The 230,686-nt window shown below is 68.2% G+C and carries 189 protein-coding genes, 1 tRNA gene and 7 pseudogenes (2 of these 197 only partly in view); 92 read left to right on the top strand and 105 right to left on the bottom strand.

Annotated elements, in window-relative coordinates; all coding sequences use genetic code 11:
* Together ACQPWU_RS49290 and ACQPWU_RS49285 are read right to left on the bottom strand one after the other, a co-directional pair.
* Positions 1-321, bottom strand: partial view of a protein kinase domain-containing protein gene (locus tag ACQPWU_RS49290; RefSeq protein WP_433433286.1) — the start only. Its footprint begins 1,974 nt before the window's first position; only the first 321 of its 2,295 coding nucleotides appear in the window; it begins with the start codon at positions 319-321; its stop codon lies beyond the left edge, outside the window.
* 43 nt (positions 322-364) lie between these two features.
* Positions 365-1,003: a pyridoxamine 5'-phosphate oxidase family protein gene (locus ACQPWU_RS49285; protein WP_433433284.1), complete on the bottom strand. Its 639-nt coding sequence runs from the start codon at positions 1,001-1,003 to the stop codon at positions 365-367.
* 35 nt (positions 1,004-1,038) lie between these two features.
* Between ACQPWU_RS49285 and ACQPWU_RS49280 the strand changes: the two genes are divergently transcribed.
* A complete protein-coding gene (locus ACQPWU_RS49280; protein WP_433433283.1) occupies positions 1,039-2,466 on the top strand; it encodes a PLP-dependent aminotransferase family protein in 1,428 nt (475 codons plus the stop codon).
* 154 nt (positions 2,467-2,620) lie between these two features.
* Positions 2,621-3,328, top strand: coding sequence for a hypothetical protein (locus ACQPWU_RS49275; protein WP_433433281.1), 708 nt, complete (start codon positions 2,621-2,623; stop codon positions 3,326-3,328).
* Here the strand turns inward: ACQPWU_RS49275 and ACQPWU_RS49270 are convergent.
* Positions 3,309-4,430 (bottom strand): DegT/DnrJ/EryC1/StrS family aminotransferase, encoded by a 1,122-nt coding sequence (locus ACQPWU_RS49270; RefSeq protein ID WP_433433279.1) that lies wholly within the window; start codon positions 4,428-4,430, stop codon positions 3,309-3,311. The two genes, ACQPWU_RS49275 and ACQPWU_RS49270, sit on opposite strands and share 20 nt — an antisense overlap.
* On the bottom strand, positions 4,427-5,509 hold the full coding sequence (locus ACQPWU_RS49265; RefSeq protein WP_433433277.1) for a GNAT family N-acetyltransferase: 1,083 nt from the start codon (positions 5,507-5,509) through the stop codon (positions 4,427-4,429). Before ACQPWU_RS49265 ends, ACQPWU_RS49270 begins: the two co-directional genes overlap by 4 nt.
* A gap of 157 nt (positions 5,510-5,666) precedes the next feature.
* Between ACQPWU_RS49265 and ACQPWU_RS49260 the strand changes: the two genes are divergently transcribed.
* The 3 genes from ACQPWU_RS49260 (at position 5,667) to ACQPWU_RS49250 (ending at position 9,038) form a co-directional block, all read left to right on the top strand.
* On the top strand, positions 5,667-6,695 hold the full coding sequence (locus ACQPWU_RS49260) for a phosphotransferase family protein (RefSeq protein ID WP_433433276.1): 1,029 nt from the start codon (positions 5,667-5,669) through the stop codon (positions 6,693-6,695).
* A 55-nt stretch (positions 6,696-6,750) separates the two neighbouring features.
* On the top strand, positions 6,751-7,500 hold the full coding sequence (locus ACQPWU_RS49255) for an SDR family oxidoreductase (protein ID WP_433433274.1): 750 nt from the start codon (positions 6,751-6,753) through the stop codon (positions 7,498-7,500).
* A gap of 149 nt (positions 7,501-7,649) precedes the next feature.
* Complete coding sequence (locus ACQPWU_RS49250; protein ID WP_433433272.1) at positions 7,650-9,038, top strand: GH39 family glycosyl hydrolase; 1,389 nt, start codon at positions 7,650-7,652, stop codon at positions 9,036-9,038.
* Positions 9,039-9,104: 66 nt separating this feature from the next.
* On the opposite strand, the gene ACQPWU_RS49245 is transcribed toward ACQPWU_RS49250, so the two are convergent.
* Complete coding sequence (locus ACQPWU_RS49245) at positions 9,105-9,317, bottom strand: DUF397 domain-containing protein (protein ID WP_360703399.1); 213 nt, start codon at positions 9,315-9,317, stop codon at positions 9,105-9,107.
* The gene (locus tag ACQPWU_RS49240) at positions 9,307-10,134 is read right to left on the bottom strand and encodes a helix-turn-helix domain-containing protein (protein WP_433445497.1); all 828 of its coding nucleotides are present in this window, start codon (positions 10,132-10,134) and stop codon (positions 9,307-9,309) included. Before ACQPWU_RS49240 ends, ACQPWU_RS49245 begins: the two co-directional genes overlap by 11 nt.
* 114 nt (positions 10,135-10,248) lie before the next feature.
* Between ACQPWU_RS49240 and ACQPWU_RS49235 the strand changes: the two genes are divergently transcribed.
* Entirely contained in the window at positions 10,249-10,770 is a 522-nt protein-coding gene (locus ACQPWU_RS49235) for an ATP-binding protein (protein WP_433433270.1), read from the top strand.
* A gap of 11 nt (positions 10,771-10,781) precedes the next feature.
* Here the strand turns inward: ACQPWU_RS49235 and ACQPWU_RS49230 are convergent, their stop codons facing one another.
* The 12 genes from ACQPWU_RS49230 to ACQPWU_RS49175 form a co-directional block, all read right to left on the bottom strand.
* On the bottom strand, positions 10,782-11,414 hold the full coding sequence (locus tag ACQPWU_RS49230; RefSeq protein ID WP_433433268.1) for a GNAT family N-acetyltransferase: 633 nt from the start codon (positions 11,412-11,414) through the stop codon (positions 10,782-10,784).
* Between the two features lie 52 nt (positions 11,415-11,466).
* Positions 11,467-12,684 (bottom strand): DUF418 domain-containing protein, encoded by a 1,218-nt coding sequence (locus ACQPWU_RS49225; protein WP_433433266.1) that lies wholly within the window; start codon positions 12,682-12,684, stop codon positions 11,467-11,469.
* A gap of 71 nt (positions 12,685-12,755) precedes the next feature.
* Entirely contained in the window at positions 12,756-15,044 is a 2,289-nt protein-coding gene (locus ACQPWU_RS49220; RefSeq protein ID WP_433433264.1) for a hypothetical protein, read from the bottom strand.
* Between the two features lie 761 nt (positions 15,045-15,805).
* Complete coding sequence (locus ACQPWU_RS49215) at positions 15,806-17,122, bottom strand: lipopolysaccharide biosynthesis protein (protein WP_433433262.1); 1,317 nt, start codon at positions 17,120-17,122, stop codon at positions 15,806-15,808.
* Positions 17,115-17,918: a polysaccharide deacetylase family protein gene (locus ACQPWU_RS49210; protein ID WP_433433261.1), complete on the bottom strand. Its 804-nt coding sequence runs from the start codon at positions 17,916-17,918 to the stop codon at positions 17,115-17,117. The genes ACQPWU_RS49215 and ACQPWU_RS49210 overlap by 8 nt, the downstream gene beginning before the upstream one ends.
* A complete protein-coding gene (locus ACQPWU_RS49205) occupies positions 17,915-18,856 on the bottom strand; it encodes a glycosyltransferase family 2 protein (protein ID WP_433433259.1) in 942 nt (313 codons plus the stop codon). Before ACQPWU_RS49205 ends, ACQPWU_RS49210 begins: the two co-directional genes overlap by 4 nt.
* Positions 18,857-18,867: 11 nt before the next feature.
* Positions 18,868-19,701 carry a glycosyltransferase family 2 protein gene (locus ACQPWU_RS49200; RefSeq protein ID WP_433433257.1) on the bottom strand — a complete coding sequence of 278 codons (834 nt, stop codon included), beginning with the start codon at positions 19,699-19,701 and terminating at the stop codon, positions 18,868-18,870.
* Between the two features lie 142 nt (positions 19,702-19,843).
* Positions 19,844-20,974, bottom strand: coding sequence for a GNAT family N-acetyltransferase (locus tag ACQPWU_RS49195; protein ID WP_433433255.1), 1,131 nt, complete (start codon positions 20,972-20,974; stop codon positions 19,844-19,846).
* Positions 20,971-21,360 (bottom strand): hypothetical protein, encoded by a 390-nt coding sequence (locus ACQPWU_RS49190; RefSeq protein WP_433433253.1) that lies wholly within the window; start codon positions 21,358-21,360, stop codon positions 20,971-20,973. The genes ACQPWU_RS49195 and ACQPWU_RS49190 overlap by 4 nt, the downstream gene beginning before the upstream one ends.
* A 260-nt stretch (positions 21,361-21,620) precedes the next feature.
* Entirely contained in the window at positions 21,621-23,162 is a 1,542-nt protein-coding gene (locus tag ACQPWU_RS49185; protein ID WP_433433251.1) for a sigma factor-like helix-turn-helix DNA-binding protein, read from the bottom strand.
* Between the two features lie 115 nt (positions 23,163-23,277).
* Positions 23,278-25,050 (bottom strand): substrate-binding domain-containing protein, encoded by a 1,773-nt coding sequence (locus ACQPWU_RS49180; protein ID WP_433433249.1) that lies wholly within the window; start codon positions 25,048-25,050, stop codon positions 23,278-23,280.
* Between the two features lie 240 nt (positions 25,051-25,290).
* Positions 25,291-25,929 carry a hypothetical protein gene (locus ACQPWU_RS49175; RefSeq protein ID WP_433433248.1) on the bottom strand — a complete coding sequence of 213 codons (639 nt, stop codon included), beginning with the start codon at positions 25,927-25,929 and terminating at the stop codon, positions 25,291-25,293.
* Between the two features lie 143 nt (positions 25,930-26,072).
* Here ACQPWU_RS49175 and ACQPWU_RS49170 point away from each other — a divergent pair, with 143 nt between their 5' ends.
* From ACQPWU_RS49170 to ACQPWU_RS49150, 5 genes are all read left to right on the top strand, one after another.
* The gene (locus ACQPWU_RS49170; protein ID WP_433433247.1) at positions 26,073-26,843 is read left to right on the top strand and encodes a DUF4184 family protein; all 771 of its coding nucleotides are present in this window, start codon (positions 26,073-26,075) and stop codon (positions 26,841-26,843) included.
* Positions 26,836-27,657, top strand: a complete 822-nt coding sequence (locus tag ACQPWU_RS49165; RefSeq protein ID WP_433433246.1) for a TrmH family RNA methyltransferase — start codon at positions 26,836-26,838, stop codon at positions 27,655-27,657. Before ACQPWU_RS49170 ends, ACQPWU_RS49165 begins: the two co-directional genes overlap by 8 nt.
* A 363-nt stretch (positions 27,658-28,020) precedes the next feature.
* The gene (locus tag ACQPWU_RS49160) at positions 28,021-29,595 is read left to right on the top strand and encodes an IS1182 family transposase (protein WP_433431363.1); all 1,575 of its coding nucleotides are present in this window, start codon (positions 28,021-28,023) and stop codon (positions 29,593-29,595) included.
* A gap of 167 nt (positions 29,596-29,762) precedes the next feature.
* Positions 29,763-30,872, top strand: a complete 1,110-nt coding sequence (locus ACQPWU_RS49155; RefSeq protein ID WP_433431364.1) for an IS630 family transposase — start codon at positions 29,763-29,765, stop codon at positions 30,870-30,872.
* A gap of 54 nt (positions 30,873-30,926) precedes the next feature.
* The gene (locus ACQPWU_RS49150) at positions 30,927-31,694 is read left to right on the top strand and encodes a class I SAM-dependent methyltransferase (RefSeq protein WP_433433244.1); all 768 of its coding nucleotides are present in this window, start codon (positions 30,927-30,929) and stop codon (positions 31,692-31,694) included.
* On the opposite strand, the gene ACQPWU_RS49145 is transcribed toward ACQPWU_RS49150, so the two are convergent.
* The 4 genes from ACQPWU_RS49145 to ACQPWU_RS49130 form a co-directional block, all read right to left on the bottom strand.
* Positions 31,663-32,406: a haloalkane dehalogenase gene (locus tag ACQPWU_RS49145; RefSeq protein WP_433433242.1), complete on the bottom strand. Its 744-nt coding sequence runs from the start codon at positions 32,404-32,406 to the stop codon at positions 31,663-31,665. The two genes, ACQPWU_RS49150 and ACQPWU_RS49145, sit on opposite strands and share 32 nt — an antisense overlap.
* Positions 32,364-32,519 carry a hypothetical protein gene (locus ACQPWU_RS49140; RefSeq protein WP_433433241.1) on the bottom strand — a complete coding sequence of 52 codons (156 nt, stop codon included), beginning with the start codon at positions 32,517-32,519 and terminating at the stop codon, positions 32,364-32,366. Before ACQPWU_RS49140 ends, ACQPWU_RS49145 begins: the two co-directional genes overlap by 43 nt.
* An 11-nt stretch (positions 32,520-32,530) precedes the next feature.
* The gene (locus tag ACQPWU_RS49135; protein ID WP_433433239.1) at positions 32,531-32,932 is read right to left on the bottom strand and encodes a pyridoxamine 5'-phosphate oxidase family protein; all 402 of its coding nucleotides are present in this window, start codon (positions 32,930-32,932) and stop codon (positions 32,531-32,533) included.
* 392 nt (positions 32,933-33,324) lie between these two features.
* Positions 33,325-34,209 carry a TIGR03620 family F420-dependent LLM class oxidoreductase gene (locus ACQPWU_RS49130; RefSeq protein ID WP_433433237.1) on the bottom strand — a complete coding sequence of 295 codons (885 nt, stop codon included), beginning with the start codon at positions 34,207-34,209 and terminating at the stop codon, positions 33,325-33,327.
* Positions 34,210-34,335: 126 nt separating this feature from the next.
* Between ACQPWU_RS49130 and ACQPWU_RS49125 the strand changes: the two genes are divergently transcribed.
* Positions 34,336-34,917 (top strand): TetR/AcrR family transcriptional regulator, encoded by a 582-nt coding sequence (locus tag ACQPWU_RS49125; RefSeq protein ID WP_433433235.1) that lies wholly within the window; start codon positions 34,336-34,338, stop codon positions 34,915-34,917.
* 317 nt (positions 34,918-35,234) lie between these two features.
* A pseudogene (locus ACQPWU_RS49120) lies at positions 35,235-35,471 on the top strand (oxidoreductase); the annotation flags it as partial.
* Positions 35,472-35,573: 102 nt separating this feature from the next.
* Here ACQPWU_RS49120 and ACQPWU_RS49115 read toward each other — a convergent pair.
* The 4 genes from ACQPWU_RS49115 to ACQPWU_RS49100 form a co-directional block, all read right to left on the bottom strand.
* On the bottom strand, positions 35,574-36,527 hold the full coding sequence (locus ACQPWU_RS49115; protein ID WP_433433233.1) for a hypothetical protein: 954 nt from the start codon (positions 36,525-36,527) through the stop codon (positions 35,574-35,576).
* 8 nt (positions 36,528-36,535) lie between these two features.
* Entirely contained in the window at positions 36,536-37,084 is a 549-nt protein-coding gene (locus ACQPWU_RS49110; protein ID WP_433433231.1) for an RNA polymerase sigma factor, read from the bottom strand.
* Between the two features lie 436 nt (positions 37,085-37,520).
* Complete coding sequence (locus tag ACQPWU_RS49105; RefSeq protein ID WP_433433229.1) at positions 37,521-37,652, bottom strand: hypothetical protein; 132 nt, start codon at positions 37,650-37,652, stop codon at positions 37,521-37,523.
* A 41-nt stretch (positions 37,653-37,693) separates the two neighbouring features.
* On the bottom strand, positions 37,694-38,125 hold the full coding sequence (locus ACQPWU_RS49100) for a hypothetical protein (RefSeq protein ID WP_433433227.1): 432 nt from the start codon (positions 38,123-38,125) through the stop codon (positions 37,694-37,696).
* A gap of 517 nt (positions 38,126-38,642) precedes the next feature.
* Here ACQPWU_RS49100 and ACQPWU_RS49095 point away from each other — a divergent pair.
* Complete coding sequence (locus tag ACQPWU_RS49095) at positions 38,643-38,879, top strand: hypothetical protein (RefSeq protein WP_433433225.1); 237 nt, start codon at positions 38,643-38,645, stop codon at positions 38,877-38,879.
* Positions 38,880-38,944: 65 nt separating this feature from the next.
* Positions 38,945-39,382 carry a group II truncated hemoglobin gene (locus tag ACQPWU_RS49090; RefSeq protein ID WP_433433224.1) on the top strand — a complete coding sequence of 146 codons (438 nt, stop codon included), beginning with the start codon at positions 38,945-38,947 and terminating at the stop codon, positions 39,380-39,382.
* Positions 39,383-39,386: 4 nt separating this feature from the next.
* On the opposite strand, the gene ACQPWU_RS49085 is transcribed toward ACQPWU_RS49090, so the two are convergent.
* On the bottom strand, positions 39,387-39,677 hold the full coding sequence (locus ACQPWU_RS49085; protein ID WP_433433222.1) for a hypothetical protein: 291 nt from the start codon (positions 39,675-39,677) through the stop codon (positions 39,387-39,389).
* Positions 39,678-39,967: 290 nt separating this feature from the next.
* On the opposite strand from ACQPWU_RS49085, the gene ACQPWU_RS49080 reads away from it, so the two are divergent.
* Positions 39,968-40,342, top strand: coding sequence for a DUF4267 domain-containing protein (locus tag ACQPWU_RS49080; RefSeq protein ID WP_433433221.1), 375 nt, complete (start codon positions 39,968-39,970; stop codon positions 40,340-40,342).
* Positions 40,343-40,384: 42 nt separating this feature from the next.
* Here the strand turns inward: ACQPWU_RS49080 and ACQPWU_RS49075 are convergent, their stop codons facing one another.
* The gene (locus ACQPWU_RS49075; protein WP_433433219.1) at positions 40,385-41,437 is read right to left on the bottom strand and encodes a LacI family DNA-binding transcriptional regulator; all 1,053 of its coding nucleotides are present in this window, start codon (positions 41,435-41,437) and stop codon (positions 40,385-40,387) included.
* Between the two features lie 72 nt (positions 41,438-41,509).
* Here ACQPWU_RS49075 and ACQPWU_RS49070 point away from each other — a divergent pair, with 72 nt between their 5' ends.
* Both ACQPWU_RS49070 and ACQPWU_RS49065 read left to right on the top strand, forming a co-directional pair.
* Positions 41,510-41,689: a hypothetical protein gene (locus ACQPWU_RS49070; RefSeq protein WP_433433217.1), complete on the top strand. Its 180-nt coding sequence runs from the start codon at positions 41,510-41,512 to the stop codon at positions 41,687-41,689.
* 84 nt (positions 41,690-41,773) lie between these two features.
* Positions 41,774-42,379: an MBL fold metallo-hydrolase gene (locus ACQPWU_RS49065; RefSeq protein ID WP_433433215.1), complete on the top strand. Its 606-nt coding sequence runs from the start codon at positions 41,774-41,776 to the stop codon at positions 42,377-42,379.
* Here the strand turns inward: ACQPWU_RS49065 and ACQPWU_RS49060 are convergent.
* Positions 42,376-43,212 carry a D-alanyl-D-alanine carboxypeptidase family protein gene (locus tag ACQPWU_RS49060; RefSeq protein ID WP_433433214.1) on the bottom strand — a complete coding sequence of 279 codons (837 nt, stop codon included), beginning with the start codon at positions 43,210-43,212 and terminating at the stop codon, positions 42,376-42,378. The genes ACQPWU_RS49065 and ACQPWU_RS49060 overlap by 4 nt on opposite strands.
* A gap of 101 nt (positions 43,213-43,313) precedes the next feature.
* On the opposite strand from ACQPWU_RS49060, the gene ACQPWU_RS49055 reads away from it, so the two are divergent.
* Complete coding sequence (locus ACQPWU_RS49055; protein ID WP_433433213.1) at positions 43,314-43,520, top strand: YegP family protein; 207 nt, start codon at positions 43,314-43,316, stop codon at positions 43,518-43,520.
* Here ACQPWU_RS49055 and ACQPWU_RS49050 read toward each other — a convergent pair.
* The gene (locus ACQPWU_RS49050) at positions 43,500-44,015 is read right to left on the bottom strand and encodes a DedA family protein (RefSeq protein ID WP_433433211.1); all 516 of its coding nucleotides are present in this window, start codon (positions 44,013-44,015) and stop codon (positions 43,500-43,502) included. The two genes, ACQPWU_RS49055 and ACQPWU_RS49050, sit on opposite strands and share 21 nt — an antisense overlap.
* Before the next feature lie 150 nt (positions 44,016-44,165).
* Between ACQPWU_RS49050 and ACQPWU_RS49045 the strand changes: the two genes are divergently transcribed.
* A complete protein-coding gene (locus ACQPWU_RS49045) occupies positions 44,166-44,417 on the top strand; it encodes a hypothetical protein (protein ID WP_433433209.1) in 252 nt (83 codons plus the stop codon).
* On the opposite strand, the gene ACQPWU_RS49040 is transcribed toward ACQPWU_RS49045, so the two are convergent.
* The 3 genes from ACQPWU_RS49040 to ACQPWU_RS49030 form a co-directional block, all read right to left on the bottom strand.
* On the bottom strand, positions 44,394-47,792 hold the full coding sequence (locus tag ACQPWU_RS49040; protein WP_433433207.1) for a BTAD domain-containing putative transcriptional regulator: 3,399 nt from the start codon (positions 47,790-47,792) through the stop codon (positions 44,394-44,396). The two genes, ACQPWU_RS49045 and ACQPWU_RS49040, sit on opposite strands and share 24 nt — an antisense overlap.
* 66 nt (positions 47,793-47,858) lie before the next feature.
* Entirely contained in the window at positions 47,859-48,917 is a 1,059-nt protein-coding gene (locus tag ACQPWU_RS49035; RefSeq protein ID WP_433433206.1) for a lysylphosphatidylglycerol synthase domain-containing protein, read from the bottom strand.
* Positions 48,918-48,966: 49 nt separating this feature from the next.
* A complete protein-coding gene (locus ACQPWU_RS49030; RefSeq protein ID WP_433433204.1) occupies positions 48,967-49,785 on the bottom strand; it encodes a PIG-L deacetylase family protein in 819 nt (272 codons plus the stop codon).
* A 38-nt stretch (positions 49,786-49,823) separates the two neighbouring features.
* On the opposite strand from ACQPWU_RS49030, the gene ACQPWU_RS49025 reads away from it, so the two are divergent.
* The gene (locus tag ACQPWU_RS49025; RefSeq protein WP_433433203.1) at positions 49,824-50,921 is read left to right on the top strand and encodes a glycosyltransferase; all 1,098 of its coding nucleotides are present in this window, start codon (positions 49,824-49,826) and stop codon (positions 50,919-50,921) included.
* Here ACQPWU_RS49025 and ACQPWU_RS49020 read toward each other — a convergent pair.
* Positions 50,897-52,288, bottom strand: coding sequence for a DUF2079 domain-containing protein (locus ACQPWU_RS49020; RefSeq protein ID WP_433433201.1), 1,392 nt, complete (start codon positions 52,286-52,288; stop codon positions 50,897-50,899). The two genes, ACQPWU_RS49025 and ACQPWU_RS49020, sit on opposite strands and share 25 nt — an antisense overlap.
* Before the next feature lie 174 nt (positions 52,289-52,462).
* Entirely contained in the window at positions 52,463-52,837 is a 375-nt protein-coding gene (locus tag ACQPWU_RS49015; protein WP_433433200.1) for a hypothetical protein, read from the bottom strand.
* Between the two features lie 218 nt (positions 52,838-53,055).
* On the opposite strand from ACQPWU_RS49015, the gene ACQPWU_RS49010 reads away from it, so the two are divergent.
* Entirely contained in the window at positions 53,056-54,147 is a 1,092-nt protein-coding gene (locus tag ACQPWU_RS49010; RefSeq protein ID WP_433445495.1) for an aromatic ring-hydroxylating oxygenase subunit alpha, read from the top strand.
* Here ACQPWU_RS49010 and ACQPWU_RS49005 read toward each other — a convergent pair.
* A complete protein-coding gene (locus ACQPWU_RS49005) occupies positions 54,117-54,671 on the bottom strand; it encodes a DUF1707 SHOCT-like domain-containing protein (protein WP_433433198.1) in 555 nt (184 codons plus the stop codon). The two genes, ACQPWU_RS49010 and ACQPWU_RS49005, sit on opposite strands and share 31 nt — an antisense overlap.
* A gap of 184 nt (positions 54,672-54,855) precedes the next feature.
* Between ACQPWU_RS49005 and ACQPWU_RS49000 the strand changes: the two genes are divergently transcribed.
* Complete coding sequence (locus ACQPWU_RS49000) at positions 54,856-55,779, top strand: anti-sigma factor RsbA family regulatory protein (protein ID WP_433433196.1); 924 nt, start codon at positions 54,856-54,858, stop codon at positions 55,777-55,779.
* A gap of 72 nt (positions 55,780-55,851) precedes the next feature.
* Here ACQPWU_RS49000 and ACQPWU_RS48995 read toward each other — a convergent pair whose 3' ends face one another.
* The 3 genes from ACQPWU_RS48995 to ACQPWU_RS48985 are packed head-to-tail and all read right to left on the bottom strand — an operon-like array spanning position 55,852 to position 58,395.
* On the bottom strand, positions 55,852-56,748 hold the full coding sequence (locus ACQPWU_RS48995; protein ID WP_433433194.1) for a hypothetical protein: 897 nt from the start codon (positions 56,746-56,748) through the stop codon (positions 55,852-55,854).
* Positions 56,745-57,785 carry a CU044_5270 family protein gene (locus ACQPWU_RS48990; RefSeq protein ID WP_433433192.1) on the bottom strand — a complete coding sequence of 347 codons (1,041 nt, stop codon included), beginning with the start codon at positions 57,783-57,785 and terminating at the stop codon, positions 56,745-56,747. Before ACQPWU_RS48990 ends, ACQPWU_RS48995 begins: the two co-directional genes overlap by 4 nt.
* Positions 57,778-58,395: an RNA polymerase sigma factor gene (locus ACQPWU_RS48985; RefSeq protein WP_433433190.1), complete on the bottom strand. Its 618-nt coding sequence runs from the start codon at positions 58,393-58,395 to the stop codon at positions 57,778-57,780. Before ACQPWU_RS48985 ends, ACQPWU_RS48990 begins: the two co-directional genes overlap by 8 nt.
* A 156-nt stretch (positions 58,396-58,551) precedes the next feature.
* Between ACQPWU_RS48985 and ACQPWU_RS48980 the strand changes: the two genes are divergently transcribed.
* Complete coding sequence (locus ACQPWU_RS48980; RefSeq protein ID WP_433433188.1) at positions 58,552-61,740, top strand: S8 family serine peptidase; 3,189 nt, start codon at positions 58,552-58,554, stop codon at positions 61,738-61,740.
* A gap of 80 nt (positions 61,741-61,820) precedes the next feature.
* Here the strand turns inward: ACQPWU_RS48980 and ACQPWU_RS48975 are convergent, their stop codons facing one another.
* Both ACQPWU_RS48975 and ACQPWU_RS48970 read right to left on the bottom strand, forming a co-directional pair.
* Positions 61,821-62,795, bottom strand: a complete 975-nt coding sequence (locus ACQPWU_RS48975; RefSeq protein WP_433433186.1) for an aldo/keto reductase — start codon at positions 62,793-62,795, stop codon at positions 61,821-61,823.
* Positions 62,792-63,142: a MerR family transcriptional regulator gene (locus tag ACQPWU_RS48970; protein ID WP_433433184.1), complete on the bottom strand. Its 351-nt coding sequence runs from the start codon at positions 63,140-63,142 to the stop codon at positions 62,792-62,794. Before ACQPWU_RS48970 ends, ACQPWU_RS48975 begins: the two co-directional genes overlap by 4 nt.
* 217 nt (positions 63,143-63,359) lie before the next feature.
* Between ACQPWU_RS48970 and ACQPWU_RS48965 the strand changes: the two genes are divergently transcribed.
* Positions 63,360-63,989: a DUF998 domain-containing protein gene (locus ACQPWU_RS48965; RefSeq protein WP_433433182.1), complete on the top strand. Its 630-nt coding sequence runs from the start codon at positions 63,360-63,362 to the stop codon at positions 63,987-63,989.
* On the opposite strand, the gene ACQPWU_RS48960 is transcribed toward ACQPWU_RS48965, so the two are convergent.
* Entirely contained in the window at positions 63,950-64,315 is a 366-nt protein-coding gene (locus tag ACQPWU_RS48960) for a hypothetical protein (RefSeq protein WP_433433180.1), read from the bottom strand. The two genes, ACQPWU_RS48965 and ACQPWU_RS48960, sit on opposite strands and share 40 nt — an antisense overlap.
* Before the next feature lie 84 nt (positions 64,316-64,399).
* Between ACQPWU_RS48960 and ACQPWU_RS48955 the strand changes: the two genes are divergently transcribed.
* The 6 genes from ACQPWU_RS48955 (at position 64,400) to ACQPWU_RS48930 (ending at position 69,934) form a co-directional block, all read left to right on the top strand.
* Positions 64,400-64,858 carry a universal stress protein gene (locus tag ACQPWU_RS48955; protein ID WP_433433178.1) on the top strand — a complete coding sequence of 153 codons (459 nt, stop codon included), beginning with the start codon at positions 64,400-64,402 and terminating at the stop codon, positions 64,856-64,858.
* Between the two features lie 100 nt (positions 64,859-64,958).
* The gene (locus ACQPWU_RS48950; protein ID WP_433433176.1) at positions 64,959-66,275 is read left to right on the top strand and encodes an APC family permease; all 1,317 of its coding nucleotides are present in this window, start codon (positions 64,959-64,961) and stop codon (positions 66,273-66,275) included.
* Positions 66,276-66,470: 195 nt separating this feature from the next.
* Positions 66,471-67,883, top strand: a complete 1,413-nt coding sequence (locus ACQPWU_RS48945) for a methionine--tRNA ligase (RefSeq protein WP_433433174.1) — start codon at positions 66,471-66,473, stop codon at positions 67,881-67,883.
* 59 nt (positions 67,884-67,942) lie between these two features.
* Positions 67,943-68,920 carry a phosphotriesterase family protein gene (locus tag ACQPWU_RS48940; RefSeq protein ID WP_433433172.1) on the top strand — a complete coding sequence of 326 codons (978 nt, stop codon included), beginning with the start codon at positions 67,943-67,945 and terminating at the stop codon, positions 68,918-68,920.
* A 53-nt stretch (positions 68,921-68,973) separates the two neighbouring features.
* Positions 68,974-69,351, top strand: coding sequence for an STAS domain-containing protein (locus ACQPWU_RS48935; RefSeq protein ID WP_360694522.1), 378 nt, complete (start codon positions 68,974-68,976; stop codon positions 69,349-69,351).
* 163 nt (positions 69,352-69,514) lie between these two features.
* Positions 69,515-69,934, top strand: a complete 420-nt coding sequence (locus tag ACQPWU_RS48930) for a hypothetical protein (RefSeq protein ID WP_433433171.1) — start codon at positions 69,515-69,517, stop codon at positions 69,932-69,934.
* A gap of 43 nt (positions 69,935-69,977) precedes the next feature.
* Here ACQPWU_RS48930 and ACQPWU_RS48925 read toward each other — a convergent pair whose 3' ends face one another.
* Genes ACQPWU_RS48925 through ACQPWU_RS48915 form a run of 3 tightly spaced genes read right to left on the bottom strand, consistent with a single transcriptional unit; the run spans position 69,978 to position 73,056 of the window.
* Positions 69,978-70,106, bottom strand: coding sequence for a hypothetical protein (locus tag ACQPWU_RS48925; RefSeq protein ID WP_433433169.1), 129 nt, complete (start codon positions 70,104-70,106; stop codon positions 69,978-69,980).
* Between the two features lie 30 nt (positions 70,107-70,136).
* A complete protein-coding gene (ilvD, locus tag ACQPWU_RS48920; RefSeq protein WP_433433167.1) occupies positions 70,137-71,786 on the bottom strand; it encodes a dihydroxy-acid dehydratase in 1,650 nt (549 codons plus the stop codon).
* Between the two features lie 49 nt (positions 71,787-71,835).
* Positions 71,836-73,056, bottom strand: a complete 1,221-nt coding sequence (locus tag ACQPWU_RS48915; RefSeq protein ID WP_433433166.1) for a saccharopine dehydrogenase family protein — start codon at positions 73,054-73,056, stop codon at positions 71,836-71,838.
* 100 nt (positions 73,057-73,156) lie between these two features.
* Here ACQPWU_RS48915 and ACQPWU_RS48910 point away from each other — a divergent pair, with 100 nt between their 5' ends.
* A complete protein-coding gene (locus ACQPWU_RS48910; RefSeq protein WP_433433164.1) occupies positions 73,157-73,924 on the top strand; it encodes a TetR/AcrR family transcriptional regulator in 768 nt (255 codons plus the stop codon).
* Between the two features lie 173 nt (positions 73,925-74,097).
* Here ACQPWU_RS48910 and ACQPWU_RS48905 read toward each other — a convergent pair.
* Positions 74,098-74,994 (bottom strand): annotated as a pseudogene (locus tag ACQPWU_RS48905) (MFS transporter); the annotation flags it as partial.
* Positions 74,995-75,069: 75 nt separating this feature from the next.
* Between ACQPWU_RS48905 and ACQPWU_RS48900 the strand changes: the two are divergent.
* Positions 75,070-75,669: a CGNR zinc finger domain-containing protein gene (locus ACQPWU_RS48900; RefSeq protein WP_433433162.1), complete on the top strand. Its 600-nt coding sequence runs from the start codon at positions 75,070-75,072 to the stop codon at positions 75,667-75,669.
* 103 nt (positions 75,670-75,772) lie between these two features.
* Here the strand turns inward: ACQPWU_RS48900 and ACQPWU_RS48895 are convergent, their stop codons facing one another.
* From ACQPWU_RS48895 to ACQPWU_RS48870, 6 genes are all read right to left on the bottom strand, one after another.
* Positions 75,773-75,895, bottom strand: coding sequence for a hypothetical protein (locus ACQPWU_RS48895; protein ID WP_433433160.1), 123 nt, complete (start codon positions 75,893-75,895; stop codon positions 75,773-75,775).
* 255 nt (positions 75,896-76,150) lie between these two features.
* Positions 76,151-77,212: a hypothetical protein gene (locus ACQPWU_RS48890; protein ID WP_433433158.1), complete on the bottom strand. Its 1,062-nt coding sequence runs from the start codon at positions 77,210-77,212 to the stop codon at positions 76,151-76,153.
* A 443-nt stretch (positions 77,213-77,655) separates the two neighbouring features.
* On the bottom strand, positions 77,656-80,136 hold the full coding sequence (locus tag ACQPWU_RS48885) for a Tex family protein (RefSeq protein ID WP_433433156.1): 2,481 nt from the start codon (positions 80,134-80,136) through the stop codon (positions 77,656-77,658).
* A 27-nt stretch (positions 80,137-80,163) separates the two neighbouring features.
* Positions 80,164-81,327, bottom strand: a complete 1,164-nt coding sequence (locus ACQPWU_RS48880) for an amidohydrolase (RefSeq protein WP_433433155.1) — start codon at positions 81,325-81,327, stop codon at positions 80,164-80,166.
* A 125-nt stretch (positions 81,328-81,452) separates the two neighbouring features.
* Entirely contained in the window at positions 81,453-81,674 is a 222-nt protein-coding gene (locus ACQPWU_RS48875) for a hypothetical protein (RefSeq protein ID WP_360710446.1), read from the bottom strand.
* A gap of 15 nt (positions 81,675-81,689) precedes the next feature.
* Entirely contained in the window at positions 81,690-82,124 is a 435-nt protein-coding gene (locus ACQPWU_RS48870; protein WP_360710444.1) for an RpiB/LacA/LacB family sugar-phosphate isomerase, read from the bottom strand.
* Between the two features lie 114 nt (positions 82,125-82,238).
* Here ACQPWU_RS48870 and ACQPWU_RS48865 point away from each other — a divergent pair, with 114 nt between their 5' ends.
* Genes ACQPWU_RS48865 through ACQPWU_RS48835 form a run of 7 tightly spaced genes read left to right on the top strand, consistent with a single transcriptional unit; the run spans position 82,239 to position 90,149 of the window.
* Positions 82,239-83,309 (top strand): DUF917 domain-containing protein, encoded by a 1,071-nt coding sequence (locus ACQPWU_RS48865; protein WP_433433152.1) that lies wholly within the window; start codon positions 82,239-82,241, stop codon positions 83,307-83,309.
* Positions 83,302-84,924 (top strand): hydantoinase/oxoprolinase family protein, encoded by a 1,623-nt coding sequence (locus ACQPWU_RS48860; protein ID WP_433433150.1) that lies wholly within the window; start codon positions 83,302-83,304, stop codon positions 84,922-84,924. Before ACQPWU_RS48865 ends, ACQPWU_RS48860 begins: the two co-directional genes overlap by 8 nt.
* Positions 84,925-84,947: 23 nt before the next feature.
* On the top strand, positions 84,948-86,558 hold the full coding sequence (locus tag ACQPWU_RS48855) for an ABC transporter substrate-binding protein (RefSeq protein WP_433433148.1): 1,611 nt from the start codon (positions 84,948-84,950) through the stop codon (positions 86,556-86,558).
* A 3-nt stretch (positions 86,559-86,561) separates the two neighbouring features.
* Entirely contained in the window at positions 86,562-87,578 is a 1,017-nt protein-coding gene (locus ACQPWU_RS48850; protein ID WP_360698692.1) for an ABC transporter permease, read from the top strand.
* The gene (locus ACQPWU_RS48845) at positions 87,575-88,486 is read left to right on the top strand and encodes an ABC transporter permease (RefSeq protein WP_433433146.1); all 912 of its coding nucleotides are present in this window, start codon (positions 87,575-87,577) and stop codon (positions 88,484-88,486) included. Before ACQPWU_RS48850 ends, ACQPWU_RS48845 begins: the two co-directional genes overlap by 4 nt.
* A complete protein-coding gene (locus ACQPWU_RS48840; protein WP_433433145.1) occupies positions 88,483-89,280 on the top strand; it encodes an ATP-binding cassette domain-containing protein in 798 nt (265 codons plus the stop codon). The genes ACQPWU_RS48845 and ACQPWU_RS48840 overlap by 4 nt, the downstream gene beginning before the upstream one ends.
* A gap of 2 nt (positions 89,281-89,282) precedes the next feature.
* Complete coding sequence (locus tag ACQPWU_RS48835; RefSeq protein ID WP_433445493.1) at positions 89,283-90,149, top strand: ABC transporter ATP-binding protein; 867 nt, start codon at positions 89,283-89,285, stop codon at positions 90,147-90,149.
* Here ACQPWU_RS48835 and ACQPWU_RS48830 read toward each other — a convergent pair.
* Positions 90,146-90,604 carry a MarR family winged helix-turn-helix transcriptional regulator gene (locus tag ACQPWU_RS48830; RefSeq protein ID WP_433433143.1) on the bottom strand — a complete coding sequence of 153 codons (459 nt, stop codon included), beginning with the start codon at positions 90,602-90,604 and terminating at the stop codon, positions 90,146-90,148. The genes ACQPWU_RS48835 and ACQPWU_RS48830 overlap by 4 nt on opposite strands.
* A 75-nt stretch (positions 90,605-90,679) precedes the next feature.
* Between ACQPWU_RS48830 and ACQPWU_RS48825 the strand changes: the two genes are divergently transcribed.
* Entirely contained in the window at positions 90,680-92,086 is a 1,407-nt protein-coding gene (locus ACQPWU_RS48825) for an MFS transporter (RefSeq protein ID WP_433433142.1), read from the top strand.
* Here the strand turns inward: ACQPWU_RS48825 and ACQPWU_RS48820 are convergent.
* Positions 92,064-92,420 (bottom strand): DUF742 domain-containing protein, encoded by a 357-nt coding sequence (locus tag ACQPWU_RS48820; protein WP_433433140.1) that lies wholly within the window; start codon positions 92,418-92,420, stop codon positions 92,064-92,066. The two genes, ACQPWU_RS48825 and ACQPWU_RS48820, sit on opposite strands and share 23 nt — an antisense overlap.
* A complete protein-coding gene (locus ACQPWU_RS48815; protein WP_433445491.1) occupies positions 92,413-94,236 on the bottom strand; it encodes a sensor histidine kinase in 1,824 nt (607 codons plus the stop codon). The genes ACQPWU_RS48820 and ACQPWU_RS48815 overlap by 8 nt, the downstream gene beginning before the upstream one ends.
* Positions 94,237-94,471: 235 nt before the next feature.
* Here ACQPWU_RS48815 and ACQPWU_RS48810 point away from each other — a divergent pair, with 235 nt between their 5' ends.
* The gene (locus ACQPWU_RS48810; protein WP_433433138.1) at positions 94,472-96,031 is read left to right on the top strand and encodes an ABC transporter substrate-binding protein; all 1,560 of its coding nucleotides are present in this window, start codon (positions 94,472-94,474) and stop codon (positions 96,029-96,031) included.
* Here the strand turns inward: ACQPWU_RS48810 and ACQPWU_RS48805 are convergent.
* On the bottom strand, positions 96,007-96,177 hold the full coding sequence (locus ACQPWU_RS48805) for a hypothetical protein (RefSeq protein WP_433433136.1): 171 nt from the start codon (positions 96,175-96,177) through the stop codon (positions 96,007-96,009). The genes ACQPWU_RS48810 and ACQPWU_RS48805 overlap by 25 nt on opposite strands.
* Before the next feature lie 104 nt (positions 96,178-96,281).
* On the opposite strand from ACQPWU_RS48805, the gene ACQPWU_RS48800 reads away from it, so the two are divergent.
* Positions 96,282-96,911 carry a hypothetical protein gene (locus tag ACQPWU_RS48800; RefSeq protein WP_433445489.1) on the top strand — a complete coding sequence of 210 codons (630 nt, stop codon included), beginning with the start codon at positions 96,282-96,284 and terminating at the stop codon, positions 96,909-96,911.
* 1 nt (position 96,912) lies between these two features.
* Here ACQPWU_RS48800 and ACQPWU_RS48795 read toward each other — a convergent pair whose 3' ends face one another.
* The gene (locus ACQPWU_RS48795) at positions 96,913-97,245 is read right to left on the bottom strand and encodes a DUF4326 domain-containing protein (protein WP_433433134.1); all 333 of its coding nucleotides are present in this window, start codon (positions 97,243-97,245) and stop codon (positions 96,913-96,915) included.
* Between the two features lie 265 nt (positions 97,246-97,510).
* Between ACQPWU_RS48795 and ACQPWU_RS48790 the strand changes: the two genes are divergently transcribed.
* Both ACQPWU_RS48790 and ACQPWU_RS48785 read left to right on the top strand, forming a co-directional pair.
* On the top strand, positions 97,511-98,305 hold the full coding sequence (locus ACQPWU_RS48790) for an exodeoxyribonuclease III (protein WP_433433133.1): 795 nt from the start codon (positions 97,511-97,513) through the stop codon (positions 98,303-98,305).
* 90 nt (positions 98,306-98,395) lie between these two features.
* On the top strand, positions 98,396-98,629 hold the full coding sequence (locus tag ACQPWU_RS48785) for a hypothetical protein (protein WP_360703212.1): 234 nt from the start codon (positions 98,396-98,398) through the stop codon (positions 98,627-98,629).
* A gap of 60 nt (positions 98,630-98,689) precedes the next feature.
* Here ACQPWU_RS48785 and ACQPWU_RS48780 read toward each other — a convergent pair whose 3' ends face one another.
* Together ACQPWU_RS48780 and ACQPWU_RS48775 are read right to left on the bottom strand one after the other, a co-directional pair.
* Positions 98,690-99,616 (bottom strand): cobalamin biosynthesis protein, encoded by a 927-nt coding sequence (locus ACQPWU_RS48780; RefSeq protein WP_433433131.1) that lies wholly within the window; start codon positions 99,614-99,616, stop codon positions 98,690-98,692.
* Entirely contained in the window at positions 99,600-100,385 is a 786-nt protein-coding gene (locus ACQPWU_RS48775; RefSeq protein WP_433433130.1) for an aminoglycoside phosphotransferase family protein, read from the bottom strand. The genes ACQPWU_RS48780 and ACQPWU_RS48775 overlap by 17 nt, the downstream gene beginning before the upstream one ends.
* A 611-nt stretch (positions 100,386-100,996) precedes the next feature.
* Here ACQPWU_RS48775 and ACQPWU_RS48770 point away from each other — a divergent pair.
* Positions 100,997-101,070: transfer RNA gene (locus ACQPWU_RS48770), tRNA-Arg, on the top strand.
* A 74-nt stretch (positions 101,071-101,144) separates the two neighbouring features.
* On the opposite strand, the gene ACQPWU_RS48765 is transcribed toward ACQPWU_RS48770, so the two are convergent.
* Entirely contained in the window at positions 101,145-102,362 is a 1,218-nt protein-coding gene (locus ACQPWU_RS48765; RefSeq protein WP_433433128.1) for a tyrosine-type recombinase/integrase, read from the bottom strand.
* Between the two features lie 418 nt (positions 102,363-102,780).
* Positions 102,781-103,044, bottom strand: a complete 264-nt coding sequence (locus ACQPWU_RS48760; protein WP_433433126.1) for a hypothetical protein — start codon at positions 103,042-103,044, stop codon at positions 102,781-102,783.
* 197 nt (positions 103,045-103,241) lie between these two features.
* On the opposite strand from ACQPWU_RS48760, the gene ACQPWU_RS48755 reads away from it, so the two are divergent.
* The 5 genes from ACQPWU_RS48755 (at position 103,242) to ACQPWU_RS48735 (ending at position 108,020) form a co-directional block, all read left to right on the top strand.
* Positions 103,242-103,907 carry a Crp/Fnr family transcriptional regulator gene (locus ACQPWU_RS48755; RefSeq protein ID WP_319709413.1) on the top strand — a complete coding sequence of 222 codons (666 nt, stop codon included), beginning with the start codon at positions 103,242-103,244 and terminating at the stop codon, positions 103,905-103,907.
* 101 nt (positions 103,908-104,008) lie between these two features.
* Positions 104,009-104,824 (top strand): hypothetical protein, encoded by an 816-nt coding sequence (locus tag ACQPWU_RS48750; RefSeq protein WP_364031791.1) that lies wholly within the window; start codon positions 104,009-104,011, stop codon positions 104,822-104,824.
* A complete protein-coding gene (locus tag ACQPWU_RS48745) occupies positions 104,817-106,760 on the top strand; it encodes a hypothetical protein (protein WP_433433124.1) in 1,944 nt (647 codons plus the stop codon). The genes ACQPWU_RS48750 and ACQPWU_RS48745 overlap by 8 nt, the downstream gene beginning before the upstream one ends.
* Positions 106,753-107,514: a hypothetical protein gene (locus ACQPWU_RS48740; RefSeq protein ID WP_433433122.1), complete on the top strand. Its 762-nt coding sequence runs from the start codon at positions 106,753-106,755 to the stop codon at positions 107,512-107,514. The genes ACQPWU_RS48745 and ACQPWU_RS48740 overlap by 8 nt, the downstream gene beginning before the upstream one ends.
* Entirely contained in the window at positions 107,511-108,020 is a 510-nt protein-coding gene (locus tag ACQPWU_RS48735; protein ID WP_433433121.1) for a Pycsar system effector family protein, read from the top strand. The genes ACQPWU_RS48740 and ACQPWU_RS48735 overlap by 4 nt, the downstream gene beginning before the upstream one ends.
* A gap of 601 nt (positions 108,021-108,621) precedes the next feature.
* Here the strand turns inward: ACQPWU_RS48735 and ACQPWU_RS48730 are convergent.
* Positions 108,622-110,253 (bottom strand): UvrD-helicase domain-containing protein, encoded by a 1,632-nt coding sequence (locus ACQPWU_RS48730; protein WP_433433120.1) that lies wholly within the window; start codon positions 110,251-110,253, stop codon positions 108,622-108,624.
* Entirely contained in the window at positions 110,223-112,253 is a 2,031-nt protein-coding gene (locus tag ACQPWU_RS48725; protein WP_433433118.1) for an ATP-dependent nuclease, read from the bottom strand. Before ACQPWU_RS48725 ends, ACQPWU_RS48730 begins: the two co-directional genes overlap by 31 nt.
* Before the next feature lie 257 nt (positions 112,254-112,510).
* Between ACQPWU_RS48725 and ACQPWU_RS48720 the strand changes: the two genes are divergently transcribed.
* The 5 genes from ACQPWU_RS48720 (at position 112,511) to ACQPWU_RS48700 (ending at position 131,913) form a co-directional block, all read left to right on the top strand.
* On the top strand, positions 112,511-113,002 hold the full coding sequence (locus ACQPWU_RS48720) for a hypothetical protein (protein WP_433433116.1): 492 nt from the start codon (positions 112,511-112,513) through the stop codon (positions 113,000-113,002).
* Positions 113,003-113,809: 807 nt separating this feature from the next.
* The gene (locus tag ACQPWU_RS48715; protein WP_433433115.1) at positions 113,810-114,259 is read left to right on the top strand and encodes a helix-turn-helix domain-containing protein; all 450 of its coding nucleotides are present in this window, start codon (positions 113,810-113,812) and stop codon (positions 114,257-114,259) included.
* A 331-nt stretch (positions 114,260-114,590) separates the two neighbouring features.
* A complete protein-coding gene (locus ACQPWU_RS48710; RefSeq protein ID WP_433433114.1) occupies positions 114,591-114,872 on the top strand; it encodes an integrase core domain-containing protein in 282 nt (93 codons plus the stop codon).
* A gap of 720 nt (positions 114,873-115,592) precedes the next feature.
* On the top strand, positions 115,593-131,222 hold the full coding sequence (locus ACQPWU_RS48705) for an RHS repeat-associated core domain-containing protein (protein WP_433433113.1): 15,630 nt from the start codon (positions 115,593-115,595) through the stop codon (positions 131,220-131,222).
* A gap of 31 nt (positions 131,223-131,253) precedes the next feature.
* On the top strand, positions 131,254-131,913 hold the full coding sequence (locus ACQPWU_RS48700; protein ID WP_433433111.1) for a hypothetical protein: 660 nt from the start codon (positions 131,254-131,256) through the stop codon (positions 131,911-131,913).
* Positions 131,914-132,730: 817 nt separating this feature from the next.
* Here the strand turns inward: ACQPWU_RS48700 and ACQPWU_RS48695 are convergent.
* From ACQPWU_RS48695 to ACQPWU_RS48665, 7 genes are all read right to left on the bottom strand, one after another.
* A complete protein-coding gene (locus tag ACQPWU_RS48695) occupies positions 132,731-133,243 on the bottom strand; it encodes a hypothetical protein (protein ID WP_433433110.1) in 513 nt (170 codons plus the stop codon).
* Between the two features lie 26 nt (positions 133,244-133,269).
* On the bottom strand, positions 133,270-134,166 hold the full coding sequence (locus tag ACQPWU_RS48690) for a tyrosine-type recombinase/integrase (protein WP_433433108.1): 897 nt from the start codon (positions 134,164-134,166) through the stop codon (positions 133,270-133,272).
* A gap of 9 nt (positions 134,167-134,175) precedes the next feature.
* Complete coding sequence (locus tag ACQPWU_RS48685; protein WP_433433107.1) at positions 134,176-134,517, bottom strand: hypothetical protein; 342 nt, start codon at positions 134,515-134,517, stop codon at positions 134,176-134,178.
* Between the two features lie 273 nt (positions 134,518-134,790).
* On the bottom strand, positions 134,791-135,168 hold the full coding sequence (locus ACQPWU_RS48680) for a hypothetical protein (RefSeq protein ID WP_433433106.1): 378 nt from the start codon (positions 135,166-135,168) through the stop codon (positions 134,791-134,793).
* Positions 135,169-135,408: 240 nt separating this feature from the next.
* The gene (locus tag ACQPWU_RS48675) at positions 135,409-135,810 is read right to left on the bottom strand and encodes a hypothetical protein (RefSeq protein WP_433433105.1); all 402 of its coding nucleotides are present in this window, start codon (positions 135,808-135,810) and stop codon (positions 135,409-135,411) included.
* 260 nt (positions 135,811-136,070) lie between these two features.
* Positions 136,071-136,568: a DUF2199 domain-containing protein gene (locus tag ACQPWU_RS48670; RefSeq protein WP_433433104.1), complete on the bottom strand. Its 498-nt coding sequence runs from the start codon at positions 136,566-136,568 to the stop codon at positions 136,071-136,073.
* A 586-nt stretch (positions 136,569-137,154) separates the two neighbouring features.
* Positions 137,155-137,805, bottom strand: a complete 651-nt coding sequence (locus tag ACQPWU_RS48665; protein ID WP_433433102.1) for an integrase core domain-containing protein — start codon at positions 137,803-137,805, stop codon at positions 137,155-137,157.
* Positions 137,806-138,688: 883 nt separating this feature from the next.
* On the opposite strand from ACQPWU_RS48665, the gene ACQPWU_RS48660 reads away from it, so the two are divergent.
* Positions 138,689-139,189, top strand: a complete 501-nt coding sequence (locus ACQPWU_RS48660) for a hypothetical protein (RefSeq protein ID WP_433433100.1) — start codon at positions 138,689-138,691, stop codon at positions 139,187-139,189.
* Here ACQPWU_RS48660 and ACQPWU_RS48655 read toward each other — a convergent pair.
* From ACQPWU_RS48655 to ACQPWU_RS48615, 9 genes and pseudogenes are all read right to left on the bottom strand, one after another.
* A complete protein-coding gene (locus ACQPWU_RS48655; protein WP_433433098.1) occupies positions 139,186-140,235 on the bottom strand; it encodes a beta family protein in 1,050 nt (349 codons plus the stop codon). The two genes, ACQPWU_RS48660 and ACQPWU_RS48655, sit on opposite strands and share 4 nt — an antisense overlap.
* A gap of 481 nt (positions 140,236-140,716) precedes the next feature.
* Positions 140,717-141,652, bottom strand: coding sequence for an ornithine cyclodeaminase family protein (locus ACQPWU_RS48650; RefSeq protein WP_433433096.1), 936 nt, complete (start codon positions 141,650-141,652; stop codon positions 140,717-140,719).
* Between the two features lie 172 nt (positions 141,653-141,824).
* Positions 141,825-142,055, bottom strand: coding sequence for an integrase core domain-containing protein (locus ACQPWU_RS48645; protein WP_433445488.1), 231 nt, complete (start codon positions 142,053-142,055; stop codon positions 141,825-141,827).
* 30 nt (positions 142,056-142,085) lie between these two features.
* Positions 142,086-142,628 carry an IS3 family transposase gene (locus ACQPWU_RS48640; RefSeq protein WP_433445487.1) on the bottom strand — a complete coding sequence of 181 codons (543 nt, stop codon included), beginning with the start codon at positions 142,626-142,628 and terminating at the stop codon, positions 142,086-142,088.
* A gap of 544 nt (positions 142,629-143,172) precedes the next feature.
* Entirely contained in the window at positions 143,173-143,478 is a 306-nt protein-coding gene (locus ACQPWU_RS48635) for a hypothetical protein (protein ID WP_433433094.1), read from the bottom strand.
* A 320-nt stretch (positions 143,479-143,798) separates the two neighbouring features.
* A complete protein-coding gene (locus tag ACQPWU_RS48630; RefSeq protein ID WP_433433092.1) occupies positions 143,799-144,365 on the bottom strand; it encodes a DUF488 domain-containing protein in 567 nt (188 codons plus the stop codon).
* Positions 144,366-145,070: 705 nt separating this feature from the next.
* Positions 145,071-146,627, bottom strand: coding sequence for a tyrosine-type recombinase/integrase (locus tag ACQPWU_RS48625; RefSeq protein ID WP_433433090.1), 1,557 nt, complete (start codon positions 146,625-146,627; stop codon positions 145,071-145,073).
* 758 nt (positions 146,628-147,385) lie between these two features.
* A complete protein-coding gene (locus tag ACQPWU_RS48620; protein ID WP_433433088.1) occupies positions 147,386-150,799 on the bottom strand; it encodes a type ISP restriction/modification enzyme in 3,414 nt (1,137 codons plus the stop codon).
* An 819-nt stretch (positions 150,800-151,618) separates the two neighbouring features.
* Positions 151,619-151,800, bottom strand: a pseudogene (locus ACQPWU_RS48615) (transposase); the annotation flags it as partial.
* A gap of 378 nt (positions 151,801-152,178) precedes the next feature.
* Between ACQPWU_RS48615 and ACQPWU_RS48610 the strand changes: the two are divergent.
* Positions 152,179-152,487 (top strand): DegT/DnrJ/EryC1/StrS family aminotransferase, encoded by a 309-nt coding sequence (locus tag ACQPWU_RS48610; protein ID WP_433433086.1) that lies wholly within the window; start codon positions 152,179-152,181, stop codon positions 152,485-152,487.
* A gap of 949 nt (positions 152,488-153,436) precedes the next feature.
* On the opposite strand, the gene ACQPWU_RS48605 is transcribed toward ACQPWU_RS48610, so the two are convergent.
* Complete coding sequence (locus ACQPWU_RS48605; RefSeq protein WP_433433085.1) at positions 153,437-153,811, bottom strand: hypothetical protein; 375 nt, start codon at positions 153,809-153,811, stop codon at positions 153,437-153,439.
* A gap of 289 nt (positions 153,812-154,100) precedes the next feature.
* Between ACQPWU_RS48605 and ACQPWU_RS48600 the strand changes: the two genes are divergently transcribed.
* Positions 154,101-155,627 carry a hypothetical protein gene (locus tag ACQPWU_RS48600; protein ID WP_433433083.1) on the top strand — a complete coding sequence of 509 codons (1,527 nt, stop codon included), beginning with the start codon at positions 154,101-154,103 and terminating at the stop codon, positions 155,625-155,627.
* A 782-nt stretch (positions 155,628-156,409) separates the two neighbouring features.
* Here the strand turns inward: ACQPWU_RS48600 and ACQPWU_RS48595 are convergent.
* On the bottom strand, positions 156,410-157,711 hold the full coding sequence (locus tag ACQPWU_RS48595) for a GNAT family N-acetyltransferase (protein WP_433433081.1): 1,302 nt from the start codon (positions 157,709-157,711) through the stop codon (positions 156,410-156,412).
* 356 nt (positions 157,712-158,067) lie between these two features.
* On the opposite strand from ACQPWU_RS48595, the gene ACQPWU_RS48590 reads away from it, so the two are divergent.
* From ACQPWU_RS48590 to ACQPWU_RS48580, 3 genes are all read left to right on the top strand, one after another.
* A complete protein-coding gene (locus ACQPWU_RS48590) occupies positions 158,068-158,532 on the top strand; it encodes a phage antirepressor KilAC domain-containing protein (RefSeq protein ID WP_433433080.1) in 465 nt (154 codons plus the stop codon).
* Positions 158,533-158,973: 441 nt separating this feature from the next.
* On the top strand, positions 158,974-159,582 hold the full coding sequence (locus ACQPWU_RS48585; protein ID WP_433433078.1) for a hypothetical protein: 609 nt from the start codon (positions 158,974-158,976) through the stop codon (positions 159,580-159,582).
* Between the two features lie 368 nt (positions 159,583-159,950).
* Complete coding sequence (locus ACQPWU_RS48580; protein ID WP_433433076.1) at positions 159,951-161,021, top strand: beta family protein; 1,071 nt, start codon at positions 159,951-159,953, stop codon at positions 161,019-161,021.
* Positions 161,022-161,035: 14 nt separating this feature from the next.
* Here ACQPWU_RS48580 and ACQPWU_RS48575 read toward each other — a convergent pair whose 3' ends face one another.
* Both ACQPWU_RS48575 and ACQPWU_RS48570 read right to left on the bottom strand, forming a co-directional pair.
* Entirely contained in the window at positions 161,036-161,530 is a 495-nt protein-coding gene (locus ACQPWU_RS48575) for a hypothetical protein (RefSeq protein ID WP_433433074.1), read from the bottom strand.
* Positions 161,531-162,053: 523 nt separating this feature from the next.
* Positions 162,054-162,224 carry a hypothetical protein gene (locus ACQPWU_RS48570; protein ID WP_433433073.1) on the bottom strand — a complete coding sequence of 57 codons (171 nt, stop codon included), beginning with the start codon at positions 162,222-162,224 and terminating at the stop codon, positions 162,054-162,056.
* Between the two features lie 163 nt (positions 162,225-162,387).
* Here ACQPWU_RS48570 and ACQPWU_RS48565 point away from each other — a divergent pair, with 163 nt between their 5' ends.
* Complete coding sequence (locus ACQPWU_RS48565; protein ID WP_433433071.1) at positions 162,388-164,964, top strand: NACHT domain-containing protein; 2,577 nt, start codon at positions 162,388-162,390, stop codon at positions 164,962-164,964.
* A gap of 253 nt (positions 164,965-165,217) precedes the next feature.
* On the opposite strand, the gene ACQPWU_RS48560 is transcribed toward ACQPWU_RS48565, so the two are convergent.
* Positions 165,218-165,427, bottom strand: coding sequence for a DNA mismatch repair protein MutT (locus ACQPWU_RS48560; RefSeq protein ID WP_433433070.1), 210 nt, complete (start codon positions 165,425-165,427; stop codon positions 165,218-165,220).
* 72 nt (positions 165,428-165,499) lie between these two features.
* On the opposite strand from ACQPWU_RS48560, the gene ACQPWU_RS48555 reads away from it, so the two are divergent.
* Positions 165,500-165,733 carry a hypothetical protein gene (locus tag ACQPWU_RS48555; RefSeq protein ID WP_433433068.1) on the top strand — a complete coding sequence of 78 codons (234 nt, stop codon included), beginning with the start codon at positions 165,500-165,502 and terminating at the stop codon, positions 165,731-165,733.
* A 682-nt stretch (positions 165,734-166,415) separates the two neighbouring features.
* Positions 166,416-166,655 carry a hypothetical protein gene (locus tag ACQPWU_RS48550; protein ID WP_433433066.1) on the top strand — a complete coding sequence of 80 codons (240 nt, stop codon included), beginning with the start codon at positions 166,416-166,418 and terminating at the stop codon, positions 166,653-166,655.
* Between the two features lie 113 nt (positions 166,656-166,768).
* Here ACQPWU_RS48550 and ACQPWU_RS48545 read toward each other — a convergent pair whose 3' ends face one another.
* The 3 genes from ACQPWU_RS48545 to ACQPWU_RS48535 all read right to left on the bottom strand — a co-directional run bounded on the left by ACQPWU_RS48545 (position 166,769) and on the right by ACQPWU_RS48535 (position 169,892).
* Complete coding sequence (locus ACQPWU_RS48545) at positions 166,769-167,392, bottom strand: ribonuclease D (protein ID WP_433433064.1); 624 nt, start codon at positions 167,390-167,392, stop codon at positions 166,769-166,771.
* A gap of 9 nt (positions 167,393-167,401) precedes the next feature.
* Positions 167,402-168,196, bottom strand: a complete 795-nt coding sequence (locus ACQPWU_RS48540) for a hypothetical protein (RefSeq protein WP_433433062.1) — start codon at positions 168,194-168,196, stop codon at positions 167,402-167,404.
* Positions 168,197-168,728: 532 nt separating this feature from the next.
* A complete protein-coding gene (locus ACQPWU_RS48535) occupies positions 168,729-169,892 on the bottom strand; it encodes a tyrosine-type recombinase/integrase (protein WP_433433060.1) in 1,164 nt (387 codons plus the stop codon).
* 389 nt (positions 169,893-170,281) lie between these two features.
* Here ACQPWU_RS48535 and ACQPWU_RS48530 point away from each other — a divergent pair, with 389 nt between their 5' ends.
* The 7 genes from ACQPWU_RS48530 (at position 170,282) to ACQPWU_RS48500 (ending at position 176,968) form a co-directional block, all read left to right on the top strand.
* Positions 170,282-170,503, top strand: coding sequence for a hypothetical protein (locus ACQPWU_RS48530; RefSeq protein ID WP_433433059.1), 222 nt, complete (start codon positions 170,282-170,284; stop codon positions 170,501-170,503).
* A gap of 117 nt (positions 170,504-170,620) precedes the next feature.
* Positions 170,621-170,767 (top strand): hypothetical protein, encoded by a 147-nt coding sequence (locus tag ACQPWU_RS48525; RefSeq protein ID WP_433433057.1) that lies wholly within the window; start codon positions 170,621-170,623, stop codon positions 170,765-170,767.
* 188 nt (positions 170,768-170,955) lie between these two features.
* Complete coding sequence (locus ACQPWU_RS48520) at positions 170,956-172,293, top strand: IS4 family transposase (RefSeq protein WP_433433055.1); 1,338 nt, start codon at positions 170,956-170,958, stop codon at positions 172,291-172,293.
* A 600-nt stretch (positions 172,294-172,893) separates the two neighbouring features.
* On the top strand, positions 172,894-173,988 hold the full coding sequence (locus tag ACQPWU_RS48515; RefSeq protein WP_433445486.1) for a sensor histidine kinase: 1,095 nt from the start codon (positions 172,894-172,896) through the stop codon (positions 173,986-173,988).
* Positions 173,985-174,662: a response regulator gene (locus ACQPWU_RS48510; protein WP_433433053.1), complete on the top strand. Its 678-nt coding sequence runs from the start codon at positions 173,985-173,987 to the stop codon at positions 174,660-174,662. The genes ACQPWU_RS48515 and ACQPWU_RS48510 overlap by 4 nt, the downstream gene beginning before the upstream one ends.
* A 149-nt stretch (positions 174,663-174,811) precedes the next feature.
* Positions 174,812-176,200 carry an ArnT family glycosyltransferase gene (locus ACQPWU_RS48505; protein ID WP_433433051.1) on the top strand — a complete coding sequence of 463 codons (1,389 nt, stop codon included), beginning with the start codon at positions 174,812-174,814 and terminating at the stop codon, positions 176,198-176,200.
* Between the two features lie 9 nt (positions 176,201-176,209).
* A complete protein-coding gene (locus tag ACQPWU_RS48500; RefSeq protein ID WP_433433049.1) occupies positions 176,210-176,968 on the top strand; it encodes a polyprenol monophosphomannose synthase in 759 nt (252 codons plus the stop codon).
* Between the two features lie 288 nt (positions 176,969-177,256).
* Here ACQPWU_RS48500 and ACQPWU_RS48495 read toward each other — a convergent pair whose 3' ends face one another.
* From ACQPWU_RS48495 to ACQPWU_RS48485, 3 genes are all read right to left on the bottom strand, one after another.
* Complete coding sequence (locus ACQPWU_RS48495) at positions 177,257-177,532, bottom strand: integrase core domain-containing protein (RefSeq protein WP_433445485.1); 276 nt, start codon at positions 177,530-177,532, stop codon at positions 177,257-177,259.
* The gene (locus tag ACQPWU_RS48490; RefSeq protein ID WP_433445483.1) at positions 177,533-178,063 is read right to left on the bottom strand and encodes an IS3 family transposase; all 531 of its coding nucleotides are present in this window, start codon (positions 178,061-178,063) and stop codon (positions 177,533-177,535) included.
* A gap of 589 nt (positions 178,064-178,652) precedes the next feature.
* A complete protein-coding gene (locus tag ACQPWU_RS48485; protein WP_433433047.1) occupies positions 178,653-180,329 on the bottom strand; it encodes a hypothetical protein in 1,677 nt (558 codons plus the stop codon).
* Between the two features lie 625 nt (positions 180,330-180,954).
* Between ACQPWU_RS48485 and ACQPWU_RS48480 the strand changes: the two genes are divergently transcribed.
* The 3 genes and pseudogenes from ACQPWU_RS48480 to ACQPWU_RS48470 all read left to right on the top strand — a co-directional run.
* Positions 180,955-182,019, top strand: coding sequence for an integrase core domain-containing protein (locus ACQPWU_RS48480; RefSeq protein WP_433433045.1), 1,065 nt, complete (start codon positions 180,955-180,957; stop codon positions 182,017-182,019).
* Between the two features lie 237 nt (positions 182,020-182,256).
* The gene (locus ACQPWU_RS48475; RefSeq protein ID WP_433433043.1) at positions 182,257-183,459 is read left to right on the top strand and encodes an ATP-grasp domain-containing protein; all 1,203 of its coding nucleotides are present in this window, start codon (positions 182,257-182,259) and stop codon (positions 183,457-183,459) included.
* Between the two features lie 105 nt (positions 183,460-183,564).
* Positions 183,565-183,861: pseudogene (locus tag ACQPWU_RS48470) on the top strand (aspartate/glutamate racemase family protein); the annotation flags it as partial.
* Positions 183,862-184,143: 282 nt separating this feature from the next.
* Here ACQPWU_RS48470 and ACQPWU_RS48465 read toward each other — a convergent pair.
* The 4 genes from ACQPWU_RS48465 to ACQPWU_RS48450 are packed head-to-tail and all read right to left on the bottom strand — an operon-like array spanning position 184,144 to position 194,157.
* Complete coding sequence (locus ACQPWU_RS48465; RefSeq protein ID WP_433433042.1) at positions 184,144-188,202, bottom strand: trypsin-like peptidase domain-containing protein; 4,059 nt, start codon at positions 188,200-188,202, stop codon at positions 184,144-184,146.
* Positions 188,199-188,552 carry a CU044_2847 family protein gene (locus tag ACQPWU_RS48460; protein WP_433433040.1) on the bottom strand — a complete coding sequence of 118 codons (354 nt, stop codon included), beginning with the start codon at positions 188,550-188,552 and terminating at the stop codon, positions 188,199-188,201. The genes ACQPWU_RS48465 and ACQPWU_RS48460 overlap by 4 nt, the downstream gene beginning before the upstream one ends.
* Positions 188,549-192,319, bottom strand: coding sequence for a non-ribosomal peptide synthetase (locus ACQPWU_RS48455; protein WP_433433038.1), 3,771 nt, complete (start codon positions 192,317-192,319; stop codon positions 188,549-188,551). Before ACQPWU_RS48455 ends, ACQPWU_RS48460 begins: the two co-directional genes overlap by 4 nt.
* Positions 192,316-194,157, bottom strand: a complete 1,842-nt coding sequence (locus ACQPWU_RS48450; RefSeq protein ID WP_433433036.1) for a non-ribosomal peptide synthetase — start codon at positions 194,155-194,157, stop codon at positions 192,316-192,318. Before ACQPWU_RS48450 ends, ACQPWU_RS48455 begins: the two co-directional genes overlap by 4 nt.
* A gap of 85 nt (positions 194,158-194,242) precedes the next feature.
* Between ACQPWU_RS48450 and ACQPWU_RS48445 the strand changes: the two genes are divergently transcribed.
* On the top strand, positions 194,243-195,031 hold the full coding sequence (locus ACQPWU_RS48445; RefSeq protein WP_433433034.1) for a hypothetical protein: 789 nt from the start codon (positions 194,243-194,245) through the stop codon (positions 195,029-195,031).
* On the opposite strand, the gene ACQPWU_RS48440 is transcribed toward ACQPWU_RS48445, so the two are convergent.
* A complete protein-coding gene (locus ACQPWU_RS48440) occupies positions 195,028-195,735 on the bottom strand; it encodes a hypothetical protein (RefSeq protein ID WP_433433032.1) in 708 nt (235 codons plus the stop codon). The two genes, ACQPWU_RS48445 and ACQPWU_RS48440, sit on opposite strands and share 4 nt — an antisense overlap.
* 23 nt (positions 195,736-195,758) lie before the next feature.
* Here ACQPWU_RS48440 and ACQPWU_RS48435 point away from each other — a divergent pair, with 23 nt between their 5' ends.
* Positions 195,759-196,619 (top strand): formyltransferase family protein, encoded by an 861-nt coding sequence (locus ACQPWU_RS48435; protein WP_433433030.1) that lies wholly within the window; start codon positions 195,759-195,761, stop codon positions 196,617-196,619.
* A 299-nt stretch (positions 196,620-196,918) separates the two neighbouring features.
* Here ACQPWU_RS48435 and ACQPWU_RS48430 read toward each other — a convergent pair whose 3' ends face one another.
* Positions 196,919-197,206 carry a hypothetical protein gene (locus ACQPWU_RS48430; RefSeq protein WP_433445482.1) on the bottom strand — a complete coding sequence of 96 codons (288 nt, stop codon included), beginning with the start codon at positions 197,204-197,206 and terminating at the stop codon, positions 196,919-196,921.
* A gap of 335 nt (positions 197,207-197,541) precedes the next feature.
* On the opposite strand from ACQPWU_RS48430, the gene ACQPWU_RS48425 reads away from it, so the two are divergent.
* The 7 genes and pseudogenes from ACQPWU_RS48425 (at position 197,542) to ACQPWU_RS48395 (ending at position 209,816) form a co-directional block, all read left to right on the top strand.
* On the top strand, positions 197,542-197,730 hold the full coding sequence (locus tag ACQPWU_RS48425; RefSeq protein WP_433433028.1) for a hypothetical protein: 189 nt from the start codon (positions 197,542-197,544) through the stop codon (positions 197,728-197,730).
* A 15-nt stretch (positions 197,731-197,745) separates the two neighbouring features.
* Positions 197,746-198,819: pseudogene (locus tag ACQPWU_RS48420) on the top strand (sulfatase family protein); the annotation flags it as partial.
* A gap of 28 nt (positions 198,820-198,847) precedes the next feature.
* On the top strand, positions 198,848-199,183 hold the full coding sequence (locus ACQPWU_RS48415) for a sulfatase/phosphatase domain-containing protein (RefSeq protein WP_433445481.1): 336 nt from the start codon (positions 198,848-198,850) through the stop codon (positions 199,181-199,183).
* A gap of 458 nt (positions 199,184-199,641) precedes the next feature.
* Positions 199,642-202,584, top strand: a complete 2,943-nt coding sequence (locus tag ACQPWU_RS48410) for an ATP-binding protein (protein WP_433433027.1) — start codon at positions 199,642-199,644, stop codon at positions 202,582-202,584.
* A gap of 80 nt (positions 202,585-202,664) precedes the next feature.
* Complete coding sequence (locus tag ACQPWU_RS48405) at positions 202,665-202,844, top strand: hypothetical protein (protein WP_433433025.1); 180 nt, start codon at positions 202,665-202,667, stop codon at positions 202,842-202,844.
* A gap of 17 nt (positions 202,845-202,861) precedes the next feature.
* Positions 202,862-209,050 (top strand): S8 family serine peptidase, encoded by a 6,189-nt coding sequence (locus ACQPWU_RS48400; protein ID WP_433433023.1) that lies wholly within the window; start codon positions 202,862-202,864, stop codon positions 209,048-209,050.
* Between the two features lie 289 nt (positions 209,051-209,339).
* On the top strand, positions 209,340-209,816 hold the full coding sequence (locus tag ACQPWU_RS48395) for a hypothetical protein (protein ID WP_433433021.1): 477 nt from the start codon (positions 209,340-209,342) through the stop codon (positions 209,814-209,816).
* Between the two features lie 217 nt (positions 209,817-210,033).
* Here ACQPWU_RS48395 and ACQPWU_RS48390 read toward each other — a convergent pair.
* Positions 210,034-210,294: pseudogene (locus tag ACQPWU_RS48390) on the bottom strand (integrase core domain-containing protein); the annotation flags it as partial.
* A gap of 444 nt (positions 210,295-210,738) precedes the next feature.
* On the opposite strand from ACQPWU_RS48390, the gene ACQPWU_RS48385 reads away from it, so the two are divergent.
* A complete protein-coding gene (locus tag ACQPWU_RS48385; protein WP_433433019.1) occupies positions 210,739-211,002 on the top strand; it encodes a hypothetical protein in 264 nt (87 codons plus the stop codon).
* Here the strand turns inward: ACQPWU_RS48385 and ACQPWU_RS48380 are convergent.
* Positions 210,954-212,471 carry a non-reducing end alpha-L-arabinofuranosidase family hydrolase gene (locus tag ACQPWU_RS48380; RefSeq protein WP_433445479.1) on the bottom strand — a complete coding sequence of 506 codons (1,518 nt, stop codon included), beginning with the start codon at positions 212,469-212,471 and terminating at the stop codon, positions 210,954-210,956. The genes ACQPWU_RS48385 and ACQPWU_RS48380 overlap by 49 nt on opposite strands.
* Before the next feature lie 926 nt (positions 212,472-213,397).
* Here ACQPWU_RS48380 and ACQPWU_RS48375 point away from each other — a divergent pair.
* Together ACQPWU_RS48375 and ACQPWU_RS48370 are read left to right on the top strand one after the other, a co-directional pair.
* A pseudogene (locus ACQPWU_RS48375) lies at positions 213,398-213,682 on the top strand (transposase); the annotation flags it as partial.
* A gap of 630 nt (positions 213,683-214,312) precedes the next feature.
* Positions 214,313-215,467 carry an ROK family protein gene (locus ACQPWU_RS48370; RefSeq protein ID WP_433445478.1) on the top strand — a complete coding sequence of 385 codons (1,155 nt, stop codon included), beginning with the start codon at positions 214,313-214,315 and terminating at the stop codon, positions 215,465-215,467.
* On the opposite strand, the gene ACQPWU_RS48365 is transcribed toward ACQPWU_RS48370, so the two are convergent.
* Genes ACQPWU_RS48365 through ACQPWU_RS48355 form a run of 3 tightly spaced genes read right to left on the bottom strand, consistent with a single transcriptional unit; the run spans position 215,454 to position 219,926 of the window.
* Positions 215,454-216,296 carry a LacI family DNA-binding transcriptional regulator gene (locus ACQPWU_RS48365; RefSeq protein ID WP_433433017.1) on the bottom strand — a complete coding sequence of 281 codons (843 nt, stop codon included), beginning with the start codon at positions 216,294-216,296 and terminating at the stop codon, positions 215,454-215,456. The genes ACQPWU_RS48370 and ACQPWU_RS48365 overlap by 14 nt on opposite strands.
* On the bottom strand, positions 216,293-218,731 hold the full coding sequence (locus ACQPWU_RS48360; protein WP_433433016.1) for a glycoside hydrolase family 2 protein: 2,439 nt from the start codon (positions 218,729-218,731) through the stop codon (positions 216,293-216,295). The genes ACQPWU_RS48365 and ACQPWU_RS48360 overlap by 4 nt, the downstream gene beginning before the upstream one ends.
* 31 nt (positions 218,732-218,762) lie before the next feature.
* Entirely contained in the window at positions 218,763-219,926 is a 1,164-nt protein-coding gene (locus ACQPWU_RS48355) for an ROK family protein (protein ID WP_433433014.1), read from the bottom strand.
* 259 nt (positions 219,927-220,185) lie between these two features.
* On the opposite strand from ACQPWU_RS48355, the gene ACQPWU_RS48350 reads away from it, so the two are divergent.
* From ACQPWU_RS48350 to ACQPWU_RS48330, 5 genes are read left to right on the top strand one after another with little or no spacing between them, the layout of a single operon-like run.
* A complete protein-coding gene (locus tag ACQPWU_RS48350) occupies positions 220,186-221,751 on the top strand; it encodes an ABC transporter substrate-binding protein (protein ID WP_433433012.1) in 1,566 nt (521 codons plus the stop codon).
* Positions 221,752-221,762: 11 nt separating this feature from the next.
* A complete protein-coding gene (locus ACQPWU_RS48345) occupies positions 221,763-222,755 on the top strand; it encodes an ABC transporter permease (protein WP_433433011.1) in 993 nt (330 codons plus the stop codon).
* Positions 222,752-224,476, top strand: a complete 1,725-nt coding sequence (locus ACQPWU_RS48340; protein ID WP_433433009.1) for a dipeptide/oligopeptide/nickel ABC transporter permease/ATP-binding protein — start codon at positions 222,752-222,754, stop codon at positions 224,474-224,476. Before ACQPWU_RS48345 ends, ACQPWU_RS48340 begins: the two co-directional genes overlap by 4 nt.
* Positions 224,473-225,324, top strand: coding sequence for an ABC transporter ATP-binding protein (locus ACQPWU_RS48335; RefSeq protein ID WP_433433007.1), 852 nt, complete (start codon positions 224,473-224,475; stop codon positions 225,322-225,324). The genes ACQPWU_RS48340 and ACQPWU_RS48335 overlap by 4 nt, the downstream gene beginning before the upstream one ends.
* Positions 225,321-226,763, top strand: coding sequence for a cellulase family glycosylhydrolase (locus ACQPWU_RS48330; protein ID WP_433433006.1), 1,443 nt, complete (start codon positions 225,321-225,323; stop codon positions 226,761-226,763). Before ACQPWU_RS48335 ends, ACQPWU_RS48330 begins: the two co-directional genes overlap by 4 nt.
* A 107-nt stretch (positions 226,764-226,870) precedes the next feature.
* On the opposite strand, the gene ACQPWU_RS48325 is transcribed toward ACQPWU_RS48330, so the two are convergent.
* From ACQPWU_RS48325 to ACQPWU_RS48310, 4 genes are all read right to left on the bottom strand, one after another.
* The gene (locus tag ACQPWU_RS48325; protein WP_433445477.1) at positions 226,871-229,054 is read right to left on the bottom strand and encodes a glycosyl hydrolase family 95 catalytic domain-containing protein; all 2,184 of its coding nucleotides are present in this window, start codon (positions 229,052-229,054) and stop codon (positions 226,871-226,873) included.
* A 28-nt stretch (positions 229,055-229,082) separates the two neighbouring features.
* Positions 229,083-229,379 (bottom strand): integrase core domain-containing protein, encoded by a 297-nt coding sequence (locus ACQPWU_RS48320; protein WP_433433004.1) that lies wholly within the window; start codon positions 229,377-229,379, stop codon positions 229,083-229,085.
* A gap of 111 nt (positions 229,380-229,490) precedes the next feature.
* Positions 229,491-230,132, bottom strand: coding sequence for an IS3 family transposase (locus tag ACQPWU_RS48315; RefSeq protein ID WP_433433002.1), 642 nt, complete (start codon positions 230,130-230,132; stop codon positions 229,491-229,493).
* Positions 230,116-230,686: the 3' portion of a TetR/AcrR family transcriptional regulator gene (locus ACQPWU_RS48310; RefSeq protein WP_433433000.1), read on the bottom strand. The gene runs 2 nt beyond the window's last position; 571 of the gene's 573 nt are visible here — the last part of the coding sequence; the start codon is cut by the window's right edge — 1 of its three bases falls inside, at position 230,686; the stop codon is at positions 230,116-230,118. Before ACQPWU_RS48310 ends, ACQPWU_RS48315 begins: the two co-directional genes overlap by 17 nt.

Below are 230,686 nucleotides of genomic sequence, written 5' to 3'. Positions count from 1 at the left end.
CGCCTCCGGCTCGGTCGTGCCGTTCTCGCGCAGCAGGGCCCGCAGGGAGACGCCGTTGATCAGCTCCATCACGATGCAGGCCCCGCCGGCGTCCTGGATGTACTCCCACATCGTGGCGATGTTCGGATCGCGCAGCGTGGTCAGCAGCCGGGCCTCCGACTGGAACCTGGACAGCGCGGCGGGATCGCGCCGCAGCTCCTCGGAGAGGTACTTGATCGCGACCTTGACCCCGGTCTCGTCGTGCAGGGCCAGCGCCACCCGTCCGCTGGCGCCCGCCCCGAGCTGCTTGACTTCGGTATATCCGGGAGCGCTCCACTCCATCGCCGTCTCCCATCAGGAGCAGGTAGTGCCCTGCTTAATGGAACTACTCCCGATGGAGGATGTGAACCGGCGGATCGATACCTTCTGGGAGCACCGGATCCGCCTCCGGTTCGCCCCATGAGGTGACCAGGGGCAGCACTCCGGCCCATACCGGCAGGTCGTAGTCCTCTTCCTCGTCCTTGGGCGCCCCGCGCCTCATCTTGACCGACGCCTCCTCGAGCGACAGCGCCAGCACCGCCGTGGCGGCCAGTTCCTTGCGCGAAGGCCGCCTGACGTAGTCCCACTGGCCGGGCGCGAGCTGCTCGGCCAGGGCCCGCAGCCCCGCCGTCCGCTCCTCGGGGTCCGTCACCAGCCTGGCCGGCCCGTAGATGATCGCCGAACGGTAGTTGACCGAGTGGTGAAAGATCGAGCGGGCCAGCACGATGCCGTCCACGTGCGTGACCGTGACGCACACGTCGCTTCCTTCGCCCGCGCGCAGCGACGTGGCCGCGGTGGAGCCGTGCAGGTAGAGGGTCTCGCCGATGCGGCCGTAGCCTGTGGGGACGACCATGGGATGGCCGTTCACGAGCACGCCCAGGTGGCAGATCAGCCCGGTGTCGAGCACCTCGTAGAGGTCGTTCCTGTCGGTGCTGCCGCGCTGCTTCTCGCGGCCGAGCGTGGTGCGGGGAGTGGTGGAGAGCATGATTCGACGGTAACCACGAAGTGGACCTATCCTGTATGGCCACTATCGAGCCCTTCGCGGAGACCACTTCCGTGCGTACCCATGTTGACCTGCCCATATCTCTCTCACGCGACTCGGACGCGCCGCTGACCGCGCAGCTCGCCGACTGGCTGCGGCATGCCATGCTCGACGGCACGCTGGCGCCCGGCGAGCGGCTGCCGTCCACGCGTTCCCTGGCGGCCCAGCTCGCGGTGAGTCGGACCGTGATCACGGAGGCGTACCAGCAGCTGTATGCCGAGGGCTGGCTGGACGGACGGCACGGCTCCGGCACGTTCGTGGCCGACATGGAGGTCACCGCGCCGCAGCCCAGGGAGAGCACGTACGTGCCCGCGCCGCCGCCGGCCCCGGCCGACTCGATCGACCTCACACCGGGCGAGCCCTGGGTACGCGACTACGACCGGGCGGCGTGGCGGCGGGCCTGGCGCAAGGCCGCCGACCTGCCGCCGGGCGCCTCGCCCAACCCGTACGGCCTGCCCCGGCTCAGGGAGCTGCTGGCCGAGCACTTGAGACGGGCCAGAGGCATGGCCGTCGGCCCGGAGAACATCCTGGTCACCAGGGGCACCGGCAACGGGCTCGACCTGTGCGCGCTGGCCCTGCTCGGCGGCGGCCGAGCTCCGGCACGGGCCGGAGTCGAGGACCCGGGCTACCACGTGGCGCGGACGGTGTTCGCGGCCAGGGGCGCCGAGGTGGTGCCGTGCCCCGTGGACGAGGACGGCGTGATCGTGGACGGGCTTCCCCGCGATCTCCGCGTGCTCTACACCACCCCCGCGCACCAGTACCCCCTGGGCGGGCGGCTGCCGATCCCGCGCAGGGAGCGGTTGCTGGCCTGGGCCAGGAGCACCGGCGCGACGATCATCGAGGACGACTACGACGCCGAGTTCCGCTACGACGTGGCCCCGCTGCCCGCCCTCTACGGCCTGGACCCGTCCAGGGTGGTGCTCCTCGGCACTCTGTCCAAGACCCTCGCGCCCGACGTGGGCGTCGGCTGGCTCGTCGGCGATCCGGAGCTGGTCGCCACGATCGCCCGCCTGCGCCGCAACATCGCCGACCGCACCAGCGGCCCCGTACAGCAGGCCGTGATCACCCTGCTGGAGCACGGCGACCTCGACAGGCACCTGCGCAGGATGCGCCTGGAGTACGCGCGCCGCCGCGCCGCGGTCGTCGAGCTCCTCGGGCCCGTCTGCCGCCTGCGCGGCGACACGGCCGGGCTGCACGTCCTGGCCGAGCTGCCCGCCTCCGTCGCACCGGACGTGATCGCCCGAGCCGGGGAGCACGGCGTCCTGCTCGACTCCACCATGCGCCACCACCACGGCCGGGCGCACCTGCACGGCCTGGTGATCGGGTACGGCTCCGCCTCGCTCGCCGAGGTCCGGCGCGGCTGCCGGATCCTGGCCAAGCTGATCCGCGACGCCCAGGCGCGCTAGCGCCCCGTCCCACCACGTCCCGCCTTACCCACCGCCCCCAAGCACCCCAGCCGGAGTACGGCGGGGTCACGGTCCGGTCCACGAGGATGCTCAGGCCGGATCTGAGTAGCCGAGCCCTCGTGCCATCCCGCACCGGCACAGCACCATGAACCGTATGAAATGGTGGCTACTGCTCGCGTCCCTGCTCGTCACCCTGCTCACCGCCTGGCTGATCCTCTACGCGGGCGTGGCGCTCTCCACGCTTGTCTCGCTCGCAGCCGGGGCGGTCAGCCTGCTCTGGCTGGTGGTCATCCTGACCGTCCCGTGGAACCTGTGCTTCGCCGCCCGCCACGTCGTCCACGAGATCCAGGTGTCCAGGGAGGCCGGCATCGAGGTGGCCCAGCACCGCGAGGACGAGGCCAGGCGCATAGCCCGGCGCATGCTCGTCCTCGCGATCTCCGGCCACGTCGTGTCAGCCGCGTTGATCGCGGTCGTGACGTTCTTCTCAGGGGCCCAGATCGGCTACTACTTCGCCGGGTTCTACCTCCTCGCGACCGGTTTCCGGCCGATCGCGGCGTACACCTCGCACCTGCGCGACCGCGTCAGAACACTGGGCCAGGAGGTGCGGTACCCGCGCGTGGACGCGATCGCCCTGCGCGGCCAGGTGTTCGAGCTGGAGACGGTCGCGCAGGGCCTGCGGCGGGACATCGAGGAGCTGACCGCCGCCCACCGGGCGTTGGAGCTGGCCGACCACGATCTGGGCCGCCGGATGACGCTCATGGCCCGCCGGTTCGACGAGACCGTGGACGGGCTGAGCGACAACCAGGAGGTGATCACGGGATTGAAGGCGTTCCTGCGGCTGGTCAGGGCGGACCCTGCGTAGGGGGCTCCAGGCCGCGCAGGACGGGGAGGGCGCGGCCGGCGTACACCGGATCGACCGGAAGCACGTGCCGCGCCCACCAGCGCGCGGGGGCGGGGTCAGGGGACGGCTCGGTGAAGGCGGGTGCGTAGTCGTCGTACGGCGGGTCGTACAGGTAACCCGTGGCCACCCCGCGCCGCTCCAGTTCGGCGATGGCCGCGTCCCTGTCGCGCACCAGCAGCGGGACGCGGAACAGCGGCTGCCGGACGTTGTCGCGCACGGCGGGAGCGGCCGTGGGCAGCTCGGCCAGGCGCGCGACGCCCGCCAGCCGCCGCCGGCGGTCCGAGGGCACCTTGGCCAGGCGCCTGGACTGGTACCGGCGGGCCACCGGGCCGCGGCGCGCACGGTAGTCGTGCAGGTCGGCGCGGACCCAGGGATCGAAGGGCGGCAGCTCCGGAGCGTGCTCGAGCGCCCGCTTCAGCAGTTCCGGGTCCAGGGGGATGCGGTAGCCCTCGCGCTCCTCCTGCATGCCGATAGCGCGCATGAGCCGGAGCGCGGGGCGTACGAGGTCGAGCCTGAGCGCCGCCTGGCGGGCCATCGAGGTGGCCACGCCGATCAGGTCGGCCCTCAGCGAGCCGGGGGCCAGCAGGGCGTCGCGGGCGCGTTCGAGCGCACGCAGGTCGGACTCATGCTCCACGGCCAGGACGCCGCCCGAGCCCGCGCCCGGGTGCTTGGACAGGCTGAACACCCCGGCCTGCCCGAACGTGCCCAGTGGCCGGCCCTCGATGCTCGTCTCCATGGCGTGCGCCACATCCTCGATCAGGATTTTTCCGGACAAGCCGGGGGCGTCGTCGGGGAGGCCGTACAGGTTGGTCGTCAGGACGGCGTCCACCGCGGCGAGGTCGGCGCGGGAGACGTCGATGTTGCCGTCGCGCGGGGACAGCGGCGCGATGACCGGGCGCAGGCCGGCCGCGAGCACCAGGAACAGGATCTCGTCGGCCGAGATCGGCGACAGGAGCAGCCGCTGCCCCGGCTCGCACCAGTGGCGTAATGCCAGGTAGAGGCCGAGGCGGTTGGAGGGGAGCGGCAGGCAGCGGCGGCCCGTCCGCTCCCGGATGAGCCTCACCCCTGCAGGACGGTACGGAGCCGCCCGTAGGTCTTCAGCGCCTTGTCGGCGGTCTTGTGCAGCAACGGGTTGGCCAGCACCGTGGCGCGCGTCTTGCGCACCGGCACCCGCATCATCCAGTGGATGCCCGCCGCCGCGCCGATCCTGGCCACGCGGCCCTCGGCCACCTCGAGCTGGCCCGTCTTGAGCTTGTCCTTGTACTCCTTCTGTCCCCGGCCCATGTCGATCACCTGGATGCCGTGCTCCGCGGCCTGCTCGGCCATCGCCAGGTGGTGGATGAGACCGGGGGAGTACTTGGCGAAATGGGGATCGTAGGCGGGGAACCACCCGGCGAGCGTCGTACGCGTACGCAGCCCGAAATGCCCGGCCATCGGCCGGTCGTCCACGTACACCATGTCCAGCACCCCGGCGAAGCTCTCCGACCGGGTCGCCAGCAGCCGCTCGACCAGCTCCACGATCCAGCGGTGCGCGAACCTGTCGGTGCGCCCCGTGCGACGGTACTGGTCGGTCTTCCAGCTGAGCAGCGTGTGGAGGGGCGCCAGATCGGTGGTGGCGTAGTCGTGGCGCATCTTCCCGGCCTCGCGCTCGAGCTTGCGGGACTTGGCCAGGGTGGACTTGTACGTCTTGCCGGAGTGTTCCCTGAGCTCCTCCGTGTAGCGGTCGTAGCCGCCGTGCAGGTCGATGATCGGCGACGGGTGCCGCTCGTGCCGCTCGCTCAGCAGCGGCTGGCCGGACACCAGGTGGTCGAACTCGTACACCGCGAGCCCGCAGGCCTTGAGCAGGCTACGCGGCTCGATCTCGAGGCCCTTGGCGCGGATCAGCCCCTGTGCGTCGGTCAGTCCCGCGGCGACCGGTTTGCCGATGCCCATGGGATGTCGCTCGAAGGGGAAGAAACCCACGATGTCAGGGCCGTCATAAAGAACGGCGACTCGCACGATATTTCGGAGCTCGCCCACCGTGATGGTGAATTCCGGTGACAGGAAGGGGCTGTCGAGCGAAGGATCCGCCTCCTGCAGGTCCCGCCATTGGCTCAGTTCGGAATGTCCCAGCTCATGGGGCAGGGCAAGGGTGACGCGCATGGGCTCCCTACCGTTGGCATGCCACTGTTTCGAGATTGAGGGGGGACCTGTACGGTCAGGGTAAAGGCTATTACTAGATGCGTCATTACCGCAGGTCCGGAACGTTACAGAACTCCCAGCTGGTGTTCAGGACCGAGTGACGTTCTAATGTGGGTCCATGACCGTACCTGGCATTGACCGGCCCTCTCTGGTCGCGTGGATGGGCCGGAACGTGCCCGACGCGGGCGAGCCGCTGTCCGTCTCGCTGATCTCGGGCGGCAGGTCCAACCTGACCTATCTGGTCGAGGCCCGCGACCGCCACCTGGTGCTGCGCAGGCCACCGCTCGGTCACGTGCTGCCCACCGCCCACGACATGCGGCGCGAGTGGCGGGTCATCTCGGCGCTGGCGCCCACGCCCGTCCCGGTGCCCTCGCCGGTCGCCTTCTGCGCGGACGAGTCGGTCATCGGGGCGCCGTTCTATCTCATGGGGTACGTGGAGGGGGTCGCCGTACGGACCAGGGAAGAGCTGGGCTCGCCTTCGCCGGGAAAGACGCGGCGGCTGTCGGAGCGGCTGGCCGAGGTGCTGGCGGCCATCCACGCGGTGGACTACCGCGAGGTGGGGCTGGGGGATTTCGGGCGGCCCGAGGGATACATGGCCAGGCAGCTCGACCGGTGGGGACAGCAATGGGAGCGGTCGAGGACGGCGGACCTGCCCGAGTACGACCGGCTCGTGGAGCGGCTGCGGGAGCGGCTGCCCGCCTCGTCCGACAGTACGCTGGTGCACGGGGACTACCGGCTGGACAACACGCTGATCAAGCTTGGCGACTCTCTGGAGATCACGGCCGTGGTGGACTGGGAGATGTCCACGCTGGGGGATCCGCTGGCCGATCTGGGGCTCACGTTGACGTACTGGCACGATCGGGGGGATTCGGAGCGGGCGGGGATTCCGGTGGCGGGGGATGTGACGGTGGCGCCGGGGTTCTTGAACTCGGCGGAGTTCGCCGCGCACTACGCAAAGGTGTCAGGCCGGGATATTTCGGATCTTGGGTTTTATGTGGCTTTCGGCAACTTCAAGCTGGCGGTCATCGTGGAGGGTATCCACGCCCGGTTCCGGCAAGGTAAGACCGTTGGGGAGGGATTCGACCGCATCGGCTCCGCCGTGCCCACGCTGATCTCCCGCGCGCATCGCATGCTCGACCAGCCCTGACCGTACGGGGGCGCTTGACCCGGGTACCCCTGATCCTCAGCCCTCAAGGAGCGCCATGAGCACTGTTGCACTCATCACCGGAGCGGCCAGCGGCATCGGCGCCGCCGTGGCGCGGCGGCTGTCGGCGGGCGGTGTCAGATGTGTCCTCGTCGACCTCGACGGCGAAGGCGTCGAGCGGCTGGCCAAGGAGCTGGGCGGCGTCTGGCTGGCCGCCGACGTCAGCCAGGAGGAGGCGTCCCTGGAGGCGGTGGCGCTGGCCGAGCGGCGCTTCGGCCGGCTCGACCTGGTCCATCTCAACGCGGGCGTCTCGGGCCAGGTGGACCTGGCGGACTTCGACGTGGCGCGCTACCGCCAGGTGGTCGGGGTGAACGTGGACGGCGTCGTGTTCGGGGTGCGGGCCAGTGTTCCGCTGCTCGTCCGGTCCGGCGGGGGCGCCATCGTGGCCACCTCGTCGCTGGCCGGCCTCGTGGGATTCTCCGGCGACCCGATCTACACCATGACCAAGCACGCCGTCGTCGGCCTGGTCAGGGCGCTCGCCGAGCCGCTGGCCGCCCAGAACATCCGGATCGGCGCCGTCTGCCCGGGCTTCACGGACACGCCGCTGGTGGCGGAGTCGCGGGAGATGTTCGTCAATGCCGGGTTCCCGCTGCTCACGGCGGAGGACGTGGCCGCCGCCGTCGAATCCGCCTTCTACGCCGACACCTCCGGCACGCTCCTGGTTGTGCAGCCCGGGAGGCAGCCGGTGCCGTACCGTTATGCCGGGGTGCCGGGCCCCGCAGGCGGCCAGCGCCCGCCCGCGCTCTGATAAACGGCAAGTGGCTTGCAAGCGGGACGATTAGCGTAATTAGGGCTGGAGCCACCCAGCTCTTGTACGTTCCCGATGTCCACAGAGCCTCGGGAAACCTCGCCGGTTCCCGAGCTCTTGTACATTTGCGCCAGGATGAGGAGCGTCCAGTGATTCCGACCGACGGCCGGCACGCGCGCCGGCGATCACCGTGGCCGCTCGCCCTGGGAGCGGGCATTCTCGCGGTCGTCCTGGTGGCGGGCATCATGGTGTACGCCTCGATGCGCACCAAGTCACGCAGCGTGTTCAAGGGCGACGAGATCGCCACGACGCTGCCCAGCGAGCCCGCGCCGCGGCTGGAGCAGCCGCCGGCGCTCGCGAACTGGCCGCGCTGGGGTGTCACCCACACCCAGTACAGCGCCGACAACGAGCCGCGCCGGGTCGTCGAGCAGGCCAGGGGCGTGCTCGGCCGCGTCCCGATGCTGCAGAACCAGCACATCATGGGCTGGGGCGTCGGCAACCCCGAGCCCAGTCCGGGACAGTTCAACTTCCGCGATCTGGACCGGCGGCTGAAGTTCATGGCGTCGTCGCGGGCCGTGCCGGTGATCACGCTGTGCTGCGCGCCCGACTGGATGAAGGGCGGGCAGGCCGGGCGTACCGACTGGAGCAAGAACCATACGGTCGCGCCGAAGCCAGAACATTTCGACGACTACGCCAAATTGGCCGTCAGGGTCGCCAAGCAGTATCCGACGGTCAAGCACTACCTGGTGTGGAACGAGTTCAAGGGTTTCTGGGACCCGAGCACGAACCGCTGGGACGCCGAGGCCTACACCGAGCTGTACAACAAGGTCTACACGGCCTTGAAGAAGGTGAACAAGGACATCCAGGTCGGTGGCCCGTACGTGCCGATCGAGAGCAGCGTGAAAGGCGGCCCGTCCGAACTGAGCGGCCCATGGGGCACGGTCGACCAGAGAGCCCTGGACGCGATCGAATACTGGCTGGACCACAAGAAGGGCGCCGATTTCGTCGTGGTGGACGGGGCCTCCATGACGAACGAGCGGGGCAATGTCCCCAATGACTTCGCGGCCCAGGGAAAGTTCAGCGCGATCACGACGTGGCTGCGGCAGAAAAGCCATGACCTGCCCGTGTGGTGGGCCGAATGGTACGTCGAGCCGGAGAATTCGGGCTGGTCGGAGGAGAAGCGCACGGCGGTGCAGGCGGCGGCGCTGATGGAGTTCGCCAAGAGCGGCGTGACCACCGCTCTCTACTGGAACCCGCAGCAGCGGGACGCGGGCGAGTGCGCAGGCTGCCTGTGGGCGCCGAAGGTCGGCGGGGAGATGCCGATGGCCGGCCTGCTCAGCGGCTTCACGAAGTGGTTCCCGGCCGGGGTGCGCGTGGAGCAGGTGGCGACGTCGGACGCCAAGATCAAGGCACTTGGCCAGGAGCGTCAGGTGGTGATGGTGAACACCTCGGACAGGCCGGTTTCCGCGACGGTGGACGGCAGGCAGGTGACGCTGAAGCCGTACGAGATCAAGTGGTCAGGTCGCGGTGGTGCCTGACGTGCAGGCTTCCATGAGTGAGGGGCTCGGAATGCGGATCGAGCCCCTCATCCACATCTTTTCCGGCTAGAAGTTGAATTCGCCCTTGTCCATGCCGTCCTTGAAGGCGGCCCATTCTGCTGCGGTGAACACAAGGGCGGGGCCGCTGCGGTCCTTGCTATCTCTTACGGCGACGCGTCCACCGCTGAGTGGCGCGACTTCGACGCAGCTGCCGCCGTTGCTCCCTGATGCCCTGGCCTTGCGCCACGCGGCAGTGGCCAGTTCGTTGTCAGTCTCCATACCTCTCCATCATCTCGCGAATGACCTTTTCGCTGACGTTCACCGGATGCGCCATGCTGCTCAACGCATCCCATCGCACGCCAAGGGCGCGGACCTTGTCGGTGCGAGTGATCACCTCTCCTGTTAGCGCGCTCTCCAGATAAGCGGCGTCTGGCGAGCCGTCCACCTGCGCGATCTCGAACGCACCCAGCAGGCCGGTGGTCATCCCTGCGGACAGGGGGACGATACGCACCGTGATGCGCGGGTGCCCCATGGCTGTGAGGAGGTGTGCAAGCTGCTCCCGCATCACCTCTGCCCCGCCGATAGGCCGATATAGCACGCTCTCGTCGATGAGGGTCGAATACATGGGTGGCTTCGGCTGGTCGAACACGGCCTGCCGCTTGAGCCGGACCTTGACGGCTTTCTGCACCTGGTCCCGAGTGGTGCCGGGCTCGCCGAGAAGAACCTGTTCGGCGTATCTCTCCGACTGGAGAAGTCCGGGGACAACCAGAGGCTCGGACGTGCGGATGGTGTGGGCTGTGGCCTCGATGCCCGGCCACGGTCTGAACCATGCCGGCCCCAGGTCCGTGTGGATATCGGGAAGTAGTTCCTTCAGCTCGCCGTTGAGCCCGAGAACGCGCTCTATTTCCTCCGTGAAGGCCTCGCTCGGCGTGCGCTTGCCCCGCTCGACGGCTCCGATTTGGCTCTCGCTGTAGGTGACTCCAGGAGCGGCGGCAAGGCGTTCCTGCGACAGGCCATGGCTTGTCCGAAACTTCCGCATTCGTGCGCCGTACTCCGCTCGCGCCCGTAGGCGAGGTTCTTGCCCGTTTACCGTCATATCATGCCCTTTTGACGTTGTCTCTGGCGCCCCTACAAAGCTCACACACACCATCAGCGGCAGTTGGAGGAAAGTGGAGTCTTCTTCCGGCACACAAAGTAATCGCACGGCGCCATGCTGTGCAGGGGCTACGGAGTTTTAGGCGCATGTAATTCTCACTGCGCCGACCGATCTTGTGCGCTTCGAGGTGATTCCATGCGGTCAGGCGGGACAGCTCCAACGCGACTCCGGCGTGCCACGCTCCACCAGGATCCGTACGCGCCTCAACGCGCCAGACTCGCCGTGAGAACGTGGCTGGGGACGACGCATCCCGCGCTGTACGACATCGAGCTCGTCGTCTCGGAGCTGGTGACCAACGCCGTCAAACACGCACTCAAAGGCCCTGATCGCGACTGGGTCCGGCTGCGTCTGGACGAGGACGCGTCCTGCGTCCGCCTGGTCGTGACGGATCCGGGCAACCCCGGGTCGGAGCCGGAATGCCGGCCGCTCCCGGCCGACTGGAACGACTGGATTCCGCGAATGAAGCAGCCCGGCGGCATGGGCCTTGCCACCATCACCGCGATCTGCGACGGGGCGTGGGGGACGTACCTCACCGAACGGGAAGAGCGCGTGGTCTGGTGCTGCGTGCCTCTGTGATCGTCTCCCCGTCAGCCCAGCCCGAAGTGCGGCAGGCACGGCTCCAGACCGTGGATCTTCACCGGCACCGGGTCGGCGAAGTCGGCCCGGTCGAGGCGCAGGCGTTGCTGGACCGCCCGCCGGCCGCGTACCTCGTCGACCGACAGCCCGTCGGGCTTGTAGCCGAGCCTGCGGGAGACGCCTAGCGAGGCGGGATTGTCCAGGAACGCGCTGGAGACGGCCGTCTGGGCCCCGAGCCCCGTGAAGGCCAGGTGGAGCACGGCGGCGCGCATCTCGGTGCCGAGGCCCTTGCCCTGGTGGGCGCGGCCCAGCCATGAGCCTGTGCTCACCTCGCGGGTGACCGGGAAGCTGCCCGCGGACAGATCCTGGGTGCCGACCACTTGGCCCTCGTGGACGACGACGAAGTTGCAGCACCACCGCTCGCGCTGCCACCGCGAGATGATTCCGAGCTGGTAGCGGATGACGTTCCCCGGCAACTCGTCGGCGGGGACGTCGGTCCACGGGACGCCGAAAGGCATCACGTCCGGATCATGAACGCCTTCCAGAGCCCGGTCGGCGAGCTCGTCGAGATCGTCCAGAGAGGGCAGCCGCAGCTCGAGCCGGGGCGTGGTCAGGCGTAGGTTGAGTACGGGCCAGTGGCGCATACCGGTCCATTCTTCCAAGCCTCGCCGGTGTCTTCACCCGAATTGATTCCGGTCATTCGGAGAGGGCGGCGGTGGAGGAGTGGCCCGCCCCGAACGCGCGGCTGGGGGTGGGTCTGCGCCAGTACGTGAGGAAGCGCAGCAGCCACTCCACCGGCCCATAGCGGTGGCTCTTGAGCCACCAATGGCTGTAGATGACCTGGACGATGAAGATGCCGATCGCCATCAGCACCTCAGTCAGCGGGCTGACCCGGTCCACGAGCGCCAGCCCGTACCCGGTGAAGATCAGCGAGCAGATCAGCGACTGCGCCAGATAGTTGGACAGCGCCATGCGGCCGGGCGCCGCCAGCACCCGCGCGACGCGCGGCATGTACGGCAGCAGCCGCAGGAACGTCGCCGCGTACGCCGCCGCCAGCAGCGGGGCCGTCACCAGATCCACGGCCTCGCCCCAGAACTTGTGCATCGCGCCGTGCCAGGCCGACAGCGTGTAGACGAACGCGCCTCCGAGCCCGATCGTGAACCCCACCCATTGCAGCGTGCGTAGTGTCCTGGTGTGGGCGGAGATGTTGCGCAGAACGCCCAGCTTGCCGACCGCGAGACCGATCAGGCACGCGGCCAGCACGGCCGGACCCTGGAAGAAGACGCGGAACAAGATGATCAGCGACAGCTTCCTGAGGTGCTCGGAGACGATCTGCCAGACGGAGGCCACCAGAGCGGTGTCCGACTTGGCGGCCTCCGTCGCCGTGTCGGCCACCGTGCCCGCCGTGTCCAGGCCGAACATGGCCAGCACGGCCAGCATCACGAAGCCGAGCGCCAGCATCGCGGTCAGCATCACCGCCAGCACCACGGCCGTCTTGGGCCTGATCTTGCGGAAGATCAGCAGTGCCAGGCCCACGGCGGCGTACGTCGTCAGGATGTCCCCGGGGAAGAGCAGCACGGAGTGCGCCAGCCCGATCAGGAGCAGCCCGGCCAGCCGGCGCAGGAACATCGGCCCGAACGGCCGCCCCTGCCGCTCCGCGGAGTCGACCTGGAGCGTGAAGCTGTACCCGAACAGGAAGGAGAACAGCAGATAGAACTTGTTCTCCACGAGCATCGTCACCACCCACCGCACGCTCCAGTCCAGTGAGGACTGGAACGCGGGCTCCGCCATCCCGGCCATGCGGTAGCCGGAGGCCAGGAAGGCGATGTTGACGACGAGGATGCCCAGGAGTGAGAAGCCACGCAGGGCGTCCACAGAAGCGATCCTCGCGGCCGCGAGTCGTGCATCGGACATGGCGGGATGTGTCTCCTGTGTCCTCATATCGGGTTACATCATCCCGCACAACCTGAGTGTTTCCTGTGAATTCAGTTATTTTGCGCGATGTATATAAATCTCTCGATGATCACTGCTAGGGCCACCGCGAAGGCGGGAACCGCCAGGAACAGCAGGCGCTTGCGGGTTTTGCGCGCGCGGTTCGGGCCGTTCAAGCAGATGATCTCGTATGCGAAGAGCGCGACCCAGGTCACGCCCAGTGCGCCGATGCCGACAGGGGTCCAGGGCGAAGTGGGATCGCCGCGTCCCTTGTACGGCTGGGGATCGGGGATCTCGGTGCCTCTGACGAACTTCTTCCAGGTGTAGAGCGCGGCGTCCTGGTTGGAGAACACCCGCTTCAGATCCGGCGAGGCGTCCAGCGCCGCGCGGAACCTCGTGCCCCAGTCCTCCGGGAAGCCCTCGTTGAGCTGCAGGTAGCTCACCTGCCCGCGGCTCACGATCAGGTACGAGTTCCGCGGCTGCTTCTTGAGCGCCTCGACCGCGTTCGCGATCTGCGTCGGGTCCTTGTGCACGAGGGCCTGCACGCCGAAGTTGACCAGCTCGACGTCCTTCTCGCCCCACGGCAGGGTCGGGGTGACCTCGGGACCCTCCTTGGGCACCAGGTAGAGCACCTTCGCGCTCGGCTTGTCGTGCTCGTAGATGTAGTGCAGGGCGGCGACCTCGCCCGTGGTGACCCGCTCGAACTTCTCGTTGCCGTACCTGGCCAGCAGGAACGCGAACGCGAACAGCACCGCGAAGCACGCCGCGAGCACGACGGAGAGCTTCTTGGTGAACTGCGGGTTGAAGCGCACGCTGCGCCTGCGCAGCGGCACGGTCTCCTCACGCACGTCCGCGCTGTCGGCGGGCAGGTTGGGGAAGAACGCGTACGCGGCGAGCAGGCAGGCCCCCGGCAGCGCGAACATGTAGATCCGCAGCCCGATCTCGCCGCCGTAGCTCTGCAGCCCCAGCGCCAGCACCGGCACGCAGAGCAGGATCAGCGCCGACCGGTCGAACACCCCGCGCCGGAACCGCCTGAACAGCCCCACGGCCGCCAGGCTGAGGATCACCACAAGGATGCCGAGCCGCGCCTGCAGCACCAGCGCGTGCGCGGGGTCGCTGCCCTCGATCCGGTCGCCGGTGCTGTTGCCGATGTTCTGCAGGATCCGGCCGAAGCCGCCGAAGATCGCGCCGATCTGTCCGGACCAGAAGCCCACCGTCATGTAGCTGATCCAGGCCAGCACCACCAGCCCGAGGAAGAACGGCAGCGCCCAGCTCAGCGAGGTCCGCTTGAAGATCAGGAACGCGGTCACGACCCCGAGCATCATGAACGGCGTGATCTGGTGCGAGGCCACCGACGCGAAGAACAGCGCCAGCAGCATCAGCAGCATGAGCAGCTTGTCGGCCCGGAACGTGCCGGTGTTGGCGAGTTCGCCCGGGGTCATCGCGTCCAGCTTGCCGAGCAGCTTGCGCAGCCCCTTGGGCGGGATCGGCTTCGCCCGCGGCTCGACCCGGCCGAACCATCTGAGCAGGATCGCCACGAACGCCAGATACAACGCGAACGTGAAGCCCTGCGGTGAGAAGTAGTCCTGCCCGATCCACTGCACCAGCACGAACAGCAGCGCCGCGAACCACCGGGCCCGAGTGGTCGACACGACCTGGCGCAGGATCAGCACGAACGGGAGCAGGTAGAGCAGGTTGGAGACGAGCGGCGTCCACTGCAGGATCGTCGTCAGGTCGGTGATCCCGGCGGCCTGCGTCACGAAGGCGAACAGCGCGAAGAAGCCGGGCCAGCCCATGCGGGCGTCGATGCTGATGGCCGACTCACCGGTCCTGCTGATGAACTCCACGAAACCGGCATGGATGTACGCCGTGGGGAAGCGCGGCTCCGTCGCCACCAGGGCTCCGGCGCCGTGCAGGGCGAACGTGATGGCGGCGATCTGGAACAGCAGGAGGAACTTGCGGTCGGTGCTCTGGGCGACCGTGACGAAGAACGACACGATCATGATCAGGATGGCGATGAACGCCGTCGCCGGGATCGCCGAAATCAGGCCCAGGCCGTCGATGTTGTTCGGATCCACGCCTCGCAGCGGGCCCGGGGCGACCTTGAGGGCGAGGATGTACATGGCCAGGCCCTCGAGGACCAGCAGCACAGGCAGCCACGTGGGCGCACTGGCGACCAGTGCGCCTATGCGACCACCCAGGGTGCGCGGCTTGGCCGGAGCCGGCTGAGGAGCGGCCTGCTGGGGCGCGGCTTCCTGCGGCGTGGCTTGCTGGGGTGCGGCCTGCGGCGGCGCGGCTTGTCGAGGCGCCTGCGTGGGCGGGGCAGGCGCATGCAGCGGCACGCCCTGAGCCGGGGCAGCGGTGGACGCCCCTGCGGCGGGGGCTCCTGTCGCAGGGGCTCCCGTGGCGGGGGCCCCTCCGGTGGGGGCTCCTGCGGTGGGGGCCGCTGCGGTGGGAGCCCCTGCGGTCGGCGGTGTTCCGGCAGGGCCAGTGGCTCCGGTCGGTGCCCCTCCCTTGGCCGGACGGTCTGCGGGCACGGTGCCGGGAGCCGTCGCTCCGGCCGCCTGCGCCGCGCCGGCGGGTTGCGGGCCGCCAGCCGGTTGCGGTCGTACACCGCCCTCGGAGTCCCCAGCCGGTCGGGCATCCGGCTTCGCGTCCGGCTTCGCGTCCGGCTTCGCGTCCGCGGTCGGCTGGGGCCCGCTGGACGGCTGGGGGCGCAGGCCGGGCTTGGTGTCGGACGTGTCAGGCGAGTCCGTGGTCGGCGCGGAACCATCCTGTACGGGTGTGACCACCGTCCCCGTGACGTCCGGGTCCGCCGGCTCTTCCGTCGTGGGCGGGTGCCCGATGTGCAAGGAGGCAGGCAACCGGAAGACCGTCGTCGTGTCCGCGTCCGGCTCAGTGTCCCCCGAGGTGTCCCCCGAGGCATCCTCCGAGGTGTCCTCCGGGGCCGAAGGCGAGCTCTCCGAGGAAGCGGACTCGAGCGTCAGCTTAGGGATGACCCCGGTAGCCTCCGGATCGAAGGGCACGTCTGAATCCTCCTTGTCCCCGTGCACGTCCGAGGAGCTCTTAATCCCATCGCCGTCCCGTTGCGTCACGTTGACCATCATGAGGCCCCGGCCGACTCCTGGGTTACAGCCTGCGGCCCTGTTTCGCCGACCCTGAGAATTTTGCGTAGATTCCCAAAGATCAAAAGCCCCATGAGCAGCTCGCTGAAGAGCAGCCCGTACCCCACCGCGTTGACCCCGGCGTACGGGAACAGCACCACGGTGGACACCAGCACGAGGACGGCCAGCCCGATCTGCACGGTCGCCAGCATCCTGGCCCGCGACTGCGCCCGCAGCGCGCTCAGATAGACCTCGATCAGCACCCGTGGCAGCACGGCCAGCGACATCAGCCGCAGCAGCGTCGTGCCCTCCTCCGCGAAGGAGGACCCGAAGACGGTCAGGATCAGCGGCGCCGCGAGAATCGCCACCGCGATGATCGGCGTGACGATGAGGAAGGCCCGGCGCAGCGCGTGACGGCAGTTCTCGGCCAGCCGGGCACGGTCGAAGGAGCCCTCGACGGTGAGCGACACCGCCATGTTCATGGCCAGCAGCTCGATCATGCTGGCGAGGGTGTGCGCCATCGAGAAGCGCCCGAACGTGGCCTCGCCCACCTGTGTGGCCACCACCACGGGCACCAGGTAGACGATTCCCAGGATCGACAGCGTCCCGGGGAAGTCCCCGGCCAGGAACCTTCCAATTTCGCGCAGCCGGGGCGGCTCCTGCGCGGCGTCGGACTCCTTGACGTGCCGGGGCACCACGACGCCGAAGATCAGCCAGTTGACCGGGATGAGCGCGAGCGCGGTCGGGATGACCCACGAGACGAAGATCCCGCCCGACGGCAGCGCCCCGGCCAGCGCGACCAGCAGCCCCATCTTGACCACGCCGAAGACCAGATTGTTCATGGGCACGAACGGCGCCCGGCGCAACCCGGTCAGCACCACGTCCTGCAGTGTGAAGACGGCCCACACCAGCACGGACCCCAGGAAGAACAGCCCGGGCCAGAAGCCGCTGAGCACCGAGTACGTCTTCCCCCACATCGGCAGGGTCAGCAGGAACCCGAGCGCCGCGACCCCGCCCGTGGCGGCGGCCAGGCCGTACCCACGCAGGACCAGCTCGGGCGTGCGGCGGCCGGCCACCGGCAGGAAGCGGGCCAGCGCGCCCACGAACCCCAGCGCGGTCAGCGACGCGAACAGCCGCATCGCCGTGATCACCGCCTGCCCGCGGCCGAACTCCTCGGGCGAGTAGTGGTGTGCCGCCAGCAGCCAGTAGCCCATGCCGAGCACGCCGGTGACGACGGTGTTCGCCATGAGCGCGTAGCCCTGGCGGAACAGCGGATTACGCAGATCGCCGAGGATCCTGCCCCAGACGCTAGACATTTCCGCGCACCCGCTGCAGCCCGTACCTCGTCCGGCGCACGACCGCGTACCCCTTGGTGAGGATGCGCTCGCGCAGGTAGATGAGAGGAACGGCGGTGCCTTCGACGGCGCGCTTGAACATGGTGATGGTCGTGCCCTTGCCGACCGTCAACCGGGGGATGGCGAGCATGTCGTGGCGGTCGGCGGCGATCGTGTTGCTCACGGCGCAGGCGGCGAAATATCCGGCCTTGCGGACTTCCTGGCGGACGCGGGCGCTGGAGTAGCCGTAGGGGTAGGCCATGGTGGCGACCGGCGCGCCGATCTTCTCCTCCAGCAGCCCCTTGTTCTTGCGCAGCTCCTGCCGGAGTTCCTCGGTGCGGAGCTGGTCGAGCTGGGGGTGGCTGTGGCTGTGGCCGCCGATCTCGATGCCCGTCTGGGCGGCCTCGCGGGCCTGGGCCCAGCACAACATCTTGTCGAGGGGGCGGCCCGCCGCGTCCTTGCCCGCGTCGGACACCCAGCCGCTGGTCAGGAAGACCGTGGCAGGGAAGTTGTAGCGCTCGAGCAGGGGCAGCGCGTCGGTGTGGAAGTCGGCGTAGCCGTCGTCGAACGTCACCACGATCGGCTTGTCGGGCATCGAGCGGCCGTTGTTCTTGTTCAGGGAGGCCACCAGGTCGCCCAGCGTGAGCGGGGTGAAGCCGCTCTCCGACAGGTACGCCAGCTGCTCGGCCAGGTCGGACGGCCGCACGGAGTGCGGCTTGGTCTCGTCGTTGGGGGTGTCGGTGACCGAGTGGTACATCAGGATCGGGATCCGGGTCATGAGCGTGTCACCTTCAGCCGTGCGGAACCCACCACGTAACCCCAGGTCGTCCAGGCCAGCCCGACCACGATCGCGGCCGCCCTGCCGAGCCCGCCCAGGTCGCCCCGCAGCGCCTCGCCGACGCCGCGCAGCGCGCCGAGCGGCAGTGTCTTGAGCGCGTGGGCACGCTCGCTGGCCAGGCCGTCCTGGGTGCCGACCTCCTGCGTCACCAGGGCCTTCGACAGTCCTTCCGCGTAGCACCTGGACCTGAAGTAGGCGAAGCGCTCGCGCTGCCTGGACACCTTGTGCCCGATCACCGCGCGCGGCTCGAAGAGCATGACCGAGCCCGGCTTGCGCTGGCTCAGCCGGATGCAGAACTCCGTCTCCTCACACCCCAGGGGGCGTGACTTGCGACCCTGCACGCTGCGCCCGATGCCGCTGTGGAACCCCCCCACCTCGGACACGACGTCGCGCAGGAAGGCGGCGTTGCCGCCCATCACGTTGCGGATCGGCGCACGTACGCCGGGCATGCCGCGGTACGTGCAGCCGACCGTCCAGTCGAACTCGTACGGGAACCACTGTGGACGCCTCCCCGACGCCCACAGCGGATCCGTACGACCCCCGACACCCACCACGCCGGTTTCCTGGAAGCCCTCCTCCAAAGCCTCCAGCCATCCGGCATCGGCGACCGCGTCGTCGTCGAGGAACGCGACAATCTCACCGTGGGCCGTGGCCACGCCGGTGTTCTTGCCTCCCGACAGCCCCTTCTCGTGCGTGTTCTCCACCACAATGGCCTGTGGATACGCGCGTTTGAGCTTGAGGTGCAGGTCGGGGTTGTGGTCGACCACCAGGATCAGCTCGTGTGCCGGGCGTGTCTGGCTCTCGACCGACTCGACTGCCTGCCTGATGTCCTCCCACCGTTCCTCGGTGTAGACGCAGATGACAACAGACGTGTTCACAGGGATCCCTCTTATGCGACGCCTCGGTCAGCGGCGGGAGTGGCGGTCGGCTCAGGCTGAGGGGGAGCGGCCTGGCGACGCCACTCCTTCAGGATGGTCTTGAGCACGCGGAAGCCATCTCGTACGGCGCGAAGGTTGCTCTCGCCGTGAATGCGGGTGCGTTCGTGGCTCGGCACCTCGTGTACCTTCAGCCCGGCCTTGGCTGCGCGCACGTTCATCAGGGTCTCCACCTCGAAGCCGTCGCAATCGAGGTCGAGCACGTCGAGGTGGCGGGCCCAGAAGGCGTTGTAGCCGTAGCACAGGTCGGTGTACTTGGTGCCGTACAGGACGTTGACGATCGAGGTTAAGACCTTGTTGCCGACCCGCCGGTTGATCGTCAGGTCGTCGCTGCCGCCGCCGGCCGCGTAGCGTGACCCCTTGACGAAGTCGGCGCCCGTCACCAGCGCCCCGACGAAGGAGATGATCTCGCGGCCGTCGGTCGAGCCGTCGGCGTCGATCATCACGATGATGTCGCTGGAGCACGCGGCGAAACCGGCTGCCAGGGCGTCGCCCTTGCCCTTGCCGGTCTGCGTGACGACTTTCAGGCTCGGTCGCAGCCGCTTGGCCACGGCCACCGTGTCGTCGACGGAGTTGCCGTCGACGAGCACGATCTCGTCCACCCACTGCGGGATCGTGGCGAAGACGTGCGGCAGGTTCGCCGCCTCGTTCATCGCCGGCACGACCACGCTCACCGTTGGGGAAATGGCCAGGTGAGGAGTGACCGGCGTGAAGCTGGTGGGTGGCGGCATCGACCGCAAGGGTGCGGCTTGCGGTTTGCCGTTGTGCTTGCCTATCTCGGGACTCATGGCGAGGGAAATCCTTCCGGGACCCCTCCCCGCCACGGTCCGGACGCTGCCACTCCCGGGTGCTGAGGGAATGGCGAAGCCGGTGAACGATGCATCGAAGGATCCTGTGCTGTGAGGGTGTTCTGCCGGGACTCGGAAGCGCTCAGCGTGCTCCCGTTGGTTCTTTCACTACTCCGTTGGGTGACTCTTGCTGCTGCATCGAGGAGCGCACCCGACCGAAGCCCTTCAGTACACGGTCGGCCGCCCTATAGAGAGACGGTCGATCCATGACGATTGTTCGGGCCTTGTTGAAAGGAGTTCGGCCCATCCAGTGGACCGCCGCCGCGGCGGACGGTCTCGAGATGCGGCCTTCGGCGACGTACAGGACCCCGCTCTTGAGCCAGTCCTTGTACTCCTTGCCGCCTTTGCCCATGTCCACCATGTGCACTCCGTCGTTCGCGGCGGCCTCGGCCATCTGGAGGTGGTGGACGATGCCCGGCGAATAACGGCCGAACTCGGTGTCATAGGCGGGGAACCACCCTACAAGCGTGGTGGCCGTGCGGAGGCCGAAATGCCCGGCCACCGGTACGTCCCCGGCATAAAGCATGGTCAGGACGCCCGCGAAGTCCGATGACTTCTCGGCATGCATCATGTCCGTCAATTCGACGATCCACGGCTGGGCGAATCTGTCCACCCGGCCAGTTCTTCGATACTGGTCGGACTTCCACGCCAGCAGCGTGCGCAGCACCTCGGGGTCGGCCGAGGCCCACTCGAAGCGCAGTTCGCCCTGCTCCCTGCCGAGCTTGCGCTCCTTGTAGCGGACGGTCTTGAGGTTTTTCGGGGAATTGGACTTGACCTGCTCGATCCAGGTGTCGAACCCGGAGGTGAAGTCCATGACCGGCGCGGGCCGGACGTCCTGCTCGTAGGGGGCGAACGTGGGCTGTCCCGCCACCAGGTGGTCGAAATCGAACACGCTGAGCTTGCAGGCCCGCAGCAGGGCCTTGGCGTCGAGCTTCAGATCCGGGGCCGCGATTAACCCGTGGCATGTGGTGAGGAAGCCGCCGAGCGGCTTGCCGATGCCGAAGCTGTGCCGCTCGTGCGGGAAGAACCCCACGATGCCGCTTCCGTCGGAGATGACCGCCACCCTCACGTAATCGCGCAAGCGGTCCATCGCCACGGCGAACTCGACGGACAGGAACGGGTTGTCCAGACTCGGATCGGCCTTCTGCAACTCCCGCCATCGGCTCCGCTCGGAATCCCCGAGCTCTCCCGGCCGCACTACCTGGATGTTCACCTGGCCCCCTGCTGGGTCTGCATGTTCTTCCCCCGGTACAACACGCGAAGCACGTACATGAACCCTCCGAGCACGGCGACCGTCGCGACGCCCGCCCGGGGCGACCACGCGCCGAACAGCAACATCGCCTGAGCGAGAAGCACGTTGAGTACGAGGCTTGCCGCAGCCCCTACTGATAGTGCGGCGAGGGGATCACGATCGCGCAACAGTCCCACTACCGCAGCGCCTGGAACGACCAGGAGGAACAGAGAGATCAAGAACGGGCGCAGTGGCGTGTCTATGTCGAAAAGCGCCACGACCGCTCCAGCGATGCAGGCGAGCGCCAACAGCCAGGTCAGCGCCCTGCGGTGCTGCTTGAGCATCCCTCTTCTCTCCTGCTCTGTCATCAAAGGACTACTGATCGCTATTTCATGGGACCAATCCGCGCCAGGACACGTCAATGCCGACGCTTGGCTAGGTGCCCTGGTTTACCGGCATGCAAAGATTTTCTCGTGTAGTTTCAACGCGCGGTCAAGAGGTTCCCGGTCTCGGAGAGGCTATCAAGCACACCAGAATGCCCTATGCGGCTGGGCATCTTCGAGCGAAGGCCCGAATCATCCATTTTTGTCGGCTATAAATGCCGATCTACTCGAGGGTAACGTTCACTTTACCCGTCGAGGGTTTCCGCGTCGTCAGCGGACGCGGTCTCAGAGGGTGAGGTGCTCGGCTCGGCGGAGGCCGTCGGCTCGCCGGACGGCTCGGACGTCTGCTGCGTGCGGCCGTCCCAGGCCAGCGAGCAGGTCGCGGTGCCGCCGTTCGAGGTGAAGGTGACGCGGCCCCTGCCGGCGCCGTCCGGGTCCAGGATGGTGACCCAGATCGCCACGGACCCCCCGGCCTTGACGGACCCGCTCGCCGGGAACACGTCCAGCCCCTCGGAGGCGGTCGCCACCCACGAGACCGTGGCGTTGCGGGCGCTGAGCCCGATCTTGGCCGCGCCGTCGATCGCCTTCGGGCACGACGCGCCGAGCCGGGCGCCGGGTGCGGGCCTGCGCCGGGTGGCCGTCGGCGCGGCCGCGCGCCTGGTGCTCGGCCGCTCGGTGGGCGCGGCCCGGCCGGCGGGGGTACGGCTCGCGGTGGGGGCCGGGGTCGGCGTGAGCTCGTCCTGCTCCACCACCGGCTCGGGCGTCGGCGTCTCCTCGAGGGAGGTCGGCGTCTCCTCGACGGAGGCGGTGGGTGAGGGGGCGGCCCGCATCGGGGTGCTGTTGGACGCGTCGCTGCCGTTGATCGCGACCATGGCCCCCGTCGCGGCCAGCACGCACGCGCCGGCCAGCAGCACCGGCGCCAGACGGCGTGGCCTGCGCCGCCGCGAGCGGTGCTCGACGGCCACGGGGAAGCCGGTCTTGTCGAAGCTGTCCCCGCGATCGGTGATCAGGGTACGGGTCTGGTCCCGCTCGGGGTTGACGCACGTGTCGATCACGCGGCGGCGCAGCGAGATGGGCGGGAACGCGACCGGCACCATGTCCAGGAGCCGCGCCGCCGAGACCTGCCGATGCCGCCCCTCCGTGCACACCTCGCACCCGCTGATGTGCCCCGACAACCTCCGCCGCAGCAGCGGGGTGAGCGGTCCCTCCCACGAGTCGACCATGGCCGACAGGTCAGGGCAGTGCGCCCGTCCCGTCCTGGCCAGCACCACGGCCGCCGCGGCGTTCTCCAGGTGGTCGCGGGCCCGGTCGAGCCTGCCGGCCGCCTGCCGCGAGGTCAGCCCGAGCACCGCGCCCACCTCGGCCGGGGTCAGGCCGTGGCGCAGCGACAACTCGAGGACCTCGCGCTCGCTCCTGCTCAGCTCACCCAGCGTCTCGTGAACCAGGTCGGCCAGCTCAGGGTCGTCGTGCTCCTCGAGCACGGGCAATGGCATGCCCTCCACGGGGGTCCGATGCGCCAGCCTGGCCTGCACCTGGAACCTGGTCAGCGCGTAAAGCCAGGCCCGCAGCCTGGCGGGCTCCTTCAGCCGGTGCACGCATCCCTGCGCGGTGACCAGGGCGTCGTGTACGGCGTCCGCGGCCAGGTCGGTGGCGAAGGAGCCGGCGTAGTCGTGCAGCCGCTCGGCGTAGGAGTCGTACAGCTTGGCGGGAGCGCCGGTGTCCGCGCGCCGCAGAGCCTCGACCAGCTCGTGTTCCTCGGCGCGATCGACGGACGGCCATCCAGGCACGGATTCCCTCCCCGCGGGTAGAACGGGCACTCAAGCCCCACGCGGAGAGGACGCGGCCCCGTTCTGGCGGGTTCGCCCGTTATGCCCAACAGGCATGGGGCGCTCCCTTGCCGGCTCAGCCGTCGCAGTTGGGGGTGCAGAGGCGGCGTTCCATGCCCTGCAGGAAGAAGTCGCGCACCTGGAGGACGTTCTTGGCGATGTAGGCCTCGCCGCCCGTGGCCTTGGCCAGCGCGTCCATCTGCTGCTTGCCCTTCTCGGCCTCCGGCCCGAACGCGATGAGCAGGATGCTGATGGGCCGCTTCGGGTTGTACGTCTTCTTCAGGTACTGCAGGATCTCGGCGTTCTTGACGCCGCCGTCCGGGTCGTCGTTGCCCGCGCCGTCCGTGAGGATCAGCAGCGTGTTGATCTTGTCTTCCTGGTACGTCTTGGTCAGCTGCGCGTACGCGGCCTTGACCGTGTCGTTCAGCCCGGTGTCGCCCGTGGCCTTGGCCTGGATCGAGGCGAAATTCTTGGCCAGCATGTCCTTACGGAGCGTCCCGTTGACCGACTCGCTGATCGGACCGACGGAGACGAGTTCCTTCCAGTCCTTGCCCTGCCCGTCCATATGCGTGGAGAACGTCCACAGGCCCAGCTCGGAGTCGGCGGGGAACAGGCCCATGCCCTCGGTGGCGATCTTGTTGATGGCCTGCATGCGGGTCATCCCCGTACCGGGAACGGGCAGCGCCATCGTGCCGGAGACGTCGAGCAGCGTGAGCAGGCGGGTGCCCAGGTTCAGCCTGGACCAGGTCTGCACCATCTTGGCGACGGTCGCGCCGTCCGGCGGCTCCAGGGCCGGCGGCGTGTCGGGCGTGAACCCCTTGTCCTTCGACAGCGCGTCGCCCGCCTTGCCGTCCGTGCTGCGGAAGCCCGCCTCGCGCAGGACCTTCTTGGCCGACTCCGTGGCGAGGTCCTGCTTGAAGCTCGCGGCGGCCTTGAGCACCGACGGATCCTTGGTGAGGATCGTGATCGGGTAGTCGAGGCTCAGCGTGCCTTCCTTCGGATAGAGCGCGACCACCGGAGCCTCCGGCTTCTTCGCGTTGTGGGCGTAGATGGCCTGCTCGGAGGTGACGCCGACGGGCACCCTGCTGCCGGATTTCACCGTGAGGCTGGCCAGCAGCGCCGTCGAGTCGGACGCGAGCTGGCCCGACAGCTCCTTCATCGCGCCGACCAGCGCCTTGTCCAGCCCGGCCTCCTTCGCCGTGCCGGCGGCGGCCAGCAGCGCGGCCAGCCCGGCGGAGTTCTTCTGGGGGTCGAGGGCGAGTACGCGTACCTTCTTGCCCGGCCCGTCCACGTTGGCCACGTTCGCCGCCGAGATCATGGCCGCCCAGCTCGGCTGGAGGGTGCCGGTCAGCTTCGGCGCGAACGACTTGGCCGCCGCCAGCACCACGGGTGAGGCCGCGATCGAGCTGTCCACCTGCGGCAGCGCCTCGCCCGCCGGGGTGTTGCGCAGGCTCTCCATGAGAAGACTGGAGTCCGCCACCCAGAAGTCGGCCTTGGCCTTGCCCGCGGCCACCGCGTTCGCGGTTCTGGCCGCGGCCTCCTTGGCCACCGTCACCTCGACGCACTTGCTGTCGATCGAGTGCATGGCCTTGTTGTAGTTGCCCGCGATCTTGTTCAACGCGGGCTGGATGTCGGGGGTCGCGACGACGCGCAGCGCCAGCTTGCCGCCCGAGCAGTCGTGATCGCGGTTGAAGATCACGAATGCGGCGACGCCGAGGAGCACGGCCAGCGCGACGGCACCGGCCAGCGGCACGATCACCCGGCCGCGACCGCTGCTGGAGCGTCTGCGGGCTGGGGGTTCGTGCGCTCTGTATCCGCCGTCGAGCTCGTCTGTGCGGTGTCGCCCCACGATGTCCTCTTAGGTATGATTTGAGACTTTCCCGGAGACCCTATCGGGAGATGCTCCGCAATACTCCGGGAACGATACTCGGTGTGCTCTATGTGGGAAAACAGCCCTTTTGGTGCGGTGATTACTCTGTGTCGTCAGGGTTTCTGGCTTGCGTGATGTTCAATGAGAGGTACGTGTGATCGGCGGATCGCGTTCATCTCATGACCGGGAGATCGCGTCCAGGAGCCGCTGACGGCGGCGCTAATGACAGCAGGCATGGCCGTGCCAGGCCCGCGTGCCCTCCCGTACGGCGACCACTGCCACCGCCACCGCCACCGCCGGATCGACCCACCACCAGCCCAGTGTGTTGAGCCACAGGCTCACCAGCACTCCCGCCGCCATGGCCGCGCACATGAGGTTCTGCGTCCCCTCGCCCGAGGTGGCCGCGGACGCCAGTCGCGCTCCGAGCCGCCGCTTGGCCATCCCCAAGGCGGGCATGCTGATCAGGCTGAACGTCGTCACCGCGATCCCCAGCACGCTCGGCGCGGACCGCTGCCCCGCGTCCAGGTCGTAGATGACGTGAGCGATGAGGTAGGGCGCGAGCAGCCAGAAGCTCACCGCGACCGCCCGCCGGGCAGTGCCCTCGGCGCTCGGTGAGAGCGTGCGTGCGCCGGTGAACCGCCACACCACGATCAGGCTGGCCGCCGCCTCCACGAACGACGACAACCCCCACCCGATCAGCGCCAGAGAATGGGCGGCGAATCCGGCGGCCAGGCCGAGCGTGCTCTCCACGCTCAGCCAGACCAGCGTGACGACCGATAGCGAACGGGCGGCGCGGGCAGCGCTCAGCCACTCGGCTGACGCGGCCGGATGCTCATGAATCCGCTGGTCAGGCACCATGACCCTCCGCACTCCCCGGCTATCCGGCCGTCGACAGCGATGTGTAATATACCCACTACACACCGTAACGTAGCTTCCGGGCAGCAAAGGATGGTCAAGATTGCCCGCATAATGAGCGCTGATCGCGAGGGAGGGGAGCCGGTTTGCCGTTCACGCCCAGTCACATGGCCGCGGTGGTGCCGCTGATGTCGTCGCCGCGCGTACGCAGGTTCGCCGATCCGTGGGCGCTGGCGCTCGGGGCGATGGTCCCCGATCTGCCGATCTTCCTGCCGTTCCTGCCTGACTATGGCAAGTGGCACTCCTGGATCGGCGTGGTCACCATCGACCTCGCCGCCGTACTGCTGCTGTTGCCGCTCTTCCACGGCGTCTTCAGGGACCCGCTGATCTCGCTGCTCCCGCCGTCGCTCGCCGGCCGCGCCGCCGTCCTGGCTCCTTCGCGGCCCCATCTCGCGCCCATGGCCGTCGGGGCGGTGATCGGCGCCGCCTCCCACATCTTGTGGGACTCCTTCACGCACTCCACCGGGCCCGAGCTGTGGGGGGACTGGCTGTCCATCCGGGTGTTCGGCGTGATCAGGCTGTTCCGGCTGCTGCAGTACGTCTCGTCCGTGATCGGCCTGGCCGTCCTGCTGTGGTGGGGGTGGCGCGGCCTGTCCCGGATGGCGGCCAGCCCCGTGCCCGACCACTTGAGGCTCAGCCGGCGCGTGCGAGGGCTCATCATGCTGTTGTGCTGGATCGGCATAATCGCGGGCGCCTTCCTCTGGCCCCTGGTGGACGAGCCCGCCCCGGAGCTCGGCATCGCCAGCGTGCTCACCAAGACGGGCGCGGGCACCGTGGTCGGCCTGTGCCTGGTGCTGACCTGCTATGCGGCGGGCTGGCAGGTCAGGCAGCGCATGGCACTATCGGAAGGTGCTTGAGTACGTAACCGACGCCGACGATCCCCGCCTGACCGACTACACCCGGCTCAGGGACGTGGAGCTGCGCAAGAGCCTGGAGGCTTCGCGCGGCCTGTTCCTGGCCGAGGGGGAGAAGGTGATCAGGCGGGCCATCGGCGCCGGCTACCCGATCCGCTCGGTCCTGACCACGCGCCGCTGGCTGACCGCGCTCGAGGACGTCCTCGGGGACGCGCTCGTCTACGTGGTGAGCGACGAGGTCATGGCGCGCATCGTGGGTTTCCAGGTGCACCGCGGCGCCCTTGCCTCGATGGAACGCGTCGCCCTGCCCTCCGTCGAGTCCCTCATGAAGGGCAACGCACGGCGGCTGCTCGTGCTGGAGGACCTGGTGGACCACTCCAACGTAGGCGCCATCTTCCGGAGCGCCGCCGCCTTGGGGGTGGACGGGATCCTGCTGTCGCCGCGGTGCGCCGATCCGTTGTACCGGCGGGCGGTGAAGGTCTCGATGGGGGCGGTGTTCTCGATCCCGTACGCGCGGATGGACAACTGGTTCGACGGCCTCTCGCAAGTGCGGGAGGCGGGCTTCCAGACGCTGGCCCTGACCCCTGACCAGGCGGCCATCCCGATGGATGCCGTCAAGCTGGGGGATCGAGTGGCGCTGTTGCTGGGCGCCGAAGGCGACGGCCTGTCGTCACACTGGCTGGAGGAAGCCGACCAGGCGGTGTGCATCCCGATGAGCGCGACGGCGATGGCCGTGGGCGTGGACTCGCTGAACGTCGTGGCCGCGGCGGCCATCGCCTGCCATGGACTGATGAGGTCAGCGGAGCTGCCGCGCTAGGTGCGGGCAGCGACAAGGCAACCGTCACAGAGATGGTTCGGTTACCGCACGAGGTGTTCAGCTCGGGCTGGTGAGGTACCCGTGGGCAGGAGCCCCATAAATCCGGCCACGGCTATTCCGACTCGTAGCTGACGAGATGTTCGCTGCATCCATCTATGCGGTTGGCCGGGTTCCGCCCACTTTAGCGAGAGATCGGCCGCCGGTCCCTGCCCGCGGCAACCATGTCGACCCTGCACCGCGACCTCGGATGACGGCACCGATCTCCTCCAGGGCACGTTCGTGACGCACTTACTCGTCTAGAAGTGTGCTGAAGATGTTGGGTGCTGGTTCCACTTAGGCTGGCTTGGGGTCAGACTCGGTGGTATGCAGGGCAAAGCGGCCGGGGCACCGGTCGGGCCGGATGTGTGGCAGACCTGCCGGGAGTTAATCCCCGCTGGCAGCGTGTTCGCGTTCTTGGCCGAGCATCGTCAGGCGTTGTTCCCTGAGGCGATGTTCGCCGACATGTACCCCTCGCCGAATGGGCGGCCGAGTATGCCGCCGCAGGTGCTGGCCTCGGCGGTGGTATTACAGGCGTTGTTCGGGGTGTCGGACTTTGACGCGGTCCAGCAGTTGCGGTGCGATCTGCGGTGGAAGGCCGCCTGTGGGCTCGGGCTTTATGATCGCGCCTTCCACCCGTCGTTGCTGACCTACTTCCGGCGGCGGCTGGCTCGCTCGGCCGAGCCGCATCGGCTGTTTGTGCGGGTGCGGGAGCTGATCGCGATCACCGGGGCGTTGCGGGGCCGGCAGCGGCGGGCGCTGGATTCCACCGTGCTGGAAGACGCGGTGGCCACGCAGGACACGGTCACTCAGCTGATCGCCGCGATCCGGCGGGTGATCCGCGAGGTGCCCGGCGCGGCAGCGGTCGCAGCGGGCTGTTGCACCGCTCATGACTACGACGATCCGGGCAAGCCCCGTATCGCGTGGGACGATGCCCAAGCGCGCGAGAACCTGGTGGATGCGCTGGTCACTGACGCGCTGCGGCTGCTGGCCGACCTGCCCGAGCAGGCCCTGGACGACAAGGCCGCCACCGCGGTCGGGCTGCTGGCGCTGGTGGCCTACCAGGACGTCGAGCCCGCGCCCGGCAGCGACGGCGGCGACGGCCGCTGGCGGATTGCCCGGCGAACAGCTCGTGACCGGATCGTCTCCACCGTCGATCCCGAGGCCCGCCACATCCACAAGAACCGCACCCAGCGCCTGGACGGCTACAAGGCGCATGTGTCTGTTGAGCCTGAGACCGGCTTGTTCACCGCTGTGGGTTTAACGCTGGGCAGCGGTGCCGAGCATCACGAGGCCCTGGTCGCCGAAGAGTTGCTGGCTGCCGAGCGCGAGCCGGTCAGCGTGCTGGGCGATGCCGCCTACGGCACCGGCCAGGCCCGCCACACCCTGCAGGCCGCTGGACATACTCTGATCATCAAACCGGCCACGCTGCGTCAGGCCGTTGCGGGCGGCTTCACCATCGACGACTTCACCGTCGATGAGGCCGCCGGCGCCGTCACCTGCCCGGCCGGGCACACCGTCGCCCTGGGAAAACCGCAGGCCGACGGCAACCGAGTCGCCCAGTTCAAGCACCGGTGCGCCGCCTGCCCGCTGCGAGCGCGCTGCACCACCGCCAAGACCGGCCGCAATCTCAACGTGCACCCCCACCACGCCCTGCTGGCCGCAGCCCGTCGTCAGGCCGCCACCGACCCCGACTGGCAAGCCGACTACCGGCGCTGGCGGCCACCGGTCGAACGCGCCATCGCCTGGCTGGTCGCCCGCGGCAACCGACGCCTGCGCTACCTGGGCACGATCAAGAACAACGCCTGGCTCCACACCCGCGCCGCCGCCCTCAACCTCCGCACCTTGATCAACCTAGGTTTGACCCACACCCACGGCACCTGGGCTATCACCGGCACCTGACCACCGACGGAGGCGGTCCTTTCGCGTACCGCCCTCGGACGCCTTCCACCCACTCAGCAGACGATCCGCCCGGCCATGCCCGTCCTTCGATAACCGCGCGCTTGCACACAAGATCTTCAGCACATTTCTAGTGTCCTGAGTCAGTAATTCGTCTATGGTTCTTGGCTATGGGACGTCCGGGACCGAAGGTCGAGCCGCTGCATCTGACCGATGGCGAGCGGGCTGAGCTTGAGCGGTGGGTACGGCGGCGCAAGGGCGCCCAGGACATGGCGTTGCGGGCCCGGCTGATCCTGGCGTGTGATGCGATCGGTGAGGACGGCTTGCCCGTGTCCACCAAAGTGGTGGCGGAGGAGGTCGGGGTATCGCGCGAGACGGTCTCGAAGTGGCGTCGGCGCTTCCTGGCGGAGCGGCTGGCGGGCTTGGCCGACGAGCCGCGTCCGGGGCGGCCGCGGACGGTGAGCGATGAGCAGGTGGCGGAGCTGATCGCGCGCACCTTGGAGACCAAGCCCGCCAACGCCACGCACTGGTCGACGCGGTCCATGGCCAAGCAGGTGGGCCTGTCGCAGTCGACGGTGTCGCGTGTCTGGCGGGCCTTTGGCCTGCAGCCGCATCGGTCGGAGACGTTCAAGCTGTCAGCCGATCCGTTCTTTGTGGAGAAGGTGCATGACGTGGTCGGTCTGTACCTAGATCCGCCGGAGCGGGCGCTGGTCTTATGCGTGGATGAGAAGTCGCAGATCCAGGCGCTGGATCGATCTCAGCCGGTGCTGCCGATGATGCCCGGCGTGCCCGAGCGAGCCACCCATGACTATGTCCGGGCTGGCACCACCACGTTGTTCGCGGCTCTGGACGTGATCTCCGGCAAGGTGATCGGCTCCCTGCACCGCAGGCATCGCGCAGTGGAGTTCAAGAAGTTCCTGATCAAGGTGGACAAGGAGGTCCCGACCGAGCTTGAGGTCCACCTGATCTGCGACAACTACGCCACGCACAAGACGCCCGCGATCAAACGCTGGTTGCTGGCACACCCGCGCTTCCACCTGCACTTCACCCCGACCGGCTCATCCTGGCTGAACCTGGTGGAACGCTGGTTCGCCGAACTGACGACCAAGCAGCTACGACGCGGCGTCCACAAGACGGTCCAAGCGCTGGAGAAAGACATCCGCACCTGGATCGCCTCCTGGAATGACGACCCCAAGCCTTTCGTCTGGGCCAAGACCGCCGAAGAGATCCTCGACGCCCTCGCCTCATATTGTCGGCGAATTACTGACTCAGGACACTAGCACCTGCCGGTAATTCGGTGGCACCGGCCTGAGGCAGGTCACTGCCTTGCGCCGGTGATCTACGAGCATCCCCTGGCCTACCTGCTCGGCCTGGAAGGCGTCGCTCTGCTCCGATCCTTCAGAGGCGAGCACGACCGCGAGTTCGTCGAGGCGCGGCTCACCGAGATCCGCAAGCTGCTCGACGACGACACGCTGGCCGACGCCGCCGTGGATGTCGCCCGCGTGGACACCGTCGAGGGCTATCACGTGTGGTCGAAGACGTACGACGGCCCCAATACGGCGTTCGACCTCGACGAGCCACTCATCAGGGAGATCGTCGACGCGCTGCCCGCGGGCGTCGCCCTGGACGCCGCCTGTGGCACCGGACGGGTCGCCGCCTACCTGGCCGGCCGCGGGCACCGGGTCCTCGGCGTGGACAGCTCGCCCGACATGCTCGCCCGGGCCCGCGAGAGGGTGCCGCAGGGCGAGTTCCACCTCGGCGGCCTGGATCGGCTGCCGCTGCCCGACGACGCCGTGGACCTGGTGGTCTGCTCCCTGGCGCTGACGCACGTACCCGTGCTGGACCCGGTGCTGGCCGAGTTCGCCCGGGTGCTGCGGCCCGGCGGGCACGTGGTCGTCTCGGACATCCATCCCACCGGGGTGGCGCGCGGCGTGATCCCGTGCGTACGCCTGCCGGACGGGCGACCGGCCCGCATCGCCCCGTACCACCACCCGATCGGCGACTACGTCCGCGCCGCGCTGGCGGCCGGCCGCCGCGGGCGAGCCGTCGATGGTCGCCTGGCAGTTCGAGCTAGGCCGTTAGTTTGGCCAGCCGGCTCTTGATGTCCGCCGCGATGGCCAGGGGCTGGTCCTTCGGCGTGTGATGCCCGGCGACCTCCTCGTGCCGCACGATCTCCAGCGCAGCGACGTTCTCCGCGCACCAGGCGACGGTCTCCTCCGTCCACATCGTGCCGGCGCCGGGACGGAACACGACCATCAGCTTCGGCACCTCGACACTGGTCGCCAGCCACCGGTCGAACGCCTCGATCCTGGCCACGACGTCGGCCGGCTCCCTTCCCAGCGGCAACGAGCGCGCCCAGCGCCGCTGCGGCAGGCGGCTCTCCCTGGTCGGGTACGGGTTCGTGTACGCGGCCAGGTCCTCCTCGGTGAGCGGGGTGGTGACGGTGGTGGGCAGGCCCTGCCGGAGGAAGGCGTCCTCGTCGAGGATCATGGACTCGCCCACGCCCTCGGTCTTGATCGCCCGGAACAGGTCACGGCCGTCCTCGGGGAGCTCGTCCCAGCTCATCGGCTTGACGATGGCCTCGGTGAAGGCGATCCCGCGTACCCGGTCCGGGTGGCGGGAGGCCCAGTCGAAGGCCAGCGCGCCGCCCCAGTCGTGGCCGACGAGCACCACGTCGTCGAGGCCGAGGGCGTCGAACCAGGCCTCCAGGTAGCGGGCGTGGTCGGCGAAGGTGTAGTCGATGTCGGGCTTACCCGACTCGCCCATGCCGATCAGGTCGGGGGCCAGGAGACGGCCGTGCCCGACGGCGGGCATGCGTTGCGCCACAGGTAGGAGGAGGTGGGGTTGCCGTGCAGGAACACGATCGGCGCGCCGGCGCCGAGCTCCCGGTGGTGCATGGTGGAGTCGAGCACATTCTGAAAAGGCATGTCGGATCCGTTCAGGTGTTGAGTGTCATGGTGCGGTCCACCGCGATCTCGATCACGACCCGGCCGGGCGGCGCGGGCGGCGGCGAACCGTAGCGTCGGAGGTAGCGGCGGGCGGCCTCGGCCACCCGCCGCGGATCGTCGGAGACCGTCGCGGCGCCCTCAAGGGTGACCCAGCGGAACCCGTCGACCTGGCAGAGCGCGACGCGGCCGCCCCGTACCAGGTTGCGGGCCTTGCGCGAGGCGGCGACGGTCAGCACGCGGGCCGTTCCGCCGTCTCCGTCCCAGGTGAAGCGCACCGCCACCACGTGTGGGGACCCGTCGGGCCGCAGGGTCGTCAGCGTGGCCACGCGGGGCTCGGCCAGGAAGGATCGCACTGAGGCGGTCATGGCGTGCGTTCCGGTCGGGATGCTCATGGTGAGGGCTCCGGGTGGTGCGGTCAGCGGAAGGCGGGGACATTGCGGGCGGCCCAGTCGGCGAAGGACCGCGGCGCGCTCGCGCGGGGTCAGCGCCCGCGGCCCAACTCGCCCGCGGCGGCGAGCAACCGGACCAGCTCTCCACCGACCTGGCCTGTCGCGCCCGTGACAACGATCACGGTTTAGCCTCATCGAGTGAGTTAGTTGACTGACTCACTTCTGAGGCCATAGCGGTGACCGGGGCATCTGTCCACTGCCGCCGTCCTGGATGGCCCGCAGCGTCGCCGGCTGTGGCGGGACGCCCAAGGCTGCCGTGATGTTCAAGCGGGACACGTTCGATCGAAAGGCCGGACCGGTCGGCGCGCGAACCTGCCCCTACCGCGGATCCGGTTTCACCGGAGTCGGGGCGCGAGCCGTTCGAGCTGGTCCACGGCCGAGGGGAGATCGTCGGTCAGTGGGTGCAGCAGGACGTGGTCGGCCCCGGCGTCGCGGTGCGCGCGCAGGCGCCGGACGACCGCGTCCTCGTCGCCCCAGGCAAAAGTGGCGTCGATGAGCCGGTCACTGCGGCCGTCCCTCAGGTCGTCGTCGCCGTAGCCGAGTCTGCGGTAGCTGGCCGTGTACGGGGTTTCGACGTTGCGTTGGCCGATGCGCAGGAGGGCACGCATCCGTTCCCGGGCCGAACCGGGCTCGGGGTCGATGATCAGGGCCTGGTGCGGGATGAGCAGCGGTTCGGGCCCGAGCGCCTTGCGGGCGATCTCGGTGTGCTCGACCGGCTGGAGGAAGGGATGGACGCCGTCGGACCGGTCGACGGCGAGCCGGTGCGCCCTGGGGCCGAGCGCGGCGAGCACCCGGGGATAGCGGACCTCGGGCAGGAGGCGGGCCGCAGCCTGGTCCAGTGCGTCCAGATAATCTCGGAGCTGGGTGAGCGGGCGGTCGCCCGTCTGCCCGCCGAGGCCGAGAACGAGCCGTCCGGGGTGGGCCTCCGCGAGCGTGGCCGCCGCGCCGTGCATCGTCGCCGGATGGCGCGCTCCGATGTTGGCGATGCCCGCGCCGGCGACCAGCCGCTCGGTCGCGCCCAGGACGATGGCGAGCTGCGCGAACACCTCCCGCCCTCCGATCGGCGAGGATGCGGGCGGCTCTCCGGTCCAGAACGACCCGTACCCCAGCCGCTCGATCCGGGCGAACTGCTCGCGCTGCACCGGCACCGGCGTCCGCAACAGCGTCATCGGCGCGATCCACACCCCGAGCCCGCCGAGCCTGTCGCGAGTCTCCGCCATGTCCATCACCATCACCCCTCGATCAGACCAAATCGGAGGCTGCCTCCGATTTTCCGTAAGCTAAGATACGGAGGCAGACTCCGGTTGGCAACAGCGGACGACGGGCACCGACGAAGGGAGGCACGGATGGACGGCGGGACGACCGCGCGGCCGATGCGGGCCGACGCCCGGCGCAACCGCGAACGGCTCCTCACCGAGGCCCGCGCGGCCTTCGACCAGGACGGCGTCTCCGCCTCGCTGGAGGACGTCGCCGCCCGCGCAGGGGTCGGGATCGGCACGCTCTACCGGCATTTCCCCACCCGTGACGCGCTGCTGGAGGCGGTCCTGCGCGAGCGGTTCGACGTGCTCGGCGCCGAGGCCCATGCCCTGCTCGGCCATGACTCTCCACGTGAGGCGCTCGTCGCGTGGCTGCGACGGTTCGCCGAGGCGGGCACGAGCTACAGGGGGCTGACGGCCGCGCTGTCGGCGACTCTCCAGGACGAGACCTCGGCCCTGCACGCTTCTTGCGCATCGATGCGAACGGCGGCCGAGGCCCTGCTGATCCGGGCCCAGCGCAGTGCGGAGGTCCGCGCCGATCTGACCGCGGTCGAGCTCTTCACGCTGGTGTTCGGGATCGCCTGGGCACACGAGCAGGCACGGGGACCCGACTCGGGCGGCCGCCTCGACCGGCTGCTCGGCCTGCTGTTCGACGGCCTGTCCGCGGGTTAGGCCGGCAGCCTGGTAGGTCATGAGGGCCCAGCGGTCGGGCCGGCCCCGATGTGAGGACGATGCCCGCGGCTGCCGTCGCCGGCATGACGGCCACCCCCTTGGCCATGCGCCCTGTTCCGATTTTCACTCCGTATGCTTTCGTCCCTTGATGCCGTGTGAACCGGGTGCGGCGCCATCATGAGCGCGGGCACCCCGGTTCCGCGCACGTCGAGGAGCCAGGTGTGTCAGTGCGTTGATGTACGGTCCACGAACGGCTGGGCAACCCACTGCCGGAAGGGACGAGGGCCTCGCTCGCCTACCGCGGCTACGCATACCTGTTGCACCAGTTCCTCTCGCCGCGCGCCAACCGGCGTACGGACCGGTACGGCGGCGGCTTCGACAACCGGGTCCGGCTGCTGCTGGAGGTGGTCGACGCCGTGCGCGGGGCGTGGCCGGCCGAGCGCCCCCTGCTCGTCCGGGTCTCGGCCACCGACTGGGTGGAGGGCGGCTGGACGCCGGAGGAGACGGTCGATCTGGCCCGGCTCCTGCACGACCACGGTGTGGACCTGCTCGACGTCAGCACCGGCGGGCTGGACCCGGACCAGCGGATCCCGGTCGGCCACTCTCCGGGATCGCTACCCGAGGCAGTACCTGCGCGCGGTCTGATGGGGGTCCACTCACTCCATCATGACCGCGTCCCTGGGTCCGCCGTAGACGGGGTTCTTGTCGAGCCGGTGCTCGGTCACGAGCAGCCGGATCACCCCCTTGGCGTTCTCCTCCGCCTCCCAGACGACCCAGTGGTCGCCGACCGTCTCCTCCTGCGTGCGGTCGATGCCGTAGCCTCCGGGGTTCCCCGGCGGGACGGAGATGACCGCGAAGATCACCTTCTTGCCGCGGCTCCTCAGCTCGGGCAGGACCTCGCCGACGGTCTTCTCGTCCACGCGCAGCCCCTCCAGCGAACGCCCCTTGAAGGTCGCGATGCGGAACTCCGGTTCGATCCTCTTCGGCGTGGGCGCGGGCACGGGCTCGCAGGGCGCCACCGGGCCCTCCATCAGGTACGTGGTGGTCATTCCGCCCTTGCCGCTGATGGTCCAGACGAACGTCTGACCGGGACGGAACAGCTTGGTGTTGATGCGCATCTGCCAGCCCTCCGACTCGCCGGGGATGTTCTCCGGCAAGCTGTACAGACCGCGGGGAACGTCCTCCACGTTCTTCCCGCGCGGCTCGCGGCACATCATGCCCTTGGGGATGTAATCCACCATCGCGGGCACCTGCAGCTCCCGCAGCCGCCTCTCCAGCCCGGCGGCGTCCCTGAAGTCGCGGATCTGGATCGTCACCATCCCGTCGTCCAGGGTGACCGCGTACGAGCTGGGCACGCCGTCACCCTGGGCGATCGGGACCATCACGATGCCCGCGGCCAGCGTGACCGCGGCCGCCAGCCCGAACACCAGCCGCCTGGGCGGGTACCGGCGGCGGCTCCGCGGCGCCGTCCCGGGCTCCTGCGCCGTGATCGTGGCCAGCAGCGCCCGCGCCCCCGCGCCGGACGGCTCGCCTCCCCGGCCGCCGGGTTCGACCCGGGCCAGCGGCTTGATCGCCTCGACGTCGTCGGTGTTCTTCACGGCGTTCCTCACAGCGCTCCTCACAGGGGCCTCTCCGCCGGGACCAGCCGGCTCTCTGCGGTGACGTGCACGCCCGCCGCGGCGAGCGCCCGGGACAGGCGCCTGCGGGCGCGGTGCAACCTGATGCGTACGGCATTGCGGGACAGCCCCAGCGCCTTGGCGATCTCCTCGCGCTCCAGGCCCTCCCAGGCGACCAGGGACAGCAGCTCCCGGTCCTCGTCGGGCAGGCTCCTGAACGCCCGGCCGATCGCGTCCAGCTCGACCTCGGTGTCCGGGGAGTGCCCGTACAGGTCGGCCAGTTCGGCGTCGAGCTCGGCGGTGCGCGCCCGGCGGCGGTTGTCGCCCCGGAAGTGGTTGGCCAGGACCTTGCGCGCCACGCCGTACAGCCACAGCGTGGCCTCGGCGCCCTCCGGCAGCTCGTCCACCCGGCGCCAGGCGACGGTGAAGGTCTCGGCCACCACGTCGGCGGCGTCCTGCGGCGAGTCGCAGCGGCGCGCGGCGTAGGCCGTGATCTGACCGTAAGCCTGCTCGTAGGCGGCCTCGAACTTGGCCAGCCGGTCGTCATCCACGGGCGGTTCCCATGGCGAATCTCCTCATCGGCTCATGTACTCGGACATTTCTGCCTATGTGCGCGCATGGCCCATCATTTCCGCCGGGTGACTGAGGAGGGTCCGAGCCCCGCCTTCGGGACCGGTCCCGGAGACGTGCTGGTTCTCTGGATCCGGAACGCGATCCCACTGGAGTCGCTGTGAACCGCACGCTGTCCCTCCCCCGCCTTCGGCCGGCCACAGGCGCGGCCCTCGTGCTTCTGCTGGTGGCCGGATGCGGCTCCGCCCCGTCCGGCGGAGGCGGAGCCGCCGCCACGGCGTCCTCCAGCAAACCCGCGAGCACGGCTTCCCCGAGCACCAGCCCAACGGCGGCCACGGCTTCCCCTAGCCCCAGCCCATCCGCCGGCACACCGACCCCGTCGGCGCGGCCCCTGCCACGCGCATCCGACGGCAAGCGCTACTCGGCCTGCAGGGACGGCACGTGCGAGGTGGCCATATCCCGGCCGACGCGCATCACCGTCAAGGGCGGCCGCCTGTCCGTGATCAAGGTGAAGCCGAACAGCAGCCTGAAATTCGATCTGACCTTCACCTCTAGGGGCAGAGTGGGACGACAATCCGATTGCCAGGGCGCTAGGGGAGGTAAACGGTGTATTCGGCGAGCTCGTCGTTCAGGTCGACCGAGAGGTTCGCTGTGACGGACAACTCCGCGGGGGAGGAGGAGACACCGACAGCCTCCCGGACCTGGAGGATTCGTTCGACCAGTTCGGGTCGCATCCCGGGTACCGTGGCAATCACCTGGGCGGGGGCGTGGTTCATGTCCACCAGGCCGCCGTCGTCGTACTGCCGGGCGAGATCGGGGCGTCCGATTCGGAGCTCACAGGCCAGCCCCGGATCACGCTTCGCCAGCTCCCGGGCCTGCCTGCGCAGCTCGCGTCGATGTTCCGCCATCCGGATGGCGACATCGTTGGGCGCTGTGCCGACCGGTTGCAGGGAGAAGACCTGAGGCCGGATGAGAAGGGAATGGATCGTCGCTCCCAGCGAGGAGGCGGCCGCCGCGAGCATAATCAGAGCGTCCTGGGCGGTGATGCCCTTGGAATCCGGCAAGTCGACCGCCAGTCACACCATCAGGCAGCCCGCGTAAAGAATGGCAGCGGCCGCCTGGGCCAGGCTTCGGAGCCGCGCCGCCGCGTATCCCACGGTGAAAGGGGGGCGAAGCCACAGGTGAAAAGCGGAGCGACGGCCCACAGGAAGCTTCCGAACGACACCCATGGCCGTGGCGGATCAGGCGGTCTGTTCTGTCCCCGCAATCCGGGTGGGTAAGCTCCCGGGCCCCCATAGCCGTTCATGCGCCGACAATACGAACTTTGCGGTAATTCCGCCCTCCTCTTTCCTATTATTCCGATGAACATCCTGTGGAGATGCTGGGGACAGGGCTGAGGGAGTTCTCCTGAGACGGGTGGGTGGTTCGGTGCAGGTCACAGCTTGATCGCGTATGGCGTGGCGTGGGTCTGACATGCAACCAAGGCCCCGTAGAACGGCGGTCCTCACGCCAACCCGATCTACCGGAGCCTCGTTGTCCGTGCAGTTTGCCATGCCGCCCGCCGTGTCCGCTATCACCGCCATCGTCACCGACGTTGACCAGCACGAACGCTCACCCTGCAGCGAAGAAATCGTAGACATGGCCGACTTTCGCCAGGTCTGGACGCAGATCCCCGATCCCCGCGATCATTACAACCTCGATAATCGGCCCGAACCCCGTTTCTTCTTGGTTACGCAGATCTCGATGAAACCCTGGTCATCGGCTGTTGCGTCCTGATATGGCCCAGGACCAAGTTCCGAATGCCTCTGGCTGGATTCCCAGTGAGCTGTAATGCTGTAATCATGAAGACGTTATTCGAGCACGCGGGCGGCGAAGAGGGCCTTCGTGCGTTCATCGAGATTTTCTACCGCAGCCTGCTGACCGACCCGCTGCTTCAGCCGCTCTTCGGCGAGGGAAGGGCGAGCCACGTCGACAATCTGACCGCCTTCACGGCGGAGACCTTCGGCGGTCCCGACACCTTCTCCAAGGAGATGGGCGGGTTCCCGCTGCTCATCGGCGCCCACCGGGGTCTGAAGATCAATGAGGACCAGCGGCGGCGGTTCGTCGAGCTGTACATGGCGGCGGCCGACCAGGCCGGGCTGCCCGGCGACGAGCCGTTCAGGGCGGCGCTGCGCTCTCATGTGGAGTTCGGCACGGAGGTGGCCGTACAGAACTCCCATGCGGAGACGGACGACCAGCTCCATCCTCTGCGTGAGGTCCCGCGCTGGGAGTGGGAGTAGGACGTCAGGGCCGGCCGTCGGTGAGCCAGTCGGGGTAGCCGTCGGCGTCGTGGGTGACCGGCGTGCTGACCACGGTGCAGCCCTCGCCGGTCTCCCTGATGTGCCGTTCGAGCGTGGCCGCATGCCGGTCCGTCGTGATGAGCGTGAGCTCCCAGGTGATCTCGCCAGGGCGCGCGGACGGCACTTCCGCTATGTCGATCGAGACCGCCAGGCCCGCGCTGAGAATGGCGTGCGCCAGGGCAGCCGCTTCCTTGTAGCCCTCGATCGTGGCCCGGACCTCGATGAATTCCGCCATGGGATGCCCTCCGGGATGATGCGTAGACCACCCTATCCGCGGGACCGCCCGTCGGTAACCGGTTTCTGGATCAGGCGATCCAGGTGATGGCGTCGTCCGCGGTGCGCTGGCCCCGCCGGGGACCGGGGTGCTGAGTTCGGCGGAACTGGCGAGCAGCGCCACCGCCTCGGTCCTCGCGTCGATGCCAGGAGGTCTGGCGTCCTTGATTCCTAGCGCCGCTAGACATTGAGTCATTGCTAGATTAGCGTTGCTAGCACTTCTACCGATGGCTCTCGTCTGGAGTGCACAAGATGGTCACCACCGCTTACGTGATCGCGGCTTTGATCGGCATCACCCTCGTCGTTGTCAGCCTTCGTTTCTTCTTTGTCCCAGAGGCCGCAGCCAGCGCGTTCGGCGTGCCGGGCACGACCTCGGGCATGGACGGCGGCGCGTACTTCTCCGTGAAGGCCATCCGCGACCTGGGCTCCGCCTTGGTGATCTTCGTCCTGATCGCCTTGGGGGACGCGCACGCGCTGGGCTGGGCCGTCCTGGTCAGCGCCGTCATCCCCGCCGGGGACGCGATCATCGTGGCCAGGCGTGGCGGCCACCCTGCCCTCGCCTACGCCATGCACGGCGGCACCGCCGTGGTCGCTGTCGCGGTGGCCCTCATGCTGCTACTCGGTTGACATCCTCCCCCTCGTGAAGTGAAGGAGGGGGATTCTGGGCCGTCAGGTCTGAGGTGGGGGAGCGGTGGAGGCGCGGACGATCAGCTCGTACGGGAACGTCAGGCGCTCAGGCTCCGCCGCGGCCCCCGACAGCAGCAGCCGCCCCGCCGCCGCCCCCATCTCCTGCTTGGCCTGCCTGATCGTGGTGAGCCCCGCCTCTTGGGCCGCGCTGTCGGAGAAGCCCACCACCGACAGCTCCCTCGGCACCTCCAGCTCCAGGTCGGCCGCAGCGTCGAGGACCCCAAGAGCCAGCACGTCCGTGTTGGTGAGGATCGCGGTGGGTCGCGGGTCGCGCCCGAGTAGCGCGTGCCCGGCCTTCCGCCCGGCCTCGCGCGAGTTACGCGCGACCTCGTAGAACGGCACCCCTGACCAGCCGACCCCGGCCTCCTCGCAGGCTTGCTGGTAGCCGCCCCGCCGTCGCCGCATGGCCTCGAACACGGCGCTCTGCTGCCGCTCCTGGGAGGCCCAGCCGGTGTAGCCGTCGTCGTGCAGGCCCACCATGGCCACCCCCACCCGCCGGTGCCCGAGCCCGAGCACGTGCCGCGCGGCGGCGGCCGCGGCGGCGGGCTCGTCGATCCCCAGGAACGGGTGCCCTGGAACGTACGGCTCGTCCACCACCACGACGGGCAGCTTCCTGGCGAACACCTCCGCCAGCGCCGGATGCCCATCGGGCAGCGACATCACGCAGAACGAGTCGACCACCGCGTCCCTGACCGTCTCGCTGCGCCGGTCGCCGTGCGGCAGCGGCAGGATGAGCAGCCCCACCCCGGCGTCCTCGGCCGCCGTGGCCAGCCCCTGGAAGAACCCGATCGCGTACGGGTCGGCGAACGCGTACGCCAGCGTCTCGCTGAAGATCAGCCCGAGCGCCCCGGCCCGCCCCAGGCGGAGCGAGCGCGCGGTCGGATTGGGACCCGCGTAGCCGAGCTCGTCGGCCACCTCCATGATCCGCCGCCGCAGCCCGTCGCTGAGCTGGTCGGGCCGGGAGAACGCGTAGGACACGGTGGCCCGGGACACGCCCAGTCGGTCGGCGATCGTCTGCAGTGTCACCCTGGCCATCGTCCCACCGTACCGAAGAGCTTGCCCGGCCTGTCTTAATCGATTAAGATCTTAATTGATTAAGGAGGAGTCATGGACGCTATGCAAGTCCTCGCCCATCAGACCGCGATGGGTTATCGGGATTCGCTGGGCGAAGCGCTCCCCGGGGCGCCGCGCCGGCCGCACCACCCGAGGGCCAAGGTGCGGGTACGGGTGGCGCACTCGCTCAGGTGGACGGCGGATCGCCTGGATCCCGCCTGCCGTGCTGTGTGAGGCCGGCCTTCCTGGGGGCACCTGTGTTGGTGCCATGAAGAGCACAGGCATCGAACTCGGACAGCGGACGGCCAAGGTCGGCGAATGACGGCGGTGTGGCTGCGCCTGGTGGGGGTCGGCGCGATGAACTCCCCGCGCTACCGTCCCGCCGGGCTGCTGGCCGGCTGGCAGGGCCACCGTGTCCTGTTCGACGGAGGCGGCGAGGCCGCGGGCGGCGAACGGCTCGACGGCTGGCTGGTCTGCGACGAACGCGCCGAGCTGATGCCTCAGATACGCCGCGCGGCCCGGGCGCTCGGGATGACCGCCGGGGTGGCGGCGTACGAGGCCGCGGGCGTGGAGATCGTGCCGCTGCCGGTCAGCCACACCTCACATCCCACCTACGGCTACCTGATCAGGACGGAGCGGGCGCACGCCGCCTGGGCGCCGGAGTTCTGGACCTTTCCCGTCTGGGCGGCCGGTGTGGACCTGATGTTCGCCGACGCGGCGGGCTGGGACCGGCCGATCCGCTTCGCCGGCGGCGTGGGCGGGCACGCGAGCGTGCTCCAGGTCGCGCGGCAGGCCCGCGAGCTCCAGGTGGGGCGGCTGGTCTTCGCCCACATAGGCCGCCCCTCCATCAGGGCGATCGACCGCGGCGAGCGCCCGCTGTTCGGCGAGTGGGGCGCCGAGGGCTGCACCTACCCGCTCGGCTAGCCGCCTGCGATCTGCTCCCCGGCGTAGTCCAGGAGCCGCTCGGCGGTCTCGAAGCGGCGCTCGTTCTGGTCATTGAGCAGCACGCCCACCACGCGCTTGCCGCTCCGCTCCCCGGCGAAGAGCAGGCAGTATCCGGCGGCCTTCGTGTACCCGGTCTTCACGCCCAGCACCTCGTCGGCACGCGACAGCAGCTTGTTCGAGTTGTGCCAGGTGTGCGCCCTGTGCACCGACGTCTTGGCCACCTTGTGCGTCTTGCTCCCGACCACGGCCGCGAAGGTGCTGTCGTCCAGTGCCCGCTGCGCCAGCTTGACCTGGTCGACCGCGGTCGAGTAGCCGCCGTTGCCCGGTGTGGGCATGCCGTCGGGGTTGGTGTAGCGGGTGTCGGACATGCCGAGGGAGCGGGCGGTGCGGTTCATCTTGGCGACGAAGGCCGTCTTGCCTGGACCGTAGTGCCGCGCCAGGGCGCTGGCCGCGTCCGCCCCCGACGGCAGCAGAAGACCGTACAGCAGGTCCCTGACCGTGAGCCGCTCGCCCTTCCGTAGCGCCGCCGTGGTCGCGCCGTTGCTGCTCGCGTACTTGACGTCGGCCGCGCTGATCGTGATCGTGTCGCTCAGCTGGGCCTCGCGCAGCACGACGTACGCCGTCATGACCTTGACCAGGCTGGCCACCGGAGCCCGGCGAGTCTCGCGCTTGCCGAAATGCACCGTTCCGGCCGAGTCGACGACGTACGCGGACTTGGCCGCGACCTCCGGAGCGTCCGCCGCCGCGGCCGGAGAGGCGACCCCCACAACCAGTGCGAGGACGGCAGAGCCAATGAAACCCCCAATACGCATGCCAAACATGTTGGCAGGAGATCAAGAGTCCGTTTGCCGAACTACGCCATAAGGCCAGATCGGATGGGGTAAATCCAAGCTGAACCCGAGGGGAGTGGGCGGTGGCGGGCAGGTTCATCATCAGCGAGGACGGGCAGGGCGGCTTCCGCTTCGCGCTCGTGGCGAACAACGGGCAGACGCTCGCGGTCGGCGAGGGCTACCCGACCAAGATCGCTTGCGTGAACGGCATCGAGACCGTGCGCAGGAACGCTCCGGAAGCCGTCATCGAGGACCAGACCGGGGCGAGTCTAGGAGACCAGGGCCTCTGACGAGGCGGCGCGCCGCTTCTTCCTGCGCCGCACCACCATCCATGAGATCGCGGCCACGGCGAGCACGGCCACGACCGCCGCCGTGACTGGCGAGCGCGCGGCCAGCTCCAGCCATCCCCACACGATGGCCGTCAGGCCGAACCACCAGATCGGCGCCCAGGTCAGGCAGCCCAGCGCGCTCGCGACCACGTACCAGGGATAGGACACGCGCAGCGCACCAGCCACCCAGGGCAGCGTGTGCCGCAGCATGGGCACCCAGAAGCAGCCGTAGACGGCAAGCGCGCCCCACTTCTCGAGGACCCGCTCGATCTTCGCGATCCGCTCGCGCCCCACCCGGACGCCAACGCGCGAGTCGTAGAGCTTCTCGCCCAGCCTGCGGCCGACCCAGTAGTACACCTGGAACGCGCCGAACAGGGCGAGGATGAGCACGGCCCCGACCAGCCAGTACGGCAGGCCGAACAAGGACGGCTTCATGGGATCGGCAATGCCGCTCATCCACCCACCCCTCCCGAAGCCTTAGGTCAGGCTTACCTTAGTTCAAGCTGCAAGCTTCCGCCACACCGGGTTGCAAGCCTCCGCAACCAGCCGACAACCAGGGCTCAACCACCCAGCCTCACTCTATGAGGGAGGCAAAGGGGGTTGAACATGCCGGCGACAAGCGCAGCCGTCCTGGCCAGTGGCGCCAAGAGCGCGGCCAAGCTGCTCGTGGCCGCCTTGGCGTTCACCGGCGCGTACGCCGGCTTCGCCGCCCCCGATGGCGCCGGCGCCCCACCCGAGCACGTGATGACCGTCACCCTGTCGGCCCGCGAGGTGCCCTACACCGAGCAACTCGAGCCCCGCATGACCGTCAACCGATCACGGGCGCCGAAGCCGTCAAGAACGTCCGTTTCCAGGTGAGCTGCCGACCGACCGCTGCGCCGCCTCCACCCAGCGCGGCACGCCGACCCGCTCGGCCACCTCGAGCGCCTTGTTGTAGTGTTCGCGCGCGGCGTCGGGCTGCCCCAGGCGTATGGCGAGGTCTCCGAGCGTCAGCGCCACCGGCCACAGCGCCACCACGCCGGTGCCCGCGCCCGCCACCCGGTCGGCGAACGGCTTGAGCTTGTCGTAGCAGTCCACCATCCGCTCCCGGTCGTCGAGCAGCATGCCGGCCAGGGCCCGCCAGGTCATCGCCAGCTCGTAGAGGAAGTCGGGGCGCACCGGCGGACGGGTGGCGGCCACGGCCTTGGCGTCCTGGAGATGCCCCGCCGAGGCCAGAGCCAGCGCGTACGCGTCGAGCGTCCACTTGGCCCCCCGCGCGTGTTTCTCGGCGAGCAGGTCGACCATCTCGGCCGCCCGGCCGTCGACCAGGTGCAGGCAGAACGTCGTGATCAGCGGGAGGTCCTGGCGGCCCTCCAGCATGCCCGCCCGCGCGGTCATCCTGGCCGCATCGCGGTAGGCCCGCTCGGCGCCCGCGTAGTCGCCGGCGATCATCAGCCGCTGGCCCGAATACCAGACCACGACCGCGGCGGGGGCCGACAGGTCGTACTGCTTGGCCAGGGCGTCGGCGGCGGCCGCGTGCTCGTCGGCGACCGCGAACTCGCCCCTGGCCGCCGCGCACTCCAGCAGCACCAGGTGGGCCAGCGCCTGCGTGGCCATCTGCCCCGAGCGCTGTGCGACCTCCAGCAGCTCCCTGCCGATGCTCTCCCGGGTGTCCACCGCCGGGATGTCGTACGACTGCCGCAGCCGCCCGCTCAGCGCCGCCGCGATCAGCGTCGGGTCGCCGCTCTGCCTGGCCAGTTCCAGCGCCTCCAGGGACGCCTGGCGCCCGCGCTCGGGCGAGCTGGAGCCCTCCAGCTCCAGCGCGAGAGTGGTCAGCAGGCTGGCCCGCAGCCGCTGCTCGCCCTCGGGCAGCTCCATGAGCGCCTTCTCGGTGACGTCGACGATCTCCCACGCGGTGCGGGTGAAGTCGCGCGCGATGCCCTTGTGCGGCACGGCCAGCGACGCCGCGACCTTCGCGGTGATCTCCAGGTCGCCCAGCGGCAGCGCGGCGTCCATGGCCTGGCGCCGCAGCAGCCGGGCCGCATGCATGTCGCCGCACAGGGCCAGCGCCCTGATCTGGCGCAACATGAGCCGCAGGCGCTCCTTCGTGCGCTCCGGCGACTGCTCGCCGCTCTGCTCGTCGTTGCGCGAGCGGTCGAACGCCGCGATGGCCTGCTCCCACAACGTGGCCGCCTCGCGGTGGGCGAAACGCCGCTCCGCCTGCTCGGCCGCCAGCCCCGCGTAGTGGACCGCCTTCCCGGCCGCGTCGGCCAGGAAGTAGTGGTGGGCCAGCGCCGCCACGTCGGACGGCGCGCGCCGCTCGATGACCGCCGCCACGGCCGCGTGCAGCCTGGTGCGGCGCAGCCTGGAGGCGTCGGAGTAGATCGTGTCGCGCACCAGGTCGTGGTCGAACCTGAGCAGCCCGGGCCCCGGCTCGGTCACCAGCCCGGCCAGCAGCGCCGCCTCGACGGCCTCGATCACCGCGTCCTCTTCGCCCGACACGGCGATCAGCACGTCGAGGTCGACGTCGCGGCCGATCACGGCGGCCTGGAGCAGGATCTGCTGTGCGCCCGAGGGCAGCCGCGAGATGCGCCGCCGCAGCACGTCGCGCACACCGGAGGGCACCCGCGAGAGCACCTGGGTCGCGCTGGCCCGATCGGCCGCGCCCTCGGCGTCGAGCAGGCGCACGGTCTCGCGGACGAAGAACGGGTTGCCGCCCGTGCGCTCGACGATCGACTCGACCGCGTCCTCGTCGATCTCGCGTACGCACGTCGCCTTGACCAGCTCGGCCACGGCCTTCGGGTCGAGCCCCGACAGGCCCACGCGCAGCGGGCTCAGCCTGGCCAGCGCGGCCAGCACGTCGGACTGGCGGTCGTCCAGCTCGCTGTCCCTGCACGTCACCACCAGCAGCACCCGGCTGGTGGCCAGGAGGCTCGGCAGCGCGCGCAGCAGGGCGAGCGTCTGGTCGTCGGCCCAGTGGAGGTCTTCGAGCGTCAGCAGCACCGGCGCGCGGCGCGCGACCCCGGCCAGGTAGCCGCCGACGGCGCGGTGCAGCCGGAAGCCGCCGGACGCCTCGTCCTCGTCGGGATCGGGGGCGGCGTCGTCGAGCAGCGGCGCGAGCAGCTGCGCGTATTCGCCCGCCCCGGTCGTGCCGGTGAGCGTGCGCAGGATCTCCACCCACGCCCAGCCCGGCGGGGTGGCGCTGGAGTCGGGGCACGCGCCGGACGCGGCGATCCAGCCGTCGGCGGCGAGCCTGCCCTCGAGCTGGCGCAGCAGCGTGGTCTTGCCCGCGCCCGCGACCCCGGTCACGATCGCGACCTGGAACCTGCCCGTGCGCGAGGCCGCCGTGGTCAGCCTGGCCAGCTCGGCGTCCCTGCCGACGAACGGCTCGGGCTCCAGCGGCGGCGGCTCGACGGCCGCGGCCGGCCTGGGCGGCCAGGTGTCGGTGACCGGCGCGGCGGGTCGTGCGGGGCGCGCCGGGACGGCCAGGTCCAGCTCGGGCGACTGGGCCAGGATGTCGGACTCCAGCTTGCGCAGCGCGGGACCCGGGTCGATGCCCAGCTCGTCGGCCAGGATGTTCCTGGCCCTGCGCAGCGCGGCCAGTGCGTCGCCCTGCCGGCCGCACCGGTAGAGGCCGAGCGCCAGCAGCCGCCAGCCCTCCTCCCGCAGCGGGTGCTCGGTGGTCAGCGCCTCCAGGTCGGGCACGGTCTCGGCGTGCAGGCCCAGCCGCAGCCCGGTGTCGGCGTGCCGCTCGCGTGTCACGAGACGCAGCTCCGCCAGGCGGTTGACCTCGGCCTCAGCCCACGACTGGTCGGCGAAGTCGGAGTAGGGGGTGCCGCGCCACAGGCCCAGAGCCTTCTCCAGGCGGCCGCGGGCGGACTGAGGGTCGCCCTCTTCGAGATGCTCGCCCGCCGCGCGTACGAGCTGCTCGAACCTGAGCGCGTCGACCTGGTCGGAGGCCACCCGCAACGCGTAGCCGGACGCGACCGTCACCAGCAGGCGGTTGGGCCCACCGCGCGGGCGGCCGGGCTCCAGCACCCGCCGCAGGCGCGAGATGTAGACCTGCAGGCCCGACTGCGCGCCCTTTGCCGCGTCGTCGTCCCACAGATCGTAAAGAAGCGTGTCAACGGGCACGACCTGACCTCTGGCCACGAGAAGCCGGGCGAGGACGGCCCGCTGCCGCAACCCGCCGAGGTCGAGTTCGTCGTCGTGTTCGTACGCCTCGACTGGCCCCAGAACTCGGAACGCCACCATGTCAGCCGCCACGCTATGCGGGCCTATGAATCACGCACAAGGTCTTTGATGGGTTTGGGATTGTCACTACTGGGCCTTCGATATCGCGGACGGGGGCTCCGCGCCGGCGTTCCGGCCGTTGCGCCTGCGCAGCAGTGCCCATGCGCCCAGTGCCAGGCCGCCGAACGGGATCTCGATAGTGTAAGTCCAGAAGCCGAAAAGCAGTGCGGTCGCGATCGCGGGAGTGGCCGGCACACCGAACGCCGAGATGAGCAAGGCAGCCACGCCGCTCTCCATGATGCCCGCTCCGCTGGGCGTGATCAGGGCGCTGGTCAGGACCCTGGACAGCGCGAAGACGGCGATCGACTCGGCCGGGCCGGGCCAGGCGCCGGTGGCGTACATGCAGGCCGCCATGATCGCCCACTGGAAGCCGAGGAAGAACACCATGCCGAGTGACAGCCCGAGCCAGCGGGTCCTGACGACGCCGGCGGTGTCGGCGCGCAGCTTGTGGAACGCGTCCGAGGCGTGGATCTTGAGCCGGAGCAGCCGGGTGATGCCGTCGAGCGCGCGGCCGAGCACGTCGGCGGCGCGCTCCCAGTAGAGGGCGACGGCCACGATCACGCAGAGCACGAGGATCGAGATGGCCCCTGTCCACCCGGCGTTGGCGACGGTCGTGTTGGGCGCCTTGCCCGCGGCCAGCAGCGCGATGATCCCGACGGCCGGCAGGATGAACCTGAACAACGTGTTCCAGATGCCGCTGACCAGCGTCATCACCACGATCGACCGGCTGGTGAACCCCCATCCCTTGGTCATCGCGAACGTCACCGCCACGCCGACCGCACCGCCGAACGGCAGCAGGTTGCTGACCGCGCTGCCCGCCGCGTTGATCGTGAGGCCCTGCAGGTTGTTGAGGCCGGGCAGGGAGTTGGTCAGCACGAACGTGTACGCCAGCAGGCTCAGCAGCCACAGCGCGCTCATCAGCGCGATCTCGCCGGCACCGAGCGTGCCGAAGACGGTGCCGATCTGGTGCCAGGAGACGGGCTTGCCGGTGAGTGTGTGCACGATCTGCGGCAGGAAGACCACGAGCAGCACGGCGAGCCCGAGCGACAGCACGGAGAGGGCGATCTGGAGCCACTTGTTCTTCATCGGGGTCCAGTCTGACGGGTCGCCGGACAGGCAACGTCCTCCGAAGGAATTATTTCGGCCACCGGTCGAAGGGATGAGTGAGCCGGGTGCCGGGCGGCAGGTCGCGGCGTACGTACCACTCGGTGCCGAAGACGAAGCGGTAGATCGGGCGCGGGACCTTCAGCATGACGGCGAGCGTGCGGTCGCTGTCGCCGCCGCTGGCCTGGGAGGCGTGCGCGGCCATGGACGCGCGTTTCTGCCTGGTGTATTTCCTGACGTTGACCCGATGGGTGATCGTCTCGTTGGACGAGTAGGCGCTCTCGAACGTCCGTACGTCGAACTCCGGCGGGAACTTGTAGAACCGGCCTGCCAGCCGCAGCAGCCTGACCAGCGGATCCCGGTTGACCGTCGCCTCCAGGACGATCTCCGTGCCGGCGATCTCCGCTGCCCGCTTGCCCACCCGGTGCACCTGCACGTGGTCGGGATGCCCGTATCCGCCCGCCGGATCGTAGATCGCAAGCAGGTCGGCCTGCTCCTCCTGCAGGATCGCGGCCAGTGCCTTGGCCGCCGCCTCCGTGTCGGCGTCGATGAAGGCGTTGTCGGGCCGCTCTTCGGCGATGCCGCCCTTGGGACTCAGCCCCGAGTCGCCGTAGCCGAGGCACTCCACGCGCGCGCAGCCGAGCAGCGCCGCCGACTTGTAGAGCTCCTTGAGCCTGGTCTCGCCGAGCGCCTCGCCCGGCTCCATATCGGCCAGCCCGCGCTCGCCCGCGGTGGCCACCACGAGCACCACGCGGTGCCCCTCGGCCGCGAGCATCGCCATGGTGCCCGCCGTCAGCAGGGCCTCGTCGTCGGGATGGGCGTGGAAGAACACAGCGGTACGTGGAGGCACACGCCCAGATTAGTCTGGGAGGGGTGCGGATCTTTCACGTGAGTGACTGTTACCTGCCGCGACTCGGCGGGATCGAGGTCCAGGTGGCCGATCTCGTGCGGATGCAGGGGGAGGCCGGACACGACGTTTCCGTGGCCACGGCGACCAGGGGAGAGGCGCTGCCCGGCGTCCACAGAATCGTCGCCAGGATGCCGTTCGACCTGCCGGTGCACCCGTTCGGCGTGGGGCATCTCACGCGCCGCATCACCTCCCTGCGCCCCGACGTGGTGCACGTCCACACGGGTGCGGTCTCGCCGTTCGCCTGGATGGGCGTGCGGGCCGCGGCGCGGGCCGGGGTGCCGTGCGTGGTGACCGTGCACAGCATGTGGGATCCGGCCACGCGGATGATTTACCGGCTGCTGCGGCTGGCGTTCGGCTGGCAGCGGTGGCGGCTGGTGGCGACCACGGTCAGCAACGCGGCCGCGGGGCCGATCCGCGCCGTGGCCGGGCCCGAGGTGCCGGTCCGGGTTGTCTCCAACGGCCTCGACCTGTCGGGCTGGGCGCCTCCTCCGGGGATCCCCGATCGTCGTGAGGAGGTGCACATCGTGGCCGTGGGCCGGCTGGCGCCACGTAAGCAGCCCGTGCGCCTGCTGAGGCTGCTCCAGGCGGCGAGGGCGCGGGTGCCCGCCCGGATTCCCATGCGCGCCACGATCGTCGGCGACGGCCCCGCCCGCGGTCAGATGGAACGTTTTCTCGCCAGGCACGGCATGGCCGAGTGGGTCTTCCTGCCGGGCCGCTACACCCGGGAGCAGATCGCGAAGGTGCTGGAGTCCGCGGACGTGTTCGTGGCGCCCGCGCCGCGCGAGTCGTTCGGCATCGCGGCGCTCGAGGCGCGGACCGCGGGTCTGCCCGTGGTGGCCAGGGCGCAGAGCGGGGTCGCCGACTTCGTCAGGAACGGCACGGAAGGGCTGCTCGGCCGCACACTCGGCGACCTGGCCCGCGCGGTGGCGCGCCTGTGCACCGACTCCGGGCTGCGCGAGTCGATCGCCGCCTACAACCGCGCGACGCCCCCGGCCGCGGGCTCGTGGCCCACGGTGCTGGCGGGGTTCGAGCGGGCCTACGAGGAGGCGGTTCAGTCGCGGCGCAGCACCACGTAGCCGTCGTGCTCGAAGACCTTCGTGTACCCGTCGGCCTCCAGCTCGCCGACCGTGGCGAGCTGCTCGTCGGGGGAGCCGAAGGGGAACTCCCAGCGTGAGGTGTCGGCCACCACCCACGGAGCGCCGTGCGACTTGGCCGTCCACAGCAGGACCGTGGTCCTGGACGTCAGGGCGGGACCGAGGGAGTTGACCGCCTCGACGGTGACCCCGGAGGGCACCTTGCTCGCGGCCTCCGCTGCGGCGGCCGCCTTGGGCTCCTTGTAGAAGGCCGGATGGTAGAGCTGGTCCAGCGAGAACTTGGGCACCAGGGTGAGCGCGACCACGCAGGCCGCCGCCGACCAGGCCAGCTTGAGCGAGGCGTGGTCATGCTCGTCGGAGCGCTTCAGCCGGCGCAGCAGCCTGGCCAGCCCGTCCACGCCCGCGCAGAAGAGGATGATCACCGTGAAGGCGCTGTACTGGAAGTCGGCCTGCCACCACAGCGACCGGTCGGACAACATGCGTTCGAGCACGTGCGGCAGCGCGATCAATGACAGCGGCGAGAGCAGGCACAGCATCAACGTCGGCCAGGCCAGCAGGAGCAGCGTGTCGACCTTGGCCTCCTCGCTGAACGGCAGCAGGAGCGCGGCGAGGGGGTCGTGGACGATCCCCAGGATCGCGCCGGGAAGGTCGTCGCCGAGGTGCCCGTAGGCCCAGTAGTCCGTGGCGTCGCCCCCGAAGACCGAGATCACCAGGCCGCGGGCGAGCAGCAGGCCGCCGAGGCCGAACATCACGCAGAGCACGCCGCGCCACCGGTCGCCCATGACGATCAGGCATAACCCCACTCCGGCCACCATGAGCCCCATGTCCTCCTTGACCAGGAGGAGTCCGAGCATCGCCAGGAACGCCGGCAACGTCCTGCCGGCGTGGTAGCGCTCGATCATGATCGCGGTGAGCAGCGGGACGAACATCACCTCGTGCACGTCGAACGCGACCGCCTGCGCCACGGGCCACGACAGCGCGTACGCCACGGAGACCAGGTAGGCGGGCGCGACGCCCAGCACGCGCCTGGTGTAGCGCCACAGGAAGGGCATCGCCGCGGCGAACAGCACCGCCTGCGCCACGACCAGCGTCTCCGGCCCGTCGTGGATCCAGTAGAACGGCGACAGCAGCGCGTAGATCGGCGAGAAGTGGTCGGCGAGCTGGACGTAGTCCATGCCCCGGTCGGAGAACATGCCGCGCACCGGGATGTACGGCGGGCGGAAGTGCGCGTAGTTACGCACAGCCTGGTCCACGATCACCAGGTCGAACGTGGTGGCCCGGAACGTGGCCAGCTTGACCAGCCCCAGCACGGCATAGACCACCGCGGAGACGAGCGCCAGAGCGCTCACACGCACGCGGTGGCCGGAGAGCCGGGTTCTCCACAAGGCGGCGGACGCCCCCGTTCGCACCGCCAGAGTCTCACCCGTCACAGGCAGCAAGACTAGAACGAATCCACCCCGACATGACGCGGCCGCCGTGCCGTCCTGCCCCCCACAGGCGGAACGGCGACCGCGGGCCCGACGTCAGGAGCAGGCAGCCGTGATCTTGCTCGTGAAGCCGTTCATCTTGCCGCTGAACTCGGCCACGCTGCTCAGGTCGCCCTTCTCCATGGTCTCGAACCCGGCGGCCATGTCGTTCAGCGCGGCGGCGACGTCGCCGTCGTACTTGCTCGCGAGCTCCTTGGTCTTGTCCGCCGCGGTCTTCGAGGCCTTCCCGAGGGCCTCCTTGTCCGTGGCGCTGGTCGCCATCGCGGAGCTCCACTCGGTTGCGATCTTGCTGGCCTCACTGGCGGCGGTGTTGCAGTCGACGGCCTGGCCGATGGCGCCGCAGGCGGTGGAGAGGACGGCAAGGGTCAGCGTCGCGGCCGCGACGGCCAGACGACGACGAGGGGGAGTCATTTCCATGCCCTTCGTAGGTTTAGCGAACGAAGGGAACATTATGGATCAGTCCTTGACCGTCACTTGCACCCCACTAACACCTTGCGTATCAAGCCGGTGTAAAGCCGTGCAGGACCGGCGGCTACCTCTTGACTCCTCGTGAAAGCCGACTGACGATGTCGCATATAGAGCAACTCGGTGCGTAATGCGCAACAGAGGGGTGCCGGTTGACCAGCTTGATGCCCACGCTTCCCGGCCGCTCGTACACCGACCCCGAGGTGTTCGCCGAGGAGCAGGCCAAGATCTTCGAGAGCCTCTGGTTCTGCGCGGTCAGGGGCGAGGACGTGCCGAAGCCGGGCGCGTTCAGGACGGTCCAGGTCGGCGGGGAGAGCGTGATCGTGGTCCGCGGCCGCGACGATCGGCTGCGCGCCTTCCTCAACGTCTGCAGGCATCGCGGCGCCCGCCTCTGCTTGGAGCCGGAGGGCGAGGTCAGGAGGACGATCAGGTGCGCGTACCACGCCTGGTCCTACGACCTCGACGGCCGCCTGGCCGCCGCCCCGAACCTGGCGAAGATGCCCGACATCGATCGCGTCGAATACGGACTGGTGCCCGTGCACCTGCGCGAATGGCTGGGGTACGCGTGGGTGTGCCTGGCCGCGGAGCCGCCCTCGTTCGAGGAGACGGTGACGTACGCGGCCATCGAACGGCTCGGGGACCCGGCCGCCATCGAGCGTTACCACGTGGACAAGCTCGCGCTCGGCCGCAGGATCGTCTACGACGTCAAGGCCAACTGGAAGCTCATCGTCGAGAACTTCATGGAGTGCTACCACTGCGCCACCATCCACCCAGAGCTGGTCGCCGTGCTGCCGGAGTTCGCGGGCGGCTACGCGGCGCAGTACTACGTGGGTCACGGCGCGGAGTTCGCCGAGCGGATCGAGGGGTTCACCGTGGACGGCAGCCCGGGGTTCGGCAAGCTGCCGGACGTGTCACAGGACCAGGACCGCCGCTACTACGCGATCACCGTCAAGCCGCAGGTGTTCGTCAACCTCGTGCCCGATCACGTGATCATGCACCGGATGTTCCCGCTGGCGGTGGACAGGACCGTGGTCGAGTGCGACTGGCTCTACCACCCTGACGTGGTGGCCTCCGGCGCCGACCTGTCGCTGTCGGTCGAGCTGTTCCACCGGGTCAACGAGCAGGACTTCGACGCCTGCGAGCGGACCCAGCCGGGTATGTCGTCACGCGCGTACCGCGAGGGCGGGGTGCTCGTGCCCAGCGAGCACCACATCTCGCTCTTCCATCAGTGGGTGAACCAGCGCCTGCGCGGATAGCGCACCATGAGCCCGCCGTACTTCGTCCTGCCGCTGACCACGACGTAGAGGGCACCCGGGCGGGGTCTGCCCGGCACGTCGGAGGTCGTGGTGTGGCCCCAGTCGCTGTGGAACGCGTCGACGTTCGCCACCCCGCCCTCCGGCAGGATGATCTTGGCGGAGCCGTACGTGAGGTCGAGTTCGATGTCCACGACCGGATGGGTGACGACGGCTTCGGAGAGGTCCAGCTCGACGCTGCCGTACTTGGAGATCGCCCGCAGCCGCCGGGGGACGGCCCAGTCGCCGGAGCGCTTGATGTGGCCGTTCTTGGACTCCAGCTCGACCACGTCTTCGACATGCGGCTGCTCGACGGGAAGATCGTCGATCAGGCCCAGCAGGTCGCCGTAGGTCTTCGCGGTCAGGGCGATCTCGAGGCGGTCTTCGAGCTCCGGCTGGGTGAGGCGGCCCTCGCTGAACGCGCGCTGCAGTTGCTGCGCGGTCCGCTCCCGGTCATCGTCGGAGACCCGCATCTGCAATTCCGACATGTCCCTGAGCATAGGTTCGCATTGCTCAGAACGGGAGGCGCCGGCCGGACGGGGTGCGTAGATCCAGCGGGAGTAACCTGCTGGCGGGGCGGGGACGGCGGATGAGTTGGATTCTGCTCTTCACACATATTAGGTACCCAACGGATTGTCTTGAAGTCATCAACCTTGGGTAGCGTGAGGTCTGATGTTGGCGGAACCATTCGTGCATCCGGCGCTCTTCTACCGGGGCGACCGGGAATACGTGGCTGCCACCACCGCGTTCGTCCGCGCCGGACTGGCGCTCGGTGAGCCTGTCGCGGTCGCCGTCCCCGCCGCGAATCTGGCGCTGATCGAGGCTGCGCTGGGAGACGACGCCAAGTCGGTGCAGCTGCTCGACATGCAGGAGGCCGGGCGCAACCCGGGGCGGATCATCCCCGCCGTGCTGCGCGACTTCGCCGACCGGCATCCCGGCGGTCACGTCCGGATCATCGGCGAGCCGATCTGGGCCGGGCGCACCGACACCGAATACGGGGCCGCGGCGCAGCACGAGGCGTTGATCAACTGGTCGTTCGCGGGGCGGCGGGTCACGATCCTCTGCCCGTACGACGCCGTGCGGCTGGCACCCGAGGTCATCGACGAGGCGGCGCGCACCCATCCCGTGCTGCGCGACGCCACTCGCGAGTGGCCCAGCGCCGACTACGCGCCCGAGCTGGTGGTCTCGGGGCACAACCTGGCGCTGGGGGAGCCGGCCGAGTTCGTGTCCCTGCGCTTCGACCGCACCAACCTTTCGGAGGCCCGCAGCCTGGCCGCCGGGCAGGCCGCGTTGATGGGGTTCTCCGGCGACCGGCTCGACGACATCCGGCTGACGGTGGCGGAGCTCGGGGCCAACAGCCTCGACCACGGGGGCGGGTCGGGGACCGTCCGGATCTGGGTGGAGGACGGGCGGATGGTGTGCGAGGTCAGCGACTCGGGACACATCACCGACCTGCTGGCGGGGCGCCGGCCGGTCGATCCCCGTCACGCGGGGTCGCGGGGGCTGTTGATCGTCAACCTGCTGAGCGATCTCGTACGCGTCCACACCCGCGTGGGGGCGACCACGATCCGCGCGTACTTCGACATCCCGTCGTGATCCCGCCCGAAGCCCCAAGCCGACATCACGCGCAGCCCTGACGCGGACGTCAGGGCTGCGGCGAGGCTCGGGTCAGCTCACGTCTGGAACGGCGGGCTTGTCGTCCGTCCAGCCGGCCTTGCACGTCTCCACGCCGGACTTGCCGAGCACCGTCTTGCCGCCGTCTTTGAGGTCGGTGTACTCGGCCAGCAGCGTCATGGCCCTGGTGTCCACAAGGAGCTGCTGTTTGAGCACCGACCCCTTGCGGGACGAGACGGGCAGGGCGAGCTTCTGGCCGGAGCGGCCCAGTGGATCCTTGCTCCGGCCGAGGTCGCTGACGCCCTTGGTGGTCTTGAGGACCTGGTAGGCGGCGGCCCTGACCTTGTCGGGTACGGGGTTCACGTACAGGAGTTCGGCCGCCCGCTGGGCGACATATTGGTCGAGGTCGACCAGCCAGTCGTTCTTCGTGGCCTTCGGATCGGTGGTCTTCGACTCTTCGGCGGCCTCGTCGATCCAGGCGTTGACCTCGGCGGTCAGCTGCTTCCTGAGCGCCTCGGCCTCCGCCGGCAGCGCCTGGAGCTGCTGGTACGTGACATACTTCTCGCCGAGCCGGAACCCGTTGGGCCGCTCCTCCTCCGCCCGCACCGAGCCCTTGCCGGGCTGGGTGGACAGGTGGAACTTCATGCCTTCCGTGCGGTAGCTCCAGGTGGTCGGAGATCCGTCGGCGCGCCAGGCCGCCTTGTCCTTCTTGGTCGTGGGCTTGGCTCCCAGCTCACGGGAGCCGCTCCAGGTCTTGCCCTCTGGCGACTGCCACTCGGTGCTGACGCTGCGCTCGGTCAGGTAATAACCGCTGCCGAACGCGTGAGGGTGGGTTCTGGTGAAGGTCGTCTCGACCCGCCAGTACGCCGCCTTCGGGGCGTCGGCGGACGCCGGAACAGCGGCCACACCAGCGAACAGCAGCCCAGCGGCAACGGTAAGAGGGAATCTCATTTGTTCTCCTTCAACGGGTTGGAATTCGCCCAACGGGTGTCTTGGATCGCGGTGTACGTCAAGAGCAGGCCGTCCGCGGTGGAGCGGGTTTCGATGGAAAGAGGCTTGCCGGAGGCGGGGTCGATGACCAGCCGGGTCCTGGTCGGCCCGCGGTAGTTGGGTGGGGCGAACTCCCCGGACTCGTACTCGATCGCCTGCCCGGCCCGGCCCAGCGCATCGGTCACCTGCCCGACGGCGGTGACCCCGGGCGTCGAGGCGAGCAGCCGGTACGCGGCGGCCCTGGTCTCGCTCGTGACCGGCGCGAAGAACAGCAGCCGCGCCGCGGTGTCGATGGTCGTGGGGTCGTCGGCGGCGAAGAGCGCCTTCAGCCCGTCGGGGGTTTCCGGCACCTGGTTCCTCTTGGTCAGCGGCTTGCCCGCGGTGAGGATGCGGAAGTCCCAGTCCTCGGTCGACCAGGTCCGCTGCTCGCCGGGCTCGGACCGTACGACACCGAGGCGGCCGATTTCCGAGGGCTTGTCGTACGTCCAGGAGTTCGGCGAGCCGTCGGCGACCCAGGCCGCCTCGTCCTGGGGCGTCGCGGGCTTGATTCCCTGAGGCGTCTGGCGGTACCAGGTGCGTCCTTCAGGATCTGCGGGGATCCAGGTCTGTCTCGATTCGCTCTCGCGCAGGACGTACCGGCCGCCGGGCTCGTGGAATTGCCGGCCCTCCACCTCCGTACTGCCCCACCACGTGCCCTCGTCGGGTACGGCGGCCACTGAGGCGGCCGCGACCAGCAGGAACCGTTTGCCGTCCGCCGGGGTGATCGCGCCAGGGGAGGCGGGCACGGTCGAGGGCGCGGCGTGCGCGATGACGATCGCCGCCGCCGCGGCGGCGCCGACCAGGCTGATCGCCAGCGCGCTCCACCTGGCGGCCCTGTGGCCACGTCGTACCCGCTCCTGGGCGAAGGCCGCGTTCAGGTGCTCACGCCCGGCCCGCTCGACCTCGGGAGACAGCGGCGGCGCGGGCAGCAGGTCCCTCACCGCCCGGTAATCATTCATCAGAGCCTCCAAGCAAGGGGTTGGCGCCGCCCAAGGCGGCACGGAGCTTTCTGCGCACCCGCGACAGGCGCGATCCGACGGTGCCGTACGGGATGTCGAGTGCCTGGGCCACCTCTTCATGGCTCAGCTCGCCCAGCGCGCTCAGCAGCAGCACGTCTCTGTCCCCGTCGGGCAATGCGCGCAGTTCGGCCGCGAGCCGCCCCTGTGCGCTCACGGCGTCCAGTCGGGTGACCACGCGCTCCTCGTGGCCATGCTCGCTGCCCTCGTGCGCGTCGGCACTGCGCTGCAGCGCCGCCAGCCGCCGGACCTCGGTACGCCGGTGCAGCGCGATCACGTTTCCGGCGAAGCCGTACAGCCAGGGACGGACCTGGCCGCGCTGGGGATCGAACGTCTCACGCTTCTTGAAGGCGGCCAGGAACACCTCGGCTGTGAGATCGTCCGCGGCCTGCCGGTCGAGCCGCCTGCCCAGGTAGGCGTGGATCTCGCTCACATACCGGTCGTAGATCTCCCCGAACCGCTCGGGCGTGCGACGCGACAGCTTCACCAAAGCCTCGTCGCTGATCGTCCCCCGCGGATCGGCGAGATTCTCAGCCGTCGAATTGGCAGTCACATCTCTCACTCAACCGATGAGGCGTTCCGCTTTCACGGCCCGTGAAAGCGGCCGCCGCTTCCGGTGGAGTACAGGTGCTCCGTCGTTCGAGGCGGACCACAAGAACACTGGCCGGAAGAGGATATGAGAAGCAGATTTTCCCTACTTACAGGGATCATGGTGCTGGCGCTCACCGCGCCGGGGGCGGCAATGGCCGAAGACAGGCCCGCGCCGCCCGCCACCCCCGTCACGGTCACCCTGATCACCGGAGACCGAGTGACGCTGACCGGACCGGACGGCGGCTTCCTGGTAGAGCGGGGCGCGGGCCGTACCGGGATCTCCTTCGTCATCGACAAGCAGGACGGGCGGCTTCGAGTGTTACCCAGCGACGCGGCCGGGCTGGTGCGCCGGGGACGGCTTGATCAGAGGTTGTTCGACGTGACGATGCTCGTCGCGTTCGGCTACGACGACCGCCGTGGCAACCTGCCGCTCATCGTGACCGGCTCGGGCCCGGCGCGTGCCGGCGGGCTACGCTCGGCGATGACCGCAGGCGGCGCCCGGGTGACGCGGGAGCTGGGCGCAGTGTCCGGCCTGGCCGTACAGGCATCGAAGCAGGACCGTACCCGGTTCTGGAGCGAGGTCGCCGGCGGCGGACGGTCCCTGTCCGGCGGCGTGGGCAAGATCTGGCTGGACGGCCTGCGCAAGCCGACTCTGGACACCAGTGTCAAACAGATCGGCGCCCCCGTCGCATGGGAACGGGGCCACACCGGCGCCGGGGTGAAGGTGGCGGTGCTCGACACCGGTGTGGACGCCACGCACCCCGACCTGGCCGGCCGCGTGAGCGCGCAGGCCGACTTCACCGGATCCGCCGACGCCGTCGACCGCAACGGGCACGGCACCCACATCGCCTCCACCATCGCCGGCAGCGGCGCCGCCTCAGGGGGGACGTACAAGGGCGTCGCGCCCGGCGTCAGCCTCCTGGTCGGAAAGGTGTGCGTGAACCTCTGCGAGGAGTCGGCGATCCTGGCGGGCATGCAATGGGCGGGCGAGCAGGGCGCGAAGGTGGTCAACCTGAGCCTGGGCAGCGACGACACCCCCGAGATCGATCCGCTGGAGTCGGCGGTGGCGACGCTCACCCAGCGCTACGGCATGCTCGTCGTGGCCGCCGCGGGCAACAGCGGCAACGAGCGCTCGGTGGAGTCGCCGGCCAGCGCCGACGCGGCCCTGGCCGTGGGCGCCGTCACCAAGTCCGACGAACTCGCCGATTTCTCCAGCAGAGGGCCGCGCGCCGCCGACTCGGCGCTCAAGCCCGAGATCACCGCGCCCGGGGTGGACATCGTCGCCGCCCGCGCCAAGGACGCGCCGTTCGGCGAAGGCTCCTACGTCGCCATGTCCGGCACCTCCATGTCCACCCCGCACGTCGCCGGGGCCGCCGCGATCCTGGCCGGGCAGCACCCGGACTGGAACCCGGCCACGCTCAAGGCGGCGCTGATGGGGTCGGCATCGCCCAACCCGGCAGCGGGCGTCTTCGACCAGGGCGCGGGCCGGGTCGACGTGGGACGAGCCACGGCCCAGGCGGTGACCGCCGAGCCCGGCGGCGTCGGCTTCGGCGTGCAGCAGTGGCCGCACGACGACGACAAGCCCCTCACCCGGCAGATCACCTACCGCAACCACGGAGCCACACCGGTGACGCTCAAGCTGTCCGTGGACAGCCAGGGCGACGCGAAGCCGTTCACCGTGAATCCCACGACCGTGACGGTGCCCGCGGGCGGGCAAGCCGACGTCTCGGTCACCGCCGACACCGCGGCGGCCCCGGTGGGATACCTCGGCGGCTACCTCGTCGCCGTCGGCGGCGCCATCCACGTGAGCACGCCACTGGCGGTGGAGAACGAGAGGGAGACCTACGCGCTGACCCTCGAACACACCGGCCGCGACGGCAGCCCGACCGCCGACTACCTCACCACGCTGCACCGGACCGACTCCTCCACCCTCATCAAGGAGATCACCGTGCAGAAGACCGGCGACGGCGCCGTCACACTCCGCCTGCCCAAGGGCGGCTGGATGATCAGGAGCACCCTGCTCGACGGAGACCACACCACCCAGCTGATCCACCCCGGCCTCGACCTGACCCAGAACCAGACCCTCGACCTGGACGCCCGCCTGGGCAAACCGATCTCGATCACCGTTCCCGACCCATCGGCCGCGCCCATCGGCGCGCAGGTCACCTTCAGCGACGGCAAGCTCTCCTATCCCGTCGTCTCGGACCGGTTCGAGAACCTTGCGACCGCACAGCTCGGCCCCGACCGGACCTACGACAAGTCACTGACCCAAATCGCCGGGACGTGGGCCTCGCCCGATGGCTCTCGTGTCTACCAGCTCGCCTGGTTTCACGAGGGCGGCATGGTCACCGGGTTCCACCGTAAGGTGGCCGGCCGTGACCTGGCTGCCATCCACACCACCTATGCCGCCCACGTGACCGGCGGCCGGGGCCGTGCCGCCGCCACCGCCCAGCCGCCCGGCGGCCCGAGCTCCGACCTCCTGATCGAGACGACGTTCACCACGCCATCCGTGCGCACCGAGTACGTCAACGCCGACGGCGGGGCGAAGTGGCGCCGCTACTTCTGGGAGGACGGCCCCGAGAGCGGTGGGACCGCCTTCGAGTCAGGCCTCGCCGGCTACACGCCCGGTCTCGCCTACCGGGAATCGTGGAACCTGGGCGTCTTCTCTCCCGTCCTGGCGGGAGGCGAGGACTTCAGCGGGCTGACCCGTTCCGGCGACTTCATCCAGATGAACGTGCCCATGTACGGCGACGGCGCCGGTCACGCCGGCCGGTCGGCCACCACCCGGGCGCGCGTCGCGCTCTACCGCGACGGCGTCTTGGTCGACGAAGACGCCGAACTGGGAGGAACGGCGTTCCTCGTCCCACCAGGCGCGGCGAGCTACCGGCTGGTCGTGGAGGCCGAGCGGGGCGCGCCCGCCACCCTGACGACCCGCAACTCGACAGCCTGGACGTTCCGCTCCGAGCACACCGGCGAGGACGACAAACCGCTGCCGGTCTCCGTCGTCCGCTTCTCCCCCGCGCTGGATGCCCGTAACACCGCACCCAGCGGCGAAACCTATCGCATACCGGTCCGCGTGGAACGACAGCAGGGCTCGACCGCCGACAAGGTGCGAGACCTCACCGTGAAGGTCTCCTACGACGACGGCGCCACCTGGAGCCCGGCCCAGATCCGCAATGGCCAGGTCACGGTGAATCACCCGTCTGCGGAGGGGTTCGTCTCTCTGCGCGCCAAGGCCGCCGACACCGCGGGCAACACCGTCGAGCAGACCGTCATCCGGGCCTACCGCATCGCACCCCGGAACTGACCGCGGGACGTGGGATCGTCGCCCCGGGGTGCGTCCCCGCCCGGTGGCCGGGGACGAGCGGTTTGTGGGCGGCCGGGGGATTACGCCTCGATTTCCGACATGTCCGGGTAGCGGGTGCCGGTGACGGCGTCGGTGGGGATGGCGCGGGTCAGGGCGTCGAGCTGGTCGGCCGTCAGCGTGATGTCGGCCGCCGCGGCGTTCTCCTCCAGGTACTTCAGCCGCTTCGTCCCCGGGATCGGCACGACGTCGTCCCCCTGGGCCAGCACCCAGGCCAGGGCGAGCTGCGCGGGGGTGATCCCGGCCGCGTCGGCGATCTTCCGTACCTCCGTCACCAGCGCCGCGTTGCGCTCGCCGCCCTCGCCCGCGATGCGCGGCATCCACCGGCGGACGTCGTCCTCGGGCAGCTCATCGACCGGCGGCAGCGCGCCGGACAGGAGGCCGCGGCTGATCGGCGAGTACGCCACCAGCGCCACGCCCAGTTCCCTGGCCGCTGGCAGGATCTCCGCCTCCAGCCCCCTGGTGAACAGCGAGTACTCGCTCTGCAGCGCCGCGATCGGGTGCACGGCGGACGCCTGGCGCAGCGTGTCCGCGCTCACCTCCGACAGCCCGAGGTGGCGTACCTTGCCCTGCTCGACCAGCTCCGCCATCGCGCCGACCGACTCCTCGACGGGCACGTCCCTGTTGCGCCGGTGCATGTAGTAGAGGTCGATGTGGTCCACGCCGAGGCGCTGGAGCGAGGCGTCGCAGGCCGCCTTGATGTACTCGGGGCTGTTCTCGATCGAGCGCGCGCCGCCGCCGCGCTTGACGCCGAACTTGGTGGCCAGCACGACCTCGTCCCGCCGGTCCTTGATGGCCCGGCCGACGAGCTCCTCGTTGGCGCCGAGTCCGTACGTGTCGGCCGTGTCCAGAAAATTGATGCCCAGGTCGAGAGCACGATGGATGACGGCGATCGACTCCTTCTCGTCGCCCGGGCCGTAGAAGTCGGACATGCCCATGCAGCCGAGGCCCAGCGCCGAGACCTGGGGGCCGCCGTTTCCGAGTGTGCGCTTGTTCATGCCAGTTCCTTGTAACGGTCGATCTTGTCGTCCAGCACCTTCAGGTCCTGGGTCAGCTCGGCGATCCTCGACCTGACGCGCTCACGGTGCAGCTCAAGCAGCTCCCGGCGCTCCTCGGCGGTGTGCTCGCCCCTGCGCCGCAGCTCCGCGTACCGGCACATGTCGGCGATCGACATGCCGGTGGTCCGCAGCTTGGTGAGGAACTCGAGCCACTGCAGGTCCGGCTCCGCGTAGTCGCGGTGCCCGCTGTGGTCGCGGCCCACGGATTGGATGAGCCCGATGCGCTCGTAGTAGCGCAGCGTGTGGGCGCTCAGTCCCGACCGCTGGGCGGCCTCCTGGATCGTCATACATTCAGGTTCGCCCTTCGAGTGCGCTCTAAGTCAAATCGGGGTCGTGCACCCCGTACGCACCCTGAGGGGGGAGTCCCTACCCAGGGGTGCGTTCGCGCAGGTTGCCGGGGGCATCCCAGGGGCTGTTCCGACCAAGGTATTAGGGGATCGATCAGGGCCGTTTCGGGTCCATCTCCGATACTCCGCGAGCGCGCATTCCCCGAGTTTTGAGGGCATGAAGGGATTGCTTGTCAGCGGATTCGCGGCCATCGGCACCGGGAGCGGCGCCATGCTCACTTTGCACGCCGAATCGAATCTCGACCCGTTGCACAGCGTGATCAGCGAGTACGCCTTCCAGGCGACCGGCTGGTTGCTGCCCACCTCGCTGACGTTGTTCGCGGTGGGCTCCGCGTTGATCGCCGAGGCGCTGCGCCGGGCCGGGATGAGCCGCTGGGTCGTCGCGCTGCTGCTGGCGTGGGGGGCGAGCATGTTCCTGATCGGCGCCTTCCCCACCGACCGGCCGGGCGTGCCGCTGTCGTTGTCCGGAGGCATCCACCGCTACGCCGCGTTCGCCGCGTTCCTGGTGATGCCCGCGGCGGGGATGCTGCTGGCCAAGGCGAAGATCCGGTACGCCAGGGCGGTGCGGATCCTCAGCGCGGTGGCCCTCGGTGCGCTGCTGCTGGTCGTGGTCCCGTACGTGGTGCGGATGTTCGGCATCCCGCTGACCAACGACGACATCCCGGCAGGGCTGACCCAGCGGGTGGTGGTCGTCACCGAACTGGGCGTGCTGGCGCTGGCCGGGCTGTCGATGCTGACGCCGTTGGCTCAGCGCTCCCAGGGCGGCTCTTCGCCCATCTTGGCGTAGTAGCGCGCCAGGTGGTCCTTGACAGGTTCGATGTCCTTCTTCGGCAGATCGATCCCGCCGCGGGCGCCCTGCACCACCGCGGCCGCGGCGAACACGGCCCGGGGCACCGCCTTCAGCTCCCCGTCCACGACGTCGGCGATCGGCAGCTTGTACGCGCCGAACTCGTCGGCGTCGTCCGCGTCGTACCAGACGAAGGCTTGGCGGTATTTCGCGTTCGGCCCGTCTTCGGCGCCGGCCCACTTGCGTACCCGCTTCTCCGCCTCGTCGCCGTCCCACTCGCGGTCGCGTTCGGCGAGGGGCAGGTCCTGGAATCGCGTCACGGTCATGAATGGCGGCATACCCCTGACACAGGCGTGAAACGGGCTGTTCGGGAAAGAGGTAGGCCCTGACCTCGCAAAGGAGTGGGTGGAATGACCATCTTGATCGCGTACGACGGTTCGGACGACGCCAAGGCGGCGATCGCCTTCGCCGGGGAGATCATGCGGGGCGAGTCCGCGGTCGTGCTGACGGTGTGGGAGCGGATGGCGATGACCACCGCCAGGGCCTCCGTCGGGCTCATGATGACGGTCGACCAACTGGGCCAGGAGGACAAGGCGATCGAGGAGGCGATGGTGGAGCTCGCCCAGCGCGGCGCGAACCTGGCACGCGACGCCGGGCTGGACGCCATCCCGCGGTGCGACGTGGACTCCCTGGCCGTCTGGTCGACCATCGTCGACGTGGCGAACGAGATCGACGCCAAGCTCATCGTGACCGGGACCCGGGGTCTGGGCGGGGTGCGCTCGCTGCTGCTCGGCAGCACCTCCGACCGGGTGCTGCACCACGCGCGCCGGCCGGTGATGGTGGTGCCCGCCCCTGAGATCAGCACGTGACGAGGGCTACCGCGACAAACGTTCACCCGGCCGTTGGGGTGGATTGTCGGTGGGGTGCGGCAGAGTAGGAGCCTCCTGAGACGGAGGAGGAGGCGGAGACGTGCCCGAGGAGCTCTCGCGACGGCTGGGCACCACCGACGCGGTCGTCGTGGGCCTGAGCGCGATGATCGGCGCGGGCGTGTTCGCCGCCCTCGCGCCCGCCGCGGACGCCGCGGGCAGATGGCTGCTCCTCGCGCTCGCGCTCGCCGCCGTCGTGGCCTACTGCAACGCCACCTCCTCGGCCCGGCTGGCCGCTCTCTACCCGGAGTCCGGCGGCACTTACGTCTACGGCAGGCGGCGGCTCGGCCCGCTGTGGGGCTACCTTGCGGGCTGGGGTTTCACGATCGGCAAGACCGCCTCGTGTGCGGCGATGGCCCTCACGTTCGGCGCGTACATCGCCCCTGACCTGGCGCGGCCCCTGGCCGTCGGCGCGGTCGCCGCGCTGACCTTACTCAGCGTCTACGGCGTGCGGCGCTCGGCCGGGGTCGCCAGGGTGATCGTGGTGTTCGTGCTGGCCGTGCTCGCCGCGGTGGTGGTCGCCGGCCTGTTCGGCGACGACACGGTCACCTTCGGCTGGTTCGCCTATACGCCGCTCGCCGAGTCTCGGTCCCTCGATGTCTGGTACGGCTCCGCGCCGCCCCCACCCGGTCAGGAGGGCGTCGACGTGTGGGGCGTGTTGCAGGCGGCCGGGCTGCTGTTCTTCGCGTTCGCCGGTTATGCCAGGATCGCCACCCTCGGCGAGGAGGTGCGCGACCCGGCCCGCACGATCCCCCGGGCGGTCGGCATCGCGCTGGGCGTCACGTTCGTCGTCTACACGCTGGTCGCGATGGCCGCGCTGCGCGCGCTCGGGCCGTGGCTGCTGGCCAGGTCCCCGGCGCCGCTGGCCGAGGTCGTCAGGGAGGCAGGGGCCGCGTGGCTGGTGCCGGTGGTGGGGGTCGGCGCCGCGGCGGCGGCGCTGGGCGCGCTGCTTGCGCTGCTGCTCGGCGTCTCGCGCACCGTCCTGGCCATGGCGCGCGAGCATGACCTGCCGGGCGTGCTGGCCGCCGTGGACCCGGTGCGTCATGTGCCGCGGCGGGCCGAGCTGGCGGTCGGGGGCGCGGTGATCGTGCTGCTGCTGGTCGCCGACCTGAGGGAGGCGATCGGGTTCTCGTCGTTCGGCGTGCTGGTCTACTACGGCATCGCCAACGCGTGCGCGCTCACGCTCCGCCCCGACGAGGGCGCGCCGCCGAGGCCGGTCCCCGCGCTCGGGCTGGCGCTGTGCGCGCTTCTGGCGGCGACCCTCCCCTTGACGTCGGTGCTCGCCGGGCTGGCGGTCTTCGCGGCCGGCCTGGCCGTGTGGCTGGTACGCCACCGCACCGGCCGCACGGGCGAAGGCTGACGCGCTCCCACGGCCGCTCGTCGCGTCGCGCCGCGGGCAATCCGGTGGCTTGGGCCGCCCGAAGGCAGCTAGCATGAGCGGCATGACGACGTGCCTGGTGATGATGGCCCCCTAGGGGGTTTCACCGGCGACGTCTTGTTGAGGCCCTGCGACCCGGGGCCTCTCGTCGTGTTCGGGGCCCTTTGGAGGCAACCGATGTACATCACGACGACCATCCCCTACGTCAACGCCCGCCCCCACCTCGGGCACGCCTTGGAGCTGGTGCAGGCCGATGTGCTGGCCAGGCATCATCGGCGGCGGGGCGAGCCGGTGCGGTTCCAGACGGGCACCGACGACAACTCGCTGAAGAACGTGCTGGCCGCCGAGGCCGAGGGCGTGCCGGTGCGCGAGCTGGTGGACCGGAACGCGGCCGCGTTCGAGGGTCTGCGGGGACCGCTGGACCTGTCGTTCGACTCGTTCATCCGGACGAGCGCCCACGCCGGGCACCGCGCCGGGGTCGAGCGGATCTGGGAGGCCACGAGGCACGACCTCTACCAGCGGCATTACGAGGGGCTCTACTGCGTGGGCTGCGAGCAGTTCTACCCGGAAGGTCCCTGTCCCGACGGACATGAGGCGCCGTTGCAGCACGTGTCCGAGGAGAACTGGTTCTTCCGCCTCTCCCGATACCAGGACGTCCTGAGCGAGCTCATCCGCTCAGGACGGCTCAGGATCGAGCCCGTCGCGCGGCGGAACGAGGTGCTGGCGTTCATCGAGGCGGGGCTGGACGACATCAGCATCTCGCGCTCCGCCGCCCGGGCCCGCGGGTGGGGCATCCCGGTGCCCGGTGACCCGAGCCAGGTGGTCTACGTGTGGTGGGACGCGCTGGCGAACTACATCACCGCGCTCGAAGGCGATGACTACGACCACTGGTGGGTCACCGAGCCGCGCAAGGTGCACCTGATGGGCAAAGGGGTGATCCGGTTCCACGCGGTGTACTGGCCCGCGATGCTCCTGTCCGCGGGCGAGCCGCTGCCCACGGGGATCTTCGTGCACGACTACCTCACGGTGGAGGGCCGGAAGATCAGCAAGTCGGCGGGCGACGCGGCCGATCCCCTGGCGCTCGTCGACGCGTACGGGGTCGATGCCGTGCGGTGGTGGCTGCTGCGCGAGGTGCCGCGGGTTGGCGACGCCGACTTCACCGAGGAACGGCTGATCGCCAGGGCCGACGAGGACCTGGCCAACGGACTGGGGAACCTGGTCAACCGGGTCGTCACCATGGTCCACCGCTTCCTGGACGGCCACGTGCCCCCTGCCGGGGAGGCGCTCGTCGAGGTGCCGGTGGACGAGGCGCTGGAGGCGTTCGACTTCCGGCGGGCGGCGGTGGCCGTATGGGCGATCGTCGAGGAGGCCAACAAGTACGTCGAACGCACCCAGCCGTGGCGGCAGACGCGGGCCCAGCAGGAGATCTCGCTCGGGACGCTGGTGCACGCGTGCCGTGAGCTGGCCGTACAGCTCGAGCCCTTCCTGCCGACCGCGGCGGCGCGTGTGGCCGCGGCGGTGGACGGTGAGCGGCTGCCCGGGCCGGAGCCGCTGTTCCGGCGGCTCGCCCGGGCCGGGGCAGGTGGTTGACGGGGGTCGTGGACGAGCCTAGGTTGAGCGCCGACAGCCCAGCCGGTATGGAGGCGCGCATGCCCACCGTCGAAACAGTCCGCGGACCCGTAGACGTTGACCGGCTCGGGCAGACGCTCATGCACGAGCACGTGTTCGTCCTCTCCACCGAGCACCTGGACAACTACGGCAGAGGTGCTTGGTGGGACGAGGAGTACCGCGTGGCGGACGCGGTCGCCAAGCTCAACGCGGTGGTCGCGAAGGGCGTGCGGACGATCGTCGACCCGACGGTGTGGGGCCTTGGCCGGTACATCCCGCGCATCCAGCGCATCGCCGGGCAGGTGCCCGGCCTGAACATCATCGTCGCCACCGGCATCTACGCCTTTGAGGAGCTGCCCCACCAGTACGAGCACCGCGGCCCCGGCCTGTTCCTCGACATGCCGGACCCGATGATCGACGACTTCGTACGCGATCTCACCGAGGGCATCGCCGACACCGGCGTGAAGGCCGCGTTCCTGAAGTGCGTGGTCGAGCAGAAGGGCCTGACGCCCGGCGTCGAGCGCATCTGCCGGGCCGTCGCGCAGGCGCACGTGCGCACCGGAGCACCGATCACCGTACACACGAACGCCTTCACGCAGAGCGGCCTGCTCGCGCTCGACCTGTTCGCCAAGGAGGGCGTCGACCTGACGAAGGTGATCGTCGGGCACGCGGGCGACAGCAACGACCTCGACTACCTCATGCGCATGGCCGACACCGGCGCGACGCTGGGGATGGACCGGTTCGGCTTGGACGTCTACAACCCGACCGTACAGCGCGTGGCCACGGTCGCGGCGCTCTGCCAGCGCGGATACGCCGACCGCATGGTCCTCAGCCACGACGTCGCCTGCTTCATGGACTACTTCGGCGGCGCCTGGGACGAGGCCCGCTCAACGCTCGCACCTAACTGGCGCTACGATCACATTCACGACGACGTCTTGGCCGCACTGCTGGACTCGGGTGTGACCGATGACCAGATTGAGCAGATGCTGGTGTTCAACCCGAAGCGCTACTTCTCGTAAAGTGGTCGAAAGGCGCAGCGGAACGGGCAAGCAACGCAGGTAGGTGGAGCTGGGTGACTTCGGAGCAGGCCTTGTCGATAAGCCTCGGACTCCAGGGACCCTGCGTCATCGCGCGGCTGACGGGGGACTTCGACTTCGGGTCCGCGGCGGAGGTGCGTGACCGCGTCACCAAGGCCCTCGATCTCACCCAGCCACCGATGCTCGTCATCGACATGCAGGCCGTCAGCGTCTGCGACTCCTCCGGCCTGTCCGTGCTGGTCTACCTGCACAAGGCGGTCACCGCCTCAGGCGGGAGGCTGCTGCTGTCGGGGCTGAACGGCAGGTGCAAGCACCTGTTCGCGATCACCGCGCTTGACAAGTTCTTCGACATCCGCAGCACGGCCGAGCTGGCCATCGCCGAACTCAACGACACCGGGGACGCGCCGCTGTGACGGAGCGCCGGCCTCGCCGGATAAGCCCGATATAAGCGGATAACCGTTTCGTATCGGATCTTCTTGGCGAAACGTTGGTGTTAGCGCTTTCCTGATAGTAGTCGAACAGGTACGAGTCGCTGCCGACAGGGGGGAGCGACAGTTCTCTGCTACAGGGGGCAAAATGATCAAGCGTCTTGCCGGCACGGCCTTAGTGGCGGCGACCGCGACCACGCTCATGGCGGCGCCAGCCAGCGCGTCGGCGACCGCTGGAACATCGGAGACGACGGCCAGCGCTCAGCTCATCAGCACCAAGGTCTACTTCGGCCGGTGCAAGGACACCTGCCTGATCAAGGTCCGGGTCAGGAACAAGTCGTACAAGACCCTCTACAACGTGAAGCTCAACGCGCGCCTCACTGTCAACGGCCGGAAGGCCGGGTCTTGCTACGACTACGTGGGCACCATCAGACCCCGCAAGATCAAGTGGGCCGCCTGCACCGTGCGCACCGCGACGCTGGCGCAGATGTGGAACAACTGGCTGGACGGTTACTCCAACTTCAACCGGTACGCCAACACCTACGTGTCGTACAGGTACTACCGCTGAGTGACCGCCAGGGGCCGGGCCGACCCCCGGCTGGGCCCCTGGCTCACGCGGTGACGAGGAGCGCCACCCCGATCAGCACCACGACCGGCACGAGCCACATCACGGCCTCGACAGCGAACTCCTTGTACATCGCGTAAGTCTCCTTCTGAGGGCGAACGTCACTGCGCAGCATAGCGGGCTCGGTGAGCTGGTCGATCCTGGCTCAGGCCGTGACCGCGCCGTCCGAGGCGGAGCCGACCGTCGCCATGTACTTGGTCAGCACTCCCCGCTCGACCTCCCTCTCAGGCCGCTTCCACGAGGCCCGGCGCGCCTCCAGCTCCTCCTCCGGCACCACCAGCTCGATCGTCCCCGCCGCGCTGTCGATGACGATCGTGTCGCCGTCGCGTACCAGTGCGATCGGCCCGCCATGGTACGCCTCGGGCGCCACGTGCCCGATCACCCGCCCGTGTGAGACCCCGCTGAACCGCCCGTCGGTCACCAGGGCCACCGAGCTCCCGAGGCCGCGGCCGACGAGCGGGCCCGTGATGGAGAGCATCTCGCGCATGCCGGGACCACCCGCGGGGCCCTCGTAACGCAGGACGATGACGTCCCCGGGCACGATGAGCCCCTCCTCGATGGCGACGTAGCAGTCGTTCTCCGAGTCGAACACCTTGGCCGGGCCCTCGTGGCGGAAGTCTTCCTTGCCGCCCAGCTTGAGCACGCAACCGTCGGGTGCGAGGGAGCCCCGCAGGATGGCCAGCGCGCCGCGCGGCTTGAACGGCTCCGCCACGCTCGCCACCACCCGCTGCCCCGGCGTCTCCTCGGCGTCCGCGGCGACCTCGGCCAGCGTGCGGCCGTCCACCAGCGTGACGTTCTCGCGCAGCAGCCCGGCCTCCAGCAGGCGGCGCACCACCAGCGAGGTGCCGCCGGCCCGCCACAGGTCCAGTGCCGTGTGGTCGCCGCCGCTCGGCTTGAGCCCGGTGATGATCGGAACCTCGCGGCAGACCTCGCCGATCTCGTCGATGTGCAGGGACAGTCCGGCCTCGCGAGCGATGGCCAGCAGGTGCAGGACGGCGTTGGTGGAGCCGCCCATGGCCGCGACCGAGACGATCGCGTTGTGCAGGGCGTCCTCGGTGAGCACGCGCGAAGGACGGGCGTCGCGGGCCAACGCCTCCATGGCGATCTCGCCCACCCGCCGGGCCGCGGCGTTCTTCTCCTCGGCCACCGCGGGGATGTCACCCACGCCGAACGGCGCCAGACCGAGGAAGTCGGCGACGCTCCCCATGGTGTTGGCGGTGTACTGGGCGGCGCAGGTACCGGCGCCCGGACAGGCGTGCCTGGCCAGATCGTCCAGCTCCGCCTGGTCGAGGCGGCCGACGGCCCGCTCGCCGAGCGCCTCCCACATGTCCTGGATGGTGACGTCGCGCCCGCGCCAACGTCCGGGCATCATGCTGCCGCTGTAGAGGACGACGGAGGGCACGTCCAGTCGGGCGAGCCCCATGATCCCGGCGGGCACGGTCTTGTCGCAGCCCACGATGGCCACCAGGGCGTCGAAGCCGTGTGCGCGGCCCATGAGCTCGATCGAGTCGGCGATGACCTCGCGGCTGATCAGCGACGCGCGCATGCCGGGGGTGTGCATGGTGAGGTTGTCGGATACGGCGATCGTGTTGAACTCCATCGGCGTGCCGCCCGCCGCGCGCACCCCCTCGGCGACGTGGGCGGCCAGTTCGCGATGGGTGAGGTTGCAGGGCATGGTGCCGGTCCAGGTGGAGGCGATGCCGACCACGGGGCGGCGCATCTCCTCCTCCGACCAGCCCATGGCGTACAGGTGGGAGCGGGCAGGTGCGCGGTCTGGGTCGTCGGCGATGCTCAAGGCGCAGTCCTTCGTCGTGCCGGTCGTTGCCCCACAATGATCCCAGCGCCTATTGCTCGCGCATGTGCCAGGGTGAGCCGTACTCCACCAGCAGGTCCAGGAACGGGCGCGGCTCGAACGCCTCGGGCCCCAGCACGCCCGCGCCCTTCCACACCCCGTTGGCCATCAGTTCCAGGGCGACGACCGGATTCACGGCGGTCTGCCAGACCACGGCCTGGGAGCCGTACTCGCGCATCGACCATTGGTTGTCCACCACGTGGTAGAGGTACACCTCGCGCCGTCGGCCGTCCTTGACGCCCTTCACCCAGGTGCCGGCGCAGGTCTTGCCGTGCATGCGGTCGCCGAGGCCCGCCGGGTCGGGCAGCACGGCGGCGACCACGTCGCGTGGCGCGACCCGGGCGGTGCCGTCGTCGGTCCTGACGGCGACCGGCTCGGTGCTGTCCACGCCGAGCGCGCGCAGGGTCTTGAGCTTGCCGATGAAGTCCTCGCCCAGGCCGTACTTGAATGTCACCCGCTGGGCGGGGATCCACCTCGGGACGAGCACCACCTCCTCGTGCTCGACGTTCACGCACTCCACGGGGCCGATCCCGTCGGGGAAGTCGAAGACCTCGGGCTCGCTGAACGGCTCCGTGGTGTACCAGCCCCGGTCCTTCTCGTAGATGACCGGCGGGTTGAGGCACTCCTCGATGGTGGTCCAGATGTTGAACGAGGGGGCGAACTCGTAGCCGTCCACGGTCAGGTTGGCGCCGTCCCTGATGCCGATCTCCTCGATCTCGTCGAAGAGCTCGTCGGCGGCGTACCTGGCGAAGACGTCCGCCAGTCCGGGCTCCACGCCCATGCCGACCAGCGCCAGCCTGCCCTTCGCCGCCCACTCGCCGTCGCGGGCGAACTGGTCGTCGCCCAGCTTGACCCCCACCTCCTGGTACGGGCGGTCCGGGTGCGGCCTGGACATCGACATCGCCATGTCGAGGTAGTGGGCGTCGGCCGCGAGCGCCGCGTCGAACAGCGGCAGCACGAAACGTGGGTCGGTGGCGTTCAGGAGCACGTCGCACCGGTGCTCTTTCAGCAGCGCGACGACCGCGGCCTGATCGGCGGCGTCAATTCTGACGGGGGTGAACCTGCCCGCCCGCTCGCCCAGCGCGGCGACGGCCGCCTTCGCGCGGCGGAGGTCGTAGTCGGCGACGACCATGTGATCGACGAACGGGCGGCGCGCGGCGATACGAGTGATGGCGGTTCCCACGCCGCCGGCTCCGATGAGAAGGATACGCATGACGATAAATCCCCTTTAAAGGCATTTTGGGGGGTGTGTCATGAATCCAATCTCGGTAGGCTGTTCAACGTCAATGGCGTTGGCATAAGGAGCCGTCATCGTGGCGAAGCGGGTGGTGCCGGAGGCGGCGCGCAGGCGGCGACGTCCCACCAAGCACGGGCAGGTCCTCACCCACCAGCTCATCGTGGAGACCGCCCTGCGCATGCTCCGCGAGCACGGGGCCGCCGGGTTGACCGCCCGCCGCCTCGGCCTCGCCCTGGGCGCCGACGCCAGCAGCATCTACCGCTATTTCCGCGGCATGGACGACCTGGTCCTCGCGATCGCCGACGAGTTGTTCGGCACCGCGATGGCCGACTGGCGGCCCGTAGGCGACTGGCGCGCCGACCTGCGCGAGTTGGGGCTCCGCATCCACCACGCGTACCTGACGCACCCGCAGGCCGCGCTGCTGACCGCCAGCCGGGTCACCGGCCGGCCGAACGAGGTGGCCGGCGACGAGACCATCCTCGGCATCCTGCGCGGGGCCGGGTTCGCCGATCCGGACGCGGTGCGGATCTATCACGCGTTCATCGACCAGAGCCTGGCCTTCGCCATCCTGGACGCGGCGACCCTGGCCCTGCCGAAGGCCGCGCGCGAGGCGGACGAGGAGGTGTGGCGCGCCACGTACGCCCGGCTGCCCGCCCGTAGCCACCCGAACATCGCCGCGACGGCGCCGCTGCTGGTGGCCCAGATGAACGACAGCGCCTACTCGACGGCCCTGGACATGCTCCTGTCCAGCGCGTCCGAGCAGCTCACCCGGAACGCCCGCCCGGCCAGGGCGAAGAGGGCGGCGAGCGCCACCAGCCCGCACACCCCACGCCACCCCAGGTAGGTGTACGCCCGCACGCCCAGCCACGATCCGGTCGTGCCGCCGAGGAACGAGCAGGTCATGTACGCCGTGTTGAGCCTGCTGCGGGCGGCGGCGTCGATGGCGAAGATCCGCGCCTGGTTGGCCACCTGACCCGACTGCACGGCGGTGTCCAGCAGCAGCATGCCCGCCACCAGCCCAGCCACTCCGATCGGCCCGCCCGTGCCGCCGACGAGCAGGACGGCGGCCGCGGCCACGGTCGCTCCGATGCAGACCAGATTGACCAGGTCGGGGCCCGAGCGGTCCACCCACCGCCCGGCCGCCGGGGCGGCCAGCGCGCTGCCCGCTCCCACAAGCGCGATCAGGCCGACGGCCGTGGCCCCGAACCCGTACGACGGGCCGGTGACCAGCAGCGCCAGGCTCGTCCACGCCGCCGTGAACGCGCCGAACAGCGCCGCCTGGTACACCGCCGACCGGCGCAGCGCAGGCTGGGCGCGCAGCAGTCGCAGCGACTCCAGCAGCAACGACGGGTACGCCTGCCGCGTCGCGGGCCGCGTCACCGGGACCACTCTGGCCATGACCGCGGCCAGGGCGAGCACCAGGCCCGCCGCCACCAGGTAGGGGGCCCGCCAGCCCAGCCACTGCCCGAGGGCGCCGCCGAAGGCGCGGGCGAGCAGGATGCCGGCGAGCAGCCCGCCGAGCAGCGTGCCGGTCACCGCGCCGCGCCGCTCGGGAGTCGCCAGCCCGGCGGCCATCGGCAGGATGACCTGCGGCACCACCGTGGTCAGCCCGACGGCGGCGCTCGCCGCGACCAGCACCGCCGGGCTGGGGGCGAGGCCGGCGGTGAGCAGTCCTCCCGCGGTGACCAGCAGCAACGTCACCAGCAGCGGCCGGTGCGGCACCCGGTCGCCCAGCGGCACCAGGAGGAAGATGCCTGCGGCGTAGCCCAGTTGGACGACCGTCGCCACCAGGGCTGCCGCGTCGGGGCGGATGCCCAGGTCCTGCGCGACGAGAAGGGGGAGCGCCTGTGGGAAGTACACGTTGCCGACGGCGATGCCGCAGGCCAGGGCCAGGATCAGTGTGCGGTCTCTCATGGACACCTCGGGGAACCGGTTTAACTGGTTCCTCGGACGGTACCAGTTAAACCGGTTCCCGGATATCGTGGGGGCATGGTGGCATTCAGGCAGGGCTCTGGGCGGCTGTGCCTCGACTTCGTCCGCACCCTCCGCCGGCGCGGCACGGCCGCCGCGGAGGAGGAGTTGCCTGACGCGGGGGCACTGGAGGCCTGGGTGCGGCAGTGCGGCCCCTGCGATCCATGGCCCGTCGCCTCGCCCGAGGCCGATGACGGCTCGCCTGCTTCCCGGGCCGCGGCTGTGGCGGCCGCACAAGAGTTCCGTGAGGCCGTCCACGCGCTGGTGATGGCCGCGCGCCGCCAGGAGCCTCCACCCTCGCGGGCCCGGGAGCGGGTCAACGAGGAGGCCGCCCGCCCGGCCCCGTACCCGGTGCTGCTGCCCTCGGGGGAGGTGCGCTGGCAGGCCCCCGACCCGGTTGCCGCCACGCTGGCACTGGTCGCCCGGGATGCGCTGGAACTGGTGGGCTCCCCGGCGGTCGCTCGCGTACGTGACTGCGCGGGGCGCGACTGCGGGGCGATGTTCCTGGACAGCTCGCGGCCGGGCAGCCGGCGCTGGTGCTCGATGGACACCTGCGGGAACAGGGCCAAGAAGGACGCCGTGCGATCGAGGAGCGGCGAGCCCAGAGCGGCCGGTTAGGCCGTGTCTTCACGTCGCGATCGAAGCGGGATGGCCGGCCGCTGCGGCGATCGTGCTGCACAGCCGAGCCAGTTTGCCTGGCGTAACCCGCCGCAGTGACGCATCACAGCGATTCCAGGCCGCGCATCGCGATGTCCACGGCCCGCCCGGTTGACGTCAGATACTCCTCCTCCGCCTCGCCGTACGTCTCCAGGCCGGCCAGGCCGGCTGCCTGCACCGCACCCATGAACGCGCCGGTCGCCGCCGCGGCGCTGATGGGGTCCAGTCTGCCGGGGAGGCCTTCAGCAGCGCGTCGGCGATCCGGCGTTGCGAGTCGGACATCACGTGCAGGGCTTTGGCCTGTACGGCGGGCGCGGTCGCGAGCAGCCTCTGGTAGAGGTCCTTCAGCTCCGGGTTCTCGGCCCACGGCCCCTTGATTCGAACACCGGACAGGCCCTTGGCGCGGTGCTCGCCGAGCAGCACGGCGGGGACCATGCGGGAGTCAGCGGTCGCGCTGCGCCTGGGCGATGCGCTTGCCGAGCCCGGCCAGGGACTCATCGGCCATGAGAGCGGGGAGGCGCGGCGCGCCCTCGTCGATCCGGGCGAGCACCTCAGGATGGCCTCCGGAGAACAGGCTCCAGGCCCGCGCCACTTCCGGCGTTGCCGCGATTCCCGCCTCCGACAGGATGGCCTCCCTGGGCAGCCATGACGTCAGGAACTGAGTGGCCCTCGCCGGACTCCACCACAAAGGACGATCGCCAACGAACTCCACCAGCTTCTCGAACGCCTCCTGCGCGCCGGGCAGGTCCGGCAACCCACTCCGCTCCGGCGAAGGGCTGTCACCGGCCGCCGTCCTGGGCAGCTCGCGGAACCGGCTCACCGTGTCGTCGGGCGCCGGCCGTACAAGATCGGGCACCGCGCGCGCCCGCAAAAGCGCGATCGGCCGCACGGCGGGCAATGTGTCGGCGACCATGGCCCCCATGATCCGGTCGCTCAGCTCGAACGCGTCCAGCACGCGCCCCGCGACCACTCCCGGCTCCTCGGCCCGCAGGTCCAGGTCGTCGAGGAACTTGATCTCCTCGACCACCGCGTCAACGGCCAGCCCTCCGCTCACCTGATCGATGCCGACTACGAGGAGATGCGCCTCCTTGCCGTTCTCGTAGCGGAAGGACATGGCCGCGAGGGTCTGCTCGCCGAACGGGTCGGCCTTGCCGTACCAGGCGCCCTCACACGTCACCCGCCCCATCCGCCGCACCCACCCGGGCAGCGTCTCCACCACGCCGCTCCCGGCACGTACGAACACTCCGGCATCCGCGTCCTCATCGGCGGACGGGCTCCCGCCTTCGCCGGCGGCAGTGGTCGTGTTGACGGCGGAGAGGGCAGCGAGGGTCAGACGTGCCTCCGTGCTGCCGTCCTCCACCAGTCGCCCCAGGAAGGACTCCACTTCACCCGGCTCGAGATCGGTGGTGAGCCGCGCAGCCCACAACTCGGTCCGCAGCGGCGACCGCCACCTGAGGAGGTCGCGGGCCTGGGCGATCGCCGTGGTAAACGCTGTCGTGCTCACACTTCGACCGTATCGCCCCTGGCCCGCTTTGGGCGCAAGGCGACGCACCGTCCGGCGCGCAGAAGCCCTCATCCCCGCAACCCCATGCCGCGGCACATGCGGAGGTGTGAGACGCGTGCGGCGCTCCTCTGTGCCGCCACGTCCGTGCGGGGCTTCTTCGCGCCGCACCTCCGCGCCGCACCTCCGCGCCGCACCTCCGCGCCGCACCTCCGCGCCGCACCTCCGTGCGGGTCTCCACCACGCCACCGCCTCGGTGCAGGGGAGGGCAAAGGTGCGCGACCTGGCGGGGTGGCTCTCTCCCGCCAGGCATCCGTGCGGTGGCACGCCGTCACCACCCTGCGGCGGCGGGCAACGGTGCGCGACGGGCGGGGCGGCTCTCCCGCCGGCATCCGCGCGGTGGCACGCCGCCCGGTCAGCCGTTGCCGCGGGCGGATGCCGTCGGGCTAGTTGTCGCCGGTGAGGCCCGCCTTGCGGAGGGCTTCGGCCATGGCGCCCGTGGGGGCCGGGCGATCTTGGCGGCGCTGACCGCCGCGCTGGCCGTCACCGCGGCCGCGCTGGTCGCCGCCGCCCCGCCGGCCGCCATCGCCGCCTCGGCCGGAGTCGCCACCCCGGTTGCCGTCGCCGCCTCGGCGGCCCTCGCCGCGGGCCCCGTCGCCTCGGTTGCGCTGGTCGTCGCCACGCCCCTGGGCGCGGTCGCGCGGGCCGTTGCCCTTTCCGTCGCCCCGTGCGCCATCGCCGCGGCCCGCGCCCCTGCGGGGGCCGTCGCCGGCGGTCTGGGCCGGGGTCTCGTCCTCCAGGCGGAGGGTCAGGGAGATGCGCTTGCGGGGAATGTCGACGTCCAGGACCTTGACCCGGACGATGTCGCCGGGCTTGACCACATCGCGCGGGTCCTTGACGTAATTGCGGGACATGGCCGAGACGTGGACCAGGCCGTCCTGGTGGACGCCGATGTCCACGAACGCGCCGAAGGCCGCGACGTTGGTCACCACACCCTCGAGGATCATGCCCGAGGCCAGGTCGGAGATCTTCTCGACACCCTCCTTGAAGGTGGCCGTCTTGAAGGCAGGCCGTGGGTCGCGGCCGGGCTTCTCCAGCTCCCGCAGGATGTCGGTCACCGTCGGCAGGCCGAACGTCTCGTCCGTGAAGCTGTCGGGCTTCATGGTGCGCAACGCCGCCGTGTTGCCGATCAGGGACTTGAGGTCCGTCTTGGCCGCCGTGAGGATGCGGCGGACCACGGGGTAGGCCTCGGGGTGGACGCTCGACACGTCGAGCGGGTCGTCGCCCCCGCGGATGCGCAGGAATCCCGCGCACTGCTCGAACGCCTTGGGCCCGAGCCGGGGCACGCTCTTGAGCGCGGAGCGCGTCCTGAAGGGGCCGTTGGCGTCGCGGTGGCGGACGATGCTCTCGGCCAGCGTGGAGCCGATGCCCGACACGCGCGTGAGCAGCGGCGCCGACGCGGTGTTGACGTCGACCCCGACGGCGTTGACGCAGTCTTCGACCACCGCGTCGAGCGAGCGGGAGAGCTTGGACTCGGCCAGGTCGTGCTGGTATTGGCCGACGCCGATCGACTTGGGGTCGATCTTGACGAGCTCGGCCAGCGGGTCCTGGAGCCTGCGGGCGATCGACACCGCGCCGCGCAGTGACACGTCGAGCTCCGGCAGCTCCTGCGACGCGTACGGCGAGGCGGAGTAGACCGAGGCCCCGGCCTCCGAAACGACGATCTTGGTGATCGACGGCATGTGCTGGACCAGCTCGGCCGCCAGCTTGTCGGTCTCGCGCGAGGCGGTGCCGTTGCCGATGGCGATCAGCTCGACCCCGTGGCGCTGCGCGAGCGCACCGAGGACGGCCAGCGACTGGTCCCACTGCCGCTTGGGCTCGTGGGGGTAGATGGTCGCCGTCTCGACGACCTTGCCCGTGGCGTCGACCACGGCGACCTTCACGCCCGTACGCAGACCGGGGTCGAGACCCATCGTGGCCCGGCTCCCGGCGGGGGCGGCGAGCAGCAGGTCGCGCAGGTTGGCCGCGAAGACCCGCACCGCCTCGTCCTCGGCCGCCTGCCACAGCCGCATCCGCAGGTCGATGCCGAGGTGCACGAGGATGCGGGTGCGCCAGGCCCAGCGCACGGTCTCGCCCAGCCACTTGTCGGCCGGCCGCCCCTGGTCGGAGATGCCGAACCGGGACGCGATGCGCAGCTCGTAGTCGGGGCTGTCGTCCGGCTCCAGCGTGACGGACAGCACCTCCTCCTTCTCGCCCCTGAACATGGCCAGGATCCGGTGAGAGGGCAGCTTCGTGAACGGCTCGCCGAACTCGAAGTAGTCGGAGAACTTGGCCCCCGCCTCCTCCTTGCCCTCGCGGACCTTCGACACCAGCCGCCCGCGGCTCCAGAGCTGCTCGCGCAGGCCGCCGATCAGGTCGGCGTCTTCGGCGAACCGCTCGATCAGGATCGCCCTGGCCCCTTCGAGCGCCGCGCCCGCGTCGGCCACGCCCTCGGTGACGAAGCCCTCGGCCGTCGCGGAGGGGTCGAGCGTGGGGTCGGCGATCAGCTGGTCGGCCAGCGGTTCCAGGCCCAGCTCGCGGGCGATCTGCGCCTTGGTGCGCCGCTTGGGCTTGTAGGGCAGGTAGATGTCCTCGAGCCTGGCCTTGGTCTCCGCCGCCATGATCTGCTCACGCAGATCGTCGTCGAGCTTGCCCTGAGACTCGATCGACTCAAGGATCGCCGCCCTGCGCTCCTCCAGCTCGCGCAGGTAGCGCAGGCGCTCTTCGAGCGTGCGCAGCTGCGCGTCGTCGAGGGTGCCGGTGACCTCTTTGCGGTATCGCGCGATGAACGGCACGGTGGCGCCGCCGTCGAGCAACTCGACGGCCGCCTGCACCTGGCCGTCGCGTACGCCCAGCTCTGCAGCGATCCGCTGGTGAATAGAGAGCACTTGCCTGCCTTTCGATGGTCCCGCCGGTCAATTGTGCAGGACTACGCCGTCTTTCATGACCAGAGTGCGCGCTGGGTGAACGACCACCGCCTCGGCCGCGCCCCCGCACGGCACGACGACCAGGTCGGCCCGGTCACCCGGAGCCAGCCCGTACGACTCCAGCCCGAGCACGCGGGCCCCGCCGTAGCTGGCGGCCTCCAGCGCCAGCTCGATGTCCTCGTCTCTGCGGAACGTGCTGCGGTAGGCGACGTGCATCGCCCGCTCCAGCATGTCACCGCTGCCGTAGGGGCCCCACAGGTCGCGGATGCCGTCGTGACCGCAGGCGACCGTGACGCCGGCGGCCCGCAGCTTCTTGATCGGCGGCACCGGGAAGCTGTAGACCGCCGCGGTCGCGATGGCGACGCCCGCCTCGGCGAAGCCCTGGATCAGGCGGTCCTGGTGGGCCTCGTCGAGCTGGCCTAGCGCGTAGGCGTGGCTGACCGTCACCCGGTCGGCCAGCCCCAGCGCCCTGGTGCGCTCGGTGATGAGCTCGAGCTCCCACCCGCCCAGCGAGCCGCCGTCGTGGAGATGGAGGTCGAGATGGGTGCCGTAGCGCTCGGCTAATCCGAAGATCAGGTCAAGGTGGCGCACGGGGTCGCGGTCGATGCCCGCCGGATCGAGGCCGCCGACCGCCTCGACGCCGCTCTTCAGCGCCTCTTCGAGCAGCTCGGCCGTGCCGGGGTTGATCAGCACGCCGTGCTGCGGGAACGCCACCTGGCGCACGTCGACGGGGGAGCCCGCGGCCGCCTCGAGCACGGCCTCCACGCCCCGCAGCCCCACTATGGGGTCGATGTCGGTGTGGGTGCGGACATGGGACGTGCCCGCCGCGCTCATGCGCTCCAGCAGCGCGCCTATCCGCTCGACGCTCGGCACGCCCAGCTCCGCACGGCGGCCGAGGTCGTTTCCGATGCGCCCGGCCAGCGTGTCGTCGGCCGAGTGGGGCACCCACGGACCGCCGTAGAGGGTCTTGTCGAGATGGCAGTGCGCCTCGACGAGGCCGGGCAGCACGAGCTGCCCCGCGATGTCGGCGACCAGGGCGCCGGGCGCGTCGATGCCCTGGGCGACGGTGTGGATCCGGCCGTCGCGGACGAGGATGTCGGCAGGGCCCTCGAGCCCCCAGGGGAGCCCGCCGCGGAGCAGGACGTCGGTCATGGCAAGCACCCTAAACGGCCGCACCGACGATTTCCCTGACTCGGCGGCGACAGGTTGCGCTCACGAAGCCGCGGCCGGCTCCGGTCAGGCGCCATTACGGCTCACGAGGCACCGATGGGTGCCGGTCACGAAGGGCGGTCTGCGAAAAGCTCCAGGTGGTGGCAGTACCGGCAGCGATAGGCGTCGATCTCCCACTTGGGCCGGCCCATCAGCTTGGCGCCGCCGAAGATCCCGCGCTCCAGCGCGCCTTCGACCCATCTGGCGAATCCCCGGGAGTTCTCGCCCGAGTCCATGATGAACCCGGGCTCAAGCCCCTCTTCACCGCAATGCGTACAGTGTAAGTTCATGCCCACACAGGGTAGTCAGATCTCGTCGAGGTGGGAGACATTCGCCACATCGGCGGAGTCGGTGCTCGGCCGGCCGTCCAGCCAGGCGTCGAGGATCTCGTCGAGCACCACGTCGGACGTGAGCCGGAGGCTGAGCGCCAGCACGTTCGCGTCGTTCCACTTCCTGGCCCCGTCGGCGGTGTACGCGTCCACGCACAGCGCCGCGCGGACGCCCGGCACCTTGTTCGCCGCGATCGACGCCCCCGTGCCGGTCCAGCAGCAGACCACCGCCTGGTCGGCCCGCCCCTCGCTCACGTCGCGGGCGGCCAGCTCGGAGGCCCACGCCCAGTCGGCGCGCTCCTCGTCGCTGAGCGCGCCGTGGGTCACCACCTCGTGCCCCCGCCTGCGCAGCTCCGACACGACCCGCCCGGCCACGCCGTCTTTGCTGTCGGCGGCCACCGAAATCCGCATGCGCCCTCCCGTTCCTGATCTCAGGTGTACCAAGCGCTGCGAGGGGAGGCAAAGGCATCAGCACATGCCCTGGACTGGCGAAATGAGACGGAATGTGCCAGGTTGTGTCGCCATATGAGCATCGATGAGAGCGACATTCCGGCTCTCGCCCGAGGGTGCGCCGTGCTGGGCACCGGTGGCGGGGGCGACGTGCGCGCCGGATCGCTGGCGGCCGTCGGGGCCATCCGGCAGTACGGCGAGGTCCCGCTGATCGGGCTGGACGAGCTGGGCGACGACGCGTTGATCGTGCCGCTGTCCGGCATCGGGGCCCCGACCGTCAGCCACGAGATGATGCACAGCGCGGACGAGCCCAAGCGCATCGCCGAGGAGATCGAACGCCTCTTCGGCCGCCCCCCGAGCGCGATCATGTCCTCCGAGATCGGGGGCTCGAACGGCGTGGCGCCCGTCGCCTGGGCCGCCCAACTCGGGCTGCCGCTGCTCGACGCCGACGGCATGGGCCGGGCCTTCCCCGAGGTCCAGATGGTCTCCATGTACGTGGCGGGGCTCCCGGCCGACCTGGTGATCATGTCCGACATCGTGGGCAACGTGGTGACCATCCGCCCCATCGACGGCCTCTGGTCGGAGCGGCTCGCCCGGGCCGTGTGCGTGGCGGCCGGCTCGAGCGCGCTGATGGCCGACTACGTGCTCACCACCGCGCGGGCCAGGGGCGCGGTCATCGAGGGTACGGTCACCCGCGCCATCGAGGTCGGCAGGGCCACGGAGGGCGCGGCGGATCCGCTCGGCGCGCTCCAAGAGAGCCTGGGCGCCGTACGGCTGATCACCGGCAAGCTCACGGACGTGGAACGGCGCACCACGGGAGGGTTCGTCAGGGGGACGGCCGCGATCGAGGGCACCGGAGACGATCGGGGCCGCCGTCTCACCCTGGAGCTGCAGAACGAGAACCTGGTCGCCCTCGAGGACGGCCGGGTTCGGGCCATGGTGCCCGACCTCATCACCGTCGTGGACACCGAGACCGCCGGCGCCATCCAGACCGAGGCCCTCAGGTACGGCCAGCGCGTCACGGTGCTCGCCTGGCCGTGCGACCCGCTCTGGCGCACCCCCAAGGGCCTGGAGACGGCCGGGCCGCGGGCCTTCGGGTACGACCTGGACTACGTTCCCGTCGAGGAGCTGACAACCCATGGCTGACCTGCGGATCGGGATCGACGTCGGCGGCACGAACACCGACGCGGTCGTGCTCGGCGCCGACGGCCGCGTGATCGCCAAGGCCAAGCGCCCGACCACTCCGGACGTGACGGAGGGGCTGCGGGCCGCCCTCGACGCGGTCCTCGGCGAGCTGAGCCAAGGGACAGATCCGCTCGGCTCCGGAGCAACCGGGCCGGACGGGCACGCCGGCCCCCACGCCAGGATCAGCCGGGTCATGCTCGGCACCACGCACGCGACCAACGCGATCCTCGAGCGCAGGAACCTCGGGCGCGTCGCCGTGCTCCGGCTCGGCGCGCCCGCCACCACCTCCGTCCCTCCGCTCTCCGGCTGGCCCGGCGACCTGCGCGAGGCCGTCTCGGCGGGGGAGGCGATCGTGCCCGGCGGCCACTACGTCGACGGCCGCGAGATCGGCCGGCCTGGGCTGGACGAGGTCCGCCGCTTCCTGGACGGCGTGGAGGCCGACGCCGTGGCCGTCACCAGCGTGTTCAGCCCGGCCAGCGGCGAGCACGAGCGCCTCGTCGAGGAACTGGTCAAGGCCGAGTACGGCCTGCCGGTCTCGGTGAGCCAGGAGATCGGCTCGCTCGGCCTGCTCGAGCGCGAGAACGCCACCGTGCTCAACGCCGCCCTGTACGGCGTCGCCGCTCACGTGACCGAGGCCCTGGTGACCGCGCTGGCCGAACGAGGCCTGGGCGCGAGACCGTACCTGGCGCAGAACGACGGCACGCTCATGACGCTCGAGCACGCCGCCCGGCTGCCGGTCTCGACGATCGGCTCGGGGCCGGCGAACTCCCTGCGCGGAGCCGCGTACCTGTCGGGGGTGGCCGACGCCATCGTGGTGGATGTGGGCGGTACGTCCACCGACCTCGGCGTGCTCGCCGGTGGCTTCCCGAGGGAGTCGGCGGCGGCGGTGGAGATCGGCGGGGTGCTGACCAACTTCCGCATGCCCGACATCCTGGCCATCGCGCTCGGCGGCGGGACGGTGGTGCGGAACGGCGGCATCGGCCCCGACTCCGTCGGCTACCGGATCGTCAGGGAGGCACTCGTGTTCGGCGGGGCCACGGTGACGATGACCGACGCGGCCGTCGCGGCGGGCCGGAGCCCGCACGAGGCGGCCGGGTGGCGCGAGCGCCTCGAAGCGGCCGCACAGGCGCTGGAAGCCGACATGTCGGAAAGAATGGAAGACACCCTGGAAAGAGCGGTGGCCATCGCCGACGAGATGGTCATCGACGCCGTGGACAGGATGGCCCTCGGCAAAACCGACAGACCCCTGGTCGCGGTGGGTGGCGGGGCGTTCCTGCTGCCTGATGTCATCCCGGGCGCGAGCCGGGTCATCCGGCCGGAGCATGCCGAAGTGGCCAATGCCGTTGGCGCCGCCATCGCACTCGCGAGTGGCAGAGTCGATACGATCTTGCCAGCGGGAGATAGCCGGTCAGAAGCGATCGAAAGGGCCAAGGAGGAGGCGGCGGCGCGGGCCGTGGCGGCGGGGGCCGATCCCTCCGGCGTCGAGATCGTGGACCTCCTCGAGGTGCCATTGAGCTACCTCTCCGAGCCCGCCGTGCGGGTACACGTCAAAGCAGCCGGACCCCTCGCCCGGTGAAAGATCGAAAGGATCCCCCCACCATGCGCTGGCAGAAGCGTCTGCTCGTCGCCGGGGTCTCCGGTGCCTTGGCCTTGACCGCATCCGCGTGCGCGGGCGGCCAGGTGCGCGGCGCCGGAGGGACACCCGCGCCTGCCGCGAGCAGCGGAAATCAGACCGCGGCCGCGCAGGCCAACGACAGCACGTTCGTCTACGTGCCCAACCTGGACGTGGTCACCGACTGGGACCCGGCGACCTCGTACTCCAACGAGATCATGGCCATGCAGAACATCTACGAGGGCCTGACCAGGTACAACTCGCAGTCCCGCAAGGCCGAGCCGCGCCTGGCGACCGAGTGGAGCTCGGCTGACGACGGCAAGGAGTGGACGTTCAAGCTGCGCCAGGGCGTCAAGTTCCACTCCGGCGCCACGCTCGACGCCGAGGCGGCCAAGAAGGCCATCGAGCGGACGATGGAGAAGAAGGGCGGCGCGTCCTACATCTGGGACTCGGTCAAGAAGATCGACGCGGTGGACCCGTCCACGCTGAAGTTCACGCTCAAGTACGCCACACCGCTCGACCTGGTCGCCTCCTCCGCCTACGCGTCCTACATCTACGACGTGAACGCCGTGGACAAGGACGGCAAGTCGGACGCCGGCACGGGCCCGTACACGATCGACTCCTGGCAGAAGGGCAAGGAGACCGAGCTCACGCTGAAGGCGTACGACGCTTACTGGGGTGGCTGGAAGCCGGAGCAGTACAAGAAGGTCGCCTTCAGGGTCACCCCGGAGATCACCACGGCCTGGCAGCTCCTGCAGAAGGGCGAGGTGAACTTCGTCCAGCGCCTGAACCCGCAGCTCTTCGAGCAGGCCGGGACCACCCAGAACGTGCAGACGTCCTCGTCGCCGTCGTTCCAGAACCTGCTGCTGCTGTTCAACACGGCCACGGGTCCGATGAAGGACGTCAAGATCCGGCAGGCGCTCCAGTACGCGCTCGACTACGACGGCCTGACGGCGGCGCTGAAGGGCTCGGGCCAGAAGGCCAGCGGCCTGGTGCCGGAGGGACTGCTCGGCCACGTCAGTGGCATGGAGCCCAAGCAGGACCTCGCCAAGGCGCAGGAGCTGCTCGCCGAGGCCGGGTACGGCCCCGACAACCCCGAGCTCAAGCTCACGCTGACCTACGCCCAGGGCGATGACGACCAGAAGCTGCTGGTCACGCTGCTTAGCTCGGCGCTCAAGGGCATGAACGTGACGCTGCAGGCCAAGCCCATGTCGTGGGCCGCGCAGTGGGACCTGGGCAAGAAGAAGGGGCAGGACATCTTCATCATGTACTGGTATCCGGACTATCCGGACGCCTACTCCTGGTTCCTCAACGTGTTCAAGAGCGCGGACAAGCCGCAGTTCAACCTGTCGTACCTGAAGGACGCCGGCATCGACCAGGAGATCGACTCGCTGCCGCAGCTCACGGCCACCGACCAGCTCAAGGCCGACCAGGCCTACCAGGACCTGCAGAAGAAGATCATCCAGGAGCAGGCGGCGGTGGCGGTGCCGTACGTGCAGAAATACTCCCGCGCGCTCACGGCCGACGTCGAGGGATATGTGGACAATCCCGCCTATCCCAACGTCGTCTTCTTCTACGACCTCAAGCGCGCAAGCTGACTCATGCTGCGTTATCTGACCCGCCGCCTCGGCCAGGCCCTCCTGGTCGTGGCCGGCGTGGTCGTGCTCACGTTCGCCGTCATGCGGCTGGTGCCGGGGGATCCGGCGGTCGCGTTCGCGGGGCCGAAGGCCACGCCCGAGGAGCTCGCCGCTGCGCGCAAGCAGTTCGGGCTCGACGACTCGATCCCCGTGCAGCTCCTGAACTACGTGCGCGACCTGCTCTCGGGAGACTGGGGCGTCAGCCTGCACACCAGGCAACCGGTGCGCGACGACCTCTACCTCGCGTTTCCGGCCTCTCTTGAGCTGGTCGGTACGGCTCTGCTCATCGCGGTCGTCGTGGGCATCCCGGTCGGAGTGCTCGCCGCCCGCTACAAGACGAAATTTCCGGATATAGGGGTGCGGTTCGGCAGCATGCTGGCCGTCTCTGTGCCGGTCTTCTGGCTGGCCCTGGCCCTGCAGACGGTCTTCGCCAGCAACCTCGGCTGGTTCCCGATCGCGGGCGAGTACGACTCCAAACTCGACACCACCAGCCCGCTCAGCCTCTGGACGAACATCACCGTCGTCGACGCCCTCATCACCGGCAACTGGCCCATCTTCACCAGCACGCTCCAGCACCTGGTGCTGCCCGCGCTGGTCGTGGCCGCGTACCCGACGGGGGTGATCGCCCAGATGACCAGGGCGGCGCTCATCGAGGAGTCCGGCCAGGACCACTCCAGACTGGAACGCGCGCTCGGCTTCGGCGAGACGTCCATCCTGACCAGATTCGCCCTGAGACCTGCGCTGAACCCGGTCCTGTCGCTGATCGCCCTGGTCTTCGCCTACGCCATCGTCAACGGGTTCCTCGTCGAGGCCGTGTTCAACTGGCCGGGCCTGGGCCGCTACGCCGCCGACTCGATCCGCTCGCTGGACACCCCGGCCATCGCGGGCGTCACCCTGCTGGTGGCCCTGGTGTACGTGCTGGCCAACCTGGTCGTGGACATCCTCCAGGGCTTCGTCGACCCGCGAACGAGGGCCCGATGACCGAAGCTCCCCTGCGCCGCACCCTGCCCAGGATCCCCGACCGGTTCGCCGCGCTCGGCGCGGTGCTCATCGTGCTGGTCGTCCTGGCCGCGATCTTCGCGCCCTGGCTGGCGCCGTACCCTGTGGACCAGCTGAAGCCGCTGGAGGGCCTGCAGCCGCCGAGCGGCGCGCACTGGTTCGGGACCGACCAGGTGGGCAGAGACGTGCTCACGAGGATCCTGTACGGCGGCCGCACCTCGCTGTTCATCGCGGTCGCGGTGCTGGCCGTGTCGTCGGTGGTCGGCGTCACGCTCGGCGTGGTCGCCGGGTACGCGGGCGGCTGGATCCGAGACGTGATCATGCGAATCACGGACGTGTTCCTGGCCTTCCCCGCGCTGCTGCTCTCCCTGGCCCTGGCCGTGGTGCTCCAGCCCAGCGTGAACACGGTCATCCTGGCCATCGCGGTGACGTGGTGGCCCTGGTACACCCGGCTGGCCGCCTCCGTGGCCGCCTCGATCGCCACCCGCAGCTACGTGGACGCCGCCAGATGCCTCGGGGTGCCGGCGCCGCTGATCGTGCTCAGGCACGTGCTGCCGAACTCGCTCACCCCCGTCCTGGTCCAGCTCTCCCTGGATGCGGGTGGCGTGATCCTGACCTCGGCGGCGCTGTCGTACCTGGGGCTGGGCGCCCAGGAGCCGACGGCGGAGTGGGGCCTGATGGTGCAGCAGGGGCAGACGCTCTTCACCACGAACTGGTGGGTGGTCACGTTCCCCGGGCTCGCCATCCTGGTGACGGCGTTCGCGTTCAACGTGCTGGGGGAAGGGCTGCGCAACGCGCTCGACCACCGGAGCGGAGGAGCTCGGCAGGAGAGAGCGAAGCCAACGAGTGCCGAAGCGGCCGCGACCATGAGCACGAGGGCGGTCAAATGATCGAGGTGCGTGACCTCCAGGTGCGCTACGGCGGGCGCGTCGTGGCCGACGTGCCCGAGCTGGACGTGAGCCAGGGGGAGTGCGTCGCGATCGTGGGGGAGAGCGGCTCGGGCAAGTCGACCACGCTGCTCTCGCTGCTCGGCCTCACCCCAGATGCCGAAATTTCGGGCCATGTACGGGTGTGCGGCGTCGACGTTCTCACGGCCTCGCCACGCCGGCTCCGCGAGATCCGGGGCGCGAGAGTGGCGCTGGTCATGCAGTCGCCCCAGGCCGCCCTCAGCCCCGCCACCCGCCTCGGCGTCCTGATGCGCCGCGCACTCAAGCTCCACGGCGTGGGCAAGGCTCCCGGCTCCGTCCCATCCCCTTCCGCCCGTGCAGTCGCGCGGGGCGGGAAGGGACGCCTGGACGAGATCATGGCGGAGGCCGTGGAGGCGGTCATGCTCGACCGCGAGATCCTGCGCCGCTACCCCCACGAGATCTCCGGCGGCCAGGCGCAGCGCTTCGCCATCGCGCTGGCCATCGCCCTGGGCGCCGAGGTGATCCTGGCCGACGAGCCCACGAGCGCCCTCGACGTGACCGTACAGGCCGAGGTGGTCGGCGTCCTGCGCAGGCTGAGGGAGGAGCGCGGGCTGGCACTGCTGCTCGTCTCCCACGACCTGGCCCTGGTCTCGACGATCGCCGACCGGGTGCTGGTCATGAAGGACGGCGAGGTGGTGGAGTCGGGCCCCGCCGCGAAGGTGCTGGCCGAGCCGTCCCATCCGTACACGCGCGAGCTGCTGGAGGCGCTGCCGTGACCATGCTCAGGGCCGAGCGGGTGACACTCGGGTACGACCGCCGCCCGGTCGTGCACGACGTGACCCTGGACATCACCGAGGGCGGCGTCGGCCTGATAGGGGAGAGCGGCTCGGGCAAGACGACCCTGGCGCGCGCGTTCCTGGGCCTCCTCACCCCTCTGGCCGGAAATATCTGGTACGGCGACCAAACCATGAAAAAGGTGGACATGCGGAAGTTCCGCAAAGACGTCCAGCCCGTCTTCCAGGCCGAGGCCCTCGACCCCAGGATGCGCATCGGCACCTCCGTCGCGGAGGCGCTCCCGAGAAGCGCCAGGTCCCGGGTGAAGGAGCTGCTCGAACAGGTCGGCCTGGACCCCGACGTGGCCGCCCGCAGGCCTCACCAGCTCTCCGGCGGCCAGCGCCAGCGCGTGGTCATCGCCAGGGCCCTGGCCGTGGATCCCCGCCTGCTCATCCTGGACGAGCCCACCAGCGCGCTCGACGTCACCGTCCAGGCCAGGATCCTCGACCTGCTGGCCTCTCTGGACACCGAGCGCCTGCTCATCACCCACAACCTCGCCGTCGTGGACCGGCTCTGCCGCACCTCGCACGTGCTCTTCGCGGGCCGCGTGGTGGAGTCGGGCCCCACGAGCGACCTTCTGGCGAAGCCGGCCCACCCCTACACGCGTGCCCTGCGCGACGCCGTGCCGAAGCTGGGCGGCCCCCCGCCCGAGGCCAAGGGCAGGACGGAGGCGGTGCCCGCGCAGACCGGATGCCCCTTCAGGCTGCGCTGCCCGCTGGCCGCGCCGGAATGCGAGCAGCCGCCCGCACTCAGGGACATAGGAGGCCGTCAGGTCGCCTGCCACCGCGCGGAGGACGTACTCCGCGCTTAAATGAGGCCCCGCAGGTGTGAGCAGAGGTCGTCCGAGAGCTTCCCCATCAATCTGGACAGTTCCGTACGATCCGCCTCCGGCCAGTCGGCGAGCGCGCCCTCGAACCACTCGCTGGTCACCCTGCGGCATCTGCTCGCGACCTCGGCCCCCTCCTCGGTGAGCGCGATGCGCCAGGCCCTGCCGTCGTCGGGGTCGCGTACGCGCTCCACCAGCTTGCGCTGCTCGAGCGAGGCGACGTGCCTGGTCACGTGGGGGCTCTCCACCTGCAGACCCGCGGCGATCGCGCCGATCCTGTGCGGCTCGCCCGCGTCCAGCAGGTGGACGAGGATCTGAACGTCCGGCCGGTCTAGCCGGACGCCGGCGGCCTCGGTCAGCCGCTCGTGCGTCTTGGCGCGGTTGAGCGTGGTTACCAATGTGCGGAACGCCACAACCGTCCTGTTGAGATCTTCGTCCATCCCTATTTGCTTACCTAACTTACGTATGTATCATCATTGCTCGTTACTTACCTAAGTTATCTAAAGGAGCCTCACATGGCGACAGTGGTAGCGTCCGCGGCACGCGAGACGTCCACCAGGAACCCATGGCCCGCGGTGGTCGCGCTGGCCTTCGCCGCCTCCATCGCCGCGCTGCAGAACACCGCGGTGGTCCCGTTGCTTCCCGTGCTGCAGAGGGAGCTGCACGCCTCGCTCCCTGCCGTGTCCTGGACGCTCACACTGAGCCTCCTGGTCGCGGCGGTCGCCACGCCGTTGTTGTCGCGCTTCGGCGACATGTACGGCAGGCGCCCCATGATCCTCGGCGCACTGGCCCTGCTGGTGGTCGGCTCGGTCATGGCCGCGCTGGCGACCTCGTTGCCCTGGTTGATGGTGGCGAGGGTGCTGCAGGGATCCGTGGCGGCGCTGGTGCCGCTCTCCATCGGTGTGGCACGCGACGTGCTGCCCCGGGAGCAGCTCGCGACCGGCATCGGGGTGATCAGCGCGACGATGGGGTTCGGGAGCGGCGGCGGGATGATCCTGGCCGGGCTCTCGTCCGGTGACTTCCACATGGTCTTCTGGATCACGGCCGGCATCTCCCTGGTGGCCGTCGCGATCGTGGCCTTCCTCGTACGCGACGGCGCCCCGGCCGGCAAGGGACGCCCCGACCTGATCGGCGCCGCTCTGCTGGCCGCCTGGCTGGTCGCGCTCCTGCTGGCCATCAGCGAGGGCGGCTCGTGGGGCTGGACCTCGCCGGGCGTGCTCGCGCTGTTCGCCGCCGCGGTGGCACTGGCGGCCGTCTGGGTGCTGGTCGAGCGCAGGGTTGCCGAGCCGCTGGTGGAGATGGCGATGCTGGTGCAGAGAGGCACGATCGGTGCGACGGTGGCCTCGATGCTGCTCGGGTTCTCGTTCTTCACCCTCATGACTGGCATATCCAGCTTCGCCCAGGTGCCCGAGAAGACCGGCTACGGCTTCGGCGCGTCCACCCTGGAGGTCGGTTTCTACCTGCTCCCGAGCACCGTCTTCATGCTGGTGATCTCGCTGTTCGCCGGGCGTTTCATGCGCCGCTTCCAGGCCTCGTCGATGGTGGCGGCGGGATCGGCGGTCACCGGGCTGGCCGCGCTCTGGCTGGTGGTCGAGCACAGCAGCCCCGCGCACCTGTACGTGGCGGCCTCGCTGATGGGCATCGGGCTGGGCATCGGCTACGCGGCGCTGGGCACCATGGCCGTCGAGCATGTCGACCCGGCCAAGACGGCCCTCGCGGCCGGTGTGAACGCGCTCGTCCGCATCGTCGGCGGCAGCACGGCGGGCGCCGCCATCGCCGCCATCCTGGCCGCCCAGCCGGGCGTGGGCGGCTACCAGCGGGTCTTCGGGGCCGCCGCCCTGGCAAGCGTCGTGGCCACGGTCTTCGCGGCCGTGTACGGGCGCCTCAACCGCAGGGCGGTCACAGCGCCTTCAACCCGCTGATCACCTCGAGCAGCACCTTCGCGTCGGGGGCGGGTGGCGGGAGCTCGACCTGCACGAGCTGTTGCGCGTGCAGGTCGCCGACCAGCACCCTGACCACGCCGATGGGCAGGTTCAGCTCGGCCGCGACGTCCACGAGCCTGGTCGGCTTGGTGCACTTCTGCAGGATGATCAGATGTTCGGGGCCAAGCCCCACCGGCGGCGTCAGGCCGCCGGCGGTGATGATCACCGCGATGAGGTCGATGGCCTCGCTCGCGGGGACCGTACGGCCCCTGGTCAGCAGGTAGGCCGGGACGATAGGACCGGCGTCCTCGTCCAGCCAGCGTTCGTCATTCACTGCGCACCACCCGCATGGGTCGAGCGGGCTCTGTCACGTGGGTCTCCGGTTCTGGCTCGGCCACGTGTTCTTCCGGGATCAACACGATCGCGGTGGTCCCTCCATATGGTGAACCGCGTAACGTCACGCGGATGTCATGCCTGGCGGCCAGGCGGGAGACGACGAAAAGGCCGAGCCGGTCGCTGTCGGCCAGGTCGAACTCCGGTGGGCTGGCCAGCCGCTCGTTGAAGTCGGCCAGCACCTCTGCGCTCATCCCGAGCCCACGGTCCTCGACCTCGAAGACGAAGCCGCGGGCCGCCACCTCGCCGCGCACGATGACCGAAGTGTGCACGGGCGAGTAGACGGTGGCGTTCTCGATGAGCTCGGCGATCAGGTGGATCACGTCGCCCACCACAGGTCCGGCCAGGCGCTGGCCGGACATGGGCTCGACGGTGACCCGCTGGTAGTCCTCCACCTCGGCCGCCGCGCCGCGGGCCACGTCGAGCATCGGCACCGGCCTGCTCCAGCCGCGGCCGGGGGTGGCGCCCGAGAGGATGATCAGGCCCTCGGCGTGGCGGCGCATGCGGGTCGTCAGGTGGTCGAGCTTGAACAGGTCGTCCAGCGCGTCGGGGTCGGTCGCCCGGTGCTGCATGTCCTGCAGCTGGATGCGCTGGCGGTGCAGCAGCGTCTGGCTGCGCCTGGCCAGGTTGCGGAACACGTGCCCGACGCCCTCGCTGAGCTGTGCCTGGCCGACCGCGGCCTCGACGGCGGTCTGCTGGACGGTGGAGAACGCCTGCCCCACGTCGTCGATCTCGACCGTGGTGCTCGCCACGGACAGCTCCGGCACCTCGACCGTCTCGCCCTTGCGCAGCTTGGCCACCACGCGGGGGAGGCTCTCCTGGGCCACCTCCAGCGCGGCCATCCGCAGTGCGCCCAGCTCCTTCGACAGCCGGTTGCCCATGCGCAGCGAGAACCCGATCGACAGGATCACCAACCCCAGCGCCGTACCGGCCAGCAGGAGAGCCCTGGACAGCACCTGGTCGGCGATCGGGTCGGCCCGCCCGTTCAGCACCGTGCTGGCCTGCATCTGCGCGTCCTGGAACGACTTCGCCAGCCCGTCCGTGGTGCTGAGCCAGCCCCGCGGCGCCTGCCCGGCGATGATCTGGTCCTCCATCATCCGCATCCGCTGGTAGGTGGGGGAGGTGATCAGTGCCACCTGGGTGTCGCGCAGGCTCGGGTCGAGCTCGCCGAGCGCCTGGTCGACCAGGAAGCGCCGGTTGCCGGCCAGCTGGGTGAACAGCCTGCGCTCCGCGGCCGTGGTCGGCCCGAACGCGACGGCCTGCTCCCTGGTGAGCAACTCCTTGGCGTACCCCATGTCGATGACCACGCGCGACTGCTCGTAGATCGGGATGTCGTCGATCATCGCGACCCGCTTGTGCAGCCCGAACAGGGTGTCGATGATCCCGCTGTACGCCTCCACGGTGTGCAGACGGTCAGACAGGCTCGTGTCGATCTCTCCTCTGATCGCGTCGAGCCTGTCGAGCTGCGTGTTCACCGCGTCCACCTGTGTGCGGATCTCTTCCGATCGGTCCTTGGATTTGCTGGAGAGCTGCTTGAACTCGTCTCTGGCGGCGTCGGTACTAGTACGCTGCGCGATCACGGCCGACTTGTTCTCCGACTTGCGCAGGAGCTTGGCCGAGACGAGACGTTCACGCTGAATCTCGCTGATCAGTTTGTACGCGGGAAGGCGGAGGTTCGTCCAGAGTGTCTTATATTGACGCAGCTCCAAGCTCTCAGTGGCGGTGACGGCGGTGATGACCCCCCACAACACCACCATGGAGGTCAGGGGCACCAGTAGTAGTCCGATGATCTTCATACGGATCGTTCGGCTACGACCCATGGCACCTCACTCCGGTCGGTCCCCTGCTGGCAACCCCGGACGGGACAAGCCCCGAGGATAGCAATTCGATCACCAGAATGCCCAATTTTTCGGGACTTTTGGACACCTGGGCACCGATCCTATCGATCTTGGAGTAGGTTTCCCGAGTACATCGCTAGCAAAGGGAGATGCGTTGCGCCGTCGTCTCGCAGCGGCCGCCGCGCTGATGCTCCTCGCGGCCTGCTCGACGCCCGCCGAGCCGCCGCAGGCCCCTGCGGGGGTGTCCTCGTTCGTCTACGTCAAGAATCTGGACATCGTCACCGAATGGGACCCGAGCAAGTCCTACTCCAGCGAGATCGTCGCCTTTCAGAACGTCTATGAGACGCTCACCTTCTGGAACCCCGTCACCAAGAAGTCCAGCCCCCGGCTGGCCACGTCGTGGCGCTCCTCACCCGACGGCCGGACGTGGACCTTCAACCTCCGCGCCGGGGTGACCTTCCACACCGGCAGGCGGCTGGACGCCGCGGCGGTCAAGGCCTCGATCGAGCGCACCATGAAGTCCAAGACGGGCGCCTCCTACATCTGGGACGCCGTCTCTTCCATCAGGGTCGACGACCCGGCCACGGTGACGTTCGCGCTGAAGTACCCCGTCCCTCTGGACCTGGTTGCCTCATCCACGTACGCGGCCTATATATACGACACGCAGGCGGCGCCCGACCTCGGGAAGTTCTTCGCGGCCGGCAGGGACGCCGGCTCGGGGCCGTACACGGTGACGAAGTGGCAGAAGGGCAAGGAGGACGAGCTCACGCTCAGCGCGTACGACAAGTACTGGAGAGGATGGGACGGGCCGCACTACAACACGGTCAAGTTCCGCGTCGTGCCCGATCCCGACCGGGCGTGGCGGCTGCTGCAGCGCGGTGAGGTGAGCTTCGTGCCGCGGCTCAACCCGCGCCTGTTCGCCGTGGCCTCGTCCGAGCCGGGCGTGCGCACGTCGCAGCGGTCGTCGTTCCAGACGGCGATGCTCCTGTTCAACACCGCGAGCGGACCGATGCGCGACGTGCGCGTACGCCGCGCGGTCCAGAAGGCCGTCGACTACCGGGGCCTGATCAGGGACCTGAAGGGCGCCGTCACCCCGGCCAGCGGCATCGTCCCCGAGGGGCTGATGGGTCATGTGCCCGGCCGCGTGCCCCGGCAGGACCTGGCGGGCGCGGCCCGGCTGCTGACCAGGGCGGGGTACGGCCCGGGCGGCCGGCCGCTGCGGCTGACGATGACGTACGGGGAGGGCGACACGGACTGGCACCTGCTCGCCACCAAGCTCGCGTACGCCCTCAAACCGCTCAACGTCACGATCGACGCCCGGCCGATGCCGTGGAACGCCCAGTGGGAGCTGGGCAAGAAGCGCGGCCAGGACATTTTCGTCATGTACTGGTGGCCCGACTACGCCGACGGCTACTCGTGGTTCGGGAACGTCTTCCACAGCGAGAACCCGCCGGCCTTCAACCTGACCTACCTGCGCGACCACAGCCTGGACGCGCTGCTCGACACCGTGCCCGAGCTGACCGTGACCGACAAGGCGGCGGCGCAGCGGGCGTACGAGCAGGCCACGAAACGGGTGCTCGACCAGCGGGTGGCCGCCGCGATGCCGTGGGTGGTCAACTACCAGCGGGCCTACCAGGGGGCCGTGCAGGGCTACGACGACAACCCGGCCTACCCTGACGTGGTCTTCGTCTACGACCTGCTGCCCTCGGGCTGATCCACCTGATCCACGCGCTCCCTCAGGCGCGCCCGGATCTCCTCGGGGGTGTAGGCGCGGCGGCGGCGCTCGGCGCGCGCGATCACCACTCCCGTGGCGGCCACCCCCATGAGTCCCGCCAGACCGAGCATCTTCCACCAGCGCATGTTGCCTAGGCTAACCCCGTCCGCCGCACTTCCGCGGCTCCCTTTGGCAGGATGGTCGAGAGGCGCGGGAACGGGCGGTTCTGCAGCGAAGGGATAGCGGTGTGCTGACTCTCGACGAGGCCGTCAAGGTGACGAGGACCGGCGATCTGTGGATCTTCCGCGGACGCTCGGTGCCCGACCGCGCCATCCAGACGATGACCAACAGCCCGGTCAACCACGTCGGCATGGCCATCGTGATCGAGGACCTCCCGCCGATGATGTGGCACGCCGAGCTGGGCAAGTCGCTGCTGGACCTGTGGGCGGGCACCCACCATCGCGGGGTGCAGCTGCACGACCTGCGCGACGCGGTCACCACGTGGGCCGACCGCTACGGCCAGCGGGCCTGGCTGCGCCAGCTCGAGCCGGAGGCGACGCAGGAGATGGAGGACGCGGCCCTGCGCACGGTGGCCCGGCTCGACGGCACCCCGTTCCCCTCCACCGCCCGCCTGGCCGGCCGCTGGGCCAAGGGCCGCATCCCGCGGCTGCGCCGCCGCCTCAAGGAGGAGACGCTGGAGAGCGCGTACTGCGCCGAGGTGGTGGCCGTCACGTACGAGACGATGGGCCTGCTGCCCAGCGGCCGGCGGCCCAACTGGTACGACCCGGGCAAGTTCTGGAGCGGCGACGACCTCGAGCTGCTCATGGGGCACAGGCTCGGCAACGAGATCACCGTGGGCGTGGCGCGCAGCCGGCCCTGATTCAGGGCGCCTGCCCCGCGACGACGGCCAGCAGCGCGTCGGCGTGGCATTCCTGGTCGGGGTCGCACCAGCAGGCGAGGTCCTTGCCGCGGAGCTCGCCGCGGGCCCGCTCGACCAGCTCGGGGTGGTCTTGCAGGTAGGCCCGATACAGCGGGATCACCTGAGAGCGCACGTGGACCTGCCCGCCGCAGACCCGGCAGCCCTTGGGAGACAGGCTGTGCGGGTTGGCGAACGGGCTGCGCTTGTGACCGGGGAACTCGCGTCCCACGTATACAGCGCCCTCGGGCACGCGACCGTGGAACCGATCACCTTTGACCTTGACACGGCGTGGCATATGGCACCCTCCCCGTGACCATTATGCTCGGGGCAGGATGGATCTCCGCGTGCTGGGCCCGGATGAAGAGGTTGATCTCGGGCGTTCTGGCTGCCTTCCGTCGGCCCAGGATGCGGCGTAACGGCGCCCAGCCCCGCACACCACACGACCGTCTCCCTGGACAGGGCCCGGCCACGTGCGGTGGGTGGGCCGGCCGTGCTCCGCCGTAAAAGATGAAGGACGGGAGAGCCGCGCCTAAAAACTGAAAAAGGGGCAGGGTGGGGGTATGCGGCTTGGGACGTGGAACGTCAACTCCGTCAAGGCACGCCTGCCCCGCCTCCTCGAGTGGCTGGCCGAGGCGAAGCCCGACATCGTCTGCCTTCAGGAGACCAAGTGCCCGGCGGAGGCGTTCCCGATGGCGGAGGTGGGCGAGCTGGGCTACGCCGCCGCGGCCCACGGCGACGGGCGGTGGAACGGCGTCGCCCTGCTGTCCAAGGTCGGCCTCGACGACGTGACGCTCAGTTTCCCGGGCGAGCCGGGGTTCGGGGAGCTCGATGGGGTGGGCGCGGCCACGCCCGAGGCCCGGGCGATCGGCGCGACCTGCGCCGGTATGCGCGTGTGGTCCCTGTACGCGCCGAACGGCCGCACCGTGGACTCCCCGCACTACGCGTACAAGCTCGACTGGTTCGCCGCCCTGCGGGACGCGCTGGCGGCCGAGATGACCATGCCGCTGGTGGCGTGCGGCGACTACAACGTGGCGCCCACGGACGCCGACGTGTGGGACCCCGCGCTCTTCGCCGGCTCCACCCACGTCACCCCGGCCGAGCGCCGGGCCCTCGCCGAGCTGCGTGCCCTGGGCCTGCATGACGTGGTGCCGACGCCGATGAAGGGCCCGCACCCGTTCACGTACTGGGATTACCGGGCCGGGATGTTCCACCAGAACATGGGGATGCGCATCGACCTGGTCTACGCGAGCGCGGACGTCGCCGGGCGGGTGCGGTCGGCGTACGTCGACCGGGAGGCCCGCAAAGGGAAAGGCCCGTCCGATCACGCGCCGATCGTGGTTGATCTCGGACCATAATTCCAATTACAAACCGCTGTCGGCCGAGTATCCTGAGTGCTCTAAAAGTTTCGGGGGCGTGAGTTACTTCAAGGCCACAGGGGGATCTCCGTGGAACCTGCAGACGGTCGCATCATCTTATTCATCATCATCGCGTTCGCCGTGTTCGCCCTCGGCCGCCGGTTCCAGAACATGATCATTATGCGTCAGGTCTGGAAGCAGAGCGCCAAGCAGGTCGTCGCCAGGAAGGAGGTTGCGAACCACGCCGCCAAGTCGATGATCGGGATCACTTTGGTCGCGATATTCGTCGTCTGGCTGGTGCTCAATCTCAACCGCGTCATGTGAAAAGCCTTCAATAGCTGATTACTGCGCAATTGCGCTGCGGTCCGCAATCTTACCGACGACCTATTTGTGGCGATTTCGTAGGGCCCAGGCTGTCAGCACGGCCGCCCCGGCGGCGGCCAGGCTGACCGCGCGTGTCAGGCGTACGGCCCGGCGGATGTCCTTGACGCCAGGCTCGGGCCCGTCACCCATGGTGGGGCGGTGCTCGGTCCTGCCCTGGTAGACGTTCGTGCCGCCAAGGGTGACGCCGAGCGCGCCGGCGAAGGCCGCCTCGCACCTGCCCGCGTTCGGGCTGGGGTGCCGATGGCCGTCCCTCCTGAGCACGGCCAGGGCTCGGCCCGGGCTCGGGCCGGTCAGGATGGTGAGCAGGCCCGTCACCCTGGCCGGTACGTAGTTCGCGACGTCGTCCAGCCTCGCCGCCGCCCAGCCGAACCGCTCGTATCGGGGCGAACGGTGGCCGATCATGGCGTCGAGCGTGTTGATCGCCCGATATGCCAGCAGCCCCGGCACGCCCGCCACCGCGCCCCAGAAGAGCGGGGCCACGACGGCGTCGGAGGTGTTCTCGGCCAGCGACTCGACCGTGGCCCTGGCCAGTTCCTTGGCCTCGAGGTGCGAGGGGTCGCGGCCGCACAGGTGGGGGAGCCTGGCCCTGGCCCGCTCCAGATCGTCGCGTTCGAGGGCGTCGGCCAGGTACTCGCCCTCACGGGCGAGCGTGGTGCCGCCGAGCACGGCCCAGGTGGCGGCGGCTGTTACGGCCGTACGTGCGTGGGGGACCCGTTGCGCGAGAACCCCGAGCGCGGCCGCACCCCCCACGCATACAGCGACATGTACGACTCCGTGCGCCTTCTTATCCGCGTACAGGGATTTTTCAATCGTCGCGGCGGTACGACCGAAGACGGCGACCGGGTGGGCGGGGCTCTGCGGGTCGGCGAACAGTTGGTCGAGGGCCACCCCGAGGGCGAGCCCCAGCGGGTCACACCAGATGCGCATGGAGCTCGTCTTCGTTCTTGTCCAGCCAGGCGGCCGCGCGGCGGATGCGCTCGCCCGCGCCGCCCGCCCACATCTTCGCCCAGTTGCCACTCGACGAGGCGCGGGTGCGCATGACGGTGTAGGAGCGGTGGAAGCGCAGCCTGGCCAGGTCGAGGAGGCGGCGGCGGTCGCGGGGCGGCACGCCGTACGCGTCGCAGAACAGCCGCAGGCGGGCGCCCACGTCGAGGTCGCGGAGGAGCGGGTGCCGGTCGACGGGGTCGGCGATGGGTGCCCAGTGGCGGAGCGTGGTGACGATGTCGAAGAGCCTGGTCGTCGGGCGGGCCAGGTCGAAGTCGATCAGCGCGCGGGGCTGGTGCCCGCTGCCAAATATCACGTTATCTGGCGTTAAATCACAGTGTCCGATGACTTCTGGCGCTTTGTCATCATTTGACCCGTACGCCCACCCCTCGGCCGTCAGCGGGAACCCAACGGTCGCATCGTGATATCCCCGCACCAGCACCGCGAGCCCAGCCAGCGCCTCATCGGTCACGCTCTCGAGCCGCAGCCCCGTCGTACCCGGCACATAGGTGAGGATCTCGCGCCCGAGCCGGTCCATCCCCACCACCCGCGGCGCTCCTTCGAACCCCGCGGCCTCGAGGTGCCGGAGCAGGGCGTGCACGGCGGGTGTCGACGTACTGGCCGGTCTCCGTACGGTGTCTCCGACCCGCACCACCCCGTCAGTCACGTCCCCGCCCTGCAGGGGAATCTCATGCAGGAGCGTCGCGACCATGCCACGAGAGCTTAGACCCTTTTGCCCCGCCCCCGCCCGACCTTTTCACGGCTCGGCACCCCTCTAACGTGGACTCCCCTGACTGGGCATGCACGACGCCCACGAGACCGACCACGCCATCCACCACCACGCCCGCTCCGGACTCGCGGCCTCACTGCCGGCGCGGCTCTGATCGTCCACGGCCTCCTGGACGCCGCCGCGTACCAGACGGACACCTCCTTGGCGGTGGCCGTGGCGATAGGAGTGATCGCTCACGACTTCACGGACGGCTTCAACACGTACACGGTCACGTCCCTGTACGGCAACGCCCGCCACCGCCCCCTCAGCCCCCTGCTCCTGGATGCCTGGCCCCCGTGGCAGACCCTGACGACCCTCGTCACCATCCCAGACGGCTTCCTGGGCGCCTACCTGGGCCTTTTCTCCGGTTCCTCCTCTACCTGGCGACCTCCGGTATCCTTCCTGAGGCCCACATACCCAGACGCGCCACCGGCTGGACCCTCGCGGCGACGGTCCTGGGGACGCTGGTCGTGTGGGGTGTGATCGGCCTGACAGACTGACACGTGGAAAACGTGTGCGTGACAAGTCGCCGGATCATGCACAATAAGGCGGGAGCGCCCTTAGCTCAGCTGGATAGAGCACCGGACTTCTAATCCGACGGTCGCAGGTTCGAATCCTGCAGGGCGCGCTTCTCCACCTGGGCAAACTCAGGCCACGCCCGTGCGCTGGGGCAGCATGGGGCAAATGTGGGGCAAAGCTGAGTCAGCCGCCCAGCGGCCGCCCCAGCGCGGACGCGGCGTTCAGCACCAGCCTGGCCGTTTCCCCGGCGGCTTGGTGGGCCACCTCCGGTAGCACCGAGACGTAGGTGTCGGCGGTGAGCACAATGCTGGCGTGCCCGAGCATGGCCTGCACCACCTTCAGATCGGTGCGCGCGGCCAGCGCGAGTGTGGCGGCGCCGTGTCGCAGGTCGTGCAGCCGGATGGGCGGTTGTCCGGAGGTCGTCACCAGTCGGCGGAACCGGCCGGTGAGGTAGTCCGGCCGCAGAGCCGCACCCGTCGCGGTGGTGAACACGTACCCGGAGTCCTGCCAGCGTGTGCCCGCCGTCGCGCTCAGCTCCTTTTGGCGCTCGCGGTGCCGTCTCAGCACCCGCACGGTCTCCGCGTCCAGGGCCACCACCCGGCAGCTGGCGGTGCTATTTGGCGGGCCGACCACGACGTGACCATCGGCGTGCACCCGCTGCTGCGCCATTGTCAGCTCCGCGGCCTGCAGGTCGACGTCCGTCCAGCGTAGCCCGGCCAGCTCACCGCGGCGCAGGCCGCGTAGCGCGGCCAGCCACCAGGCGGCGTACAGGCGGTCCTGCGCGACGCCGGTCAGGAAGGCCGCGAGCTGTTGTTCGGTCCAGACCGCCACCGCCGGACGTTCTGCTGTTTGCTGCCACCGGGCGGTCCGTCCGGCGGTCCAGACGACCGGATGTGGTCGTCGGGGATGGGGGAGTTCGGCTCCGTTGGCCGGGTTGATGGGGATCAGCCGGGCGCGAACCGCCGCGTTCAGCGCGGTCCGCAAGGTGGCGTGGATCCGCACCACGGTGGCGGGTGACAGCTGGCGGCCGGTCGGCAAGGGACGGGACGCCAGCGTCGCGAGCAGTCCGTTGACATCGCGAGAGGTGAGTTGGTGGAGCAGTATCCGTCCCAGCTGCGGGATGAGGTAGAGGCGGATATGGGTGGCATAGCCCTGCCGGGTCGACGGACGCAGGGCGTCCTTGGTGGCCAGCCAGCGTGCCAGCCACTGTCCAAGGGTGCATGCGGTCCCTGCGCCGTCATGGTCGGCAGCGGCCAGGGCTTGGCCTGCCGCTTGCGCTTCTTCGGGGTCGGCGTAACCGCCCTTGCGGACGCGCTGCCGCTGCCCGTCCAGGCCGCGCACCTGCACCGCGAAATACCAGCTGCCATGGTCGTCATCTATTGGCAGACGCGGACACGTCATCCCTCGCTGGCGTCCTGTTTCCGCATCGACGCAGCCGCATCGCCTGCTGACCTGCACACGAGTCTTCGGCATCTGTCCCACCTCAACCTCTCACGGTGGGCGACGACAGACGCGCCAGCCAGGGCCCGCACTCGATAGGGGATGACCTCAGGGCAAGTGCCCAGGGTGCGGGGAACTCAGGTTGAGCCGGGCGCTGGCCCTCACCCCTGGTCGTCCCGAGCCGTCAGATGGAATTCTGACCTCCGCTCTAGCGATAAGACTGGCGATCACGTGCCGCCTCCGCCACCATGGGAGGCCGCTCTCAACGCGTCATCTTCCCAGTCCGAGCAGAAGGAAGATTGCGATGCAGCCACCGATTCCTACTCCTGATCAGATCGGCACTGTCGACCTGGCGTCCTAAGCCGTCTTTCCCGGCCCATCAGACCTGGATTAGGACGAATACGGCGTCTGGGCCGTCACAGCCGGCGACGAGGAGCAGTACGCCCTGTACTTCGAAGTCGCTGACGCCGCCCACCTCTCCCGGCAGGTCGCCGAGTTCATCGTCGAGGCGGTGCGAGCACACGCCTCCCGGTTGCGGGACCGCCGCCCTCGCGATCTGCTCGTCACCCCAGGAGAAGCCCGTACCATAGGTCGGCCAATCCGAGGAGCCAACCAGCTTCTTGTAGAGCTCGAAGAAGCCCATGTTGCCGCGACTTGTAGTAGTACAGAAATCATTGCCGTCCGACCGTGTAACGCAGGTTCGGGGGCGACCACTTGTCGTCTGCCGGGGGAGTGCCCGGATGGTCGACTCCGTAATCCCCGTAGCTGACGTCGTCTCATAGCCGGCTGATGCTCCGCCTGAGGCTTGATGGAGTTCACGAGCCCAGGTATACGGAGAAGATGGCCAACGTTGAGTCACCCGTCCGAGGGCTCGGCGGCGCATTACCCATGCCGGCGTGGGAGGGGCTGATCAGGGCTGGCGCGGCTCGGTCCTACGCCGTCGGAGACGTCCTGGTACGGCAGGGTGAGACGGGCGCGTTCGTACTGTGCCTCACCGCAGGCAAGATCAAGGTCACCCGCAGCGAGCCGGATGGATCCGAGGTGCTTCTGGCCGTACGCGGGCCCGGGGAGGTGGTCGGCGTGATCGCAGCCATCGACGGCGGCAGGCGCTCGGCCACGGTGACAGCCCTGCAACCTTGCGTCGCCTACGCACTTCCCGCCGCCCGATTTCGCGCGATCCTGGAGGGCCACCGGCTCACCGACCAGCTCGTCCGCCACGTCGTCGAACGCCTCAGGGAAGGCGAGGACCTCCGCAGCGAGCTGGCGCAGCTCTCCGCCCAGCGCCGCGTCGCGGCGATGCTGCTCCGCTTCGCGGCTTGCGACACTTCATCGAGACAGGTGATCGAGATCAGCCAGAGCGAGTTGGCAGGCGCTGCTGGGATGTCCCGCGCGGCGGTCGCGGCCGAGCTGTCGGCGCTGCGCAGGGCGGGACTGGTCGTCACTGGCCGCCGTCGCCTCGAACTCCTGGACCTCGCCGGCCTCCGGCGGATCCTTCTGGAGGGTTGACGGAAATCTGCGCTCTGTGTCCAGGTCTGGACAGTTCGCTCGCCCGACCTCCACGACCATGAGCAGCAGGAGCAGCACGTGGGGAGAGCGAGGAGAGAGACATGCAAGGAGCCATCCCGACCCAGCTGTTGCCGCCCTACCGGGCGCTGCTGGCTGTGGACATCGTCAAGTTCAGCGCCGCCAAGGGGGTGTTCTTGGGAGACCTGCACGAGCTGGTGCCTGAGGTCCTGGAACGTGCCATGAACCTGTCCGGTCTGCAGGAGGTATGGGACGCGCGCCGCTTCCCCGACAGCGCGGGAGACGACTACATCTTCGGCACCGACCCGGCGTGGTTGCCGCTGCTCGTAAGCCCGCTGTTGGCGAACCTGCAGACCGTGCTCGAAGAGGTGGATCACCGACTGGCCGCGCGCGACCGCGACCTCCGTCTGCGCCTGCGGGCCGCGCTCCACGTCGGCCCGGTCCCGGACTCCGGCGACCTGGTACGCGACCGCATCAGCGAGCCGACCGTCACCACGTTCCGGCTCCTGAACTCAACCCCGATCAACGACGTGCTGAAGCGCTCTCATCCGGACGTCACCCAGACCGCGGCCGTGCTTTCCCAGCGGGTGTTCGACGACATCATCCGGCCCGGGTACACGACGTTGCATCCCAGCGAGCTCACCTCCGCGACGGCCGAGGTGCCCGGCAAAGACTTCGCCGAGCCCGCTTGGCTGTACGTTCCGCGCCCCTCCTGGCAAGCCCGGACCCAGGACCGGCCCGCCGTTCCCGCCGCGGAGGCGGAGAAGGCCGGTGGCTCGCCGCTGGCGGTCTTCCAAGCCCCCGTCGGCCAGAGCAACACCGCGCATTACATGCAGGTGAGCCAGACGCTTCCCACCGACTTCTTCGGCCGCGAGTCCAAGGGAGACCGCAGTGAGTGAGACAACGGCAGCAGCAGTGTTTCAGGCTCCCGTCACGACCGCGTACGTCGCGGATCGCATCTACACGAGCAGCTCGATGATCCGGTCCATCGCGCTCGACCAGGAAGAGATCAAACGGCAGCGGGCGATGTTCGTGCCGACAGCCGGCATGGAGGCTCTCACCGAGCGTCTCAAGACGTATGGAGTCGTCGCGCTGGTGGGACCCAAGGGGAGCGGCAGGCGGATCACCGCGATCAACCTGCTGGCCGGGCTCGGCCTCCAGCCGCGCGAAGTCCCTCTCGACGAGGACGACGCGGGGGAACTCCTCGGACCGCCGGATATGGGCTACATCGTCCATGCCGACGACCTGGCCGGCAGTTCCAAGCCGCTGCAGGCGTGCATCGGATCGGCGCGCGAGCGAAGGCTGCCGATCGTCATCCGGGTGACCGCCGACGTCTGGCGGCGCGTCGCCCTCGACGGGGTTCCTGAGCTCCCCATCGTCTCCGCCCCTGCCATCGACATCTTCGGCAAGCATCTAACGGTCTCCCTGGGTGAAACCGAAGCCGGCGGCTGGAGCGCCCACCCGAAAATCAAGGAGTGCCTGTCGCCAGCCGGTCCTCGTGACGCCGTACGACTCGCCAGGCTGGCCGCGGAGGCCATGTCCAAGGCAGGCCACTTCAGCGAGCACCTGGTGGACGAGGTGCTCGGCGCCTACACCAACTGGGAAGCCGAACTGGAGCACATCTTCTCCACCGTGCCAGGCGAAAAGGAGGACGAGGAAGGCAGGACGCGAGCACTCCGGCTGGCCGCCGCGGTGCTGGAGGGAAGCACGTCGTCGTCGGTCTTCACCGCGGCCAGGATGCTCTCTGAAATCCTCGAGCTCCGCCCGGAGGCCGGACACGGACTGGTTGGGCCCAGCACGAAAAAACGCCTGGAATCCATCTCCGCCGGCTACGACCATGGCCGTGTCGTGTTCTCACGAACGGCGTTCGGCGCCTCGACCCTCGATTTCGTCTGGAGCCACTGGCCGCAGCTGCACAAGGATCTTCAGGACTGGTTCGGCAAGCTCGCGCAGCAGCTGCCGGACGACGGAGCGCTGATCGCTGAGCAGGTGGCGGACCTCGCCATCCGTCAGCGTCATTTCGCCATGCTGAACACGCTGGCGACCGGATACCTGGACGGGACGGCGACCTTTGGCCTCGGGGTCGCCCTTCTCACACGGGCGGCGTTGAGCGACGAACTCGGCCGCGCCGCTCGCCGTACGCTCTATCAGTGGTCCCGGCAGTCCCCGCCACGGCGTCCCGCCGCAGTAGTAGCCACCTGCACCGGCCCGCTGGCCGAAGCGTTCCCTCGCGTGGCGCTGACCCGGCTCAAGCACGTCTCGCTCACCGACGTCATCGACATCAGGAAGAACCTGGTGGACGGCCTGGCAGGCCTGGCGACGAACCTGCGACTCCGCCGAGAGCTCATTGACGAACTCGTACGCTGGCTCGACCGATCCGAGCCGGAATCGCGACGAAGCGTCGCAGCCGAAGCCCTACTCAAGGTCCTGCTGCTGCAGGATCCCGACGGCCGGCTCCTGCTACTCGAGCACGTCGACCTGGGGTGGGAGCCGGCTCTGGCGGTGGCCTGGAGGTCACTGCTGCGAAGCCCCCTTCCCGAGGCGGAGATACGATCGGGTGTCTCCCACTGGCTGGAAGCGGCCGCCCAGGCAAAGGCGCCTCTTTCCACGGTGGTAACCGTGCTCGGGGCGGTTCCCAGTAGCGCGGTCGAGGAGAGCCTCCTGGTCATCGCCGTCTTCAAGTGGGCACGCGAAACTTCGGACGAGGCGGAGCCCCCACGCCAGCACGTTTTCCACCAGGTCATCGACGCCGTCCTTGCGAGGAGCGGAACCTCGACCAGGGAGTCGATCGACCTCGCGCTCCAGATGGAGCAGGAGGCGCAGGTCGGTGATTAGGGACTTCCTGCAACAACTGCTGGGAGCCAGAGCGAGCCATTCGAACGAGTACATATACCGCACGCGGCTCCCCAGCGAGCTCGATGGTGCCTGCTTCGACGCGACCATCGAGGTCCACGGTCAGCTCGATCACCAACAGCCCGCTCAGGAGGCCCAGGTCTACCGAAAGTTGGAGAGCCATGCCCGCGTCGTCAGCAGCAAGCTGTCCGTCCTCGATCTGGACAGGGCCGCTGCTGAGATCACCATCGAGCTGAACCGCGAATCGGTCGTCGCCATGCCCGACCTGCACGTCCGGCTCGATCGGGTCCAGGCGCGGGTCAGCGCCGGCGCAAGCGCTATGGAGACGGCACGATCGCTCCAGGAGGCCGTCCAGAAGACGACGCTCGCCCGGATGGAGTACCGGGAGCAGGCCCGGCGGCTCGGCTTCTTACGAGATCACTTCCTGGCGAGCCCCGCCATGGCTCGCATGTGGTGGGTGGGCGAAGACCCCAGCCGCCTGGCCGACCTTGCTGCCATGTCCACCAGCGGCAAGGCCGACCCCTTCGAGACCGCAGTAAGACTCCTCGAAGAGGCCGCCGATGCGGGTTCGGCCCGCAACGAGGCCGCCGCGATCATCGAAGCCTTCGTTCGCGGGTTGACCCCGGAGGCGAGAAAGTACCTCATCTCGCAACTCGCCCAGGTTTTCACCAACTACGAGCGGCCGGAATTGGCCGAGCGACTGCTGTCCACCGCCCGACTCAACGGGGCATCATGACCGGCGACCCGCCCGCGCACGCGGCCACGATCCTGGAACATGCCAGGGAAGAACTCAGCCGTGCCGACGTCAAGGCCGGAATCCTCCTGACGGTGAATGGCGTCGGCGTCGGCGCGGTGCTGAACAAGCTCACCGCCGGCGGCGACCCCGCCGCCGCGAACAGGTTCCTCGCGATCCTCTGGTGGGGTGCAGTTCTTACGGTCGTGGTCAGCTCAGGCTTCCTGATCGCGGCGATCAAACCCCGAGCCTCCCGCCGACGCGGGCCGTTCGGCGCCCGGATCGCCTATTTCGCCGATGTCCGCAGCCTATCCGGTCCCGGCGAGCTCTCGACGGTGTTGCGGCGGCGCCAGGATGACTGGCTGGATGCGCTCGCGGACCAGATCTGGCACGTCAGCCGACTGTGCCAGGTCAAGTACGGACACCTCAACAGAGGCCTGTGGCTGATGACGTCCGGTTGGGCGGTGTTCATGGCCGTGTCCGTCATCGGCTCCGCGATCTCCCGCTGAGCTCCCAAGCACACCTCCGCCCGCTCAGTCGCGCACGTCCGCGACTTCGCCGACTGGCTCAAACCCCACGCGCGGCTGACGGCCGTGCGGGACTTCACCGATATGTTGCGCGCCGACCTGGAGAACTGACCGGCAGCACGGACGTGACGACTGTCCCGGTTTCGACCAGCACACCTCCCGTCCAGGCCCTCGTGGACGATCCTCGGCCTGGACGCGCTATCACCTGCCTGACCTTGACGCGGTGCTGCGGCTGCGTCACACCCCGGCAACAACGCGATCGCCAGGCATTTGCACGCCGCTGTGACCGTCACCCGCTGGCTCGCCACGCACGGCTTTCCCACGATCATGCCCTGCCCGTACGCCAGCCGGTCAGGGCGGATGGCTGGCATGCCACCGCCCGGCATTATGTCCCTCACACCGAAGGCACAACGCCCACGCCGGAAGGCCTCGGCCTGACCATGCGTGCCCTGCACGCTCTGCCGCGACCGCCGATTGAACCAGTCCGGGTTTCGTGGAGATTTTGGTGCCCCGGCCTCCAACAAACTCGGTTCCAGTCCATGTATCGAGATGTTGTTTGAACTTAGCCGAAAGTGGCCTTCTGTCAGGGATGGATCATGCCCCCAGCAAACCAGGTGCGTGCTGTGTGCTCTGCTGTCGGAGACAGGTCACTCAGGAGGACAACGGCAAGGCGGTTCCTGGCACGGGAACATGAGACATAGAAGAGGTTCTTCGTACGGACGATGCGGTCCTTAACGCCGGAAGGGTCAGTCAGCATCTCGTTCATGCTGTACATGGTCCAGGCTTTGTCGTCGATCACGGCCACGACGTCGTCGAACTCAGCGCCCTTGACGCCATGTTGCGTGGCAAGCGGTGTTTCCTCGTTTTTGTATAGGCCATAGGCCATGGCCTGCTTATAGGGGCAAGCAAGCACGGCGCGGGCGAGGTCTGCCCTCCGCTGAGCGCGCTTGTCGAGGTCCTTGGCCATGATGCTCCGCTCGCGCGCGCTGACCTCCGCGGGCTTCAGCAGCAATCCAGACTCGTGGACGTGATCGAAGACCGCGCCGATAGTCATGGTCGCGCGTGAGGTGACCACCCTTTGAAGGGCGTCGGAGATTCTGCCCTTGTCCGCATGCTTGGTGATCTTCACATTCCTGCTGGTGAGCAGGGTGGCCAGCAACGCGTGGTCCTCGGACTCGAAGGCGGTGCAAAAAGCCTCAATGTCGAGGGCATGGCGAATCAGAAGGTCAGTCGCGTCGTGCAGGGCGTCCTGCCGGCCGGCCTTTCGATAAGCCTCGTTGAGGTCGGAGTAGTCCAGATCCCGGGCGATGGCCCGGTGAGTCAGGTAGAGCCGCTTGGCAGTCGCCGACGTCCAACCAAGGTCGTCGAGTCGGGTGAGCGCCGACTCAAGGCGCTTCTCCTTCGGGACGTCCCGTTGCAGGAAGAGCTGAGTCTCTCCGTTACGGGGCGGGCCGACTGGCTTTTGCGGCAGCTCAGGACGCATGGCGTTGAGGACGTTAATGATCGATTGAGCGGAGCGGCGGTTTTCGTCTTTGGTGATGCGTTCAAGTTCAGGGTAGCCCGTCACTTCGCCCACGCCTGTCCGGTAGATCCTCTGCATCGAGTCGCCGAACAGTCCGATGGTGCATCTCCGGCTGACGGCGCCAGCCAGGTGGTCGAGTAGGACTTCCACAGTCAAGGGAGAGGTGTCTTGATACTCGTCCACGAGGATGTAGGGGAACCGGTCGGCGATGATTCGTGCCAGTTTTGGCGAGCTGGACACGAGTCGGTGGGACAGAGCCAGGACATCGTCGTGTGAGATCAGGCCCTGGGCGAGGTTCCGGCCAAGCTGGACGTATCGGATCTTGGTGCTCTCCGTAAGAGTCTGCAGATCCTGAGGGTCGTCGAACTCCTCGTTCCTGGCGATGAGCGCCGCGCGTAACGGTGTCTGGAACCGCTCGATCTCAGCCCAGAGAAACTCGTGAATCGTTGCGACGATCATGAGGGGGTCGGCGCCGATCCGCTCGCGGATCTCGTCCTTCGCCACGTTTGTGTAGGTGATGCACGCGATCCTGCCGCTAGTTCGCTCCAGGTCGGCGCGGCGCTCGGTGAGGAGGTGTCGCAGCGCCTGGACAAGCGTGTAGGTTTTCCCCGAGCCCGCACCCGCGTCGACGAGAAAGCTACGCCGCTCGTCCAGGGCGAGGATTACCCGTTCGGTGACGTCGCGATCAGCCACTGCAGCCCTTCGACAATGTATCGGGGAACGTTCCAGCCATCCAGCATGAGAATGTCGAACGCGAAGTCGGTTTTCTTCTCATTGAGGGAGGCAGCGATCTCGAAAGCGTTCTGAAGGATGTCCTCAGCGGTGATGGGATCTTCCAGGTGTCTTTCGAACGTGCTTTTGAGCGCGAGCTGGTCGAGGTTCTTGGCCAAGATTTCGGCGTTGGCGAGGATGAAGGCCTCTTCGAAGCTCCTCCCACAACGCATACCAGGTGCTTCGGGCATCTGGTAAGCCAGCCGCACACGATCGAAGGTGCGTTGCTCGGCCGTGGTGGCGAGCAACGCGTCGATAGTCGACAAGTTGGGCAGCCGGTCCTTGATCGTGGCGTTTGATGTGACCGCGCCACCGGTCTCCGTCCGGCAGGTCAGATACGTCGTCCGCTTTCTGCCGTTCTTGTCGACGCTCTCAAGCGGCTGGACAGAGTCGATATCCGTGATGATCAGGGTGCGCACGCCGAGGAAAGTAAGGAGCTCGCGGAAACGGTGGGCATAGGCGTCGCCCACCTCGACCACGGATACGTAGTCGCGGCGAAGTTGCTCGGCGCAGATCCGGATCATGGCCGGCATGAGGAGTCGTTCCGTCGCCCCCTCGATGAGGATGACGCTGTCAGCGAAGAACATGTCGCATCGGTGCAGCACCATGTACTTGGCGAGAAAACGCATGGTCTCCTCCGCCGGTACGGGTTTTGTAGTATGGCGGAACTCCGCTAGGTCCTTCACGACGAGCGTGGGGCCGGTGCAGTCGAAATAGCGCACTGCCTCGAAATGGCCGCTGGCGACGATGTGGGACGAGTGTGTGGTCACGATGACTTGAACGCCTTCTGCGTCCTGATCTTCCAGAAGGTCTCTGATGCCTCGGACGAAGACCTCCTGCATTTGAGGATGGAGATGGGCTTCTGGCTCTTCGACGAAGAGCAGGCTCACAGCGGGTTTGGGTGACGCGCGCCGATGAGACTCCAGGAAGCTGATGACTTGGAGCACGGTGAAAGCCAGCTTGCTGTAGCCGAGCCCGTTGTGCGCTTCCGGGAGTTGCCGGCTGCCGTCGCTGCTGGCATAGGTGATGCGCGTGGTGTTCTTGACGATGGACACGGGGTCGAGCTCTGAGACGATGCGGGGCCGCTGTCCCGGGCCGAAGATGCCTTTGCCGAAGGCGTCCATCCAGGAAAGGACCGGAGCGAAGATCTCGTCGTAGTTACTGTCGAGTCTTCTGGCCATCCCCAGGAGAGCGTTTTCGAACTTCGCGACAGTTGTTTGCTCGTCCTGGTGGTAGGTCTCCATGAACTTCTCGAAGGTGCGTGATAGCTTTCTGGTCCGGTCGGCGGAGACGTCGTCAAACTTGACCTGGGCAAAGACAAACATCGTTGAGATGATCTGCCTTGCCAACGTCCGTTCGATGGGAAGTTCGGTCCCCGTTGCTGAGCCTGTGCCAACTGCATGAAATGTCGCGTGAAAGTGGCGCTGGAAATACTTCGCGAGTTGCTTGTCGTCGGTATTCGCCTTGATGGCGGTCCTGAGAAAGTCCAGAGCACTCCGCACCTCGAACCGCGCCTCGATTTCGGCTTCGTGGCAGTCTTCGGACAGGTCGATGATGATCGCGCTGATCGGTGAAAGGTCCTCGTCTTCCCGGTAGGCGATGGTGAGCCGGAAAAAAATCTTCGGCAGTAGCTTGATCGCTCGGTCGGTCAGCGTGCTGGCCTGTACCGGGTCTGAATCCCTGAAACGCTCTGCCTGCCGGTAGGTGCGGACAGCGCGCTTGAGGGCGTCGATCTGGGAGGTCGGTAGGTCGTCCAGCGTGAAACGTGGCCGCTCGCCGCCAAAGAACCTCTCGAAGAGCTCGACGAAGGAAGTCTTGCCGCTGTTGTTCCTTCCGACGATGAGTGTGGTCGCATCATCGATGCGAATCTTCACTGCTTCGAGGGCACGGAAGTTCGTGACTTTGGCGCATACGAGTCGCATCTTTGTCCTGGATGTCCCTGCTTGGCCGTTTTGGGTGGCCCTGAAATAGCTGGTGCTTGTGAGAAGTATAGAAGCGTGCGATGAAGTAGGGACTCAAGAGGCAGAGCGCCCCCAGGTGGCAATCGAGGCTGCTGGTACAGCGATGATGATGTAGCAACCACGACGGCCCCTGGAGTGAGCTGCGATGATGCCGCCGATCACCGTCAGGGCGGAATAGGTGTATGTGTATCGTGTGACGGAGTTGTACCTTCGGGCAGGTGAACGAGTTGCAGGAGGGGCCACTCTTCAAGTTCTCGGAGTGGCCGAAGGGCCAGATTCCTCTTCTGGCTGCCGGGGTGTACACCGTGTGGCGGGGAGATGTGTTCTTGTATGCCGGGATGAGCGGTCGAGGGCGGAAGCAGGAGCACCTGGTGGCCGAGCCCGGCCAGAGCCAGAAGCCGCTGGGGTTGCGGACACGGCTGAAGGCGCACGCGTCGGGGAGGCGCTCAGGGGACCGGTTCAACATTCACGTCTGCGACCGCTTCGTCATCCCCGCCCTCACGCCCGAGCAGCAGGTCGACATTGGCCTTGGCCGCCTCAGCCTGGACCAGCTGACCAAAACCTACGTTCATGAGCATCTCGGCTACCGGTATCTGATCTGCCGCGATGGGAAGGAGGCCGGCCGGGTCGAGCGCGCTGTCCGCGGGGGCGCACTGCAAGCCGGGTCTCCGTACCTCAACCCCCAATCAGCTCAGGCTGTCCGCAGGTGACGGCGGAGGGTGTTCCTGTGGCAATCATGATGCTGGCGTACTCGCTGTGGGTGAAGCTGGAGCACGTCGCCGGACAGGTGCAAGCTAGTCTTCTGTCCACCGCCTGACAAGCCGTTCAGGAGGTCGGAGCGCGTATCGAGCACAGCGCATAGCATCTCTATGCGTTGTCCCATGCTCTTACGTACAGAACTCGATCAGATGGGCCCACGATGCAATGATCGAATAGGGTGTTCGCCGTGCTCGCTGCGTGCTCGTACGCCCCGTTACGTGTCGCCAGGCCCCGGCACCACCTGACACGCAATGTGCGCGGAAACGGTACGAGCTATCCGACGGTCGCAGGTTCGAATCCTGTAGCGCGCGCTATGGTCATGGTCTGACCTGCGGTTATGTGGGATCGGATGCGTTCTAGAATTTTCGTCTGGCGATTGCGTGCTCCGTGCGTGCTCGCGCGCACCAACCCCGTACACGCCATGATCGACATCGGCCTTCTGGGGTGCACCGCTTCAAAATTCATCGCATAGGGCTTGAGCTGGGAGTCCTCCGGAGTGGCTACGCGGCTCGGTGGTACTCGTTGATCAGCCCGTCGAGTATCTTGCGGCGGTCGATCCGGCCTTCCAGCGATACAGCGGATTGCTCATCGTGATTGGGTGGTCGCTGCGAGTGGGACTGGTGCGGGCGATGACTGTTGTAGTGGCCCGACATACTCGATCAGCACCGAGCGCAGGTTGTAGGTGCCGAACATTGTGCCACCGGGTTTGATCTGGGGTTTTGCTGTGCTCGATGGCTCGGCTCCGGCAGGATCGCAAGATGGCTCTGCGGCTGCTGTACTTGATCGTCTTACGAACATTCAGCTGGATCGCGCTACTCGTCCGATCACAGGCGTCCAAGGATGCAGAGATCCTGGTACTGCGGCATCAGTTGGCTGTTCTCCGGCGCCAGGTGGCCGCTCCCCATCCATCGTGGGCGGACCGGGCTATCATTTCCGCGCTCGCGCGACTTCTGCCCCAACGCCGCCGATGCGACCTGTTCATCACACCGCGGACGCTCCTCCTGCGCTGGCACGCCGACCTGGTGAAGCGACGCTGGACCTACCCCAAGCATGGGCCGGGACGACCACCGATCCGACCTACCATTCGAGCCCTGGTGCTGCGCCTGGCCGCCGAAAACTCGGACTGGGGATACCGGCGCATCGCCGGGCAGATCGCCAGCCTAGGCCGGAAGGTGTCACGGGCCACCGTGTGGGCGATCTTGAAGTGAGCCGGCTTCGATCCAGCGCCCCGGCGCAGCGGTCCGACCTGGGCTCAGTTTCTCCAGGCCCAGGCGTCCGGGATCACAGCGACTTCTTCTGCGTGGAGACGGTGATGCTTACGCGGCTGTACTGCTTCGCCGTGGTTGAGCACGCCACCCGGCGGGTCCACGTGCTGGGGGTTACGGCGACCCAACCGCCGGCTGGGTCGCCCAGCAAGCCCGCAACCTGATACTCGACCTGGGCGATCGGATCGGTGACTTCCGATTCCTGATCAGGGATCGGGACAGCAAGTTCACCACGCTGTTCGATGAGGGGTTCACGACCGAGGGCATCCGCGTAGTGCTCACCGCACCGCAGGTTCCTTGGATTAACGCGATCATGGCGCGGTGGGTGGGCAGTGTGCGCCGCGAGCTACTCGATCGGATTCTCATCATGAACGAACGCCACCTGCGCAAGGTCCTCGCCGAGTACGAGGCCTACTTCAATAGGCATCGTCCGCATCGGACCCGGCGGCAGGCCAGCCCTCTGCGGGCGCTGCCCGATCCGGTCGACGCCGACATCAAGGTCTCCCGACGAGACCGGCTCGGCGGCCTCCTACATGAATACGCCCAGATCGCATGAGGAGACACAATATTCGGCGCCCACAGGGTGCGTCGGGTGTGATGGTGAGTTCGTAGTCGATTCAAGTAGTTAATTGCCTGTGGTTGTTCTTCTCGCTGGGAAATAAACCGGCGCGACGACATAGGAATTCGAAACGGCTCTGACCTGCTCGCATGATCCTTGATGTCGTAGAAAATCGTTACCCGCCCTTGCCCGCGAGCCGCTGGTAAGGGCGGGGACCGAGTGCTTCGATTTCTATGCGAACGCCTCAGCCGCTTCCCCAGAATGACGCGGCGCTTTCTTGCCTGGTCGCCCGCCCCGGAGTCCCTCGCGCAGGCGTGAGTGCCGGTCATGTGAGACGGATGGTGACGGGGACGCTACAGAATTTGCCTGCCCCTTTTAGGAAATCAAGACTTCCTGTGTGATTTACGTCACACTGCTGTTTTTGGCCTGCCGGGCATGAGCTGGCCGAACCCCATTAGCTGGGACTATTTTCGGCCGGCTGCACCAACAGTGATCACCTTGTCAAGGCCTATTCCTGGTTCGACTTGTCTGTGTATATCTGTGGCGTTCTTTATGTGGCGCTTACGGGGATGCGCCTGGTCTGCGGGGAGCGTGGGCGTGGCCATGCGGCGTGCTCGGACAGGTGCGGGTGTGTTGGGCCGGACTCGGTTCGGCATCGGACGATATGGACCATCGCGGGGGCTGAGCCGCCTCGTCGTGGTCGTGACCATGATCCTCATGCCGGGGATTCTCGCGCTGCAGGCGCAGGCGGTCGTCGTGGACCCGGCGCCGAACCGGCTGGCGATCCCCGGCTCCCCAGCTTCAGGCTCCGCCCGAGCGGTCCCCGTCCAGCAGTCCGGAACCGCGGCGAACCTGCCGCATCTCGTCGACCCGGCCGCCACGCAGCCGAAGCCGAAGAACGAGGACAAGACGAAGGGCGTCGGCGAGAAGCGGCCCAAGGGCTCGCTCCCGCTGGAGAAGGCGCACGAGGTGCTCGACGAGCCGGCCACGGACGGGCTGAACAGCCCACCGCCGCTGACCTGGGACTCGTCCTCCGATCCCGCCGCATCTGCACCAACGAAGAATGACAGACAACAGACCCGTGTTCGCGCCGAGAGCACCGCCATGCACAGGGTGTCCTTGGGGAGCGCGACGCAGGACGAGGCGAAGGGCACCCGGACGCAGGCTGTCGCGGCCGCCGCGCTTCCGGCGGTGTCGGGAATGTCAGCCTCTCCGGCCCAGCAGGTGACGGGGTTGTGGACGTTCCCATCCACGCAGCCGACCTTCTACGCGTACGGCGAGGACGCGGACTCGCGGCCGTTGCGCCTGGAGACCCAGGTCGAGCACGACCCTTCGGTCGCCGCCCAGGGTACGGGTCTGATCTGGTCCGCTAGCGGCGACCTTTCGTCCAGCGGTTGTTACACGACGAGTAAGTGCTGGTTGCAGGCGCCGGCGGTGGCGTCGGGCAAGTTGAAGGACGGCTGGCTGGTTCGCTGGCGGGTGCGGGTGTCCACGTCCGGCGGCGTGGTGAGTGCCTGGTCGGCGTGGCAGGCCGGGCGGGTGGATACCTCCAAGCCGGTGGTGTCGGAGGCGATAGCCTCCCCCGGACAGTCGACGTCCGGGATCTGGAGCCTGCCGTCCACGCAGCCGAGCTTCTACGCCTATGGGGGTGACCCGGATTCGCGGGCGTTGCGCTTGGAGGCGCAGGTTGAGCACGATCCGTCGGTCGCGGCGCAGGGTACGGGGGTGATCTGGTCGGGTTCTGGTTCGTTGTCGTCCAGTGGTTGTTACACGACCAGTAGGTGCTGGTTGCAGTCTCCTGCGGTGACGTCGGGCAAGTTGAAGGATGGTTGGCTGGTCCGCTGGCGGGTGCGGGTGTCGGCCTCCGACGGGGTGGCGGGCCCGTGGTCGGAGTGGCAGGGCGGACGGGTGGACACCTCCAAGCCGGTGGTGTCGGAGATGCTGGCGTCCCCGGGTCAGCAGGTGGCGGGGTTGTGGACGTTGTCGTCCGCGCAGCCGACCTTCTACGCCTACGGCGGCGACCCCGATTCACGGACGTTGCGCCTGGAGGCACAGGTCGAACACGACCCTTCGGTCACCACGCAGGGCACGGGCCTGATCTGGTCGGGCTCAGGCGATCTGTCGAGCAGCGGCTGTTACACCACCAGTAGGTGCTGGTTGCAGTCTCCTGCGGTGACGTCGGGCAAGCTGAAGGACGGCTGGCTGGTCCGCTGGCGCGTACGAGTATCCACCTCCGACGGCGTGGTCGGCCCGTGGTCGGAGTGGCAGGAGTCCACCGTCGCGGTCAGCGGCACGGCGGGTAACGGCTTGGGCGCGGTGCCCGCCACCCGCGGCACCGACTCGTGGACGCTGGCCTCGGCCACACCGTGGCTGTATGCGAAGGTGACCGACGCCGGTGGTTCGAAGCTGGTCCTGGGCGCCGAGATCGAGCACGACCCAGCCGTACCAGCGCAGGGTACGGGCCTGATCTGGTCCGGCAAGGCCACGACTTCCTATGCCTCCGGCGGCAACGCCTGGGTGCAGATCCCGGCCGCGAAGCTGACGGACGGCATGAAGGTTCGCTGGCGGGTGCGTGGTGTGACCACGGCGGGCGTAGAGGGTGAGTGGTCGCCCTGGCAGAGCGCCGTGGTGGATGTGACGAAGCCGGCGGCGTCCGATGTGGGGCTGACGCCGGCGACCAAGGGTGCGATGTCGTGGACGGCGTCGTCGGTGACGCCGTGGGTGTACGCCAAGGTCAGCGACCCTGATTCGCGCGCTTCGAAACTGTGGGCACAAGTCGAGCACGACCCAGCCGTTCCCGCGCAGGGTACGGGGCTGATCTGGGAGGGCAAGGGAACCACGGCGTACGCCTCGGGGGGCAACGCGTGGGTGCAGGTCCCGGCCGGGCAACTGTCGGACGGGATGAAGGTCCGCTGGCGGGTACGCGGTGAAACCACCACCGGCACCCTCGGCCCATGGACCGACTGGTCCGCTGCCGGCATCGACCTCAACAAGCCGTCGGTCGAGTCGCTGGGGATGGATCCCGCGCTTCCTGGTTCCGCGTCGTGGACGGCGGGGACGTTGACGCCGTGGCTGTTCGCGAAGGTGACCGATCCGGAGAACCGGTCGAGCAAGCTCAACGTGGAGGTCGAGCACGACCCGGCCGTTCCCGCGCAGGGTGCGGGGCTGATCTGGTCGGGTTCCTCGGACAAGGCGTACGTGCCGGGTACCAATGCCTGGGCGGTCGTGCCGTCAGGGAAGCTGACCGACGGGTGGCAGATCCGTTGGCGGGCCCGCGCCACCACCATGTCCGGCGTGTCGGGGCCGTGGTCGGAGTGGGTGTCGGCGCGCGTGGACACGACGGTGTTCAAGACGATCCCGCCCGGGCCCGCAGTGAGCATGGTGTCGGTGCCTGTCGGCCAGTTGGTGACGGGCAAGTGGATACTGCCGACCACCAACCCGTCCTTCACCGCCGCGATCTCGGACGTGGACCGGCGGCCTGGCGTGCTGGAGGCGGAGGTCGAGCACGACCCGGCGGCGGCCGGCCAGGGTACGGGGCTGATCTGGTCCGGGCAGGGCACGACGTTCGGTGATACCTGTTTCACGGGGCAGACTTGTTTGGCTTCGCATGAGTCGCCCGCGGTGACGGGGTTGCAGAACGGCTGGCACGTCCGGTGGCGGGTGCGCGCGGTGGTGCAGTCCACCGCCACCGCCGGCGCGCTGGTGTCGGGCCCGTGGTCGGAGTGGCAGGCCGCGCGGGTGGACACCTCCAAGCCGGTGGTGTCGGAGATGTTGGCCTCCCCAGGACAGCAGGTGGCGGGGTTGTGGACGTTGTCGTCCGCGCAGCCGACCTTTTACGCCTACGGCGGCGACCCCGAGTCACGGAAGTTGCGCCTGGAGGCGCAGATCGAGCACGACCCGTCAGCCGCCGGCCAGGGTTCAGGTTTGATCTGGTCCGATACCGGCACGGTGTCCAGCAGCGGCTGTTACACGTCGAGCAGGTGCTGGTTGCAGTCTCCCGCTGTGGCGTCGGGCAAGCTGAAGGACGGCTGGCTGATCCGCTGGCGCGTGCGGGTGTCCACCGCCGACCAGGTGTCGGGCCCGTGGTCGGAGTGGCAGGCCGGACGGGTGGACACCTCCAAGCCGGTGGTGTCGGAGATGCTGGCCTCCCCAGGACAGCAGGCGTCAGGACTGTGGAGGTTGCCGTCCACGCAACCGTCCTTCTACGCCTACGGCGGCGACCCGGACTCGCGGCCGTTGCGCCTGGAGGCGGAGATCGAGCACGACCCGTCGGCCGCGGGCCAGGGCTCGGGGCTGATCTGGGCGGCCGCCGGCGCGGTGTCGAGCGGCGGTTGCTACACGACGAGTAGATGCTGGTTGCAGTCTCCTACGGTGGCGTCGGGCGAACTCAAGGACGGCTGGCTGATCCGCTGGCGGGTTCGGGCGTCCACCGCTGAGGGGGAGGCGGGTCCGTGGTCGGAGTGGCAGTCCGCGCGGGTGGACGCCTCCAAGCCAGTGGTGTCGGAGATGCTGGCCTCTCCGGGCCAGCAGGTGGCGGGGTTGTGGACGTTGCCGTCCACGCAGCCGACCTTCTACGCCTACGGCGGCGACCCCGACTCGCGGGCGTTGCGTCTGGAAGCGCAGGTCGAGCACGATCCCGCGGTCGCAGCGCAGGGCACAGGGTTGATCTGGGCGGCCGCCGGCGCGGTGTCGAGCGGCGGTTGTTACACGACGAGTAGATGCTGGTTGCAGTCTCCCGCGGTGACGGCGGGCAAGCTGAAGGACGGCTGGCTGATCCGCTGGCGGGTCCGCGTGTCCACCGCCGACGGGATTGCCAGCCAGTGGTCGGAATGGCAGGGCGGACGGGTGGACACCTCCAAGCCGGTGGTGTCGGAGATGCTGGCGTCCCCGGGTCAGCAGGTGGCGGGGTTGTGGACGTTGTCGTCCGCGCAGCCGAGCTTCTACGCCTATGGGGGTGACCCGGATTCGCGGGCGTTGCGTCTGGAGGCGCAGGTTGAGCACGATCCGTCGGTCGCGGCGCAGGGTACGGGGTTGATCTGGTCGGGTTCTGGTTCGTTGTCGTCCAGTGGTTGTTACACGACCAGTAGGTGTTATCTGCAGACGCCTGCGGTGACGGCGGGCAAGTTGAAGGATGGTTGGCTGGTCCGCTGGCGGGTGCGGGTGTCGGCCTCCGACGGGGTGGCCGGTCCGTGGTCGGAGTGGCAGGAGTCGACGGTCGCGGTGAGCGGCACGGCGGGTAACGGCCTGGGTGCGGTGCCCGCCACGCGTGGAACTGACTCGTGGACGTTGGCGTCCGTCACACCGTGGTTGTACGCGAAGGTGACCGACGCCGGCGGTTCGAAACTGGTGCTGGCTGCGGAGGTCGAGCACGATCCGGCCGTACCGGCGCAGGGTACGGGGCTGATCTGGTCCGGCAAGGCCACGACCTCCTACGCTTCGGGCGGCAATGCCTGGCTGCAGGTCCCGGCCGGGCAACTGACGGACGGGATGAAGGTTCGCTGGAGGGTGCGCGGTGTGACGACGGCGGGCGCGGAGGGCGAGTGGTCGCCCTGGCAGAGCGCCACCGTCGACGTGACGAAGCCCGCCGCCTCCGACGCCGGTTTGACCCCGGCGACCAAGGGTGCGACGTCGTGGACGGCGTCGTCGGTGACGCCGTGGGTGTACGCCAAGGTCAGCGACCCTGATTCGCGTGCTTCGAAACTGTGGACGCAGGTCGAGCACGACCCGACCGCGACCGGGCAGGGTACGGGCCTGATCTGGGAGGGCAAGGGCACCACCGCGTACGCCTCGGGCGGCAACGCCTGGGTGCAGATCCCGGCCGCGAAGCTGACGGACGGGATGAAGGTCCGCTGGCGCGTACGCGGTGAGACCGCCACCGGCGCCGTCGGCCCATGGACCGACTGGACCTCCACCAGCATCGACCTGCGCAAACCGTCGGTGTCGGGCTTGTCGATGACTCCGGCGACCTGGGACGCCGGAAGCTGGACGGCGGCGGCGACCTCGCCGTGGCTCTACGCGAAGGTGACCGACCCGGAGACCAGGGATTCCCTGCTCGCCGTGGAGATCGAGCACGACCCGGCCGCGACCGGCCAAGGCAGCGGCCTGATCTGGACGGGGAAGAGCGCTCAGCCGTACCACTCCGGTGACAACGCGCTGGTGCAGGTGCCGGGCGGGAAGTTGTCCGATGGGATGAGGATCCGCTGGCGGGCTCGTGCCGAGACCACCACCGGCGCCATCAGCCCGTGGTCGGACTGGACCCAGGCGCGCATCGACCTCAACAAGCCGTCGGTCGAGTGGCTGGGCATGGACCCGGCGCTGCCGGGCAGCGCGTCGTGGACGGCGGGGACGCTGACGCCGTGGCTGTTCGCCAAGGTGATCGATCCGGACAACCGGTCCAGCAAGCTCAACGTGGAGGTCGAGCACGACCCGGCTGCCGCCGGGCAGGGGATCGGGCTGATCTGGTCGGGCTCCTCGGACAAGAATTACGCGACGGGCACGATCGCCTGGGCGGCCGTACCGGCAGGAAAGCTGACCGACGGGTGGCAGATCCGCTGGCGCGCCCGCGCCACCACCACGTCCGGGGCGTCGGGGCCGTGGTCCGCGTGGGTGTCGGCGCGCGTGGACACGACGATCTCCAAGACGATCCCGCCCGGCCCTGCCGTGAGCACGGTGTCCGCGCCTGTCGGCCAGTTGGTGTCCGGCACGTGGATACTGCCGAGCACCAGCCCGTCCTTCACCGCCGCCATCTCCGACGCCGACCGGCGGCCCGGTGTGCTGGAGGCGGAGGTCGAGCACGACCCGGCGGCGGCCGGCCAGGGTACGGGGCTGATCTGGTCCGGGCAGGGCACGACGTTCGGTGATACCTGTTTCACGGGGCAGACGTGTTTGGCTTCGCATGAGTCGCCCGCGGTGACGGGGTTGCAGAACGGCTGGCACGTCCGGTGGCGGGTGCGCGCGGTGGTGCAGTCCACGGCTGCTCCGGGCGCGCTGGTGTCGGGCCCGTGGTCGGAGTGGCAGGCCGCGCGGGTGGACGCCTCCAAGCCGGTGGTGTCGGAGATGTTGGCTTCTCCGGGCCAGCAGGTGGCGGGGTTGTGGACGTTGCCGTCCACGCAGCCGACCTTTTACGCCTACGGCGGCGACCCGGATTCACGCGCGTTGCGCTTGGAGGCGCAGGTCGAGCACGACCCGTCGGCTGCCGGCCAGGGTTCAGGTTTGATCTGGTCCGGTATTGGCACGGTGTCGAGCAGTGGTTGTTACACGACCAGTAGGTGCTGGTTGCAGTCTCCCGTGGTGGCGGCGGGCAAGCTGAAGGACGGCTGGCTGATCCGCTGGCGCGTGCGCGTGTCCACGGCAGCCGCGGTGGCCAGTCAGTGGTCGGAGTGGCAGGCCGGGCGGGTGGACGCCTCCAAGCCGGTGGTGTCGGAGATGTTGGCTTCTCCGGGCCAGCAGGTGGCGGGGTTGTGGACGTTGCCGTCCACGCAGCCGAGCTTCTACGCCTACGGCGGCGACCCGGATTCACGCGCGTTGCGCTTGGAGGCGCAGGTCGAGCACGACCCGTCGGCTGCCGGCCAGGGTTCAGGTTTGATCTGGTCCGGTATTGGCACGGTGTCGAGCAGTGGTTGTTACACGACCAGTAGGTGCTGGTTGCAGTCTCCCGTGGTGGCGGCGGGCAAGCTGAAGGACGGCTGGCTGATCCGCTGGCGCGTGCGCGTGTCCACGGCAGCCGCGGTGGCCAGTCAGTGGTCGGAGTGGCAGGCCGGGCGGGTGGACGCCTCCAAGCCGGTGGTGTCGGAGATGTTGGCTTCTCCGGGCCAGCAGGTGGCGGGGTTGTGGACGTTGCCGTCCACGCAGCCGAGCTTCTACGCCTACGGCGGCGACCCGGATTCACGCGCGTTGCGCTTGGAGGCGCAGGTCGAGCACGACCCGTCGGCTGCCGGCCAGGGTTCAGGTTTGATCTGGTCCGGTATTGGCACGGTGTCGAGCAGTGGTTGTTACACGACCAGTAGGTGCTGGTTGCAGTCTCCCGTGGTGGCGGCGGGCAAGCTGAAGGACGGCTGGCAGGTCCGCTGGCGCGTACGGGTGTCCACCGCTGACGGAGTGGCCAGTCAGTGGTCGGAGTGGCAGGCCACGCGGGTGGACGCCTCCAAGCCCGTGGTCTCGGAGGCGACGGCCTCCCCAGGACAGCAGACGTCAGGGTTGTGGACGCTGACCTCGACGCAGCCGACCTTCTACGCCTACGGCGGCGACCCCGATTCACGGAAGCTGCGCTTGGAGGCGCAGGTCGAGCACGACCCTTCGGTCGCCACGCAAGGTACGGGGTTGATCTGGTCGGGTTCTGGTGACGTGTCGAGCGGCGGGTGTTACACGACGAGTAGGTGCTGGTTGCAGACCCCTGCGGTGGCGTCGGGCAAGTTGAAGGACGGCTGGCTGGTTCGCTGGCGGGTGCGGGTGTCCACCTCCGATGGGGTGGTGGGCCCGTGGACGGAGTGGCAGGCGTCCACCGTCGCGGTGAGCGGAACGGCGGGTGACGGCCTGGGCGCGGTGCCCGCCACCCGCGGCACCGACTCGTGGACGGTCGCCTCGGCCACACCGTGGTTGTACGCGAAGGTGACCGACGCCGGCGGATCGAAGCTGGTGCTGGAAGCCGAGATCGAGCACGACCCGGCCGCTCCCACCCAGGGCACGGGCCTGATCTGGTCCGGCAAGGGCACCACCTCCTACGCCTCAGGCGGCAACGCCTGGGTGCAGGTCCCGGCCGGGCAACTGTCGGACGGGATGAAGGTCCGCTGGCGGGTACGCGGCATCACCACCGCCGGCGCTGAAGGCGAATGGTCCCCCTGGCAGAACGGCACCGTGGACCTCCGCAAGCCCAGCATCGACGGCCTGGGGATGAACCCGGCGATCCGCGGCACGACCTCGTGGACCGCCGAGTCGCTGACGCCGTGGATGTACGCCAAGGTGACCGATCCCGAGAACCGGCCCAGCAAGCTCGATGTCGAGGTGGAGCACGACCCGGCCACCGGCGACGAGGGCACGGGCCTGATCTGGTCGGGCTCCTCGGACAAGGAGTACGCCTCCGGCACCAACGCCTGGACCGCCGTACCGGCCGACAAGCTGACCGACGGCTGGCACATCCGCTGGCGCGCCAGGGCCACCACCACCTCCGGGGTTTCCGGGCCGTGGTCGGACTGGGTGTACGCGACCGTCACGGCGCTGCCGTTCGAGTCGTTCTCCCCGGCCAACAACAGCCAGGTGGGCTCGTTGACGCCGGTGCTGTCGGCGAACGCGCGCCCCTTCAACAAGGGCGAGGTCAAGTACTGGTTCCAGATCTGCGCGGGCAGCGCACCCAACTGGCGCTGGTGCAAGGACTCCGCCGCGGAGACCAAGGACTGGACCACGGCGGGCGCCTGGCAGGTTGTCGACGAGCGGTTGAAGTGGGGGGAGACGTACTCGTGGATGGCGAAGGCCGCCACCACCTACACCACGGTGACCTCCTCGTGGCGGACCTTCACGCTGGTGCCGGAGCAGGCGAACATCAACGGCCTGCTGGCAGGCGGCACGCAGGACCGGGAGTTCAACCATATGTCGGGCAACTACGCGCCCACGACGACGGACGCCTCGGTGGCGGTGCTCGGCCCGCCCTTGTCGGTGAGCCGCACCTACAACAGCCTGGACCCGCGCACCGACGGGATCTTCGGTGCCGGGTGGACCACCCGATGGGACATGCGGATCGAGGAGGAGCCGACCGGGAGCCTGCTGGTGACCTATCCCAGCGGGGAACAACTGCGGTTCGCCCCGACGGGCAACGGCATGTACGCGCCCCCGTCGGGGACGTTCGCGACGATGGCCGCGGAGCAGGCGGGTGGCTGGCGGTTGATGGACAAGTCGGCCACGTCCTACTGGTTCGACACGTCCGGCAGCCTCACCAAGATCACCGATCACCGGGGGCGGGCGCAGGAACTGACCCGCGGCACCGACGGCAAGCTGACCAAGGTGACCGCGACGGGTGGCAGGTCGCTGACGTTCACCTGGGCGGGGAACCACGTGGCGAGCGTGTCCACCGACCCCGTAGACGGCAACCCGCTGACCTGGACCTACACCTACACAGCTGATCAACTGGTCAAGGTGTGCCCGCCGACCTCGGCGACGGCCTGCACGACGTATGAATACGGCACGGCCTCGCGGTACAAGAGCGTGATCATCGATTCCGGGCCGGAGTACTACTACCGGCTGAACGAGGCCGAGACCCGTACCGGCACCACCGTCGCGAGCGCGGCGGGCTGGAACATCACCGAGGAGCAGGCCAAGCTGAACGGGACCACCCCGGCCGACCTCGGCGCCCAGGTGCCGGGTGCGCTGGCCGGGTCGCCGGACACCGCGATGCGCTTCAAGGGAGCGGCGACCTCCACCCACGTGCAACTGCCGCGCAACGCGATCAGCGGCCAGGGCGGCGACCTGGCCGTGGAGGCGTGGTTCAAGACCACCGCGTCCGGAACGGTCATCGGAATGCAGAACTCGGGGACCAACGGGCCGTCGGCGTTCACGCCGGTGGTGTACGTAGGCACCGACGGAAAGCTGCGCGGCCAGTTCTTCACCGGCTCCTCTACCGTCGCGCAGACCCCGATCACCTCCACTGGCGCCGTCAACGACGGCACCTGGCACCATGCGGTGCTGTCGTCGGTGGAGACCAAGCCCGCCTCAAGCTCGGCGCCCGCCGAGCACACGCAGACGCTGTACCTGGACGGAGCCGCGGTGGGCACGCTGGCCGGGGAGATCCAGCACGGTGACATGGCGGAGACCCGGATCGGCTCCGGATACGGCTCCACGGCCTGGCCGTCCAGCACGACCAGCACCGCGCTGTTCCCGTTCAACGGCGACATCGATGAGGTCGCGATCTACGGCAAGCCGATGGGTGAGGCGGCGGTACAGCGGCACTTCGCAGCCGGGAAGGCGCAGCCACAGCTGGCCAAGGTGACCCAGCCGTCGGGCCGGGTGTGGGCGGTCAACGCCTACAACCCCGACGGCGGGCGGTTGGTGACGCACACCGACGCCAACGGCGGCACGTGGAAGCTGTCGGATCCGGTGTACGCCAAGCAGACCACCATCTCCACCTTCGCCACCGTGACAGTGACCGATCCGGACAATGGAGGCATCACCTACGTCTCCGACGCGCAGCGTGGCTACCGGGACGTGGCGGTGACCGACCAGGTCGGCGCGACCACGAAGTACACCTATGACGTGGGCGGATATCCGGCCAAGGTGATCGATCCGAACGGCAACGTGGTCGAGCTGGCGTTCAACGGCCGGGGGAACCTGCTGTCGAGGAAGACCTGTCGGACGGCGGGCGTGAACTGCTCGACGGAGTACTACAACTACTTCGTCGACACCGAGAAGCCGTTCGACCCGCGCAACGACGTGAAGATCGCCCAGCGGGACGGCCGATCGGCCTCGCCCACCGATGAGTCCTACATGACCTCCTGGGCGCGCAACGCCTTCGGTGAGGAGATCAAGACCACCACTCCGCCCACGGAAGATTTCCCGACCGGTCGCAGCACGAGCAACACCTACACCGACGGCACCGAACCCGCAGCCGGCGGCGGCACCATGCCGGCGGGCCTGATGAAGACGGAGAAGGACTTCAAGGGCAACGAGACCACCTACGCCTACAACGCCGCCGGTGACCTCGTCACTGAGACTCTGCCGTCGGGGCTGGTGAAGAAGTACACCCATGACGCGCTCGGCAGGGTGATCTCGACCACCGAGATCTCCAAGGCGAACCCCGAGGGCGTGACCACCACGACCAGCTACGACGTCATGGGCAGGCCGCTGACCAAGGCAGGGCCCGGGATCAAGAACGACGTCGACGGCAAGACCCACACGCTGAAGTGGTCGGCCACCTACGACGCCGACGGGCTGCTGCTGACCGAAACCAATGCGGACCTGATGGGCGGGGACGCTGCACGGACCACGACCTACACCTACGACGCCCACGGCCAGCAGGAGACGGTGACCGATCCCGAAGGCGCGGTCACGCGGTCCGGGTACGACGCCAAGGGACAGAAGACCACGTCCACCGACCCGCGCGGCGCCACGCTGGCCTACATCTACACGCCGCGCGGAGAGCTGGCCACCACGGTGCTGAAGGGATGGACGGGCAGCCCGCTCGACCCGCAGCCGGCCACCGACGTGGTGATGGAGTCCATCGCCTACGACCCCGCCGGCCGCATCGCGTCCAAGACCGACGCGATGGGCCGCACCACCACCTACACCTACTACGCCGACAACCTGCCGTTGGAGGCGACCGCCAAGGGAGCCAAGCTGAACGGCTCCGCCACCGGGCGCGACGTCGTGCTGGACTCGCGGGTGTACGACGCGGCCGCGCAACTTGTCCGGCAGACGACCAACGGCGGCACGCTGCGCGTCGACGCCGCCTACGACGCCGCCGGGCGGATCAGTTCGCAGGTGGTGGACCCGGAGACGCTGGCGCGCAAGACCAGCTTCACCTACGATGCGAACAACAACGTGACCAAGGTGACGCGCACCGCCGCGGGCACCAGCCGGAGCGAGGTCGCCGAGTTCGAGTACGACGTGCTCGACCAGCCGACCCGGCAGACCATCCACAATGACGGCGCAGACCTGGTCACCACGCTGACCGTGGACGATCGCGGTCTGGTGACGGCGATGACCGACCCGCGCGGCAACGCCGCGGGGGCCGACCCGGCCGACTTCACCACCAGCGTGACCTACAGCACGGCCGGGCAGCCGGTGCGCCTGCAAATGCCCGCCGTCCAGGTGGAACGCAACGGCGGTGCCGCCGTCACCGAGCGGCCCACGTCCAAGCTGGGCTACAACACCTTCGGCGAGCGTACGCACCAGGTCGACCCCGAAGGCCGCACCACCACGGCGGTCTACGACCGGGCTGGGCGCGTCACCACGCAGACCCTCCCGGTCTACACCCCGCCCGGCGGACAGCCGATCACCCCGACCACGACGGCGGAATACGACGCGGCCGGTCAGGTGGTCAAGGCGACTGGCGTGCGCGGCCAGGTCACCACCGCCGTCTACGACGTGCTGGGCCGCAAGGTGAAGGTCACCGACCCGCCCGCCAGCGGAGCGGCGGCCGGGACGTGGACGTTCGGTTACGACCTGCTCGGCGAATCGTCGTGGACTGTGGATCCGACCGGAGCACGGTCCGAGGCGACCTACGACGACCTCGGGCGGCAGATCACGCTCTCGACCATCGAGCGCAAGCCGACGCCGGGCGTCTACGTCACCAAGCTGGACTACGACGACGCGGGACGGGTGGTGAAGACCACTCGTCCCACCGGCGACGCCTCCACCCGCGCCTACGACACGACCGGTGCGTTGACCAAGCAGACCGACGCGCTCGGCAACGCCACCACCTTCGGCTACGACCTGGCCGGACGGCCCACCACGACCACCAACGCGCTCGGGATCACCTCGACGGCCTTCTACGACCTGGCGGGTCGCAAGACCGAGACCCAGGAGCAGGACGCGACGGGGAAGGTGCTGCGCACCGTGAAGGCCGGCTACGACCTGGCCGGCAACCCGATCAGCAGCACGTCGGGCGAGGGGCACACCGTCACTCGCGCCTACGACGCCGCCAACCGGATGACCTCGATGGTCGAGCCGGTCTCCGCGTCCGAGCAGATTACCAGCACCTTCGGCTACGACGCCGCCGGCGCCCAGACCCGCACCACCAACGGCCGCGGCAACTCCACCTACACCACCTACAACAGCCTCGGCCTGGTGGAGATTGTGATCGAGCCGGCCACCGCGCAGCACCCCGACCTGAAGGACCGCACCTGGACCGTCGCCTACGACGCGGCCGGCAACCCCGCCGTCAGCCTGGCTCCCGGCGGGGTACGGGTCGAGCGCACCTTCGACGAGCTCAACCGGCTCGTCAAGCAGACCGGTACGGGAGCCGAGGCCGACACCGAGGCCAAGACGTTCGGCTACGACTCGGTCGGCCGCATGATCACCGCCAACGATCTGACCTTCACCCTCAACGACCGCGGCCAGCTGCTCAAGTCCAGCAGCGCCGTCGCCGGTGACCTCAACGTCTATGCCTACGACGCCGACAACCGCGTCGTGCAGCGCACCGACGGCACCGGCACCTCCACCTTCACCTGGGACGACGCCGACCGGCTCACCCAGTCGGTGGACCCGGTCTCGGGCACCACGATCGACTACACCTACGACAAGGCCAACCGCCTGACCGGTATGGCCTACGGCGCGGGCGGTGCCCGCCGCACCTACGGCTACGACGACCTGAACCGGCTCGCCAAGGACACGCTCACCACCTCAGCCGCGGGGCCGATCGCGTCCATCGAGTACGGCTACGACTTGGACGACAACATGACGTCCAAGACCACCACGGGAACCGCCGGCGCCGGGAAGAACACCTACACCTACGACTGGGCCAACCGGCTCATCTCCTGGACCGCGCCCGACGGCGCCAAGACCGACTACGGCTGGGACGCCACGGGCAACCGCGTCAAGGCAGGCGACAAGACCTACACCTACGACGAACGCGACAGGCTGACCGCGGGCGACGGCAAGACGTACACCTACACCGCTCGCGGAACCCTCGCCGAAGAAGGCAATGGCATGGTCCGCCTCACCAAGTCCGACGCCTTCGACCGCCTCGTCAACGACGACGGCGTGCAGTACGACTACGACGCCCTCGACCGGGTCGAGACCCGCACGCAGAGCGGCAAGACCCAGCGCATGACCTACGACGGCACCACCAACAACCTCGTCGCCGTCACCGACACCGCCACCGGCGCCAAGACCGCGATGTTCGGCCGGGACGCCCTCGGCCGCACCCTGGGCCTGTCGGATGGCGCCGGCGCGCAGCTCGCGTTCTGCGATCTGCGCGGCGATCTCATCGGAGCCTTCACCGCCACCGGCACCTCACTGATCGACTCGGTCGCCTACAACCCCTTCGGGGAGGTCGTCACCCGCACCGGAGCAGCCCACACCCTCGGCTATCAGGGCGCCTACACCGACCCGAGCACCGGCAAGGTCAACATGGCCGCCCGCTGGTACCAGCCCACCACCGGCAGCTTCATCAGCCGAGACACCCTCACTCAAAGTGCCGACCCCTCTGTCCAGCTCAACCGTTACACCTACGCCAACGACAACCCGCTCACGAACGTCGATCCCGACGGCCACGCCTCCTGTGCGAAGAAGCCGTACCAGAAGAAATGCGAGAAGCAATACGACACGTGCGTCGACAATGGCTTCAAGGGCAAGAAGTGTGATCCGTACGAGTCCTTCTACAACGACTGCACGGCCGGCTTGACGAAGGACAAGGGATGCAAGTCCGCGAACGAGAAGTATAACGATTGCCGATTCGCCGGCACCAAGGCGAAGACCTGCGAGGAGAAAGCGGTGTACTCCGCGTGTGTCACTGGCGGTGGCGGAGGCACCTGCACAGGTCAGAAGAAGGTGTACACGCAGTGTATGTCGGGGAAGAACTCCGATCGGGCGGGCTGTATCGAAGCGGGTCCTGAGTACCAAGAGTGTTTGCATCGCTACTCGAGCGCCACCAAGATGTGCAAGGGGTCGGCCATTGAGTATGCGAAGTGTCGTGGCGACAGGTCGCATGGTGGCGACACCGACCAATGCAAGGTCGTGAGCGAGGCATACTCGGTGTGCGCCTACAAGGGCGGCCTGCCTGAGGGGCTGGGCGGACGGCACGGCTACGGAAACAGCGCGAAATACTGCCAAGGAATAGCAGCCGACGCAACTCAGTGCCTGACCAAGATAAAGGGATCCCTGGGTGACTGCTTTGCCGCCGCCGTGGTGGAGCTGGACTGCATGGACAAGAAGCACAAGATGGCTGCATGTGGAAAATTGGGGGACGCCATCCGTTGGTGCATCGACCATCCCACATCCACCTATTGCGATTCCACGCCCGGAAAACACTGCGTTCGCTCAGAAAAAGGCGGTCACACCTACAGAACGTGTACGACATATTATTCTCCGGTACAGGCGTGGTTCATGTCGAACATCTACAAGAAAGACAAGGACATCGCCGCTCCGGGCATCTGTAACCTCACTAAGTTCCTGGGCCACATACCGGCAGCCAAAACTGCGGAAGGTGCAGCAAATACGGTTTGCGGAGCAATCAAGGACGGGATCGATATCCTCAACTCCCTGGGCCCGGACGTGGACGCGATGAACAAGAAATGGGATGAGTTCCGCACCAAGTATCCCGGCCGCGGGATAAACGTCAGAGAGAAGTGCATGAGGGAGGACGACGGGATCGGCCTGAAGGCGCCTTGGAGATGTGGTCCCTTGACGTACAATCCCGCTTGATCCTTCCAGGCATTCGAAACGGTGAGCCAAGATGAGGATGTTCTATCGCGCCGGTGCGGCGGTCGTCCTGCTGGCTGCGGGGGCCCTGTTCGCCGTGCAGGCGCAGTCGAACGAGGCCCTCACCGTCGCCTCCGGCAGTTCCGAGCACGATAGCCGCACGAGTGAGGACGCCACCCCCTCGCCGGGCGAGTCATCCAGAAAACCCTGTGAAGCCCCTGCGGGCGAGCATGAGGTATGCGCAAATGCGAAGCCTCGGCGACACGAGCGCGAAGCCTTCATCGCGGACTGCGTGGCCGCCGATGTCGTCGGACTCTGGCCGAACACGTGCGCCGAGGCGGCGGAGCGGGTGGCGGAGACGTTCTCGACCTGCCGGTCCGCGGGGAAGACATTGCTGCAGTGCGAGAACGTCGCCGTTCACGAGGCGTGCGTCTATCGTGGCGGCGGAGCGATCTGCGGAGATTCCGAGCCTGTCTATCAGGCCTGTCGCACTCGTGGTGACACTGACATCGCACGTAGTTTCTGCATGGAGGGCAACATCGAATACCGAAAGTGCCGGCACGCTTGGGGGGTCACGGTGAGTGGCGACGTCTGTGTAGCGGCCACGGCTGCCTACGAGGATTGCCGGACGCGTTCACCCATCCATGTGTGCCAAGGCGTGCGAGATAAGTATGCGCGTACGCATTACCGCTAACGATATGACATCGATCGGCAAAGGTGATTCGGGCAGCTGTGGGCACGGCCCCGGCGGCCGCGGGCTGTCGAACCGTTCGATGTAGCCGATGATCTGCCGTTCCGTCTCGGATCGAGTGGTGAAGACAAAGCGGTGCAGCCACCGTTCTGAACGCGGAGCGGCGGATCTGCAAGCCGGTGAGGAGCGGCTGAACTCGTCGTCGGTGTAGTTCGAGCCGCGGCCGGTGTCACGCACGGCGCCGGGCGGGAGCAGGGCGGTATCGGCGGCCTCCGGATCGCGCCGATGAGTTCGGGGTTGGAGTACGTGCCGAGCACTTCGGCCGTCATCTTTGATGGTGTGACATGGCTGGAACGCCGGATCCATCCCGGGGAGCCTTAATGTGATGATTGAATAGGGCGGCGGCCGTGCTCGGTGCGTGCTCGTACGCCCGTGGACGCGCCGTCAGGATCCGGCACCGCCTGACACGCAGAACGCGCTAACGTGACACGAACCATCACCCAGCGGCACTGCGCGACACTAAAAGATCTTGCTTCTAATCCGACGGTCGCAGGTTCGAATCCTGCAGGGCGCGCCATCGAGACCAGCTCAAACACCGTCTGAGCTGGTCTTTTGCTTGGGTACGGCTCCCGCCCGCATGCAGCCGTAGGCCGCCGAGAGCCCCTGTCTGTCGGTGGTCGCGGGATATACGCGGGATGAAAGGGGCCACGTTTCCGCAGGTCGAGGCCGGGGTTTCGGACGTCTGCGGGATGAGCCCCAGCGCACGACGAAGGGCCCCGGAGTGGTCCGAGGCCCTTCGCTGCCGACGTACTCCCATGTTCTACGGTTCCTGGTCAGCTTTCGCGTCAGGCCACCCTGGTGCGGCATCGACGATCTTGCTTGCCTGCCCTCGAAGCTCGTCGTCAGTCGGCGGAGTCCCACGCAGGGCCTCCCAGTCGTCGATGAGAAGGATCAGCTCCCAAATCTCCTTTGGGGTGGTCCATTTATCCCTGAGCTCAAGGATCAGGAAGTCGGCACCCTTGCCTATGGGTAGCGTGCCCTCCGCTATCCCCTGCGCCACATCCTGAGCGACCGCCCACGGCTCGCGCTGGAGATCGATGGAGGGGAAGCCGCTCTCCGCCAGCACCTGGCGGACCAGCGGCTCAACTTCCTTCATAGGCCCGATGGACAACGCGTAGCCCGCAAGCTCCCAGACCGCGGGCGTATCGAGACCGGCTTCGATGAGCTCACAGGCCAGCCATCCAGCATCCGTTACGCTCCCCAGGAGCCGTCCCCAAAGGAGATCACCTCTGAGGTCGGCCAGACGATCTCTGAGCTCAGCCGGGAGATCCACCGGGCCAGTATCCCTCGATCGATCATTCATGAGGCCAGCGCGCCCTCTATCCGCTGGTTGGCCACCTCGCGTTGCCCGTCGATGCACTTGGCGTAGACCCGGAGCATGACGTCCAGTCCGTGGCCGGCCCGCTCCGCTGCTTCGGGTGCGTGGACCCCGGCGTTCAGCCAAAGTGAGACGGCCGCGTGGCGCAGGTCATACGGTCGGCCTGCCAGGGGAGAGGCGACCTGGTCGGGGGTGAGCGCGTAGGTTCGGGCCTGTTTCCAGATCTTGGCGTAGGCCGAGCCGGAGATCACGCCGTCTGTCCTGGTCCGGAAGAGCCGGCCGTCCTTGGCCGTGCCGTGCGTGTCGAGGTGCGCCCGGAGGATGGCCACCAGTTCGGGCGGGATCGGCACCGGCCGCGTGGTCTTCGCGTCCCGGTGCTTCAGACCGCGCTCGTCGTGGGCCTTGCCGGAGTCGGTGAACCGCTTGTTGCTCTGGGGTGCGGTCTTTTCCAGCGTGAGCAGGCCCCATCCGGATGCGGGAAGGTGGCAGTCCTTCTCCCGGAGTCCGGCCGCCTCAGCCGGTCGCAGGCCAGCGAAGTACATGCAGGCGAACATGGCCGCCAGCATCGGCCCGCGTGTCCGGCCGCAGTAGGTGAGGGCGATGAGGAGTTCCCGCGCCTGGGCCGGATTGACGACGACGCGCCGGTCTATCTCGCCATTCGACTTCGGGCGGCGCAGCTTCACCCGGTCGAGCGGATTTGCCGAAAGCTCTTCCAGCTCAACGGCGTACTCAAGCGGCGGCGCGCCGCGCCGCCGTACTGGCCCTCTGCCGCCCGCCGCCCGGGCGTGCGGCCTGGGGGCCGGTCCCGGCCGGCGGCGGCCCGGGCCTACCCGTAGCGCGTACTCGCCGTACCCAGCCAACGCACCGACCACCGGCACGCCACCGCATTAGTCTTCGGACTCATCCGGCCAAGCAGTCCAAGCCAGCGTCTCCCGCCACCCAGGCAACCGGTATAGCCACATGGTGAAGACCTGCGCCAGAACCGGCAGTGTCCTGCTGAAAGCGCGGAAGTGGGCGTCTACACTGCCGTCGCGATACTCCAGCCAGTAGGCCCCGTCGTCCCGCAGGTAAGCCTGCATGTAGTACTCATCATTTCCTGCGTCCAGGCGCTCGACCACGAGGAAACGGTTGGACATGGTCAATCCGCGCAGCAGAGCATGCAGGTCGTCAGAGCTCGGGTTCTCCACAGAATCGCCGCGTTCATTGAACGCCCGCGCCGTTAAACTCATGGCGCACAAGGTAGCAACGCTCTATGCCTCCGGCAGGGGCTCTGCGGCTCCGGGATGATCACCATCCGCGAGGTCCAGATCTGCAGGTGGCTGAGGCGGAAGCCTGATCATCCCGCCCACCATCGACCCGGGACAAGCCGAGCGGGCCAGGGCCACGGGGCCAAGGTCGTTCCTCCAGTTGGGGGCTCCACCTTGTCCCCGTGGCCCTGGCCCGCTTCCCCTTCGGGCGGGTCGACGGCAGACGGGATGATCAGGACGCGAGCGTACGCGTCGTTATCGCGTGAACTCACTTCGCAGGTATCCGTGGAAGAGGGAAAACGGGCTGTACTTTGATCGCTCTTCTTGGCGCAGGAACAGGTAGCCAGCGACGACCTGGCCGGAGAAATGATCGTTGCCGACGGCGAAGGTCACAGCATCCACTCTGTCGCTGGGGCGATCCTCGATACCGATGACAAGGCCACCATCCATCGTCACCGGAAGATTGAGCTGGCGGACGGACTTGAATAGCAGCTCGATGTGAGGTGCGGTCGGGTCGAACTCCGTCCGTATGACAAGCTCGCTATGCGAGGGCACGTAGCTCCACAGCCTGAAGGGGCGATCCGGGAAGCTGAGAGGAAGAGAGAGCTGGCCGGGGAAGCGATCGTGGCTCACGGCGAGAGCCCACCACGGCCAGGTCCGTGAAGCAAGGCCTCTGTGTGTTATTGCCAGGCCATTAGCGGGCCATTAACCAGGGTGACGAGTGGTCAACCACGGTCACTCACGACCTCGCCGGCATCCCCTGCGACCAGCAGCGCCCTGCTACAGCGTCCGGCTCGCACCCCTCTCAGGCCGGAATGACCATCTCGAACTCAAGATCCGTGACGCGGTAGAAGGTCCCGTCGAAAGAGATCGTCATGTTGTCTCTGCCATGGCCGACTGCGCCGTTTCGGCGACGATGGAGGCCGTTACGTAGAAGCCGTCCGGGGCGATCTGTGTCACTGTATCAAGGTGAACTCCCCACTCACCCGCAGTGATCATGTGAGCCTCGAAGTATGAGTATCTGAGATCCAGCAACCAGACCCGTTCGAGCTCCGCAGCGAGCTCCACCATCGAACACCCCGGCACCGTCTGGCACGTAGCAGTGATCAGGTTGTTCGTATCGCCGGTACGGCGAACCGACACCTCCTTGATCAGCCGCGAGCGCCACAGGTAAGCATCGAAGTCGATCGCCATGCCGTCCAGGTCATCCCCGGCGCTCGGGAACGACTCGCCCATCACCCGCTGCTTCACCGCGGCGAACTCCGAGAAATCCATCGAGAAAGCATTCCATCTCCACGTCACGCCGTGATCACCGTGCAATTAGCGTGCAATTAGACAGGGTGACGAGAGGTCAACCACGGTCACTCATGACTGGCCAGAAGCCCAGCTCAGCGCCCCTACGCGCCGTGATCCATACACTTCCCAAGCTGCCAGCGCGGGTTCGATTTCCGTTACCGGCCTCAGCCGTAGCATCGGGCTCGGTAGACGGCCGACGCTCGACGTCACTGACGTTTGCGGGAATATCAGCGGGCCTATTACGGCATCGCGTTCAGCACCTCGCGGTGTGGCCACTCCTTGCTGATCACCTGGCCCAGCAGTTCATGGGAAGTCTCCACGATGTACGGTACGTGTTCCCGATCTTTCACGACGGCGCGCGCGGGAGCAGCCAAAAGCTCTGCGCCCCAGGGGTCAACGGCGTTCGCGACGAAGCCGGCCAACTCTAGATCGGCATACTCCGGCGCTGTCCACACCTCATAGGCGGTCTGGAGATCTGATGGATGTACGGCGAGCCAGAGGGCGAAAGTGGCCGAGAACCCGTGCGAGAGCTTGACCGGCAAGAGACATCTGATGAACGCCCCCACTCCCTCGACCGCCATCATGACGTCGTTGCCCCACCTGCGAGCTTCCAACTCGGCAGGATCCAGCTCCAGCAGAGGATCGGGAAGCCGAAAGCGTATCTGGCGATCAAGTTCATCTAGCGGGGACCCGCACGCACACACCCCTGCGAAGGAGGGGTCGCCTATTTCCGTCATATCCGAACCCTTCCATAGTTTGCCCACGGTCTCGCTTCCGGTGATCGTGAGAGCTTCGCACACAGCCAGCGGTCCACCCGACGCGTACTTGGTGGCGCGGGATGAGGGAACCGGAACGGCGAGAAGTCATGATGGCGCAATCAGTGTGCTGGGCGTGTTCCCGTAGGTCGGAGAGAGAGTTGACGTTTGTCGTTGCGGCCAGGTGATCTATCGGACTTCTGGGAGCCACCTTGGGAGCCACCCGAGCGGACGATCATGAACTGAGCCGGACGGATCTGAACGGTCGGAGTCTGGCGAGCAGCAGGGTGAACGGTTCTGAACGATCCTGGGCATCGTTTGGGGACTTACGGATCTCGGAAGGTTAGGCGTGCGACCCCACTGCGGGATATGCACGGGATGATCTCCCTCCTATAGAAAGATCAGCACCACAACGCCGCACGTCGCTGACGTTGGAGGCGGGGTAAGAGATTATCCACTTCTAATCCGACGGTCGCAGGTTCGAATCCTGCAGGGCGCGCTTTGATCATGTCCTGACCTGCGTTTATGCGGGATCGGATTGCGGGTGCCGATTAATCATCCGGCCAGGTCAAGCCGCGTGCCGATACTCCTTCAGGATGCCTCCAAGTCGATCGCGTCGATGGATGTCGAGCATCGTGATCTGGGCTGGCGCGGCGTTGGGGGCGGGAAGCGGTCGGAGCGGAGCTGCCTGGCGGAGAGCCCGATGCGGTCGGTGTTCGTTGTAGAAGGTTTCGAACTCGCGCAGCGCGTGCAGAAGGTGGTGCTGGTTCCAGATCAACGTTCGGTCCAGCAGTTCGCGCCGGCAGGTCTGGATCCAGCGTTCCATGATGGAGTTCATTCGCGGTATCCGGAGGCCACTCTTGACGATGCGTAGTCCGGCATCGGTCAGCACCGCGTCGAAGGCTGCGGTGAACTTGGTGTCTCGGTCGTGGATGAGGAATTTGGCCGTGCTGCCCACATCCTGTAGGTCCATGGCGAGGTTGCGGCCGAGTTGGGTGACCCACTGGCCGGTGGGGTGGGCGGTGACGCCGAGGACGCGGATACGGCGGGTGGCGTGCTCGATGACCGCCAGAACGTACAGGCGTGTGCCGGTGAGGGTGCGGACTTCGAAGAAGTCGCACGCCAGTAAGGCGCCTGCTTGGCTGCGCAGGAACGCGGCCCAGGTTGGGCGGTCCGTTCGGGAGACGGATCGATGCCGTGCGTTTTGAGGATCTCCCACACGGTGGAAGCAGCAACCTTGATACCGAGCGCGGCCAGCTCACCGTGGATGCGCCGGTAGCCCCACGAGGTGTTCTCCCGTGCCAGCCGCAACACCAGCAAGCGGAGGGACCGGATGGTACGTGGACGTCCGGCCCGCGACGCTTGCTGGCCGCGGCGGGACGGCGCCGCAGCAGATCGCGGTGCCAGCGTAGGACGGTGTCCGGGCGGACCAGCAACACAAGGTGCTGGAGTCTCTCCGTGGGCAGGCGGTGAAGCAGCCCAGCGAGGAGGAACCGATCAGTCGGCGTGAAGGCGGGCTTGGTCACCTGCCGCTGCAGCACCATCAGCTGGTGCCGCAACACCAAGATTTCGATTTCCTTGTCACGATCGGTTCGGGGGAGCAGCCCCAGGAAGGAGAAGGTGGTCGTGACCGTGAGGTAGGCCAAGCGTAACAACACGATCAACCATCATGTCGTGCGGGGTGCGCGGCGGGAAAGCAAGAGAGCGCACCACCATGACCTGCACGAATCAATATTCGGCACCCGCAGGGCTCGGTGCTGGTTGTAGAGGTGTTCGTACTCGCGCAGGGCGTGCCGAAGATGTCGTTCGTTTCACCCTGCTGCTCACGTTCGCTGTGGGCGCCACGATCGCCTGTCCGGCCCTCTGGCGCTGGTTCGCCTCCGACAGCGTGAACGCGTACGCCCTCAGCTCATTAGGGGGCGTCACATCGTACGAGGTGGACCCACCACACGCTGACCCTCACCCCTGGTCGTCCCGAGCCATCAGGTGGAACCCTGACCTCCGCTCTAGCGACAAGACTGGCGATCATGTGCCGCCTCCGCCACCATGGGAGGCCGCCCTCAACGCGTCCTCTTCCCAGTCCGAGCAGAAGGAAGATCGCGATGCAGCCACCGATTCCTACTCCTGATCAGATCGGCACTGTCGACCTGGCGTCCTGGGCCGTCGTTCCCGGCCCATCAAACCAGGACAAGGACGAACACGGCGCCTGGGCCGTCACGGTCGGCGACGAGGAGCAGTACGCCCTGTACTTCGAAGTCGCTGACGCCGCCCACCCCCGGCAGGTCGCCGAGTTCATCGTTGAGGCGGTGCGAGCACACGCCACCCGGTTGCGGCTCAGCGCCGCCTTCGACGACATCCTGCGCGAACGGGAGCGCCTGCGCACCCGCCCAGCCGGTGCGGACCTGTACGAGCTCGACCGCAGCCGGGTCGTGGCGATGATGGCGCAACTCGGCAAGCTCGCCGCCGAAGCCTACGAACCCGCGTCCGCGTCCGAGCAGGACGCGCAGACGCAGCGCATCTATGACGAGGTCACGCATCTAGCGGCACTGGCCGTGAGCTGGCTTGAGGCCATCCACGCCCGCTACGGTGCCGACGGCGCTTAGCGCGCTCGGCAAGCCTCCTCGCGAAGCATGCCGACGACGGCAGCCAGGTGGTGAGACAGGGAGTACGCCTTCCACTCGGTGCTCCCGCCAGGGCCGCCGTCCTCACAGGCCGCCCTCGCGATCTGCTCGTCACCCCAGGAGAAGCCCGTACCATAGGTCGGCCAATCCGAGGAGCCGACCAGCCTCTTGCAGAGCTCGAAGAAGCCCTTGTTGCCGCGACTTGTTCCCTTCGGCCAGTAGTACAGAGACCATTGCCGTCCGACCGTGTAACGCAGGTTCGGGGGCGGCCACTTGTCGTCTGCCGGGGGAGGGCCCGGATGGTCGACTCCGTAATCCCCGTAGCTGACGTCGTTCCACAGCCGGCTGATCCGGCACCGGAGGTCTGCCTCCCGCCGTGGGATGCGCCTGACCTCCGGTACGGCAGGCTTCACCAGATCCTCGGTGGAGGGAAACGACCCTCCTACGACCGTCACCGATTGCCAGGCGATGTCGAGGAGGTGGCGCAGAGGGCCTCCAACGCCTGTGCAAGTTTCGGAGGCAGAGGTGAAGTAACCGCAGTCGAGCACCAGGTCCGTTCGCTCCGCCGTTTCCCCCACGGCTTCCAGCTGATCCAGGAGTACGCGCGAATCAGACAGGTTGAAGGCGAAGGGGCGCCGTACGCGGAGGCACACGCCAGTGTGCAGTTTCTCCGTGGCGCGTCGCACTTCCTCCAGGTTCTCCGGCGCCTCATCCGTATGGATGACGGGACGGAAAGAGCCGACGCCGAGGTCTGCGACAAGGAGCCTGAGTGCCTCATATGCTCCTGAGGGCCCGAACCGGTCGGCAAGGGGCCTGGTATCCAGTGCGAAGTCGATGCTCTTGTCCAGCAGGCGGTTCCGGTGGATCTCCGATAGTACTCGCTGGACCGCGACCTTCGGCGACTCATCTTCAGCGCGCGCCACGATCTCGATAAGAGGCCGGACGCTGTCCGATATCCGGTCACTCATATGCCGGAGCGCCAGCAGATTGGGCCGGCGACTGTTGATGATGACCACGTACACCGTCATGGTTGGTTCTCCGTGCGGTTGGTGAACCTCATGGCGGGTGAAGCGGCCATCCCTCGCCTGTGGGCAGGCCGCCACGGCCCGGTGCCACCGACGGTGAACTCTGCCTGTCAGCACGTCAATATCCGGAGGGCCAGATCCTCACATCGAAGAGTTGACGGCAGGTGTACATGGGGCAGATCCAGTTACGAGCTGCATTAGAGCAAATAATGCCTATGTGTTGGTTTGCGGCAAGAGGAGAAGAAGTTGCGACTCTTGCCGAGGTTTGCGGCATTTGGCGCATTGTCTATCCGTCGCGTCGAAGAGCGCGCGCTGGATCTCGTTGGGGACTCGTAACGCCAGTGACTTGTCACCGCCGAGCCGTCATGATCGGAAGCAGGTCTGGGCTTGATCCGGTTTGACGGACAAAATGAATGCAAGACCCCCAGGTGACGGCGGAGCTACGTAGTGCTTTTGGCGCTCTTCCTGGGACGCCGCGACCGGGTCAGTCCCATAGGGGGAGCGGGCGGCCGGCGCTGTACTTCCGCGCGGCGGTGTAGAGGGCCTGCGCGGCGGCCACGTCCTGGACGGCGGTGCCGGTGGAGTCGAAGACCACGATGTCGTCGGCGTGTTGGCGGCCCGTCTTCGTGCCCAGCACGATCTCGCCCAGTTCGGCCTTGACCGGCGTCTGTGGGCGGTGGTGCAGTTCGCCCACGGCGGCGCACTGGTGGGTGACGTCGGTGATCAGGGTGGCGGCGGCGAGCAGGTCGTCGTGGAGCTCGCGCTTGGAGGGCGCGTCGGAGCCCACGGCCGCCACCAGTGCGCCCGGCCGCACATCGGTAAGGCCCAGGTAGGCGCGAGTGGACGGGGTGAGGGTGACGACGACGGAGGCTTCCATCGCGGCTTCGCCCGGAGTGCGGGCGACCTCGGCGGCGTGCTCATGGGCGAAGCGCGCGGTCTTGGCGGGGTCGCGGCCCCAGACGATGACCCGCTCGATGGGACGGACGGCTCGGATGGCCGTGATGTGGGTGGCGGCCTGCGCGCCGGTGCCGAGGACGGCCAGAGCGGCGGCGTCGGGTAATGCGAGATGGCGCACCGCCACTGCGGTGGCGGCCGCGGTGCGTAGCCGGGTGACCGTGGCCGATTCCAGGAAGAGCAGGGGCTGGCCGTTGGTGGCGTCGAACAGGGCGATGACGCCGACGATGCTGGGCAGGTCGAGCGTAGCGGGCCGGTCGTAGAAGCAGGCGCCGATCTTGACGGCTACCACGCCGCCAATCCCTGAGGCCTTGATGTGGAACTCGCCGGGTGGGCTGTCGAGGTGGGACAGGAGGCTGGGGGTGGTCTCGCCGCGGGCGTAGGCGGCGAAGGCGTCTTCGATGAGGTCGATGTAGTCGGAAGGGGTGAGCAGGCGCTCGATCTCCGACTGCGTGATCATGAGCATGCCGCGAAGCCCTTCTGGTTGCCGGTGTGTCTCGGATGGTACTGCGATCGAAAATAGATGTATATTCGGTAGGAAATATTGACTTTGCGCATATGCGCCCGTGGCTTCGTGGTCATGAGCGTACCGCTTCTTAATGGCTTCACCAGCTTTGAGCTGGGGTTTTGCCGCTTGGTCAGCTAGCCCGGCGGTATTCATTGATGAGGCCTGCGACGGCTTTCCGGCGTTTGATCCAGGCTGCTGGCAGCAGTACGACCTCAGGGTCGTCCAGTGGCGCAAGCTGTTGGCGGCCTTGGTGCGGGCGATGCTCGTTGAAGTGGCGGGCGTAGCTGTGGAGGATCCTCTCGGCGTGACCGCGGTCGAACAGCAGGATCCGGTTGGTGCACTCCTCGCGTACTGAACGTATGAAGCGCTCGCGTGCGGGTTGCAGTTGGGGCTACGTGGGGGGATCTTGGCCACGGTGATGCCTTCGCTGGCGAAGACGGCGTCGAAGGCGGCGGTGAACTTCGTGTCGCGGTCGCGTACGAGGTAGGTGTAGTGGGTGGCGTGCTCTCCGAGGTGCCAGAGCAATTGTCGGGCCTGCTGGGTGGCCCAGGTTGCGGTGGGGTGGGCGGTCGCCGAGGATGTGGACCGTGCGGGTGCGTACCTCCATCACGAACAGGGCGTAGAGCCGTTGCAGTCCGATCGTGTCGACGTGGAACAGGTCGGTGGCGAGTAGGCCGTCGGCTTGGGCTTTGAGGAAGGTGCTCCACTCGCCCCGCGTCGGATGACGTCGCGGAGCGGGTCCCAGGCCGGCGGCGCGCATGACGCGGCGGACAGTGGCGGGGCTGACCTTGTGTCCGAGGCGGCGCAGTTCGCCGTGCACTCTTCGGAAGCCCCAGCGCGGGTTCTCGGTGCCGAGTCGGGTGATCAGTTTGCGCAGTTCTTCTGGAGTTGGTGGGCGTCCTGCGGACGGCGGCTGTGTCCACTTCTTGTTGATGAGCCGTCGGTGCCAGGCAAGGAGGGTGCGTGGGGAGACGATCCGGTGGCTGCGTAGTACACGGGGGAGTAGGCGGGCAAGGGCGGCGAGTGGCGCGGTCCGGCCAGGTGGGCCTTGGCGCGGTGCCTTGGCGGCGCAGCACCGCTACCTCGTGCCGCAGGATCAATATTTCTGCGTTTTTAGCCGCGGAGGAACGAGACAGAAGGACGAGCCACGCGAAGATCCGCGTGGCGCTCAGGTAGAGCAGTCGTACGAGCACGAGGATCGATGGTGTCGTATCGGTGCGGGGAGCGTCGTCCCAGGTCCGGAGGTGCGCAGTCATTCTGGAGCCTTACGGGGTGACGATCAGCGGTCACACGCCTGTTCGGCGCTGGTGCCCTGCGGCGAGGTCGAGCCACTCTTGTGACCGCCCGGCCATGGGGCCCTCGCGCCGTCTCCTCATGCTTCCGTCCGGACTGCGTGAGGTTCGGGGTTGGTGCCGCACCAGCCGGACGGCAAGAGACAGTGCCTGCCGATCCCCTAAATATCCGGCCCTCGCCGCATCTCAGTCCTCGTCGTGAAAGGCGAGATAGGCGCGCAACTCATGGCGCGCCTGGTGACGGCTGCGGCGGCGCTCCTCGCGGCGAATGTAGTACCACTCCCGGTTTGCACCCTTGGTGTCGCGAACGAGCACGTGGTAGCCGGGGACGCCCCAGTAACAGCCGCCCCGGCGCCAGTTCGCGCTGTCGGCGTTGATCTCGTCCGGCAGCGTGCACGGCCCGAAACGATGATCGTGAACGGGCACGCCGGTCATCGGCGGCGCGTCGGCCATCCGCACCCACCAGGGCCGGGTCCTGTCGGTCTTGCTCATACGGTCACCTTTCGGCTCCGTGACGCCCCGGGTTGGGGCCGTCGCTAGACCGGGTGCAGGGTGACCACCTCCGACTACGCACACGACAAAGGGACCGAAAGCGACGAGCCGCTCACAGACCCCGATCCACACTACTCACGAACCGCAGCCGATGGCGGGTTTCGGTTTGAACGTCCAGGGATGAGTCCGGCGCCCAGCGGCGCGATAACGCCTATCTGAAGGACTTCGCTGACGGTCGGACGCCCCGGGTTAGAAGGCTCGACCGCGCCGCCAAGCTGTCGGCGGCTCGTGCGTCGCCGAGCGGTAGCCCGACCAGGACCTCAGGCGTCGTAGACGAGGAGCCCGTCGTCGAGAAGGCGGGCGCCCTCGGTGGGCAGGTGTTCGGTGAGCCGCCCGTCGTGGGCCAGGTGCAGTACTGAGACGTGGTGGACCAGCACGGCGTAGTCGGCGATGATCCGCCGATGGCAGCGCCACCAGACGGCCTCGGCGCACATGATCGCGGTATGGGTGGTCGCCGCCTGGTCCAGGAGCTCCTTCAGGGCAGCGTGGAACTCCGGTCCGCGGCTGTAGCCCGCGTACCCCCGGAAGGAGTCGTTCCGCCAGAACGTGTCGGGCGAGTCCGGGGCCGGCTTGCGGAAACCTCCGAGCCTCTTCTCCCACCGGTAGCCGATGCCCTCCTCTGGCAGCCAGGCGGCGAGCTCCAGCCTGCCCACGTCGGGGAAGCGCCTGCTCCCCGGTGCGGTGCGCACGTCGACGACCACCTGCGCGTCAACGCCGTGAAGGAGAGCGGCCAACTGGGTCTTGGAGGCCGTGCCGTGACCGAAGGTGAGCAGTGCGGGTGCCTGGACGCGGTCGGCGGGCAAAGGGCGGAACTTCGCGGTACCCACCAACGGCGTAGTACCCGCAGTCCCCGTGGCAAACCCGTAGGCCCGGCGAGACAGCAACGGCGCTGTCCGGCGGACTCATCCGCACTCTCAGCGTACCCGGCGTCGAGGACGTTGATGGAGCAGCCTGACCAGGCCGATCCCGGGCTGATCGTCCATGTGTTCGCCACCGCGAAGGGGCCCCGGCGCACGCGAGCACGAGTGGCGGCTGCGCGGCATCTGGGATGTGCTTGGTTCCGGTTGCACATGCCCGCGCGGCAGGCCGGATCGAGGCGTGGAATCTATTTATGAGGCCAGGATGCAATGATCAATCAATATGTCGGCCGTGCTCGGTGCGTGCTCGTACGCCCCGTCACACGCCGTCAGAACCCGGCACCGCCTGACACGCAAAACGCGCTGAGTTCGCACGAACCGTCGCCGAACGGCACAGCGTGGTATTTAAAGATCTTGCTTCTAATCCGACGGTCGCAGGTTCGAATCCTGCAGGGCGCGCTTTGATCATGTCCTGACCTGCGGTTATGCGGGATCGGATGCGTTCTAGAATTTTCGTCTAGCGGTTCCGTGCTCCGTACGTGCTCGCCCGCACCAACCCCGCACACACCATGATCCATTCACCGTCTCCGGCTGCTGCGGGAAGAGCAGCGGCCCCGCCTCGCCGCGAGCAGGCGGCGAGTGCGGGGCCGGATGCTTAATCCGACTGTCAACTCCTCAGCGAGATGACCTTCCCGGACGCGGCCTCGTCTTCCTCGCCGAACAGCAAGGCCGCGGTCTTCTCGGCCGCCGCTGTGGCCACCTGGGGGTAGACGAGGTGTAGGTGTCGGCGGTGAAGGCGCTGGAGGTGTGTCCCAGGGTTTCCTGTACCACCTTCATCTCCACCCCGGCGGCCAGCATCAGCGAGGCCGCGCCATGGCGGAGGTCATGCAGTCGGACGGGTGGTAGTCCGGCCAGGTAGGCCAGCCAGAGGAATTGGTCGGAGACGTGCTGCGGGTGCAGGCGGCTGCCGTCGGGTTGGGTGAAGACGAACCCGCTGTCGGTCCACGCTTCGCCCATGGCCAGCCGTTCCTGGAGTTGCTGCTGTCGGTGCGCGCGTAGGACCTGGGCGGTGTCGGTGTCCAGGGCGATGGTGCGCACGGAGGCGTCGGTCTTTGGCATGCCCTCGTGGACCTGCCAGGCCAGTTGCACGAGTTGCCAGTTCACCGTCAGGGTGCGGCCGTCGAGGTCGACCTCTTTCCAGCGCAGCCCGCACGCCTCGCCCCGGCGTAGTCCGCGCAGCGCGATCAATTGATACAGGGCGAACAGGCGATGCCGTCGTGCTTCTTCGAGGAACAGGCGGGTTTGAGCGGGCGTCCACACCATGACCGGGGAGGGGCGCGGCACGCTGGTGTAGGCGTCGATGGGATCGACCCGTCTACCGGCGCGGCGCTGCTTTTCCGCCTGGCGGTATTCGCAGTAGGCGGTCTGCCAGGCGCGGACCCGGTCGTCGGCCCACACCAGCGGCTTGGGCCGGGTGTGGGCGGGCATCTCCAGGACCGCGGCGGGGTTGAAGTCGATCAGCCGATCCTGGCGCATGGCCATGTTGAGCGCGTGGCGCAGGGTGGCGCGGATGCGGTGCATGGTGGCGATGCTGATCGGCCGCCGGTATTTGACGCTCTCGCGCACTTTCGGGTCGGGGTCGGCGCGGCGTTCGGCGATGGTGTCGTTGAACTCCTCGATCTGCTCGAACATCAATGCGATGTCGCTGACCTTGAGCTGATCCAACCGCAGCCGCCCCAGGTAAGGGGTGAGGTAGAGGCGGATGTGGCCTTCGTAGGAGCGGCGTGTGGTCTCCTCGATCTTCCGCTTGCGGTTGAGGAACTCTGCCAGCCACTGCTCGACGATGATCTCCTGGGTGAGATGTTGCCCGGTCTTGATCTTTCGTCGGAGGGTCTCCGCGTCCGGCAGTGTGTCGGTCTCGGCCAGCGTGCGTTTGATCAGGTCGGCGATTTGGGTGCGGGTGGCGGGCTCGCGCGGGTCGGCCAGCGCGAGCAGGTCGCGCACGTGGCCGAGTTCGTCTTTGGCTGCGTCCTGGGTGGCGAAGCCGCCGCGGCGCAGTGGCCCGCGCCGCTTGCCATCGGGGCTGGGCGGGAGTTCGATCTGGTAGTTCCAGATGCCGTGCCGGTAGCTCCATCCGCCGTCGGCGCGGCGGAGCTTGGGGCATTTCTGCCCGAGTTCCTTGCCGTCGCTGTCGCGGCAGGAACAGCGTTTGAACGTGCGTCCCTCGGCCATAGTGTGTGTCGTCCTCTTTTCTTGGTGCTCTTGGTAGGGCTGATGCGGCGGTGAACAGCGGCGAAGTGAGTGGCGCTCGGCACAGGGCTGCTGCGGTAATCGCTGATCACGGGCGCACGGCGGCCCTGTCGCGCGTGCCGCCGTCTGTATGGCGCGGAGCGTCAGAGTCTTCGTGCTTCCGTCCGGCGCTGCCGATGCGTGGGCGTGGTCGGGCGAGCACGCCCGTGGTCGTGACCCGCCACATCGATGGCCGTGCCGGACAGGGCGTATCGACGCCCACCTGGATGGCGACGGTCAAGGCCGAATCCGATGGTCAACGCCGGACCGGGGCGCCAGCACTCTCCGCACGGTGTCGCGGCTATTGGCGGGCATCGCTTCTCGGGAAGGCACAGAAGTACGGGTGGCTCTGGTGTGCGGATATGTACCGATCTTCGTGTGGGTGAGATGAGACAGCCGGGCCCAGCACGCTGGCCAGCACCCAGCATTCGGCCACTGCCGATGAGCCCCATCGGGCAGGAGCCGGGAGCTGTCGGCCCTGCTGGACGGCATGGCACCGCGGCCGGCCTTGTGGCGGATGATGTGGTTCGGTCTTGTAGTGCTGCGGCGCGATGGCGTCACGCTGGTGCGGCCCAACTCACCCGGGCCACCTGATCCCTGTCACCTATCTAAATACCTGTGCCCAGGTCCGAATTAGGACAGCAGACGAAGCAAAGGCTTGGCCATGGTGACCGGACGAAGCGGGCGTATCCGGAAAACGCTCAGGGTCTCAGCTGCTCATCTGGCACGGTTATAACCGTACGGTAGTTTGCGTCGAGCTCAGGCGCGAGGAGTACGAGTGCCGTGAGTCGACGCACGATGTTGGTGAACTCGCGGGCTTCTGCGAGGGTGAGATCGCGACCGAGGACACGCTTGTCTCGGTAGCTCAGCCACTTGCGCAGCACCTGGAAGCCGCCGATCTTGTAGTCCCAAGCTGCTGCTGGCACCCCTCGCCAGCGCGCTATCGCGTTGAGATAGATGTCGAGTGTCTGTGTGCCGAGGACGTCGCTCTCTTCTTCGGTGACCCCCTCGCTCTGGAGTGTGTCCCGTTCACGTACGTCGAATTTGCCGGCGCCCGGCATGACTGCGCGCTGCTGGACGATTCCCCAGCCGGCGGTGACGGCTAGGTCTCCCTTACCTGGGTTCAAGGGCTTGCCGTCGATTCGCTCAATGGCGGCTACTGTCCGCAGGAACGGCCTCAAGCGGGTTGAAGCGACATCGCTCGAGGGTCCGTCAAGGTTAAGCAGCGCCGCGACCTGCCGGCCGATGGCTGCTGACGCTCGCAACGCTGTTTCCGAGCGGGGCAGGGGTATGCGGGGCCAGTCAGAACGCACGGCTTCGCCGTTTTGCTCTCCGTATAGGGGTGAAACGCCGATAGCAAGCGCATGGAACCAAATGAGGGTTGCGCTGTCTTGGTTGGATTTCGCGTCGTTGATTCCCAGTTGCCGCAGATAGGTCAACGCCTTATCGGAGAGGTTAGGTTTCCATGGTTCCGCCGATTCCTCTGTATCCAGGTCAAACAGTGAGGCAACTCCGTTGTCGTTCCTGTCTTGGTCAGCTGATAGCCAGAACGGGATGGCATATGCGTCGGTAAACAGAACTTTTTGGTCTACGAGGCAGTCGGAGAAATGAAAGGTCGCCCCGTCGAGTACCCGTGGGGCGCGGCGGCGCACTAGCAGAAAGCCAGAGGAAGCCTCGGCGGCGGCGACGAGCAGCGGTCGTGACCGGTTCCACAAGGGCGTCTCGGTCTCGACGTAGGCATATCGCATGTCGAGCGGCCGGAACTGGAAGCGCTGGATGCGCTGCTCGTCGAAGGGCCGTGCGGTTAGCAGGCGCCTGCGAACCTTCTCAGGATCGAAGCCCGCGAAGGTTCTGCTCAGTCGAGGATCGACCTGCTCCATTTGGGCGTTGGGATCCAGGTACGTACGGATACGGGCGGCCAAGGCATCACGATCGCTGTCGATGAGGGCGAATTGGCGGTTCTCGTTGAGGCCGAGCATAGGATCTTCGGCACACAGCTCGTGGATTGCCGGCCAATTGGCGTAACCCTCGCCCGTGCGCCAGCGCAGCAGACGGAACCAGTTAGCTTGATCAGGTGCAAGGGACTCGTAAGCTGGTCCGACCTCGGGTTGGGCGGTGGTGGCGGCGAGTTGTTCGCGCTTGTCTTGCCCCCAGAAGTCGCGATACCGGATTCTGGCTGGCTCGTTGGTATGAGCCGTGCCACGGACGAGGGTGCTGATGGCGACGCCTCGTGTGATCCCGGCAGGGTTAAGCTTCGTGGAGAAGATGGAGGGGTCCGGATCTCCAGCCGGTGTCTTTTTGCCAGTTTCGCGGCTATCGCCGTTGAGATGGTCAATGGTGATGTCGTCGAACTCCGTGAGGAGCCGCTTGCGCATAACAACTGCGGAAGGATCGCCCATCCACGAGGAGTTAGTGACGAAGCAGATAATACCCTTGCCGGTCTGCTCGGTGATGCGGCGCTCTGCAATGCGAAAAAAGCGAACATAAAGATCGTCAAGCTTGTTCTTGGTTACATTCCAGTCGTGAGTTAGTCCTATTTTGTAGGGTTCAATTAGGCCGCCTTCTTCCTTCCCGGAAACACCCGCGAAGCCGTTGTAGGGAGGGTTTCCAAGAATGACGAGGATCGGTTGGTCACGCTTGACTGCTTGAGCCGCATTTCGCTCCGCAGCAAATTCAGGGAATAGCAGAAACTCGGGGAATGGCAGCCGTGCGTATTCGTCATCTTCGACCCAACCGGTCAGAGCGTTTGTCAGATACACACTGGCACGCTCTCCAGCCTTGGCGTCGAGTGGCACGCCGAGGCGCTGCAAGGCAAGCCCGATTTGCAAATGCGCGATCACGAACGGCGCAGGCAGCAACTCGAAGCCATGGATGCGTGAGAGCGCTGCCTCCTTGACGTCGGCCGCGATAAGCCCATCATCGCCGTAGGCCTTCAAAGTAGTGGCGATCTTCTCGAGGACGGCGGTCAGGTAGGACCCCGTACCCGTACACGGATCAAGTACGTGAACTCGTGGGTCGGCAAGCCCCAAAGGTAGGCCAAAGCTTGTGCGCAGAGCTTGGTCGACGCTGGCCACCATGTAGCGGACGACTTCTGGAGGCGTATACCAGACACCAAGTTCTCGCCGGAGTCCGGGATCGTACGCCTGTAAAAACGGTTCGTAAAAGTACTGGACAGCTTCAGCAGCTTCGAAGCGCTGGAAAAACAGCTTTCGGTCCACTCGTGCAAGGACGTCATCGGTCCAGTCGAGTACCTCGTCAAGGCCAACCGGTAGGTTCGCTGGCGTGGCTAGCTGCTGGAAGAGCACGCGAATCATCGGCACAGGCAACGTCCACTGGGCCTGCCGCCAGGCGAAGCGCTCGGTGGTCTGTTCGGGCTGCCGTTCTGACCAGAAGACCCATGCGGCGAAGACACCGTAGAACAGTGTTTGCACGAGGGCCGATCGAAAGAAATGGTCACCATGCTTATCCTCGAAGCGCAGACCTAGGGCTTCCTCCAATGTGCTCTGCAAGAACGAGAGGCTCTGCATGTCACCTGCTGCCTCAACGCGTTTCAAGCCTGTGCGGGCGTAGGAAGCTAAAAACCAGGCGAGGTCGGCAGGGGAACTCAGTGGCGCGTCGCTCCAGAGCATGCGCTCCAAGTAGGCGACAAAGTCGGCGCCCCGTTCGTTGTCGGTCTTTCGGGGATCGAGCGCCCAAAAGGACTCTTCGTCAGTCGCTAACGTGAAACGCTCGCTAGCCTGGGCCACGCCGTTGGAGTCCAAGCGAAGGATAAGGAAGTCGCGGTAAGTGCAGACAAGGATTTTGCCGTAGCGCTCTAAGTAGCGATTGATCTGGGCGGAGCGTGAGACACGGATGATGTCATGGGACGGACCCTTGACCTCAACAACACCGCGCTCAGGCGCTCGCGCGAGAAGCGCGCTATCGCCAGCCTCGGCGACTGCCTGGCCAGCAATGAACAGGCCGCCGTCAGGCAGTCCAGCGCCCCGGTTCTTAGTGGTCAACACGCAGGTAATTGCGGGGGAGAGGGTCTTGCCGACCTGATTGAGCAGCCCTTCGAGTTGCCCATAGTAAGAAGTTTCCTTGACGGCCTCGCCCGTCGAGTGGATAGCCTGCATACCTTCAAGGTAGGTGCGTAAAGCAGTCATCATGGACTCATATGGCCGTCAGCCGTAATTGTCGGCACCCACACCCAGGACGTGTCATCGGTGTTGACCGGGTCGGGTAGCGCTGACATGCGCTCCCATCGCCCACTATCTCGCTTGCCCGGCCGCCAATGCAGAACTTCCTGGATATTCCGATTCGAAGCTTTGACTTCTAGACGGCCGAGCCTGCCGCTACTGACCTCGACGGCACAGGAGTGGTGGGCATGTGTTTCTTTGAGATGGACCTCGCCATAAGCGACGGCATCGAGGCCGAACCTGGTAGCGACGCGTGTCAGCACTTTGAGGGGTCTACGGAGTGGGCCCTCCTGCGCGCCGCTTGTTTCGGGCTTCCCGCTCTCATCCATCCCGTACGCCATAACGGCGTACCAATCGATATCGCCCGACAGTTGCTTCCCACGTCGGGCGTAAGCCATCGAAGCTCCCGTCCCTTAGCCTCTGAAATGACCTTCTCTTCTGGACTATGACTCTCGGATGCTCAATCGACAATGGGAACTAATGTGCGACTGAGCGCCAAGGACTTGCAGGGCATCACAAGGCGAGGAATGGTTGCGGCCCAGTCATTGCGCCTGACGACAGTGTCATCCGTGCAGCCCAGGGGTTTGCTCGCCTCCGAGCAGCCCTCTCTCCGTCGGACTCTCGTGAGGCATGGGGACAAAGATTCTTCTGTGACCCAAGCAGGGCGAGAACGGATCTTTTCGGCAGTGGTCTTGACCGTGGCGACCTTCGTGACGCTTTCACCGATGATGGCGAGGTGGGCAAGGGCGACAGACCCCGACCGTGTGGCACGGTCAGCCGGGCGGATCCCACCCCAGTCTGCACCAGTTCGCCGGTCTTCCTGTTGCGGGAGTTGCCCGTCCCATGGCCAGCCAGGCCGTGCTTGCCATAGCCAAAGTGGATGACAGCTCGGCCTCCAGCGCGCGTTCTAGCACCGCCTTGACCAGCTCGCCAAGCATGATTCGAAAGGGGAGAAGACCGCCGATGGCCTCGTCGGGGTGCTGGCTCACTGTGGCGGCCTAGCAGCGGCAAGGGGTCGAGCGCTACCAGGAACTGGTCGAGCAGATCGCCAATGAGACCAATGCCGTCCTGATCATTGCCAAGCAGCTCGCCGGCGGCACCACCATCGAGACCCTCACGGCCAGGAGCGACCTGGAGATCGGCCCGACGCCCTACTGCGCGACGGACGGCTGTAGGCCCCGGCGCCATCGAGTACGTGCACTGGGCCACCCCGACCGCCCGGTTGCTGCTTCGCCTGCTGGCCGGACGCACGCCGGACCGCTGTTCCTGGCTGACCGGCGTGCGCGCCTCCGGTCCCCACGCGCCCGACGACGATCTTGGCTACCATCGCCGCCTGGTGGCCCGCGTACGGTGTCGGCCATGCGGTCGCCGGCTCCGCCGGCACAGCCGCCCTGCACACCGCCCTCGTCTCCTGCGGCGTCACCGCAGGAGACGAGGTGCTGCTGCCGACCGCCACGGTAAGCCGGGGACATGCCGGATCATCGTTCAGAGAACTGCCGCAACTGCTGGAGATTCGGCGGCGCGCCTGGGACACCGTGGCAATGATGGACGTCTTCACCTGGACCGGGTTGCGTTTCTCTCGCCAGGCCCGTTACGGCGCCGGGCAGCATGCGTCGGTCGTCTAAACCGCATCAACGGAGTTGGCGCCGCCACGGGGTTGGACTGGGACATTAAGTGCGTTGGGTTAGCCGATGAGACGATGGCATGCGATGTTGCGCAGCCGGAACTCCCGTTTGTGGGGTGGGAACAACTCGTCACACTTCATGGCGATCAGCGATGGGCTTCTACCGTGTCCGGAGGTGTCCGGCGAGGCTGGGCGCGGATCTCTTGGTGCGCGCTTCGCTCGGGGGCTCGGCTGTGGAGCGTAGCGGTCGGCTGTGAGATCGGCCAGTGGCCGTGGGTGTTGGAGTTCGTGGCGGCCATGCGGCTCATTGATGTGTGTACGGTTTCTGGCCGTGCCCACGTGCTTGGTACTGCCTCTGCCGTCGTCTTGTTCTCCGATTCTGTGGGGGAGGGCGCGAGGACGGCGATGCCATAGCCGAGAATTCGCCGGCTTTGGCGCCGGCCACGAAGGCGCGCAAGACACTCGAACGGCCGAAGCCCAACTGGGTCACGGGCCGCTCTCGCGGCGCGGGCCCGATGGTTGCCGGCGGTGCTGCGCGCTCATCAGCTGGTCGCTCCGGCGACACTGCTGGCGTGGCATCGTCGTCTGCTGCGTCGGGCCTCGCCTATCAGCATAATGACCAGGTCGCTGACTCCCTCCGTCGAGCCGATAACACGAACATGCGGGCTTGGAGGGACTCTTCGGCGGAACTCAAGCGTCGCCGCGAGCGCGAGGCGGCGCCGCTGCGTCGGCGTCTGGGAGGCCCTCCACACCACGGATGAGCCCATCGCGGATGGGAGCAGAGTGGCGAGCTGGTCTCGGGCGGCGGTATCTCCGGCCTTCCGTCCAGATGGCCAGGTCGTACTAGGTAAGTAGCGTGTTGATGTTGTCTGGGCCGAGGACGCCTGCGCGGATCGGCAGCAAGGTGGCGAGCTGGTGCCCCGACGCGGGATGGGCCTTGGAACGCCAGGTCAGATCCGCGCTACCGCATGTGGAGGGGCGGCAGTGATGCGACTGAGCGCCTCGTATGCTGCCACCGCTCCAGGAACCACTATCAGGCGACTCATTGTCGTGTCACCGCGGGCTCGTAGCGCCGCAACGTACGCAGGCTGGAGAAAGCCCTGCGGGCGCCGTTTGGGAAGGGAGAAGTATCCGACGGCGAACAGCTCAGGCTCATACTCCTCGATCGTGGGCAAGTGGCCTGGCATGTTCGCGGCGAGCTCGGCGAGCACACAGCGAACCGCGTCGTTCGGCTCGATCAACCTCACTTGATCGACTGGCTCCGTGATCCGCTCCCGCCAATCGACTCCGACGGATTCGACCAGCTCGTTGGCCGCGAGCTTCACGAATATGGACGCACGGGCCCCACACGGGAAGAATATCGACGTAGCGACGAAATGCCGACACCACTCGACATACAACCGGCTTTCCGAGGTCTCCCCGCTGTGTCATCCCTTGGGCGTTGATCTGCCACAGTCGCTCAACCTCGATGCGTTCACCGTTCACGGGACGCGTCGGCATGTCAAGCCCTTCTACGACCTCGGTGGCACGCCAACCGAATGGCTCCTCTTGGGAGCCGGTCGGCAACCCCATATCCGGTGCAGGAAGCGATCCAACCGTGTCAGAGTGATTTACGTGATCCCCGCACACGTCCCCGACGAGCCACCGCTCACCTACGCCGACAGCTTCGACGTACCGGTCCTTTTCCGTAACGGGCCTGCGAGGAAGCCCAGGAGGCAGTGGCGGACGGCCGTGCTCAAGCCGTGGGCGGGGTCGGGCGGGTTCCCGGCGGCCGACGGCTGGTACGTCTCGACCACCACCTGGCGGGAGATCATCAAGGCCGCCATTGAGGTCGGCCGCGACGTCACCCCGCACTTGCAGAATCAGCCGCGGGATGCGCACGGGGAGCTCGTCGCCCGGGTTGCCCCGCTGTACGCCTATCTCGGCATGCACCCCTTCATGCCTCCGTTCCCCGTACCAGGCATCAAGGGTCGGCGCCTGACCCTGAACCCGGTGTACGCGTTCGGCACCGAGCGCAGCGCGAAGAACGCAGCCGGCTACCGGCTGGGTATGACGATGGCCGAGTGGGTCTGCCGCTCACTGCTGGGCCTCGGTCAGACGGAGCACCTCGAACTGGGTGGCCCGATCTCCGCCCTGCGCAACACGTTCAAGGATCCGAAAGAGAAGCTGCCCGACCTGTGGGGGCAGCACCAGGCAGAAAATCTGTACTGGCTGATCGAGGCCAAGGGGGGCGACGTGGGTCTCGGCACGCTCCGCAAGGGGTGGGAGCAACTGGCCGCCGGCAGCAAGATTCTCGGCTCGTACGCCCACCGCACCGTCCTGGTCGGAGCGTGTGTGCGGCCCGGTGACGACCTCTTACTCAGCATCGACCACGGCCTGCACTTCGGACAGCCGCCGCTCACCGCAGCCGGATTCGACATCGACGACGAGTCAGCGGTCGGCCCGGGCAATCTCGAAGACCGTCTCGGCGACAGCGACGACGCGCTCATCGGTGCGGCCCGCGCCCAGATGCTCGCCTACCTGGCGCTGCGCTCCGCTCCAGCCTCGCAGCTCCGCACCGTGCTCGTTCCCGCTGACCGCGCGTCCCGTCGTCGGCGCTCCGGGCTGACCACGCCCCTGGAAGGCGACGACTTCACCCGCGCCATGCGGGCCGAAGCCCGCGGAGTAGTGCCCTACATCGAGCGGCACACGCTGCGCGCCAGGGTCCGTTCCTGGGGCCTTGACGACTTCCTCACCTGCCGCATCCCCGGAACCGAGGTTCACCTCGGCATGTCCCGGAAGCTGTACGCCGCCTGCGAGCGCCTCCACGAGGAAGACCTCGCCATTGCCCAGCGCACCCCGGGGCTGCGCGCCGAGGACCAGCCGGCCGATGACCAGGAACTCAGCGACGACGCTCAGGAAGAACGGCGACTCACCCAGCGGCGGATCTTCCGCGAGCAGCAGGAGGAAGCCCGTCCCCGGCTGCGCCCCCGGCTCCGCGACGCCTACGAGCGGGGAGCGACAAGCGACTGGAGTGAGCTGCTGCGCCGTCCTCAGGAGCCAGAACTCGACCTGGAAGGCGACGGGGGACTCCTCGAAGCGGCGACGCCGGAGACGTACCTGGCCGTCAGCAGCTCCAGCCTGCCCCCAGTACGCGCCTAGCTATCAGGGGTCGGATTCGATCAGGTGACCTCAGGTCAAGTGTCCGGAGTACGGGAAGCTCCGGGGTGAGGTGGTCCGCGCTGCCGCGATGAGTCCCGACCGGGCACACCAGGGGTTGTTGATGTGCAAGGCGAGTGCTACAGCGGGGAGGCCCGCGGGCTGCGCGTCTGCGATGCGCGGCTGATCATCCAGCCGAGGCCAGCGCTCGGCGAGCGGTTCAAAGGCGAACCGGGCCTGATCGAACTCCTGCGCACTCTCCAGACCCGCTCAGCGGACATATCCGTCGTGCTCGTCGTGTCCTGGATCGGCCTACACCAGACGAACCAGCCGACGTCCTCTGGCGGGCAAGCGCCAACTTGACGGCGCAGAGCGCGGCGACCTCGTGCCGCAGCACGAGGATCTCCATGTTCTTGGTCGCGTCGCTACGAGTCAGCAGTCTGCTGTCGAGAACATTCTTCAAGCGCATGCGCGTTTGTATACCGCGGCGTGATCGGCAGAGTTGATGGCCGACGGCTGTCAAGCTGCAGATCCCGGGACTCGGCACCAGGCGCGAACCTTCGCGTGCTAGTCAGCGTGTCGGTTCTGAAGATCTCCCCGGAGCCCCGCCCCTCGCACGGGTGGCTCACGCTCTGGCGGTCTCCAGGAGCCGCACGTTCACAGGTCGCCCAGCCAGCGGGCAGCCTCCTGTTCTGTCGGTTCGGCCAGGGAGAACAGCCGGGCCAAGCCTCGGCTGTCGCCGCTGTGACCGGCGTCGCTCAAGGCGTCCAGCATCGCTTGGTGCGTCAGTTGACCCAGATGCCTTCCGGCGAGACCCGGCGTGCAAGACGTCGGCCGGCGTCGCTTATCGGGGTCGACCAGGACGCATCGGTCACCTGGCACCCGGAGTGGTCAACGAGGGCTTGCACGAGGGTTGCTCCAACGCCCTTTCCGCGGTAGGAGCCCGCTACCCAGATCAGGTCGATACTCGGACGTAGGGTGTCGTCTCTGCCACCGTAGTTCGACCCGTCGAGCAGATCCCAGCGGTGGTGGTGGTTGACGTCGTGGGCTGCCACATAGCCGATGACGTATCCGTTGGCCTTTAGCAGGTATGCCCGTATGTTGTCCGAGGTCTTCTCAGGTTCACCAAGGTGGGACCACGAATTGAAGTCGTAGCCATTCTCCCTCTGGGGCATTCGCCCCATCTGGTAGGTCAGTTTCCGCCAAGCGATGGGCGACTCGGTTGTCACCACGGCCAGGTCGCCGGACCAATCCAAGTTTTTGGGTGGCCGGACGCCGATCGCCCACATGGCGTGGTGTGTGGCGTGTTTATTTCCATCGTTCCAAGAGGCTCGCAGGTTCATTCCGCAGGGGCATTTGCCGCCGCTCGGTGTTTGTACATGCTGGAATTGGACGGGGTTCGCGCCAAGACTGAGGTTCTGCTCTCTGCCACCCACCCAGGGGCGGAAAGGTGTGTCCTCCGGCTCGACGTACCCGGTCCATCGGTCCACCCAGCCGGGGTACTGCTCGGGAAACCGTTCCCGCCTCAGCTTTTCGGCGAGCGGCAGTGTCGGGCGAACCCACACACTTCCTCGGGTCGCCCGGCCGTTGAGGCGCAGTCCGGACTTCTTGGCTTTGCCACGCAGGAAGTTCAGGAACACTTCGGGTGGGACGGAAAAGTCGACACCGCGAATCAGCTCCCTCTCGCCAGGAGCAAGCCAATCCTCGATGGGGAGTGCCAGCTGGTCGGCCAAAGCGTGAAGCCCGCTGTAGTCATGGTGGAGTTCAGCGCTGCGTAACGCTTCGACCGCGGCTTCGATCTGGGCAAAAGGAACGGGCAGTATAATGCAGCGTGGCCCGTTGATCGATATGAAGCCGTCCGGATATCCGTCATACCAGATTCGATCTATAGACGTGTTCTCCGCCTTGGCGACGGCCTCGGTGTAGGCGGTCGGTAGATCTGCTGAATCTCCTTGTGAAATCAAATAATCAACGTAGCCATCGCGATCGAGTTCGGCCGTGGCGTACCACCGGTAAGCCCGGACATGGATCTTTCGAGTGCGTAGGTCGCGTCGATCGTGGTCGAGATAGATCGTTCGCTCGGTCATGTGCTCTGCTCCTCGTCAGGCGCTCTCACGCGCGGCTGCGCGACCTCATCCCACAACACGCCAGGACGCTCAAGAGACCTTGTCCTGGAGTCCGACCTCAGCGGGAACCCCCGTAACCGCCACGCCATGGACAGTAGCGCCCAAGCAGGCCCGCCCGCACCGAGCCCAGCATGTGACCGTCCCTTCTCAATAGGCAATGCCAATACGTCCTTACCATCATCGAGCCCGCCACCAGGCGCGTCCGGGTGCTCGGGCATCACCGCTCACCCGAACGCGACCCAAGTCATCCAGGAGCAGACCAGTGCCGACAGCCACCGACGGTCTCGGGGCAAGTCGAGGTCACGGACCGGGACGGCATGCCGCTCGACTTCACGATCCACGTGCCGAGGCCCGACGCGCCGTTCGGCGGTGTCCTGGAGCGCGAGCAGCAGCTGTCCAAGGAGCTTGAGGTCGCCAAGCCCATGGCCAGCAAGTGGGACGCGTACTGCAACTCCGAGGGCCTGATTGGCATGACCGAGATCGCGGACATCGTCGGTACTAACGTCCGCACTCTCACGGCATGGCTGGTCAAGAAGGACCTGTTCCGGCGACAGACCTCTCGCAACGGTGGTAATCGGAACCTGCCGCGTAAGGCGTACCAGGACACTGGCCACTTCGCCGTGAAAACCGAGTCGAAGAATGGCGTAGTCTTCCCCGTCGCCTACGCCACCCCCCAAAGGGGTCGACCTGGTGGGCGACTTTATGGGGCCCACGCGAGTAACGCTCACTGGGGGCGGCGAGGTCGGGGAATCTCGTCCCGAACGGTGCCGGCCGGGCGGTGAATAGGCTGCTCATGCGGGAGCCCCGGCCCGTGGGGAAGCAGGCCGGGGCTCCCGCATCTGTCAGCGCTCTGGAAAGGCCGCGTAGCCCCGCTCACGGATCTCGCAGGTTGCAGGAGAGCGCTCGTTCGGCGTGGCGATGGTCTCAGGGAACAGGCGGCGCGCCAGCGTGTGGCTGGGTCATTATCGTCTGGGACGTCATGTCACCCCCTGGAGAGCCCATGGCCCAGCAATTGCTCAGCGAGCCCACGCGCGAAAGGCTCGCCTGGCACCTGCGGAATCTCGGCAAGCTCAAAGACGTTGACGAGGCGTTCGCAGCCGTCGGCCTGCCCGAACCGGTGCCTCCGGCAGGCTGGTGCACAGGGTGCCGCTGTACGAGCAGATCATCCGGCACTTCGACGCTATCGACTGGACCGACGAACAGCAGGTGGCCAGCGTTTCGACTTGGTCACACGGGCGCTGCAGGTTGAGCGGAACAACCATTGCCGCTATCTCCAGGGAGCCTTCACCAACAGCCGCACCTATCTGTTGCTCAAGGAGACACTCGAACGCGACGGATACACCATCGATCCGAACCTGGAGATCGTGCGGCATCAGTCCGACGACGTGGCCGATACCCCTGACCACACGCACCAGGCTGCGGCGACTGACGCGCTGACCACCGCGCAACACGTCGGCGAGGCCTTCGACCACGGGCCGGTGCCGCAGGGCCACTATGACGAGTCCTGCCAGTTCCAGGTGCGCAGGGCGGCTAACGCCCTGGTTGGCCAGCCTGTATGCGTGAAGCTGTTGGACGCCTCGTCGCGATCCGTCTACGCCTGGCTGACGCAGGCGGCGCTTGCCGTCGCGGCCGAGCACGACCGTACGCCCGCACACTGGCGCGGCCCGCAGGGCGGGCACGCGTCGGCGCGTTCACCGCTTGACGGGGCCCTGGCACGCATGGCGGCCGCGGCATGGAGTCGTGCCTCATGGAAACTTCTCGCCGAGATTCCCCATGCAGTGGCGCCGAACTCGGACATCGAGATAGGCGATACGCCCGCACTGGACGCGTAACGCCACCTGCGGTGCGGCGTCACCGACGTGCCGGGGCACCGCCGCGTCTACGAAACACCGTCTGCTTGGAGGGCGTCGGTTCAACGAACAGGCGGTCCCAGACATGACGACGGTTGCCGCATCGCTGCCGAGCAGCCCAGCTGTTTGCTCTCTGGTATTGCCGCGCCTCAGAAAACAGGATTGTCAAACCGCTTCTCGGCATTCTCTGCTATTGAGACTTTCTCGCAATATCTAACCTCGCGGAGATTGACGGCCATCCGGCTTGTGCTGGACTGTCAAGACACCGGGCAGGTGGCGGCTTTCCGGTAAGGCGAGGGGACGGCCGCTCCACCGGTCATGAGGTTCCCAACCGCACGGAGAACCACGTCATGACGGTGTACAGGCCGATCTTCAAAGGACGGGAAGCGGAATTTCGCGCCCTCGAGAACATCCCGAGCGCGCACCGTTCGAACACGATGCCGATTATCGAGGCAATCGCCGGAAAAGGAGGCGAAGGGCGCGGCTTGTACAGTGACGCGCTCAAACTGGGAAAAGAGATCCACGAGAGGATTCCCGACGACTTACGAGTCGCCATCGATTGCCAGCACCTGGTCCGGCAACACGGCCGCCCCGATGCCGGTGGGGCGGTGCAACTCGTCTCAGAGGTCCTCCAGCTCTTCCGCTGCGCTATGACGCCGGTGTTCCGACTCACCGACGACTCCGACGACCTCGATGATGTGGCGCACGCCGTACAGGTTCATCAATTACACCCCTGTCTGCGGCTGCCCTGGCGAGGCCCGCGGCGCGCTCCTCAAGACGCCCACATGTCGGGCCGGCTACGCCGGATGGGCCTTGCCTTCAACGAGGTTGATCTGCTCATCGATCTATGGGCGGTCGAGTCCGACCACGCCGCGTCGGAGAAGGCATGCAGCGCTCATGAAGCGTTGGATTGGGCGGCCGGGATTCCCTGGCGCTCGGTGACCTTGGCCGTAGGCGGATTCCCGCCGCCAGAAACGGTGGCTGCCATGCCGTTCGACACACCAACCCGTGTCCCGCGTCGTGATGCGCACCTGTGGGCGTCCGTCGTGCCCAAGAACCGCCGCCAGGAGATCGGATACGCCGACTACGGCGCGGCCACCGCCCGCATGCCCACGGGTCCACGCCGGGCTCGCCATCCGAAGCTGTGCTACACCGTCGAAGACCAGTGGGCGATCTACCGGTGCGCCGCAGGCGAAGGCGTGGGCGCCTTCAACTGCTTCCGCAAGCTGTGCACGCAGGTGGTGGCATCCGATGGCTGGCCACCGCAGGGGGCAGCGTTCTCCTGGGGCGACCAACACATCGAGATGTTCGCCGAAGGCGGCCGTACTCAGCCGAACTCGGCGGCCTCCTGGCGTGCTTTCGCCCAGTCGCATCATCTGGCTGTCATCTGGCACCGCCTCGACACGGATCAGCGACCCTAGCCAGCGGGGATGCGCTACGACAACGTCGCCTCCATCCACGCCACCGTGATGGAGGCAACCTGAGCCAGCTGGTCGTAAACACGCTCGCGATGAGCTGCTCGCTGCTGCTGGGGAACGACCTCGCCCACCGCGTGGGCGAGGTCACCCATAGCGGCCACGAGCTGGGCAAGTTTCACCGCATCCGGCAGACCCGGATTGGACACGGCCAGCACGCCGGCGCGTTCGTCCTCTTGCTGTTGAGCCCACACCTGCTCGACTCGCGCTAGCGCACCCTGGAGCCGCAGTTGGCGGGCGTGCTGGCTGACGGCATCAACAATGAACTGGGCAACCTTCTGCGGCTGGTCGGCGTCGAGGACCTCCAGGTACAGGTCGTACTCGTCGCCGTCGCCTCCGGCTATCGCCCATGCGCCGTGCTCGTGCTTGTCGGGGTTGGATTCGGCGGGGACGACCCGCCAGGTGTCCAGGTCGACGGAGCCGATCTGCTCGGGGGCGGGGATCGGAGCCTGCATCGCGATCTTCCTTCTGCTCGGGGATTGGAAGGTGGCGCGGGTGGTGCGTTGAGGGTGGTCTCCCATCCTGGCGGGACCACCCGCTGATCGCCATGGGTTGGCCGAGTTGACCTACCCATGGCGAACAGCGGTGGTCCCGGCCGCCTGGCGAAGAGGTGTGGGTGCCTGAAACTCGGACGTTGTTGCTGACCTGGGGCTCGGCGTTCCCGTTCTTGTGGGCATGATCACTGTCCACGACCTTGCGGCTGGTTTATCTGATCTTCGTTCGGCTCGCGGGTTGGCTGGTGCTGCTGGGTCGCTCGCAGAGGTCGAAGGACGCGGAGATTCTCGTCTTGCGTCATCAGCTCGCGGTGTTGCGTCGGGAGGTGGCCAGGCCTCGGGCGTCGTGGGCGGATCGGGCGATGATCAGCGCGTTGGCATGGCTGCTGTCTCCAACCGGTCGTCGGCAATTGTTTGTGACGCCAGGCACGCTGCTGCGCTGGCACGTCGATCTGGTGCGGCGGCGCTGGACCTTCAAGCGCCGCTATCTCTTGCCGCGGATCGAACGGACAACCTGTGCGATGCCGTCGAGCACCTGTGGCAGGTTCGCTGAGTCTGCGCGACGGACTGTGAGCCCGACGATCACGACCGCGGCGAGCGCGACGATGAGTACGACAGCCATCGAACTGATGGCGGCGAGAGCCAGGGGGTCCATGGCGAGATTCCCTTCTGGGGCATCGGCTTGGTCGGCATCATGTAACGTGCACGGATCGGCCAGAGTCGACAGATGTCGGACCGATCGGAGCCAGGCCGTATCACTGCAGGCCACTGACCCGTCCGGTGACATCGAAGCCGGATGAGCCGGACCCGGAGGTGCCGTGGCGGGGCGGAAGAAGACGAGCGGCGAGACTGCCGCACTGCACAAGTACCTGCAGGCTCTGGAGAGCAAGGCACAGCGGCAAGTGCCCGGCTACCGACGGGAGCAGGTCATCGAGCGGGTCAACGAGCAGGTCAACCATGGGAGCCGGGCTTCGCTGAACACCTCGACGGTTGGCGAGTGGATCATCGAGGGACGTACTCCCCGGGATTTCGCCACACTGTGGGCCTTCGTCAAAGCCATGCTCCAGGCGATCACGGTGGGGCAGAACCCGTCGCCTGCCTGGTGGATGGAGAAGGAGAGCGAGTGCAAGGGCCTCTGGGAGGCCGCTCGTCAGCTCCGTCGCGCGACCAGCGGCCTCGCCCTCGCCATGGACGAGGATCAGCATGCCCGATTGGTCCCGCACTATCTGCGCGCGGTCGAGCAGGCGGTCGCCTACCATCCTTACCCGGGTGTGCTTCCTGGCAGTCCGTTGCCACCTTTGAGGCAGGTCTATGTTCGACGGCGCGTCACGACGCCGGCTCGCCCGGGCACCGGTGACCAGGAACGACGGTGTCCCGCTGAAGAGATCCTCACCACGCAGGGCCGTATCGTCTTGCTGCTCGGCGGCCCTGGCGCCGGTAAGTCCAGCTTCTTGCGCGCGAGTCTGATCACACTCGCTGAGCAGTGGGCATCGGGCGCGGGAAGGGGTTCCGTACCCGTGTACATTCCTGCGCATTTCCTCACGCAGGAGGGCGTTTTAGGCGAACAACTCGCCCGGGCCGTGCAATCCCAGATCAAGGGCCGCGACTCCCCGCCTCTGCCCGCCTCATTCTTTACAGGCCCGCCCCTGCCGGGCAGTCGTTGGCTGATCCTGGTGGACGGTCTCGACGAAATCCCCGACGCCACCGAGCGCATCGACGTCCTCCTGCGTTTGGCGTCGCTGCCAAGGGATCGCTATGAGCTGCTCATCGCCAGCCGCCCGCTTCCTGAAGAGCAACTGTCCGCGCTCGGCCCAGCCGACCACGTCGTACGTTTCGATCTGTTGCCGTTCGACCCGCGGCAGTTGCCGGATTTCGCCAAGTCCTGGATGATGGCCGCCGGAGTCAACGATCCTGAACGAGCGGTCGCAAAGTTGATGTCGCAAGCCGTTCGGCCTCCCCTGGACAAGCTCGCCACCAACCCGTTGTTGGCCACCATCATGTGCCAGCTCCACATGCACAACGTCGATTCGCCGCTACCGGCCAGCCGATACGGCATTTACCAGCACTATGCCGACCTCCTCGTGGATCATCTCGATGGCCGGCTCCACAACCGCATGGATTCCCGACTCGTCAAACGGCTGGCTGGCCACCCAGGGCTCCTCTTCCAGCTACGTGGCCGCCTGCTAAGCGAGCTTGATGAGCTGGCTCTGCTGCACATGCGCCAGGACGTGCCCACTGCCCTTGAGCCACTGATGGAACGGGTCGCCGATCTGCGCCCTCACACCCTTCGCGCTGAGGACTGGCACTCGGTCGTCACGGATCTGCTGCATGCCACCGGCTTGGTGACAGTGCATGGCACCAGGGTCGACTTTCTCCACCGGACACTCGCCGAGTTTCTCGCGGCCAGGTACGTCGCAGCCGACGCCGACCTCAGCAAGTCAGCCTTTCAGCAACTGTTCGGCAGATGGTGGCTCAGGCCCCTGCGGCTCCGGAAGGGCAGCGGCGAATCGATGTACGGCCGGATGCTCATCGCGGCGTGGCTGGCTTCGCCTCGTCATCCTCGTGCTCTGCTCGACGTGCTTCGTAGGCTCGCCGCGCGCGACGGCACGGTCGGCCGGGTTGCTGAGCTGGCTTGCGATGGAGCCTCCTTGCCGCAGGAGATTCGTAATCTCGCGCGAAGCCGCTGTCATCAGACCGCTACGACCACGATGTCGCCCGGCGAGATGAAATTGATCGAGTCGTTGGGCGGGGACCCATCCACCGAACTGGAGAAGCTCACCTCTCGTCGTATTCGCGCGGCGCAGATGCTGGTGGACCTGGGTGATGAGCGCGGCAGGGATTTGCTGCAGATGATCACCTTCGACACCACGTTGCCCGATATCGTGCGTTTCGAAGTGGCCAGGACGCTGGCATACCAGGGTGGTGAGCGGGCCGGAGATCTGCTCGAGATACTTGCCCGCGACACGGAACTGAACGGCGATCACCGCGTCCTGGCAGCTCGGCAACTGGCCATCATGGATCCATCGAAGGGACCCCTGCCGAACAAGCACGGAGTGGATCTCCTTGAGCTGCTCGCTCGGGATATCACACTGCACATCCTCAACCGGGTGGAGGCGGCTGCGGCGCTGAACAGATACGACGGTGAGCGTGGTCGAGATCTCTATGATGCCGCGACCCGCGACCTCGACCTGTTCGCCCGTGACATCAGAGCCGACAGCCGTCTCCGCGTGGCATCGGCGGTGTGGCTGGCCAACGTCCGCTACTCGGGTGCCGTGAACCTCCTCGCTTCATTGGTCCGCGACAGAACGCTGAGGCGAACTCATCGCCGCAGAGCGGAGAGAAAATTGGCGGAACTGGGCGTCCACCATGGTCCCCCTTCACATAAGAAGGGCTGAACTCACTAACCAACAGCGGCGCTATCGAAGGGGCATGGCTGACCCCAGGATGAAGGCGGTCAAACTCGCCGCCCTTTTCGTACGCCCTGAGTGGGTGTGTCCAGAGCCGTTGTTTCTTACACTCCCCCCTGAGTGAGATGCTCTTATGCGACGTGGTCCCCGTCGCCGACAGCGTGCCGGAGTCCGCTGGGCGTCGGCATCAACCGCTCGTCAAAATGCGCGTAGGAATATGACTATGCATTCCGTTCTGTCACTACAACCGGCGGCCCGCCACGGCATCGAGTAGGTGTGTGCCGTCGTGGTGTCGAATCGCGGGCGCAGTTGAAGGGCTCATGGCGTCGAGGATGTGGACGGCGAACGCCTCCGTGGCGAGAGAGCGCACGTCATCGGGCGTAGCCCACATCACTGCGGCGGCCTCGTCGGTTTGTGCTGGCTGGCTGGCGACGATGTGGCAGCGGAACACGAGGGCGATGATACCTCGCGCCATGTGCCGCTCGAATATTGAGGCACGCGCCCTGAGCTGTGGTTAAGCGACGTGGTGGTATTCGCTGATCGTGCGGGCGACGACGGGTTTTCGGCGGATGGAGCGCAGGTCGAGGAGATCGGTCATGTCCCGGGCGGGCTGCGTTCCGGTGTCTGGGGGACGTTGGTGCCGGGACTGGTGCGGCCGGTGTTCGTTGCAGTGGATCAGATAGTCCTGAAGCAGCCGGGCCAGGTGGCGTTCATTGAGGATCAGGATCCGGTCCAGGAGTTCGCGGCAGCGTGGTGATGACCCGCAGCCCCTCAGCTGTGAAGATCGCGCTAAAGGCCCCGGTGAAGAGCGGATCCCGATCGTGGATCAAGAACCGCAGCCCAGCGATGCGATTGCCCAGGTCAATGACCAGGTTGCGGGCCTGCTGCACCGTCCATGCCTCGGTTGGGTGCGCGGCCACTCCGGCCATGTGCAGTCGCCGGGTGCCGTGCTCGATGAAGACCAGCAATACAGCCGTTTGAGCATTATCGCCTCGACCACCAGGAAATCGCAGGCGATGATCGCGTGGGCATGGGCGGTCAGGAACTGTCGCCAGGTCGGCCCGGCCCGGCGGGGTGCGGGATCGATACCCGACGCGTGCAGGATTTCCACACCGTGGAGGCCGCGATCGGGTAGCCCAGCCGGGCCAATTCGCCTTGAATTCTCCGATGTCCCCATGTCGGGTTCTCCCTTGCCATCCGAATAATCAGTGCCTTGACCGGCCGGCGGGTGCATGGCCGTCCCGGGTGCCGCCGGTGGGTGAAGGTCCACTTGCGCGCTACGAGGTGGCGATGCCAGCGGAGGATTGTCGCCGGGGTGATCGGAAATACCTCCGCCCACCGGCGGCGGTGAACTAAGCGAGACAACGCGGCAAGCCAGAGTCGGTCGCCGTGATCCGCCGTGGCCAGCCACCGAGCTGGCGGCGGAGGACCTGGTTCTCGTGACGGAGCACCAGCAGCTCAACGTCCTTGGACAGATCAGCGCGTACCAGCACAGTCAGCAGGCCGAACAAGCCCCTCATCAACCGGTAGACAAGCGACAACACCACCTCACGATGGTCGCAGCCGCCGCTCTCATCGCGCAGCAAAACCCCAGTTCACAGCGCGAAACCGTGTTTTCGAGCTGGACACCATCAAGAGATTTCTCGACTGCCTGGATCACCCATGCCGTGGTCGGGTGAGCGGTGGTTCCGAGTACGCGGATGCGCCTGCTAGCGTGCTCAATGAACGGCCAGGATGTATTGATGCTGGCGTTGAGGGTGACAGACTCGATGAAGTCGCAGAGGAGGTGAATTTAATGCGCGAAGACGTCTGCGATGCCTCTGATCTCCAATTGTACTTGAGTTGGCATAAAAGCCATACACTTCCGATATAGAGGAAGTAGGTCGGCGTACCCTAGACGAGATTCAAGGGCAGTCCATAGATCCAGCAAGTGTCGCACATCCTCCGCGGCATACTCTACTTGTTCGGCGGACAAAGATGGCGCCGCCCAATCGCTTGTTTGCTGAGTTTTGCTGATATCTATGCCCAGATAGCGGCTCAAAAGAGGTTTGAGGCTATGCTGAGATCTCTCGATATCAGGATCAATCAGGCGTGAGGCGACCTTAGTGCATATGACAGAAGCGGCATCCACTCCCCAGTGTGCGCGCAGGAAGCGCAAATCGAACGGTGCATGATGAAAGACTTTTATGATGCTTCTGTCTTCCATTATCGATATCAAACGCCGAGGAGGGATGGGGCGAACCTTGAGAACTATAACTCCGACGTCGGGAGTATATAGCTGAACTGTCGCGATTCTGGCGCGCTTCCAATCGAGGCCGGAAGTCTCAATATCGCACGCCACTACACCCGCATGCCGTAGAACGGGCAAGACGTCAGTGGGAAGGTCGCCTTCGACGAGGTTGGTCTGCGACAACATGACTCCTCCTTAGTTGACGAGCTTGCTCTGCTCCTCAATTGCCGCAAGCTCGTCGCGGATGAACCGATACAAGCTCCCGCCTGCGCGGCATACGATCGTTGGTACTTGCGACCGCTTACGGCTGTGTGAGTACAAGACCAGAATCGCAGTCTGGTCGAAGCGATAGCAGCTAAAGACGACGTCGCCCTTTCTGTAATACACCTCAATCTTTGCCTTGCCTGTTGTGGCGAGCCCCACGAACTCCCGCCGCGATTCCTTGATGGCGCTAATAAGATCTGCGGCATCCATTGAGAAGCGATCGGCAAGATGGGCGATGGTCGCAGGGTCATCGGGGTCCGGTAGATATATGCGAATCCTCGCATCCGCATTATTGGCCAGCGCCCGAAGTCGTGGCATTTGAGCGTTTCTCCATGTCCGCCCGTACGCGACAAATATATCTAGCTTACGGACATTCCTGAAGAGGTCTTCCCAGTCTGGGTCTTCGACGTAGTTCGTCCCAACGCGCACAAGCCCAGCGGCCTCCACCTCGGTTGCAGTTCGAGCTGTCTCCAAGATCTCTCGGGAGAATGCGCGCCTGCCCCATAGGTCCCAGACGAGCGCCAGTCCCACGGACACGATGAAGGCAGACCCCAAGTTATTGAGGAGCGCCTTCCCTCCTTCCCATCCGAGGTCCAGGCCTCCGAGGTACAGTAGGACTCCTCCGATGAAGGCGACCACGAGCGAGATCAGTACAGTCTTGGTCGTGGTGAGCTGCCGATATGGCCTCTCGCGCGACGTCCTGTTGATAGCCGCCTCCGTCTCCATGTCCAGCACGCTATGCTTCGCGACTGACATTTTCGGCCTCGGTGCCCGAGGGACTGCTTCCGTAGTGAACGTGGCACTACGGGGGTACCTCGGCAACCTACTTAGCTGGGCGTACCCCCAGGCGTTGCCGAATTGTGCTTAAGATCAGGCGCTGACGCGGTGCATACATGCTCTGGCCATGCACGAGGTGGAGGCTGGCCGGCGGCGACAGCGTGGCTTTCCAGTTCGAGCTTGGTCAGTTTGTCAGCCGGTGACCTGCATCCATATGCGAGCGGCCCCTGTTGTTTGATCCTTAGGGGCTAGCGTGCTCGGTGCGTGCTCGTACGCCCCGTCACTGGGCGTCAGGACCTGGCACAACTGGACACACGAAACGCGCTGAGGTGGCACGAACCATCACCGAACGGCACTGGGCGGCACTTCTAATCCGACGGTCGCAGGTTCGAATCCTGCAGGGCGCGCTTCTCCACCAGCGGAAACTCCGGCCGCGCCCGTGTGCTGCGGCGGCATGGGGCAAATATGAGGCAAAGCTGAGTCAGACGCTCAGCCCTCGCCCGAGCGCGGACGCGGCGCTCAGCACCAGCCGGGCCGTCTCCCAGGCGGCTTCGTGGGCCACCTCCGGCAGCACCGAGACGTAGGTGTCGGCGGTCAGCACGATGCTGGCGTGCCCCAGCATCGCCTGCACCACCTTCAGATCCGTGTGCGCGGCCAGAGCCAGCGTCGCGGCACCGTGCCGCAGATCGTGCAGCCGGATCGGCGGCTGTCCGGAGGCGGCCACCAGCCGGCGGAACCGGCCGGTGAGATAGTCCGGACGCAGCGGCGCACCCTCCGCAGTGGTGAACACGTACCCCGAGTTCCACCAGCGTGCCCCTGCCGTCGCGCTCAGCTCCTCTTGCCGCTCGCGATGCCGGATCAGCACCCGCACGGTCTCCTCGTCCAGGGCCACCACCCGGCAGCTGGCAGAGCTCTTCGGCGGCCCTGCCACCACCTGGCCGTCGGCATGTACCCGCTGCTGCGTCACCGTCAGCTCCGCTGCCTGCAGGTCGACGTCCGTCCAGCGCAGCCCGGCCAGCTCACCGCGGCGCAGTCCGCGCAGCGCCGCCAGCCACCAAGCGGCGTACATGCGGTCCTGCGTGACACCGGCCAGGAACGCCGCGAGCTGCTGTTCGGTCCACACCGCCACCGCCGGACGCTCTCCCGACTGCCGCCAACGGGCCGTCCGCCCGGCGGTCCAGACGACAGGATGCGGTCGCCGGGGATGCGGCAGTTCGGCTCCGTTGGCCGGATTGACCGGGATCAGCCGGGCACGGACCGCCGCGTTCAGCGCGGTCCGCAAGGTGGCGTGGATCCGCACCACGGTCGCCGGCGACAACCGGCGGCCAGTCGGCGAGGGACGGGACGCCAGCGCCGCGAGCAGTCCGTTGGCATCGCGCGAGCTGAGCTGGTGGAGCAGAATCCGTCCCAACTGCGGGATGAGGTAGAGACGGATGTGCGTGGCGTAGCCTTGCCGGGTCGACGGACGCAGGGCGTCCTTGCTGGCCAGCCAGCGTGCCAGCCACTCACCGACGGTGCATCCGGCTCCTGCGCCGTCGCGGTCGGCAGCGGCCAAGGCCCGGTCTGCCGCCTGGGCTTCCTCGGGGTCGGCGTAACCGCCCTGGCGGATGCGCTGCCGCTGCCCGTCCAAGCTGCGTACCTGCACCGTGAAATACCAGCTGCCATGATCGTCCTCCGCCGGCAGACGCGGACATGTCACGCCTCGCTGACGTCCCGTTGTCGCATCCGCACAGCCGCATCGCCTGCTGACCTGCACACGAGTCTTCGGCATCTGTCCCACCTCCACTCTTCACGGTGTGCGCCGACAGACGCGCCAGCTAGGGCTCGCACTCGATCAGGGGTGTCCCCAGGTCAAGTGTCCGGAGAACGGGGGAAGCTCATGCGCTGGCCGGCACGCCCGGGAGGGGCAAGACCAACACCTTGCGACGGTCGCAGGCGCAGTCCCTGATCGCGCAGGAAAACCCCAGCTCACAGTGCGAAACCGTGTTTTCGAGCGGGACACGGTGGCGCTTGGACGGCTGCCAGACGGAACCCGTGTCGCCGTCACCGGTGATCAGCGACTTCCGAGTGGCGGTGTGGGATCTGACGCACCGATTGCGCAAGAGCCGGTTTTGGGTGGTGCCACCGTGGCGGCGGATCCTGGCCCCACTGCTGACGCAGCGGATCCTCTCCCCGTACCGGGTCGGGCATGCCAGGTGGGGCCAGGACTCTGCGGTGCTCGTGCTGCTCGCCTGGGGCGCCCCGCTGCGCGTCTAGACCGCGCGCCGGCGCGGTTGCCGCTATCGTTGGCGCGCGGACCTTGCCACAGCCACCACCACCTTCGCCACACTGGACAACCTTGTCGCGCTGGCCACGACGGACGGAAACCTCGAGGTGTGGCGGCTCGGGCAGAACGAGCCGTTGCTCCGCATCACTCTGGAGGCCAGGGTCAGCGGCTTGTCGTTGCCGGAGTCCGGTGTGCTGTTCGCGGCCATCAGCAAGGGATTGGCGGCATTTCGGCTGGAGCTGCTTCCACGCTGACCGGAATTCGACCTCCACGTGGGCAGGCTGCAGCACCCTGAATGGCGGTGGCGAGCTAGTTCCAATGCCGCTTAGTTAACGTGGTGGCGGCCGTGTCAAGCTCGTGAAGACGACAACGGAGCTCCTGCTAGAACGGTGTCGACCAAGATCACTGTTCGGCGGGAGCTCCGTTGGATGTCCAGTCTGTCATGCGTCGTGATGTTGTGGTGGCCGCAGGCGCGTTCGCGCCCGGCCATCTGGGTGAACTGACCCGGCTCATTCCGTTCGAAATGGTCGATGAGGCGCTGACACGCACCGGCAGGACGCAGGTGCGGGTGCGGGATCTGCCCTCGCGGGTGGTGGTGTATCTGCTGCTGGCCGGATGCTTGTTCCCCGAGTTGGGGTGGCGGCAGGTCTGGCAGCGGCTGACAGCCGGGCTGACCGGACTGAAGCTCGCCGTCCCGACCGCGGCTGCGCTGGTGCAGGCCCGCCGACGGGTGGGTGTCGAACCGGTGCGGTGGCTGTGGGAGCTGCTGCGTGGCCCGGCCGCGGGGATCGCCACCACAGGCGTGTGGTGGCGGGGACTGCGCATCTGCGCGATCGACGGCACCACCATGGCGGCGCCCGACACTGCGGCCAATCTGAGCAGGTTCACCAAGCATCGCTGCAACAACGGCGGCTCGGGCTATCCGCAGATCCGGCTGCTGGTACTGGTCTCCTGCGGCACCCGCGCCCTGCTGGACGCGGTGTTCGGCACGACCGCGCACGGAGAGACCACGTATGCACCGCGTCTGTTACGCAGCCTGCACGCGGGCATGATCGTGCTGCTGGACCGCAGCTTCGCCGACCAGTCCCTGATAGCGGCGATCGTGGCAACCGGTGCCCAGACACTGGTCCGTATCAAGAACAGCCGCCGGCTGCCCGTGCTGCGCCGCCTGGCCGACGGCTCCTACCGGTCGATGCTGGGCACCGTCGCGGTCCGCGTCATCGACTGCGAGATCACCATCGCCACCGCCACCGGCCGCCGCACCAGCCTGTACCGGCTGGTCACCACCCTGACCGATCATCGCACCCACCCCGCCGCCGAACTGGTCACGCTCTACCACGAGCGGTGGGAGATCGAAACAGCCTTCCTGGAGATCAAATCCACCATCCTCGGCGGTCGAGTGTTGCGCGCCCGCACTCCCGACGGCATCGACCAGGAGATCTACGCCCTGCTACTCACCTACCAACTCCTGCGCCTGGCGATGGCCGACGCCACCGGCACCCAGCCCGAGATCGACCCTGACCGGGCCAGCTTCACGACCGCCCTGCACACCGCCCGCGACCTCGTCATCCAAGCCACGGGCATCATCGCCGACACCGTCATCGACCTCGTTGGCACCATCGGCCGCCACGTTCTAGCCGACCTCATGCCCGCCCGGCGCATCCGGACCCGGCCACGCGTCGTCAAACGTGCGATCTCCAAATACAACGCCAAGGGCACCGTCGACCGGACCAGCTACAAGGCCACCATCAGCATCGACATCCTCATCACAGACCCTTGACCCACAGCCCGAACCCTTAACTTTCTGGCATTGGAGCTAGTTCGCGGTGGAGAACCTCTTCGGCTACGTAACCGCGGCGGCTGTGAGACAGTGTGCCCACGGGCGGATCTGCCTTTTGCAGCTGGCGACCGGGCCCGCGCCCGCGATGCGGCTGACCTGTTCGGCTTTCATATGTAACAACCCCTGAGTTCCTTTGCCTGTCTCTAGCCGCAGGACCTGGGCTTATCTGCTGGCGCTCCGGCTTCCGCTCCACTTGTCCGTGGTGTTTGGCCTGGACCCCGCCACCGCCATCCGGTACGCCGCCGCCGCGCAACGCCGCCCTCGAATGCCAAGACCCCGCCACTTCTCACGAATCCAAGGAACCAAACAGGCCATAGCCGGAAACCACCCTTCGGTTCCCGCTGAAGAACCTTCAGTCTGCGTGAACTCTGGGAGATCAGTCAGAAATCCCGGTGCGGCCAGCACGGGGCATCCGGCAGGGCTGGTCGCAGCTGCGAGGTCGTCGCCGGTGGATCGCCTCTCTGACCGTGGACAGATGGCGCGTATCACCCTGGGTGGATGCGGGTGGAACCGGTCGTTCCTACGATGGGGCGGGTGGTGATGACTCCCCGCTGGCTGTTACCGGCCGGCCTCGGGCTGCTGATGGTGCTGGTTGGGCTGTCGTGGGTGCAAACGATCACGCGTGGCTGCGATTGCGTCCTGCCGTTCGCCGGGGGGGCCGCCTTCATCGCCCTCGGTGCCGTCATTGTGTGTACGGCGCCGGGCCGTACCGCCGAGGTGGCCGCTCTCCTGGCTCCAGGGGCCATAGCGGCGCTCACCGCGCTCGCGGTCAACAGCATCGGCTGGTTCATTCTGGTGCTCTACATCGGGTTCGTCGCGCTGACCCTGCGGCGATGGCCGGGCATCGTCATGTGGCTCGCCTCGCTCGGCGTCGTGGTCGCGGCGGCGTTCGCCACGCCGGACCCCGGATGGCCGAACTGGATGGCCGCCGTGACGCTGGTCTTCTGGAGTGGCTGGGCCGCGCGTTACCGCATTGAGGTGGGCGAGCGGCTGCACCGGGCGGAGAGTGCCGCCGCCGCTGCCGCCGCGCTGTCCGAACGACAGCGGCTCGCCGCCGATCTGCACGACATCGTCGCGCACACGCTCGCCGTGACGGTGTTGCACCTGGGCGGCGTACGGTTGGCGCTCGAACACGATCCCAAGGAAGCGACGGCAGGGATCGCCGAGGCCGAGCGCCTGGCCCGGCAGAGCATGGCGGAGCTGCGCAAGGTGGTCCGTGTCCTTGCCGAGGAGGGCTCCGATCCCGCCGTGGTCGCTCCTCAGCCGACCGCGTCCCGGCTTTGCGAGCTCTTCGAGGAATACCGCGTGGCGGGCCTGGAACTCGTGGCGAGCGTCGACGGTGAGCTGGCGGCGGTGGGCCCGACGACCGGGATGGTGCTCTATCGGCTGATGCAGGAGGCGCTGGCCAACGCGAGCCGCCATGCCCCGCGGTGTCCGGTCGAGGTAGGGCTGCGCATATCGGAGGAAGGCGCCGTACGCGCCACGGTCACCAATCCCTTGCCAGACCGCCCGCCCCGGCACAATGGCGGCATGGGACTTCGCGCGATGGCCGACAGGGTGCGCATGGTCGGCGGCCACGTCACGGCCGGCCCCGAGGACGACCGGTGGGTCGTACGGACGGAGCTGCCCGCATGATCTCGGTGGTGCTGGTCGACGACCAGGAGCTCGCCAGGGCGGGACTGCGCACCATCCTGCGCCAGCCGTACGGATTCGACGTGGTTGGAGAGGCAGCCGACGGCCAGGCCGCGCTGGGGGAGGTCGCGCGCGCCCGGCCCGACGCCGTGGTCATGGACATCCGCATGCCGCGGATGGACGGGGTCGAGGCCACCCGCGCCTTACTGGCCGCGGATCCGGCGTCCCGCATCCTGGTGCTGACCACGTTCGGTGAGGACGGCGTTCTCGCGGCGGCTCTGCGGGCCGGCGCGTCGGGGTTCTGTCTCAAGGACGCTCCGGCCGAGGACATCCAGCGTGCCGTACGGGCGGTGGCGGCGGGTGATGGCTGGCTGGATCCCGCTGTCTGCGGGCGGGTCCTGCGGCGTTATCGCATGGATCCGGTGACCGATGCCGAGGCGGTCCGGCGGCTCGGCGATCTCACCTCTCGCGAACTCGACGTGCTCAAGCTCATCGGCCGAGGGCTCACGAACGCCGAGATCGCCCGTCACCTCGTGATCGGCGAGGGCACGATCAAGACCCACGTCGGCCGGATCTTCACGAAGCTGGCGGTGCGGGACCGCGCCGCGGCGGTGGTCTTCGCGTTCGACCATGGTGTGGTCCGTCCTGGGGAGCCGCCGTCTATGCCTGGGGTCTGACTCCAGGTTCTGTTCCTGGCCAGACGACGGGCGGCGGGGCCGTCGGTAACCGTGGAGGTATGCTTCTTCAAGCCCCCCGTCTCCAGACCACCGCTCCCTCGCTCCCGGCGATCGCTTGGCGGACCATTGGTCCCATCGCAGGCGCCGTCGTGGTCACCCTGCTGACGCTGAGCCCGTTGTACGGCTACCACCGCGACGAGCTCTACTTCCGCCTGCTCGGTCAGACTCCCGCCTGGGGGTACTTCGACCAGCCTCCGCTGACCCCGCTCCTGGCGCGGCTGTCCACGGAGCTGTTCGGGGACACCATCGTCGGGCTGCGGGTCGTCCCCGCACTGTGCGCGGGCCTGCTGATCCTGATCGGTGCCGCGATCACCCGGGAGCTCGGCGGTAGCGCGAGCGCGCAGACGCTCGCCGCCGCCGGCCTCGGCACCGGAATGTTCCCCCTGGTCGCCGGGCACACGCTGCTGACCCAATCGGCCGACTTCGTGTTCTGGATGGCCTGCATCCTGTGCGTGCTGCGTGCCCTGCTGCGCGGTGACGGGCGATGGTGGCTGGCGGCCGGCGCCATCGCGGGAGCGGCGACGTTCAACAAGCACCTCATCGTTCTGCTGATCACAGGACTGGCCACCGGCCTGCTCATCACCGTCGGCCTGGCGGTGAAGGGGCCTCGTGCCGTCTTCAGCGACAGGTGGTTCTGGTCCGGGGCGTGCCTGGCCGCCGTCATCGCCGCTCCGAACCTGCTCTACCAGGTCACCAACGGGTGGCCGCAGCTCACCATGGCCGCCACGCTCAGCGAGTCTGTGAATCGCATCATGTTCGTGCCCATGCTGGTGGTGCTGCTCAGCATCGGCGCATACGTGATCGCCGTCGCCGGGTGGATCTGGCTGCGCAGGCGGCAGGAGACCCGGCCGCTGGCGATCGCGGCCCTGGTGACGATTCTGCTTGGCTGGCTGTCAGGGGGAAGGGCGGACTATGTCGCCGGGAGCCTGATCTTCGCCTTCGTGGCCGGCTGTGTTCCGGCTGCCGTCTGGATGGAAGGCCGGGCCGCCCGGCGCCGGATGGTGTGGTGGGGACTGCTCGGCAGCTCGGTCGTCGGGATCGTCGTGGCGCTGCCGCTGCTCCCGTTGCCGGCGCTGGGCTTCTCGCCCAACGAGGTGTCCAGGGAGTCGGTGGGCTGGCCGCGCTTCGCCGCCCAGGTGGCCGGGGTGTACCGGGCGCTGCCGCCGGAGACGGTCGTGCTCACCGCGAACTACGGCGAGGCGGGTGCGCTGGACCGCTTCGCTCCGGACATTTCAACCTACAGCGGCCACAACGAGCTGTGGTACCAAGGGCCGCCCCCGGAAGCGGCACAGACGGTGGTCGCTGTGGGGCTGCCGCCGGAGCAGTTACGGCCGCGCTTCGCGCGCTGCGAATCCGAGGGAGTCATCGATCACGGTACCGGAGTGGCGAACGAGGAGCAGGGCCTGCCCATCACGGTCTGCTCGGGACCGCGTACTTCATGGGCGACCGCCTGGCCCGACTTCAAGCACGCGAGTTGAGGAGCGATCATGAGCACCGTCCTGATCATCACGCCGACCTACAACGAACGCGACAACCTTCCCGGCATCGTGGGCAGGATCCGCGCGGCCGTACCCGCCGCCCACGTTCTCGTCGTCGACGACAACAGCCCGGACGGGACGGGCCTGATCGCGGACGGGCTCGCCGTCGAACTCGACGGCGTGCACGTCCTGCATCGGGAACGCAAGCAAGGGCTGGGCGCCGCGTACCTGGCGGGCTTCCGCTGGGGACTCGACCGGGGGTTCGACGTGCTGGTGGAGATCGACGCCGACGGCTCGCACCCGCCCGAGCGGCTTCCCGCCCTGCTGCACGCGGCGGAGCGGGCCGACCTCGTCATCGGCTCACGCTGGGTGCCCGGTGGCCGCGTGGCGAACTGGCCGCGGCGACGGGAACTGCTCTCACGACTCGCCAACCGTTACGTACGTCTGGTGCTCCGGATCCCCGTCGCCGATGCCACAGGGGGATTTCGCGCCTACCGGGCCGCCGCGCTCGAGAAGATCCTGCTCGGCGGTGTGGCGTCGCGGGGATACTGCTTTCAGGTGGATCTCACGCGCCGGGCCCTGCATCGCGGGTTCACGGTGGCGGAGGTGCCGATCACCTTCGTCGACCGTACGGCCGGAGCGAGCAAGATGAGCATGTGGGTCCTCTTGGAGGCGCTCTGGCGGGTGACCCAATGGGCGCTGATCACCGGAACCGCGCAGGAGGCGCCGTCCGGGCCTCATACTTCTGGCACGTTGGCTCGGGGGTGACGGACAAGCGGACAAGCGGCGGGTCCGGGTGCTCCTCGGACTCGCCCTGGCGGTCGATTTGCTCCTGATACGGGGATTGCCACTGATGATCTACGGCGTGATCACCAGGTATGGGTTTTGTCCTAAAGCTGATTGTGACCGCTATCGGCGTGGTCGTCGCCGTCTGGGTCCTACCCGGGATCGCCTTAACCGGCTCGCCCGACACGGGCGAGCAATATCTGACGGTCGGCTGACCCGCACCGCTTCGCAATGGCTTCACCAGCTTTGAGCTGGGGTTTTGCCGCTTGATCAGCTAGCCCGGCGGTACTCATTGATGAGGCCTGCGACGGCTTTCCGGCGTTTGATCTGGGCTGCTGGTAGCGGTACGAGCTCGGGGTCGTCCAGCGGCGCAAGTTGTTGGCGACCTTGGTGAGGGCGATGCTCGTTGAAGTGGCGGGCGTAGCTGTGGAGGGCCCTCTCGGCGTGACCGCGGTCGAACAGCAGGATCCGGTTCGTGCACTCCTCGCGTACTGAACGTATGAAGCGCTCGGCGTGCGGGTTGCAGTTGGGGCTACGTGGGGGAATCTACGTGATGGTGATGCCTTCGCTGGCGAAGACGGCGTCGAAGGCAGCGGTAAACTTCGCGTCGCGGTCACGGACGAGGTGGGTGAAGTCGGCGGCGTGCTCTCCGAGGTGCCAGAGCAGTTGTCTGGCCTGCTGGGTGGCCCAGGCTGCGGTGGGGTGGGCGGTGACGCCGAGAATGTGGACCGTGCGGGTGCGTACCTCCATGACGAACATGGCGTCGAGACGTTGCAGTCCGATTGTGTCGACGTGGAACAGGTCGGTGGCGAGTAGGCCGTCGGCTTGGGCTTTAAGGAAGGCGGTCCACTCGCCCCGCGTCGGATGATGTCGCGGAGCGGGACACAGGCCGGCGGCGCGCATGACGCGGCGGACGGTGGCCGGGCTGACCTTGTGTCCGAGGCGGCGCAGTTCGCCGTGCACTCTTCGGAAGCCCCAGCGCGGGTTCTCGGTGCCAAGGCGGGTGATCAGTTCGCGCAGTTGCTCTGGAACTGGAGGGCGTCCTGCGGACGGCGGCTGTGTCCACTTCTTCGTGATAAGGCCTTGGTGCCAGGCAAGGAGGGTGCGTGGGGAGACGATTCGGTGGCTGAGCAGTACACGGGGGAGTAGTCGGGCGAGAGTTCCGCTTCTTCAGAGACGCTCCTCCGTAGCAGCAGCAAAGACAGGAGGCCCCGAGTATCGGTGTACCCCCGTGGGCAAGATCACAAGGTGTGATCCCAGGAACCCTGGCCAGCGGCTTGGCGCCCCTCAGTCTTGTGCCCTTCAGGCGAAGGCTCCACACTGGTCTGGGCCCCACAGGCGGCCGAAGCTCTCGCGCACGCCATGCGAAGCCCCCGCAGGGCTATGACATGGACGGATGCAATTATCGGCAGGCGCACAGTTCGCCATCGGCAGACCACCGCGCGACCTCCTGGCGGAGTTGGAGGTGACGCTGGCGCACAACGGCTTCCAGCCCGGGACGAGCTCACTGGGAGACTACGGAGGACGAGCTGGGCACACGAACCACGTCCTCCAGAGTGTCACCGCCGAGTTCCGCAGCCGCTTGACCTCCTCGAGACGAGCGCGCGGTGAGCGCCATGAGGAGGTCAGGGGTCGGTCCCGCCCTGTCATGCTCCGGAGAGCGCGACTATTCGATGCTCTCCTTGACCTCCACCTCGTGGTCGGCCTTCGCGGGCGTGTATCCGGCGTTTCCCGCCCACTCGACGGTGTACGTGTAGTGCCCTGTCTCGGCCGGTCTGTCAGAGAAGCTGTATGTCCCGTTCTTACGGGCGGGCACGCCCGGCAGTGTGGTCGTGACGGTGCCGTTGGCGTTGGTGACGGTGCGCTTCACCGTGAGCGGGTAACCCCATCCCGAGGGCGGGGGCGTGGGCAGCAACACGCCGCTGAGCGTCAGGGCGGCGCCGACGGGCCACTCCGAGGGGCCCGTCACTGTGAGCGACGAGGTGTTCTTGACTGTCACCTTCGCCGAAGCCGTGCTCCAGCGAACGTGGTCGTCACCCTCCCAGAGCACGGTATAGGTGTATGCCCCGCCAGCCGCCGGGGTGTCGGTGACGGTGAAGGTCCCGTCGGGGGCGGTCGTCACGCCGGCGAGCGTCTCGGTGGTCCCGTCGGGCAGGCGGCGGGTCACCGTGAGCGGCTTCGCTCCCAGCGCCGCTCCGCCGGGCAGTTCGAGGCGGCCGGTCAGAAGGAGCGGTTGGTTCACCACTCCGCCGGGCGGGGGCGTCAGCATCAGCGTGGAGGCGGGGAAGGTGATGTCCTCCACCCGCCACAAGTGGAGCCGCCTGGAGGAGGTGGTCTTCACGGCGAAGACGTCCGTGCCTGAGAACGCGAGGCGGTCTGTGCCTCCGGCTACCGTCAGGTTGTCGAGCGCGTGGATCGTCGCCCCCGTCACCACGTCGTACATCACGAGGTCTGCGCCGTCACTCTGCCCGACCACCACGTACGCACCGTCCGGGCTGATCGCGACGGACGAGGGGGAGCCTTCGGCGGCCGGATCTCCCGCATAGGAGCGGATTCTCTCCAGGCTGTTGGCGTCCCACAGATCGGTCCCGCGCTCGGCAGAGGGCACCGAGAAGAAGTTCGACCCGTCCGGGGTGACGACGAGATCGCCCAGATTGTCGAGGTTGTGCGTGAATCCGTCGATCTCGCCGCGCATGGTGGGAGTGCCGCTCACGTCATAGACGAACAGGTGGTCGGGACTCGTCCCCACTTGACCCACGACCAGCGTGCCCCCGTTGGCGGCGAGCAGCGGAGCACCGGAGATCTCTGATGCGACCACGATCGGCTGTGGTGCCGTCACCGTCAGATCAAGCCCGACCACGCCGCCGTCCCAGTTGCTGTCGCAGCCGTAGCCCACCCACAGCCACTCGCCGGACCGCGCCAGGTGCGTCGGGCACGGGTACGACGGGAGGTCGATGCTTCGGGTGATCTCCAGGGTGGCCGTATCGATCTCGACGACCTGCTGCGGACCGACCAGCGCCGCGTACAGGCGCGCGCCGTCCTGCGACATCGCCAGCCCGGAGGCCTCTGTCAGCCCGCCGACCTCACCCAGGAGATCACCGTCGGTATCGGCGACAACGAGTTGGTCCCCGCTCGAGACGAAGACCTTTCCGTTGCCGAGGGCCAGATCACCCGGTCTGTAGACGCTGTAGTCCACGCCGAGGTCCGTCGTGGTGTCGGCGGCAGAAGCGGCCGGGCTCAGCGCGACGAGGAGCCCGGCCGCCGTGGCCAGGGTCGAGACGAGGCTCAACGACCGGCGAGCGAGCCGGGCGGGCGGTGACGCGAGAGGGCGGGAACGTGCCATGGATAACAGGCGCATAGAGATCTCCGCTCGTGAGGCGATGGGAAAGATCCAAATGCCCTGATCAAGCCAGAAATCGCGCACTCCGTCAAGATCGGCAGTCGGCGATCGTCTCGGCTTTTCGCGCACTGATATTGAATCGTGACAGGTGTCGCTCGCTGTCTTCAGTTGCGCGATCTTACGGACGTTCGGGTGTTAGAGCACGTGCCGAACACAGCGACCGCCATCGCTGCAGAGTGCCGGCGTGCTTTGGGGTAGGGGATTCATTGTGCGGCGCCACCTGCAGTGATCAAATTAGGTGTCGTCGTGCTCGGTGCGTGCTCGTACGCCCCGTCACACGCCGTCAGGACCCGGTGCTGCCGGACACGCAAAACGCGCTGAGGTGGCACGAACCGTCACCCAATGGCACAGCGCGACACTAAAGGATCTTGCTTCTAATCCGACGGTCGCAGGTTCGAATCCTGCAGGGCGCGCTTTGATCATGCTCTGACCTGCGGTGATGCGGGATCGGATGCGTTCTAGAATTTTCGTCTAGTGGTTGTGTGCTTGTGGGTGCCGAATATTGTGTCACCGGGTTTGATCTGGGGTTTTGCTGTGCTCGATGGCTCGGCTCCGGCAGGATCGCAGGATGGCTCTGCGGCTGCTGTATTTGATCGTCTTACGAACATTCGGCTGGATCGCGCTGCTCGTCCGATCACAGGCGTCCAAAGATGCAGAGATCCTGGTACTGCGGCATCAGTTGGCTGTCCTCCGGCGGCAGGTGGCCGCTCCCCGTCCATCGTGGGCGGGTCGGGCGATCCTTTCCGCGCTCGCGCGACGCCTTCCTCGACGCCGCCGATGCGACCTGTTCATCACACCGCGGACGCTCCTGCGCTGCCACGCCGACCTGGTGAAGCGATGCTGGACCCACCCCAAGCACGGGCCGGGACGACCACCGATCCGACCCACCATCCGAGCCCTGGTGCTGCGCCTGGCCGCCGAGAATCCGGACTGGGGATATCGGCGCATCGCCGGGCAGATCGCCGGCCTGGGTCGGAAGGTGTCCGCAGCCACCGTGTGGGCGATCTTGAAGAGAGCCGGCTTCGATCCAACGCCCCGGCGCAGCGGTCCGACCTGGGCTCAGTTCCTCCAGGCTCAGGCGTCCGCGATCTTGGTGTGCGACTTCTTCTGCGTGGAGACGGTGATGTTTACGCGGCTGTACTGCTTCGCCGTGGTTGAGCACGCCACTCGGCGGGTGCACGTGTTGGGGGTTACGGCGCACCCAACCGCTGGCTGGGTCGGGCAGCAAGCCCGCAACCTGATGCTCGACCTGGGCGATCGGATCGGTGACTTCCGATTCCTGATCAGGGATCGGGACAGCAAGTTCACCGATCTATTCGATGAAGTGTTCACGACCGAGGGCATCCGCGTAGTGCTCACTGCACCGCAGGCTCCTCGGATGAACGCGGTCATGGAGCGGTGGGTGGGCAGCGTGCGCCGCGAGCTACTCGATCGGATCCTCATCATCAATGAACGCCACCTGCGCAAGGTCCTCGCCGAGTACGAGACCTACTTCAATAGGCATCGTCCGCACCGGACCTTGAAGCAGGCCAGCCCCTTACGGGCGCTACCCGATCCAGTCGACGCCGACATCGAGGTTTCCCGAAGAGACCGGCTTGGTGGCCTCCTGCATGAGTACGCCCAGGTCGCATGAGGAGACACAATATTCGGCACCCACAGCCGTATAGCGACCGACCGGTCCAAATGATCAAGTTTTCCACGCCGGGTCAAACCCTTGAATCGGATGCCGTTGCGTGGCTCTTCGGATGGTCGGCTTCGTTGGGCTCGCGGGTCCCGACCCTCAGCGCGTTCGCTGTTCTTCGTTGACGGTTGTGGGCAGGGGTGCGGATACTGGGAGCGTTGATCGGCTTGACGAGCGTGGAGGCGGCTGGTGACGCTGCTGGTGCTCAGCTACGCCGACCTCGATAGCCGGCCGATCGGCACCTGGCTGCGCGGGGCAGGGGATCTGCTCCTGGTCACCTCGCGGTCTGCGCGGGCCGCGTCACCCAAGAGCGAGACCGCGCTCTTCCGAGAGATCATGACCGTTGACGACTACTTCTCCCAGGACGTGCTCATCGCCGCGCACGCGCTGGCCCGGCGCCATCCGCTGGCTGGAGTGATCGCGTCCAATGAGTCCGACCTCCTACGTTCGGCCGTCCTGCGCGAGCGGTACCGGCTGCCCGGCCAGCGCGTCAATGAGGCGATGGCCTTCCGGGACAAGCTGACGATGCGACGGACAGCCGAGGCAGGAGGGATCGCCGTCCCACGCTTCCAGGATGTCCGCAGCCTCGACGACGCGATGTCCTTCGCCGTGCTCCATGGCTTCCCTGTGGTGATGAAACCGCGGCGGGCGACCGGAGCCCAGGGTGTCGGTGTGGCCCGCACGCCCGCCGAACTCCGAGGCGCGTTCGCTGGCGCCTCCGCCTTTCCCGGCGGTCTCCTCGTCGAGACGCGGGTCGACGCCTCCATCTACCACATCGACGGCGTCAGCGACCGCGGACGCGTCGTGCACTGTTGGCCTAGCCGGTACAGTGCCGGAGCCCTGGAGACGGTCCAGCGGCACGCCCCCCGGGTCAGCATGTTGATGGGCGCTGCTGATCCGCTGCGCCCGCGACTCCAGGAGTTCGCAGTCGCCGTCATCAAGGCATTCCCGTCATCCGGCCCCTTCTCCTTCCACATCGAGGCCTGGGTCGATCGCGGTGTCCCCGTTCTGTGCGAGGTGACCGCCCGGACGGGAGGCGGGCCGATCGCCGAGGCCTACCGGGCAGCGTTCGGCCTCGACCTGTCACGCGAGAGCTTCCTCGCCCAGGCCGGGTTGCCACTCACCATTACCGAGCAGCCTTCCGCGCCGCTGCGCTACGTCGGCTGGATCGGCTTCCTCACTGGCGACGGCCTCTACACGCCGCCCATCCGGGACCGTCCGCCGGTCCTATGGTTCAAGGACGTCCGCGAGCCCGGCAGTTACTGCCGCCGGGCGACCATGATGTCGGACTTCGCCGCCTATGCATTGGTAGATGGGGCGTCAGCCGAGGAGGCCGAGGCACGTGGAGACGATCTCATCCGGTGGTGGGACGAGGGGTGCCCCTGGCGCTGACCTCGGCCGCTCGGTCCTCGGTGTGCTTGGCGGCATGGGGCCGCTGGCCACCGCCGACTTCTACCGCAGGCTCGTCGAACGGGTCCCCCCGGCACCGACCAGGACCATCCGTCGGTCGTGCTCTGGTCAGACGCCTCGCTGCCCGACCGGACCGCCGCGCTGCTGGGGCGCGGGCCGTCGCCGCTGCCCGGCCTGGTCGCCGGAGTCCGCCTGCTCCGCGACGCCGGGGCGCTATATGTGGCGATGCCGACCAACACCGCCCACGCCTGCCGCGAGGAGCCGACCCTACGGACTGGCGTGGAGATCATCGACATGATCGAGGCAGCGGCCGGGGACGCCCTCAGTACCAGCTGCGTCCGCCTGGGCGTCCTCGCCAGTCGGGAACCCACTTCGCCCGCTTGTACGAGCGCGCTGCCGCACCGTTGGGCCCCCAGGTGGTCCAGGTCGCCGAACCGGGCCAGAGGACGCTCGTCGATCCGGCGATCAAAGCGGTCAAGGCGGGCCGGGACCTGCGGGAGGCGGGACGGCGCATCGCCTCGGCCGCCGCCGTCCTGGCCGCCTCTGGCGCACACGATCACCCTCGGCTGCTCGGAGCTGTCGCTCGTCCGGGGAGTTCGCCGACGCGCCCGTGCCGTTGATCGACGCGGCCTCGAGCCTGGCGGACGCCGCTCTCGCCCGGTTGGGTTACAGGCTCTCGGGGTACGGTTCGGCACCCAGGTAGCGGCCCCACTCCTCACGGGTCAGCGAACGGTGCACCTGAGTGGCGGCTTGGGCGAGCAGGTCCTCCGGCCTCAGTGGCCATCCCCGGACGAACCCGTCCGCCGCCCCTGTGACCAGCAGGTGGCCGTCGGGCGTGAAGACCGCGTCGGCGACCGTCGCGGGGTGAGGAAGCCGGCAGCGTTCGGCTCCGCTCTCGGTGTCCCAGACCCGGACGACCGCGTCCTCTCCCACGGTCGCCAGCAGCAGGCCGTCGGCGCTGAGAACCACCCGGGTGACCCATGCCTCGTGGTCGACCTCGCAGCGCCGGTCCTCAGACTTCAGGTCGTGGACCGCGACGGCCCCGCCCCGTCCGATCGTCGCGAGGAGTTCCAGCCGTCCGTCGAAGGCTGCTCCACCCCACCATTCTCCGCCGAACGCTCGCCTTGACAGGACCGTGCCGTCCGCCGCCGAGACGACTGTCGCGTTCCCGGCGTCGTCGACGACGGCGACCTTCGTGCCGTCGGGGGAGAAGCCGGTGACGCCCGCGATGTCCCCGATATCCGCCTCGACCCGGCCTCCGCCGTCGGTGAGGATGAGCACTGACTCGAGGTCGCCGGTAGCGGCGAGCGACCGTCCGTCCGGGGAGAAGGCCAGGGAGCGCAACTCCTCGGCCCCGGTGGCCAGGCCGGGTAGCCGGTCGCCGCCGGGAAGCGACCATCGCCCGACGTCTCCGCCCTCCCCGGTTGCGGCGAGTGTTCCGCCGTCGGGGGAGAGCGCCAGTACGGAGGCGTTCCCGGCGCCGAACGACGTTTCGAGGGCGAGGTCGTCGAGCCGCCAGACCTGCACCGCGCCCTCGACGGCCAGCACGGCGATCCGGGAGCCCGAGGCGTCCACGGCCAGTGAGACGACGGGGCCTGCGGCCTGAAACCGGTACCGTTCGGCGTGTGCGGTCGTCGACCAGAGCGCGCCCTCGTCGTCCTGGCTGGCCGAGGCTCCCCATGCGCCGTCGGGACTGACCGCGACGGCCCTGACCGCACGCCGGTGGGACACGCGAAGCAACTCTGCTCCGACGGCGCTCCAGATTCGGGCGGTCCCATCGTCGGACCCGGTGAGCAGCCCGCGCCCGGAGGGCTCGAACACGACGTCCCGGACGGCCGCGCCGTGCCGCATCCTGACCAGCTCCGAACCGGTGGAGGCGTCCCAGATGCGTGCGTGGCCGTCGTCGCAGGCGGTGCCGAGCAGCCGCCCGTCGGGGCTGAACGCCACCGCGGTGACCGCGCCCTCGTGCGGAAGGACGAGCACGGGCGCGGCCCCGGCGGCGACCGGCCAGACTGCGACCGTTCCCTCGTCACTTGCGCTCGCAACGGACGCCCCCAGGGGGGAGAAGACGGCGTCACGCACGGGGGCGTCATGGCCGTGCCGAGCACGCTCGCTCCAGTCGGTGACGTTCCAGACGCGGGCGCTCCGGTCGGCGCCACCTGTCAGCAGCAGGGAACCTGCACGATCGAAGGCCACGCTCCGCACCCAGCCCTCGTGCGGGACCGTGAGCCGCGGACGGACGCCGCCGTCCCAGACGCGGACCATCCCGTCGTCGCATCCGCTGGCCAGCAGCGAACCGTCCGGGGTGAAGGCCAGCGCGCCTACCCAGCCGCCGTGCATCATTTCGACGAGCATCGCGCCGTCGTCGAGCGACCACATCCGCGCCTCGCCGTTCTCGCAGCCCGTGACCAGGCGGCGGCTGTCGGGACTGAAGGCCACCGCCCGGATCCATCCGCCGTCCCGGTGCCGCAGGCACAACAGCCGCTCACCGGTCCGGACGTCCCAGACGCGGGCACTCGCGTCATCGCCCGCCGTGACGAGGATCCGACCGTCGGGGGAGAACGCAGCGACCTGCACGTCGGAGTCGTGCGGCAGCCTGACGCTGTGCTCGGGCAGCAACGCGAGTCCGCGCCGCAGCGCCAGATCGGCTTCGAACGACGACGCCCGCCGCAGCGACTCGGCGGCCAGCAGCACGCTCAGCGGCAGCGCATTGGCCCGCTCGCCCCGGACGAGTTCGGCCTGCGCGACGAGCTGACGGGACAGGGCCTCCTCATACAGCAGTCGGTACCGGGCGTCTTCCTGCTCCTGGCGTTCGCGGCTCAGCCGGACGAACGCCCGCTCCTCGTCGGTGATCTCCGCCTCGCGCTCGACCATCCAGGTCTCGGCCTCGGCCAGTAGCGGGCCCCGCAGCAGGACGCCCTGGTCCTCGCCGAACGCCCGCCAGATCCGGATCTGCTCGCGAACCCGCTCCTGCCAGATCCGGAACGTCCGGTCCAGGCTCACCCACTCGCGCAGCCGCGTCCAGCCCGCGATGAGGGCCTCGTGCACGATCTCGATCGTCTGAGCGCCGGTCGGCCCGGCCCCGGTGACGACCAGCCGGTCGTCGGCGAGCCGCCGCGCGATCTCCCAGTCACCGGGCCGCAGTTCGCTGCGGACGGCGAGGCGCCGCACATCGGCGGTCCCATCACCGGGTGCGACCAGCTGAAGCAGCACCTGCCGGACCCGCACCCGCTCCTGCTCGTCGTAGCCCGCGAGGACGCGTTCGGCGTGGTGGGTCAGCGCACCCTCGACGCCGCCGATCCCATCGTAAGCCGAGTGCGTGATCGTCTGTCGGTGCTGCCGGTCCCACAGCAGCGACAGCGTGAACTCCAACAGCGGCAGGCGTCCCGGCTGGTCACCGACGTCGGCGAGGATCCTGCCGACCAGCCCAGGCTCGAACCGGGCGCGCCGCAGTGCGGCGGGCTCCACGATCGCGGCCCGCAGCCCGTCCTCCGACAGGGGGCCGATCGGCTCGATCGCCCCGGTCAGCGCCTCGGAGAACACCCGGTCGTCGAGAGCCTGGTTGAGGAAGTCGGCGCGCATGGTCAGCAGCACCCGCACATCGGACTCTGCCGCCGCCTTCAGCAGATCGGCCACGAACCGCTGCGGCACCGACGTGCCCTGGTGGTGGGTGTACAGCTCCTCGAACTGGTCGCCCACCAGCAGGAGCCTCCGCCCGTTCGCCACGATCTGGCGGACCGCGGCGTCGACCCGGCCCCCCTGGAGGAGCTCGGCCATCCGCGGGGTCTCCAGGAGCAGGTCGAGCTCCGACATGTCGGGCTGGAGCAGCCGCATCAGGACGGCCGCGAGTTCCTCGTACGGGTTCTTCCGGGGCCGGAACACCGCGACCGTCCAGGAACCGGACGCCCGCAGCGCGGGGATCAAGCCGGCCTGGACGACCGAGGACTTCCCGCCCCCGGACGGCCCCACGACCGCCGTCAGGGGCCGGGCGGCGACGGCCTCAGCGAGCCGGGCGACCACGTCGTCCCGGCCGAAGAACAGCTCGGCGTCGGCCTCACGGAACGCGGCCAGGCCCTGGTAGGGGCTCGGCGCGATGGTCCGTTCGGTGAGGACGTCCGGCCAGGCCGCCACGAGCGTGTCGGTCGGCACCGCGTAGGCGACCCGGTCGGTGCCCTGCCGGTCGGCAGCGACGACCATGCCGACGACGCCCTGATGCTCCTCGACCCAGACCGGCGCCCCGCTGTAACCGGGCTGGACGCGGCGGCCGGTCTGCCGTTCGTGCTCGATCTGCAGCCACGACGTCGCCTGCACGTCGGCGAGCAAGCCCTCGGCCCAATCGCCGCCCGACCGTCCGCCTGGAAACCCGAACGTCCGGAACGGTAGCCCGTACGGTTCGGCGACCGAGATCAGCAGGGCCGGTTCCGTACCCGCCGGAGGGTCCTCGGCCAGCAGCAGGCCCGCGATGTCGCCGCCGCCGTCAGGCCCGACAGGCGTCCACAGCACGATCGACGCGGTGATCCGCGCCGACCCGGACGCCGCCAGCGGGAAGTCGAGCTCGATCGTCCCGGTGGGCGGCTCGGGATCGGTGTCTGGGATGCCCAGCGCCGCCGCGACGACATGGGCGCAGGTCAGGACGTGGTGGCGGCCGACGAGGAACCCGGCGCCGATCACCGAACCGGACGGTTCCCAGATCCGGGCCAAGCTGCCGCGGACGTTCCCGCTCACTCTCCGGAGTCCGCCGGGGGCTCCGCGCCGGGCGCGTTGGTCCAGCGCAGCGCGACCTTGAGGTTGGCCTCGGCGCTGGTGTTGGCGACGACGACCCCTGCCGACGTGCCCACCTTGATCGCGAACTCGACGGTGACCTCGGACGGCGGAACGCTGACCCCGCGCATCGCCGTGCTGACCTGCTCGGCCGCCGATCGCAGCCGTAGCAGCGCCGAGTTGAACGACTCACCGGCCAGGCCTGCGACGTCCCGGATCCGTCCGGCCCGGACGATCTCCCCCTCATCCTCGGGGCTCTGCTGGACGATCAGAGCCATGCCGTTGTCCAGCGGTACCTCGACGAACCTTGTCACGCCTGGGCCTCCTGTTGAGGGGATCGTCCTCCGGCACCGGTAGCCTCTCCCGCCGCGACCGGCGGCGCAACAGGGTTGAGGATCTCAGCGAGGGCCGTCGCGTGTTCGGCGGCGAGCAGACCGTAGTGGTCGGCGGACAGGCTCAGATACCGAGTTCGTCCAGTGGTGCGGGCACGCCAGGCGGCCGGGTCGGTCATCCGCCGGGCGGGAAGTACCGGATGCTCGAGCGACGCCTGCACCAGGACGAGGTCGACGTCCAGCGCCGGGCCCTCGAAGCGGTGGCCGCGGCGGGCGCGCGCGTTGGCGAGCAACGCGCCGACCAGCGTGTCCGCAAGTGCCCCGACCAGGCCCGTGCCCGCGATGATTCGGCGGGCCTCCTCCTCGGTGGTGTCCTCCGTCTCCTCCTCTGGTGAGGTGTCGAGCAGCGCGAGCGTCCGGACGCCGCCGGCCGCACCGCCGAGCAGCCGTGCCATCTCGACCGCGACGATCCCGCCGAAGGACCAGCCCGCGAGATCGAAAGGTCCCGCGGGACGGATCCTGCGGACGTCGGCCGCGTACCGGGCGGCCAGTTCGGCGACGGTCGCGGGCGGCGAGCCGACGGACTGGAAGCCGTGGACGGGCCGGTCCGGTGGCAGTGCCGCCACGAGGTGCCGGTAGCAGAGCAAGTCGCCCGAGAGCGGGTGGACGAGGAACAGTGGAGGCCCGTCGCCGTCCCGGAGCCGGACGGCGCGGCCGCTGTCGCGCCGGCCGTCGAGGCGCGCGGCCAGCAGCGCCACGGTCGGGTGCGCCAGGACGTCGGCGGGAGTGACGGGCACGCTCCAACGGCGGGTAAGCCGGTCGGCCAGGACCACCGCCGTCAGCGAGTGGCCGCCGAGCGCGAAGAAGTCGGCGTCGGCGGGGATCTCGGCGATGCCGAGCAGCTCCGACCAGACCTCGGCCAGCTCTATCTCGCAGCGGGTCTCCGGGAGCCTGCCCGTGCCTGCGGCGAGCGCGGTCGCGGGCTCCGGCCGCAGCACCCCCCGGTCGATCTTCCCGTTGGGGGTGCGGGGCAAGGCCGGGAGCATGTGGAACGCCGACGGCAGCATCGCCGGTGGCAGGAGGGTTCGCAGGTGGGCGAGCAGTCCGGTGGCCGTGACGGCAGGGTCGCCGGTGACGTAGGCGGTCAGCGCCCGCTCGCCGGCGGTGACGGCGGCGTCCCGGACACCGGGAGCCGTCCGCAGCGCCGCCTCGATCTCGCCGTGGTCGATCCGGACGCCGTGCCGTTTGACCAGCGAGTCGGTGCGGCCGAGGAAGACGAGGTCGCCGCAGGGAAGCAGGCGGACGCGGTCGCCGGTCCGGTAGTAACGGCGACCGCCGAGGCCCGCGACGAAGCGGGCGGCGGTCAGCGCCGGGTCGTTGGCGTAGCCTCGGGCGAGGCCCGTCCCGCCGAGGTACAGCTCACCGGGCGCCCCGGCAGGTACGGGGCGGAACCGCCGGTCGAGGATCAGGGCGTCCAGGTGGGGGATGAGCCGTCCCACCGGGACGTCGCCCGTCCCCTCCTCATCGGGCGCGACCTTGCGGAAGGCGGCCGTCATCGTTGTCTCGGTCGGCCCATACTGGTTGACGAACGTCGCCTCCGGGGCGAGCCGCTCGCGAGCTCGGCGAAGGACGTCCCAGCGCAGCCGCTCCCCGCTGACCAGCACCAGCCGCAACGCCGTCGGTTCGCCCGACGCGGCCTCGGCGAGCTCGGCGAGCAGGGTCGGGACGACACTGAGCAGGCACGTCACCCGGTGGGCGCGGATGGCCGCCAGCAGCGCCCTAGGATCATCGGAAGGGACACCGACCACCAGCCGTGCCCCGGCGGCGAGGGTCGCGAAGCTGTCGCGGACGGCGGAGTCGTAGGCGATCGACGGCACCTGCAGCACCACGTCGCCGGGGCCGAGCCCGTACTCCTCGACCACGTACAACAGGTAGTTCACCGCCCCCGCGTGGGTGGTCATCACCCCCTTCGGCAGGCCGCTGGAGCCGGAGGTCTGCACGATGTACGCGAGATCAGCGCCGTCCGCCTCGGTCTCCGCCGCCTCCGCCTCCGGCGGGCCTTCGCCGTCCAGCGCGCGCAGCCGCTCCGGCGTGAGGACCAGTAAGACCCCGGCGTGCTCGATCATGCGCCGAGACCGTTCGGCCGGATAGGACGGGTCGACGCCCAGGAACGCGCCTCCGGCCCGCCACACGGCGAGGGCGCCCATCACGAGGTCCACGCCGCGCGGCAGCCGGAGCCCGACCACGCTCCCCGGCCCCACCCCTGCCGCGCGGAGCCCGGCCGCGAGCCGTTCCGACCGCGCGACGAGCTCCGCATAGGTCACTTGCAGGTCCCCGGTCTCCATCGCGACGTGCGGCGAGCTCCGGACGAGCAGATGGACCCCTCCCGCAGGCCTTTCCGGCGTCACGGGCCCGGCGAGCGGATCTGGGGTGGACGCCCCGGACAGCAGATCCCGGAAGGACTTCAGCAGCTGCTCTGGCACCCCCTCGGCGATCACGTCCACGGCGTGTTCGAGCGTCAGCTCGAGCCGCTCGCCCCGATCGGTGACGAACAGCGACACGTCGAACTTGGCGGTGCCGTTGTGGACGGGAACGGGCGTCACCGTCAGATCACCGAGCCGGTTCAGCTCGACGGGCTCCTCCTCCATCACGAAGGACGCCTGGAACAGCGGGTTGCGGCTGGGGTCACGCGGCGGGTCCAGCGCCCGGACGACCTCGTCGAACGGAATCTCGGCATGCCGGTGGGCGGCGAGGAACAGGTCCCGGACCCGCGGCACCAGCCCCGCCGGATCGGCGTCGTCCGGCACCGCGACGCGCAGTGCCACCGTGGTCGCGAACAGCCCGGCCACCCCGTGCAGGTCCTCGTGGTCGCGTCCGCTGACTGGCACCCCGATCACGACCTCGTCCTGGCCCGTCCAGCGCTGCAGCAGCACCGCGAACGCCGACAGCAGCACGAGGAAGACGGTCGTCCCGGACGCGGCGGCCGTCCGCCGGACCGTCGCGGTCAGCTCCGGCGTCAGCGTGAGCGCCACCTGCGCCCCGGCATGGGTGGCGACCTGGGGGCGCGGCCCGTTCGCGGGCAGGTCGAGGACCGGCAGGGGAGCGGCCAGGTTGCCGGTCCAGAACCGCAACCCCTCCGGTGGGGTCGGCCGCCGGGCCGCCCAGCAGGCGGCGTCAGCCGCACCGATCCGCGCGGGAGAGGACGTCGCGGCCGTGCCGTGCCGCCGTGCCAGGTAGAGCGCCGACAGGTCACCGACCAGGACGCGCAGCGACCAGCCGTCGGCGAGCAGGTGGTGGGCCACGAGGATCAGATGGGTCTGCTCACCGACGAACAACTCTGCCCGGACCTGCGGTGCTCCGGGCGGGAACGGAGCGCGCGCCGCGGCCGCGAGCCGGTCGCCGATCGCCCCGACGGACGTCACCGTCAGCGGGACGCTCCCCGTCTCCGCCACGACCTGCACGACTTCGTCGCCGTCCATCTCGAACGTGGTCCGCAGCGCCTCGTGCCGGAGCGCGAGATCGCCGAGCGCCGCCCGGAGCGCCTCGACGTCCAGGTCCCCGTCGAGCCGCGCTGCCACGTACACGTGGTAGACCGGGCCGTTGCCCGACAGCCGATCGGCGAGCCAGACCCGCCGCTGAGCGGGTAGCAGCGGCACCGCCGCGCCCGGGTCGCGGCGCGGAATCCCGTCTCCGGTCCCCCCGCCGCGCAGCAGCCGTTCGAGCAGCGCGCGGCGGGCGGCGTCGCTCACGCGGGACCGCCGGAGAGCCGGGCATCGACCTCGGAGTCGCTCAACCCGGCGACGGCCGCGTGCACTGCGTCTGTGACGGCCGGAGCCAGGAGTGCGATAGTCGGCCGGTCGTACAGCTCCTGAAGCGCCAGCTCGATGCCGAAACCGGAACGGAGCCGCCCCATCATCCGGGTCGCCTGGATCGACTGCCCGCCGAGTGCGAAGAAGTTGTCGTCCACACCGACCGGCGACACGTCGAGGATCTGCGACCACAGGACGGCCAGGGCCTCCTCGACGGGTGACCCCGGCGCCCGGTACGCGGCCCGCCCGCCGGGCAGGCCGCTCCAGTCGGGCGGCGGCAGCGCCTTCCGGTCGGTCTTGCCGCTGGCCGTCTTCGGCATCTCCGCCAATGGGACGATCAGCGACGGCAGCATGTAGGCGGGCAGTTCCGCTGCGAGGAACGCGGTCAGCTCCGGCGGCGCGGGGGCGGGGCCCGCTACGTAGGCGACCAGGCGGGGTTCGCCGAGCCTGTCCTCGGCGAGCACGACCGCGGCGTTGACCACGGACGGGTGCCGGGCGAGGGCCTCCTCCAGTTCGCTCAGCTCGATGCGGATGCCGCGGAGCTTCACCTGCCGGTCGTGGCGGCCGAGGAAGACTAATTCGCCGTCGGGGCGCCGGCAGCCGCGGTCGCCCGTCCGGTAGAGCCGGTCGCCCGTCCCCGCCGGGTCGGCGACGAACCGCTCCGCCGTCCGTACCGGATCGCCCAGATAACAGCGGGCCAGGCCGACGCCGCCGATGTACAGTTCGCCGACCGTCCCCGCCGGGCAGGGCCTGAGGTCCTCGCCGAGGACCCGGACATCGTTGTTGTCGATGACGCGCCCGATGGGGATCGGTCCGCTCTCCTCGTCGGCGGCGTCGCAGGTGTGGGCGGTCGAGTCGATCGATACCTCGGTGAGCCCCCACAGGTTCCGCAGCTCGCAGCCGGGACCGAACACCTCCCGGAACCTGCGCACCAGATCCGGTCGGAGCGGCTCACCGGCCGACACGACCAGGCGCACCGACGCGAGCCCGGGGCTCGGTGGCAGGTCGAGGAACTCCGCCAGCCAACTCGGCACGAACTGCAGAACCGCCACCCGATGCTCCGCCGCCGCGGCGCGGATCGCCGCTGGGTCGCGGTGCAGGCCAGGACCGAGCATGACGACCGTCCCGCCGCACGTCAGCGGCCAGAAGAACTCCACTGCCGAGTCGTCGAACGTCAGGGTGGTCTTCTGCAGCACCCGCTCGCCCGGAGCCAGGCCGTGGGCGCGCTGCATCCACAGCATCCGGTTGGTCCAGCCCCGGTGGGTGCTGGCCACCGCCTTCGGCAGCCCCGTGGAACCCGACGTGTGGTAGACCGACACGAGATGGTCGGCCGACATCGCCACGTCCGGCCGATGGTCGGGCAGGCCGGACAGATCGCCGGGCAGTACCAGCGCGCCGGGCGGGTCCATGCCGTCCCGGCACACGCACAGCATGCTCCCGGCACGCTCCAGAAGCGCGGCGTTCCGCGCGGCCGGGGCGTCGAGATCGAGCGGCAGGTACGCGCCCCCGGCCTTCAGGATGCCGAGCAGCGTGACCACGAGATTGGCCGAGCGCTCCACCGCCACCCCGACCACTGCGTCCGGTCCGATGCCGCGCTCCCGCAACAGGGACGCGACCCGGTTGGCGTGCCGGTCGAGCTCCCGGTAGGTGAGCTCGCCGTCCGCAGCCACCACCGCGACGGCGTCCGGCGTGCGGTCGGCCTGTTCCTCGAAGAGCCGGTGGACCAATGGTTGCGGCGGAAGCGGAGATCGGGGGCCGAGTCCCTCGTTCTCCGACATCGTACCTCCCGCCGACCTCCGATCAGAGTACGATAACGCCCTGTCCATGCCTAGGGGATCCCTCCCCGCGAGCTGGGAGACGCCCATGGCTGAGTCCGGTCAGATCTCCGTCGTGGTCGACCCGGCACTGGGCGGACGGTGGACGTCGCTCCGCTCCGCCGCGGGACGCGAATGGCTGTTCTCCCGCACCGAACCCCGCCGTGCGCAGGTCACGCCCGGCGACCGGTTCGTCGACGCGGGCGGCCTCGAGGAGTGCCTGCCGACGCTCGGCGGTCCGCCCGATCACGGCGTCGTCTGGTCGCGTCCCTGGACGGAGACCGGCGGCGGCCACGAGGTCGAGGCTGACGGGTTCCGGCTGCGCCGGGAGATGACGGCCGACGGCGACGTCCTGACCGTCCGCTACCGGCTCGAAGGCGAACCGGGCAGGGCCTTCATCTGGGCCGCGCACGCCCTCCTCGACCTGCCGCCCGGCTCCCGCCTCGTTCTGCCCGAGGGCCTGCCCGCGACCGTCGGCACCGAGACCGGACTGCGATCCTTCCCCTGGCCAGACCTGGACGGCGTCGACCTCGGCGACCTCGGCCCGGACGACGGCAGCACCCTCATGGTCGTGGTCCCCGACGTCGCGACCACCATCGTCCTGGACGGCCCTGACCGCCTCACCTTGACGGTGTCGGCCCCCGGCCTGCCGACCGGCGTGGCGTTCTGGCGGAACCTCGGAGGCTGGCCCGAAGACGCCCCCTACCGGTCGATCGGCGTCGAACCCCTGCTGGGCCGGACGGGCGACCTCAGCGAGTGCGGCTCCGGCGACGCCGTGACCATCCCAGAGTCCGGCGTCGTCACCTGGACCCTGACGATCATCGCCGACCGCCCCTAGGACCTGCGTAGCATTACGAACCCGGTGGTCGTGCCGCCGCTGACGATCTCGCCGCTGATCGCGTTCTTCGGCCGGGTGAACAGGTACCCGTGCAGGCGCACGTCGCTCAGCCGGGCGTCGCCGGTGAAGCGGAACGCGCAGCCGTGGCCGAAGTCCGCGTCGATCTCGCCCTCGACCGCCAGTTCGTCGTCGAGGTCGGGGTGGCGGTAGACGCCGGTCAGCAGGCGGCCTTCGGCGTGTTCCAGGTTGATCTCCGCGACGTGGCCGTCGTGGAGCATGGTGTAAGAGCCGGTGAAGTCGGTGGGGGTGACCTGGTTGGTCACCTGGCCGGGCACCGCAGGCGGGAGTTCGCCGTCGCCGAACGCGACGAAGCCGAAAGGCTCGGTCTCCCAAGTGGTGGTGCCCGCGATCGTCCGGCCGTCGCCGTGGGTGAACAGGTAGCCGGTGAAGCGCTGCTCGGGCAGCCAGTTGAAGTCGTGGATGACCAGGGTGATCCGGTGCCGGACTTCGAGGTCGATCTGGCCGGTGACGGTGAACGTCTGGTCGAGGCGGTGGTCGCGGTACTCGCCGCGCAGGTTCCGTCCGGCGGAGACCTGGAGCCTCAGCACCCCCGGCCAGCCGTCGTGGGCGAAAAAGTACTCGCCGACGAAGCGCGCGGGCCTGACAGATCGGTCGCTGGGAACGAAGATGTCCTTGAGATCCATGCGGGGTCCTGGAGGGCTGAGGGATGGATGTCGGAGAAGGAACCCTGTCGATCGGCGGGGAGCCGGGCCGTCCCCTGAGGGTCGCCGCGATCGGCTCCGACGGTCCGCACCACCGCCATCTCTACTCCGCCCTGGGGCGACGGTTCGAGCTGGTCGGGGTCATCGTAGAACAAGGCGATCGGTGGGGTCTCGGGTTACTGCGCAAACGCCGCTACGTCGACTGGTTCTACCTCCGGGTGCACGAGCGGCGACAGCGCCTGCTAGGCCACCGCCGCTACCGCCGCGGCTTCTTCGCCGCGCTCGGCCCGGACTTGCCGCCCGCCACCGTCGTCAGGGCCCGGTCGGTCAACGACCCCGAGGTCCCCGCCGCCCTCACCGCATGGGCGCCCGACATCACGATCGTCTTCGCCGTCTCCATCCTGCGCGCCGATGTGCTGGCCGCCGCCGGAACCTCGATCAACGTGCACGCGGGCTGCCTGCCGACCTACCGCGGCAACCAGGGAATCTTCATGGCCCTCCACCGTCGCGACGAAGCCAACGTCGGTGCGAGCCTCCACCTGGTCGTCCCCAAAGTTGACGCGGGCCCGCTCCTCGCCGTCATCCATGCCCCCGTCCACCCCGACGACAACGAAGAGACCCTCTGGTGCCGCTCCATCCAGCGCGCGATCTGTGAACTCACCGACCTCCTAGCCCGCCTCGAAGCCGGCGACAGCATCCCGTACCGCGCCCAGCCCTCCGGCGCCCCCGCCATCCGCAACCGCGACCGCGGCTTCACCACGGACCTCATCAGCGCCTGGCGCCGCCTCCGCGGGCACCGTCTCCGAGCCCGGCCCCACTGGATCATCGAGCACGGCGACTGCACCCGAACCACCACCGCCGAGTGACGATCAGCCGCTGTTCTCGTTGTTCGCGAGGGCAGGGAGTGTTCGGCGAGCGATGTGACTCAGAACTCGTGCTGATCGTTCGGGCGGCACGTCCACGACCTGCTCACCGTCGGCGAGGATGTGGGTGCCGAATATTGTGTCACCGGGTTTGATCTGGGGTTTTGCTGCGTTCGGCGGCTCGGCTCCGGCAGGATGGCTCTGCGGCTGCTGTACTTGATCGTCTTACGGGCATTCGGCTGGATCGCGCTGCTCGCCCGATCACAGGCGTCCAAAGACGCAGGGATCTTGGTGTTGCGGCATCAGTTGGCTGTACCGCTCGAATATTGAGTTACGCGCCCTTGAGCTGCGGTTAGGCGGCGTGGTGGTATTCGCTGATCGCCCCTGCGACGACGAGTTTTCGGCGGATGGAGCGCGGGGTCGTTGAGTTCGGTCACGTTCCGGGCGGGCTGCGTTTCGGTGTTCGGGGGACGTTGGTGCCGGGACTGATGCGGCCGGTGACGGTTGTAATGGATCAGATACTCCTGGAGCACGGGCGTCAGGTGGCGTTCATTGAGGATCAGGATCCGGTCCAGGAGTTCGTGGCGCAGGGTGCCGATGGCCTACTCGCAGGTGGCGTTCATTCTCGGTGTCGGCGGCAGGGTGGTGATGATCCGCAGCCCTTCGGCTGTGAAGACTTCCCTTAGGCGGAGGTGAAGAGCGGGTCCCGATCGAGGCCAGGAGGGCGCTGAGGAAGGCCCTGTCCTCGGGAGTAAGACTCACCTTGGTGTCGGCGCCGAGGTGGCGTTCAAGGACCGTGATCTGGTGACGCACGGCAGTATCTCGACGTCCTTGTCCCGATCGCTCATCGGTAGCAACCGCAGCGCGGCGAATGTGCTGGTGAGGTAGGCCAGGCGAAGGAGCACGGCCGATCATCCTGCCGCTGGTGTTCACCTTCAGCCGCCCCGACCTGCGCCCGCTCTCGGTGGGCATGCTCGCCTTCCGCGGCACCAATTCCACCGACTGGTCCGGCCTCGCCGCCGCGGGCACCATCTCCTTGATCCCCCTGCTCCTCGTGTTCCTCGTGCTCCAGCGCTACTTTGTCGAAGGTGTCGCAGGGGCCGTGAAGTCCTGACGCGCCCAACCTCGAATGAGAGAAATGAACCAACCGAACATCCTGCTCATCTGCACCGACCAGCAGCGCTTCAACGCGATGGGCGCCTACGGCAACGACGAGATCGACACGCCCAACCTCGACCGGCTGGCGAAGCAAGGCATGCTGTTCGAGAACTGTTATGTACAGACGGTCTGCGGCCCCTCCCGCGCCAGCCTCATGTCCGGCCGCTACGTCCACGCGCACGGCGCCTGGGCGAACGGCGTCGGGTTGCCCGCGCACGAGCACCTGTTCTCGCGTACCCTGGCCGACCACGGCTACGACTGCGGCCTGGTCGGGAAGTTCCACGTCGGCGGCGCGTGCTTCTGCGGCCGTCTCGAGCCGCGGCTGGACGACGGCTTCCGCGTGTTCCGATGGGCGCACGACCCTTACCCCGGGTCGTCCGAGAACGCCTACCACCGGTGGTTGCGGGCCGTACGGCCGGACCTGTACGAGGCCGCCGCGAATGCCGGGACCGGGACCATATTCGACAGCCTTCCGACGGAGTTCCACTACAGCCGGTGGATCGGCGACGAGACCATCGACTACCTGCTGCGCTCACGCGACGCGGACAAGCCGTTCTTCTTCGTGGCCAACTTCTTCGACCCGCACCACGGGTTCGGCGCGCCCAAGGAGTACGTCGACCGTTACCGCGGCAAAACTCTGCGGCCTCCGATCACCCGGCCCGACGAACTCGCCGGGAAGCCTTCCGTGCTGACCGAGGCCTCGCACCGCTCCTACGCCGGCCACGCCCGCGGCTACACGGAGTACACCGAATCCGAGCTCCACGACGTCAGAGTCAACTACTACGCCATGGTGAGTCTCGTCGACGACGAAGTCGGCCGGATCCTCGCCGCTCTCGACGAGGCGGGTCTGGCCGACGACACACTGGTCGTCTTCACCAGCGACCACGGCGAGATGCTCGGTGATCACCAGCTCATGCTGAAAGGCCCGATGATGTACGAGTGCGCCGTACGCGTGCCACTCGTCATGCGCTGGCCGGCCGGATTGCCCGCCAGCGAGCGCCGGGCCGAGCTGGTCCAGTGGATCGACCTGGCGACGACCTTCGTGGCGGCCGCCGCTTCCCCGCGGGCAAGGGCTGAACCTTCTGCCGCTGGCCCGCGGCGATCAGGACGCGCCGGTCAGGGACTGGGCGCTCTGCGAGTACCGCAACAGCGGCCACCCGTACGAGGAGCCCGTGCACACCACGATGCTGAGGCACGACCGCTGGAAGGTCGTCGTCTACCATGGCGCGCCGTCCACGACTCGAGCGCGCTCCGGCGAGCTGTACGACCTGGAGGCCGACCCGACCGAGCTGGACAACCTGTGGGACGACCCGGCCCATGCGAGGGTACGGCTCGAGCTGCAGGAACTGCTGCTCGACGTCCTGGTCGCCACCGAAGATCGCAGCCAGCCGCGGGAAGCGTACTGGTGAGGGCGCCCGCCGCCGGCCGGCGCAGGGGTGAGGTCGCCCGGTCGGCCGTGTGCGGCAGCCACCTCTCCACAAAAGAGCGGGCGGTCGTCTACAGACGGGTCAGGACCTCACGAGCCTCGAACATGCCCGACCCAGGCCACTGCTCCGACCAGGAAGCCAAGACAAACCCGCAGCTCACGACCGTGAACGGGAGTATTGACACCCTTCACCATTTACGAGGCCCACTTCAATGAGTATCGCCCGCATCGCTCCCTGGGCCAGGCAGCCCCGCTGCGAGCCCTTCCCGACCCGGTCGAGGACGATATCAAGGTCATTCGGCGTGACCGCCTCGGCGGGCTGATCCACGAATACGCGCAGGTCGCATAGGGCGGCCGAGTTCTTGGCACCCACAGGATCCCAACGGGCGGGTAGTTGCGCCCGAGCATCGAAAAGCGAGATCATCACGCATGCTCGACCCCTTGCCCGAGGACGACGGGACTTCACCGACGGTTTCTACGCCGCATTTCGTGGGTCGTGATCGGGAGATGGCGGCGCTTCGGGTCGCCTTGGCCCGGCCACCGGCGATCGTGCTGGTAGAGGGCGAGGCGGGGATCGGGAAGAGCCGGCTGCTGCGAGAGTGGTTGGCCGCGCCGGACCAGCGCACTGCCTTGGTCTCGGTGTGCCCACCGCTTCGCGAGTCGCTGACGTTGGGGCCGATCGTCGACGCGTTCCGTGGGATCGACCGCCCGGTGTCGCGATTGCGGCTCACCGAGCTTGCGGGTGCGTTACGGCCCCTGTTCCCTGAATGGTCCTCGGACCTGCCGCCCGCATTGCAGCCTTTGGACGATGCGAAGGCGGCACGGCATCGCCTGTTCCGCGCCCTGGACGAGCTGCTGCGGGCTCTGCGTGTCGACGTTCTCGTGCTCGAGGACGCTCACTGGGCCGACGAGGTGACCTTGGAGTTCCTGCTGTTCGTCGCCTCCCGACAGCAATCGGACGGGCCAAGCCTCGTGACCTCCTATCGGCCGGAGGAGGTGGACGTCGGATCGCTGTTGCTGCGGCTGACGTCCCGGTTGCCTGCTGGCGTGACCCAACTGAGGATCGCCCTGGCGCCGATGCGACCCAACGACACGGCAGCGCTGGTGTCCTCGATGCTGGACGGCAACCCGATATCGCAGGAGTTCACGACGTTCATGCACGAGCGGACCGGTGGCGTTCCTCTGGTGCTGGAGGAGTCGGTTCGCCTCATGTGCGACCGTGCCGACCTCGTCTTCCGCGACGGACAGTGGGTCCGGCTGAAGCTGCGCAAGCTACAGGTGCCGCCAACGGTGCGCGACTCCACCCGGGAGCGGGTGGGCCGTCTGTCGCCGACGGCGCAGCAGGTGTTGCGAGCCGCGGCTACGTTGGCTGAGCGGTCATCGGTGGCCACGATCGCGATGACCGCCGGTCTGTCACCAGCTGTGTGTCGAGGCGCTATCGCGGAGGCGGCCGACGCCGGCGTCCTGGACGGAGACGACCGCGGCCAGTGGCGATTCCGGCATGTGCTGGCCGCCACAGCTGTCTACGAAGCGATCCCGTTGACCGACCGCAGACACTTCCACCTGCTGGCCGGCCGGGCCTTGGAGGACATCCATCCGCCGCCTGTCGCACGCCTTGCCCACCACTTCCGTGAGGCGGGCGAGACGCGGTCCTGGGCGCGGTACGCCGAGCAAGGTGCCGAGTTGGCCATGGCCTCGGGTGACCACACCAAGGCGGTCGACTTGTTGGTCGATCTGTTTTCGTGGTCCGAGCTGGCGCCGGCGGATCGGGCACGAGTCGCGCGCATCGCCGGAGTAGCCGCACTGGGCCGTCGTGAACCGGTCGACGAGGTCTACCACCGCGTGATCCGTACCTTGCGCTCGGTGCTGGAGACCCCCGGTCTCTCCGCCCGCCAGCAGGCGGAGATCCGCAACCCCCTAGGTCGGCTCCTGATCATCGGGGGTGAGGCGCAGGCCGCACTCAGCGAGCTCGAGCAAGCGGTGGCCAACCTCGACCATGACCCGGTCGAGGCGGCTCGGGCAATGACCTATCTAGGATGGGCCTATGCGGGACCGTGGCCGGCGTCGACCCATCGGCGTTGGCTGGATCGCGCCGCTGAGCTCACCGCCGAAGTCGATTCTCCCGCAGAGCGGCTGAATCTGGCCGGCAACCGAGCCGCTGCGTTGCTCATGCTCGGCGAAGAGGAGGCCTGGGACGTCGTCGCTGACCTGCCCATCGACGGCGCGGCCTCGGCGGAGCGTCTCGACGTGGCCCGCATCCACGCAAATGTCGGGACCGGCGCACTGATCTGGGGTCGGTACGCCGACGCGGAAAAACACCTCGCCGTGGCAATGCGCCTTGCCGAGGCCGAGCAGGCGTCCCGGCTGCAACACAACGTCCGACTCGAACAGACCAACCTGGCGTGGCTCACCGGCCGCTGGGAGGGTCTCGCGGAGAGAAGCGCGGCACTCGCCGATGCCGACCGAGACCGGCCGGCGTACTACCTCGGCAGCATTCGCCTCGCGGCCCGGCTGGCAGCCGCAGCCGGACGGCGGCGCGCCGCGGGGGAGCAGTTCCGGCTGGTCCTTGAGGAGTCTGCCCGTCTCGGCGCAGCCGACGACACGATGGAGGCCGCCGCTGCGCTGGCCAGACTGTGGCTGACGGACGGAAACAGCGGCCGGGCGCTGCAGATCACGAACGAGCCGATGGACACAGTCCAGAGAAAAGGCATCTGGGTCTGGGCGACGGACCTCGTCCCCGCCCGGATTGAGGCGCACCTCGTCGCGGGCGACCTGAAGGCCGCGACACGCCTGGGCGACCAGTTCGCCAGAGGACTGCGTGGCCGTACAGCGCCTGCGCCTCGCGCCGCCCTCACCGTATGCCGTGCTCTGCTGGTCGCCGCAGCCGGAGACCACGCCCGCGCGGCGAGGGCGTACGACCGGGCGGCGCGCGCCTGGAACGCGTTGCCGCGCCCCTACGACGCCATGCTCGCCCGCGAGCGTCAAGCCGAGGCGCTCATGGCGCAAGGCCAGATCGAACAGGGCCGAGAGCTGCTGGCCGCACAGTACGAACAACTGTTCAGGCTCGGAGCCCGCGGCGATGCGGACCGTGTCGCACAGCGGCTTCGCGAACACGGCGCCGAGGTTCCGCGATTGTGGCGCGGCGGTCGACGGGGGTACGGCGACCGGCTCTCACCTCGTGAGCTCGACGTGGTCCGACTGGTTGTCGCCGGCAAGACGAACCGGGAGATCAGCCGGATTCTGGCCAAGTCACCGGCCACGGTGGATCAACAGCTGCGTGCGGCGATGCGCAAGTTGAAGGTGAGTTCCCGGACCGCGCTCGCGGTCAAGGCAGTAGAGGCCGGAGTGTTCGCAGAAGGGGATTCCCTCGACGACCCGTCGTGAAAATTGACGTATTCGCCGGATAGCGAAGGTCGCTCGTCACCCCGAGCATGACTCCATGATCCATGGCCCTAGGGCAGTGCATGCCTGAGCGACCTATCGCGCGTGACGACTCCGTCATCGAGCACCAGCAACCACTTGAGCTGTCGCGCGAGCCGCGCGTCAGCACCTCCGACGCCCCTGGTGCCCCCGACGCCCCCGACGCCCGGGATGCCGGCGATGACGGCGATGACGAGAGCCACGACCCCTACCAACCCCTGTAGGCCGGAGGACCCCCCACGTGAGACTGAAAGCCCTCGTCGCTTCGCTGGCCGTAGCGGTCGGCCTGAGCATGATCTCGCCACCACCGGCGTCGGCCGCTGAGCCGGATCCCGGTGCGGCCGCCAGCAAGATCGCGTCGGACCTGAAGGGCCGCTTCCGCACGGAGCCGGTCTCCGACTTCTGGATCACGTTCGACACCAAGGCCGACCTCGCGCCGGCGAAGAAGATCGCCGACTGGACCACTCGCGGTCAGTTCGTCTACGACGCACTGAAGGCCTCGGCCAAGGCCTCCGCGGCGTCCGTCTCCGCCGAGCTCGACGCGGCGGGCGTGAAGTACACGTCCTACCCGCTCGTCAACGCCGTGCTCGTCAAGGGCGGCACGCAGAAGCTCGCGCTCGACGTCGCCTCGGTCGGGCAGGTCGCCAAGATCCATGCGTCGCCACAGGTCGCGCTGGTCGAGCCCGTGGACGAGAAGACGCCAGCCGACCAGGCCGTCCGCCCCGCCACCCCCGCGGCCACCGCCGAGGATGGCACCGTCTCGTGGGGTCTGGACGCCATTCACGCCCCCCAGGCCTGGGCCATGGGGGCCACCGGTGCGGGCATCACCGTGTCCAACCTCGACTCGGGCGTTCAATTCGACCACCCCGCCCTGATGCACCAGTACCGCGGCACGAAGCCCGACGGCACCGTCGACCACAACTACAACTGGATGGCCACCCGGGGTACGTGCACCGGCGCACCGTGCGACGACGACGGACACGGCACGCACACCATGGGCACCATGGTCGGCGACGACGGCACCAACCACGTTGGCGTCGCCCCGGACGCGCAGTGGATCGCGACAAACGGCTGCTGCGACAGCACCGGCGTCGAGTCGTTGCTCCAGTCCGGCTGGTGGTTGCTCGCCCCGACCGACGTCCACGGGAACAACCCCGACCCGTCCAAGCGCCCTCACGTCATCAACAACTCGTGGGGCCAAAACGCCGAGCACAACTTCGACGACTTCTTCCAGGCCATCGACGAGGCCTGGAGCGCCGCGGGCATTTTCAGCGTCTGGTCATCGGGTAACACCACGCCGTACGCGGCCTGCGACACCGTCTCCTCGCCCGGCTCCGCCGAGAGTGCCTACTCGGTCGGCGCCTACGCGTCGAACGGCACGCTCGCGTTATTCTCCCGCAAGGGCGAGGGTGAAGGTGGCCGGATCAAGCCCGAGATCTCCGCTCCGGGCGTCGCCGTCCGTTCGTCCTACCCGAACGACAGTTACACCGAGATGTCCGGCACATCGATGGCGGCTCCCCACGTCGCCGGCGCCGTCGCCGGCCTGTGGAGCTACGACCCGACCCTCATCGGGCAGGTCGAGGAGACCCGCCGCCTGCTGGCCGAGTCGGCCGTCGACGTCGACGACACCGAGTGCGGCGGCACCGCCGACTTCAACAACAAGTACGGCGAAGGCCGGCTCGACCTTGTCCGCCTGCTCGAGCTCGCACCCCGGCAGGGCGGCACCCTCACCGGTGTCGTCACCGCCAACGGCGCCCCGGTTCCCGCCGTCGACGTGACGATCAGCGGACCGTTCAGCCGGTCCATCGGGACCGACAAGGACGGCCGGTTCACGATAAATCTCCCGGTCGGCGACTACCAGATCAGCACCAAGGTCTTCGGGTACCTGACCGCGACCGCGAGCGCCACGGTCACCCTCGGCCAGAACACCTCGGTTGAGGTTCCCCTCACCGCCGCCGCGCGCCACGACATCAGCGGCAGGGTCATCGACGACAAGAGGCAGCCCGTCCCGAACGCCGACGTCTCCGTCAAGGACACGCCGCTGGACGCCGTGCGCACGGACGCCAACGGCGCTTTCACGATCGCCGGTGTGCCGGAGGGCCAGTACGGGCTCGCCGTCACGCCCAACGCCTGCTTCTCGCCGACGTTTGTCCCGCTGACCGTCGGTGCCGAGAACGAGTCGCTGGAGATCCCGATCGGGCTCGTCGTCGACAAGGGCGGCTACAGCTGCTCCCTCTCTGAGGGGGAGTACCTGCGCGGCACCGACCCGGTCGCGTTCACGAGCGGCGTGTGGGCGACGGTGCACCTGCCGTTCCCGATCGCGCTCTACAACGGCAGCCACGACACCCTCGGAATCAGCCTGCGCGGCGTGATCTCCCCGGACACCTCCACCGGACCCGGCACCGGCGGTGCGGGCATCTTCCCGTTCTACGTCCCGTCCCCCGTCGAGTTCGCCCCCGGCGGGGGAGTCTTCACGACGGCCACCAAGGTCGACGGCGAGGACGCGTTCGTCATCGAGTTCCGCAACGCCAAGATCTGGGCCTACCCGATCCGGTCTGAGTACACGGAGCCGGTCAGCTTCTCGGCCACGCTCACCCGCTCGGGCAAGGTGATCTTCGGGTACGGCGACGGCATCGGGACCGACGACCCGGTGACCGGCGGCGCCCGCACCATCACCGGCATCCAGGGCTGGGCCGGTGTGGACGGCATCCGGTTCTCCGACAACGTCCCGGTGCTCCACGACGGGATGATCGTCACCTACGACCTTCCGGACTGGGGCTACCTCGACGCGACCGTCGTCGACAAGAACGACGGGCTGCCGGTGTCCGGGGCCAAGGTCTCGCTCACCGACGAGAACGGCCTCGTCGAGAGCGTCACGACCAACGGGACGGGCATCGTGCATCGCCAGCTGCCGGTCGCCGACTACACGATGACCGTCGAGGCGCCGAACTACGTGACGGGGTCGTACGACTTCACCCTCGACAAGCTCTACGCGAAGGCGACGGTCGACGCGCGCCTCACCACGGGCGTCGCCGGCCTGAAGGCGAGCGGCCTCGACGCCGTGATGGGAACCGACCAGAATGGTGTGGGCTCGCTGACGCTGACCAACAACGGTTCCGCCCCGCTCACGTACGACCTGGGCGAGGCCGCGCGCCACCCCGAGCTCGACGCCGCCGGCGCCACCACGCGCACCGGGACGGGTGCGGACAGCACGATCGACCTCACCGCGTGGAAGGCCGGTGCGAGCGGCATGAAGCCGTCGAACGTCGACGGCAAGGCTGCGACGGCGAGCGCCGCGGAAGCACAGGCGGCCGGCAAGGTCGGTACGACCTCCGGCGGCGACGTCATCACCCGCATCGAGATCCCGGGAACGATCGCGCAGAAGGAGCCCTCCGGCATCGGGTACGACGGCGACGTCTGGGTCCACGACTACAACGCGCGGACCAACACCGCCTACACCGTGACGGGCAAGCCGACCGGCAAGGTCTTCGACGCCTCGTGGAACCCCAAGTACCGGGCGTTCGACATGGCGCTCGACACCAAGACCGGTGACATGTGCCAGATGGAGGACAGCCCGGCCAGCTACATCCACTGCTTCGACCGGGAGACCGGAAAGGAAACCCGGCAGATCAAGGGTGACTGGTCCACGCTGCAGCTGACCGGACTCGCCTACAACCCGACCGAGGACGTGTTCTACGTCGGCGGCCGGGCGAACGGCATGATCGGAACCGTCGCCGGGACGTCGCACGATAACGCGGGTGCGCTGCTGTCCTTCTGCGCCCCGCCGCTGCCCGAGGTGATGGGCCTGGCCTACAACCAGGCCTCCGACACCATCTGGTACACCGACCTCACCTCGAACAGGCCCACCCGCCTGCTGCAGGTCGACCCCGACGACTGCTCGCTCGTCAACGCGTGGTGGTTCCCGGGCCAGAAGGCGGGCCAGGGTGGCGGCCTCGAGACCGACTCGACCGGGGCGCTGTGGGCGGCGGACCAGATCGCCGATGACGTCGTGCTGGTCGACGTCGAGGACGACCTGCTCACCGACCTGCCCTGGCTGTCGCTCTCCTCGACCGGCGGCACCCTCGCCCCGGGCGAGTCGACGACGGTCAAGGTCTCGCTCTCCTCGAAGGACGCCGCCCCGGGCATTCTCGGCGCGAACATCGTCGTGTGGTCCGACTCCGGACGGCAGCCCAAGACCTACGTCCCAGTGACGCTCACGACCACGAGGTACCAGGTCGGCGTCAACGCCGGCGGCCCCTCGTTCACCGACGCCTCCGGCTACACCTGGTCTGGCGACCAGGCGGCCGGTGACGGGGCGTGGGGCTACGCCGGGAAGGGCAAGACGATCTCCGCGAGCGCCGCGATCGAGGGCACCGAGGACGACGCCCTGTTCCAGTCCCAGCGCACCACGCCGGGCAAGGACCTGGTCTACACGTTCCCCGACGCGCCGAAGGGCACCTACGCCATCGACCTCGGGTTCGCGGAGATCGAGCAGGTGAACCAGGGCAAGCGGGTGTTCGACGTCCTCGTCGACGACGAGCTGACGCAGTACGCCTACGACGCCGTGGGAGCCGTCGGCCCGAACGCCGCCGACTGGCACACCGCCGTCGTTAAGCACGACGGCGGTCCGCTGACCGTGGAGCTGCGGGGCGGGAAGGGCCTGCGGGCCCCGAGCATCGCGGCGCTGCGCGTGACGCTCGATCCGCGCGGAGACAAGGCGGAGCCGGAGCCCCAGCCCGAGCAGCCGGAGCCGGGCCCCGTGCCGGTGGCCCCCGCCGGTCGCTCGTACTCGATGAAGGTGACCGACGGGCTCTACCGCCAGGGTACGAAGGAGTCCGGGTGGCACGGCGATGACGTCTGCGGCGTGCTGTGGTTCGACTCCAGCTTCCTGTTCCCGTTCTACGACACGGCCTGGGACGGCGTGTGTGTGACGACGAACGGCGCGCTGATCTTCGACCGGGCCAGCACCGTGGGGAACAACACGGCGCTGCCGTCGCCATACGCGTTCGACGCGATCTATCCGCTCTGGGACGACCTGGTCGTCGACGACCAGGCGGGCATCTACTTCGGCACCACCGAGGTGGACGGCCTGGCCGCTGAGGTCATCGAGTGGCGCAACGCCGCCTTCTACAGCGACAGAGCGGCCCGGGTGAGCTTTTCGGTCACCCTGATCGCGGACGGCCGCATCCAGATCGGGTACGGCGACGGCATCGGCGGCGACAACCCCGTCACCCGCGGGTCGTCGGCAACGGTCGGCCTGGAGAGCCTGACGCGCAACCCCGCGAGCCAGTACTTCTTCAACCAGCCCATCCTGACGGCCGGTCTGGGGCTGGAGTACACCCTCCCGGCTGCGGGCACGATCGAGGGCACGGTCACCGACGCGAACGACGGCAAGCCGATCGCGGGCGCGATCGTCACGCTCAGGGGGCCGAGCGGTGACCGGGTTATCACCGCCGACGAGAAGGGCCGGTGGAAGGCCCAGGCGCTGGTCGGCGAGAACACCGTGCAGGTCTGGGCGCCGAACTATGTCACGGCCAGCCACCCCGTGACCATCGCCAAGAAGGATCAGGCAGAGGTGGTTGACGCGGCGTTGACCACGGGCGTCACAACCGTCACGGGAGGTAACCTCGACTGGCTCCTCGGCCCGGGCCAGAAGGCGACCGCCGACGTGACCGTGACCAACACCGGCTCCGCCCCGCTCGAGGTGCGGCTCAGCGAGCAGAAACGCACCAGCGACGGCGGGCACGAGGCCGCCGACCTTCCGTGGCTGACCCTCACGGGCGCGGCCGCGGCCGGCACGGTCAAGCTCGCGGTAGGCGAGTCCACCACGGTCACGGCAACGGCCGACAACGCCGCCGTCGAGCCCGGCGTGCTCGTCGGGGACGTGCTCGTGGCGTCGAACGCCGGCAAGGGCGAAGCCCAGCTCAGGCCGGTCCGCCTGGCGACCTCGGCCTACTGGAAGGGCGTCGACGTGGGCGGGTCCGGGCACGTCGGTGCCGACGGCTTCGTCTGGTCGCCCGACCAGGAACTCGGCTCGCGGCCGTGGGGCTACGTCGGCGGCAGGGCGCGTGCCACCAAGGCCGACATCGGCGGCACGGAGGACGACGACCTGTTCCGCACCCAGCGGACCGGCGAGACGTTCGCCTACGTGTTCAAGAACGCGCCCGCCGGGACGTACCGGATCGGCCTCGACTTTGCGGAGATCGAGAAGGTCAATGCCGGCAAGCGTGCCTTCGATGTTCTGGTCGACGGCAAAGCCGTGCTCCACGACCACGACGTGCAGGCGAGGGCGGGTGCGCTGACCGCGGACGTGAACACGGTCACCGTCGAGCACGCCGGTGGCGATCTGAAGGTCGAGCTTCGCCGCGAGATCGGCGAGCGCGACCCGATCCTCAACGCCCTGAAGGTCCAGCAGGACCCGCGCCTATGAGATAGCCAACCAATCCGCCAGCAGTGGTCAGAGCCTCCTCGGAAAGGATCGCCGTGGAGGCTCTGACGACGACTACCGAGTTTGCGGCTTCCGACCGTACGCGCGCACTTGGTGGCAAAGAATCCAAGTTCCTCGTCAGTGGCGACGCGCCAGACGACGAAGCGCGTTGCCCGCCACTGTGCCTGCCGATAATTGCGTCCGCCCAGCTCACGGCCATGTGGGCCGTGCACGGGCGCGTGCGAGCTCCGGGCCTCAGATGAGGGAGACGCATGCGGAATGATGATCGGCTGTGCTCCTTCGCCTGGCCTATCTCGCTGCCACGAACGCCTTCGCAGCATTGCGGTTGCTGCCGATGGGCGATCGGGACAAGGATGTCGAGATACTCGTCCTGCGCCATCAGATCACCGTGCTTGAACGGCAGCTCGGCGCCGATGCCAGGGTGCGGTTCGCGCCTGAGGATCGAGCCCTCTTGGCTGCGCTGCTGACCTCCTTGTCGCGTGAGGTCCTGCGCAGGGTCCGGCTGCTGGTCCGGCCGGATACCGTCTTGCGCTGGCACCGTGATCTGATGAAACGGCGTCACGCGCGCACTTGCCGGCCGAAGCGGCGAGGGCGACCGCCCACGGTCCGCTCCATCCGAGTCCTCATCCTGCGCCTGGTTCGCGAGAACCCTGGCTGGGGATATCGGCGCGTGCATGGTGAGCTCACCACACTTGGCATCAAGGTCGAGCTTCAGGCACTGGTGAACGCGGTCGACATCACAGATTGATCGCCCGAATTGACCTGCAGGAGCTGAAGAGTGCCCTGTGGCCTGCCACGGCTCAAGCTGCGGGCACGTGACGGTGCGTTTGGAGCACGTGCCGAGCACAGGGACCGTCGTCTATACGTAATGCCGACGTGCTCCGCGGTGCTGAATCCATTGTGTGGCGCCTGTCCCGCTTCAAAATCCATCGCGTAAGGCTTGAGCTGGGAGTTCTCTGGAGTGGCTACGCGGCTCGGTGGTACTCGTTGATCAGCCCGCCGAGCACCCTCCGGCGTTCGATCCGGCCTTCCAGCGGCGCGACGGTCCGCTCGTCGTGATCGGGTGGTCGCTGCGCGCGGGACTGGTGCGGCCGATGACCGTTATAGTGAGCGGCGTACTCGGTCAGCACTGACCGAAGATGCCGTTCGTTGTAGATCAGCATGCGGTCGGTGCACTCGGCCCGTACCGTACGGACCCATCGCTCGGCGTAGCAGTTGGCCCGCGGCGTGCGCGGGGCGCAGCACCAGGGCTCGGATGGTAGGTCGGATCGGTGGCCGTCCCGGGCCGTGCTTAGGGTAGGTCCAACGTCGCTTCACCAGGTCGGCATGCCAGCGCAAGAGCGTCCGCGGGGTAACGAACAGGTGACATCGACGGCGTCGGGACAGGAGTCGCGCGAGCGCGGAAATGATGGCCCGGTCCGCCCAGGACGGCCGGGGAACCGCCACCTGGCGCCGGAGCACAGCCAGCTGATGCCGCAACACCAAGATCTCCGCATCCTTGGACGCCTGTGATCGCGCAAGCAGCGCGATCCAGCCAAATGCTCGTAAGACGATCAAGTACAGCAGCCGCAGAGCCACCCTGCGATCCTGCCGGAGCCGAACCATCGAACACGGCAAAACCCCAGATCAAACCCTGTGACACAATATTCGGCACCCACAGGCTCAGCAGTGTGGGCGGCGGCCGCTACGAGATCATCAACCGCGGCACCGGCATCGCGCTGGACGGCGCGGGCAACGCGACCGTCGGTTCGGACGTCGTGTGGATGCCGAACGGCAGCACGAGCAACCACGGGACCATCACCATCGCCTGGCGGCACGAAGACCATCGGGCCGGCCCCCACCCGCGAGGTGGGGGCCGGCCCGGCGGGGTTGGCGCGTCAGGCGGTCAGCGCTGGAGCGTCAGCACGCCCGGCCGCCAGGGCAAGGAGTTGTAGGCCGTGCCGTCGGAGCGCGGGTCGCGCCCCTGGTAGAGGAGTTGGAGGTTGCAGGGGTCGATGGTCTTGGTCTGGTCGGGGTTGGTGCGCACCAGGTCGCCGTGGCTGATGTCGTTGGTCCACGTCGCGCCGCTGTTGGCCTTGCCGGCGAACGGGTTGCTCTCGGTCGCGGCCTGCGGGGTCCAGGAACCACTCAGGCTGGTTGCCGTGAACGAGCGGAAGTAACGCCCGTTCGCGCCGATGGCCTCCACGAGCATCAGGTACTGGTTCTGGTCCTTGACCTTGTAGACCTCGACCGCCTCGAACAGGTTCGCCGTCGTGTCGCTCATGATCGTCGTGTAGGACGTGCCGAAGCTGCCCGGGAAGTTCCCGATCGGCATGCTGGCACGGTAGATGTTCCCGTTGTCACCGGCGAAGAACAGGTACATGTTCGTGCCGTCGCCGATCAGCGTCTGGTCCAGGGCGCCGCCGCCGGGGATGTTCCCCGAGAAGAGTTCCTGCGGCGCGGACCACCCGTTCGCGTTGGTGGGGTCGCTTGAGGTCCGGTAGCTGAACGTGGTCGGACCCCACTGGTAGGTGAGTACCCAGATGTTCTTCGGGGCGAAGTAGAACAACGTGGGCGCGACGGTGCCAAGATTCATCGTGTTCTGCGGGGCCGAGGCCATGTCCGACCAGTTCGTGAACGGCCCGAAGTTCATCGAGCCGTAGTGCTGCCCAGCCGAGTCGACCGTCGACCCGTAGACCACGTGCTTGCCGTTGTAGACGACGTTGGTGAAGTCCTTGAGCGAAACCCAGCCCGCCTTCGGCGTCGCCAGCGCGCCCGTCGAGGACCAGCGGTACGTCGACGGAAGAGAACACGTCCCCGGCGTGGTGCCGCCCACACGGACCAGTTGCCACTGCTGGTTCGAGCCGTTCCAGTCGCCGTACTGCACGACGGCCGCCCCGTCCGCGGTCGACAGGCCCGTCACTTCCACGGCCTTGCCGCTGTTGCGGTTGATCAGCCGGACATAGCCGCCATCGGAATCCACGAGTCGGAACTGCTGGTTGGTGCTGTTGTTGTCCGTCCACTGCTGGACCTTCGCGCCGTCCGCGGTCGACCAGCCGTCGACGTCGAGCACCTTGCCGGAGTTCTTCGACTTCAACCGGTAGTAGCCGCCCCCGGAGTCCACGAACTGCCACTGCTGGTTCGCCCCGTCGTGGCGCGCCCACTGCTCGATCACCGCCCCGTCGGCCGTGGAGGCACCCGTGACGTCCATCGCCTTGCCGCTGTTGCGGTTGACCAGCACGTACCAGGCGTTCGTGTCGACGGTCGCCGCCGACGCCGCACCGGGGGTGAGCGCGACCGCCGACACAGCGGCTAAAACGGCCGTGACCGCGGTGATCAGGACGGACTTGAAACGGCTGCGTCGAACGCGACCCGCATGCCGGCGCACCGCCGGCGGTGACACGCCCGCTCCGGCCGAAACCATCGAACTCAAGGCGATTCTCCTTCGGTGTCAGCGCCCGCGCGAGGCGCGTTATGCGTCGCAGAAGAGCCCGTTCCCCCACTCCGGGTTTGGTCGCCACGGGAGGCTGCCGTTGTTGCGCTCCGACTCGCCGTGGGAACGTCATGGAAGCTTCTTGTCAAGGGTGATGTTAGCGCTAACATTCGTACCGCAAAGCGGCTTACACCATGGAGGGGAAGGGTGACCACCTGTCGCTCGTGACGTTGCCAGATTATTCAGGGACATTCAAGAGGTAACCGTTGACGAACTCCGGTCCTCCCGTACCGAGCGGATGTTCGTTCCAAATAAGACCGAGCGAACCGAATTGCGCTCCTCGACACTTCCCGGTCTCAATTGGGTGTGCTTCGCCAGCTCCTCCGGACGTCGATCGCGTCGCGGTCCCCCCGGGCAACCGGCAGTCCCGTCGAGACTGTGATCAGCCAGCCGGTGCGGCGGGGTGGGCGTGCCGCGTCGGCCAGCGCGCTGACGGTGCTGCAGCGGGCGCCGCGCACGGCCGGATTCGGGCCACTGAACCTGACTCCGCGCTAGGGGAAGACCTGGCGTCCGGCCAGGTCGCCCCGCCGATTACGGGCCACCTCCGCCGCAGGCACGGCGAGATGCATTGCTCGCCGCACTCTACCTGACCGCCCGACCGGATCCACTACCCGATCCGAAGCCCCAACCGACATCGCGGGCCTGACCGACCTGCCCGCCACCCTGCCGGACGCCGAGCGCTACACCTACGTCTACCAGGGGAACGCCCAGATCCTCGAGACCACCTGCTGCTGTCACCGCCCCTCGCGTCCGCGGGCTGTGGCTACGTGCGGTGCGCGTGATGGCGCAGCCGTTGATTCCGAGGTTCACGCCGCGTCCGCCGCACGACAGGCCAGGCCCTCAAGCCGATGTTCCGGGCGATTCCGCGCATCCGCCCACGGCGAGGCCCGCGCCGCTTCCGCCCTGCCAAGCTGCACGCCGACAAGGCCTACGACATCGACCACCTGCGCCGCTGGTTACGCGACCGCGGCACCACCCCGCGGATCGCCCACAAGGGCATCGACTCCTCCGACTGGCTCGGCCGACACCGATGGGTCGTGGAACGCACGATCTCCTGGCTGACCGGCTACCGCCGCCTGACCATCCGCTACGACCGCCACGCCGACAACTACTGCGCCTTCGCCACCTCGCCGCAGCACTAACCTGCTTCAAACGACTCGCCAAACTCGCCACGTGAGACGTGGTCTAAGGCCTGGTGGAAGCCGGGCTCGAGGCCAGGCGCAGTGCCTGGCCCCGAGCTGTCGTCACGGAATCAGGCTCCACTGCTGGTTGGCGCCGCCCCAGCAGTCCCACAGCTGCAGGTTTGCTCAGCTGGCTGCTCAAGGCGACGAGGTTTGATTCTGTTGTGCAGCGTTGATCGGGGGTCCATTAGACGTGGTGTGCCCACGCGGGCACACCAGCGATCTTGCACAACTCATCCAGATGCGAGGATGCCCGGCGATCGGCGAAGCTGCTGCACTGCGTGGGCGTGATCGTTGTCAGGTAGAGCCCATGGCCCGGTGAGGCTCGGGGGCGTCGAGCAGGCGATAAACACGGGACGCCATTTGGCGGCGAATACCAAGTAATACACGCCATTCCGCTTGTAGACGCAAGCCGTCTTCGAACGGTGTCGGTCGGCTCGAGTGGGCCGTGCCTGACCCAGCGCGAACCATCAATGCTTCGACCATCAGCCCGCCGAGCGCGTGGCGATCGCGAGAGAGCGGGACAACGGACGCCTGCCATGTGGCTCGCCCGGCTTGATACGGCAAAGCCGGGCTAGCAGGGATAGCCTTATGACTCATATGCGCCTACATCCGGTGACTGCCACGCCCGCCGCGACCGCGGTCTTCACCACGGTTCTTACCCACGGGCCGATCTCCCGAAGAGATATCGCGAAAATCACCGGACTTTCGTCCGCAGCGGTCACCCAGGTCGCCAGACCCATCCTGGAGGCCGGATACTTGGACGAACTCCCGAGCGATGGCCGCACCGGCGCCCGTCTGGGGCGTCCGGTCGCGCCCTTGGCCGTCCGGGCCGACCGGGAGCACTTCGTCGGTGTGAAGATCACTGAGACCGAGCTGATCGTGGTGCTCACCGACCTTCGCGCTCAGGTTCGGAGCGCGAGGCACCTGCCCCTCGCGACCAAGGATGTGCCCGCCGTGGTGGAGGCCGTTGCGCAGGTCGTGACCGATCTGGCCGGTGGAGGCGAGCAGACACACTGCCTGGGCATCTCGGTCGCCGGCGACGTGGACCAGGCGAGCGGCCTGGTTCGCTACAGCCCCTTCATGGGGTGGCAGGACGTACCGCTTGCCGACCTCGCCGCCACTGCCACCGGGTTGACGGTGACGGTCGAGAACGACGTCAATGCCCTCGCCGTGGCCGAGCAGTGGTTTGGCGAGGGGGTCGGCACGACCACGTTCGCCGTCATGACCGTAGGGGTTGGCATCGGCTGCGGCCTGGTGATCAACGGCGCCCTGGTCACGGGTGGCTACGGTGTCGCAGGCGAGATCGGGCATATCCCGGTCTCAGCCTCCGGACCGGCCTGCTATTGCGGGGGGCGGGGCTGCCTGGAGGCGATCGCCTCCGAACCGGCGATCGTCACGCAGGCGCGGGCGGTGACCCGCGACATGGGGCTCGATCTTCCCGGAGCCGTTGATCTGGCCCATGCCGGGCATCCGGCTGTACGGGAGGTCTTCGCGATCGCCGGGCGAGCGATCGGGCGAGGTCTCGCGGCAATGGTGAACCTGGTCGGCCCGGAGAAGGTCGTCGTCACCGGCGAGGGGCTGGCCGCGTACGACCTGTTCGAGGAACACATCAGGGAGACCTTCACCGCGCAGGCATTCGGCGCCGCTGGAAAGTGTCCGCTGGTCATCCGGCCGTTGCCGTTCGAGGAATGGGCACGCGGCGCCGCTGCCGTGAGCCTCCAGAGGCTCTTCACCTCGCGATGAGGGCGGGCGCGCTGGTCTCCCGGGTGACGAGGGTGGCAGTCGGGCACCATCGATCCGCCACAGGTGCTCCTGCGATGAGATCCAGCGTCGAATCCGCCACCATCTGCCCGAAGAGGTGGACGTCCAGACTCATGGCGGTGAGCGCGGGCGAGGTGAGCCGGCACAGGCTGGAGTCGTCCCAGGCCATCAGGCTGAGCTCGTGAGGCACCCGGACACCCAGCTCTTTTGCGGCGTTGAGCCCCGCGACCGCCATCAGGTCGTTGTCGTAGACAATCGCTGTGGGAGGATCCGGCCGGTTCAGCAACATCTCCGTCAGCTTGGCGCCCGACTCCTCCGAATAGTCCCCCTCCTCGACGATCGCTTCGATACCTGCCGCACCCGCGGTCTGGAGCAGTGCCCTGGTGCGGGTCCGGGTGTGGAGCAGGGTGTTCGGACCGCTGATCCGTGCGATCCGGCGATGACCGAGATCATGCAGATGGGAGACGGCTTGGTGAACCGCGCCCTCGTCGTTGGTCCGCACGGTGGGGGCGTCACCGGCCGGTTCGCCCGCCACCACGACGGGTATGCCCAGCTCCCGCAGGGCGGCAGGCCTGGTGTCGTGAACGGCCCTGTTCACCAGCACGACTGCGTCGACGGTGCGGTGGGCGGCCCATCGCCGGTATGCCGCCACTTCCTGTTCGTGTGTGGTCACGACGTGCAGCAGCACGGACCGGTCGTGTTCTGCGAGCCGCTCTTCGATGCCCGCGATGAACTCCATGAAGAACGGCTCGGCGCCCAGGAGCCGGGAAGGTCTTGCCAGGACGAGGCCAACCGCGTCGGCGATGCTCATGTCACCGCACTCAACCCGTTGGCGCTGGTCAGCACCTCTGGGGCGGCCAGTTGATCCGGCCACTCCAGCACCGAACGCGTGCGCACGAGGAAGACTTGCGACGCCCCCGCCGGTAACGACACCAGCATCTCGTCGACCACGGCGTCGGGTATCACCCTGTCTGCCAGCAGGGCGACGTCACGTGCGAAGGAGGTGGCTCGCACCTCGACACGGTAGCCGCCGTCGACAGGCTGAACAGTGCCGGTCAACGGCCGCGGATCGTAGGCGACATCGCGGTCCTCGGCGAACAGATGGCACAGACGCGTGCCCTCGCCTGTCACGATCGTGAGCACCTCCCTGGTCTGGTCATCCGGCTTCAGGAGCTCACCCGGCAGCTCGACCGGCGCGACCGATCGAGGCGGTACGGCGAGCTCCAGCTGCCGTCCGGCCAGTTCCTCGCCGTCGAACGTCTGGCGGGATGCAGTCGCCACGGTCCGCCATGGCTCGTCATGGTCATTGACGGCGACCAGGACCCAGCGACCGTCTCTGGGCTGGAGGGTCAGCAGGCGGGGCGCGAAGGCGTGCCTGAGGGCGAAGTAGAGCGGCTTGGCCCGCCCCTCGTAGTCCACCGCGGACCACGAGATGGCCGGCCAGCAGTCGTTGAGCTGCCACACCAGCGCACCGGCCGTCCGGGGCCACCAGGAGCGGAAGTGCTCGACACCCAGCGCCACCGCTCTTGCCTGGTTGAGCTGCGTCGCCCAGTGCCAGTCGGCGAACGTGCCGGGGACGGGCAGGTGCGGGCGCAGCCCCCGATCGAGGTTGTGGTCGCCGTTGACGGCCTTCTGGTGCTGCAGGAACACCGGGGAAGCCGGCGTCAGCGGCTCGTCGTGGATCCAGCGGGCCATCGTGGCCGAGGCCGGCGGGCCCTGGAACCCGAACTCAGCGCAGAAGCGGGGAATGTGGTCGCGGTAATGGACGTAGTCCACGACGTTCCACACCGCCCACTCGTGCCGGGTGCCGTGGTCGGAATCGTTGGGCGGCAGGGTGCCGGGGCTGAACGGGCTGCCGGGCGCGTACGCCCGGGTGGGATCCAGCTCGGCCACGATCCCGGGCAGCAGTTCGGTGTAGTAGGCCTGCCCCCAGGTGCGGCCCTCCAGGCTGTCACGCCAGCCGGGCCAGTCGGTGTACGCCACCAGGTTCTCGTTGTTGCCGCACCACAGCGCGAGTGAAGGGTGGCTGGTCAGTCGTGCGACGTTCTCGCGCGCCTCGGCCTCGACCTCGCTCCACAGCGGCTCTTCCTCGGCGTAGAAGGCGCAGGCGAAGGGGAAGTCCTGCCAGACCAGGATGCCGCGTTCGTCGCAGACGTCATAGAAGTCGTCACTCTCGTAGATGCCGCCGCCCCAGACCCGCAGCATGTTCATGTGCGCGCCGACGGCCTGGTCGACGCGCTGGGCGATCCGCTCGCGGGTGATGCGGGTGAGGAAATGGTCGTCGGGGATCCAGTTGGCGCCCTTGGCGAAGATCGGCTTGCCGTTGACGACGAAGGTGAACGGCGTGCCGACCTCGTCCGGTTCGGTGTGCACGGTGATCGTGCGGAACCCGACGCGCCGCCGTACCTCGTCCGCCGGGTTGTCGCGGTCCAGCAGGGTGACGGTCAGCTCGTACAGTGGCTGATCGCCGTGGCCGACCGGCCACCACAGCCGGGCCTGAGGCACGAGCACGGTCAGCACGGCCGATTCCCCGGACGCGGTGGTCCGGGCTTCGTGGCCGCCCACCCTGGCCACCACGGTGTAGGCGTCGTCTCTGGCTCGATCGAGCCGCACGTGGACCTCGACGCGTCCGGTGCCATCCTCGTCCACCGTCACCAGCGGGCGTACCTGCGCCAGACGGGCGCTGTCCCAGCGTTCCAGGCGCACCGGCTTCCAGATGCCCGCCGTCTGCAGATCGGGGCCCCAATCCCAGCCGAACGAGCAGGCCATCTTGCGGATCGCGTTGTAGGGGTGGGCGTATGCGCGCTGGCGTCGGCCCAGTCTCGCCTCCAGTTCCTCGGCGTGGCGCAGCGCCGAGCGGAGGTTGACCACCAGCTCGTTCGGGCCGTCACGCACGAGGCCGGCCACGTCGAAGCGGAAGCCGCGGTGCATGTTGGCGGTATGTCCGAGGAGTTCGCCGTTGAAGTGGACGCTCGCCACCGTGTCGATCCCGTCGAAGACGAGGTCCACCCGCTCGCCCGGGCGGGCGGATGTCGACTGGAAGGTGGTGGAGTAACACCAGTCGGTGTGATGCATCCAGGAGAGGAGCGTTTCGTTCCGGTCGAGATAGGGATCCGGGATCAGTCCCGCTTCGAGCAGATCGAGGTGTGTGCTGCCCGGTACGCGGGCGTCCACCTCCCGGCCTGCGATGGACTCCGGCACCGGCCCGTCCACGGCGCGCAGCCGCCAGCCCTCAACTAAAGTCACGCACCTTTCTTACGTAGTGAATTAAAGAAAGTCAATGGATCGCCTCCGAGCTCAGATTCTCGGGCAACCGGGCCCCCAGGCTGAGAGGTACCAGCTCCGACTCGAGCACCAGCGCCGCCGCGCCCACAGCCGAGGCCGTGGCGGCCAGCCGCGAGAGCCGCACGTCCACCGCGGGCGACAGTTCCTTCTCTATCACCGGGAGATAGACCGAACCCGCGATGGAGAATCCAGGGCCCGTCAGCACGAGCACCTGGAGATCCATGATCGCGGAGAGCGTCCTGGCCGCCGCCGCGATGTAGCGGGCGGAGCGTTCCAGCAAGGCCAGCGCCCTCGGCTCGCCCCTGCGCGCCGAGCGACTGAGGGCGGCGAAGTCCGCCGCCACCGAAGGCTCTCGCGAGCGGCGCATGGGGACGAGCAGGTCCGCACGGGCCGCCGCGACGACCGCGGCGGGACCGGCCAGCACATCGAGGCAGCCTCGGGCACCGCACCGGCACCTCGGACCGTCCGCTTGGACACAGACATGCGCGAGGTCGCCCGCCTTCCTGCCGGGACCGCGATAGGTGATGCCGTTGATCACCAGGCCCGCGCTGATCCTGGTGCCCAGATAGAGCGCGGCGGCGGCGGAAGCACCCCCGAATCCGCCGGCCCAGTGCTCGCCCAGGGCCGCGGCCGTGGCGTCGTTGTCGAGCACCACGGGCAGACCGGTCGCCTGCTCGAGCGACTCGGAGAGGGGGAATCCCGCATCCGCGAAGACCACCCCGACTCCCAGCACGCGATGGCGCTCCACACCGGCGCTGTCGATCAGCCCGGAGATCTCCCGTGCCATGGCCTCCACTGCGGCGCGTGGCTCTTCCACACCCACTCCCGGCTTGGCCATCCGGGTGACGACGGCGCCGGCGAGATCCGTCAGGACGTAGACCATGCCGCCGTGATCGAGGTGCACGCCAACCGCGTACCTGGCCGAGTGATCTAGTCGCAGCAGGATCCGCCGCTTGCCACCCGTGGATTCCGCGCGGCCGGACTCGACGACCAGGCCCTCCTCGATGAGCTTGCGGACCACGGCAGTGATCGTCGGGCCGGTGAACCCGGTGGCCCCGACCAGGCCGGCCCGGCTGATCGTCCCCGCGGCTCGGATGGCGTCCAGGACCACAGCCTTGCTGCTCGCATGCGGCTTGGTCCTGGCTGCTGCGTTCATGGGCCCTCCATCCGCTCGACACTGCGAGGGTACAGGCGCTGTTGACTTACTTAAGTTGCTGAGTTAACAATCGGAACCGGCGCGCCGACAATTACATCACCGCTCGAGAGGACTCCGCGTGATGTCGGTGAGGAATGCACTAACCATGAGAACCGGGGCCGGGCTGGCCGCGTTGGCCTTAGCCATCACCGGATGTTCCTCGTCCGGCAGCTCACCGCGAGGATCGACCGGGGCACCGGTGGCCACGGGGGCACCGCCGATGCTCGTGATCTACACGGGCGCCACCGGCGACATGCAGGTCAACTTCAATCCCTTCAGCCCGGGCAGCCCGTCGACCGGGCCGATCTACGAGCCCCTCTTCTTCTACAACACCGCTCGGGCCGATCCCCCCCAGCCACGGCTGGGCCAGAAGTTCTCGTGGAACGCCGACGGCACGCAACTGTCGATCACGCTCCGCCAAGGCGTGAAATGGTCCGACGGCCAGCCGTTCACCGCCAGGGACGTGGTCTTCACGCTCGACCTGCTCGCCAAGAACAAGGCGTTGAACACCACCGGCTACCGCGGCAATGCGATCGCGGTGGACGACACCCACGTATCGGTCAAGTTCGACGAGCCGTCGTTCGTGGACGGTCCGCAGCTTCTCGGCCGCATCTACATCGTGCCTGAGCATGTGTGGAAGTCCGTGGCCGACCCCACGACCGCCCAGATGCGCAACCCCGTCGCCACCGGGCCCTACCTTGAGGACGACGTCAAGCCGCAGGCATACACGCTGAAGGCCAACCCGAGCCATTGGGGCGGGGAACCCGCGATCAAGCGCGTCCGCGTCCTGTCGCTGTCAGGCAACCAGGCAGGAGCAGCGGCGATCAGGGCCGGCCAGATCGACTGGCAGACCGGGCCCGTGCCGAATGTCAAGAACGCCGAGCAGGCCTACCCCGGCTACAAGGTCATCATCACTCCGGTGAACCAAATGGTGCTGGACACCTGCAGCAACCCGGACCTCGGTTGCAAGGGACCGCAGACCGACCCCGCCGTGCGCCAGGCGATCTACTACGCCGTCAACCGGACCCAGCTCAACGCGCTGGCCTTCGAGAACACCTCCAGCGAGATCTCGCCCAGCCTTGCCCTGCTGGAACGAGACCAGGCGTTCATCTCCGGCCGGCTGCAGAACAAGGTCGCGCCGATGCAGCCCGACGAGGCCAGGGCCCAGCAGATCCTGGAGGGCGCCGGTTACGCCAAGGGGGCCGACGGCATCTACGCCAAGGACGGCAAGCCCTTGCAGCTGACCCTCAAGACCGTCTCCGGCTGGACCGACTACATCACCGCGGTCAACGCGCTTTCCCAGCAGCTCAAGAAGGCCGGCATCAAGGTGACCGCGCAGCAGCTGTCCTTCAACGAATGGTCCGACGCCCGCGGGCGCGGCGACTACCAGCTGATCATCGACTCCCTCTTCCAGGGCCCGGCCGCCGACCCGTTCTACGTCTACAGCTACTTCTACGGCTCCGACACCACCGAGAAGGTCGGCAAGCAGGCCGGCACGAACGTCAGCCGCTTCACCGATCCCCAGGTCGACGCCGCCATCGCCGCGCTCAAGAAGATCGACCCGAAGGACACCGCCGCGCGGCAGCCGCAGTTCGACACCATCCAGACCCGCATCGAACAGGCCATGCCGTACATCCCGCTGCTCACCCAGGGCACGATCAGCGTCTACAACGCCACCAAGTTCACCGGCTGGCCGACCAAGGAAGACCTCTACGCCTTCCCGGCCGCCTGGCAGTCGCCGGACAACTCGGAGATCTACCGACGGCTCAAGCCCACCGGGAAATGAGCGCGTGACCGATGCTGTACTACCTGCGCAAGATCGCCTTCTACCTGGTCGCCCTCTGGACGGCGGTGACCCTGAACTTCCTCATCCCCCGCATGATGCCCGGTGACCCGGTCACCATCCTGCTGGCCAAGGCGCAGCAGCGCGGTGGAGTCGACCCCGCCGCGCGCCGCGCTTACGAGCTGATGCTCGGCACCGACACCGGCGAGCCGCTGTTCACCCAGTACCTGCTCTACCTGGGGAACATGGCCCGCGGCGACTTCGGCATATCCGTGAGCTCCTTCCCGGCTCCCGTTTCCGAGGTCATCGCCGCATCGCTGCCCTGGACCGTCGTCCTGGTCGGCCTGGCGACCGTGCTGTCAGTGCTGACCGGCACCGCGCTGGGAGCGCTGGTGGGCTGGCGCCGGGGCACCTGGCTGGACTCGCTGGTGCCCGCGACCACGGTGCTGTCGGCCGTGCCGTACTTCTGGCTGGCCCTCGTCCTGGTCGCCGTCTTCTCCTCCGCGTTCGGCTGGTTCCCGCTGCTGGGTGGTTACGACGTCAACCTCACCCCCGGCTGGAGCGGCGAGTTCCTCGCCTCGGCCGTGTACTACGGCATCCTCCCCGCCGCGACGATCGTGATCTCCTCGATCGGCGGCTGGCTGCTGGGCATGCGCAACATGATGGTCTCGACGATGGCGGAGGACTACGTCCGTACGGCTGTCGCCAAAGGACTGCGCAACCGGCGCATCATGGTCTGGTACGCGACCCGCAACGCGGCACTGCCCTCCATCGCCGGATTCGCCATCTCGCTGGGGTTCGTGGTGGCCGGCTCGGTCGTCACCGAGCAGGTCTTCTCCTATCCGGGCATCGGCTCCAAGCTCCTGCAGGCTGTGGAGAACAACGACTACGCGCTCATGCAGGGCATCTTCCTGGTCATCACGGTCGCCGTCCTCGGCGCCAACCTGGTGGTCGACCTGCTCTACAGCATCGTCGATCCGCGGACGCGAGCGGGGGCGGCCACATGACGGCAATCAGCCGGCGGGACCCGAAATTCGTGATCGGACTGATCCTGATCGGGGTCATCGCCGCCATCGGCGTGGTCGGACCGCTCCTCGCCGGCGACCCGGACGCGATCAACGACATGGGGCTGACGCCGCCGGGCGGGGAGCACCTGGTGGGCACCACCCAGACCGGCCAGGACGTGCTGTCCCAGATCACCTACGCCACCCGGGGCTCACTCGTCATCGGCGCGCTCGTGGGCGTCATGGCCACACTGCTGTCGGCGCTCTTCGGCATCGTCGGCGCCTACGCCGGTGGTCTGGTGGACGAGGCCTTCTCGCTGCTGTCCAACGTGATGCTGGTGATCCCCGGACTCCCGCTGGTGATCGTGATCTCCGCTTTCGTCCCGGCGGAGCAACGCGGCTGGTGGACGATCGCGCTGGTGCTCGCGATCACCAGCTGGGCCGGCTCGGCTCGGGTGCTCCGCGCGCAGACGCTGTCGTTGCGCAACAGGGAGTACGTCCTGGCCGCCCGCGTGGCCAAGGAGCGGCCGTGGCGCATCATCGGCGTGGAGATCCTCCCGAACCTCCTGCCCCTGCTGGCCTCCCAGTTCGTGTTCGCGGTCATCGCCGCGATTCTCAGCGAAGCCGGCCTGTCCTTCCTCGGCCTGGGCGCATCCAACTCCGCCACGCTCGGGACCATGCTCTACTACGCGCAGAACGGCTTCGCGCTGCAACTCGGCGCGTGGTGGTGGTTCGCGCCGCCCGGCATCATCATCGCCCTGCTCGGTTGCGGCCTGGCGCTGATCAACTTCAGCATCGACGAGATCATCAACCCGAAGCTCCGGATTCCGGCCGCCCGCCTGGTGGATACGCGCCACCAGGAGGCGGGGCGTGTCGACCAGGCCGCCGACGACGCCGTTCTCACCGTGGCCAACCTGTCGGTGACCTACCGGGGCGAACGGCCCGTGCAGGCCGTCAAGGACATCTCGCTGACGGTACGGCGAGGCGAGATCCTGGGCCTGGCGGGCGAGTCGGGCAGCGGCAAGACCACCCTCGCTTATGCGATCAGCCGTCTCCACCGGCCGCCGGCGGAGATCACCTCCGGCACGGTCGCCTTCCACGACCGCGCCGGCACAGCCGTCGACGTCCTCGCCTTGCCGCCGCACGAGCTGCGTACCTTCAGATGGGCGAAGCTCTCCATGGTGTTCCAGGGGGCGATGGACTCGCTCAACCCCGTCATGACCGTCGGCGCCCAGCTGGAGGACGTGCTCACCACCCACCTGCCCCGACTGTCGGCGGCCGAGCGCCGGGCCCGCTGCGCCACGGCGCTGGAGCTGGTCAGGGTGGACCCTGGGCGGCTGCGCTCCTACCCGCACGAGCTCTCCGGAGGCATGCGGCAACGGGTCATGATCGGCATGGCGCTCCTCCTCGAACCCCAGATCATGATCATGGACGAGCCGACGAGCGCCCTCGACGTCGTTGTCCAGCGCGGCATCCTCAAGGAGATCCTGCGCTTGCGGGACGAGCTGTGCTTCGCGGTCGTGTTCATCACGCACGACCTCCCCCTCCTCCTGGAGGTGAGCGACAGAATCGCGATCATGCTGCACGGCGAGATCGTCGAGTGCGCGAGCGCCGAGGAGATCCGCAAGCAGCCACGCCACCCCTACACCCGGCGCCTGCTCGGCTCCTTCCCCAGCCTCACCGGCGACCGCGGCGCCTTCGTGCGATCGGGAGGTGCCCGGTGACCACTCTCGAGGTAGCGGACCTGGTCAAGGACTACCGCGTGCGCGGCGACGGCATGCGCCGTACGCGGCTGCGGGCGGTGGACCATGTCTCCTTCACACTCACACCCGGCCGCACCACCGCACTCGTCGGCGAGTCGGGCTCGGGCAAATCCACGGTCGCCAGGATCATCGCCCGCCTGGAGCGACCCACGTCCGGCACGGTCGTCCTGAACGGCGCAGGCAGTGGCGACTACCGCGACCACGTGCAGATGGTGTTCCAGGACCCCTTCGCCTCGCTCAACCCCTTCCACACCGTCGAACACCACCTGGCCCGGCCGCTGAGACTGCACGGCCGGGCGCGGACACGGGCCGAGACCCGGCAGGAGGTCGCGCGGTTGCTGGAGCGCGTCAACCTGCCGGCGGAGGAGCTGGCGCAGCGCCGCCCCCACGAGCTTTCCGGCGGGCAACGCCAGCGGGTGGCCATCGCCCGCGCCCTCGCACCCGGCGCGAAGGTGATCGTGGCCGACGAGCCGGTGTCCATGCTGGACGTCTCCATCCGGCTCGACGTGCTCAACCTGCTGGCCCGGCTGCAGCAGGAGGAGGATCTCGCCATCCTCTACATCACCCATGACCTGGCTACCGCGCGGCACTTCGCCGACGACATCCTCGTGCTCTACCGAGGGCGGGTCGTGGAGCGGGGGCCGGCCGATGAGGTGATCCTCGATCCGCGCCACCCTTACACCAAGTTGCTGGCCGCCGCCTCACCCGACCCGGACGCGCGTGGCCGCACCTTCGATTTCGACCCGGCGGACGTGGCCGCCGCCGGCTCCGCACCGCCGTACGACCACAGAGAGGACACCCCCCGATGAAAGTTCGCACGATCTTATCCGTGGTGGCGACTGCCGCCCTCACCGTCGCCGGGCTCGTCACCGGCCCGGCGGCGACCGCCGCCACCGGCTGCACGGCCAAGTACACCGTCACCGGCCAATGGGGAAGTGGATTCGGAGCCGAAGTCTCCTTCACCAACCTGGGTGACCGCCTGACAACGTGGACTCTGGAGTTCGACTTCCCCGCCGCCGGCCAGCGCGTCAATCAGGGCTGGAGTGCCGACTGGTCCCAGTCCGGCACTCACGTCACCGCCAAGAGCCTGAGCTGGAACAGCGAGGTTGCGACCAAGGGCTCGGTGGGCCTCGGCTTCAACGGTTCGTGGAGCGATGCCAATCCCGTGCCCGCCTCGATCTCCGTCAACGGGGTGAAGTGCGACGGCACCATCATCGACCCGCCCAAGACGCCGGCTCCGCAGCTTCACGTCCAGGGCAACAAGATCGTTACTGCGCAGGGCAAGCCCTACCGGCTGCTGGGCGTGGACCGCTCGAGCGGCGAGTTCGCCTGCGTGCAGGGCAAGGGGATGTGGGACGGCGGGCCGGTCGACCAGACCTCCGTCAACGCGATGAAGACCTGGAACATCCACGCCCTCCGCATCCCGCTGAACGAGGAGTGCTGGCTCGGCACCAACGGTTCGCCCAGCGGCGCCGCATACCAGCAGCAGGTCAAGGACTACGTGAACCTCCTGGTCGCCAACGGCATCACGCCCATCCTCGACCTCCACTGGACCTGGGGAGAGTTCACCGGCGTCGACTGGGCGTGCAAGGACGTGACCGCGACCTGCCAGAAGCCGATCCCGTCCGCTCGCAACGCCCCGCGGTTCTGGACCGGCGTGGCCAACGCCTTCAAGGGCAACAACGCGGTGGTCTTCGACCTGTTCAACGAGCCGTGGCCGGAATTCGGCACCGTCGACAGAGAGGCGGGCTGGCGGTGCCTGCGCGACGGAGGCACCTGCGCCGGCTTCAGCTATGAGGTCGCGGGCATGCAGAGCATGCTCGACGCCGTCCGATCGACCGGAGCCACGAACATCGTCATGGTCGGCGGGCTCGAGTGGACCAACGACCTTCGCGAGTGGACGCAGTACAAGCCGCACGACCCCACCGGCAACCTGGTCGCCTCCTGGCACTCCTACAGCTTCAACCGGTGTGCCGCCGTCGACTGCTGGAACACGGAGATAGCCCCGCTCGCGGCGCAGGTGCCCGTGGTGATCGGCGAGATGGGCGCGGACAACTGCGGCTACGACTACGTCGACGCGCTCACCAAGTGGGCCGACACGCACGGCCTGTCGTACCTCGCCTGGACGTGGAACCCGTGGGGCTGCACCCAAGGAGGTGTGCTCATCAAGGACTGGAACGGAACGCCTGAGCCGGGAATCGGCGAGGGGTACAAGGCGCACCTGCTGACCCAGGATCCCTACGCCTGATCATGAGTGCCAGCCGGCTGGGCCTTGGCTGACGTGCCGAGGCCCAGCCCTTGGCGGCGGGAGGCGAGCACGGCGGCGTATGCCGCCGGCATCGCGATCGCGCGCGTTCACAGGGAACCCTCGGGGACGAGCGTGTAGCGGGTGCGCGCGGTCGCGTCCCAGGTCATGCGGCGGCGCCCCGCGGGCGCGCCGGAGACCTCCCGGGCCGGGACATGCCGCTCGCCGCAAGTGACGGTCAGTGGCGGAGTGTCGCCGGGTACCTCGACGACGAGCCGTCCGTCCGATCCGGCGGTGATCGCCGCCGACGTGAGCACGCCGGCGGACCAGGCCACGGAGGCGGTGTGGCCGGCGCGGCAGCGGATGCCGCGCACCGACCCTGTGTCCCAGCTGTCCGGCGGGGTCTTCAGCAGGCTGACCGCGCCTTCGTGGCTCTGCACGAGCAACTCGGTCATCCCCGCGACAGCGCCGAAGTTGCCGTCGATCTGGAAGATGTAGCCCGATGGCCGGCCGCCGTGGGGGTGCAGGTCCAGCAGCGAGACGGAGCTTAGCTCGTCGAGCAGGATCGCGATCGAGCGCTCGGCCAGTTCCGGGTCGCGCAGCCGGGCGGCCAGGCACAGGATCCACGCCTGGCTCCAGCCGGTGTGTCCGCTGCCGTGGTGCAGCCGGGTGGCCAGCGCCTGCCGTACTGCCTCGAAGTCGTCCGGCGTCCCCGACTCGGTGATCCGGGTGCCGGGGTAGAGGCCGTAGAGGTGGGACAGGTGGCGGTGGCCGGGCTCCTGGGAGGGCCGCCGGTCATACCACTCCAGCAGTTCGCCGTCGATCGCGACCGGACGCAGCTGTGACAGCGCCTTGCCCGCGCGTACGGCGAGCTCGTTGTCGGTCAGCGAGCAGTAACGGGTCAGGACCTCGCGGACGAGCTCCTGGTCCATGGCCGCGCCCGCCGAGATGGCCGCCGGATTGCCTGCCTCGGTGAGGAAATGGTGTTCTGGCGAGGTTGACGGGCTCATCACCAGCTTGCCGTGGGCGTCGGGAACCAGCAAGTCCAGCGCGAAGGAGGTGACGCTGCGCAGAGCGGGTAGGAGCAGCTCGGGTGCTCCGCTGTACTCGAGGTGGTCCCAGAGGTGGGCGGTGAGCCAGAGCAGGCCGGAGGACCAGTTGGCCCACTGCGGATCGCCGTTGACCGGGGCGCTGAAGCGCCACAGGTCGGTGTTGTGGTGAGTGGTGGCTCCGGCGGCGCCGTAGTAGTGCCGGGCCGCGTCCTGGCCGGTATCGAGCAGGCCGCCGATCAGCTCGAACAGCGGTTGGTGCAGTTCGGGCAGGCCGGCGGGCTCGGCGGGCCAGTAGTTCATCGGGAGGTTGATGTTGGTGGTGTAGTTGCTGCTCCAGCCGGGCCGCACGTCGGCGTTCCAGATGCCCTGCAGGTTGGCGGGTTGGGTGCCGGGACGGGAGCTGGAGATCATCAGGTAGCGGCCGAAGTGGTAGTAGAGCTCGGCGCGCTCGTCGGGCAGCGACAGGTCGACCCGGTCGAAGTAGCCGCGGTAGTCGGCCTCGTGCTCAGCGAGCAACTCCGCCGTGCTCCGGGACAGTGCGGCCTCGACCTGCCGGCGCGCCTGCCGGGCCAGCTCGGCGGTGTCGGCGCTGGGCCGTACGGCATGGCCGCGGAAGCCGTCGGCGGCCGCGGCGACCATCCGTACCTCGCCGGATCCGGTGCTCTGGACGGCGATGACGACGGCGAAGCCCATGCCGGCGGCCACCGTGCCATCGCGGTCGGGCGCGTCCGCGCCGTAGACGACGGCGGGCTCCCGGTCGACGTAATCGGGCAGCACGTTCGCGGGCGCCCGGCCGGTGATGGTAAGCCACTCTCCGTCGCGGATCACCTCGACCGGGTGCGGTGAGGTGAACGCGGGCAGTTCGAGCGGCCCGCGAGCCGAGGCGACCAGCACCCCGGCGGGAGCGGAGACGAAGCTGATCAGCTGCCCGCCGTCGTGGCTGACGGTGGTCACCGCCCGGGCGAGATCGAGCTCGCGCCGGTAGCCGGAGGGCTCCCCGCCGGAGGTGTGGCGCCATTCGATGAAGCCCAGCGGCTGGTAGGCCTGGGTCCAGCCGCTTGACTGCATGCTTCGGCCGAGCCGGTCCGCGCGCTCGAAGTCGCCCGCGGCGATCGCCGCACGCAGTTCCGGCAGCAGAGCGGCGGGAGAGGGGCCCTGCTCGGGCGGCAGGGGGCCGCCCGACCAGAAGGTGTCGAGATTGAGGTCGAAACGCTCCTGTAGGGCGTCGAAACTCGCGCGTATGGCTTGAGCTGGGGTTCTACCAGTCGAGCTAGGCGGCTCGGCGGTACTCGTTGATCACTCCTCCGAGGACCTTGTGGCGTTCGATCCGGCCTTCTATCGGCATCACCATATGCTCATCGTGATCGGGTGGTCGTTGTCCACGAGCCTGATGCGGCCGATGCGTGTTGTAGTGATCGCAATATTCGTTCAGGACCGTGCGCAGGTGACGTTCGCCGTAGATCAGCATGCGGTCGGTGCACTCGGCTCGCACCGTCCGGATCCAGCGCTCGGCAAAGCAGTTCGCCTTCGGTGTCCGCGGCGGCGTCTTCAGCACCGTGATGCCCACGGCGGCGAACACCTCGTCGAAGACAGCGGTGAACTTGGCGTCCCGATCACGGATGCGAAAGCGGAAGGACCCTGCCCGCTCGCCGAGGTCGATCAGGAGATTGCGGGCCTGTTAAGCGGTCCACGCGCCGCTCGGGTGACGGGTCATGTCCAGGATGTGCACGTGTCGCGTGCGGACCTCCATCACGAACAACACGTACAAGCGCTGCAGGGAGATCGTGTCAACGTGGAAGAAGCCGCAGGCCAAGAGGCCTTTGGCCTGCGAGCGCAAGAAGGTCCGCCAGGAAGTGTCGAGATGCCGAGGCGCCGGTTCGAAGCGGTGCGAGCGCAGGATGCGCCGCACGGTCGCCTCGCTGACCTGAAAGCCAAGCCGCACCACCTCCCCGTGCACCCGTCGATGGCCCCACGTCGGGTTCTCGCGTGCCAGGCGAATGATCAGGTCTCGAAGCTCCCGGTTCGTTCCTGGGCGCCCGGGCCGATGCGGGTAGGTCCAGGCCCGTCGGAGCAGACGACGATGCCAGGCCAGCAAGGTAGCCGGAGCGACCAGCCGATGAGCGCGCCGTACCGCCGGCAGCCATCGGACCAACGCCGCGAGAACGGCCCGATCAGCCCAGTCCGGCTTCGGCCGTCCGACCTGACGCCGCAGCACCGCCACCTCGTGACGCAACACCATGATCTCCGCATCCTTCGACGCCTGGCTGCGGCCCAGCAACATCAGCCAGCCGAATACCCGGACCCTAGTCAGGTAGAGCAAGCGGACAAGCACAAGACGCGATCTTGTCTGCCGAGACGGAGCCCGTCAAACCACAGGTCAGCGCCATTGCGGCCGCGTTTTGACGCGGTACAAGCTCGTCGATCACTGTGTGCGACAGGTTGATGTGGCTGCTCTCCTCGCTCATGCGCAGTCCGAGCAGCACGCGGGTGAATCCGCGGTTGCTCAGCGCGTACCCGCAGAACGCGCGGAGCTTGGCACGGAGGCGGCCGACCGGGTCGGAGGCGTCCACCGCCTGCCCGGCTCGGCCCACGAGGTCGAGCAGCCGGTGTGCCTCGAACTCCAAGAGAGCGCCGATCAGCTCGGATTTGTCGCTGAAGTGTGCGTAGATGCTGGCGGGGGCGATGCCGACACGCCTGGCCACCCCGCGCAGGGTGAGCCCTTCCACCGCGCCGAGTTCGCCGAGCATCTGCCCGGCCGCAACGAGGATCTCGGTGCGCAACCGCCCGCCCTCACCCCAGCGGTTGCGTTCCCTTGCCCGCACCGGACCCGGCTCGCGGGCGGCGCCGGTTCGGGATTCGGGAGCTTCACCGGTC

Source organism: Nonomuraea sp. CA-141351, from assembly GCF_050944675.1.
Classification (GTDB): Bacteria; Actinomycetota; Actinomycetes; order Streptosporangiales; family Streptosporangiaceae; genus Nonomuraea.
The sequence above is the reverse complement of the archived record's forward strand: the minus strand, read 5'-3'. Positions and strand labels throughout refer to the sequence as shown.

Excerpts from the sequence above, each read along its gene's own strand:
- ACQPWU_RS48965 (WP_433433182.1), top strand. The coding sequence starts at position 63,360 with ATGAAGGGATTGCTTGTCAGCGGATTCGCGGCCATCGGCACCGGGAGC.
- ACQPWU_RS48580 (WP_433433076.1), top strand. The coding sequence starts at position 159,951 with ATGACGGTGTACAGGCCGATCTTCAAAGGACGGGAAGCGGAATTTCGC.
- ACQPWU_RS48480 (WP_433433045.1), top strand. The coding sequence starts at position 180,955 with ATGGCTCTGCGGCTGCTGTATTTGATCGTCTTACGAACATTCGGCTGG.
- ACQPWU_RS49015 (WP_433433200.1), bottom strand. The coding sequence starts at position 52,837 with ATGACTCCCCCTCGTCGTCGTCTGGCCGTCGCGGCCGCGACGCTGACC.
- ACQPWU_RS49275 (WP_433433281.1), top strand. The coding sequence starts at position 2,621 with ATGAAATGGTGGCTACTGCTCGCGTCCCTGCTCGTCACCCTGCTCACC.
- ACQPWU_RS48975 (WP_433433186.1), bottom strand. The coding sequence starts at position 62,795 with ATGAACAAGCGCACACTCGGAAACGGCGGCCCCCAGGTCTCGGCGCTG.
- ACQPWU_RS48865 (WP_433433152.1), top strand. The coding sequence starts at position 82,239 with ATGAGCATCGATGAGAGCGACATTCCGGCTCTCGCCCGAGGGTGCGCC.
- ACQPWU_RS48700 (WP_433433111.1), top strand. The coding sequence starts at position 131,254 with ATGAGGATGTTCTATCGCGCCGGTGCGGCGGTCGTCCTGCTGGCTGCG.
- ACQPWU_RS49060 (WP_433433214.1), bottom strand. The coding sequence starts at position 43,212 with ATGCGTATTGGGGGTTTCATTGGCTCTGCCGTCCTCGCACTGGTTGTG.
- ACQPWU_RS48990 (WP_433433192.1), bottom strand. The coding sequence starts at position 57,785 with ATGAATGATTACCGGGCGGTGAGGGACCTGCTGCCCGCGCCGCCGCTG.
- ACQPWU_RS48855 (WP_433433148.1), top strand. The coding sequence starts at position 84,948 with ATGCGCTGGCAGAAGCGTCTGCTCGTCGCCGGGGTCTCCGGTGCCTTG.
- ACQPWU_RS49160 (WP_433431363.1), top strand. The coding sequence starts at position 28,021 with ATGCAGGGCAAAGCGGCCGGGGCACCGGTCGGGCCGGATGTGTGGCAG.
- ACQPWU_RS48520 (WP_433433055.1), top strand. The coding sequence starts at position 170,956 with ATGCGTCGTGATGTTGTGGTGGCCGCAGGCGCGTTCGCGCCCGGCCAT.
- ACQPWU_RS48445 (WP_433433034.1), top strand. The coding sequence starts at position 194,243 with ATGGCTGAGTCCGGTCAGATCTCCGTCGTGGTCGACCCGGCACTGGGC.
- ACQPWU_RS48930 (WP_433433171.1), top strand. The coding sequence starts at position 69,515 with ATGATCAAGCGTCTTGCCGGCACGGCCTTAGTGGCGGCGACCGCGACC.
- ACQPWU_RS48790 (WP_433433133.1), top strand. The coding sequence starts at position 97,511 with ATGCGGCTTGGGACGTGGAACGTCAACTCCGTCAAGGCACGCCTGCCC.
- ACQPWU_RS49005 (WP_433433198.1), bottom strand. The coding sequence starts at position 54,671 with ATGTCGGAATTGCAGATGCGGGTCTCCGACGATGACCGGGAGCGGACC.
- ACQPWU_RS48595 (WP_433433081.1), bottom strand. The coding sequence starts at position 157,711 with ATGACCGAGCGAACGATCTATCTCGACCACGATCGACGCGACCTACGC.
- ACQPWU_RS48545 (WP_433433064.1), bottom strand. The coding sequence starts at position 167,392 with ATGTTGTCGCAGACCAACCTCGTCGAAGGCGACCTTCCCACTGACGTC.
- ACQPWU_RS49285 (WP_433433284.1), bottom strand. The coding sequence starts at position 1,003 with ATGCTCTCCACCACTCCCCGCACCACGCTCGGCCGCGAGAAGCAGCGC.
- ACQPWU_RS49210 (WP_433433261.1), bottom strand. The coding sequence starts at position 17,918 with ATGACCCGGATCCCGATCCTGATGTACCACTCGGTCACCGACACCCCC.
- ACQPWU_RS48705 (WP_433433113.1), top strand. The coding sequence starts at position 115,593 with ATGCCGGGGATTCTCGCGCTGCAGGCGCAGGCGGTCGTCGTGGACCCG.
- ACQPWU_RS48735 (WP_433433121.1), top strand. The coding sequence starts at position 107,511 with ATGACCGGCGACCCGCCCGCGCACGCGGCCACGATCCTGGAACATGCC.
- ACQPWU_RS49190 (WP_433433253.1), bottom strand. The coding sequence starts at position 21,360 with ATGACAGAGCAGGAGAGAAGAGGGATGCTCAAGCAGCACCGCAGGGCG.
- ACQPWU_RS48825 (WP_433433142.1), top strand. The coding sequence starts at position 90,680 with ATGGCGACAGTGGTAGCGTCCGCGGCACGCGAGACGTCCACCAGGAAC.
- ACQPWU_RS49075 (WP_433433219.1), bottom strand. The coding sequence starts at position 41,437 with ATGGCCAGGGTGACACTGCAGACGATCGCCGACCGACTGGGCGTGTCC.
- ACQPWU_RS49000 (WP_433433196.1), top strand. The coding sequence starts at position 54,856 with ATGTTGGCGGAACCATTCGTGCATCCGGCGCTCTTCTACCGGGGCGAC.
- ACQPWU_RS48795 (WP_433433134.1), bottom strand. The coding sequence starts at position 97,245 with ATGCCACGCCGTGTCAAGGTCAAAGGTGATCGGTTCCACGGTCGCGTG.
- ACQPWU_RS48355 (WP_433433014.1), bottom strand. The coding sequence starts at position 219,926 with ATGAACGCAGCAGCCAGGACCAAGCCGCATGCGAGCAGCAAGGCTGTG.
- ACQPWU_RS49100 (WP_433433227.1), bottom strand. The coding sequence starts at position 38,125 with ATGCTCGCGGCGGCCGCCTCCTCGCTGGGAGCGACGATCCATTCCCTT.
- ACQPWU_RS49245 (WP_360703399.1), bottom strand. The coding sequence starts at position 9,317 with ATGGAGACTGACAACGAACTGGCCACTGCCGCGTGGCGCAAGGCCAGG.
- ACQPWU_RS49130 (WP_433433237.1), bottom strand. The coding sequence starts at position 34,209 with ATGGCGGAGACTCGCGACAGGCTCGGCGGGCTCGGGGTGTGGATCGCG.
- ACQPWU_RS48510 (WP_433433053.1), top strand. The coding sequence starts at position 173,985 with ATGATCTCGGTGGTGCTGGTCGACGACCAGGAGCTCGCCAGGGCGGGA.
- ACQPWU_RS48570 (WP_433433073.1), bottom strand. The coding sequence starts at position 162,224 with ATGGACCCCCTGGCTCTCGCCGCCATCAGTTCGATGGCTGTCGTACTC.
- ACQPWU_RS48755 (WP_319709413.1), top strand. The coding sequence starts at position 103,242 with ATGGCCAACGTTGAGTCACCCGTCCGAGGGCTCGGCGGCGCATTACCC.
- ACQPWU_RS48590 (WP_433433080.1), top strand. The coding sequence starts at position 158,068 with ATGCCGCTCGACTTCACGATCCACGTGCCGAGGCCCGACGCGCCGTTC.
- ACQPWU_RS48725 (WP_433433118.1), bottom strand. The coding sequence starts at position 112,253 with ATGCGACTCGTATGCGCCAAAGTCACGAACTTCCGTGCCCTCGAAGCA.
- ACQPWU_RS49040 (WP_433433207.1), bottom strand. The coding sequence starts at position 47,792 with ATGGTGGCGTTCCGAGTTCTGGGGCCAGTCGAGGCGTACGAACACGAC.
- ACQPWU_RS49225 (WP_433433266.1), bottom strand. The coding sequence starts at position 12,684 with ATGTCCGATGCACGACTCGCGGCCGCGAGGATCGCTTCTGTGGACGCC.
- ACQPWU_RS49045 (WP_433433209.1), top strand. The coding sequence starts at position 44,166 with ATGCCGGCGACAAGCGCAGCCGTCCTGGCCAGTGGCGCCAAGAGCGCG.
- ACQPWU_RS48365 (WP_433433017.1), bottom strand. The coding sequence starts at position 216,296 with ATGAGCATCGCCGACGCGGTTGGCCTCGTCCTGGCAAGACCTTCCCGG.
- ACQPWU_RS49050 (WP_433433211.1), bottom strand. The coding sequence starts at position 44,015 with ATGAGCGGCATTGCCGATCCCATGAAGCCGTCCTTGTTCGGCCTGCCG.
- ACQPWU_RS48835 (WP_433445493.1), top strand. The coding sequence starts at position 89,283 with ATGCTCAGGGCCGAGCGGGTGACACTCGGGTACGACCGCCGCCCGGTC.
- ACQPWU_RS48760 (WP_433433126.1), bottom strand. The coding sequence starts at position 103,044 with ATGGGCTTCTTCGAGCTCTACAAGAAGCTGGTTGGCTCCTCGGATTGG.
- ACQPWU_RS49145 (WP_433433242.1), bottom strand. The coding sequence starts at position 32,406 with ATGCCCGCCGTCGGGCACGGCCGTCTCCTGGCCCCCGACCTGATCGGC.
- ACQPWU_RS49090 (WP_433433224.1), top strand. The coding sequence starts at position 38,945 with ATGAAGACGTTATTCGAGCACGCGGGCGGCGAAGAGGGCCTTCGTGCG.
- ACQPWU_RS48450 (WP_433433036.1), bottom strand. The coding sequence starts at position 194,157 with ATGTCGGAGAACGAGGGACTCGGCCCCCGATCTCCGCTTCCGCCGCAA.
- ACQPWU_RS48350 (WP_433433012.1), top strand. The coding sequence starts at position 220,186 with ATGCTCGTGATCTACACGGGCGCCACCGGCGACATGCAGGTCAACTTC.
- ACQPWU_RS48370 (WP_433445478.1), top strand. The coding sequence starts at position 214,313 with ATGACTCATATGCGCCTACATCCGGTGACTGCCACGCCCGCCGCGACC.
- ACQPWU_RS48380 (WP_433445479.1), bottom strand. The coding sequence starts at position 212,471 with ATGGTTTCGGCCGGAGCGGGCGTGTCACCGCCGGCGGTGCGCCGGCAT.
- ACQPWU_RS49200 (WP_433433257.1), bottom strand. The coding sequence starts at position 19,701 with ATGAGTCCCGAGATAGGCAAGCACAACGGCAAACCGCAAGCCGCACCC.
- ACQPWU_RS48750 (WP_364031791.1), top strand. The coding sequence starts at position 104,009 with ATGCAAGGAGCCATCCCGACCCAGCTGTTGCCGCCCTACCGGGCGCTG.
- ACQPWU_RS48715 (WP_433433115.1), top strand. The coding sequence starts at position 113,810 with ATGGCTCTGCGGCTGCTGTACTTGATCGTCTTACGAACATTCAGCTGG.
- ACQPWU_RS48345 (WP_433433011.1), top strand. The coding sequence starts at position 221,763 with ATGCTGTACTACCTGCGCAAGATCGCCTTCTACCTGGTCGCCCTCTGG.
- ACQPWU_RS49035 (WP_433433206.1), bottom strand. The coding sequence starts at position 48,917 with ATGAAGAACAAGTGGCTCCAGATCGCCCTCTCCGTGCTGTCGCTCGGG.
- ACQPWU_RS49135 (WP_433433239.1), bottom strand. The coding sequence starts at position 32,932 with ATGAGCATCCCGACCGGAACGCACGCCATGACCGCCTCAGTGCGATCC.
- ACQPWU_RS48340 (WP_433433009.1), top strand. The coding sequence starts at position 222,752 with ATGACGGCAATCAGCCGGCGGGACCCGAAATTCGTGATCGGACTGATC.
- ACQPWU_RS49235 (WP_433433270.1), top strand. The coding sequence starts at position 10,249 with ATGCTGTGCAGGGGCTACGGAGTTTTAGGCGCATGTAATTCTCACTGC.
- ACQPWU_RS49070 (WP_433433217.1), top strand. The coding sequence starts at position 41,510 with ATGGACGCTATGCAAGTCCTCGCCCATCAGACCGCGATGGGTTATCGG.
- ACQPWU_RS48485 (WP_433433047.1), bottom strand. The coding sequence starts at position 180,329 with ATGGCACGTTCCCGCCCTCTCGCGTCACCGCCCGCCCGGCTCGCTCGC.
- ACQPWU_RS48440 (WP_433433032.1), bottom strand. The coding sequence starts at position 195,735 with ATGGATCTCAAGGACATCTTCGTTCCCAGCGACCGATCTGTCAGGCCC.
- ACQPWU_RS48575 (WP_433433074.1), bottom strand. The coding sequence starts at position 161,530 with ATGCAGGCTCCGATCCCCGCCCCCGAGCAGATCGGCTCCGTCGACCTG.
- ACQPWU_RS49085 (WP_433433222.1), bottom strand. The coding sequence starts at position 39,677 with ATGGCGGAATTCATCGAGGTCCGGGCCACGATCGAGGGCTACAAGGAA.
- ACQPWU_RS49280 (WP_433433283.1), top strand. The coding sequence starts at position 1,039 with ATGGCCACTATCGAGCCCTTCGCGGAGACCACTTCCGTGCGTACCCAT.
- ACQPWU_RS48960 (WP_433433180.1), bottom strand. The coding sequence starts at position 64,315 with ATGACCGTGACGCGATTCCAGGACCTGCCCCTCGCCGAACGCGACCGC.
- ACQPWU_RS48540 (WP_433433062.1), bottom strand. The coding sequence starts at position 168,196 with ATGGAGACGGAGGCGGCTATCAACAGGACGTCGCGCGAGAGGCCATAT.
- ACQPWU_RS49230 (WP_433433268.1), bottom strand. The coding sequence starts at position 11,414 with ATGCGCCACTGGCCCGTACTCAACCTACGCCTGACCACGCCCCGGCTC.
- ACQPWU_RS49240 (WP_433445497.1), bottom strand. The coding sequence starts at position 10,134 with ATGACGGTAAACGGGCAAGAACCTCGCCTACGGGCGCGAGCGGAGTAC.
- ACQPWU_RS48805 (WP_433433136.1), bottom strand. The coding sequence starts at position 96,177 with ATGCGCTGGTGGAAGATGCTCGGTCTGGCGGGACTCATGGGGGTGGCC.
- ACQPWU_RS49255 (WP_433433274.1), top strand. The coding sequence starts at position 6,751 with ATGAGCACTGTTGCACTCATCACCGGAGCGGCCAGCGGCATCGGCGCC.
- ACQPWU_RS49140 (WP_433433241.1), bottom strand. The coding sequence starts at position 32,519 with ATGCCTTTTCAGAATGTGCTCGACTCCACCATGCACCACCGGGAGCTC.
- ACQPWU_RS49125 (WP_433433235.1), top strand. The coding sequence starts at position 34,336 with ATGGACGGCGGGACGACCGCGCGGCCGATGCGGGCCGACGCCCGGCGC.
- ACQPWU_RS48515 (WP_433445486.1), top strand. The coding sequence starts at position 172,894 with ATGACTCCCCGCTGGCTGTTACCGGCCGGCCTCGGGCTGCTGATGGTG.
- ACQPWU_RS48830 (WP_433433143.1), bottom strand. The coding sequence starts at position 90,604 with ATGGACGAAGATCTCAACAGGACGGTTGTGGCGTTCCGCACATTGGTA.
- ACQPWU_RS48955 (WP_433433178.1), top strand. The coding sequence starts at position 64,400 with ATGACCATCTTGATCGCGTACGACGGTTCGGACGACGCCAAGGCGGCG.
- ACQPWU_RS48655 (WP_433433098.1), bottom strand. The coding sequence starts at position 140,235 with ATGACGGTGTACGTGGTCATCATCAACAGTCGCCGGCCCAATCTGCTG.
- ACQPWU_RS48945 (WP_433433174.1), top strand. The coding sequence starts at position 66,471 with ATGTACATCACGACGACCATCCCCTACGTCAACGCCCGCCCCCACCTC.
- ACQPWU_RS49260 (WP_433433276.1), top strand. The coding sequence starts at position 5,667 with ATGACCGTACCTGGCATTGACCGGCCCTCTCTGGTCGCGTGGATGGGC.
- ACQPWU_RS48650 (WP_433433096.1), bottom strand. The coding sequence starts at position 141,652 with ATGCTCATGATCACGCAGTCGGAGATCGAGCGCCTGCTCACCCCTTCC.
- ACQPWU_RS49010 (WP_433445495.1), top strand. The coding sequence starts at position 53,056 with ATGCCCACGCTTCCCGGCCGCTCGTACACCGACCCCGAGGTGTTCGCC.
- ACQPWU_RS48815 (WP_433445491.1), bottom strand. The coding sequence starts at position 94,236 with ATGGTGGTGTTGTGGGGGGTCATCACCGCCGTCACCGCCACTGAGAGC.
- ACQPWU_RS48330 (WP_433433006.1), top strand. The coding sequence starts at position 225,321 with ATGAAAGTTCGCACGATCTTATCCGTGGTGGCGACTGCCGCCCTCACC.
- ACQPWU_RS48860 (WP_433433150.1), top strand. The coding sequence starts at position 83,302 with ATGGCTGACCTGCGGATCGGGATCGACGTCGGCGGCACGAACACCGAC.
- ACQPWU_RS48845 (WP_433433146.1), top strand. The coding sequence starts at position 87,575 with ATGACCGAAGCTCCCCTGCGCCGCACCCTGCCCAGGATCCCCGACCGG.
- ACQPWU_RS49175 (WP_433433248.1), bottom strand. The coding sequence starts at position 25,929 with ATGGTGCCTGACCAGCGGATTCATGAGCATCCGGCCGCGTCAGCCGAG.
- ACQPWU_RS48635 (WP_433433094.1), bottom strand. The coding sequence starts at position 143,478 with ATGAGCAAGACCGACAGGACCCGGCCCTGGTGGGTGCGGATGGCCGAC.
- ACQPWU_RS49065 (WP_433433215.1), top strand. The coding sequence starts at position 41,774 with ATGACGGCGGTGTGGCTGCGCCTGGTGGGGGTCGGCGCGATGAACTCC.
- ACQPWU_RS49215 (WP_433433262.1), bottom strand. The coding sequence starts at position 17,122 with ATGTCTAGCGTCTGGGGCAGGATCCTCGGCGATCTGCGTAATCCGCTG.
- ACQPWU_RS48765 (WP_433433128.1), bottom strand. The coding sequence starts at position 102,362 with ATGACGTGTCCGCGTCTGCCAATAGATGACGACCATGGCAGCTGGTAT.
- ACQPWU_RS49080 (WP_433433221.1), top strand. The coding sequence starts at position 39,968 with ATGGTCACCACCGCTTACGTGATCGCGGCTTTGATCGGCATCACCCTC.
- ACQPWU_RS48685 (WP_433433107.1), bottom strand. The coding sequence starts at position 134,517 with ATGAGTTTAACGGCGCGGGCGTTCAATGAACGCGGCGATTCTGTGGAG.
- ACQPWU_RS48435 (WP_433433030.1), top strand. The coding sequence starts at position 195,759 with ATGGATGTCGGAGAAGGAACCCTGTCGATCGGCGGGGAGCCGGGCCGT.
- ACQPWU_RS48780 (WP_433433131.1), bottom strand. The coding sequence starts at position 99,616 with ATGCGCATCTGGTGTGACCCGCTGGGGCTCGCCCTCGGGGTGGCCCTC.
- ACQPWU_RS48660 (WP_433433100.1), top strand. The coding sequence starts at position 138,689 with ATGCAGCCACCGATTCCTACTCCTGATCAGATCGGCACTGTCGACCTG.
- ACQPWU_RS48870 (WP_360710444.1), bottom strand. The coding sequence starts at position 82,124 with ATGCGGATTTCGGTGGCCGCCGACAGCAAAGACGGCGTGGCCGGGCGG.
- ACQPWU_RS48995 (WP_433433194.1), bottom strand. The coding sequence starts at position 56,748 with ATGAGATTCCCTCTTACCGTTGCCGCTGGGCTGCTGTTCGCTGGTGTG.
- ACQPWU_RS48980 (WP_433433188.1), top strand. The coding sequence starts at position 58,552 with ATGGTGCTGGCGCTCACCGCGCCGGGGGCGGCAATGGCCGAAGACAGG.
- ACQPWU_RS48900 (WP_433433162.1), top strand. The coding sequence starts at position 75,070 with ATGGTGGCATTCAGGCAGGGCTCTGGGCGGCTGTGCCTCGACTTCGTC.
- ACQPWU_RS48775 (WP_433433130.1), bottom strand. The coding sequence starts at position 100,385 with ATGGTCGCGACGCTCCTGCATGAGATTCCCCTGCAGGGCGGGGACGTG.
- ACQPWU_RS48405 (WP_433433025.1), top strand. The coding sequence starts at position 202,665 with ATGCCTGAGCGACCTATCGCGCGTGACGACTCCGTCATCGAGCACCAG.
- ACQPWU_RS48875 (WP_360710446.1), bottom strand. The coding sequence starts at position 81,674 with ATGAACTTACACTGTACGCATTGCGGTGAAGAGGGGCTTGAGCCCGGG.
- ACQPWU_RS48500 (WP_433433049.1), top strand. The coding sequence starts at position 176,210 with ATGAGCACCGTCCTGATCATCACGCCGACCTACAACGAACGCGACAAC.
- ACQPWU_RS49155 (WP_433431364.1), top strand. The coding sequence starts at position 29,763 with ATGGGACGTCCGGGACCGAAGGTCGAGCCGCTGCATCTGACCGATGGC.
- ACQPWU_RS49265 (WP_433433277.1), bottom strand. The coding sequence starts at position 5,509 with ATGCGCGTCACCCTTGCCCTGCCCCATGAGCTGGGACATTCCGAACTG.
- ACQPWU_RS48625 (WP_433433090.1), bottom strand. The coding sequence starts at position 146,627 with ATGGCCGAGGGACGCACGTTCAAACGCTGTTCCTGCCGCGACAGCGAC.
- ACQPWU_RS48670 (WP_433433104.1), bottom strand. The coding sequence starts at position 136,568 with ATGACGGAAATAGGCGACCCCTCCTTCGCAGGGGTGTGTGCGTGCGGG.
- ACQPWU_RS48915 (WP_433433166.1), bottom strand. The coding sequence starts at position 73,056 with ATGCGTATCCTTCTCATCGGAGCCGGCGGCGTGGGAACCGCCATCACT.
- ACQPWU_RS48850 (WP_360698692.1), top strand. The coding sequence starts at position 86,562 with ATGCTGCGTTATCTGACCCGCCGCCTCGGCCAGGCCCTCCTGGTCGTG.
- ACQPWU_RS48880 (WP_433433155.1), bottom strand. The coding sequence starts at position 81,327 with ATGACCGACGTCCTGCTCCGCGGCGGGCTCCCCTGGGGGCTCGAGGGC.
- ACQPWU_RS48840 (WP_433433145.1), top strand. The coding sequence starts at position 88,483 with ATGATCGAGGTGCGTGACCTCCAGGTGCGCTACGGCGGGCGCGTCGTG.
- ACQPWU_RS48970 (WP_433433184.1), bottom strand. The coding sequence starts at position 63,142 with ATGACGATCCAGGAGGCCGCCCAGCGGTCGGGACTGAGCGCCCACACG.
- ACQPWU_RS48940 (WP_433433172.1), top strand. The coding sequence starts at position 67,943 with ATGCCCACCGTCGAAACAGTCCGCGGACCCGTAGACGTTGACCGGCTC.
- ACQPWU_RS48925 (WP_433433169.1), bottom strand. The coding sequence starts at position 70,106 with ATGCTGCGCAGTGACGTTCGCCCTCAGAAGGAGACTTACGCGATGTAC.
- ACQPWU_RS48675 (WP_433433105.1), bottom strand. The coding sequence starts at position 135,810 with ATGGATTTCTCGGAGTTCGCCGCGGTGAAGCAGCGGGTGATGGGCGAG.
- ACQPWU_RS48895 (WP_433433160.1), bottom strand. The coding sequence starts at position 75,895 with ATGGGTGCGGTGCAGGCAGCCGGCCTGGCCGGCCTGGAGACGTACGGC.
- ACQPWU_RS48620 (WP_433433088.1), bottom strand. The coding sequence starts at position 150,799 with ATGCAGGCTATCCACTCGACGGGCGAGGCCGTCAAGGAAACTTCTTAC.